This is a genomic window from Exiguobacterium sp. s102, assembly GCF_018618635.1.
Taxonomy (GTDB): Bacteria; Bacillota; Bacilli; order Exiguobacteriales; family Exiguobacteriaceae; genus Exiguobacterium_A; species Exiguobacterium_A oxidotolerans.
This window is the reverse complement of sequence record NZ_JACSML010000004.1, coordinates 1-224,504: the sequence shown is the minus strand read 5'-3', so window position 1 is coordinate 224,504 and position 224,504 is coordinate 1. Positions and strand designations below refer to the sequence as shown.

209 protein-coding genes, 3 tRNA genes, 1 rRNA gene, 1 pseudogene, 3 riboswitches and 1 other annotated feature are annotated in these 224,504 nt (G+C 45.9%); of the genes and pseudogenes, 139 read left to right on the top strand and 75 right to left on the bottom strand.

What is annotated here, in order from left to right; genetic code table 11:
* The 21 genes from rrf to ligA form a co-directional block, all read left to right on the top strand.
* A 5S ribosomal RNA gene (rrf, locus tag KNQ02_RS12140) occupies window positions 1–98 on the top strand; the annotation flags it as partial.
* Between the two features lie 117 nt (window positions 99–215).
* Window positions 216–416 (top strand): NETI motif-containing protein, encoded by a 201-nt coding sequence (locus tag KNQ02_RS12135; protein ID WP_029332581.1) that lies wholly within the window; start codon window positions 216–218, stop codon window positions 414–416.
* A gap of 443 nt (window positions 417–859) precedes the next feature.
* Window positions 860–961: riboswitch (purine riboswitch) on the top strand.
* Window positions 962–1,050: 89 nt separating this feature from the next.
* Entirely contained in the window at window positions 1,051–1,542 is a 492-nt protein-coding gene (gene purE, locus KNQ02_RS12130; RefSeq protein ID WP_088836265.1) for a 5-(carboxyamino)imidazole ribonucleotide mutase, read from the top strand.
* Window positions 1,539–2,642, top strand: a complete 1,104-nt coding sequence (purK, locus tag KNQ02_RS12125) for a 5-(carboxyamino)imidazole ribonucleotide synthase (protein WP_214808641.1) — start codon at window positions 1,539–1,541, stop codon at window positions 2,640–2,642. The genes purE and purK overlap by 4 nt, the downstream gene beginning before the upstream one ends.
* Window positions 2,639–3,934 carry an adenylosuccinate lyase gene (purB, locus tag KNQ02_RS12120; RefSeq protein WP_088836267.1) on the top strand — a complete coding sequence of 432 codons (1,296 nt, stop codon included), beginning with the start codon at window positions 2,639–2,641 and terminating at the stop codon, window positions 3,932–3,934. The genes purK and purB overlap by 4 nt, the downstream gene beginning before the upstream one ends.
* Before the next feature lie 59 nt (window positions 3,935–3,993).
* Window positions 3,994–4,701 carry a phosphoribosylaminoimidazolesuccinocarboxamide synthase gene (purC, locus tag KNQ02_RS12115; protein ID WP_029332585.1) on the top strand — a complete coding sequence of 236 codons (708 nt, stop codon included), beginning with the start codon at window positions 3,994–3,996 and terminating at the stop codon, window positions 4,699–4,701.
* Window positions 4,698–4,946: a phosphoribosylformylglycinamidine synthase subunit PurS gene (gene purS, locus KNQ02_RS12110; RefSeq protein ID WP_159172781.1), complete on the top strand. Its 249-nt coding sequence runs from the start codon at window positions 4,698–4,700 to the stop codon at window positions 4,944–4,946. The genes purC and purS overlap by 4 nt, the downstream gene beginning before the upstream one ends.
* Window positions 4,943–5,626, top strand: a complete 684-nt coding sequence (gene purQ, locus KNQ02_RS12105; RefSeq protein ID WP_214770117.1) for a phosphoribosylformylglycinamidine synthase subunit PurQ — start codon at window positions 4,943–4,945, stop codon at window positions 5,624–5,626. The genes purS and purQ overlap by 4 nt, the downstream gene beginning before the upstream one ends.
* Window positions 5,607–7,826: a phosphoribosylformylglycinamidine synthase subunit PurL gene (gene purL, locus KNQ02_RS12100; protein ID WP_088836272.1), complete on the top strand. Its 2,220-nt coding sequence runs from the start codon at window positions 5,607–5,609 to the stop codon at window positions 7,824–7,826. The genes purQ and purL overlap by 20 nt, the downstream gene beginning before the upstream one ends.
* Entirely contained in the window at window positions 7,802–9,211 is a 1,410-nt protein-coding gene (gene purF / locus KNQ02_RS12095; RefSeq protein ID WP_214808638.1) for an amidophosphoribosyltransferase, read from the top strand. The genes purL and purF overlap by 25 nt, the downstream gene beginning before the upstream one ends.
* Window positions 9,212–9,230: 19 nt before the next feature.
* Window positions 9,231–10,265, top strand: coding sequence for a phosphoribosylformylglycinamidine cyclo-ligase (gene purM / locus KNQ02_RS12090; protein ID WP_214766761.1), 1,035 nt, complete (start codon window positions 9,231–9,233; stop codon window positions 10,263–10,265).
* Window positions 10,262–10,837 carry a phosphoribosylglycinamide formyltransferase gene (gene purN / locus KNQ02_RS12085; protein WP_214766759.1) on the top strand — a complete coding sequence of 192 codons (576 nt, stop codon included), beginning with the start codon at window positions 10,262–10,264 and terminating at the stop codon, window positions 10,835–10,837. The genes purM and purN overlap by 4 nt, the downstream gene beginning before the upstream one ends.
* Window positions 10,834–12,354, top strand: coding sequence for a bifunctional phosphoribosylaminoimidazolecarboxamide formyltransferase/IMP cyclohydrolase (gene purH / locus KNQ02_RS12080; protein WP_214766757.1), 1,521 nt, complete (start codon window positions 10,834–10,836; stop codon window positions 12,352–12,354). Before purN ends, purH begins: the two co-directional genes overlap by 4 nt.
* Window positions 12,355–12,369: 15 nt before the next feature.
* Window positions 12,370–13,623: a phosphoribosylamine--glycine ligase gene (gene purD, locus KNQ02_RS12075; protein WP_214808636.1), complete on the top strand. Its 1,254-nt coding sequence runs from the start codon at window positions 12,370–12,372 to the stop codon at window positions 13,621–13,623.
* Window positions 13,624–14,543: 920 nt separating this feature from the next.
* Window positions 14,544–16,283: an adenine deaminase C-terminal domain-containing protein gene (locus KNQ02_RS12070; protein WP_088836281.1), complete on the top strand. Its 1,740-nt coding sequence runs from the start codon at window positions 14,544–14,546 to the stop codon at window positions 16,281–16,283.
* A 68-nt stretch (window positions 16,284–16,351) separates the two neighbouring features.
* Window positions 16,352–16,666 (top strand): YerC/YecD family TrpR-related protein, encoded by a 315-nt coding sequence (locus KNQ02_RS12065; protein ID WP_029332595.1) that lies wholly within the window; start codon window positions 16,352–16,354, stop codon window positions 16,664–16,666.
* Window positions 16,667–16,705: 39 nt separating this feature from the next.
* Window positions 16,706–18,085: a TrkH family potassium uptake protein gene (locus KNQ02_RS12060; RefSeq protein ID WP_088836282.1), complete on the top strand. Its 1,380-nt coding sequence runs from the start codon at window positions 16,706–16,708 to the stop codon at window positions 18,083–18,085.
* 12 nt (window positions 18,086–18,097) lie between these two features.
* Window positions 18,098–18,322 carry a hypothetical protein gene (locus tag KNQ02_RS12055; RefSeq protein WP_088836283.1) on the top strand — a complete coding sequence of 75 codons (225 nt, stop codon included), beginning with the start codon at window positions 18,098–18,100 and terminating at the stop codon, window positions 18,320–18,322.
* A 77-nt stretch (window positions 18,323–18,399) separates the two neighbouring features.
* Window positions 18,400–19,083, top strand: a complete 684-nt coding sequence (gene pcrB, locus KNQ02_RS12050; RefSeq protein WP_353048337.1) for a heptaprenylglyceryl phosphate synthase — start codon at window positions 18,400–18,402, stop codon at window positions 19,081–19,083.
* Window positions 19,084–19,126: 43 nt separating this feature from the next.
* A complete protein-coding gene (gene pcrA, locus KNQ02_RS12045; protein ID WP_088836285.1) occupies window positions 19,127–21,352 on the top strand; it encodes a DNA helicase PcrA in 2,226 nt (741 codons plus the stop codon).
* 14 nt (window positions 21,353–21,366) lie between these two features.
* Window positions 21,367–23,361, top strand: coding sequence for an NAD-dependent DNA ligase LigA (gene ligA / locus KNQ02_RS12040; RefSeq protein ID WP_214766753.1), 1,995 nt, complete (start codon window positions 21,367–21,369; stop codon window positions 23,359–23,361).
* A gap of 116 nt (window positions 23,362–23,477) precedes the next feature.
* Here ligA and KNQ02_RS12035 read toward each other — a convergent pair whose 3' ends face one another.
* Window positions 23,478–24,056 carry a class D sortase gene (locus tag KNQ02_RS12035; protein WP_214766752.1) on the bottom strand — a complete coding sequence of 193 codons (579 nt, stop codon included), beginning with the start codon at window positions 24,054–24,056 and terminating at the stop codon, window positions 23,478–23,480.
* Window positions 24,057–24,205: 149 nt separating this feature from the next.
* On the opposite strand from KNQ02_RS12035, the gene KNQ02_RS12030 reads away from it, so the two are divergent.
* From KNQ02_RS12030 to KNQ02_RS12020, 3 genes are all read left to right on the top strand, one after another.
* Window positions 24,206–25,369 (top strand): CamS family sex pheromone protein, encoded by a 1,164-nt coding sequence (locus KNQ02_RS12030; protein WP_251132020.1) that lies wholly within the window; start codon window positions 24,206–24,208, stop codon window positions 25,367–25,369.
* Window positions 25,370–25,536: 167 nt separating this feature from the next.
* Window positions 25,537–26,391, top strand: coding sequence for a MurR/RpiR family transcriptional regulator (locus tag KNQ02_RS12025; protein WP_088836288.1), 855 nt, complete (start codon window positions 25,537–25,539; stop codon window positions 26,389–26,391).
* Window positions 26,392–26,448: 57 nt separating this feature from the next.
* The gene (locus KNQ02_RS12020; RefSeq protein ID WP_214808646.1) at window positions 26,449–27,573 is read left to right on the top strand and encodes a M20 family metallopeptidase; all 1,125 of its coding nucleotides are present in this window, start codon (window positions 26,449–26,451) and stop codon (window positions 27,571–27,573) included.
* Window positions 27,574–27,614: 41 nt separating this feature from the next.
* On the opposite strand, the gene KNQ02_RS12015 is transcribed toward KNQ02_RS12020, so the two are convergent.
* Window positions 27,615–27,806: a YwbE family protein gene (locus KNQ02_RS12015; protein ID WP_029332605.1), complete on the bottom strand. Its 192-nt coding sequence runs from the start codon at window positions 27,804–27,806 to the stop codon at window positions 27,615–27,617.
* A gap of 197 nt (window positions 27,807–28,003) precedes the next feature.
* On the opposite strand from KNQ02_RS12015, the gene KNQ02_RS12010 reads away from it, so the two are divergent.
* The 3 genes from KNQ02_RS12010 to glsA all read left to right on the top strand — a co-directional run bounded on the left by KNQ02_RS12010 (window position 28,004) and on the right by glsA (window position 32,574).
* Window positions 28,004–28,867, top strand: coding sequence for a DnaJ C-terminal domain-containing protein (locus KNQ02_RS12010; RefSeq protein ID WP_214808634.1), 864 nt, complete (start codon window positions 28,004–28,006; stop codon window positions 28,865–28,867).
* A gap of 6 nt (window positions 28,868–28,873) precedes the next feature.
* Window positions 28,874–31,447, top strand: a complete 2,574-nt coding sequence (gene clpB / locus KNQ02_RS12005; protein ID WP_088836290.1) for an ATP-dependent chaperone ClpB — start codon at window positions 28,874–28,876, stop codon at window positions 31,445–31,447.
* Between the two features lie 194 nt (window positions 31,448–31,641).
* Window positions 31,642–32,574: a glutaminase A gene (gene glsA / locus KNQ02_RS12000; RefSeq protein ID WP_088836291.1), complete on the top strand. Its 933-nt coding sequence runs from the start codon at window positions 31,642–31,644 to the stop codon at window positions 32,572–32,574.
* Here the strand turns inward: glsA and KNQ02_RS11995 are convergent.
* Complete coding sequence (locus KNQ02_RS11995; RefSeq protein ID WP_214808632.1) at window positions 32,571–33,353, bottom strand: CHAD domain-containing protein; 783 nt, start codon at window positions 33,351–33,353, stop codon at window positions 32,571–32,573. The genes glsA and KNQ02_RS11995 overlap by 4 nt on opposite strands.
* A gap of 97 nt (window positions 33,354–33,450) precedes the next feature.
* Between KNQ02_RS11995 and KNQ02_RS11990 the strand changes: the two genes are divergently transcribed.
* The 6 genes from KNQ02_RS11990 (at window position 33,451) to KNQ02_RS11965 (ending at window position 42,101) form a co-directional block, all read left to right on the top strand.
* Window positions 33,451–34,806 carry an MATE family efflux transporter gene (locus KNQ02_RS11990; RefSeq protein WP_088836293.1) on the top strand — a complete coding sequence of 452 codons (1,356 nt, stop codon included), beginning with the start codon at window positions 33,451–33,453 and terminating at the stop codon, window positions 34,804–34,806.
* Entirely contained in the window at window positions 34,803–37,361 is a 2,559-nt protein-coding gene (gene mprF, locus KNQ02_RS11985) for a bifunctional lysylphosphatidylglycerol flippase/synthetase MprF (RefSeq protein ID WP_214808630.1), read from the top strand. The genes KNQ02_RS11990 and mprF overlap by 4 nt, the downstream gene beginning before the upstream one ends.
* A 165-nt stretch (window positions 37,362–37,526) precedes the next feature.
* The gene (gene nagA, locus KNQ02_RS11980; protein ID WP_088836295.1) at window positions 37,527–38,666 is read left to right on the top strand and encodes an N-acetylglucosamine-6-phosphate deacetylase; all 1,140 of its coding nucleotides are present in this window, start codon (window positions 37,527–37,529) and stop codon (window positions 38,664–38,666) included.
* A gap of 15 nt (window positions 38,667–38,681) precedes the next feature.
* Window positions 38,682–39,437, top strand: coding sequence for a glucosamine-6-phosphate deaminase (gene nagB / locus KNQ02_RS11975; RefSeq protein ID WP_088836296.1), 756 nt, complete (start codon window positions 38,682–38,684; stop codon window positions 39,435–39,437).
* A 112-nt stretch (window positions 39,438–39,549) separates the two neighbouring features.
* Window positions 39,550–40,722 (top strand): IS200/IS605 family element RNA-guided endonuclease TnpB, encoded by a 1,173-nt coding sequence (gene tnpB, locus KNQ02_RS11970; RefSeq protein ID WP_214808628.1) that lies wholly within the window; start codon window positions 39,550–39,552, stop codon window positions 40,720–40,722.
* A gap of 278 nt (window positions 40,723–41,000) precedes the next feature.
* Complete coding sequence (locus KNQ02_RS11965; RefSeq protein ID WP_088836298.1) at window positions 41,001–42,101, top strand: LCP family protein; 1,101 nt, start codon at window positions 41,001–41,003, stop codon at window positions 42,099–42,101.
* 511 nt (window positions 42,102–42,612) lie between these two features.
* On the opposite strand, the gene phnF is transcribed toward KNQ02_RS11965, so the two are convergent.
* Window positions 42,613–43,347 (bottom strand): phosphonate metabolism transcriptional regulator PhnF, encoded by a 735-nt coding sequence (gene phnF / locus KNQ02_RS11960; RefSeq protein ID WP_088836299.1) that lies wholly within the window; start codon window positions 43,345–43,347, stop codon window positions 42,613–42,615.
* 127 nt (window positions 43,348–43,474) lie between these two features.
* Between phnF and KNQ02_RS11955 the strand changes: the two genes are divergently transcribed.
* The 12 genes from KNQ02_RS11955 (at window position 43,475) to lysA (ending at window position 55,987) form a co-directional block, all read left to right on the top strand.
* Window positions 43,475–44,623 (top strand): alanine--tRNA ligase-related protein, encoded by a 1,149-nt coding sequence (locus tag KNQ02_RS11955; protein ID WP_088836300.1) that lies wholly within the window; start codon window positions 43,475–43,477, stop codon window positions 44,621–44,623.
* Window positions 44,620–45,048: a GNAT family N-acetyltransferase gene (locus KNQ02_RS11950; protein ID WP_088836301.1), complete on the top strand. Its 429-nt coding sequence runs from the start codon at window positions 44,620–44,622 to the stop codon at window positions 45,046–45,048. Before KNQ02_RS11955 ends, KNQ02_RS11950 begins: the two co-directional genes overlap by 4 nt.
* A gap of 121 nt (window positions 45,049–45,169) precedes the next feature.
* The gene (locus KNQ02_RS11945) at window positions 45,170–46,375 is read left to right on the top strand and encodes an argininosuccinate synthase (protein ID WP_088836302.1); all 1,206 of its coding nucleotides are present in this window, start codon (window positions 45,170–45,172) and stop codon (window positions 46,373–46,375) included.
* Complete coding sequence (gene argH, locus KNQ02_RS11940) at window positions 46,372–47,742, top strand: argininosuccinate lyase (protein WP_214808625.1); 1,371 nt, start codon at window positions 46,372–46,374, stop codon at window positions 47,740–47,742. The genes KNQ02_RS11945 and argH overlap by 4 nt, the downstream gene beginning before the upstream one ends.
* A 71-nt stretch (window positions 47,743–47,813) precedes the next feature.
* Window positions 47,814–47,992: riboswitch (Lysine riboswitch) on the top strand.
* A 112-nt stretch (window positions 47,993–48,104) separates the two neighbouring features.
* A complete protein-coding gene (locus tag KNQ02_RS11935) occupies window positions 48,105–49,304 on the top strand; it encodes an aspartate kinase (RefSeq protein ID WP_029332620.1) in 1,200 nt (399 codons plus the stop codon).
* 12 nt (window positions 49,305–49,316) lie between these two features.
* Window positions 49,317–50,309: an aspartate-semialdehyde dehydrogenase gene (locus KNQ02_RS11930; protein ID WP_088836304.1), complete on the top strand. Its 993-nt coding sequence runs from the start codon at window positions 49,317–49,319 to the stop codon at window positions 50,307–50,309.
* Between the two features lie 22 nt (window positions 50,310–50,331).
* Window positions 50,332–51,213: a 4-hydroxy-tetrahydrodipicolinate synthase gene (dapA, locus tag KNQ02_RS11925; RefSeq protein ID WP_088836305.1), complete on the top strand. Its 882-nt coding sequence runs from the start codon at window positions 50,332–50,334 to the stop codon at window positions 51,211–51,213.
* On the top strand, window positions 51,210–51,956 hold the full coding sequence (dapB, locus tag KNQ02_RS11920) for a 4-hydroxy-tetrahydrodipicolinate reductase (protein WP_088836306.1): 747 nt from the start codon (window positions 51,210–51,212) through the stop codon (window positions 51,954–51,956). The genes dapA and dapB overlap by 4 nt, the downstream gene beginning before the upstream one ends.
* A complete protein-coding gene (gene dapD, locus KNQ02_RS11915; protein ID WP_088836307.1) occupies window positions 51,943–52,650 on the top strand; it encodes a 2,3,4,5-tetrahydropyridine-2,6-dicarboxylate N-acetyltransferase in 708 nt (235 codons plus the stop codon). The genes dapB and dapD overlap by 14 nt, the downstream gene beginning before the upstream one ends.
* Window positions 52,651–52,675: 25 nt before the next feature.
* Complete coding sequence (locus tag KNQ02_RS11910; protein ID WP_029332625.1) at window positions 52,676–53,608, top strand: branched-chain amino acid transaminase; 933 nt, start codon at window positions 52,676–52,678, stop codon at window positions 53,606–53,608.
* Complete coding sequence (alr, locus tag KNQ02_RS11905; protein WP_088836308.1) at window positions 53,605–54,663, top strand: alanine racemase; 1,059 nt, start codon at window positions 53,605–53,607, stop codon at window positions 54,661–54,663. Before KNQ02_RS11910 ends, alr begins: the two co-directional genes overlap by 4 nt.
* 13 nt (window positions 54,664–54,676) lie before the next feature.
* Entirely contained in the window at window positions 54,677–55,987 is a 1,311-nt protein-coding gene (gene lysA / locus KNQ02_RS11900) for a diaminopimelate decarboxylase (RefSeq protein ID WP_214766733.1), read from the top strand.
* A gap of 121 nt (window positions 55,988–56,108) precedes the next feature.
* Here lysA and KNQ02_RS11895 read toward each other — a convergent pair whose 3' ends face one another.
* Complete coding sequence (locus tag KNQ02_RS11895) at window positions 56,109–57,308, bottom strand: LysM peptidoglycan-binding domain-containing protein (RefSeq protein ID WP_214766731.1); 1,200 nt, start codon at window positions 57,306–57,308, stop codon at window positions 56,109–56,111.
* Between the two features lie 192 nt (window positions 57,309–57,500).
* On the opposite strand from KNQ02_RS11895, the gene KNQ02_RS11890 reads away from it, so the two are divergent.
* Both KNQ02_RS11890 and KNQ02_RS11885 read left to right on the top strand, forming a co-directional pair.
* Window positions 57,501–58,628, top strand: coding sequence for an ABC transporter ATP-binding protein (locus tag KNQ02_RS11890; RefSeq protein ID WP_088836311.1), 1,128 nt, complete (start codon window positions 57,501–57,503; stop codon window positions 58,626–58,628).
* On the top strand, window positions 58,625–60,208 hold the full coding sequence (locus KNQ02_RS11885) for an ABC transporter permease/substrate-binding protein (protein WP_088836312.1): 1,584 nt from the start codon (window positions 58,625–58,627) through the stop codon (window positions 60,206–60,208). Before KNQ02_RS11890 ends, KNQ02_RS11885 begins: the two co-directional genes overlap by 4 nt.
* 132 nt (window positions 60,209–60,340) lie before the next feature.
* Here the strand turns inward: KNQ02_RS11885 and KNQ02_RS11880 are convergent, their stop codons facing one another.
* On the bottom strand, window positions 60,341–60,538 hold the full coding sequence (locus tag KNQ02_RS11880) for a hypothetical protein (RefSeq protein ID WP_214766729.1): 198 nt from the start codon (window positions 60,536–60,538) through the stop codon (window positions 60,341–60,343).
* Window positions 60,539–60,646: 108 nt separating this feature from the next.
* Window positions 60,647–61,186, bottom strand: coding sequence for a gamma carbonic anhydrase family protein (locus KNQ02_RS11875; protein WP_214766727.1), 540 nt, complete (start codon window positions 61,184–61,186; stop codon window positions 60,647–60,649).
* 127 nt (window positions 61,187–61,313) lie between these two features.
* On the opposite strand from KNQ02_RS11875, the gene ade reads away from it, so the two are divergent.
* Window positions 61,314–63,050: an adenine deaminase gene (gene ade / locus KNQ02_RS11870; RefSeq protein WP_088836315.1), complete on the top strand. Its 1,737-nt coding sequence runs from the start codon at window positions 61,314–61,316 to the stop codon at window positions 63,048–63,050.
* A 248-nt stretch (window positions 63,051–63,298) separates the two neighbouring features.
* Entirely contained in the window at window positions 63,299–63,556 is a 258-nt protein-coding gene (locus KNQ02_RS11865; protein WP_088836316.1) for a hypothetical protein, read from the top strand.
* Window positions 63,557–63,654: 98 nt separating this feature from the next.
* Here the strand turns inward: KNQ02_RS11865 and KNQ02_RS11860 are convergent, their stop codons facing one another.
* Both KNQ02_RS11860 and KNQ02_RS11855 read right to left on the bottom strand, forming a co-directional pair.
* Window positions 63,655–65,289, bottom strand: a complete 1,635-nt coding sequence (locus KNQ02_RS11860; RefSeq protein ID WP_214766725.1) for a peptide ABC transporter substrate-binding protein — start codon at window positions 65,287–65,289, stop codon at window positions 63,655–63,657.
* A 108-nt stretch (window positions 65,290–65,397) separates the two neighbouring features.
* The gene (locus tag KNQ02_RS11855) at window positions 65,398–66,081 is read right to left on the bottom strand and encodes an MgtC/SapB family protein (RefSeq protein WP_088838422.1); all 684 of its coding nucleotides are present in this window, start codon (window positions 66,079–66,081) and stop codon (window positions 65,398–65,400) included.
* 114 nt (window positions 66,082–66,195) lie between these two features.
* Between KNQ02_RS11855 and KNQ02_RS11850 the strand changes: the two genes are divergently transcribed.
* Entirely contained in the window at window positions 66,196–67,593 is a 1,398-nt protein-coding gene (locus tag KNQ02_RS11850; protein WP_204251430.1) for a basic amino acid/polyamine antiporter, read from the top strand.
* Between the two features lie 411 nt (window positions 67,594–68,004).
* On the opposite strand, the gene KNQ02_RS11845 is transcribed toward KNQ02_RS11850, so the two are convergent.
* On the bottom strand, window positions 68,005–70,044 hold the full coding sequence (locus KNQ02_RS11845; protein WP_214766723.1) for a sensor domain-containing protein: 2,040 nt from the start codon (window positions 70,042–70,044) through the stop codon (window positions 68,005–68,007).
* 181 nt (window positions 70,045–70,225) lie between these two features.
* Here KNQ02_RS11845 and KNQ02_RS11840 point away from each other — a divergent pair, with 181 nt between their 5' ends.
* From KNQ02_RS11840 to nagE, 3 genes are all read left to right on the top strand, one after another.
* Entirely contained in the window at window positions 70,226–71,428 is a 1,203-nt protein-coding gene (locus KNQ02_RS11840) for an ornithine--oxo-acid transaminase (protein ID WP_214766721.1), read from the top strand.
* Between the two features lie 117 nt (window positions 71,429–71,545).
* Window positions 71,546–71,743: a CsbD family protein gene (locus KNQ02_RS11835; RefSeq protein ID WP_088836321.1), complete on the top strand. Its 198-nt coding sequence runs from the start codon at window positions 71,546–71,548 to the stop codon at window positions 71,741–71,743.
* 159 nt (window positions 71,744–71,902) lie between these two features.
* Window positions 71,903–73,411 carry an N-acetylglucosamine-specific PTS transporter subunit IIBC gene (nagE, locus tag KNQ02_RS11830; RefSeq protein WP_088836322.1) on the top strand — a complete coding sequence of 503 codons (1,509 nt, stop codon included), beginning with the start codon at window positions 71,903–71,905 and terminating at the stop codon, window positions 73,409–73,411.
* A gap of 59 nt (window positions 73,412–73,470) precedes the next feature.
* Here nagE and KNQ02_RS11825 read toward each other — a convergent pair whose 3' ends face one another.
* The 4 genes from KNQ02_RS11825 to yhfH all read right to left on the bottom strand — a co-directional run bounded on the left by KNQ02_RS11825 (window position 73,471) and on the right by yhfH (window position 76,348).
* A complete protein-coding gene (locus KNQ02_RS11825; protein WP_029332642.1) occupies window positions 73,471–74,379 on the bottom strand; it encodes an EamA family transporter in 909 nt (302 codons plus the stop codon).
* A gap of 93 nt (window positions 74,380–74,472) precedes the next feature.
* Complete coding sequence (locus tag KNQ02_RS11820) at window positions 74,473–75,123, bottom strand: YkyA family protein (RefSeq protein ID WP_214808623.1); 651 nt, start codon at window positions 75,121–75,123, stop codon at window positions 74,473–74,475.
* A 12-nt stretch (window positions 75,124–75,135) separates the two neighbouring features.
* On the bottom strand, window positions 75,136–75,981 hold the full coding sequence (locus KNQ02_RS11815; RefSeq protein ID WP_214808620.1) for a polysaccharide deacetylase family protein: 846 nt from the start codon (window positions 75,979–75,981) through the stop codon (window positions 75,136–75,138).
* A 220-nt stretch (window positions 75,982–76,201) separates the two neighbouring features.
* Entirely contained in the window at window positions 76,202–76,348 is a 147-nt protein-coding gene (gene yhfH, locus KNQ02_RS11810; protein WP_084157661.1) for a protein YhfH, read from the bottom strand.
* 192 nt (window positions 76,349–76,540) lie between these two features.
* Here yhfH and KNQ02_RS11805 point away from each other — a divergent pair, with 192 nt between their 5' ends.
* Together KNQ02_RS11805 and KNQ02_RS11800 are read left to right on the top strand one after the other, a co-directional pair.
* Window positions 76,541–77,167: a nitroreductase family protein gene (locus KNQ02_RS11805; protein WP_214808617.1), complete on the top strand. Its 627-nt coding sequence runs from the start codon at window positions 76,541–76,543 to the stop codon at window positions 77,165–77,167.
* Window positions 77,168–77,404: 237 nt separating this feature from the next.
* Window positions 77,405–77,477 (top strand) — tRNA-Val (locus tag KNQ02_RS11800).
* A gap of 45 nt (window positions 77,478–77,522) precedes the next feature.
* On the opposite strand, the gene KNQ02_RS11795 is transcribed toward KNQ02_RS11800, so the two are convergent.
* Window positions 77,523–78,092, bottom strand: a complete 570-nt coding sequence (locus KNQ02_RS11795; protein ID WP_088836326.1) for a YdhK family protein — start codon at window positions 78,090–78,092, stop codon at window positions 77,523–77,525.
* Window positions 78,093–78,258: 166 nt separating this feature from the next.
* Between KNQ02_RS11795 and KNQ02_RS11790 the strand changes: the two genes are divergently transcribed.
* From KNQ02_RS11790 to KNQ02_RS11780, 3 genes are read left to right on the top strand one after another with little or no spacing between them, the layout of a single operon-like run.
* Window positions 78,259–79,620 carry a sensor histidine kinase gene (locus tag KNQ02_RS11790; RefSeq protein ID WP_214808614.1) on the top strand — a complete coding sequence of 454 codons (1,362 nt, stop codon included), beginning with the start codon at window positions 78,259–78,261 and terminating at the stop codon, window positions 79,618–79,620.
* 5 nt (window positions 79,621–79,625) lie between these two features.
* Window positions 79,626–80,309, top strand: coding sequence for a response regulator transcription factor (locus tag KNQ02_RS11785; protein WP_214808611.1), 684 nt, complete (start codon window positions 79,626–79,628; stop codon window positions 80,307–80,309).
* 11 nt (window positions 80,310–80,320) lie between these two features.
* A complete protein-coding gene (locus KNQ02_RS11780; protein ID WP_214770067.1) occupies window positions 80,321–80,872 on the top strand; it encodes a histidine phosphatase family protein in 552 nt (183 codons plus the stop codon).
* A gap of 66 nt (window positions 80,873–80,938) precedes the next feature.
* Here KNQ02_RS11780 and KNQ02_RS11775 read toward each other — a convergent pair whose 3' ends face one another.
* Together KNQ02_RS11775 and KNQ02_RS11770 are read right to left on the bottom strand one after the other, a co-directional pair.
* The gene (locus tag KNQ02_RS11775) at window positions 80,939–82,429 is read right to left on the bottom strand and encodes a phytoene desaturase family protein (RefSeq protein ID WP_214770065.1); all 1,491 of its coding nucleotides are present in this window, start codon (window positions 82,427–82,429) and stop codon (window positions 80,939–80,941) included.
* A 22-nt stretch (window positions 82,430–82,451) separates the two neighbouring features.
* A complete protein-coding gene (locus KNQ02_RS11770; RefSeq protein WP_088836331.1) occupies window positions 82,452–82,997 on the bottom strand; it encodes a methyltransferase family protein in 546 nt (181 codons plus the stop codon).
* Between the two features lie 190 nt (window positions 82,998–83,187).
* Between KNQ02_RS11770 and KNQ02_RS11765 the strand changes: the two genes are divergently transcribed.
* Window positions 83,188–83,664: a DUF456 domain-containing protein gene (locus KNQ02_RS11765; RefSeq protein ID WP_088836332.1), complete on the top strand. Its 477-nt coding sequence runs from the start codon at window positions 83,188–83,190 to the stop codon at window positions 83,662–83,664.
* 150 nt (window positions 83,665–83,814) lie between these two features.
* Here the strand turns inward: KNQ02_RS11765 and KNQ02_RS11760 are convergent, their stop codons facing one another.
* A complete protein-coding gene (locus tag KNQ02_RS11760; RefSeq protein ID WP_214766707.1) occupies window positions 83,815–86,922 on the bottom strand; it encodes an efflux RND transporter permease subunit in 3,108 nt (1,035 codons plus the stop codon).
* Between the two features lie 166 nt (window positions 86,923–87,088).
* Between KNQ02_RS11760 and KNQ02_RS11755 the strand changes: the two genes are divergently transcribed.
* A tRNA-Val gene (locus KNQ02_RS11755) sits at window positions 87,089–87,161 on the top strand.
* A gap of 88 nt (window positions 87,162–87,249) precedes the next feature.
* Here the strand turns inward: KNQ02_RS11755 and KNQ02_RS11750 are convergent.
* Complete coding sequence (locus KNQ02_RS11750) at window positions 87,250–88,248, bottom strand: PTS sugar transporter subunit IIC (protein WP_088838424.1); 999 nt, start codon at window positions 88,246–88,248, stop codon at window positions 87,250–87,252.
* A gap of 359 nt (window positions 88,249–88,607) precedes the next feature.
* Here KNQ02_RS11750 and KNQ02_RS11745 point away from each other — a divergent pair, with 359 nt between their 5' ends.
* The gene (locus KNQ02_RS11745) at window positions 88,608–89,342 is read left to right on the top strand and encodes a metallophosphoesterase family protein (RefSeq protein ID WP_214766705.1); all 735 of its coding nucleotides are present in this window, start codon (window positions 88,608–88,610) and stop codon (window positions 89,340–89,342) included.
* A 49-nt stretch (window positions 89,343–89,391) separates the two neighbouring features.
* Here the strand turns inward: KNQ02_RS11745 and KNQ02_RS11740 are convergent, their stop codons facing one another.
* From KNQ02_RS11740 to KNQ02_RS11725, 4 genes are all read right to left on the bottom strand, one after another.
* Complete coding sequence (locus KNQ02_RS11740; RefSeq protein WP_088836335.1) at window positions 89,392–89,670, bottom strand: hypothetical protein; 279 nt, start codon at window positions 89,668–89,670, stop codon at window positions 89,392–89,394.
* A 272-nt stretch (window positions 89,671–89,942) separates the two neighbouring features.
* A complete protein-coding gene (locus KNQ02_RS11735; RefSeq protein WP_088836336.1) occupies window positions 89,943–90,503 on the bottom strand; it encodes a TetR/AcrR family transcriptional regulator in 561 nt (186 codons plus the stop codon).
* Window positions 90,490–92,847, bottom strand: coding sequence for a YhgE/Pip domain-containing protein (locus KNQ02_RS11730; protein WP_214770063.1), 2,358 nt, complete (start codon window positions 92,845–92,847; stop codon window positions 90,490–90,492). The genes KNQ02_RS11735 and KNQ02_RS11730 overlap by 14 nt, the downstream gene beginning before the upstream one ends.
* Before the next feature lie 200 nt (window positions 92,848–93,047).
* A complete protein-coding gene (locus KNQ02_RS11725) occupies window positions 93,048–94,013 on the bottom strand; it encodes a quinone oxidoreductase family protein (RefSeq protein ID WP_214808608.1) in 966 nt (321 codons plus the stop codon).
* Window positions 94,014–94,114: 101 nt separating this feature from the next.
* On the opposite strand from KNQ02_RS11725, the gene yidD reads away from it, so the two are divergent.
* Complete coding sequence (gene yidD, locus KNQ02_RS11720) at window positions 94,115–94,399, top strand: membrane protein insertion efficiency factor YidD (protein WP_088836338.1); 285 nt, start codon at window positions 94,115–94,117, stop codon at window positions 94,397–94,399.
* A gap of 114 nt (window positions 94,400–94,513) precedes the next feature.
* Here the strand turns inward: yidD and KNQ02_RS11715 are convergent, their stop codons facing one another.
* Both KNQ02_RS11715 and KNQ02_RS11710 read right to left on the bottom strand, forming a co-directional pair.
* Window positions 94,514–94,903 carry a tautomerase family protein gene (locus tag KNQ02_RS11715; protein ID WP_214766699.1) on the bottom strand — a complete coding sequence of 130 codons (390 nt, stop codon included), beginning with the start codon at window positions 94,901–94,903 and terminating at the stop codon, window positions 94,514–94,516.
* Window positions 94,904–94,966: 63 nt separating this feature from the next.
* Window positions 94,967–96,451, bottom strand: a complete 1,485-nt coding sequence (locus tag KNQ02_RS11710; RefSeq protein ID WP_088836340.1) for an aldehyde dehydrogenase family protein — start codon at window positions 96,449–96,451, stop codon at window positions 94,967–94,969.
* 193 nt (window positions 96,452–96,644) lie between these two features.
* Here KNQ02_RS11710 and KNQ02_RS11705 point away from each other — a divergent pair, with 193 nt between their 5' ends.
* From KNQ02_RS11705 to KNQ02_RS11680, 6 genes are all read left to right on the top strand, one after another.
* Entirely contained in the window at window positions 96,645–97,850 is a 1,206-nt protein-coding gene (locus KNQ02_RS11705; protein ID WP_088836341.1) for a DUF2254 domain-containing protein, read from the top strand.
* A gap of 61 nt (window positions 97,851–97,911) precedes the next feature.
* The gene (locus tag KNQ02_RS11700; RefSeq protein WP_088836342.1) at window positions 97,912–98,394 is read left to right on the top strand and encodes a DUF456 domain-containing protein; all 483 of its coding nucleotides are present in this window, start codon (window positions 97,912–97,914) and stop codon (window positions 98,392–98,394) included.
* Between the two features lie 182 nt (window positions 98,395–98,576).
* Complete coding sequence (locus KNQ02_RS11695) at window positions 98,577–99,920, top strand: hemolysin family protein (RefSeq protein WP_088838425.1); 1,344 nt, start codon at window positions 98,577–98,579, stop codon at window positions 99,918–99,920.
* A 138-nt stretch (window positions 99,921–100,058) separates the two neighbouring features.
* The gene (locus KNQ02_RS11690; protein ID WP_088836343.1) at window positions 100,059–100,499 is read left to right on the top strand and encodes an Ohr family peroxiredoxin; all 441 of its coding nucleotides are present in this window, start codon (window positions 100,059–100,061) and stop codon (window positions 100,497–100,499) included.
* 30 nt (window positions 100,500–100,529) lie between these two features.
* Entirely contained in the window at window positions 100,530–100,697 is a 168-nt protein-coding gene (locus KNQ02_RS11685) for a hypothetical protein (protein WP_214808605.1), read from the top strand.
* A gap of 24 nt (window positions 100,698–100,721) precedes the next feature.
* Window positions 100,722–101,234 carry a type 1 glutamine amidotransferase domain-containing protein gene (locus KNQ02_RS11680; protein ID WP_088836344.1) on the top strand — a complete coding sequence of 171 codons (513 nt, stop codon included), beginning with the start codon at window positions 100,722–100,724 and terminating at the stop codon, window positions 101,232–101,234.
* Window positions 101,235–101,287: 53 nt separating this feature from the next.
* Here the strand turns inward: KNQ02_RS11680 and KNQ02_RS11675 are convergent, their stop codons facing one another.
* Entirely contained in the window at window positions 101,288–101,695 is a 408-nt protein-coding gene (locus tag KNQ02_RS11675) for a VOC family protein (protein WP_029332666.1), read from the bottom strand.
* Between the two features lie 260 nt (window positions 101,696–101,955).
* Here KNQ02_RS11675 and KNQ02_RS11670 point away from each other — a divergent pair, with 260 nt between their 5' ends.
* The 7 genes from KNQ02_RS11670 to KNQ02_RS11640 all read left to right on the top strand — a co-directional run bounded on the left by KNQ02_RS11670 (window position 101,956) and on the right by KNQ02_RS11640 (window position 108,272).
* Window positions 101,956–103,407 (top strand): murein hydrolase activator EnvC family protein, encoded by a 1,452-nt coding sequence (locus tag KNQ02_RS11670; protein ID WP_088836345.1) that lies wholly within the window; start codon window positions 101,956–101,958, stop codon window positions 103,405–103,407.
* 203 nt (window positions 103,408–103,610) lie between these two features.
* Window positions 103,611–104,885, top strand: a complete 1,275-nt coding sequence (locus tag KNQ02_RS11665) for a murein hydrolase activator EnvC family protein (protein WP_214808602.1) — start codon at window positions 103,611–103,613, stop codon at window positions 104,883–104,885.
* A gap of 61 nt (window positions 104,886–104,946) precedes the next feature.
* A riboswitch (TPP riboswitch) is annotated at window positions 104,947–105,057 on the top strand.
* Window positions 105,058–105,173: 116 nt separating this feature from the next.
* On the top strand, window positions 105,174–105,983 hold the full coding sequence (thiD, locus tag KNQ02_RS11660) for a bifunctional hydroxymethylpyrimidine kinase/phosphomethylpyrimidine kinase (RefSeq protein WP_214802485.1): 810 nt from the start codon (window positions 105,174–105,176) through the stop codon (window positions 105,981–105,983).
* A complete protein-coding gene (thiM, locus tag KNQ02_RS11655; RefSeq protein ID WP_088836348.1) occupies window positions 105,964–106,734 on the top strand; it encodes a hydroxyethylthiazole kinase in 771 nt (256 codons plus the stop codon). The genes thiD and thiM overlap by 20 nt, the downstream gene beginning before the upstream one ends.
* The gene (thiE, locus tag KNQ02_RS11650) at window positions 106,724–107,362 is read left to right on the top strand and encodes a thiamine phosphate synthase (RefSeq protein ID WP_088836349.1); all 639 of its coding nucleotides are present in this window, start codon (window positions 106,724–106,726) and stop codon (window positions 107,360–107,362) included. The genes thiM and thiE overlap by 11 nt, the downstream gene beginning before the upstream one ends.
* Before the next feature lie 14 nt (window positions 107,363–107,376).
* Entirely contained in the window at window positions 107,377–107,820 is a 444-nt protein-coding gene (locus KNQ02_RS11645; RefSeq protein ID WP_371816041.1) for a hypothetical protein, read from the top strand.
* 77 nt (window positions 107,821–107,897) lie between these two features.
* Entirely contained in the window at window positions 107,898–108,272 is a 375-nt protein-coding gene (locus KNQ02_RS11640; protein ID WP_353048334.1) for an ArsR/SmtB family transcription factor, read from the top strand.
* An 89-nt stretch (window positions 108,273–108,361) separates the two neighbouring features.
* On the opposite strand, the gene KNQ02_RS11635 is transcribed toward KNQ02_RS11640, so the two are convergent.
* Complete coding sequence (locus KNQ02_RS11635; RefSeq protein ID WP_088836352.1) at window positions 108,362–108,970, bottom strand: CHASE3 domain-containing protein; 609 nt, start codon at window positions 108,968–108,970, stop codon at window positions 108,362–108,364.
* 241 nt (window positions 108,971–109,211) lie between these two features.
* On the bottom strand, window positions 109,212–110,081 hold the full coding sequence (locus KNQ02_RS11630; RefSeq protein WP_088836353.1) for a YitT family protein: 870 nt from the start codon (window positions 110,079–110,081) through the stop codon (window positions 109,212–109,214).
* 132 nt (window positions 110,082–110,213) lie between these two features.
* Between KNQ02_RS11630 and KNQ02_RS11625 the strand changes: the two genes are divergently transcribed.
* Window positions 110,214–110,825 (top strand): hypothetical protein, encoded by a 612-nt coding sequence (locus KNQ02_RS11625; protein WP_214808598.1) that lies wholly within the window; start codon window positions 110,214–110,216, stop codon window positions 110,823–110,825.
* Window positions 110,826–111,014: 189 nt separating this feature from the next.
* Window positions 111,015–111,851, top strand: coding sequence for a formate/nitrite transporter family protein (locus tag KNQ02_RS11620; protein ID WP_088836355.1), 837 nt, complete (start codon window positions 111,015–111,017; stop codon window positions 111,849–111,851).
* A gap of 49 nt (window positions 111,852–111,900) precedes the next feature.
* On the opposite strand, the gene KNQ02_RS11615 is transcribed toward KNQ02_RS11620, so the two are convergent.
* Complete coding sequence (locus KNQ02_RS11615; protein WP_029332678.1) at window positions 111,901–112,320, bottom strand: DUF1232 domain-containing protein; 420 nt, start codon at window positions 112,318–112,320, stop codon at window positions 111,901–111,903.
* Between the two features lie 98 nt (window positions 112,321–112,418).
* Between KNQ02_RS11615 and KNQ02_RS11610 the strand changes: the two genes are divergently transcribed.
* Complete coding sequence (locus tag KNQ02_RS11610; RefSeq protein ID WP_214766694.1) at window positions 112,419–113,642, top strand: aminopeptidase; 1,224 nt, start codon at window positions 112,419–112,421, stop codon at window positions 113,640–113,642.
* Between the two features lie 84 nt (window positions 113,643–113,726).
* On the opposite strand, the gene murB is transcribed toward KNQ02_RS11610, so the two are convergent.
* A complete protein-coding gene (gene murB, locus KNQ02_RS11605; protein WP_088836357.1) occupies window positions 113,727–114,638 on the bottom strand; it encodes a UDP-N-acetylmuramate dehydrogenase in 912 nt (303 codons plus the stop codon).
* 299 nt (window positions 114,639–114,937) lie between these two features.
* Between murB and KNQ02_RS11600 the strand changes: the two genes are divergently transcribed.
* The 4 genes from KNQ02_RS11600 (at window position 114,938) to KNQ02_RS11585 (ending at window position 117,531) form a co-directional block, all read left to right on the top strand.
* A complete protein-coding gene (locus tag KNQ02_RS11600; RefSeq protein WP_214766692.1) occupies window positions 114,938–115,453 on the top strand; it encodes a GNAT family N-acetyltransferase in 516 nt (171 codons plus the stop codon).
* 25 nt (window positions 115,454–115,478) lie between these two features.
* A complete protein-coding gene (locus tag KNQ02_RS11595; RefSeq protein ID WP_088836359.1) occupies window positions 115,479–115,931 on the top strand; it encodes a GNAT family N-acetyltransferase in 453 nt (150 codons plus the stop codon).
* Between the two features lie 175 nt (window positions 115,932–116,106).
* A complete protein-coding gene (locus KNQ02_RS11590; RefSeq protein ID WP_088836360.1) occupies window positions 116,107–116,466 on the top strand; it encodes a hypothetical protein in 360 nt (119 codons plus the stop codon).
* A gap of 114 nt (window positions 116,467–116,580) precedes the next feature.
* The gene (locus tag KNQ02_RS11585) at window positions 116,581–117,531 is read left to right on the top strand and encodes a hypothetical protein (RefSeq protein WP_251132019.1); all 951 of its coding nucleotides are present in this window, start codon (window positions 116,581–116,583) and stop codon (window positions 117,529–117,531) included.
* On the opposite strand, the gene KNQ02_RS11580 is transcribed toward KNQ02_RS11585, so the two are convergent.
* Window positions 117,489–118,337, bottom strand: a complete 849-nt coding sequence (locus tag KNQ02_RS11580; RefSeq protein WP_088836361.1) for a GNAT family N-acetyltransferase — start codon at window positions 118,335–118,337, stop codon at window positions 117,489–117,491. The genes KNQ02_RS11585 and KNQ02_RS11580 overlap by 43 nt on opposite strands.
* A 127-nt stretch (window positions 118,338–118,464) precedes the next feature.
* Between KNQ02_RS11580 and KNQ02_RS11575 the strand changes: the two genes are divergently transcribed.
* Window positions 118,465–118,728: a hypothetical protein gene (locus tag KNQ02_RS11575; RefSeq protein ID WP_029332686.1), complete on the top strand. Its 264-nt coding sequence runs from the start codon at window positions 118,465–118,467 to the stop codon at window positions 118,726–118,728.
* A gap of 40 nt (window positions 118,729–118,768) precedes the next feature.
* Here KNQ02_RS11575 and KNQ02_RS11570 read toward each other — a convergent pair whose 3' ends face one another.
* A complete protein-coding gene (locus KNQ02_RS11570) occupies window positions 118,769–119,680 on the bottom strand; it encodes a hypothetical protein (RefSeq protein ID WP_088836362.1) in 912 nt (303 codons plus the stop codon).
* 140 nt (window positions 119,681–119,820) lie between these two features.
* Between KNQ02_RS11570 and nfsA the strand changes: the two genes are divergently transcribed.
* The 5 genes from nfsA to KNQ02_RS11545 all read left to right on the top strand — a co-directional run bounded on the left by nfsA (window position 119,821) and on the right by KNQ02_RS11545 (window position 123,995).
* On the top strand, window positions 119,821–120,567 hold the full coding sequence (gene nfsA, locus KNQ02_RS11565; protein ID WP_214802482.1) for an oxygen-insensitive NADPH nitroreductase: 747 nt from the start codon (window positions 119,821–119,823) through the stop codon (window positions 120,565–120,567).
* Window positions 120,568–120,582: 15 nt separating this feature from the next.
* Entirely contained in the window at window positions 120,583–121,818 is a 1,236-nt protein-coding gene (locus KNQ02_RS11560; protein WP_214802479.1) for an LCP family protein, read from the top strand.
* A gap of 337 nt (window positions 121,819–122,155) precedes the next feature.
* Entirely contained in the window at window positions 122,156–122,866 is a 711-nt protein-coding gene (locus KNQ02_RS11555) for an NAD(P)H-binding protein (RefSeq protein ID WP_029332690.1), read from the top strand.
* 123 nt (window positions 122,867–122,989) lie between these two features.
* Entirely contained in the window at window positions 122,990–123,535 is a 546-nt protein-coding gene (locus tag KNQ02_RS11550; RefSeq protein ID WP_214808594.1) for a TlpA family protein disulfide reductase, read from the top strand.
* 4 nt (window positions 123,536–123,539) lie between these two features.
* A complete protein-coding gene (locus KNQ02_RS11545) occupies window positions 123,540–123,995 on the top strand; it encodes a hypothetical protein (RefSeq protein WP_088836365.1) in 456 nt (151 codons plus the stop codon).
* 92 nt (window positions 123,996–124,087) lie between these two features.
* Here KNQ02_RS11545 and KNQ02_RS11540 read toward each other — a convergent pair whose 3' ends face one another.
* Window positions 124,088–124,297, bottom strand: a complete 210-nt coding sequence (locus tag KNQ02_RS11540; protein ID WP_029332693.1) for a DUF3006 domain-containing protein — start codon at window positions 124,295–124,297, stop codon at window positions 124,088–124,090.
* Between the two features lie 242 nt (window positions 124,298–124,539).
* The gene (nhaC, locus tag KNQ02_RS11535) at window positions 124,540–125,913 is read right to left on the bottom strand and encodes a Na+/H+ antiporter NhaC (RefSeq protein WP_214766686.1); all 1,374 of its coding nucleotides are present in this window, start codon (window positions 125,911–125,913) and stop codon (window positions 124,540–124,542) included.
* Between the two features lie 871 nt (window positions 125,914–126,784).
* Here nhaC and argC point away from each other — a divergent pair.
* From argC to argF, 7 genes are read left to right on the top strand one after another with little or no spacing between them, the layout of a single operon-like run.
* A complete protein-coding gene (gene argC / locus KNQ02_RS11530) occupies window positions 126,785–127,816 on the top strand; it encodes an N-acetyl-gamma-glutamyl-phosphate reductase (protein WP_088836367.1) in 1,032 nt (343 codons plus the stop codon).
* Between the two features lie 13 nt (window positions 127,817–127,829).
* A complete protein-coding gene (gene argJ / locus KNQ02_RS11525) occupies window positions 127,830–129,047 on the top strand; it encodes a bifunctional glutamate N-acetyltransferase/amino-acid acetyltransferase ArgJ (RefSeq protein WP_214766684.1) in 1,218 nt (405 codons plus the stop codon).
* Window positions 129,044–129,817: an acetylglutamate kinase gene (gene argB, locus KNQ02_RS11520; protein ID WP_214808592.1), complete on the top strand. Its 774-nt coding sequence runs from the start codon at window positions 129,044–129,046 to the stop codon at window positions 129,815–129,817. Before argJ ends, argB begins: the two co-directional genes overlap by 4 nt.
* Window positions 129,783–130,928 (top strand): acetylornithine transaminase, encoded by a 1,146-nt coding sequence (locus KNQ02_RS11515; protein ID WP_088836370.1) that lies wholly within the window; start codon window positions 129,783–129,785, stop codon window positions 130,926–130,928. Before argB ends, KNQ02_RS11515 begins: the two co-directional genes overlap by 35 nt.
* Window positions 130,925–131,977, top strand: a complete 1,053-nt coding sequence (locus KNQ02_RS11510; protein WP_214808589.1) for a carbamoyl phosphate synthase small subunit — start codon at window positions 130,925–130,927, stop codon at window positions 131,975–131,977. Before KNQ02_RS11515 ends, KNQ02_RS11510 begins: the two co-directional genes overlap by 4 nt.
* Window positions 131,967–135,002, top strand: a complete 3,036-nt coding sequence (gene carB / locus KNQ02_RS11505) for a carbamoyl-phosphate synthase (glutamine-hydrolyzing) large subunit (RefSeq protein ID WP_214808586.1) — start codon at window positions 131,967–131,969, stop codon at window positions 135,000–135,002. The genes KNQ02_RS11510 and carB overlap by 11 nt, the downstream gene beginning before the upstream one ends.
* Window positions 134,999–135,931, top strand: a complete 933-nt coding sequence (argF, locus tag KNQ02_RS11500) for an ornithine carbamoyltransferase (protein WP_214805443.1) — start codon at window positions 134,999–135,001, stop codon at window positions 135,929–135,931. Before carB ends, argF begins: the two co-directional genes overlap by 4 nt.
* A 333-nt stretch (window positions 135,932–136,264) precedes the next feature.
* On the opposite strand, the gene KNQ02_RS11495 is transcribed toward argF, so the two are convergent.
* A complete protein-coding gene (locus KNQ02_RS11495; RefSeq protein ID WP_214770037.1) occupies window positions 136,265–137,074 on the bottom strand; it encodes an MBL fold metallo-hydrolase in 810 nt (269 codons plus the stop codon).
* A gap of 142 nt (window positions 137,075–137,216) precedes the next feature.
* Window positions 137,217–137,290 (bottom strand) — tRNA-Gly (locus KNQ02_RS11490).
* A 172-nt stretch (window positions 137,291–137,462) separates the two neighbouring features.
* Here KNQ02_RS11490 and KNQ02_RS11485 point away from each other — a divergent pair.
* Both KNQ02_RS11485 and KNQ02_RS11480 read left to right on the top strand, forming a co-directional pair.
* A complete protein-coding gene (locus KNQ02_RS11485) occupies window positions 137,463–138,008 on the top strand; it encodes an imm11 family protein (protein WP_235195200.1) in 546 nt (181 codons plus the stop codon).
* Window positions 138,005–138,424 (top strand): hypothetical protein, encoded by a 420-nt coding sequence (locus tag KNQ02_RS11480; protein WP_088836374.1) that lies wholly within the window; start codon window positions 138,005–138,007, stop codon window positions 138,422–138,424. The genes KNQ02_RS11485 and KNQ02_RS11480 overlap by 4 nt, the downstream gene beginning before the upstream one ends.
* Window positions 138,425–138,730: 306 nt before the next feature.
* Here KNQ02_RS11480 and KNQ02_RS11475 read toward each other — a convergent pair whose 3' ends face one another.
* Both KNQ02_RS11475 and KNQ02_RS11470 read right to left on the bottom strand, forming a co-directional pair.
* Entirely contained in the window at window positions 138,731–139,699 is a 969-nt protein-coding gene (locus KNQ02_RS11475; RefSeq protein WP_088836375.1) for an alpha/beta fold hydrolase, read from the bottom strand.
* Window positions 139,700–139,709: 10 nt separating this feature from the next.
* Entirely contained in the window at window positions 139,710–141,389 is a 1,680-nt protein-coding gene (locus tag KNQ02_RS11470) for a formate--tetrahydrofolate ligase (protein ID WP_214766672.1), read from the bottom strand.
* Window positions 141,390–141,556: 167 nt separating this feature from the next.
* Between KNQ02_RS11470 and KNQ02_RS11465 the strand changes: the two genes are divergently transcribed.
* From KNQ02_RS11465 to KNQ02_RS11445, 5 genes are all read left to right on the top strand, one after another.
* Window positions 141,557–142,447 carry a carbohydrate ABC transporter permease gene (locus KNQ02_RS11465; protein ID WP_088836377.1) on the top strand — a complete coding sequence of 297 codons (891 nt, stop codon included), beginning with the start codon at window positions 141,557–141,559 and terminating at the stop codon, window positions 142,445–142,447.
* Window positions 142,444–143,331 carry a carbohydrate ABC transporter permease gene (locus KNQ02_RS11460; protein ID WP_214802470.1) on the top strand — a complete coding sequence of 296 codons (888 nt, stop codon included), beginning with the start codon at window positions 142,444–142,446 and terminating at the stop codon, window positions 143,329–143,331. The genes KNQ02_RS11465 and KNQ02_RS11460 overlap by 4 nt, the downstream gene beginning before the upstream one ends.
* Before the next feature lie 143 nt (window positions 143,332–143,474).
* Window positions 143,475–143,732 (top strand) — a binding site (T-box leader).
* A 66-nt stretch (window positions 143,733–143,798) separates the two neighbouring features.
* Window positions 143,799–144,773 carry an aspartate--ammonia ligase gene (asnA, locus tag KNQ02_RS11455; protein ID WP_214766668.1) on the top strand — a complete coding sequence of 325 codons (975 nt, stop codon included), beginning with the start codon at window positions 143,799–143,801 and terminating at the stop codon, window positions 144,771–144,773.
* 157 nt (window positions 144,774–144,930) lie between these two features.
* On the top strand, window positions 144,931–145,149 hold the full coding sequence (locus KNQ02_RS11450) for a hypothetical protein (protein ID WP_214766666.1): 219 nt from the start codon (window positions 144,931–144,933) through the stop codon (window positions 145,147–145,149).
* Between the two features lie 19 nt (window positions 145,150–145,168).
* Complete coding sequence (locus KNQ02_RS11445) at window positions 145,169–145,768, top strand: DedA family protein (RefSeq protein ID WP_214766664.1); 600 nt, start codon at window positions 145,169–145,171, stop codon at window positions 145,766–145,768.
* An 18-nt stretch (window positions 145,769–145,786) separates the two neighbouring features.
* Here KNQ02_RS11445 and KNQ02_RS11440 read toward each other — a convergent pair whose 3' ends face one another.
* The gene (locus tag KNQ02_RS11440; protein ID WP_088836382.1) at window positions 145,787–147,250 is read right to left on the bottom strand and encodes a potassium/proton antiporter; all 1,464 of its coding nucleotides are present in this window, start codon (window positions 147,248–147,250) and stop codon (window positions 145,787–145,789) included.
* A gap of 189 nt (window positions 147,251–147,439) precedes the next feature.
* Between KNQ02_RS11440 and KNQ02_RS11435 the strand changes: the two genes are divergently transcribed.
* Window positions 147,440–148,723: an ABC transporter substrate-binding protein gene (locus KNQ02_RS11435; RefSeq protein ID WP_088836383.1), complete on the top strand. Its 1,284-nt coding sequence runs from the start codon at window positions 147,440–147,442 to the stop codon at window positions 148,721–148,723.
* 107 nt (window positions 148,724–148,830) lie between these two features.
* On the opposite strand, the gene KNQ02_RS11430 is transcribed toward KNQ02_RS11435, so the two are convergent.
* A complete protein-coding gene (locus KNQ02_RS11430; protein WP_214805447.1) occupies window positions 148,831–150,120 on the bottom strand; it encodes an NCS2 family permease in 1,290 nt (429 codons plus the stop codon).
* Between the two features lie 208 nt (window positions 150,121–150,328).
* Between KNQ02_RS11430 and KNQ02_RS11425 the strand changes: the two genes are divergently transcribed.
* The 8 genes from KNQ02_RS11425 to KNQ02_RS11390 all read left to right on the top strand — a co-directional run bounded on the left by KNQ02_RS11425 (window position 150,329) and on the right by KNQ02_RS11390 (window position 159,043).
* Window positions 150,329–152,086: a sensor histidine kinase gene (locus KNQ02_RS11425; RefSeq protein ID WP_214766662.1), complete on the top strand. Its 1,758-nt coding sequence runs from the start codon at window positions 150,329–150,331 to the stop codon at window positions 152,084–152,086.
* A complete protein-coding gene (locus KNQ02_RS11420; RefSeq protein ID WP_088836386.1) occupies window positions 152,086–152,790 on the top strand; it encodes a response regulator transcription factor in 705 nt (234 codons plus the stop codon). Before KNQ02_RS11425 ends, KNQ02_RS11420 begins: the two co-directional genes overlap by 1 nt.
* Window positions 152,791–152,818: 28 nt before the next feature.
* Window positions 152,819–153,526: a purine-nucleoside phosphorylase gene (deoD, locus tag KNQ02_RS11415; protein ID WP_029332717.1), complete on the top strand. Its 708-nt coding sequence runs from the start codon at window positions 152,819–152,821 to the stop codon at window positions 153,524–153,526.
* A gap of 191 nt (window positions 153,527–153,717) precedes the next feature.
* A complete protein-coding gene (locus KNQ02_RS11410; RefSeq protein ID WP_214805449.1) occupies window positions 153,718–155,100 on the top strand; it encodes an aldehyde dehydrogenase in 1,383 nt (460 codons plus the stop codon).
* Between the two features lie 169 nt (window positions 155,101–155,269).
* Window positions 155,270–155,977, top strand: a complete 708-nt coding sequence (locus KNQ02_RS11405) for a Crp/Fnr family transcriptional regulator (RefSeq protein WP_214766658.1) — start codon at window positions 155,270–155,272, stop codon at window positions 155,975–155,977.
* Between the two features lie 777 nt (window positions 155,978–156,754).
* Complete coding sequence (locus KNQ02_RS11400) at window positions 156,755–156,868, top strand: cytochrome C oxidase subunit II (protein WP_152638917.1); 114 nt, start codon at window positions 156,755–156,757, stop codon at window positions 156,866–156,868.
* A 12-nt stretch (window positions 156,869–156,880) separates the two neighbouring features.
* The gene (locus KNQ02_RS11395) at window positions 156,881–157,351 is read left to right on the top strand and encodes a cytochrome c oxidase subunit II (protein ID WP_088836389.1); all 471 of its coding nucleotides are present in this window, start codon (window positions 156,881–156,883) and stop codon (window positions 157,349–157,351) included.
* Window positions 157,352–159,043: a b(o/a)3-type cytochrome-c oxidase subunit 1 gene (locus KNQ02_RS11390; protein ID WP_088836390.1), complete on the top strand. Its 1,692-nt coding sequence runs from the start codon at window positions 157,352–157,354 to the stop codon at window positions 159,041–159,043.
* A 500-nt stretch (window positions 159,044–159,543) separates the two neighbouring features.
* Here the strand turns inward: KNQ02_RS11390 and KNQ02_RS11385 are convergent, their stop codons facing one another.
* From KNQ02_RS11385 to KNQ02_RS11365, 5 genes are read right to left on the bottom strand one after another with little or no spacing between them, the layout of a single operon-like run.
* On the bottom strand, window positions 159,544–160,173 hold the full coding sequence (locus KNQ02_RS11385; RefSeq protein WP_029332722.1) for a response regulator: 630 nt from the start codon (window positions 160,171–160,173) through the stop codon (window positions 159,544–159,546).
* On the bottom strand, window positions 160,170–161,195 hold the full coding sequence (locus tag KNQ02_RS11380) for a sensor histidine kinase (protein ID WP_034801180.1): 1,026 nt from the start codon (window positions 161,193–161,195) through the stop codon (window positions 160,170–160,172). Before KNQ02_RS11380 ends, KNQ02_RS11385 begins: the two co-directional genes overlap by 4 nt.
* Window positions 161,192–161,911 carry a cell wall-active antibiotics response protein LiaF gene (gene liaF, locus KNQ02_RS11375; RefSeq protein ID WP_029332724.1) on the bottom strand — a complete coding sequence of 240 codons (720 nt, stop codon included), beginning with the start codon at window positions 161,909–161,911 and terminating at the stop codon, window positions 161,192–161,194. Before liaF ends, KNQ02_RS11380 begins: the two co-directional genes overlap by 4 nt.
* A 57-nt stretch (window positions 161,912–161,968) precedes the next feature.
* Window positions 161,969–162,583 carry a hypothetical protein gene (locus KNQ02_RS11370; RefSeq protein WP_214770031.1) on the bottom strand — a complete coding sequence of 205 codons (615 nt, stop codon included), beginning with the start codon at window positions 162,581–162,583 and terminating at the stop codon, window positions 161,969–161,971.
* Window positions 162,584–162,613: 30 nt separating this feature from the next.
* Window positions 162,614–162,994 carry a lmo0954 family membrane protein gene (locus KNQ02_RS11365; protein WP_029332726.1) on the bottom strand — a complete coding sequence of 127 codons (381 nt, stop codon included), beginning with the start codon at window positions 162,992–162,994 and terminating at the stop codon, window positions 162,614–162,616.
* Window positions 162,995–163,264: 270 nt separating this feature from the next.
* On the opposite strand from KNQ02_RS11365, the gene rsgA reads away from it, so the two are divergent.
* Window positions 163,265–164,314 carry a ribosome small subunit-dependent GTPase A gene (rsgA, locus tag KNQ02_RS11360; RefSeq protein WP_214808582.1) on the top strand — a complete coding sequence of 350 codons (1,050 nt, stop codon included), beginning with the start codon at window positions 163,265–163,267 and terminating at the stop codon, window positions 164,312–164,314.
* Between the two features lie 172 nt (window positions 164,315–164,486).
* Here rsgA and abc-f read toward each other — a convergent pair whose 3' ends face one another.
* The 3 genes from abc-f to pflB form a co-directional block, all read right to left on the bottom strand.
* Complete coding sequence (gene abc-f / locus KNQ02_RS11355; protein ID WP_088836393.1) at window positions 164,487–166,163, bottom strand: ribosomal protection-like ABC-F family protein; 1,677 nt, start codon at window positions 166,161–166,163, stop codon at window positions 164,487–164,489.
* A 272-nt stretch (window positions 166,164–166,435) separates the two neighbouring features.
* Complete coding sequence (gene pflA, locus KNQ02_RS11350) at window positions 166,436–167,155, bottom strand: pyruvate formate-lyase-activating protein (RefSeq protein ID WP_088836394.1); 720 nt, start codon at window positions 167,153–167,155, stop codon at window positions 166,436–166,438.
* Window positions 167,156–167,179: 24 nt separating this feature from the next.
* Window positions 167,180–169,429, bottom strand: a complete 2,250-nt coding sequence (gene pflB / locus KNQ02_RS11345) for a formate C-acetyltransferase (RefSeq protein ID WP_305828869.1) — start codon at window positions 169,427–169,429, stop codon at window positions 167,180–167,182.
* Between the two features lie 347 nt (window positions 169,430–169,776).
* On the opposite strand from pflB, the gene KNQ02_RS11340 reads away from it, so the two are divergent.
* The 3 genes from KNQ02_RS11340 to KNQ02_RS11330 are packed head-to-tail and all read left to right on the top strand — an operon-like array spanning window position 169,777 to window position 172,050.
* A complete protein-coding gene (locus KNQ02_RS11340) occupies window positions 169,777–170,208 on the top strand; it encodes a hypothetical protein (RefSeq protein ID WP_088836396.1) in 432 nt (143 codons plus the stop codon).
* 28 nt (window positions 170,209–170,236) lie between these two features.
* Window positions 170,237–171,409, top strand: a complete 1,173-nt coding sequence (locus tag KNQ02_RS11335; RefSeq protein ID WP_214805456.1) for a DEAD/DEAH box helicase — start codon at window positions 170,237–170,239, stop codon at window positions 171,407–171,409.
* Window positions 171,406–172,050, top strand: a complete 645-nt coding sequence (locus tag KNQ02_RS11330; RefSeq protein WP_088836398.1) for a hypothetical protein — start codon at window positions 171,406–171,408, stop codon at window positions 172,048–172,050. The genes KNQ02_RS11335 and KNQ02_RS11330 overlap by 4 nt, the downstream gene beginning before the upstream one ends.
* 57 nt (window positions 172,051–172,107) lie before the next feature.
* On the opposite strand, the gene KNQ02_RS11325 is transcribed toward KNQ02_RS11330, so the two are convergent.
* The 7 genes from KNQ02_RS11325 to KNQ02_RS11295 form a co-directional block, all read right to left on the bottom strand.
* The gene (locus KNQ02_RS11325; RefSeq protein WP_088836399.1) at window positions 172,108–173,898 is read right to left on the bottom strand and encodes a GGDEF domain-containing protein; all 1,791 of its coding nucleotides are present in this window, start codon (window positions 173,896–173,898) and stop codon (window positions 172,108–172,110) included.
* A 12-nt stretch (window positions 173,899–173,910) separates the two neighbouring features.
* Entirely contained in the window at window positions 173,911–175,752 is a 1,842-nt protein-coding gene (locus KNQ02_RS11320) for a GGDEF domain-containing protein (RefSeq protein WP_088836400.1), read from the bottom strand.
* A 151-nt stretch (window positions 175,753–175,903) separates the two neighbouring features.
* Window positions 175,904–177,796, bottom strand: coding sequence for an ABC-F family ATP-binding cassette domain-containing protein (locus tag KNQ02_RS11315; protein ID WP_214808576.1), 1,893 nt, complete (start codon window positions 177,794–177,796; stop codon window positions 175,904–175,906).
* Window position 177,797: 1 nt separating this feature from the next.
* On the bottom strand, window positions 177,798–178,496 hold the full coding sequence (locus KNQ02_RS11310; RefSeq protein WP_088836402.1) for a lysophospholipid acyltransferase family protein: 699 nt from the start codon (window positions 178,494–178,496) through the stop codon (window positions 177,798–177,800).
* A 77-nt stretch (window positions 178,497–178,573) separates the two neighbouring features.
* A complete protein-coding gene (locus KNQ02_RS11305) occupies window positions 178,574–178,831 on the bottom strand; it encodes a hypothetical protein (RefSeq protein ID WP_029332738.1) in 258 nt (85 codons plus the stop codon).
* A 39-nt stretch (window positions 178,832–178,870) separates the two neighbouring features.
* A complete protein-coding gene (locus KNQ02_RS11300) occupies window positions 178,871–179,176 on the bottom strand; it encodes a hypothetical protein (protein WP_088836403.1) in 306 nt (101 codons plus the stop codon).
* 131 nt (window positions 179,177–179,307) lie between these two features.
* The gene (locus tag KNQ02_RS11295) at window positions 179,308–179,475 is read right to left on the bottom strand and encodes a hypothetical protein (RefSeq protein ID WP_204251421.1); all 168 of its coding nucleotides are present in this window, start codon (window positions 179,473–179,475) and stop codon (window positions 179,308–179,310) included.
* A 237-nt stretch (window positions 179,476–179,712) separates the two neighbouring features.
* Between KNQ02_RS11295 and KNQ02_RS11290 the strand changes: the two genes are divergently transcribed.
* From KNQ02_RS11290 to map, 5 genes are all read left to right on the top strand, one after another.
* A complete protein-coding gene (locus KNQ02_RS11290) occupies window positions 179,713–180,567 on the top strand; it encodes a S1-like domain-containing RNA-binding protein (RefSeq protein WP_029332740.1) in 855 nt (284 codons plus the stop codon).
* Between the two features lie 337 nt (window positions 180,568–180,904).
* Window positions 180,905–182,491, top strand: a complete 1,587-nt coding sequence (gene cshA, locus KNQ02_RS11285; RefSeq protein ID WP_088836404.1) for a degradosome RNA helicase CshA — start codon at window positions 180,905–180,907, stop codon at window positions 182,489–182,491.
* 97 nt (window positions 182,492–182,588) lie between these two features.
* Window positions 182,589–182,855, top strand: a complete 267-nt coding sequence (locus KNQ02_RS11280; RefSeq protein WP_029332742.1) for a hypothetical protein — start codon at window positions 182,589–182,591, stop codon at window positions 182,853–182,855.
* A gap of 72 nt (window positions 182,856–182,927) precedes the next feature.
* Entirely contained in the window at window positions 182,928–184,118 is a 1,191-nt protein-coding gene (locus KNQ02_RS11275) for an EAL-associated domain-containing protein (protein ID WP_214808573.1), read from the top strand.
* Between the two features lie 14 nt (window positions 184,119–184,132).
* On the top strand, window positions 184,133–184,879 hold the full coding sequence (map, locus tag KNQ02_RS11270) for a type I methionyl aminopeptidase (protein ID WP_088836406.1): 747 nt from the start codon (window positions 184,133–184,135) through the stop codon (window positions 184,877–184,879).
* A 32-nt stretch (window positions 184,880–184,911) separates the two neighbouring features.
* On the opposite strand, the pseudogene KNQ02_RS15645 reads toward map, so the two are convergent.
* From KNQ02_RS15645 to KNQ02_RS11235, 7 genes and pseudogenes are all read right to left on the bottom strand, one after another.
* A pseudogene (locus KNQ02_RS15645) lies at window positions 184,912–185,153 on the bottom strand (transposase); the annotation flags it as partial.
* 281 nt (window positions 185,154–185,434) lie between these two features.
* Entirely contained in the window at window positions 185,435–186,505 is a 1,071-nt protein-coding gene (gene menC, locus KNQ02_RS11260) for an o-succinylbenzoate synthase (protein ID WP_214808570.1), read from the bottom strand.
* Window positions 186,502–187,875: an o-succinylbenzoate--CoA ligase gene (gene menE, locus KNQ02_RS11255; protein WP_088836408.1), complete on the bottom strand. Its 1,374-nt coding sequence runs from the start codon at window positions 187,873–187,875 to the stop codon at window positions 186,502–186,504. The genes menC and menE overlap by 4 nt, the downstream gene beginning before the upstream one ends.
* Before the next feature lie 74 nt (window positions 187,876–187,949).
* A complete protein-coding gene (gene menB, locus KNQ02_RS11250; protein WP_029332747.1) occupies window positions 187,950–188,774 on the bottom strand; it encodes a 1,4-dihydroxy-2-naphthoyl-CoA synthase in 825 nt (274 codons plus the stop codon).
* 18 nt (window positions 188,775–188,792) lie between these two features.
* Window positions 188,793–189,569: a 2-succinyl-6-hydroxy-2,4-cyclohexadiene-1-carboxylate synthase gene (gene menH, locus KNQ02_RS11245; protein ID WP_214770003.1), complete on the bottom strand. Its 777-nt coding sequence runs from the start codon at window positions 189,567–189,569 to the stop codon at window positions 188,793–188,795.
* The gene (menD, locus tag KNQ02_RS11240; RefSeq protein WP_214808567.1) at window positions 189,566–191,215 is read right to left on the bottom strand and encodes a 2-succinyl-5-enolpyruvyl-6-hydroxy-3-cyclohexene-1-carboxylic-acid synthase; all 1,650 of its coding nucleotides are present in this window, start codon (window positions 191,213–191,215) and stop codon (window positions 189,566–189,568) included. Before menD ends, menH begins: the two co-directional genes overlap by 4 nt.
* Window positions 191,205–192,584 (bottom strand): isochorismate synthase, encoded by a 1,380-nt coding sequence (locus KNQ02_RS11235; protein ID WP_214766632.1) that lies wholly within the window; start codon window positions 192,582–192,584, stop codon window positions 191,205–191,207. The genes menD and KNQ02_RS11235 overlap by 11 nt, the downstream gene beginning before the upstream one ends.
* A gap of 160 nt (window positions 192,585–192,744) precedes the next feature.
* Here KNQ02_RS11235 and KNQ02_RS11230 point away from each other — a divergent pair, with 160 nt between their 5' ends.
* The 4 genes from KNQ02_RS11230 to KNQ02_RS11215 all read left to right on the top strand — a co-directional run bounded on the left by KNQ02_RS11230 (window position 192,745) and on the right by KNQ02_RS11215 (window position 196,205).
* Window positions 192,745–193,638: a 1,4-dihydroxy-2-naphthoate polyprenyltransferase gene (locus tag KNQ02_RS11230; protein WP_214808564.1), complete on the top strand. Its 894-nt coding sequence runs from the start codon at window positions 192,745–192,747 to the stop codon at window positions 193,636–193,638.
* A gap of 190 nt (window positions 193,639–193,828) precedes the next feature.
* Entirely contained in the window at window positions 193,829–194,740 is a 912-nt protein-coding gene (locus KNQ02_RS11225; protein ID WP_029332752.1) for a guanosine-inosine kinase, read from the top strand.
* A gap of 41 nt (window positions 194,741–194,781) precedes the next feature.
* On the top strand, window positions 194,782–195,207 hold the full coding sequence (locus KNQ02_RS11220; RefSeq protein ID WP_088836413.1) for an NUDIX hydrolase: 426 nt from the start codon (window positions 194,782–194,784) through the stop codon (window positions 195,205–195,207).
* 89 nt (window positions 195,208–195,296) lie between these two features.
* Complete coding sequence (locus KNQ02_RS11215; RefSeq protein WP_088836414.1) at window positions 195,297–196,205, top strand: YihY/virulence factor BrkB family protein; 909 nt, start codon at window positions 195,297–195,299, stop codon at window positions 196,203–196,205.
* A gap of 63 nt (window positions 196,206–196,268) precedes the next feature.
* Here the strand turns inward: KNQ02_RS11215 and KNQ02_RS11210 are convergent, their stop codons facing one another.
* Complete coding sequence (locus tag KNQ02_RS11210; protein ID WP_214808561.1) at window positions 196,269–198,218, bottom strand: heavy metal translocating P-type ATPase; 1,950 nt, start codon at window positions 198,216–198,218, stop codon at window positions 196,269–196,271.
* Between the two features lie 187 nt (window positions 198,219–198,405).
* On the opposite strand from KNQ02_RS11210, the gene KNQ02_RS11205 reads away from it, so the two are divergent.
* Together KNQ02_RS11205 and KNQ02_RS11200 are read left to right on the top strand one after the other, a co-directional pair.
* Complete coding sequence (locus tag KNQ02_RS11205) at window positions 198,406–199,335, top strand: DMT family transporter (protein ID WP_088836416.1); 930 nt, start codon at window positions 198,406–198,408, stop codon at window positions 199,333–199,335.
* Between the two features lie 162 nt (window positions 199,336–199,497).
* On the top strand, window positions 199,498–199,785 hold the full coding sequence (locus tag KNQ02_RS11200) for a hypothetical protein (RefSeq protein ID WP_029332757.1): 288 nt from the start codon (window positions 199,498–199,500) through the stop codon (window positions 199,783–199,785).
* Between the two features lie 122 nt (window positions 199,786–199,907).
* Here KNQ02_RS11200 and KNQ02_RS11195 read toward each other — a convergent pair whose 3' ends face one another.
* From KNQ02_RS11195 to yfkAB, 3 genes are all read right to left on the bottom strand, one after another.
* Window positions 199,908–201,056, bottom strand: a complete 1,149-nt coding sequence (locus KNQ02_RS11195; RefSeq protein ID WP_371816426.1) for an MFS transporter — start codon at window positions 201,054–201,056, stop codon at window positions 199,908–199,910.
* Window positions 201,057–201,138: 82 nt separating this feature from the next.
* Complete coding sequence (locus tag KNQ02_RS11190) at window positions 201,139–201,321, bottom strand: hypothetical protein (RefSeq protein WP_029332759.1); 183 nt, start codon at window positions 201,319–201,321, stop codon at window positions 201,139–201,141.
* An 86-nt stretch (window positions 201,322–201,407) separates the two neighbouring features.
* Window positions 201,408–202,520, bottom strand: a complete 1,113-nt coding sequence (yfkAB, locus tag KNQ02_RS11185) for a radical SAM/CxCxxxxC motif protein YfkAB (RefSeq protein ID WP_214766626.1) — start codon at window positions 202,518–202,520, stop codon at window positions 201,408–201,410.
* An 87-nt stretch (window positions 202,521–202,607) separates the two neighbouring features.
* Here yfkAB and KNQ02_RS11180 point away from each other — a divergent pair, with 87 nt between their 5' ends.
* Window positions 202,608–202,814 (top strand): SE1561 family protein, encoded by a 207-nt coding sequence (locus KNQ02_RS11180; protein ID WP_029332765.1) that lies wholly within the window; start codon window positions 202,608–202,610, stop codon window positions 202,812–202,814.
* 43 nt (window positions 202,815–202,857) lie between these two features.
* Window positions 202,858–204,243: a 23S rRNA (uracil(1939)-C(5))-methyltransferase RlmD gene (gene rlmD, locus KNQ02_RS11175; RefSeq protein ID WP_214808555.1), complete on the top strand. Its 1,386-nt coding sequence runs from the start codon at window positions 202,858–202,860 to the stop codon at window positions 204,241–204,243.
* Between the two features lie 30 nt (window positions 204,244–204,273).
* Here rlmD and KNQ02_RS11170 read toward each other — a convergent pair whose 3' ends face one another.
* From KNQ02_RS11170 to KNQ02_RS11145, 6 genes are all read right to left on the bottom strand, one after another.
* Window positions 204,274–204,792 (bottom strand): TVP38/TMEM64 family protein, encoded by a 519-nt coding sequence (locus tag KNQ02_RS11170; RefSeq protein ID WP_251135077.1) that lies wholly within the window; start codon window positions 204,790–204,792, stop codon window positions 204,274–204,276.
* A gap of 125 nt (window positions 204,793–204,917) precedes the next feature.
* A complete protein-coding gene (locus KNQ02_RS11165; protein WP_088836423.1) occupies window positions 204,918–206,312 on the bottom strand; it encodes a sensor histidine kinase in 1,395 nt (464 codons plus the stop codon).
* Window positions 206,309–206,992, bottom strand: coding sequence for a response regulator transcription factor (locus KNQ02_RS11160; protein WP_029332769.1), 684 nt, complete (start codon window positions 206,990–206,992; stop codon window positions 206,309–206,311). Before KNQ02_RS11160 ends, KNQ02_RS11165 begins: the two co-directional genes overlap by 4 nt.
* Window positions 206,993–207,126: 134 nt before the next feature.
* A complete protein-coding gene (locus KNQ02_RS11155) occupies window positions 207,127–207,684 on the bottom strand; it encodes a GNAT family N-acetyltransferase (protein WP_029332770.1) in 558 nt (185 codons plus the stop codon).
* Window positions 207,685–207,944: 260 nt separating this feature from the next.
* Complete coding sequence (locus KNQ02_RS11150; protein ID WP_088836424.1) at window positions 207,945–209,087, bottom strand: amidohydrolase; 1,143 nt, start codon at window positions 209,085–209,087, stop codon at window positions 207,945–207,947.
* A gap of 19 nt (window positions 209,088–209,106) precedes the next feature.
* Window positions 209,107–210,015, bottom strand: a complete 909-nt coding sequence (locus KNQ02_RS11145) for a TIGR01777 family oxidoreductase (RefSeq protein WP_088836425.1) — start codon at window positions 210,013–210,015, stop codon at window positions 209,107–209,109.
* A gap of 113 nt (window positions 210,016–210,128) precedes the next feature.
* Here KNQ02_RS11145 and KNQ02_RS11140 point away from each other — a divergent pair, with 113 nt between their 5' ends.
* From KNQ02_RS11140 to KNQ02_RS11120, 5 genes are all read left to right on the top strand, one after another.
* A complete protein-coding gene (locus KNQ02_RS11140; protein WP_214766622.1) occupies window positions 210,129–210,947 on the top strand; it encodes a RecX family transcriptional regulator in 819 nt (272 codons plus the stop codon).
* A gap of 375 nt (window positions 210,948–211,322) precedes the next feature.
* A complete protein-coding gene (locus tag KNQ02_RS11135) occupies window positions 211,323–213,050 on the top strand; it encodes an ABC transporter ATP-binding protein (protein ID WP_088836427.1) in 1,728 nt (575 codons plus the stop codon).
* Window positions 213,051–213,067: 17 nt separating this feature from the next.
* Window positions 213,068–215,128, top strand: a complete 2,061-nt coding sequence (locus KNQ02_RS11130; RefSeq protein WP_214808552.1) for an ABC transporter ATP-binding protein — start codon at window positions 213,068–213,070, stop codon at window positions 215,126–215,128.
* Window positions 215,129–215,187: 59 nt separating this feature from the next.
* On the top strand, window positions 215,188–215,505 hold the full coding sequence (locus KNQ02_RS11125; protein ID WP_214808550.1) for a DUF1811 family protein: 318 nt from the start codon (window positions 215,188–215,190) through the stop codon (window positions 215,503–215,505).
* Window positions 215,505–215,780, top strand: coding sequence for a YfhJ family protein (locus KNQ02_RS11120; protein WP_214808547.1), 276 nt, complete (start codon window positions 215,505–215,507; stop codon window positions 215,778–215,780). Before KNQ02_RS11125 ends, KNQ02_RS11120 begins: the two co-directional genes overlap by 1 nt.
* Window positions 215,781–215,837: 57 nt before the next feature.
* Here KNQ02_RS11120 and KNQ02_RS11115 read toward each other — a convergent pair whose 3' ends face one another.
* Window positions 215,838–216,821, bottom strand: a complete 984-nt coding sequence (locus KNQ02_RS11115; protein WP_088836430.1) for a metal-dependent hydrolase — start codon at window positions 216,819–216,821, stop codon at window positions 215,838–215,840.
* A 111-nt stretch (window positions 216,822–216,932) separates the two neighbouring features.
* On the opposite strand from KNQ02_RS11115, the gene mutY reads away from it, so the two are divergent.
* From mutY to KNQ02_RS11095, 4 genes are all read left to right on the top strand, one after another.
* The gene (gene mutY / locus KNQ02_RS11110) at window positions 216,933–217,952 is read left to right on the top strand and encodes an A/G-specific adenine glycosylase (protein ID WP_214808543.1); all 1,020 of its coding nucleotides are present in this window, start codon (window positions 216,933–216,935) and stop codon (window positions 217,950–217,952) included.
* On the top strand, window positions 217,949–218,371 hold the full coding sequence (locus KNQ02_RS11105) for an SRPBCC family protein (RefSeq protein WP_214808540.1): 423 nt from the start codon (window positions 217,949–217,951) through the stop codon (window positions 218,369–218,371). The genes mutY and KNQ02_RS11105 overlap by 4 nt, the downstream gene beginning before the upstream one ends.
* 120 nt (window positions 218,372–218,491) lie before the next feature.
* Window positions 218,492–219,034 (top strand): nucleoside tri-diphosphate phosphatase, encoded by a 543-nt coding sequence (ntdP, locus tag KNQ02_RS11100; RefSeq protein ID WP_029332781.1) that lies wholly within the window; start codon window positions 218,492–218,494, stop codon window positions 219,032–219,034.
* 43 nt (window positions 219,035–219,077) lie between these two features.
* Entirely contained in the window at window positions 219,078–220,868 is a 1,791-nt protein-coding gene (locus KNQ02_RS11095; RefSeq protein WP_214766612.1) for an ABC transporter ATP-binding protein, read from the top strand.
* A gap of 55 nt (window positions 220,869–220,923) precedes the next feature.
* On the opposite strand, the gene KNQ02_RS11090 is transcribed toward KNQ02_RS11095, so the two are convergent.
* Complete coding sequence (locus KNQ02_RS11090) at window positions 220,924–222,222, bottom strand: glutamate-1-semialdehyde 2,1-aminomutase (RefSeq protein WP_214766610.1); 1,299 nt, start codon at window positions 222,220–222,222, stop codon at window positions 220,924–220,926.
* Window positions 222,223–222,398: 176 nt separating this feature from the next.
* On the opposite strand from KNQ02_RS11090, the gene perR reads away from it, so the two are divergent.
* Window positions 222,399–222,821, top strand: coding sequence for a peroxide-responsive transcriptional repressor PerR (gene perR / locus KNQ02_RS11085; protein ID WP_369834779.1), 423 nt, complete (start codon window positions 222,399–222,401; stop codon window positions 222,819–222,821).
* Between the two features lie 13 nt (window positions 222,822–222,834).
* Here perR and KNQ02_RS11080 read toward each other — a convergent pair whose 3' ends face one another.
* Window positions 222,835–223,197, bottom strand: coding sequence for a DUF2614 family zinc ribbon-containing protein (locus KNQ02_RS11080; protein WP_029332785.1), 363 nt, complete (start codon window positions 223,195–223,197; stop codon window positions 222,835–222,837).
* 117 nt (window positions 223,198–223,314) lie between these two features.
* On the opposite strand from KNQ02_RS11080, the gene KNQ02_RS11075 reads away from it, so the two are divergent.
* On the top strand, window positions 223,315–224,184 hold the full coding sequence (locus KNQ02_RS11075; RefSeq protein WP_029332786.1) for a nucleotidyltransferase-like protein: 870 nt from the start codon (window positions 223,315–223,317) through the stop codon (window positions 224,182–224,184).
* The last annotated feature ends 320 nt before the right edge of the window (window positions 224,185–224,504 follow it).

The following is a 224,504-nucleotide window of genomic DNA, read 5'->3' as shown; positions in this document are numbered from 1 at the left end:
GTGGTCACACCCGTTCCCATGCCGAACACGGAAGTTAAGCACTTGAACGCCGAAAGTAGTTGGGGGCTTCCCCCTGTGAGGATAGGACGTTGCCAGGCAAACGGTGGTTCTGGAGCATACGCTCAAGGGCCGCCGCTTTTTTATGGACTTTTTTTGTATCTTGATGTTTTTTCAAAGATGCATGACTTATATAATAAGGAAGGAACGTGACACACATGGCAAAAAAACAAAAACTTCGAGTGGCTGTTGAAGAGAATGAAACAATCAGCGACTGCCTCGATCGGATTGATGCCATGGGTTATCGTCCGACTGTTCGACGTGAAGAACCGATTTTTGGATTAGATGCGAATGAAGAACCGTATCCGATTCGCCAACAGATCATTTTTGACTGTAAAGCGAAAACAGAATCTGACTGATTCCTTTAGACGCTCGCCTCCGGATTATTTGTCTCTGACAGAGGTGCGTAGCTCAGGATATGTATCAGGACGTCACGACCGAGAAGAACAGGTATAGAAGACGCCGATGAATCCGTATGAAAAACGGGGTCATCGGCGTTTTTGCTTACAAAAATGAACCGTCCGTTCCTCAAATAGAGGTTAGAGCAACGTCTGAGTCAGGCCGTGCAACGTCAATCATCCCAGTTCAGCAAACTACATTTTTTGACTACAGGCTAAGGTGAAGTTCACGTAACCGTGATACTTTGCCTTTTTTTGTACAACGAATATTAAAAATTCCGAATGCAATTAAAAAATGAATGAGCTAATTGTGTATAAAGACGAACAATAAATTTTCAGATAATTAAATTGTTCGCCTTTGGTTGACGGATGCTTCCTTGTCTTGTTAAGATGAAGGCGTGATAGGAAGATTGAATATAACACCTCGTATAATAGCAGGGATATGGCTTGCAAGTTTCTACCCGACGACCCTAAATCGTTGGACTATGGGGTATATGGATGTTCGTCGATCGTTCTTTGGCGTACCTTTTTATACCCTAAGCCACCCTTTTAGTCGTGGTTTGGGCTTTTTTTATGCAAAAAGGAGGAGACGAAGATGAGTAATGTGGAAATTGGCGTTATTATGGGAAGCCAGTCTGACTGGTCAACAATGAAAGCGACATGTGATGTACTCGATCAGCTGAACATTCGGTACGAAAAGAAAGTGGTCTCGGCCCACCGAACACCGGACTTAATGTTCCGTTACGCAGAAACAGCGCGCGAACGAGGACTGAAGGTCATTGTTGCAGGAGCGGGTGGGGCAGCCCACTTGCCAGGAATGGTGGCAGCCAAAACAACACTCCCCGTCATCGGGGTTCCGATTAAAAGCAAAGCTCTTCAAGGCATCGATTCCTTACTCTCGATCGTCCAGATGCCGGGTGGTGTGCCTGTCGCTACGGTTGCGATCGGTGAGGCGGGTGCAAAGAACGCCGGATTACTGGCAGCACAAATTCTTGGAACAGTGGACGAGCGGATTGCGAGAGCACTCGACCATATGCGCGTTGAACTAGAAGGACAAGTCATCGCTTCCGAGGTGCATCTGACATGACGAAGATTGGAATCTTAGGTGGCGGCCAGCTCGGACGGATGATGGCATTATCGGCACGCGAAATGGGATACGAACTCCTGACACTGGATCCGACGGAAAATGCACCTTGCGCGCAAATCACGGATCAACAAATTGTCGCAGACTTTACGGACGTCGAAGCAGCAAAGCGTCTAGCGCAAGAATCAGATGTCGTCACATACGAATTTGAGAACATCTCGCACGAAGTCGCGATGGCAATCGGTGATAAGTTGGTCCACGGGACAGAGTTGTTGTTTCAGACGCAACACCGGATCCGGGAAAAAGAGATGATTGAACGACATGGTTATCAGGTCGCACCGTATCACGCTGTCCATACCGTTGCAGACTTGAAAGAAGCAGGCGAACGGTTAGGATTACCCTTCGTCCTGAAGACGGCTCGCTTCGGTTATGACGGAAAAGGGCAGACGGTCATTCGGACAACAGCTGATTTAGCAGGTGCCATTGAAACGTTCGAACCGACCGAATACGTCGCTGAAAAATGGTTACCGTTCGATCAAGAAATCTCCGTCATTGTCACACGGAGCGAACGGGAAACGCGTGTCTTTCCAGTCAGCGAAAACATTCACCGGGATAACATACTCCATCTGTCGATCGTTCCGGCCCGCATTTCAAATGAGCTGTCACAACAGGCAATTGATTTGGCAACGAACATTGCCGAAGCAGTCGGCTTGATTGGGACGCTCGCGATCGAACTCTTTGTTGTCGGTTCAGAAATCATCGTCAATGAACTGGCGCCACGCCCACATAACTCGGGGCATTATTCCATCGATGCGTGTGAGACGTCACAGTTTGAACAGCACATCCGTGCCATCTGTGGGCTCCCGCTCGGTGATACCCGTCTGACGACACCGGTCGTCATGGCGAACATCCTAGGTCAACATGTCACAGCATTATCCGAGGAACAACATACATTATCGGCACGGACGAAAGTTCACTTATATGGAAAGCAGGAAGCGAAGACAGGACGGAAGATGGGGCACTTGAACATCTTAGCGGATTCAGTCGAAGAAGCATTAGCCGAAGTCGAGCGCCTGCAAATCTGGAAGGAGACGGTTAGATGATCGAACGGTATACACGACCTGAGATGAAAGCGATTTGGACAGAACAGAATAAATTTGAGGCTTGGTTGAAAGTCGAAATCTTAGCCTGTGAAGCGTGGAGCGAGCTTGGTGTCATTCCAAAAGAAGATGTGAAACTCCTTTGGGACAATGCCTCGTTTGATGTGAGCCGCATCAATGAAATCGAACAAGAGACACGCCATGACGTCATCGCCTTTACACGCGCTGTATCGGAGACGCTTGGTGAAGAACGTAAATGGGTCCATTACGGACTGACGTCAACGGATGTCGTCGATACAGCACTCTCGTATCTCTTGAAGCAAGCAAACGATATTCTCGCAGCGGATCTTGACCGCTTCATCGAGATTTTGAAAGTCAAAGCGAACGAACATAAATACACGGTCATGATGGGACGGACACACGGTGTCCATGCCGAACCGACGACATTCGGTCTGAAGCTTGCCCTCTGGTACGAAGAGATGAAACGGAACAAAGTCCGCTTCGACGCTGCACGTGAGACCGTCGAATACGGAAAAATGTCAGGTGCGGTCGGAACGTTTGCGAACATCGACCCGTTCATCGAAAAATATGTCTGTGAGAAGCTTGGAACGAAACCGGCGCCGGTCTCGACGCAAACCCTGCAGCGTGATCGTCATGCCCATTACATGTCGACGATCGCGTTAATCGCAACATCGATTGAGAAGATGGCGACGGAAATTCGTGGTCTTCAAAAAACCGAAACACGAGAAGTCGAAGAATTCTTCGCGAAAGGTCAAAAAGGATCATCCGCGATGCCACATAAACGTAACCCGATCGGTTCAGAAAACATGACAGGGCTTGCCCGGGTCATTCGTGGACACATGGTGACGGCTTACGAAAACGTCTCGCTTTGGCACGAACGGGACATTTCCCATTCATCTGCGGAACGGATCATTCTGCCGGACGCAACCGGTTTACTCAACTACATGTTGAACCGGTTCGGCAACATCGTCAAAAACTTGACGGTCTTCCCGGAAAACATGAAACGCAACATGGACCGGACGTATGGTGTCATCTTCTCCGGACACGTCTTACTCGCTTTGATTGAAAAAGGCTGGTCGCGTGAAGCCGCGTACGACTTCGTCCAACCACGGGCGATGCAAGCATGGGAAGAACAAATCATGTTCCGTGACTTGTTATGGCAGGAACAAGAGATTCAACAACTCTTTACAGAAGCAGAACTCGATGCTTGTTTTGATCCAACGTATCATACGAGCCGGGTCGATGAAATTTTTGAACGGTGTGGCTTGAACTAATCAACCTGAGACGGGGCATTGTCCCCGTCTACATCTTAGGATCCTGGGGGACGAAAGCAATGCAACCACTTTATGAAGGTAAGGCCAAACGATTATACACGACGCAGGAGCAGGACGTGCTCCGCATCGTCTACAAGGACGAAGCGACAGCATTTAATGGAGAGAAAAAAGCAGAGTTCGCAGGTAAAGGTGAACTGAACAACCGCTTGACGAGTCACTTCTTTGAAGTACTTGAAGCGGCCGACATTCCGACCCATTTCATTGAACGCATTTCCGAGCGCGAACAGCTCGTACGCCGTGTCACCATCATTCCACTCGAAGTCGTCGTCCGCAATGTCGTCGCCGGAAGCCTCAGCAAACGGCTTGGGATCGAAGAAGGAACAGTGCTCGAAACACCAATCGTTGAGTTTTACTATAAAGATGATAGCTTAGGCGATCCGCTCGTCACCCGTGCACACATTAATTTACTGAAGATTGCGACTACGGAAGAGCTCGATTTACTTGAACAAGAAGCGAACCGCGTCAATGCCGTCTTACGTCCGTACTTTGACGAAAAGGGGATCACGCTCGTCGATTTCAAACTCGAATACGGCAAAACACCGACAGGCGAGATTCTGCTGGCTGACGAAATTTCACCGGATACATGCCGTCTGTGGGATAAAGAAACGGGGGAGCACCTCGATAAAGATGTCTTCCGTCGCAACATCGGATCACTCATCGACACGTACCAAACACTATTCAATCGCCTAGGGGGAAACACACAATGAAAAAAGTCATCGTATCGATCGCATTACGGGAAAGCATTTTAGATCCACAAGGAGTCGCTGTCAAAGGTGGTCTTGCGCAACTCGGTTTTACGGGTGTCGAAGAAGTCCGGATCGGAAAACGAATCGAACTGCTCGTCTCGGATGAAACGACGGACACGATGATTCATGACATGTGCCAAAAGCTCCTCGTCAACACGGTGATGGAAGACTATCGTTTTGAAGTAGAAGAGGTGACGACGGCATGAAGTTTGCGGTCATCGTCTTTCCAGGATCGAACTGTGATTTAGATATGTACCATGCCGTCAAGGATGCGCTCGGTGAGGAAGCGGACTATGTCTTCCATACCGAAACGTCACTTGAAGGATACGATGGTGTCCTGCTTCCGGGCGGTTTCTCATACGGGGACTATCTCCGCTGCGGCGCAATCGCCCAGTTTTCACCAATCATGGAGGAAGTGAAACGATTTGCAGCAGAAGGGAAAACCGTTCTTGGTGTCTGTAACGGCTTCCAAATCCTTGTCGAAGCGGGTCTTCTCCCGGGTGTCTTGCACCGCAATACCGGACTGAAGTTCATGTGTCGGACGGTCGAACTGAAGGTCGAAAATCACGAGACACGTTTCACGTCAGATTATGCACCGGGCGAAACGATTTCGATTCCAATCGCTCACGGGGAAGGAAACTACTACTGTGACGACGCCACGTACGCGATGTTGCAGACGAATCAACAGATTGCCTTCACATACGTCGACAATCCGAACGGATCGCGCGGCGATATTGCAGGGATTACGAATAAAGCAGGGAATGTGCTCGGGATGATGCCACACCCGGAGCGTGCTGTCGAAATGCTGACAGGCGGAACAGATGGACTTAAGTTATTCACTTCACTCGTCAAACAGGGGGCCCACCATGTTAAAACAACAGTCTGAACCAACGATTGAGCAAATTCAGGAGCAACGGATTTATGCGACGATGGGACTTAGCGACGCGGAGTACCAGATGGTCGTCGACTTACTCGGTCGTCAACCGAACTACACGGAAACAGGACTCTTCTCCGTCATGTGGTCAGAACACTGTTCGTACAAAACATCAAAACCGGTCTTACGCCAGTTTCCGACGACCGGTCCCCGTGTCTTGCAAGGACCAGGTGAAGGCGCAGGTGTCGTCGATATCGGTGATAATCAAGCGGTCGTCTTTAAGATTGAAAGTCATAATCATCCGTCAGCCGTCGAACCCTACCAAGGGGCAGCAACGGGTGTCGGTGGGATCATCCGCGATATCTTTTCAATGGGAGCCCGTCCTGTCGCGTTGATGAACTCGCTTCGTTTCGGGCATCTCGGGACACCACGCGTCAATCAGTTGTTTGAACAAGTCGTCGCCGGGATTGCCGGATACGGCAACTGCGTCGGGATTCCGACGATTGGCGGAGAAGTCGGTTTCGACCGTTCGTATGAAGGAAACCCACTCGTCAATGCGATGTGTATCGGACTGATCAATCATGAAGATATTCAAAAAGGTCTTGCGAAAGGTGCCGGGAACTCGGTCATGTACGTCGGTGCGGCAACAGGGCGTGACGGCATCCACGGTGCGACCTTCGCTTCAGAGGATCTCGGTGAGGATACGGAAGCAAAACGTCCGGCCGTCCAAGTCGGTGACCCCTTCATGGAGAAGTTATTGATTGAAGCCTGTCTCGAAATCGTCGGCCATCCGGCACTCGTCGGGATGCAGGATATGGGCGCTGCCGGACTGACCTCGTCGTCAGCCGAAATGGCATCGAAAGCCGGCATGGGAATTGAAATGCACCTTGATGATGTGCCGCAACGTGAAACCGGCATGACCGCTTATGAAATGATGTTATCGGAGTCGCAGGAGCGGATGTTGCTCGTCGTCGAGCGCGGACGGGAAGCGGAAATCGAAGCCATCGTCAGCAAATGGGGCTTACATGCCGTTCATGTCGGCGAAGTCATCGAAGAAAAAGTCCTTCGCCTTGTCCAGCACGGAACGATTGTCGCTGAAGTACCGGTCGATGCCCTTGCGGAAGAAGCACCGGTCTATCAAAAGCCATCGCGCGTTCCGGCTTATTATGAAGAGTTCCAAGCAATGGAAGAGACGTTGCCGGTCGTCGAGGATGTCGTCGAAACATGGCGTGCCCTGCTCAAACAACCGACGATCGCGTCAAAACGTTGGGTCTACGACCAGTATGATCATATGGTTCAAACGTCAACCGTCGTTGCACCGGGTTCCGATGCAGCCGTCATCCGTGTCCGTGGCACGAACAAAGCACTCGCGATGACGACAGACTGTAACAGTCGTTTCGTTTACCTCGATCCGTTCGTCGGTGGTCAGATCGCCGTCGCTGAAGCCGCCCGCAATATTGTTGCAAGTGGTGCAACACCACTTGCGATCACCGATTGCCTCAATTTCGGGAATCCGGATAAACCGGAAGGCTTCTGGCAACTCGAACAAGCGACGGCCGGGATGGCTGAAGCCTGCCGCGTGCTCGAGACACCGGTCATCGGCGGAAACGTTTCGCTCTACAATGAATCAGCCGGCAAAGCCGTCCACCCGACGCCGGTCGTCGGAATGGTCGGGTTACATGACCAGACCGACTGGATCACGACACAACACGTCAAGCAAGCAGGCGACGCAATCTACGTGCTCGGTGAGACGTTACCGGAGTTCGGTGGCAGTGAACTCCAATACATGCAATTCGAAAAATCATTCGGGAAAGCACCACGCATCGATTTGAACGTCGAACAAACCCGTTTACGTGCCTTACAAACAGCCGTTCAGGCAGGGCTCGTCACAGCCATCCATGATGTCGCGGAAGGTGGACTCGCCGTCGCCTTGGCAGAAATGACATTCGGAACGACGCTCGGTCTCGACGTGACATTTGAAGGACCGGCGTTACATCTCTTCAGTGAATCACAATCCCGGTTCGTCGTATCGGTGAAGCCGGAGCACGAGGCAGCCTTCGTCGAACAGACAGGTGCTGAAAAACTAGGTCACGTCACAGCAGAGGATTCGATTCAAATCAAGACAACGGACACACTCATCGAAGCAACACGTTCAACACTGCAAGCCGACTGGGAAGGGGCGATCGCGTGTTATATGACATCAAAGGATTAAATGAAGAGTGTGGGGTATTCGGGATTTTCGGACAACCGGAAGCGGCACAACTTGCTTATTATGGTCTCCACAGTCTGCAACACCGGGGGCAGGAGGGCGCAGGAATCGTCGCGAGCGACGGCAACCTGCTTCTTCCACACCGGGGACAAGGACTTGTGACGGAAGTTTTTTCACAAGAGACACTCGATTCGTTAGCCGGACAGCATGCGATCGGACACGTCCGTTACTCGACAGCTGGTGGCAACACGCTCGAGAACACACAACCGCTTCACTTCAAATCACGGACGGGTGACTTGGCACTTGCCCATAACGGGAATCTCGTCAATGCCGATTCGTTAAAACATTTACTTGAGGCGGAAGGGGCGATTTTCCAGACAACAAGCGATACGGAAGTCGTCGCCCACCTCGTCAAACGGAGTAAACTACCGACACTCGAAGACCGGATTGCCGATAGTCTGGCGCGGCTTGTCGGTGCATTCGCCTTTCTTTTTTTAACGGAAGATACGTTGTACGTCGCCGTCGATCCACATGGTCTGCGCCCGTTATCACTCGGGAAAACACCAGATGGCGGCATCGTCTTTTCATCGGAAACGTGTGCTTTTGATATCGTCGGGGCCGAGTTCATTCGTGACATCGAGCCGGGAGAGCTCGTGACGATCACGACGTCCGGCATGTCCTCACGGCAGTATATGGAACCGCATGAGCGGGCGATGTGTTCGATGGAATACATCTACTTTTCCCGTCCCGATTCGATGATTGATGGGGTCAATGTCCACACGGCACGAAAAGCGCTCGGGAAAAAAATGTTCGAAGAAGCACCGGTCGAGGCAGATGTCGTCACAGGTGTTCCGGATTCAAGTATCTCCGCTGCGATTGGTTATGCGGAAGCGAGCGGGATTCCCTACGAGATGGGATTGATTAAAAACCGTTACGTCGGACGGACGTTCATTCAGCCGTCGCAAGAATTACGGGAACGCGGCGTTAAAATGAAACTGTCGGCACTACGGGGTGTCGTCAACGGCAAACGGGTCATCATGGTTGATGATTCCATCGTGCGTGGGACGACAAGCCGCCGCATCGTTGGACTGTTACGCGAAGCCGGGGCAACGGAAGTTCATGTCCGCATCACGGCGCCGCCCATCACGAATCCGTGTTATTACGGCATCGATACGTCGTCAAAAGACGAACTGATTTCCGCCCGCCTGACACCCAGTGAGATTTGCCAAGAAATCGGTGCTGACTCACTGGAGTTTCTGACAGTCAACGGAATGGTCAATGCGATTGACCGTCCGTTCGATGGTCCACTGAAAGGACAATGTACGGCTTGTTTCACAGGCGAATATCCAACACCGATCGGTGCAATTGAACTAGAAGCCAAACTTTGAATAGATGGGGGAACAAAGCATGAGTAAACAATACGAAGCAGCAGGTGTTAGCCTGACCGCAGGGTACGAATCCGTATCCCGGATGAAAAAACACGTCGCCCGTTCGATGCGGAAGGAAGTCATGACGGGACTCGGAAGTTTCGGTGCAATGTTCGACCTCAGTCAATTGAATCTAAAAGAACCGGTCCTCGTCAGCGGGACAGATGGCGTCGGAACGAAGTTAAAACTTGCCTTCGCCCTCGACCAACACGATACGATTGGGATTGATTGTGTCGCGATGTGTGTCAACGACATCATCGTTCAAGGCGCAGAACCGCTCTATTTCCTTGACTACATCGCACTCGGTAAAGCCATTCCGTCGAAAATCGAACGGATTGTCGCCGGTGTCGCCGAAGGCTGTGTCCAGTCGGGCTGTACGTTAATCGGTGGCGAAACGGCAGAGATGCCAGGGATGTATGCAGACGGTGAGTATGATATTGCCGGCTTTGCCGTCGGTGCCGTCGAAAAACAGAAATTGATTACTGGTGAAGGCGTTACACCCGGTGATGTCATTTTAGGGCTCGCGTCGTCAGGTGTTCACTCGAACGGATTTTCACTCGTTCGGAAAATCGTCGAAGAAAGTGGTCTTCAGTATGAAGATGAATTGATGATGCTCGGTAACACGATCGGCAATGCCTTGTTGATGCCGACACGGATTTATGTCGAAGCGGTCAAAGCAGCGCTCGAAACAGAGAAGATTCAAGCGATGGTCCATATCACGGGTGGCGGTTTCTATGAAAACGTACCACGTGTCCTCCCGGAAGGTTGCGGGGCGACGTTTGATCCGAAAAAATGGCCGACGTTACCGGTCTTCGATTGGCTTGAACAAGCCGGAAACATTCCGCGTGACGAGATGTATAACGTTTTCAACATGGGGATCGGCTACATGATGATCGTCAAGCCGGAACACGTGTCCGAAGTGACGGCACGCCTGGCGCGCGAAAATGAAACGGCCTATACGATCGGGACGGTGACAGATCAAGACGGGATTCGCATCAAAGGAGTCGACCAATGAGGCTTGCCTGTTTTGCTTCCGGAAGCGGGAGTAATGTTGAAGCGTTATTTGAAGCGATTGAGGCAGGACGTTTACAGGCGACGATTGAACTCGTCGTCTGCGATCAAAAAGAGGCGCTCGTCATCGAGCGGGCACGAAGACGTGGCTGTGATGTGTTTGTTTTTACAGCCAAGGACTACCCGGATAAACCGTCTTTTGAACGCGAAATCGTTGCGGAACTAGAGCGGCGAGACGTGGAACGGATTATCCTAGCCGGATATATGCGTCTCGTCGGTGATGTCCTTCTCGCACGGTATGCCGGACGAATCGTCAACATCCATCCGTCGCTGCTTCCGGCATTTCCAGGAAAAGATGCCATCGGGCAAGCATTTCGTGGCGGAGTTAAAATCACAGGTGTTACAATTCATATAGTCGATGAAGGAATGGATACGGGACCAATCATGGCACAGGAAGCGGTCCGTATCACTGAGGATATGACGCGGGAAACGCTACAGAAAGCGATTCAGCAAGTAGAGCACAGATTGTATCCGCAAGTCATCGAAGAGTGGATTAAAGAGGGGGCAAACGTATGAGAGCGTTAATTAGTGTATCGGATAAAACAGGAGTCGTAGAACTGGGACAAGCCTTTCACGAAGCAGGGATTGAACTTGTATCGACAGGCGGGACCCATCAAGCACTTGAGGCAGCAGGACTTCCGGTCATCGGTATCAGTGAAGTCACACAATTCCCGGAGATGCTTGACGGTCGTGTGAAAACGTTACATCCAATGGTCCATGGAGGTTTACTTGGACGTCGTGATTTAGAGACGCACCGCGAACAAATGGCAGAGCAACACATCAAACCAATCGATTTCGTTGTCGTCAATTTGTATCCATTTAAGGAAACGGTTATGAAAGAGGACGTTCCTTACGCAGACGCAATTGAAAACATCGATATCGGTGGACCGAGCATGATTCGCTCTGCTGCGAAAAACCATGCAGCCGTAACGGTTGTCGTTGATCCAGCAGACTACAGTGAAATCATCAAAGAAATCAACCTCGGTGGAACGACGTTTGAAACACGCCAAAAATTAGCAGCGAAAGCCTTCCGTCATACGGCAGCCTACGACGCCTTGATTGCGGACTACTTCTTGACACAAACGGGAGAAAAATTCCCGGAGCAATTAACGATTACGCTCGAGAAGGTACAAGACTTACGCTATGGAGAAAATCCGCATCAGGAAGCGGCGTTTTATAAAACACCGATCTATCGTGGGGCGTCTCTTGCATCAGCGAACCAACTGCACGGAAAAGAATTGTCATACAACAATATTCAAGATGCCAATGCCGCACTTGAAATCCTTGATGAGTTCCGCGAAGCAGCAGCCGTCGTCGTCAAACACATGAACCCGTGTGGCGTCGCTGTCGGTCCGACAATCGACGAAGCCTTCCGCCGGGCGCATGCAGCAGATCCGGTCTCGATCTTTGGCGGCATCGTCGCTCTGAACCGTGAAGTCGATCTCGCGACAGCGGAGCAGCTCAGTGGCATCTTCCTTGAAATCATCATCGCCCCATCGTTTACGACAGAAGCATTCGAGTTGTTGGCAGCGAAGAAAAACCTGCGTTTGCTTGAACTGGATGTCAAACGTGTCCAAGCGATTCGCTATACAGCCGTCGCTGGCGGTATGCTTGTCCAAGATAGCGACGATGAGACGTTAGATGATGCAGCAGCACGTGTCGTCACGGACCGTAAACCGACAGCAGCCGAATGGGAAGACTTGAAGCTCGCATGGCGTGCTGTCAAACACGTCAAGTCGAACGCGATTGTTTTAGCGAAAGATGAAGTGACGGTCGGTGTCGGGGCAGGGCAGATGAACCGTGTCGGGTCGGCGAGCATCGCCATCGCGCAAGCCGGTGACAAGGCGATTGGTGCATCTCTCGCATCTGACGCCTTCTTCCCGATGCGCGATACGGTCGAAGCCGCGGCGGTAGCCGGGATTACGGCAATCATCCAACCGGGTGGGTCGATTCGTGACCAAGAGTCGATTGATGCGTGTAACGAACACGGTGTCACGATGATCTTTACGAATGTCCGTCATTTCAAACACTGAGTGGAGGCGACTTGCATGAAGGTATTAGTAATCGGAAAAGGCGGGCGTGAACACGCGCTCGTCTGGAAGCTAGCACAAGATGAACGAGTCAAAACGATTTATGCCGCGCCGGGAAATGTCGGGATGACGGAAGCCACATGTGTCCCGATTCGGGAAGATGCCATCAGTGAGCTTGTCCAATTTGCTAAAGACGAACAGGTTGATTGGACGATTGTCGGACCAGAGGGCCCACTTGTCCTCGGTGTCGTCAATGCCTTCGAAGCAGCGGGTCTTAAGATTTTTGGTCCTTCGCGTGAAGCGGCGGCACTTGAAGGAAGTAAACAGTTCGCCAAAGGATTGATGGAACGGGCAGGGATTCCGACGGCAGCATTCGCTGTCTTTACATCGGCAGAAGAAGCGAAAGCGTATGTCTCCCGTCAAGGGGCACCGATCGTCATCAAAGCAGATGGTCTCGCAGCAGGTAAAGGCGTCACGGTGGCGACGACGCTTGATGAAGCAGTTCGCGCAATTGAAGACATCTTCGCCGGTGACTTCGGTGACCAAAGTAGTGTTGTCATCGAAGAATGTCTCGTCGGAGAAGAGTGTTCCTTGATGGCATTCGTCCATGAAGAGACCGTCATCCCGATGGTCTTGTCGCAAGATCACAAGCGCGCGTTCGACGGTGATGCCGGACCGAATACCGGTGGAATGGGTGCTTACAGCCCGTTGCCTCAATTCGATGAACAAGCCGTCACGGATGAAGCGATGACACGGATCTTGCGTCCCCTTGTCGAGCAGATGGCAAGCGAAGGGATTCCCTTTACAGGATTCTTATACGCGGGTCTGATGTTGACGAACCGCGGACCGTCCGTCATCGAGTTTAATGCGCGGTTCGGGGATCCGGAAACAGAAGTCATCTTACCGCGTCTCGAAACTCCCTTACTCGATGTCATCATCCCGCTCACAGCAGGTGAGGAACCTGAAGTCCTGTGGTCCGATGCTGCGACGGTCGGTGTCGTCATCGCGGCAGACGGGTATCCGGAACGACCGCAGACAGGACAACCGATTGATCTTACATCAATCGATTCGAAAGTCTTAGTCTTTCATGCCGGGACGACAGAAAAGGACGATACACTCGTTTCAGCAGGCGGGCGTGTCCTCGTCTGTGTCAGTCAAGCCGCGACGATGGAAGCAGCAGTCGCTGATATTTATCAAGGGTTAGCTTCGTTTGATCAAACCGGTTTCTTTTACCGGACGGATATTGCGAAAAAGGCGTTTCGGACAACATGAATTTAAAGGAAACTGTTATGTAAAAAGCCAAGCGATTTCGCTTGGCTTTTTTTTGAAAGAAGGGTTTTGACAAAAGGTTTTTCCTTCTTGTGCTTTTCCTTGTAAGAGTCACGAGAAGCGAAAGCTGTGTCGGGATGTCGTTTTTTGAGAGGTTGGTTTTGACAAAAAGATTCTTTCTTCTCGTGCTTTCCTCGGGCGAGGCGCGAGCCGTTGCTCCTTGATTCTACGAACAAGTAGCAGGGTCTCGCCTGCCTCTGACAGCGCGAACCGCGCTTTTTCCCGCAGGAGTCACGAGAAGCGAAACTTTTGTCAGGACGCCGTTTTTTGAATGAGATCTCTTTTTAAACAGTATAGTTTTTTGAGAGGATGTTTTTGACAAAAGATTCTTCCTTCTCGTGCTTTCCTCGGGCGAGACGCGAGCCGTTGCTCCTTGATTCTACGAACAAGTAGCAGGGTCTCGCTTGCCTCTGACAGCGCGAACCGCGCTTTTCCCCGCAGGAGTCACGAGAAGCGAAACTTTTGTCAGGGTGCCGTTTTTTTGAATACTGCTCTAAAAAACAGCTGTGTCAGGACGCGACTTCCGACTTGAATCGCTTCTTAGCGAAAAGCAATCAAGAGCGACCCTGCAGCGTAGCGAAGCGGCGCGAAGGATTGCCGCTAGAAGACGATTCGAGGAGGAGAGGAGCGGCTGACATGATAAGCATCAGGTTCGATACAGTCCAACACCGGAAAAAATGTGAGAAGAGCAGACGTTCAACCGAAGGAATAAGCAAAAGTTGATTGTCTTCCTTGATAGTTTTGTGTTATTTTGTCGAAATAGGTCGGATATACATGAAATTACCTTGAAACTTTTTTGATAACATTTTAGTATAAGAAGTATAAGAAAGCGTTTTCAGAAAATAAAAGGAGGTCGAGCTTTCGTGAAAAAGAATTGTGGAAGGTCCCCTTGGACGAAAACTGAAGTACGTGGTCACCAAGCGGTCATCAGCGGACAGCTTGCACCTACACTCGTACTTGAAAATGCGACGTACTTAAATCATGGGTTGAAAGCATGGCGCACGGCGAATATCTGGGTTAGCGGAGACCGGATTATCTATGTCGGACCGGATATGCCGGACCAGGCGGACGAGGTCTACGATGCAACAGGGAAATTCATCGTACCAGGATACATTGAACCGCATGCCCATCCCTTCCAATTATATAATCCGGCGACGCTCGCGAAGTTTGCTGCGGAGCGTGGAACGACGACACTCGTCAATGATAATATGCTCCTTTTGTTAGAGCCCGTCGAGCAAGCGTTTGCACAAGTTGAAGCGTTAGCGGATATTCCGACATCGATGTATTGGTGGGCACGACTCGACGCACAGACGGAACTTGATGCAGATAGTATCTCGATTGACAACAAGCGGATTCAAGCCTGGCTCAAACATCCCCAAGTTATTCAGGCGGGAGAATTGACAGGATGGCCCCGTCTTTCACAAGGCGATGATGAGTTACTTCAATGGATGCAGGACGCGATGAAGCTCGGAAAACCGATTGAAGGGCATTTCCCGGGAGCATCTGCGAAAACCCTGACAAAGATGGCACTTTATGGCGTAACGAGTGACCATGAGGCGATGACGGTCGAGGAAGCATTGACGCGTCTTGAATTAGGATATACGACGACGATTCGTTACTCATCGATTCGTCCTGATTTACCGGACATTTTTGCAGGACTTGTCGAAGCCGGATTACAAAATTATGAAAAGGTTCTCGTGACGACAGATGGTTCGACACCGTCCTTCTATAAGTCTGGTTTGATGGACGAGACGGTCCGCTTGATGCTTGCTGCGGGAATTCCGGCAGAAGAAGCGTACCGGATTGCCTCGTACAATGCAGCACGTCACTTTAATCTTGATCATCTCCTGGGAAGTATCGCACCGGGACGGATTGCCCACTTAAATATTTTAGAAGCGATCGATCAACCGACACCCGTCGATGTCCTAGCACGCGGGACGTGGGTCCGGCGCGACGATATTCCGTGCTACCCCGTTGAAGCACTCGATCAAGCGATGGAATTAATGCAGAAGTCTGAAGTCAGCGTCTCATTGACGGATCAAGATTTTTCATTCAGCATGCCGGTTGGTCTTGAGATGATCAACTCGGTCATCATGAAATTGTATCAAGTTGAACATGATACGAGTGTGCCTGTCTTACCTGCCGATTGCAATGAGTCGTTTTTAATGTTGCTTGATCGGCAAGGGAAATGGCGCCTTAATACGGTTTTGAAAAACTTTGCGACGAACGTCGGGGGGATGGTCAGTTCCTATTCAATCAGTGGTGATATCTTAATGATCGGGAAATCGAAACAAGATATGCAGGTGGCGTTTGAACGGATGAAAGCATTCGGTGGGGGAATTGTTCTCGTCGAAGACGGGGAAGTGATTGCCGAGATTCCGTTGACGTTGATGGGACAGACTTCTGATTTACCGCTCGAAGACTTAATCGTTCAGGAAACAGCATTGCGTGAAGCCTTGTTCGCACGGGGGTACCAATTCGAAGATCCGATTTATACGTTATTATTCCTAGCATCGACGCACTTGCCGTATGTCCGCATCACGCCGCAAGGCATCTATGAAGTCCTTCGGAAAAAAGTTCTTTTCCCAGCGATTTTACGCTGATGCTTGAAATTTAAAACGTCGCGCTTTAAACTATTAAAGAGTGATTGAATGGGAAAGGAAGTTACAAGATGCAACTCGATAAATTACGAGGGAAAGAACTCGACCAATTATTTACGGCCATCATGAAGATGGATTCATTAGAAGATTGCTACACTTTATTTGAAGATTTAGCGACGGTCAACGAGATTCAAGCGCTTGCGCAACGTCTCGAAGTGGCACGTCAACTACGTGAAGGAAACACGTATCATAAAATCGAGAAGGCGACCGGGGCGTCGACGGCGACGATTTCACGTGTGAAACGTTGTTTGAACTATGGCTCTGGTGGTTACGATTTAGCGTTAGCACGTTTAGGTTTGAAAGAAGAAACAGTAGCGGATAACTAATCGGTTATCCGCTGCTTTGATGAAGGAGGACGAACCTGGATGGATTTAGCGTTTCAACAAAAGATTCAGCATTTCATTCGAAAACTGACGCCGATCCAGTCGCTCGTCATCATCTATTTCGTTGCTGTCATCATCGCAATCATTTTATTAGGACTACCGTGGTCGACCCGTGGAGACTATGACTGGGATTTTACAGACTTGGTGTTCATGGCGGTTAGCTGTGTCAGTGTGACCGGATTGACGACCGTTTCCGTCTCCGATACGTTTACGACGTTCGGATATTTTATGATCATGATTTTGGTGCAGGTAAGTGGAATTGGCTTGATGTCGCTCCATATCGCGATGTGGGTCATCTTGGGGAAGCGAATCGGTTTTCGAGAACGGCAACTCGTCGTTCGTGATCAAAACCAGACGACGATGCAAGGGGTCGTCAAATATATCCGTGAAGTCATCTTAATCATTCTTTCCATTGAATTGATCGGTGCACTTATTTTAGGCCTTTATTATACGAAATACTTTCCGACGATCGGTGAAGCAATGTTGCAAGGTGTCTTCGGTTCAGTCAGTGCGACGACGAACGCGGGGTTCGATATCACAGGAGAGTCGCTTCTTCCGTTTCGAGGAGACTTATTTGTCGTCTTTATGCAAATCGTCTTATTGACACTCGGTGCGATTGGTTTCCCTGTACTTGTTGAAGTGCGACGATACTTTGCCTACCGGGCAACACGTCAATCGACACGACAACCGTATCACTTTTCGTTATTTACGAAACTGACAGCCTCGACGTTCTTCATCCTCGTCCTGTTCGGGACAGGCAGTCTGTTGCTGTTTGAATGGAACCAGTCCTTTAAAGGATTACCGATTGATGAAAAAATTGTCGATGCGCTGTTCCAGTCGGTTACGACACGAAATGGTGGATTGACGACGGTTGATATTACGACATTTTCACAAGCTTCCGTCTTCGTCTTATCCATTTTAATGTTCATCGGTGCTTCTCCATCATCCGTCGGCGGGGGGATCAGGACAACAACGTTTGCTGTTGCATTACTTAGTGTTGTCGCCTTCATCCGTGGAGAATATGGAATCAAGATTTTCGGACGTGAAATTGACCAATCGGACATTTGGAAATCGTTCGTCGTCATTGTCGTTTCGACGGGAGTGACGATCATCGGATTGATTGTCTTGCTCATGTTCGAGGATGCACCATTCCTCGTGCTGTTCTTTGAAGCATGTTCCGCGTTCGGAACGACCGGGTTATCGCTCGGAATCACGAGTGAGTTATCGAATGTCGGAAAATGGACATTATCGATTTTAATGTTCATCGGACGAATCGGTGTCATCTCGTTTGTCTTACTCTTAAAAGCGAATCAGCCAAAACGAAAATACAATTATCCGAAGGAATCCGTCATTATCGGTTAAGGAGACGATTGCATGAATCGTGCATTTTGGATTAATTTTGGTTACATCTTTGCTGTTCCGGCGTTGCCATTTCTGGCAATCGTCAATGGACGGGCACTCTGCTCGCCTGAATCATCGTTACTCGACGTCCCGGTGCTCGGTTTTTTTCTCGCTGAGCCATGGGCATTTGCCGTCCTTTACGGATTTTTAGCGCTCGGACTCGCAGCACTCTTAACGAAACGACGCGCGACTACTTGACCTATCTCGCCCTGCGCGAGATGGGTTTTTGTTTTATACTAATTAGAGATGAACAAGATAGGAAGGATGGGACGAACGTGTTACTACCGTATGATGAATGGCGGCATGTCTTTAAATTAGATCCAGCAAAAGAAATCGAGGAGACGACCCTCGCAGCAATCGCGACTTCTGGAACAGATGCAATCATCGTCGGCGGAACCGATGATATTACGCTGGATGCGACGCTCGACTTACTGATGCGTCTGCGAAGATATCCGGTCGCGGTCGCACTTGAAATTTCTGAGCTCGAAGCGGCGACGATGGGGTTTGATACGTATTTGACTCCGAGCGTCTTAAATAGTGGTACGCTAGAATATCTGGTCGAAAAACAGGTCGAAGCCTTACAGGAAGTCGGGCATATGCTGGCCCATGCCGACCTGGTCGGGGAAGGCTACATCGTCTTGAATCCGGAGGCGAAGGTCGCGCACGTCACAAAAGCAAAAGTATTACAGGACGAAGAAGTCGTCGCCTACGCTCAACTCGCGGACAGTGTGTTCCGTCTGCCGATCGTCTATCTTGAGTACAGCGGCGTCTATGGCAATCCGGAAGTCGTCGCAGCCGTCAAGGACGTCGTCCGGCAGGCGCGGCTGTTTTATGGGGGCGGAATCGATTCCGTCGAGCGGGCTCGGGAAATGTTCCGGTATGCTGATACAATTGTCGTCGGAAATATCATTTATGAGGATTTAAAAGCAGCACTTGCGACAGTAGAAGCAACGCGATAAAATATAAGAACAAAAGTTCGGAAAAAAGAAATGAGGCTATTACATGTTTAATTTAAGTGAACAGCTCGTGAGCGGATTGAATCCGGAGCAGGCGAAAGCGGTCAAACATACGGACGGTCCCTTGCTGATCATGGCAGGAGCCGGTTCGGGGAAGACACGTGTTTTGACGCACCGTGTCGCCTATTTGATGGCGGAAAAACAAGTCGCGCCATGGAACATCTTAGCGATTACCTTTACGAATAAAGCCGCACGGGAAATGCGTGACCGAATCGGTCGTTTAGTCGGCGGGGTCGCAAACGACATCTGGGTCTCGACCTTCCACTCGATGTGTGTCCGGATGTTACGTCGTGATATCGATAAGCTTGGTTACGACCGGAACTTTACAATCCTTGATTCAAGCGATCAGCAGTCGGCACTTAAATTGGTCTTGAAAGAACAGAACCTTGATCCGAAGAAATGGGATCCACGGTCGATGCTCTCTATTATTTCAAGTCAAAAAAATGAATTACGGAGTGCTGAGTTCTATGCGTCAATCGTGACAAATCCATATGAAAAAACAGTCGCTGAAATTTATAAAGGATACGAATCCGTCTTACGCCGCAATAATGCGCTCGATTTCGATGACTTGATCGGGAAGACAACGGAGTTATTCAAACAAGCACCGGACGTACTCGCCTTTTATCAAAAAAAATTCCGTTACATCCATGTCGATGAGTATCAAGATACGAACAAAGCCCAATACGATCTCGTTAACTTATTAGCAGCCGCACATCAAAACCTCTGTGTCGTCGGTGACTCCGACCAGTCGATTTATCGCTGGCGTGGTGCGGATATCGCGAACATCTTGTCGTTTGAAGAGGATTATCCGACAGCCCGCGTCATCTTGCTCGAACAAAACTATCGTTCGTCCAAACGAATTCTTGATGCGGCAAACCATGTCATCAAAAACAACAGTACACGAAAAGATAAAAAGCTTTGGACGGAAAATCTTGAAGGGGAAAAATTGATTATCCATACGGCGGAAAACGAGCGGGAAGAGGCCTTTTACATCGTCCAAGAAATTCGCAATTCGCTACGTTACGGGATGAAGCTTAACGACATCGCAATTTTGTACCGGACGAACGCTCAATCGCGTGCAATCGAGGAAACGTTACTGAAGTCAAACGTACCGTACAAAATGATTGGCGGAACAAAGTTCTACGATCGAAAAGAAATCAAAGACGTTCTTGCCTATCTCCGCCTGATTTCGAACCCGAACGAGGATTTATCCTTTGCCCGAATCGTCAATGAACCGAAACGAGGAATCGGGGCGACAACGATTGATAAATTACGTGACTTCGCTGATCTTCAGGGTGTGTCCTTGATGGATGCCATCCGTGATATCGAATTGTCGAATATCGCACCAAAGACGGCAGCTAAATTGACGGATTTCCGGACGATGATCATGGGGTTACGTCAGATGCAGGAATTTATCAGCATCTCGGAGCTCGTCGAGGAAGTTCTTGAAAAATCAGGCTATCGTCAAGTCTTAAAGGAAGACAAGACGCTTGAAGCACAAAGTCGTCTTGAGAACATCAACGAGTTCATCACTGTCGCGCAAAACTTCGAGAAGGAGACAGAAGGAGAAGATCCGGAAGACCGGACGATCATTGCCTTCTTGACCGACTTGACACTCGTCGCCGATGTTGATTCGCTTGATGAAACGGATCCAGGTGAGCAAGTCACGTTGATGACGTTGCACTCGGCGAAAGGGCTTGAGTTCCCGGTCGTCTTCCTGATTGGAATGGAAGAAGGTTTGTTCCCGCACAGCCGTTCGTTGCAAGATGAAGACGAGATGGAAGAAGAACGCCGCCTGGCCTACGTCGGCATCACGCGAGCAGAAAAACGACTTTATCTCTCGCATGCGCGGATGCGCTCGTTATACGGACGGACAAATGCGAACCAAGAATCGCGTTTCTTAGCCGAGTTACCGGAAGAAGTTATCGAACGGACTGGTAAAAAACCCAAACCACTCCCATGGGAAGATCGTCCGGTTCCGCAAGGGAAAGCTGTTATCGGTCGTTCGGTCACGAAACCGACAGCGATGAAAACATCCGGCGCCGAGTCACTTGGCTGGAATGTCGGGGACAAGGCAGAGCATGGTAAGTGGGGGCAAGGAACGGTCGTCCAAACACGTGGGTCTGGCGATAGTCTTGAGATTGATATCGCGTTCCCGGCAGTCGGGATTAAACGGCTGCTTGCAAAATTCGCACCAATTAAAAAGGTATGAGTGGAGGCGTCAAAATGGAAGACCAAGCACGCATCGAAGCATTGCGCCAAAAACTAAATCAGTACAGCTATGAATATTACGTAAAAGATCAGCCGACCGTACCGGATAGCACGTACGATCAATTGCTACGGGAACTGACTGAACTGGAAACGGCCCATCCGGAACTGATTACGGCGGATTCTCCGACCCAACGTGTCGGAGCAGCGCCACTCGAAGCATTCGAAAAGGTGACGCATGACTTACCGATGCTCTCACTTGGCAACGTCTTCGATGAAACGGAGATCCGGGAATGGGTCGAGCGGATTGAACGGTCGCTCGGTCGTGCAACGACATATGTCGCGGAGCTGAAGTTCGACGGACTCGCGATTTCTTTAAAGTATGAGGACGGACTACTCGTTCGTGGGGCGACACGAGGTGACGGAACGGTCGGGGAGAACATTACCCAAAACTTACGGACGATTAAAGCGTTACCGTTACGTCTGCGTGAGCAGGAGACGGTTGAAGTTCGCGGCGAAGCCTACATGCCGAAACAATCGTTCGAGCGCTTAAACGAGGAACGGACGGCACGCGAAGAAGCATTATTCGCCAATCCACGAAATGCCGCAGCCGGTAGCTTACGGCAACTCGACTCGTCGATAACGGCGTCACGCAATTTATCGTTATTCGTCTACGGTGTCGGCGTCAATACACTGACGGCGCGCTCTCATAGTGAAGCGATGGAACAACTGGCACAGCTCGGTTTACCGACGAACAAAGAAATGAAAACATGTCAGACGGTAGAAGATATTTTAGCGTTCATCACGTACTGGACGGCAGAGCGTGCGACATTGCCGTATGAAATCGATGGCATCGTGCTCAAGGTCGACCGCTATGACGATCAGGAAGAACTCGGATTTACGGCGAAGAGTCCACGGTTTGCGACCGCCTATAAATTTGCTGCTGAAGAAGTGATGACGACCGTCGAAGAAGTTGACTTTAGTGTCGGACGGACCGGGAAAGTGACACCACGCGCAAGGTTCGCACCCGTCGTCGTTGCCGGTTCGACCGTCAGTTATGCGACGTTACACAACGCGGACTTCATCACGGAAAAAGATATCCGCCTGCACGATCAAGTCATCATTAAAAAAGCGGGGGACGTTATTCCGGCTGTCGTCAGTGTCGTCGTTTCAGAACGAACGGGGGCGGAACAACCGATTGAATTCCCGAAACAATGTCCTGCCTGTCAGTCGGAGCTCGTCCGCCTCGAAGGTGAAGTCGACGTGCGCTGCGTCAGTCCGGAATGTCCAGCCCAGTTGACGGAAGGCATCATCCACTTCGTCTCGCGCCAAGCGATGAACATCGATGGGCTTGGTGAAAAAGTTGTCCGTCAACTGTATGAACATCAAGCAATTCGGACGCTTGCTGACTTGTATCGTCTCGATCGTGATGAACTCTTGACCTATGAACGGATGGGAGAAACGTCAGTCGATAAGTTACTGGCGGCAATCGAGGCGTCGAAACAAAATTCGCTCGAACGCCTCGTCTTTGGTCTAGGGATTCGTCTCGTCGGTCAAAAAGCAGCGTATCTGCTCGCAGAACGTTTTGATACGTTAACCGGAATCGCGCAAGCAAGTTACGATGAAATTGTGGCGATCGACGGAGTCGGCAGTAAAATTGCTGACTCGATTACGCAGTACTTCGAGCATCCGGAAGCACAGGCACTAATTCAGGATTTAGCAGCGCTTGGACTGAACCAACAGTTTCTTGGTCAACGGATCGATCAATCGAATGCACCGTTCTCCGGGAAAACGATTGTTTTGACCGGGACACTGGAATCGCTAAAACGTTCGGAAGCTGGAAAGCGTCTTGAGGTACTCGGTGCAGACGTGACCGGGAGTGTGAGTAAGAAAACCGATATCTTAGTCGCAGGTGAAAAGGCGGGGTCGAAGTTGACGAAGGCTGAATCACTCGGAATTGAGATTTGGGATGAGGCACGATTGCTGGAAGAATTGGCACAACACGAGGCGTGATTTAAAATAAGCGATTCAGAGTAGGGTCTACGCCTTAAAAAAATCCGAGCGATTCTTCTTTTGAAAAGAATCACTCGGATTTTTGTTTGTGTTTGAAAGCAGATGAAGTGCTAGACTCAATCAAGTGTTTCTGTTTTAATCAACACACCTTGTTTGATTAAACGGTTTGTCGCGGTTTCCGGTGGATCACAAGTGATGAGTGTAATCATCGGTTGTTTGACGTTTTGATCGAGAACGGAGAGATCCGTCGGCTTGACGAGTTTTGAACTTTCCATGCGGTACGTATAACGATGGTCTTTTGTGGTGACGATGACATCGGCTCCTGTTTTCAGTTGCGGTAACTTGTTGAAATGAAGTCCTTTCGTAAAACTTCGGTGTCCTGCTAAAGCATAGTTTCCTTTTCCCGGGGCACCGGTTTCTTTGATGTGCCCGATACTGCGATCAAGAACATCGGTCGAAGCTCCTTCTAAGATGACTTGTTCGAAATCAAGTGAAGGGATTGTTAAGAGTCCGTCACCTTTTGTCGCCAGTGGTTTTGTCGTTTCTTTTGCATCAACCGTTTGTAAGCTTTTTTTCCATTGTTGCTTTAAATCAGTCGTTGTTGCTTGTTTTTGATAGGTATTCCAAATGGGCCAAAGCATGAATAAAATGCCTGCTGATAAGAGAAGGAGCCCGATGACTTGTCGTTGTTTCATATAAGATTGTCCTTTCGCGCGATTAAAAGTCACGCAGTGCTTTTTGAAAAGTAGGGGAAAACTAGTGCTTCCCCGATTGAAAACGATTCTGTTATGATAAAGAGAACGATTTTAAAACATGGGGTGCAATGATGATGAGATATAGAAAAATGATAGCATTGACATTGACGAGCACACTATTTTTAGGTGCTTGTTCGATGGATCTATCACAAGACAGCGATACGAAAGAAGTCATTACTGAGAGCGAACAAGGTAAAGAAGTCCAAGCAGTTGTCAGTCCGGCAATCGATACGACCGATTCGTACTATCGAACGGTACTTCCGTTTCGGCCAAGCGTCGCCCGCGGGATGACACAAAAGCGGGTCAGCTCACGGCTTGAACTGGATGAGATTGAGACCGGGCTGATGCGCCATTCAACACAGTTTTTTGACCCGGAAAAATATTATTACCAAGAAGGTCAACTGCTGGAAGCGGACCAAATCGCAACGTGGTTGCTTCGAACAGGAAAAGCAGATACGAGTGGGAGTGATCCAGAAGGATTAAACCCGGCGTACACGACTGGAAAATCATATAAAGAGAAAAATCAGAAGTCTCCTTTGATTTTATCGCACATCTTAGAACAAGACTACATGCTCGAAGAAGATAAAAAACTCGAACTGGGTGGGACATCGATTGCGTTAGTCTTAAATAGTGAGTACGTTTTCCAAGATGAAAACTATGGTCCGACATATACTGTGAAATTAGATGAGAAAAAGGTCATTGAGCAAGGCAAGAAAATGGCAAACGAACTCGTCCAAAAGATGCGGAAGACGGACGGGATGAAGACGACACCGATCCACGTCGCCCTCTATTTACAAGAGAAAGAGGGTTCACCGGTTTCAGGTCACTACCTTTCATCGGCCTTCATCGGTCGCGGGAACCAAATTAGTGCGAATGACTGGAAAAATTATGATGAGAAGTATTACTACTATCCTTCTTCAGCAGCAACGAATGACGTTCGTGATGACGCGGCGAAATTCGACTTGTTCAAGGACCGCCTCGAAGACTACTTCCCGAACTACACGGGGATGATGGGTGAAGGATTCTATCAAGAGGGTGAATTGAAGAAGCTTGAAATTAAAATCCCGGTTCAATTTTACGGAAAAGCAGAACTTGTCGCCTTCATCCAATACGTGACGTATCTGCTTGAAAACCGGTGGGAGTATAACCGGAATGTTCCGACGACGATTACCGTCACGAACTTAAACGGAGATACGGAAGCGATGTTATTCCTCGAACCCGATACGAAAAAACCAATCGTTAAAATTCGTTGATAAAGTTTTTCCTGTAAGCTGAAGGATCCATGCACATGGGTCCTTTTTATTATGATTAAATTTTGGAATACAATAATTGAATTGAAATTAAGTTTCATAAAATGTACACTAAATGTATAACATGAAAACGAATTCTAAAAGAACGTCAAGTCAAAGGAGCGGATTGAATGAAGGGTGGTATCTTTTCACAAATTGAAGCAGTACGCGAGGAGTTGCCGTCCTCGTCACGAAAAGTAGCTGATTTTGTTTTATCCCACGCAAACGAAATCGCCGGGATGACGATTCATCATTTGGCAGAAGAATCGAATACGAGTGCTGCAGCCGTCGTCCGATTTTGTCGTGCGCTTGGATTAAAGGGGTATCCGGAACTGCGGATGCGGATTTCTGCTGATACGGCACGAACGGATTTGACAGGATATCACGATATCGAAGAAAACGAACGTCCAGCAGATTTAATCGAAAAAACGCTTAGTAACAGTATGCAAGCCCTACAAGATACAGCCAAACAATTGAACGATGTCCGAATCGCAGAAGCGACAAAAGCGCTCGATCAAGCACGTGCTATCTATTTTTATGGAATCGGTGCTTCGAACGTCGTCGCACTTGATGCAGCTCAAAAGTGGACGCGCGTCGGGAAGTTAGCGATTCAAGAATCGGATCAGCATCTTTTAGCGACACTCCTTGCAAATGCGAGTCCGGATGATGTCTTCTTCGCGATTTCTTACAGCGGGGAAACAGAAGAAGTCGTCGAACTGATGCGACTGGCAAAAATTCGCGGTTTAAAAATGATTAGTCTAACCCGATTTGGTGATAACCGAATCAGTCAGCTGGCAGATATCGCATTGTGGACATCGCGTGCACCGGAAGCACCGCTTCGAAGTGCGGCACTCAGTTCGCGCTTGGCACAATTGTTTGCGATTGATGTGCTCTTCTTGTCTTATGCAGCAATTCACTATACGGATACGATTGAACGACTTCAGTACACACGTGAAAGTGTAAAGATGTTGCACGGAAAAAAATAAGGGGGCTACTTAGTGGATCAGTCGATAGCGAGCCGGATCGAACAGCTATTTCCGGAAATGGTTGAACGCCGACGATATTTACATCAACATCCTGAACTTTCTTTTCATGAGGTTGAGACACCGAATTATATCGCAAGTCGTCTCGAAGAACTTGGAATCGAAGTCCGACGAAATGTCGGAGGACGTGGTGTCGTCGGAACGATTCGAGGAGGAAAACCGGGGAAAACGGTCGCATTACGGGCAGATTTTGATGCGTTACCGATTCAAGATGAAAAAGCGGTTGATTATCGTTCGACTGTTCCAGGAGTCATGCACGCGTGTGGTCATGATGGTCATACCGCGACATTACTCGCCGTTGCGGAAGTTCTCGCCAGTCAAAAAGAACAGCTGACGGGAAATGTCGTCTTGATTCACCAGCATGCAGAAGAAGTGGTACCGGGGGGAGCGCGTGAGATGATTGCTGACGGCTGTCTTGACGGAGTCGATGTCATCTTCGGAACGCACCTTTGGTCGACGACCCAGCTGGGGACGATCGGAACACGGGTCGGTCCCGTCATGGCAGCGGCGGATAAATTCGAGTTAACGTTGTTCGGCCGAGGCGGACACGGGGCAAAACCGCACGAAACGATTGATGCCGTACTACTCGGGGCGACCATCGTCAAAGAACTTCAAAGTATCGTCAGCCGTCGTCTCGATCCATTGCAGCAAGCCGTCTTGACGATCGGGACGCTTCATGCCGGGAATACGTTCAACGTCATTGCTGACCGGGCACAATTGACGGGGACCGTCCGGACGTTTGATGAGACGGTTGCTCAAAAAATCGTCTCGGAGATGGAGCGGACGATTAAAGGGATTTGTGATGCAGCGGGTGCGACGTATACGTTTCACTATGAAACAGGGTATCCGGCTGTCATCAATGACTTGGTTGAGACACGTTTTTTAGAAGCTGTCGCCCGCGACGTGATCGGGGATACAAGTGTATTTGAAATTGATCCGACAATGGGCGGGGAAGACTTTGCCTATTATTTAAAGGAAGTTCCGGGGACGTTCTTCTTTACCGGTGCAGGTGATGCATCACATTATCCGCATCATCATCCACGATTTGACTTTGAAGAGCCGGCGATGGTCGACGCAGCGAAGATATTAGTCGAAGCGACATTACGTTATTTAGCGACACGGTAATCGAAAAAGGCGTTCCACGACGGGAACGCCTTTTTATCTACTTAAAGAATTTCCTGAACACGACCGACTTGACCATCTTCAAGGCGTACTTTAATGCCGTGCGGGTGGTTCGGTGATTTCGTCAATAAGTCTTTGACGATTCCTTCCGTCCGTTTCCCCGTACGCTGATCTTGTTTTAAGACGATGCTGACACGTAGTCCAGGCTTGACGTCTGCACGTTTTTTTCCATCCATTTGTTTATCGCTCCTTCTTGTGAATAACTATGGGTATCAGTATAGCATGAGTCGGTTCATGAAACTTGTTTGAAGAAAAACCGTAAAGTGAAAAGATGAAGAGAAGCCGTGACAAAAAAGTTTGACTATATTTGACCAATTGACGATTCGATTTTATAATTAAGATACAGAGTTAATAAGTGAAGGAGTGAAGTGAGATGGCAAAAGATTATTACCGGACGCTTGGTGTCGAAAAGTCGGCAACGAATCAAGACATCAAACGAGCGTATCGGAAACTTGCGAAACAGTTTCACCCGGACGTCAATAAAGAGGCGAGTGCAGATCGCCGTTTTAAAGATATTCAGGAGGCTTTTGATGTCCTCGGGGATGAAGAAAAACGGACGCAGTATGATCGTTATGGAAGTGATTTTGAACGCATGGCTAGCGCGGGTCCGGGGCAATCAGCAGACTACGAAGACATCTTCCGTCAATACAATGGACGACAGTCTCGACCGACCGGTGGCGGTCAATCCTTTGGTTTTGAAGACATGTTCGGTTCGTTTTTTAACCAAGAAGAAGAATCGACGGATGAAGAACTTGAACTGACGGTACCACTCAGTCACCTCAGTACAAATGAAAAAGTAACGATTCGTCTAGCTTCAGGGACGATTCAGATGAGTCTTCCGAAAGACGTCTACGAAGGGAAGAAAGTTCGTTTACGCGGAAAAAGTTCATTGCGTAACCGAAGTGGAGTGGCGGGTGACGTCTACGTGACGATTCATCTCAAAGATGACGACCGGTTCCGTCGACACGAACATGACGTCATTTCAACGGTGCGTGTGTATCCGACGACGTTTGTCTTGGGTGGCGAAGTGATCGCCGATACGCTTGAAGGAAAACGTGTCAAGTTAAAGGTCAAGCCGGGGACGAAACCAGGTGCAAGACTACGCATTCCAAATCGTGGCTTAAGTAATCAAGACGGGCATCGGGGTGCTTTACTTGTTCAATTAGAAGTGAAGTTGCCTGAGATGGATGCAACGTTTTATGAAGAATGGGAAAATCAATTATCAGTAAAGGAGTAATGCGACATGGACTTTGAGAAATTAACGGATCGTGCTCATGAGGCAATCGTATCAGCGCAAGCGATTGCGAAACAACGTCGGCATAGTGAAATCACAGAGTGGCATTTATTACTCGCTTTAATCGCACAGGAAGAAGGAATCGCTCGGATCGTCTTTGAAAAACTCGATCAGCGGATGGATCAGATGGAACAAGCCATCAATCAAGCGATTGAAAAATTACCGGCGCTCGCGCAAGTCTCGACACCACGGATCAGTAGTTCTTTATTGAACGTGTTGACGGAAGCGGAAACAGAAGCCCGTTTGATGCAAGATGAGTATGTTTCAGTCGAACATCTCTTACTCGCACTCTCGAAACAAACCAGTCCTGCAACACAATATTTACGGGGGCAAGGTGTGACGGAAGAAACATTACGCGAAGCCATCATAGCGATGCGTGGTAATCGGAAAGTGACGACTAAAAATCCTGAAGCGACATTTGATGTCTTAAAAAAATATGGACGGGATCTTGTCGCTGATTTCCGGTCAGGGAAAACAGACCCGGTCATCGGTCGGGACGATGAAATTCGCCGCGTCATCCGGATACTCAGCCGAAAAACAAAAAACAATCCCGTTCTGATCGGGGAACCCGGTGTCGGGAAGACGGCAATCGTGGAAGGACTCGCCCAACGTATCGTGCGTGGTGATGTACCGGAGAGCTTGAAAAATAAACAGTTGTTCAGCTTAGATATGAGTACGCTCGTCGCCGGCGCAAAATACAGGGGTGAATTTGAGGAACGTTTGCAAGCCGTCTTAAATGAGGTCAAGGAAGCGGAAGGGCAAATTCTTCTCTTCATCGATGAGCTGCATACGATTGTCGGAGCCGGAAAAACAGAAGGGGCGATGGACGCCGGTAACATGCTCAAGCCGATGCTTGCCCGTGGTGAGTTGCACTGTATCGGGGCGACGACACTCGATGAATATCGAAAATATATTGAAAAAGACCCTGCACTCGAACGCCGGTTCCAACAAGTCCTCGTCGCAGAACCGGACGTCGAAGATACGATTTCGATTTTGCGCGGATTAAAAGAACGGTTCGAAATTCACCATGGTGTCAGAATCCATGATAATGCCCTAGTCGCAGCGGCCATTCTCTCCGATCGCTATATTACGGATCGGTTCATGCCGGACAAAGCAATCGACTTAGTCGATGAAGCGTGCGCGATGATTCGGACGGATATGGAATCGATGCCAGCGGAACTTGATTCACTCGTTCGCCGGGTCATGCAACTTGAAATCGAAGAGGCAGCTCTTAAAAAAGAAACGGACGAGGCCTCGCGTAAACGCCTTGAGACGCTGCAACAAGAATTAAGTTCAGCGCGTGAAGATGAGAGTGCGCTTCGGACACGGTGGGAACATGAAAAAGAAAGTTCGCAAGGTGTCCAGCAGCTGCGGGCAGATCTCGAAAAAGCAAAACTTGCCTTACAAGAAGCAGAAGGCCGGTATGATTTAAATACGGCTTCTGAAATCAAATACGGACAGATTCCGGAACTCGAAAATCGGTTACATGTAGCAGAAGAATCAGCAGAACACGTCTCTCATGAGTTAGTCCGCGAAGCCGTAACAGACGAAGAAATTTCAGATATCGTTTCGAAATGGACGGGGATTCCGGTTACACGTCTTGCGCAAGGTGAACGGGAGAAGTTGCTCCATCTCGAAGATACGCTGCATACACGGGTCTTCGGTCAGGACGAAGCCGTCCGCCTTGTATCAGACGCCGTCATCCGGGCTCGGGCCGGAATCAAAGACCCGAACCGGCCGATCGGTTCGTTCCTCTTCCTCGGTCCGACCGGTGTCGGGAAAACCGAGCTTGCGAAAGCACTTGCGGCAGCGATGTTCGACAGTGAAGATCACATCATTCGGATTGACATGTCGGAATATATGGAGAAACACAATGTGTCCCGTCTCGTCGGTGCGCCTCCGGGTTATGTCGGATACGAAGAAGGCGGACAACTGACAGAAGCGGTCCGTCGCAGTCCGTACTCGGTTCTCTTATTTGATGAAATCGAGAAAGCACATGGCGATGTGTTCAATATCCTGCTTCAACTGCTTGATGATGGCCGCTTGACGGACGCACAAGGACGTGTCGTTGACTTTAAAAACACGATTGTCATCATGACCTCGAATATTGGAGCGAACATTTTGTTAGAAGCAGCCAAAGATGGTTACATTGATCCAGCCGAAGAAGAAGCTGTCCGTCAAGAACTGAAAAATCATTTCCGGCCCGAATTCTTGAACCGGATTGATGACACGATTTTATTCCATCCATTGCACCGCGCAGAAATCGAGCGGATCATCGATAAAGCGGTCGCGAAGATGGCAGATCGTTTATCAGGTCGGGAAATTACGATTGATGTGACAGAAGCCGCCAAAACGTTAATCTTCGATGAAGCCTTCGAACCTCAGTACGGTGCCCGTCCAATCAATCGTTATATCCAGCGGACGATCGAGACAAAACTGGCCCGTGCACTGATCAGCGGGGAAATCCAGGATGGGTCGCACGTCGCGATCGACGCAGACGGTTCAGAACTCGTCATTCGTTGATGGAACGTCTGCTTGTTAAAAAATCTGAACGTCGTCGACATTCAAAGTATGAATCTCGATGATGTTCAGATTTTTTTGTTGTTTTTACAGTAACTTTTCCCGAGCTTTTTGCTTTCACAGACAAAACTACGTCTTGCCATATCTCGTTCTGACAAAGCATGATAAGCTATAAAAAAACAGGAAGAGGGAAGTACATGAACGTTACACAACAACAACTAGAAGAATTAATTGATGAATGCCGTCCTTATGCAGTACTCGGACAAGTTGCGAGTTATATTCCGGAGCTTGCGAAGTCAGAACCGACGCAACTTGGAATCGCAGTTTGCAATGCCGACGGGACATTTGTGTCTGCTGGTGAGGCGGACACTTTATTTACGTTACAAAGTGTCTCTAAAATTATCACACTTGCTTTTGTTCTCGAAACATTTGGTGAGGATTATGTCTTTTCAAAAGTTGGAATGGAGCCGACGGGGGATGCCTTCAACTCGATCGCGAAGCTTGAGGAGACGATTCCAACAAAACCGCTCAACCCGATGATCAATGCAGGAGCGCTTGCCGTGACGAGTATGTTACCTGGGGAAGATGCGGCAGATAAACTGCTCAAACTGCGTGAATTCATCGCGAGTCTGCTCGACATCGAAGTCGAGATGGTCAAGTACGACGCGGAAGTCGCAAAATCCGAATTCGAAACGACGGATTTGAACCGGGCATTGCTGTACTTCATGCGCTATCACGGAGTCATTGAAGGAAACGTCGAAGAAATCATCGATGTCTACACAAAACAATGCGCAATCTTGACGAACTGTAAAGGACTCGCGATGATGGGTAAAATTTTAAGCCAGTCAGGAAAAACACCATCCGGCCATCAAGTCATCTCTCGTCGTAATGCGCGAATCATTCGTGCGATCATGACGACGTGCGGCATGTATGATGCTTCTGGTGAGTTTTCTGTTCAAGTCGGACTTCCCGGGAAAAGTGGTGTCTCGGGTGCCATCGTGGCCTGTGGACGTAGTGATTTCGATATGGCAGATCTCGGAATCGGTATTTTTGGACCAGCCCTCGATTTAAAAGGAAACTCAATTGCGGGCACAAAAATGCTCGAGCTGCTCGTCCAGCGTCACCCTTAAGCGAGTGAAAATTCGTCCAGTGCCGTCACTAAGGCTTGTTCGAGTCGTGCAACTTCTTTTGCGCGTTTCAATTGGTATTCATCCGGTGGTGTAAACGCGCGCCACCGTTCGAGCCGGTTGTAGGTATCATTGATTTGGCCAAGCTGGGTCTGAACGCGTTTTAGACGATCGACGGTCGACTTCGGAAGAGTGGTATAAGGACGCAAGTATTCTAATGTATAGCGGTAGTACTTTGTCGCAAGACGTAATTCGTGCATCTTTTGGATTCTTTTTTGTCCTTCTGTATGGTGCACTTTTTCGTATTTTTGTGCTTTTTTATCAAATTGTTTTTTTGCCGCGTGAATCAAATCGTTTTCATCCATCCGTTTTAATCGTTTTGTCAGCGGTCCTGCTAAGAAACGACGGACGGATTTATCGAGTTCACTTGAGATGAGCAGATGCATCGTTTCAAGTAGCGTTGCTCGTTTTCCTTGGAGTTGGAGCGCGAGGTGTTCGGCGAATAGTTGCTCGACGGGTGACGTGACAGATTGTTGTTCGAGTTGGACGTCTAAATCACGGACCTCGCCAAATGCGCGCATCAGTCGTCTCCAAATCAGATAAACAGGTTCATCCGTCTCACCGACAAGTGTAGCGAACGTAATCAACTTCCGAAGACGGATTCTTGCTTGGTGGACATCTTCCGGATTTTTAAATTGTTGGGCTTCTTTTGCATAGTGGTTGAATGTCGCCCACGTTTCAAGTAGTTCGAACGTTAAGTTTTCAGTATCGCGATGATTCATATGAATCCCTCCTCACAATTTTTACGTAGAACAAGCTAATAGACAGAAATAATGATTAAAATAGAGCCGTTTCTTAGCTCTGGAATGTGGTGAAGTCATGTTAGAAACGTTTACGTTGTCTGGAAAGATTCAACAATTCATGAAAATTTTCTTTCCAATCTTAGTGACGCAAGTCGCTTTTTATTTGATTAGCTTTTTTGACACGGTCATGGCTGGACGATACGGCTCAGCTGATTTAGCTGGTGTCGGTGTCGGAGCAAGTCTTTGGGCGCCTGTCTACACAGGTCTGACGGGTATTTTATTAGCCGTCGCGCCGCTCGTCTCGCAAGCAATGGGTGCAAGGAAGGAGCGTGAAGTCAAACGAATCGTCGTTCAGGCACTTTACGTTTCAGTACTCATCATCGTTGTCACATTAGTACTCGGTTTACTGTTCGTCAATCCGATTTTGAATCAGATGGAATTATCGGGTGAAGCAAGACGTGTCGCACGTGTCTATCTCATCATGCTCGGATTTGGTATCATTCCGATGTTTATCTTTTTTGTCCTTCGCACATTAGTCGATTCTCTCGGGAAGTCAAACATCACGATGGTATTATTATTATTCTCTTTACCCATTAATGTTGCTTTCAATTATCTCTTTATCTTCGGAAAGTTTGGTTTTCCGGAGTTGGGGGGTGTCGGGGCAGGGGTCGCGACGGCAATCACATATTGGTTATTGTGTATCGCCATTACCGGGATTGTTCTAAAAGGGGAACTGTTCCAGCGCCTCGGTATTTTACGGCGATTCTACAAACCGGATTTTACTCGGATTAAGGAACTGGTCTTTTTAGGGGCGCCGATTGGACTAGCAATTTTTTCCGAGGTCAGTATTTTCTCAGCCGTGACGTTGTTACTCGGTGCGTATGGGGATGTCGTAATCGGTGCGTATCAAGCTGCAATCAACTTTGCATCCTTCGTCTACATGCTCCCCCTGTCAGCTGCGTCAGCTTTGACGATCACTGTTGGGTACGAAGTTGGGGCGAAACGCGTCAAGGATGCCGTCCAGTACATTTGGATTGGGCTGTTATTATGTATTGCTGTCTCGCTCTTCTCCGGCGGACTCTTGTACTTACAAAATGAACGGGTCGCGGCACTCTATAGCAATGATCCGGAAGTAATCAATCTAGCCGCACATTTCATGATTCTCGCGATTTTCTTTCAGTTATCCGATGCGGTCGCAGCACCGACTCAAGGCGCGTTACGTGGTTTTAAAGATGTCAATGCCACATTCATTTTGACGATTTCGGCGTACTGGGTGATTGGCTTACCGCTCGGTTTTTATTTCGAACGGTTTACGACACTTGGACCGGACGGTTACTGGTGGGGACTCATTATTGGTCTTGCGGTCGGAGCAACGTTATTGCTCTTACGATTGGTCTATCTCGTCAAGAAGTCAAAGGAGGTTGTTGGATGAAGCTCAATAAACAACGAATCGTTACGATCGCGAAAATTATTTTACCGATTGCTTTAATTCTCTTTATCTTGTATCAAGGACAAAGTGAATTGAAAAATTTATCTTTAAATGAATCGATTCAAGCCATTCAGCAAATCCCATCATGGAAGTTCATTCTTTTAGTCGGTGCCGGTCTCCTTGCCGTCGCGACGATGTTCTTTTATGACGTCATCCTGTTACGTTCTTTGGAGGTCAAAGCGCCGCTCGGACTCGTCTTCCGGGCTTCGTGGATTGCGAATTCGTTTAACGGAATCATCGGATTTGGTGGTCTTGCCGGTATGGGGGTTCGGACGGCGCTTTATCGGCCTTTCGTTGAAGGAAGTCGTCTCCTGAAGGCAATCGGCTGGATGGCGCCGACGTTGATTAGTGGACTATCGATTTTATCTGCATTGTCTTTATTAAATATTTTCCCGGCGTTCGAAGTGCTCGATTTTAAAAAATGGCTTTGGCCCGTTATCATTGGTGTCGCACTTTTCTTCCCTTTATATCTCCTGTTTACGTTCAGACGCGGGGCGAGTAGCATTCGACCATCGTCGATCGTACTGTATTCACTCGTCTCGCTCGTAGAATGGTTCAGTGCCGGTGTCGTCGTCTATTTAATTTTACAGGCACTCGGAACGGACGTCAGTTTTGCGAAAGTCATCGGTGTATTCATCATCGCGGCGACGGCCGGATTGATTTCGATGGTTCCCGGGGGTTTTGGTTCGTTTGACTTGGTTTTTTTGATTGGTATGCAACGCGCTGGTGTAGCGGAAGGAAGCGTCTTGACGGGACTGTTGATTTACCGTCTGGTCTATTACATAGTGCCCTTTGTGATTGGGCTGGTGTTCTCAGCACGCGAATTTAGTGGACCTGTTGTCAAAATGATTGAAGATAAGCCGATCGTCGGACCATCCGTCGAAGTCGGTGGAGTCATTTGGCGCTTGCAACTGCGCTTTTTAAGTAAGGTCCGTCATTTTGCGTTAGCCTTGATCACGTTGCTCGCAGGTATTGCGATTTGGGGACTTGCGATTTTACCGCCGGTCTCGTCACAATACGATTTTCTAGAAGCCCGTTTACCGCATGAATTATTACTACTTGGGAACAGTTTCTTCTTGATGGGCGGGTTATTATTCGTCTTACTGGCACCCTCGTTATATCGACGGACGAAACGTTCGCTCTATATGGTATACGGGGCATCATTCTTCGCACTGATTGGGATGGCCTTACGAGGATTCAACTTAATCTCGCTTTCTGCGGTTCTCGTTGTGCTCATTTTGCTGACGGTTTCGGCAAAATCTTTCCACCGCGAGCGTACGCTGATTACGACGATGCGCTTAATGCGTGCATCGTTGGCCGGGATACTTTACCTCGGTGGATTTGTTTTCTTCGGGTATACGTTTTATACGTTAGGGTCTGCAGACGGAACGGAAGTGTATCCGTCTCATGAAATTTCGATGTTTGCAGCAAGTGCAACGATTTTTGCACTTGTTTACTTGTTAGTGTTCATTCGCCTGTTCAACACGTTTAACCATCCGGTCCTCGGAGAGGCTTTTGATGAAATGAAAGTCCGTCAGACGTTGACGGAAGAAGGCGGAAACTACTTGAGTCATTTGGCTTTTTTAGGGGATAAACGATTTTTCTTCTCAGAATCGGGTCGGGCATTTCTTCAATTCAGTCAGACGGGAAATCGGATTATTGTGTTGGGTGACCCGAGTGGGAACCCGGTTGAACATTCGCAATTGATTGGTACGTTTCTACGCCGCGTCGAGGATTTGGGCTACATTCCGAACATCTATCAGATTCAGGCGCAAAACATGTCCCTGTATCATGATTTTGGTTTTAACTTTTTTAAGTTAGGTGAAGAAGCAATTGTTGATATTACGACGTTTACGGTTTCTGGTAAGAAGCGAGCTGGACTACGTTCCATTAAAAATCGTTTTGAACGAGAAGGCATGACGTTTGAAGTTGTAAAACCACCATTTTCAAATGCCTTACTTACATCGTTACGTGACGTATCAGATGACTGGTTAGGGAACAAAGTAGAAAAAGGATTTTCACTCGGATACTTTCAGTCAGACTATTTAAATCAAGCACCCGTGGGAATCATGCGTGACGCGGCAGGCGACTTGCTTGGCTTCATGACGTTCATGCCTGCTTATCAAGACGGTGTCTTATCAATCGATTTGATGCGCTTCCGTCCTGATGGACCGAATGGGATTATGGATGCGATGTTCATCCGTTTGTTTGAGTATGCAAAAGAAGCAGGCTATCATACGTTCAATATGGGAATGGCACCACTATCTGCTGTTGGAGAAGACGAAACGTCATTTTGGCAAGAACGTGTCGCGGCTGACGTCTTCAATAACATTCGTTACATGTATAGCTTTACAGGCCTAAGACGCTACAAAGAAAAATATGATCCAAAGTGGGAAGGACGTTACTTGGCGTATCGCAAACGTCAATCGTTGACGATTGCGATTTTAAAAGTGACACGTCTCATTTCTAAAAAGAAGGACCGTGTGTTATTGCCATGACGGTGAGGATTACGCGTTTATCAATCAGGGAAGATTCCAATGAATGTATGGAATCTTCTTTTTTAATCAAACAAATGTATAAAGGTCTATACAACTAGAAATAGAGGCGTTATACTAAACAGAGAGAAACGACTCTTGAGGCAAAGCAAGAAAGGAAGCGAAGATATGACTGTCATCATCAATGCGAACATCTATACGGGTCAGACCGTGATAGAGAAGGGATTCATTCGGTTTGAAGAGACGATCAGCGAGCTAGGCGATATGACGAAGTATGTACCAGTGGCGGAAGAAGGGGTACTTGATTTAGAAGGGAAGCAATTGATTCCAGGAATGATCGATGTTCATATTCATGGGGGATATGACGTCGATACGATGGACGCCGATAAAAAAGGCTTAATGCGTCTTAGTCAAGCGATGTTAGCGGAAGGTGTCACGTCCTTTTTTGCGACGACGATCACACAAGACTGGAGTCAAATTACGCGCGCACTCGAGGCGGCGCGGCAAGTGATGGAAACCGAGACAACGACGATTGAAGGCATTCATCTCGAGGGACCGTTTATTAATCCGGATTATGCGGGTGCCCAACCACTCGACTATATCGTTGAGCCGGACGTCGAACAATTTTTAAAGTGGCAGCAGGCAGCAGGTGGTCAGATTAAACTCGTCACCTATGCACCCGAACGACCGGGAGCGCGGGCATTTGAAGAAGCGGTCCGTCTGACGGGGGCAGTTCCGTCAGCCGGCCATACCGACGCAACATACGAGCAGAATGAGCAAGGGAACGTCGTCCACGGGACACACTTGTACAATCAGATGCGGGCACTGCATCATCGCGAGCCGGGAACAGTCGGATACTGTCTACTCAATCCAGCGGTTCGTGCGGAAATCATTCCGGACGGGATTCATAGTGCAAAAGAAATGGTTGATTTTGCGTACCGGATGAAAGGAGCAAGCCGGTTGACCGTCATCACGGACGCGATGCGGGCAAAAGGCTTACCAGAAGGTCAGTATGAGCTCGGTGGCCAAGCGGTCGACGTAAAAGATGGAGCAGCGCGACTAGCGAGCGGAAATTTAGCCGGAAGTGTCCTGACGATGGATCAAGCGCTCCGGAATATTATTGCCTTTACAGGGTGTTCCCTTGAAGAAGCGGTACGGATGACTTCAATCAATCAGGCAGAAGAATTTGGTCTGACGAAAAAAGGGGTGCTCGAGATTGGTAAAGATGCTGATTTCGTTGTGTTAGATGAATCATTATTTGTCGAGCGGACGATTCATCGTGGAGCAGTCCATACATTTAAAAAATGAAGGGAGTCTATTTTTATGAAATGGATGATTGTCGAAAAGGCTGAAGAATTGGCACAAGTCACGTATCAACTTCTCAAAAATGAAATTCAACGTCAAGAGGAGGGGTTGACGATTGGGCTGGCGACAGGGAGTTCGCCTGTCGGCGTCTATGAAGAGTGGTGTCAAGATACATTAGACTGTTCGCACGTGACGACGGTCAATCTTGATGAATATGTCGGACTTAGTCCGACGCATCCGCAAAGTTATCACACGTTCATGAAGGAACATCTGTTTAATGCAGTTGCCTTCAAGAAATCATATCTTCCATTCGGAGATACGGAAGATGCCCATGCAGAAAGTGAACGTTATGAACACCTGGTTCGTAAGCTTGGTGTCGATCTTCAATTGCTTGGAATCGGTTCGAACGGACATATTGCCTTCAACGAACCCGGCACCTCATTTGACGCGACGACTCACGTAACGAAGTTGACAGAATCGACGCGTGAAGCGAATCAGCGGTTCTTCGAAAAGTTAGAAGATGTTCCGTCACATGCAATCACGATGGGGCTCGGTACGATCATGGAAGCGAAAAAAATCTTGCTCGTAGCCTCTAGTGCCAGAAAAGCAGAAGCCGTGCGCGATATGATGGAAGGTCCGGCGACGCCCGATTGTCCGGCGACGATTCTACAACGTCATGCTGACGTGATGATTGTCCTGGACGAGGAAGCTGCCGCCTTATTGTCTGAAGAAGCGAAACGTACTGGACGCGCAGCCTATACGAATTTTATCTAAATTAGGCGAGAATACGCCCACTTCTAAACGATCAGGGTGAAGCCCTAGTGAAAGTGGGAGATGAATCGCCACCCTCTCTTTCAGGTATATCCGTTGTAAGGAGGTGAACATCATGCCGACACACAAGGCCTACACATTCAGAATACACCCGACAAAAGAGCAGGAAATCCTGATTGCGAAGACGATCGGTTGTTCGCGCTTCGTCTTCAACCACTTCTTAGCGAAGTGGGATGAGACGTATAAAGCGACAGGTAAAGGACTATCCTTCGGGTCTTGTTCGAAAGAACTCCCGGTGTTGAAGCAGGCGTTCGACTGGCTGAAGGAAGTCGATAGCACGTCTGTGCAGACGAGCGTCAAACATCTTGCTGATGCCTTTGACCGCTTCTTCAAGAAACAGAACGAACGTCCTCGCTTCAAGTCGAAGAGCAATCCCGTTCAATCGTACAAGACGAACATTCAAGGGAAATCTCAACTTCCCGAAGTCTCTATAATCGGCAACAAGTTAAAACTCCCGAAGTTGAAATGGGTCCGTTTCTCTAATTCGAGGCAGGTCGTCGGACGCATCTTGAACGCGACCATCCGGCGTAACGCTTCAGGAAAATACTTCGTCTCCCTGCTCGTCGAGCAGGAGAGCAACGAAATGCCGAAGACGGGCTCATCCGTCGGCGTCGATGTCGGATTGAAGCACTTCGCCATCCTGTCGGACGGCACGGTGTACAAGAACGACCGTTACTTCCGTTCGCTTGAGAAAAAGCTGGCGCGCGAGCAACGCAAGCTTTCTCGTCGTCAACGGTTGGCCTTGGACAAGAACGGAAAACTTTCCGAGGCGAAGAACTATCAGAAGCAGAAGCGGAAGGTCGCCCGCATCCACGAGAAGATCGCCAACAAGCGAACCGACTTCCTGCACAAGGTATCGACCGAAATCGTCAAAAACCACGACGTCATCGGCATCGAGACCTTGCAGGTGAAGAACATGCAGAAGAATCGCAAGTTGAGCAAGTCCATCTCCGAGGTCAGTTGGTCGGAGTTCTTCCGCATGCTCGGATACAAGGCGGAATGGTACGGGAAGACCCTCGTGAAAGTCGGCAAGACCTTCGCCTCTAGTCAACTGTGCTCCAGTTGCGGGCATCAACACAAAGACGTGAAACATCTTGGCTTGCGTGAATGGACATGCCCGAGTTGCGGGATCCATCACGACCGGGATGTGAACGCAGGATTGAATCTTAAACAAGAAGCTGAACGTCTCTTAGCTTCTTCAACCGTCGGGACGACGGGGTTAGCCTGATCAGGTTTCGACCGTTAGGTCGGATCACTCAGGAATCCTCCACCTCTAAGCGAAGCGTAGGTGGAGGTAGTTCAAAAAATGATTGACTACAGGAGGTACGTGATTCCGCTATGCGGTTTCCTGGACATCTTTTTTCGCTAGGAGATACGATGTCTTTAGTGCATGCTGTTGCAAGCGTCATAGTTTAATCGAATCGTAAATTGACATTTCAGTAAATGTAGGGATAATGGAGATTAGCGCACTTTACAGAAAATTTACGTGAAAATGAGGGCTTGAACATGCAAACGAGATCAGCAAGAAAGAGGCAACCGAGCGCTGGTAAGATGTTCATAAAAGTGGTAGCAGCACTTTTATTACTTCTAACAGTGATTGGTTCTGGTTATGCTGGAGCGGTTTTTATAAAAACACAAGAAACTTTAGCAAAAACACAGATTACAATCCCCGGCTCAAAAGTGAGTTCGAAATATGATGATGTCCCGTCCGAATCCTTCTTGATTTTAGGAACCGATGAAACAAAAGCAAGTAAAGATCGGAATGAACCGGCACGTTCTGACGTCATGATTGTCGGTATCTTGAATAAAGAGTCGGAGCAACTCGTTTTAACGAGTATTCCGCGTGATTCACTCGTCAACATCGACTACTCGAACTATGATGTACCTTATGGAAAAACAGGGGTCGAACAAGATAAAATTACCCACGCGCATTATTTTGGTTCGATGGATCAATCGAACTCATACAACGGGATTAAGTTAGCGCGTGAGACAACGGAGAATCTTCTCGGGATTCAAATTGATCATGTCGTCAAAGTAAATTTCCAAGGATTCGTTCAATTGATCGATGCATTAAACGGTGTCGATCTTGACGTCCGTTATGCATTTAAAGAACAAGATTCTGCACGTAAGGCAGATACGATTACCGTGGAAAAAGGGATGCAGCACCTGACGGGAGAACAAGCACTCGCTTATGTTCGTAACCGACATGATGATCCACTCGGTGACATCGGTCGTGGACAAAAGCAAATGCAAGTCATCCAAGCCGTTGCAAAAGAAGCCGCAAGCTTCCGCTCACTCGGTGCATACCGTGATATTTTGAACGCAGTCGGAGATAATGTTGAGACAAACTTAGGTCCAAATGACTACACGCGCCTCGCGGACTACACGACAGCTTTACAAAATACGACGGAATACCAGCTTGCTGGAGAAGGCTATATCGGAATCAGTGGGAAATGGGAGTACCATCTGGATCCGAATCAATTAGAACTCGTCAAAAATAATTTAGCGCAAGCCATGCAGGGGCAAGAAGTTGCGCCGATTAAAGAGGAAACAGAGTTACCGGCGGAAACGGACCAAACGACAGAAACCGATTCGACGATTCAATAAGTGTAAGTTTGATTCTCGATAACGATTTAAAAGACCCTGCCGGCTTTTGCGGCAGGGTCTTTTAAACTGTAGGCAAACTCTTATGAAACGTAAAAATGTGATATCGAGAAGCAACAGTTCGCGCTTCCCTGTCTCGCCTCGTCTTCAAAGCGGCAATCTTCCGCGCCGCTACAGCAAAGCTGCAGGGTCGCGACCGATTGCTTTTCGCGGTTCTAAGCGATTCGAGACGAATCGCGGCGCTCTAAACCGTCTTCATGCCCGGCCTTCCGTCACGGTATTACCTAAAAAGCGTCATGTTTCGTTGACTCCTACGGGAAAAAGTGCGTTTTTAACGCACTTTCAGAGGCAGGCAAGACCCTGCTCGTTGGCCGTGAGGGCCAAGGAGTAACGGCTTGCGCCTCGCCCGAGGAAAGCAACGAAAAAAGACACTTTTATTTTCAGATATCACTTTGTCTACACGCTGAAAGACCCTGCCGGCTTTTGCGGCAGGGTCTTTTTGTGATATTAAACATTAGCGGCGGCGTTCCATTTCAACAGTAAACGTATAGCGATCGCCCCGATAAGCAGAAATGACATACTCGAACGGTTGATCCGTCGCGAGGAAAGTCAATTGTTCAACCGACAAGACGGGCGCAGCTGTCGTCAGTCCGAGATGTTGCGCTTCTTCTTTTGTCGCGAGGCGTGATTCGAACGTCTGGCTTGCACGACCGAGGTTGAGTCCGCTTGCTTCAGCAAAAGCATAGAGTGACGCCGTCGCAACATCCTGATTCAATCCAGGTAACAACTGTTCCGGAATATAGACGGTCTCGAGCGCAAGCGCTTGTTCATCAGCGATCCGGAGTCGCTTCAATTCATACACGGTCGCGCCTTCACGAATTCCGAGTTTATTGGCAATCGTCATTTCGGCAGCAATCATCTGATACGACAACAATTCGCTTGCAGGTTCGAGCCCTAAATGTTCCATTTCTTCCGAAAAGCTTGTCAGTCCAGATAATTGCATGACGATTTTTTTATTCGCAACGAATGTGCCGCGTCCTTTTTGACGAATCAAATAGCCGGCGTTGACAAGATTCGTGATGGCTTGGCGGACGGTCATCCGGCTAATTTGATGGGCTTCAGCAAATTCGCGTTCAGAAGGAATTAAATCGCCGGGTTGCAACACCCCGCCTTCGATTTGTTGTTTTAATGCAGCTTCAATTTGATAGTAGATGGGGAGTGGTGAATTTTTATTGATGTGCTGAATCACGGCATTTCGTCCCTTCGCGGTCGATAGTCTTTCATCTAGTGTACTAGGAAATAGACAAGTCGACAAACGATACTAGGCGAAATATGGCATAATAGCAAATGAATAGATTGAGAAAGGTGGGGTAGACATGCGACTGGAGCAAATTTATCCTGCGGTCCGAAAGTTCGTGACACGCGTGACGGATGTTAAAGAAGAACACGGATACTGGGTTGCTTTAGAAGAAAGTTATTTTTATCCGGAGAGTGGCGGACAGCCGGCGGATCGAGGGACATTAAACGATTTGAAGGTTCGTGACGTTCAACTTAAAGCCGGTATCGTGTGGCATCAAGTTGATCAAAAAATCGAAGGTACTGTTACGGGCGTCATCGATGACGCCGTTCGGACGGATCATGCGGCACAACATACGGCGCAACACGTAATCTCAGCGATTTTGCAGGACGAGTTCAATATCAAGACATTAAGTTTTCGGACGGGCTCTGAAGAATCGACACTAGATATTGAAGCAGGTGAATGGAATGATGCCTTGCAAGCGCGTCTTGAAAAAAGATTGCGCCACGTCATTACATCGGCGTTACCGATTACGGCGAACGAGTACGACGAGGCGGCGGCACTCGCACTGCCTTTACGTAAAACACCCCAAGTGACAGGAAAGATTCGTGTCGTCCAAATCGGTGAACTGGACTATAGCGCCTGTGGAGGAACACACCTCGAATCGACAGCTGATTTAGAATTGATTATCTTGACAGGGCAGGAGCGGGTTCGGGGGAATATTCGACTGATGTACGTCGCGAAAGGGCGCGCATTTGAGTTGTTAACGAAGGAAAGACGTGCCTTGCGTGAAACCGCTCAATTGTTATCGGCTAAAAAAGAGCAGCTGCCGCAAGCCGTCGAAGAATTAAAACAAGATGTCGTTCGCTTGAATCGGATGATTGAAACAGTTCAAGCCGCACATGTCCGTACGGAACTCAATAAACTACTGGCGTCGACGGAGGATTGGATTTTCGTAAACCATGCTGACGAGGCATTGCCATTCTCTGAAAGACTAGTCAAAGCGATTGCGGAAGCAGGACGTCTCGGACTCATTTGGAACGAATCAGCTAAAAAATTATTGATGCAAGGATCAAGTCCGGTCCACCTTGGGAAATTTGCCAAAGTCCATTTGAAGACGTTCAATGGACGTGGTGGTGGTAGCGAGCACGTCGCACAGGCGATGTTCAACACGCATGAGGATGCAGTTGCTTACATAGAACGATTGAAGGAGGAACAAGTAACATGACAGTGATTCAAGTAAAAACAGCAGAGCAGCACCAAGCAGTCCGAATGATTCGCGAACGGGTCTTCGTCGAAGAACAAGGGGTTCCTCGTAATCTTGAATATGATACCCATGACGAAACAGCGATTCACTTGCTTGTCCTTGACGAACAAAATCGCCCTGTCGCGACAGGACGGACACGTCCCTACGACGATCAACGGATGAAGGTCGAACGTGTTGCGACGCTAGCTGCGACACGTGGGAAAGGCTACGGCGGTGAGCTGATGCGAGCAATGGAACGCGTGGCGAGACGAGAGGGTCGGAGCATCTTGACGCTTGGTGCTCAAGTTCAAGCGATTCCTTTTTATCAAGGCTTAGGATACAACATCATGTCCGACGAATTTGATGATGCCGGCATCCCACACCGAACGATGGAAAAGAAAGTTTAATTGAGAAATTTTAAAGAAATCCTGTAAAAAGGGTTTCTTTTTTTGAAAGTCTATGTATATATATAATTAATAATGAATTTTTATACAGACAGATGAATTCGAAATCAGGGAGGAATTAATAATGACGAAACAAAAATTAATTTTAGCGTATTCTGGGGGACTTGATACATCGGTGGCAATCAAATGGTTGAGTAAGGATTATGATGTCGTCGCTTTATGTATGGACGTCGGCGAAGGAAAAGATTTGACTGTCATCAAAGAAAAAGCGTTGCTCGTCGGAGCCGTCGAATCGATTGTTCTTGATGTCAAAGAAGAATTCGCAAATGAATTCGTCTTACCAGCACTTCAATACGGCGCCCACTACGAAGGCGCGTATCCACTGATTTCGGCACTGTCTCGCCCGCTGATTGCTGAAAAGCTCGTCGAAGTTGCGCATCAACATGGCGCAACGGCCGTTGCACATGGTTGTACAGGAAAAGGAAATGACCAAGTCCGGTTTGAAGTTTCGGTCGCAGCACTCGATCCTTCACTGGAAGTCATCGCCCCTGTACGGGAATGGAAATGGTCACGTGAAGAGGAAATCGCTTATGCAAAAGACAACAATGTCCCGATTCCAATCAATCTCGACAGCCCATATTCAATCGATATGAACCTTTGGGGACGGAGTAACGAATGTGGTGTCCTTGAAAACCCTTGGACAGAACCGCCGCAAGATGCTTATGCACTGACGGTCGCACCGGAAGAAGCACCGGATCAAGCAGAAGAAGTCATTATCGGTTTTGAAGCGGGTGTTCCGACTTCAATCAACGGAACAGTCTACCCACTGGCGAAGTTGATTACAGAACTCAACATCATCGCCGGAGCACATGGTGTCGGACGGATTGACCACGTCGAGAACCGTCTCGTCGGAATCAAATCGCGGGAAGTGTATGAATGCCCGGGAGCAACGGTCTTGCTAAAAGCCCATGCCGCACTCGAGACCATCACATTGACGAAAGACGTCGCTCACTTCAAACCGATTTTAAGTCAACAATATGCAGAAACAATCTACAACGGTTTGTTCCACGCACCGTTAACGAAAGGTCTGAAAGCATTCTTAAAAGCGACGCAACAAGACGTCACGGGCGAAGTACGGGTCAAACTCTACAAAGGGAATGCGACGGTCACAGGACGTCAGTCACCGGTGTCACTTTATGACGAGAAGCTTGCGACGTATACGAAAGAAGATGCGTTCGATCATGAAGCAGCGAAAGGATTCATTAAATTGCACGGTCTTGCGATTGCGACACACGCAAGTGTTCATCGGCAGGAAGGCGTGACAAAATGACGAAACTTTGGGGCGGACGGTTTACAGAAGGGGCTTCCGCTCAGGCTGAAGCGTTTGGGGCATCGATTTCATTCGACCAAAAGCTTGCGGCAGTTGATTTAGAAGGAAGTCTCGCCCATGCCAATATGTTGTATCAACAAGGTATCCTAGAAGAGACGGAATGGAAAAAAATCGAAGCGGGTCTCAAGACGTTACAAGCTTCGATTGGAACACATGTCTATTCGCTTGCTGACGAAGACATCCACATGAATCTCGAACGGTTGCTGACGGAACAAATCGGACCGGTCGCAGGGAAGTTGCATACAGCGAGAAGTCGGAACGACCAGGTTGCGACGGATTTACATTTGTGGATGGAACAACATGTGCTTGATTTAATCGAAAGCCTCCGCAACTTACAGACGGTGATCACGGAACAGGCGGATGTACACATCGAAACCGTCATGCCGGGGTATACCCACTTACAGCGGGCACAACCGATTTCACTTGCACACCATCTACTCGCGTATTTTTGGATGTTCGACCGTGACGTAGATCGTCTGACAGATAATTTGAAACGGATTCGGATTTCGCCGCTCGGTGCTGGGGCACTCGCCGGGACGACATTCCCGATTGACCGTTTCAAGTCAGCGGAACTGCTCGGATTTGAGCACGTCTATCCGAACAGCCTCGATGCTGTATCGGACCGTGACTTCGTCATTGAATACCTCGGGATTGCTTCGACGGTCATGATGCACCTCTCACGCTTTTGTGAAGAAATCATCATCTGGGCGTCGCAAGAATTTTCATTCATCGAATTGTCAGATGCATTTTCAACGGGTTCGAGCATGATGCCACAAAAGAAAAACCCGGACTTCGCTGAATTGATTCGCGGAAAAACAGGGCGTGTCTATGGAAACCTGATGGGGTTCCTGACGACGATGAAAGCATTACCGCTCGCTTACAATAAAGACATGCAAGAAGATAAAGAAGGTGTCTTCGATACGGCAGATACCGTTTTACAATCCGTTCAAATCTTTACGGGAATGCTCGAATCAGCAACGTTTAAGACAGAAGCGCTCAAGAAGGCGACAATGCAAGACTTCTCGAATGCGACGGAACTAGCAGATTATCTCGTCACAAAAGGTGTTCCTTTCCGGGAAGCGCATGAAATCGTCGGAAAAGCGGTCCTCCATTGTGTTCAGACGAATTGTTTCTTAAAAGATTTAACGCTTGAAACGTATCAAACGTTCCACTCCGTCATCGCGGAAGATGTTTATCCGCTCCTCGACCCGGTGCAAGCAGTAGCAAGAAGAGGAAGTTACGGCGGGACAGGTTTTGCTGCTGTTTCTGTACAACTCGATCAAGCGAAGAAAAAACTCACGGATTAACGGAAAAATGAAAAAATTTTAGCAAATGACTGGATTTAACAAAAAATGTTTGCTATAACTGTAACTAACAACCGACAGATAGAGGCGCGGATGACATCAGTAACATCATTTATTGAAGCGAGCATGCTGAGTGATGTGAAAGGGGAAATCCGCCGAAGTGAATGAGAAAGATGCTTCTTCTCATTTGCTGGTACAACGGTTAAGATCCGTTGTACTGCCGAAACCGATGTTTCGGAGCGCTATCTTACGTAAAAGAACGAAAGACTTTGTCTTCGTTTGTCCGATCGTGATAACGACGGGCCGTAGGAACGCTCCTACCGGCCCGTCGTTTTTTTCTGTTTCGGGACAAAGGAGATAGGATTGTGACAACTGTACTTAAATTTGGTGGTAGCTCGGTCGCGACTGTCGAACAGATTCAGTCAATTGCGAATTATTTAAAAAATCGGACAGAACAAGGTGAAAAATTAGTGGTCGTCGTCTCTGCGATGGGGAAGATGACAGACTCGCTCATCGCACAAGCGCAAGCAATCACGGATCGTCCTGAACGACGTGAACTCGATCGATTGCTCGCAATCGGCGAAGAACAAACGATTTCGTTACTCAGCATCGCCTTAAATTCCGTCGGAGTAAAAGCCTTATCACAAACAGGTGCGCAGGCAGGAATCAGCACGATGGGGGTTCATACAAAAAGTAAGATTAAACAAATTGACGGGGACTTGTTACGAAAGAAACTCGAAACCTATGATGTCGTCATCGTCGCCGGATTCCAAGGTGTCAACGAGCTTGGGGATGTTACAACACTCGGTCGTGGTGGATCAGACACAACGGCTGTCGCCTTAGCGGCCGTCCTTGATAAGCGCTGTGAAATCTATACGGATGTCGACGGTGTCTATACGGCGGATCCGCGGATTCATCAAGCGGCACAGCCGATTCCACAAATTTCATATGATGAAATGATGGAAATGAGTGCACTGGGGTCGAAGGTAATGGAGATGCGCAGCGTCGAACTCGGGAAAAAATACGGCGTGCATATCTTTGTTGGGAAAACACTTGAATCGGAAAGAGGGACTTGGATCATGGAGGCAACAGAAACGATGGAACAAAAAGCAGTCACGAGCGTCAGTGTAACGAAAAATGTTTTGACGGTTTCAATCAAACACGTTCCACAAACCAATTCAGCAGTCGCCGACATTTTTGAATTGTTATCGAATCGCCATGTCAATATCGACATGATCAGTCAAACGACCTTTGATAGTGACGTGTTCCTCTCGTTCTCTTGTCCACTCGATGAAGAAGAGTTTCTCGAAGAGGCACTGAAAGATATCATCGATCGTTTTCCGACCGTTAAAGTCGATCGTCATAACGAGCATGCCAAGTTATCGGTCGTCGGAATCGGAATGCGTGACGCAACGGGCGTCGCATCAAAATTATTTGCGACGTTCCGTGCCGAGAACATCACGTTTTATCAAGTCACGACATCAGAAATCAGTATCTCGTATACAATCGCACAAGCAGATATCGAACGAACGGTCGCGGCGATCGCGAACGCGTTTAGCCTGTAAGGAGGAATGAACATGTACCACGTAGCAGTCATCGGTGCGACAGGCGCCGTCGGACAAAAGATGTTACAAGTCTTGAAGGAACTCGATTTTCCAGTCGGTCAACTGTCGGCGTATGCTTCAGAACGATCAGCAGGAAAAGTCGTTTCGTTTAATGGAACGGACGTGACGATTACAGCTTTATCGGAAGACATCATCCATCACGGGATCGACGTCGCATTATTCGCAGCCGGTGGAGCAATCAGTGAACAGTATGCCCCCTTGCTGGCAGAACACGGAACACTTGTCGTCGATAATTCAAGTGCTTTCCGGATGCAAGAGACGATTCCGCTCGTCGTACCAGAAGTCAATCCGGAAGCGGTCAGCAGCACCGACCGACTGATCGCTAATCCGAACTGCTCGACGATTCAATCCGTCGTTGCCCTGGCACCACTCAAACACTTAGGTTTTGAACGAATCACGTATACGACGTATCAAGCAGTCTCCGGTTCCGGTCAAAAAGGAATTGAGGACTTGGCGCGAGGCAGCCGCGGTGAAGAACCGGTCAACTATCCGCACCCGATCCATGATAATATCTTGCCGCATATCGATGTCTTCTTAGAAGACGGGTACACGAAAGAAGAGCAAAAAATGATTGACGAGACACGGAAGATTTTTAACCAACCGAACTTACCGGTCAGTGCGACGTGTGTCCGTGTTCCCGTCACAAATTCGCATTCGGTTGCAATCAACGTGACGTTTTCAAACGAGACGACGGTCGAAGCGATTCGCACAGCACTTGCTGACGCGCCAGGCGTCGTACTGGTTGATGATGTTTCGCGAAATCAGTACCCGATGCCGCTTGATGCAAGCGGGACGGACGAAGTGTACGTCGGGCGGATTCGTCAAGATCAAACGCTCGCGAACACATTCCATCTGTGGTGTGTCGCGGATAACATTCGAAAAGGCGCGGCGTCAAATGCAGTCCAGGTCGCGCGTCATGCTTTAGAAAACGGCATCCATTCTTAATCATACTAAGGAGGAATTTAACATGTTCAAAGGAGCAGGAACAGCACTAGCGACACCGTTCAATTCAGCAGGTGAACTCGACTTAGTCGTTTTTGAACAGTTGATTGAACAGCAACTTGCAGCCAATATCCAAGCGCTCGTCGTCGCCGGGACGACAGGTGAAGGATCGACGCTTTCGAGCGAAGAGTTCGAAACGTTACTTGAGACAGCAGTCCGTGTCACGGCAGGTCGTGTTCCGGTCATTGCCGGTACGGGAACGAACAATACGGCACAGACGATTGAAAAAACGAAAACGGCTCAGCGGCTCGGAGCGGATGCAGCGATGCTCGTGACACCGTATTACAATAAAACGTCACAAGCCGGTTTGATTGCTCACTTTACCGCAGTCGCGGATGCTGTCGAATTACCCATCATGTTATACAACGTACCTTCACGGACGGGTGTCGCGATTGCAGTTGAGACAGCTGTAACACTCGCGGAGCATCCGAACATTCAAGCATTCAAAGAAGCGAGCGGGGATGTCAGTTTCATGGGTGAATTGATGACGGCACTCCCCGAAGGTTTTGCAGTCTTCTGTGGCAACGACGATCAAATCCTGCCGTACATGGCATGGGGAGCACAAGGTGTCATCTCGGTCCTGTCGAACCCGTACCCGGCAGAAACACAAGCGCTTGCTGAAGCCGTGCTCGCAAACGACTTAGTGACGGCACGACGCATTCAAAGTGATTTAATGCCTGTCATCGCAGCCATCTTTAGTGACGTCAACCCGATTCCTGTTAAAGCAGCACTCGAAGAAGTCGGGTTTGCAGTCGGTGCACCACGCTTGCCGCTCGTTCGCCAATCCGAAGCCGGGCATGCACACTTACTCGAGACGATGCGTGCTTATAAAGGAGTGGTTCGATGAAGCTTGCCATTCATGGATATGGTGCGACAGGGCATTATGTCGAGGAATTGGCACCCGCTGAAGTTGTCGCCGTTATCGATCAGACGAAGTCAGCGGAGAAAATTCCTTCGTATCAAACGGTGTCCGAGCTAACAGAAGAAGTCGATGCCATCATCGATTTCTCTCACCCGAGCTTGTTGCCGGATTTACTGGCGTATGGCCTCAAAACGAAAACACCGCTCGTCATCGCGACGACCGGATTTTCGGAAGCGGAGTTACAAACGATAAAAGACGCTTCGACTGAAATTCCAATTTTTCAGTCGTACAACATGTCGTTCGGGATCGCGATGATGCAGCAATTGTTACAGGTGCTCGTACCACTCGCCAGTTCGTTCGATATCGAACTATTAGAAAAGCACCACAATCAAAAGGTCGATGCACCAAGCGGGACGGCAGAACTCTTATTGCGGACGATTCAAGAACTCCGTGACGTCCAGCCGGTCTATGAACGTGAATCGACACGGGAAAAACGCCAAGCGTCTGAGATCGGCATGCACTCGATGCGTGGTGGAACAATTTTCGGTGAACATGAAGTGTTGTTCGCCGGGGTCGATGAATTGATTGAAATCAAGCACACGGCATTATCAAAAAAAGTATTTGCTTCAGGTGCGATTAAAGCAGCCGAAGCACTCATTCAAAAATCGGCGGGACTCTACACGTTAGAGACGCTCTACTCACAGGAGGATTCACATGTTACTAACTGATGCTTACGAAATTGCGAAATTCATTAAAGATGCTAAAAAACAGACACCGGTCAAACTTTACGTCAATGGCGATTTAGCGGGCTTGACGATTGAAGGGGCGACAGCTTTCGGATCGGATGAATCAAAAATTTTCTTTGCAGATGCAGGACTTGCTGCGACTTTCTTAGAAAAGTATTCAGACCGAATCACGGACGTCCACGTCGAATACGATCGTCGGAACAGTGCTGTACCGATGCTTGACACACGTCACTTGAATGCGCGAATCGAACCGGGTTCGTGGATTCGGGATCATGTCGTCATCGGCGATAACGCCGTCATCATGATGGGTGCAATCATCAATATCGGTGCATCGATCGGAGATGGTACAATGATTGATATGAACGCCGTCGTCGGAGCACGTGGCACGATTGGGAAAAACGTTCATGTCGGCGCAGGTGCCGTGGTCGCAGGTGTCCTTGAGCCACCTTCAAAAACACCGGTCATCATCGAAGATGGTGTCTTGATCGGAGCGAACGCCGTCATCTTGGAAGGCGTCCGTGTCGGAAAAGATGCAGTCGTTGCAGCAGGCAGTGTCGTCACAGAAGACGTCCCTGCAGGTAGCGTCGTTGCTGGAACACCAGCACGCGTCATCAAACAGAAAGACGAAAAAACAGCAGAGAAGACGCAACTAGTGGATGATTTACGTTCACTCTGATTGACGTCGAAGAGGAGGAAAACACATGGCAGTGGATACACAGTATGGTGAAGCGATTTGGTTAGACGGGATTTTTCATGATCCAAAAGAAGCGAATACGAGCGTCATGTCACACGCGATTCATTACGGAAGTGGTTTTTTCGAAGGGATTCGTGCTTACGCGACGCCTGACGGTCCGGCAATTTTTCAATTGACGGAACACATCGAACGTCTCTTCCGGAGTTGCGCGTTCTATCACGTCACGATTCCATATACAGTGGAAGAACTTGTCCAGGCAACGATTGATCTCGTTGCGAAAAATGGCTTTGAGTCTTGTTACATCCGTCCATTCGTTTTCCTCGGTACACCGTGGCAAGCCTTGATGGCAAAAGATACGACGGTTCACGTCGGCATCTCATGTTGGGAACTTGGTGAATACTTCGATAAAGGTGTCGGCATTCGTGCGAAAGTCGCCTCTTACCGTCGGGTATCGTCAACGATGATGCCGATGCAAGCGAAAGCCGCTGCGAACTATATGAACTCACAACTCTTAAAAGGCGAAGCCCTTCGTGATGGATTTGACGAAGCAATCGCACTCGATATGAACGGTAATGTCAGTGAGGCAAGTGTCGCGAACTTGTTCATGTTGAAAAACGGGACAATCTACACGCCGTCACTAGACTGTTCTGTCCTTGACGGCATCACGCGTCAAGTCATCATGCGCCTCGCGCAAGATCAAGGGTACCCGGTCGTCGAACGTCATATCGGGCGTGACGAGCTGTATGTCGCAGACGAGATTTTCTTAACAGGGACAGCGGCAGAAATCACGAGTGTTGGTGAAATCGACCATATTACAATCAACGGCGGAACACGGGCTGTCGCGGATGAATTACTCGAGCTTTACCGACAAACGGTCTCAGGACAACTCCCGCAATATGCAGACTGGTTGACACACGTCACACCAGCGGTAGCTGAATGAATACACGTACACGCGTAACAATCGATCGGGAAGCGGTGCGACAAAATGTCGCATCGGTCTTCGCTCGATCGCAAAAACAGATTTTCGCCGTGGTGAAGAATAATGCCTATAACTTAGGTATGCTTGAAATGGTCGGGACATTGATGGAAGCGGGCGTGCATCATTTCGCTGTCGCTGAAGTTTATGAGGCAATTGAAATTAAAACGAATTTTCCAGACAGTTATGTCTTAGCGATGAATCCAGCGACTCAGTTCGAGGCGGCTCGAGACTATGGCATCGCGCTTGGAATCCCGTCGGTAGATTGGTTGAAGCGGTATCAAGCAGACCTTTCGAACATCGAACTCCATTTAAAGGTCAATGTCGGGATGAACCGTTTTGGTGTCAGTTCACTTGAAGAAGCGCAAGCAGTCCTTGAAGTAGTGCAAGAGCAACAGCTCTGTTTGACAGGGCTATATACACATTTTCCGCTCGCAGACGAGCCGGGAGCGGACCATGATGGACAAGTCGAGCGTTTCTTAGCGATTGCGAACGTCGTCCAGACACAACATGAATTTACGTACATGCATGCTGAAAATAGTGCGACGATCGTCAAACATGACGAGCGCCTCGCCTTTTGTAACTATGTTCGTCCCGGTATCTTTTTGTTCGGTTATTCACCGATTGAAAAGATGGACTGGTTAGTCCCTACATTACGGATGACGACAGAAGTCGTTGAAATCCGTGAAGTTGGGGCGGACGAACACGTCGGATACGGTACGTCTTACACGACGGATCAACCGCTTCGTGTCGCCGTCTTACCGGTCGGTTATGGAGACGGGGTCGTCCGAGGGCGGTCCGCTTTACCTGTATTGATTCACGGGAAACCGTATTCAATCATTAGTAAATTATTCATGAGCCATACGTTCGTTGCCGTTGATTCGACAGTCGAAGTCGGGGATGAAGTCGTCTTGTACGGGGACGGAATTGAAATCGACGACATCACACGGACGGGAACGGCAAATAATTCGGAACAGATGTGTGCACGCTCATGGCGATTGGCACACCGTTATCTATAAGGAGGAACTATTTATGTACGGAAGCTCGTATTTGACGGAACAAGACAACACGCTTCAAATCGATGGTGTCGCAGCAACAGATTTAGCAGCACAATATGGAACACCCCTTTACGTGATGGCAGAGCGTGAACTGACAGACCGTTTAGCGACCGTACGAGATGGTTTCTTAACGAAATATCCGAATACGTATGCTTCCTTTGCTTCAAAAGCGTTGACGATTGGTGCCGTCTATCAGCAAGTCGTACGTCACGGACTCGGAATCGATGTCGTGACGGGGGGCGAGCTTTACATCGCGCGTCAAGCGGGTGTACCGGCAGAACGGATCTATTTCCACGGCTCGAACAAATCGACGCAGGATTTACGGTATGCCGTCGAAGAAGGCGTCGGAAAAATCGTCATCGACCATTACGGTGAGATTGCACAGCTCGAACAAATTGCAGCAGATGCTTGTCAGACGGTAAACGTATTGATTCGAATCGTCCCCCAGGTCATCGGTGGGGCACATACTAAAATTCAGACGGGCGGCGTTGATACGAAATTTGGGTTCTCGACCCATGATGCCTCGTATCTTGAAGCCGTTCGGGCAATCTTAGCGTCGGAACATCTTGTCCTGCTCGGTATTCATTGTCACGTTGGATCACAAATCCAAGATCTTTCGTTGTTCGAGCGGACGGCGCGGACGATGATGGGGTTTGTCGAAACGATTCGTCAAGAAACGGAATTCACGGCGAGCGAAGTCAACGTCGGCGGTGGATTCGGGATTGCATATACGAAAGACGATGTCCCGCTTAACTTTGAGCAAACGATGGAGCACGTCATGGCAATCATCGAGGAAGAGTCGACACGACTTGGAATCGAACGTCCACGGATTGGGATTGAACCAGGGCGGTGGGTTGTCGCGAATGCCGGGACGACACTCTATACGGTCGGGGCGATTAAAGAAGTCCAAGGGGTTCGGACGTATCTGTCTGTTGATGGCGGCATGGCAGACAATATCCGTCCTGCGCTGTACGGTGCAGTCTACGAAACAGTCATCGCCAATCGGGTGACAGGAACGCTGCGCGAAGTGACGGTCGTTGGTGCTGCTTGCGAATCCGGCGATTTAGTCGCAGAAAAAGCGCAATTGGCGGAACCGGCTAGCGGGGATACGCTGGCGGTCTTCGGGACGGGTGCCTATAATTTCTCGATGGCGAGCAACTACAATCAATTTTTACGTCCGGCAGTCGTCTTCGTCAATCAAGGGGAAGCGCGGGAAGTCGTCCGGCGCCAAACATATGCGGATCTCGTTACGTGTGATCTCGGTCTAGAAAACGTACGATCTTAATAAACAGCAAGCCTTCCCCGTCGACCGAAACGAGGAAGGCTTGCTGTTTTAAATTTCAGGAGACAGGTTTATCTGCCGAAAGATGGTGTTTCGAAACGTTTTGAGGGAACATCAAGTCAAATTATTTGGATGGGATGACCAATACTTGTCCGATTGAAATCAAGCTGACATTCGTAATCTTATTCGCTGCTGCGAGCGAGCTGACTGTCACATTGTACTTACGGGCAATCGCATAAAGCGTATCTCCACTTTTGACGGTATAAGAAGTCGTTGTTGGGGGAGGTGTTGTTGACGTACCGGGAATTTTTAACACTTGACCAACAGAAATCAAATTGAGGTTAGTGATGTTGTTTGCTGAAGCGAGTGCACTGACGGAAACGTCGTACTTCCGAGCGATAGAATAGAGTGTATCCCCGCTTTTGACGGTATAAGAAGTCGTTGAGCTTGGGGGAGGTGTCGTCGACGTACCGGGAATCGTCAAGACTTGTCCGACAGAAATCAGGTTAAAGTTGGTGATGTTATTTGCTTTAGCTAAAGCGCTGACAGAAATGTTATAGAGGTTTGCGATTTTATAGAGCGTATCGCCAGACTTGACGGTATACGTTTTACTACCTGAAGTCGGGAGTTGCAGTAATTCAGAAACCGTAACGAACGTATACCCTTTAGCTTTCAGTTGCGTAATCATTGAAGGAAGGGCGGTTGGGGTTCCGGATGCACCGGCACCCGTATGCATTAAGACGATCGATCCCGGAACGATGTTCGGAATGACGCGGTTCAAGATTGCGGTAGAACTGATTCCTTTCCAGTCCGTCGTATCGATGTTCCATTGAATCGTTTTCGTGTAACCTGCATTACCGACGGCTGCTAAAACAGCACTGTTGCTTGCACCAAATGGAGCCCGGAAAATTGGTTTTGTTGTCTGTCCCGTTAATGAGTTAAGCAGACTTTCCGTCCGTGTCAATTCACTTGTCATCTGACTTGCAGACAAAGTCGTAAAATCGGGGTGACTGTAGGAGTGATTTCCAATTTGATGCGTCGGTGTTGCATTCGCGATATTTTTGATCGACTGTGGGTGATTCGCGGCACCGGCACCGGTCAGGAAGAAGGTTGCTTTGACATTGTTACTTTTTAAGATACTGAGAATTTTACCGATGTTTGTACCATCCGCCCCGTCATCGAACGTCAATGCCACCACTTTGTTCGTTGTCGAACCTTTCGTGATGAATGTTGAGCTAGCTGCTTCGACTGGTAGCTGATAACTGGATAATGGAATGAACATCAGTAACAAGACAACAAGTAACCGAAGCCATTTTTTTCGCATTATGATTTCCTCCTTTTCAGTCCGCTGACACTTCCGCAAACGCTTTACTTATCATTACCCTTTTTTAACAAAAAAAACAGAACAATTCCCGTTTATTTCGAGATTTAAACAAAAAAACGAAAAATATTGTTTGAATTCAAAAAAAATAGGGAAAACATAATATATGGAAATAGTAAAAGGAGTGAAATATGGATGATCGAATTTAAAAATGTCGGGAAGCAATTTAAGGACAATGTTGTCTTAAAAGGCTTAACGCTAGAAATCAAAGCGGGTGAACTCGTTGTATTCATCGGTCCGAGTGGCTGTGGAAAAACAACATCGCTCAAGATGATCAACCGTTTGATTGAGCCCTCTTCAGGAACGATTTTAGTGAATGGGAAGGACATCATGAAGACGGATACGATTGAACTGAGACGCCATATGGGCTACGTCATTCAACAAACCGGTCTATTCCCACACATGACCGTTCGTGAAAATATTCAATTGATTGCCGGTCTTGAAGGAAAAGATCACGATCAAATGGATCAACGGACAGAAGAACTTCTCCAAATGGTCGGCCTCGACCCGAAACAATTCATTGACCGTTACCCAAGCGAACTCAGTGGTGGACAACAACAACGTGTCGGTTTTGCCCGTGCATTGATGAATGATCCAGATGTTATTTTAATGGACGAACCGTTTAGTGCGCTCGACCCCGTTACCCGCAACGACCTCCAAGAAGAATTATTTAATCTCCAAGAAGAAGTAAAGAAAACTATCGTATTCGTCACCCATGATATGGATGAAGCGATCAAGCTAGCCGATCGGATATGTATCATGCGTGATGGGGAAATTGTTCAATTTGATACACCCGAAGAAATTTTACGACATCCAAAAGATGAATATGTTGAATCATTCATTGGAAAAAATAAAATTTGGAGTAGTCCGGCGTTCATTAAAGCAGAAGATATCATGATTGAAGATCCCGTCTCAATCAGTGGTAAGCGGACGTTGCTGCAAGGGATAGAAATCATGCGTGGACGAAAAGTGGATAGCCTGCTGATTACAGATCGTGATCGTACATTACAGGGAATCGTTAAATTGAAAAACATCCAAACGGTTTCAGATAAGAGTCAACGAATTGAAGAAATCATGGAAGGTGAACTTGTTGCCGTCGATGAACAGGATTCACTGCTTGATGTATTAGAAGTAATGAACCATGAAGAAACAGGTTATTTACCTGTAACGAACAAAGCCGGTCAATTACGCGGCTTGATTACACGAAGTAGCTTGCTTTCCGTCTTGAGTGAGCAGTTCATTCAGGAGGAGGAAGTGCAATGAGTGGATTTTTTGACTATGTAAAAAATAACACTGATCAAATCTGGAACTTATTACTTGAACACTTACAGCTGACCGTATTTGCGGTCGTCATCGCAGTTATCTTAGGGATTCCGCTCGGTATTTTAATTACGCGTTATCAACGGTTCGCTAAACCAGTCCTCGCCTTGACGAGTGTCGTTCAGGCGGTTCCGAGTCTCGCGTTACTTGGTTTCTTGATTCCGTTCATCGGGATCGGCTCGACACCGGCGATTATCATGGTCGTCTTGTATTCATTACTCCCGATTGTCAAAAATACGTACACAGGTTTATCAAGTATTCCGGGAGATATGTTGGAAGCTGCAAAAGGGATTGGACTGACCGAACGACAAGTTTTAGGAAAGGTTCAAATTCCGCTTGCCCTACCGATCATGATGGCCGGAATTCGGATTTCTGCCGTTACAGCGGTTGGATTGATGACGATTTCTGCGTTCATCGGTGCCGGTGGACTTGGTTATCTTGTCTTCTCCGGTATTCAAACCGTTGATAACAATCAGATTTTAGCCGGTGCGATTCCAGCAGGTATTTTAGCGCTTGCGATTGACTTCATCGTCAGCCGGATTGAATATTCGGTCGCACCAAACGGAATTAAGCTGGCAGACGGACGGGTCAAAAATCGGACACGTAAACGTCGCAAAGCGATGTCGGCCGGTAAGAAAATCGCAATTGCGAGTATCGTCGTTTTATTAATTGGTGGAACGGTTGCGTATTCGTTCTTGAAGCCGGATAAAATCGTCATCGGTTCAAAGAACTTTACGGAACAATTGATTTTAGGGAACATGTTGGCTGATTTAATCGAAGATAAGACCGACTTAGAAGTTGAACGTCAATTAAACCTCGGTGGTACAAAAGTTGCCTATGGTGCGCTTGAGACTGGAGAAATTGACGCGTATGTAGACTATACGGGGACGCTTCTGATCGATGTACTCAAACAAGAAGTAGAAACGGATCCAGAAGTCGTGTATGAAAAAGTTAAAAAAATGATTCCAGCGAAAAGTCAGGTCGATGTCCTCGATCCGATTGGTTTCAATAACACGTACGCATTAGCGATGACAAAAGAAGACATCGAAAAATATGATTTGAAAACAGTCTCTGATATGGCTGCTGTCAGTAATCGTCTGATTCTTGGTTCAACAATTGAGTTTGCGAATCGTGAAGACGGATACCTTGGCTTGAAAGAGAAATATCCGGACATGAAATTCAAAGATGTCCAGCCTGTTGATGGTGGGCTTCGTTATACGGCATTGACGAATGGAAAAACGAACGTCATCGATAGTTTTTCGACAGATGGATTGTTGAAGAAATTTGATTTGACGGTCCTTGAGGATGATAAAGAATTCTTCCCACCGTATTACGCGGTTCCAATCGTTCGTCAAGAAACGTTGGATGAACATCCAGAATTAAAAGAAGTTCTCAATATGTTAAAAGATAAAATCACGGATGAGAAGATGCAAGAATTGAACTTTAAGGCTGACGTCGAAAAAGAACGACCAGAAGATGTTGCACGTGAGTTCTTGATTGAAGAAGGTATGATTAAAAAATAATAAAAAGAGAGCCGAGGCGGGAATCCGCTTCGGCTCTTTATATGCGCGCTGACGCGCTATATCGTTTTGGAAAATAAGATCATTATTTTTTGATTCGACTAGCGAGCCAAGCGCGAACGGTGTTTTGCTGAATCATACACGTTCTTCCTCTCTTGGTTGAGTTGTTCCTGAACTCAAAGATTTTTGCTCGGCATCATTAATAATACGCTGTTGGACTTCAATCGTCAACCAATCTGCTTCGTGTTCAGGTAATGTAGGAAGACCATAACTTGGATTGCTCGTCGACAAAAATAAATCAGACATCAATCGCTCTGCGAATAATGGAATCATCTCATATCCCCCTCAATCTCGATTCATGTGCTACACCTTTAGTGTACGTGCAACATGTAAACGAACGAGAGGAGAAATGTTAAAAACAGGTGAATATTGTAAGTGTTTTCACAAGGGTGTCATATCTTCAGATAAAGGTACACAATCAGCAGCGTACTGTTGTCCGCGCTTGATATATTTTTTGACAGTCCGCTCCATGATGAACCGGTCGTGATCATTGATTTCGCGAATGACTTTTGCAGGGACGCCCATGACGAGCGAATTCGGAGGGACGACCATTTTAGGTGGAACGAGGCTACCGGCAGCGACGAACGAACCGGTTCCGATTTCTGCTTCGTCTAAAATTGTGGCTGACATGCCGATTAATGCGCCTTTTCGAATGATGCCTCCGTGAATCATGGCCATATGTCCAATCGTGACATCATCTTCGATAATCGTTGAGTATTCCTCATATTGATGAATCATCGAACCATCTTGAATGTTAACCCGCTCCCCGATTGAGATGAGCCCTTCATCCCCGCGGATGACGGTGTTGAACCAGACACTTGAATCTTTCCCGATCTCGACTTCACCGATGACTTTTGCACCGTCTGCGATATATACGCTTGGATCGACCTTTGGAATTAAGTTTCCGACGCGATACTTCATGATTGCTTGTCCTCACTTTCGATTAAGAATTACCTCTTTTATCTTGAACTCCCGAAAAATAAATTGCAACTGCTTACAATCTAATTGTAAGATGGTAAAAATACCGGTCATTATAGGAGGATATAGGATGGATACTACAGTTCGAGCACGACTTATCGCGATTGCTGCGAAAAAACAGAAAGCGGCAATTGTCTATCAAGGCATTCAGGTCATTGATGTGATGACACGTGAGACCTATCAAGCGGATGTCGCAATCGATTCAGGCTACATCGCCGCCGTTGGGGACGGCTATGAAGGTGAAGAGAACATTGATGGAACGGATCAATATATCGCACCGAGTTTCATCGATGGACACGTCCATATCGAATCTTCGATGGTGACACCGAGTGAATATGAACAGGCCATCTTACCGCTCGGAGTGACGACGGTAATCGCCGATCCACACGAAATTGCTAACGTCAAGGGAGCGGACGGTCTACAGTTCATGTTAGATGACGCGGAACAGCTTCGTCTTGATGTACGGATGATGTTACCGAGCTGTGTTCCGGCGACGTCGTTCGAACACGCAGGGGCGTCGTTAAAGGCAGCCGACTTAGTACCGTTCGTCAATCATCCGGGTGTCCATGGCTTGGGAGAAGTAATGGATTACCCGGCGGTCGAACGTGCCGATGCGGACATGCTACAGAAAATCGAGCAGATTGAAGCAGCAGGAAAGCTCGTTGATGGTCATGCAGCAGGTCTTGGTGCACGTGAAGTCAATATCTACGGGGTTGCCGGCATCCGGACGGATCATGAAGCGGTTACGAAAGAAGAAGCGCTCATACGTGCACGCAGAGGTTTGTATGTCGAAGTCCGTGAAGGATCGGCAGCCCGGAATTTAAAAGAAGTACTTGATGCCGTAACGGAAAGCAATGCGAGTCGCTTCTTATTCTGTACAGACGATAAACATTTGGATGATACATTACGTGAGGGAACGATCGACTACAACGTGCGCTATGCGATCGAGCATGGGATTAAACGGGAAACGGCATATGCGATGGCATCACTCCATGCAGCAAATGCCTATGCATTACAAGATCGCGGGGCAATCGTCCCAGGACGCCGGGCGGATTACGTTCTTTTGACGGATCCTGATCGTGTAGTGATTCGTGAAGTGTTCGTAAAAGGCGAACCGGTCGCTCGGGATGGTAAAACAATCATTACGTCTCCAAAAGTAACGGTCCCACCTAATTTGCGCGGTGAATTAAAAACGAAAGAAATCACGGACACAGTGTTTGAACTGCCACTCGCGCACCCGAAAGCAAATGTTATCGGAGTTATTCCGAAAAGCATTGTTACGAACCATCTCGTGTTGGATGTGCCCGTCGTCGATGGAATGTTTGTGCAGGATACAGCGCAAGATTTATTAAAGATTGCTGTCATCGAACGCCATAACGGAACAGACTTCTCAGCAGTTGGCATTGTCCAAGGATTCGGTATGAAACGTGGAGCGATTGCCGCGACGGTCGCCCATGATTCACATAACCTCGTCATCGTCGGTACTTCAGATGCGGAGATGAAGCTTGCAGCAGAGCGTCTCGTTAAAGCGGGGGGAGGCGTCATCGCGGTCAAAGGTGAGGACGTCTTGGCAGAACTGCCACTTGAGATCGCCGGTTTGATGACGAGTCGTCCGTTCGAGGAAGTCGGAGCTACGTTAGAAAAGTTAAACGATGCACTGGATGTACTAGAAGCGGATCGTTCATTCAATCCGTATTTGACGATGTCGTTCCTTTGCTTACCCGTCATTCCGAACTTGAAATTGACGGACAGCGGACTGTTTGACGTCAAAACCTTCCAACATATTAAGACGCAGGCCCCAAAATAAAGAAACACGAATTAAAAAAGGTGAACACTCACTACGACTAGTGTTCACCTGCTTTATTGATTTCCTTCCCGCCTCAAATCCCATCATTCCTTTACATTTGTTATTGAAACTTAATATTTTCCAAGTTGAATCATTATCTGATCCTTGTTATAGTTGTTTTTATATCATCTGTGAAAAACATCACTTTTAGTGAAACTTTTTAACCCTTGATTCGTAAAATATAAAAGAAAAAAGGAAGGAAGGATCGTATGGATAAATCGTATTTTGAAGGACATCAAGAACTGATTGCTTGCGTCTATCGCTCGTTTATCGACCAATTTCATGAGTTGCCAGAGCGGCGTCGAACAAAACGTCAACTGCGAAACCTTGCGTTTTCTGTCATCCGTCAAGCAGGTCCGACCTATCAAGAGCGAACGGTGTTGTATGAATTTTTCGCCGAGTTTTTCAGAGCAGTAGAAGAGGGACAACATGAAAAAATTGAATTCTATAAACAAATCGCACAGTAAAGACCCCAGACGGCTCCGGCAGAAGGGGTCTTTGTTGTTTTACAAAATAAAAAAATCCAAAAACCCACCGGAATGGATTTTTGGATTTCATATGTTACTTACTTAACTTCCATCCATTTAAAGCTCATGTCAGCACCAAATGGGTGGCGGTATAATTTGTCGATATTAGCCCGTTGCAAGTAAGCTTCACCTTTTTGATAGATTGGAGCAATTGCATAATCTTCTGCGAGAAGCATTTTTTCAGCTTCTTGAAGATCAGACCAACGTTTTGCTTCATCTGTTTCTTTTTTCGCATCTTTAACAAGTTGATCAAACTCTTTATTCGAGTAGTTCATCCGGTTAAAGCTTCCGTCCGTTAACCACATGTCGAGGAACGTCATTGGATCCTGGTAGTCAGGGCCCCAGCCGGCAGCGGAGATGTCATAGTCACCTTTTGACTCAAGATCAAGGAAGTTTTTGAACGGTTGTTGCTTGATTTTGACCGTCAAGCCAGGCAAGTTCTTCTCGAGATCACCTTTTAAGAATTCAGATACCTTTTTGAAGGCATCCTCATCTCGTGAAAGCATATCGAGTTCAACTGTTTTAACACCTAACTCTTTTAGACCGGCCTCCCAGGCTTTTTTCGCCTCTGCAGCGTCAAAGCTTTGAAGGTCTGGGTATTTCGCACGGAAGTCTTCGCCGTCCGGTGTGAACGTGAAATCTTTTGCGACGATGAAGTTCGCAGGTTCTGATCCATCGTTCAGGATGACATCTGTGATGCCTTGCTTCTCGAAACCAAGTGCAAGGGCTTTACGGATGTTCTCATTTTGAAGTGCTTTATTTTTCTGGTTGAAGCGTAAGAAATTGATCCGTGCGTCTGGACGTGTTTTGTAGTCTTCTGACTGTTCGTATTGTGAAACGAATTCAGAAGTGATCGGTGCGAAATCAACTTCTTTTGACTCGAATAAGTTGACGCCGGTCGAGATTTCTTTTACGACCTTCACATCGATTTTATCCATTTTGACGTTTGCTTTGTCCCAGTAATCTGGATTCTTTTTGTATGTCCATCCGGCGTTCGATTGCCAATCTGACAAGATAAAAGGTCCATTGAAGTTCATCGATTCAACATTCATCGCGAATTTGTCGCCTTTTTCTTCGACGAATGATTGCTTAAGTGGTAAGTACGTAGGGAAACTCGTCAAACCAAGGAAATACGGTGCAGGTGCTTCGAGCTGAACTTCGAGTGTTTGTTCGTCGATTTTTTTGACGCCGAGTTCGTCGAGTTCTGCTTCACCCGCCATGATTTTATTGGCATTTTTCAAATCCTGTAAGATGTACGCATATTCAGCGCCTGTTTTCGGATCAAGTGCACGTTTCCATGAGTAAATGAAATCATCCGCTGTGACCGATGAACCATCCGACCATTTTGCGTCTTTGCGTAGTTTGAAGGTATATGTTTGTTTATCATCGGATACTTCAACACTTTCAGCCATCCCAGGCGTTGGTTTATTTTCACCATCCAGACGATAAAGGCCTTCGAATACGTTGTTTGTCACGATGATTGATGTCGAGTCCGTCGTTTTCGTTGGATCGAGTTGTGGGACATCCGTTGTAGAGATAAATGTCACTTCTTGTTTTTTGTTACCATCTGATGACGAGCTACCGTTCGATTCATTATCCTGACCACAAGCTGCTACTGCGAGTAGCGCCATGCTCGATAAGCCAGCAAAGGCGATTTTAGTCTGTTTCTTCATGTGAAAAATGACCCCCCGATTAATTTAAAATAATTTCAGAAAAGTTTGAACATAATGTAAATTTAAGTGAAAATGGATGAAAATGCAACATAAATTTTCTGATAATTCTCACTGATCAAGGTCTATTTGCCCAATTCCGAGCGATTTCAAGTAGTCATAAAGTATGAAAATCGTGACACGGTGAGGCGAGTACATCCGCAATGTCAATTGCTGTGGCGTGCCGCGTAAACGAATATTCGTAATCCGGACCCCTTGTTGTTCGAGCGCTTTTTTAACCGTTTCTGCATCGAGTGTTTCCGGTAAAGTCAAATGAGCGACGATGACGTTTGCTTCAAACCGGCTGTTGTTGAATCGTTTCATGATCCAGGTGATACTTTCGAGCGAAACGAATAGAAAAAGTACGAGAAAGCTTGACTCAATAATGAATCCTGCACCGACGGCAATCCCGATGCCGCTCGCTGCCCAGATAATTGCTGCTGTCGTCAAACCACTGACGATATCATGTGGACGTCGGAGGATGACGCCGGCTCCGATGAATCCAATTCCGGCGACGATTTGGGCGACGATTCGCATCGGATCCATCTGGACATGAGAAGCAATGTTTTCATAAAAAATAACGGAGTTGATTGAAACGATGGTTAACAGGCAACTGATCAGGGTAATTACGAGGCTAGTACGTATACCAACTGGCTTGTTTTTGACTTCACGTTCGAATCCGATAATGATTCCAAATGTTGCGGCAATCATTAATTTATATAAGTCCTCTAGTTGGAACGAATGCACCCATGCCATCATCATCAAATCCTTTCTTTACATTGAAGTGGGTTTTGTTATAATGAACTTTGTGTCTTCGAATGAATATACGTTTAATATGAATAGATATACAGATTTGGAGGAAGTGTTTACATCATGAATCAACAAAAGATTGGTTTTTTTGCATTAGCAGCAATGGTCATCGGTTCGATGGTTGGAGGGGGAGCCTTTAACCTGCCAGGAGCGATGGCTCAAAAAGCAAGTGCTGGTCCGATTTTAATCGGTTGGAGCATTACAGGGCTCGGTATGATTATGTTGGCATTAGTTTTTCAGCACTTGGCGAATAGTAAGCCGGAGCTTGAAGGTGGTATTTATGCGTATGCACGAGAAGGCTTCGGTCGTTTCGTTGGTTTCAATAGCGCTTGGGGGTACTGGGTATCCGCCTGGATCGGTACCGTTGCGAATATCACGTTAGTCTTTAATGCACTCAGTTATTTCTTCCCGATTTTTTCAGCGGAAAATCGACTATTTTTATTGATGATGAGTGTCGTCGTCGTGTGGGGACTGTTTTGGATTGTCTCGAGTGGGATTAAAGAAGCAACACTCGTTAACTTGATTACGACAATCGCTAAGCTTGTCCCCATCCTAATCTTCATTCTGCTCGTTGGGATTGCGTTTAATGTACGCACGTTCAATCTTAATTTTTGGGGAGAGGGAACGGAGCTTGGATCGATTTTTGAACAAGTGAAGGGAACGATGCTTGTCACGCTTTGGGCATTCGTCGGGATTGAGGGAGCCGTCGTCTTATCGTCACGTGCGAACAAGCGGAGTGATGTCGGTAAGGCGACCGTGACAGGTCTCGTCGGCGTACTCGTCATTTACATCTTGATTTCAGTGTTATCACTCGGTGTCCTGACGCAAGAGCAACTAGCCGGATTAAATGAACCGACAATGGCGTATGTTTTGGAAGCCGCAATCGGACCGGTCGGTGCAACCATCATCATGATTGGATTAATTATCTCGTTGTCTGGTGCTTTGCTCGGTTGGACGATTTTAGCTTCAGAGATTTCCTATCTTGTCGCAAAAGATGGAGCTTTTCCAAAAGTGTTCGCGAAGACGAACCGGAACGGAGCACCCGTCGGCGCATTGCTTATCACACAAATTGCGACACAACTCGTTGCGGCGGTTGCTTTGTTCTCGGCCCAAACGTATCTTGTTTTATCGAGTATTGCCGGGATCTGTGCACTTTTACCGTACTTGTTGTCGGCGATCTATAGCGTTCGTTTCTCTAAGGCGGAACGCAATACGAAGATGTTGATTTTCTCTATTATTGCTTCCTTCTATTCGATTTGGCTCGTGTATGCGTCGGGTATTTGGTACATCGTCATTGCAGCATTGGTTTATGCTCCGGGTATCATTGCCTACTCGTTAGCAGAACGTGAGCAAAAACGTAGTGGCATGTCACGTTACGAGATGATCGCGAGCGGTGTGCTCGTAATTTTAGCGGGGATCGCCATTTATGGTATGATCGCTGGTCAAATCCAGTTGTAATCGTAAAAAAGGGCTGACTATTGAGTCAGCCCTTCCGACTGTAGACAACGTGCTATCGGGAGATCAAGCATCTTTTTTCGTTGCTTTCCTCGGGCGAGGCGCAAGCCGTTGCTCCTTGGATCCTAGCGGACAACGAGCAGGGTCTTGCCTGCCTCTGAACGTGCGTCAAAAACGCATTTTTCCCCATAGGAGTCAACGAAATGTGACGCTTTTTAGATAACACCGTGACGGAAAGCCGGGCATGGAGACGGTTTAGAGCGCGAAAGATTGCCGCTTTGAAGACGAGGCGAGACAGGGAAGCGCGAACGGATTGCATCTCGATACCGCATGTTTGCGCTTCTTAATAATTTGTCTACACGCTGAAGGGCTGACTTTTGAGTCAGCCCTTTTTGTATTGTTAAACAAGCGATATCAGCTAGTTGAGGAATTAAATCGTTTGTCGACCTCGTCGACGGATAAAGGTTTTGCGAAGATGAATCCTTGCATCTGTTGACATGATGTTGTTTTTAGATACGCTTCAGCGCTGGAAGTTTCGACTCCTTCCGCAACTAAATTAAGGTTCAAATTCCGACCTAGTTGAATAATGGAATCTAATAATCCTACATTTCCAACGTCAATCCCATCAATAAAAGTTTTATCGATTTTGAGTTCATCAATTGGAAAAGCACTTAAATATTGAAGTGAAGAATAACCTGTTCCGAAATCATCGATGGACAGGCGGAAACCGAGTGACTTGATCAATTGCATCCGTTCGAGTGTTCGCTGCGTTTGTAGGATAGCGATGTTTTCTGTCATCTCAAGCGTCACTGAGCGAGGCGAGATTATTTTATTTGAAATCAAGTGTTGGAGCGTCCGGATAAAGGAATCGCTTTGGAACTGGTGGGGGGAAATGTTGATGGCCATCGTCAGCTTAGGATCAATCGTCTGTTGCCACTTGGCTAGTTGTTCGCACGCCTCGAGTACGACCCAGTTATTGATGGGTGTGATGAGTGCTACTTCTTCGGCAAGCGGAATGAACTCAGCCGGCGGAATACTTCCGAGTGCTGTATGATTCCAACGCAGCAATGCCTCGAAGCCATTCACACGTCTCGTTTTCAAGTTGATGATTGGCTGATAAGCGAGTGAGAACGCGCCATCTTCCAAAGCTGTAAATAAAGAACGTTCAAGCTGTACTTTTCGTGTAAATTGTTGATCCATTTCATGTGTTAAATATTGAATCGTTCCTGTTCCGACAGCTTTTCCTGAGTATAGTGCCATTTCTGATCGCCGGAATAAATCTTCGAGTGAACTGGCCTCTGACGGATAGAGCGTGATTCCGAACGTACAGGAGATGATTAATGAATGACCATTAATGTAGTAAGGGCGTTGAATGACTTGTTGGAGCTTACGGACGAGTTGGAACAACATATTTCTGTCGGAAGCGGGAATGAGTAGACCGAATAAATCACTCATTGGATGAAAGGTTAAGGTACCTTCTGTCTGCTGTGAGAGACGAATGGCTAATGCTTGTAAAAGTTGATCACCGATGTGCGTTCCGAACGAATCATTGATGACTTTGAAACGATCGATATCAAATAAGATTAAAGCGAGCGGCTGAGTGGGTGAAGCGTGATTGAACATTGTTGCACCTTCTCTTAAAAATCCACGTCGATTGAGTAAGTGCGTCATTTCGTTATGGTGGACTAGAAAATCAAGTTCCTCTTCAAGACGCGTTGTTTCGGTCACATCAGTCCCGATAAATAGGTGTTGGAACCGGACACCGGCCGCATCATAAATCGGAATAAGTGTCGCTTGGAGAAACTTTTTTTCGGACGATGACGTTTCAATCGGTACTTTTCCGGACCAGGCTTTTTTTTGTTTAATTTGCGAGCGGATGGTCATCAATACTTCGTTTTCGGCTGCACTGAGCAACTGCGTCCAAGGGCGCTTGATTAGCTGATTCGGACAAAAACCTGTGAAATCGACCATGTTGGCGTTCGCATAAGCGATAGTGCCCCGTGCATCCAAAACGAGGACACAGGCGATTTGATCAAACGCATAGCGTAAGTCCATCAATCCTTGAAAGAGCGGTTTCGTACCAGAATGTTGAGCGGTTGAAGGAAGACTACAAAAAGAAGCACCTATGACGTATTCATCGCTATCGTCAAACAGTGGTGTGATCAACATTGTCGAGGTCATGCTTGTACCTGTTTTGTGTAAAAAATACGTGTTCGGAAGTTGAATGGCCTGACGACGTTCTAAAAATGATTTCCAAATCTGTTCACTAAAAGCAACGTCTTCCGGATTTAATAACGGAAGTGTTCGACCTAACACTTCATCTGCAGACCATCCCCAATAGTCTTCAGCCGAAGGGTTCCAGATACGAACGGTTAAATCCAGATTTAAGATGAAGGCAGGTAAGGGGAACTTACTCATGACGACTTCATAGGAATCAATGGTCGAACGGTCCATTACATGCACACACTCCTTGTTACGCAAATTGATAGTTCAGTTGTCTTGTCTATTCCCAATATATTCAATCAACATGCAGATAAACCCTCTTAGATGTTTAATTTTTGTATGAAGATTATTTTGAGGAATCTGTTATAATCGATTTGAAAGCGTTTTCTAAAGAGTCAAAGGGGGACTATTTATGAATCAAACAGAAAAAATCATTCAACAGACAGAGCAGTTCGGGGCACATAACTATCATCCACTTCCAATCGTCATTTCAGAAGCGGAAGGCGTCTTCGTCAAAGATCCGGAAGGACGTCAGTATATGGATATGCTCAGTGCTTACTCAGCCGTCAATCAAGGGCATCGTCATCCTAAAATCATCGAAGCTTTAAAACGCCAGGCTGATAAGATTACGTTGACGTCACGTGCGTTCCATAATGATCAGTTAGGTTTCTTCTATGAAAAAGTAGCGAAGTTGACGAATAAAGATATGGTTCTACCAATGAACACCGGTGCAGAAGCCGTCGAAACAGCAGTGAAAGCTGCACGACGTTGGGCGTATGAAGTAAAACGGGTTCCGGGCGACGCTGAGATTATCGTGTGCGAAGGAAACTTCCATGGGCGGACGATGACTGCTGTTTCCATGTCGACGGAAGCAGAATACCAACGTGGTTTTGGACCACTGTTACCTGGAATCAAAACGATTCCCTATGGTGACCTGGAAGCCTTAAAAGGTGCAATCACTGAAAATACGGCAGCTTTCATCGTTGAGCCGATTCAAGGGGAAGCGGGAATCTTGATTCCGTACGAAGGGTTCTTAAAAGACGCCCAAGCTGTCTGTAAAAAGCAGAACGTCCTGCTCGTGGCTGACGAAATCCAATCAGGTCTCGGACGTTCAGGCAAGTGGTTTGCTTCGGATTGGGACGAAGTGACGCCAGACATGTATATTCTCGGAAAAGCATTAGGGGGCGGAGTCTTCCCGATTTCATGTGTCGCGGCAAATCGGGACGTACTGAATGTCTTTAATCCAGGCTCGCATGGCTCAACGTTTGGTGGAAATCCATTAGCATGTGCCGTTTCAGTTGCTTCGCTTGAAGTACTTGAAGATGAGAAGTTACCTGAGCGGTCGCTCGAACTCGGAACGTATTTCATGGAGAAACTAAAACAAATTAAAAATCCAATCATTAAAGAAGTCCGCGGACGCGGTCTTTTCATCGGGGTTGAGTTGACAGAAGCGGCTCGTCCATATTGTGAAGCATTAAAAGAAAAAGGTTTGCTCTGTAAAGAAACGCATGAGACGGTCATTCGTTTTGCACCGCCACTCGTCATCACGAAAGAAGAGCTCGACTGGGCCTTTGAACGAATCGAACAAGTATTAGGCGCTTCAGTAACGCAATAATGGAGGGATCAAGACTTCCCAGTCGATAATGACGGGAAGTCTTTTTCTTTTTTATGTTTGATTCTTTTAGAGGTGGGAAAATACTATTATTCGCATAAAAAATAGGGGGTAATGAATATGTCAGATAACAGTGGTTTGAATAAAAAGCTCGATGGTGCAGTCGATAAAGCAGCAGGTAAAGCAAAAGAGGCACTTGGTAAAGCAACAGGGGATAAATCAACAGAACGTGATGGGAAGAAAGATCAACTAAAAGGCGGCGCGAAAAAGACAGTCGGAAATGTCCAGCAAGATCTTGAGGATACGAATCGTCATTAATGCATGGCTGAAAGTACCCGAACGTTCGGGTACTTTTTTTATGAATAAATTTGTATAAAGGTCTAGTCATTTAGATGTTTATATGAAATAATAACAGTTGTAAAAGCGTTTTCATTGTTCTATCACAAATCATTATTTACTTAAGAAAGGATGAAGTGTATGTTGCAATTTCTTCAACGGATTGGTAAAGCCTTAATGTTACCAATCGCCGTATTACCAGCCGCAGGGATTGTCTTACGACTCGGATCGGCAGACATGCTGGATATCCCATTGATGGTTGCAGCGGGAGGGGCAATTTTTGATAACCTGCCGCTCATCTTCGCTATTGGTGTCGCAATCGGACTTTCGATTGATGCCAGCGGGGCAGCCGGATTAGCTGGGGCAGTTGGTTATCTCGTTTTAAAAAATGGTGTTGATTCAATGAACAAAGATTATTCCAACGCCCAAATTCAAGCGAAGTATGATGCGATAGCGGCCATTGTCAATGACTCTTCGACGAAAGCTGACGGTGCGACCTTGAGTGCGATTGCGAATCAGGCGAGTCTCGGTTCGATGGTCAATATGGCTGTATTTGGCGGAATCATTGCCGGAATTACAGCTGGGTTGCTTTACAATCGTTTTTATAACATTAAACTTCCAGATTGGTTAGCATTCTTTGGTGGGAGACGGTTCGTTCCGATCATCACCTCTGCTGTCATGCTCGTTTTAGCTTTTATCTTTGGTTACTTATGGCCGTTCATCGAAGATGGGATCAATGGTGCAGGAGAATGGATGGTCAGCCTCGGAGCAGGCGGTGCCGCACTGTTTGGATTCTTCAACCGTCTCTTGATTCCTGTCGGTCTTCATCATGTCTTAAACAATATTTTTTGGTTCGTCTTCGGGTCGTATGAAAAAGCAGACGGGACGATCGTCAATGGAGACATTGCCCGTTTCTTTGCCGGAGATCCGACAGCGGGTATTTATCAGGCTGGTTTCTTCCCGATTATGATGTTTGCGCTACCGGCAGCTGCTGCTGCAATGGTGATGGCAGCACGAAAAGAAAATCGAAAAGCTGTTGCCGGAGCGATGATCGGTTTAGGATTGACTTCTTTCCTAACGGGGATTACAGAGCCGATTGAATTTTCATTCATGTTCCTTTCACCCGTCTTGTATGTCATGCATGCTGTTTTGACAGGTCTTTCGATGGCCGTCGTCAATTTAATCGGAGTATTGCATGGTTTCTCATTCTCGGCCGGTTTTATCGACTATGCCTTGAATTTTGGAATCGCTACAAAACCGTTGTTGCTGATTCCGGTTGGTCTCGCGTTCGCGGTCATCTATTACTTCCTGTTCTACTTCATGATTACGAAGTTTGATTTAAAAACACCAGGTCGTGAAGATGAATCGCTCGTAACAGACACGGGTATCGTAACAGGTGTTTCAGATGATAAGTATGAGCAACAAGCAGCAAAAATCTTTGCAGGTCTACAAGGTACGGAAAATGTGACGGCGATTGATAATTGTGCAACACGTTTACGTTTACAAGTCAAAGATACAAGTGTAATTGATGAAGCAGCGATTAAAGCCGCTGGTGCAAAAGGTGTCATGAAGATGGGGGCGACAAACGTCCAAATCATCATCGGGACAGATGTTGAATTCGTCGCGGATGCCATGAAACGTCAAAAATAAGTAAACAAAAGACCATCGCTCATGAGCGATGGTCTTTTGTTTTGAAGGGAGATACACTTTTAAGAAAAGTCACGTTGATTGTGCGACGCAGTGACTGTTTTTTGTTTTGGGGCGTGGGCATAAATCGGATAAAAAATACCGACTAAAATGATGATGATACCAATCCATTGCGAGCCCATTAAATGTTCGCCTAAAATGAGCACAGAACAGATAACTGCTGTTGGGAGCTCGGCAGCCCCGAGCAATGAGACGCTGGCAGGACTGAGATGTGGTGCACCTGCAGCAAATAAAAGTGGTGGTAAAATCAAAGCGAATAAGCCGAGTGGAAGGGCATAAAGCAACATTCCATTCTCAAAATTTGTTTCGCTCAAGAAAGTAGTAGGTGGATACATAATCATGACGAAAAGTAACCCACCTGTCATCATATAAAAGCTCTTTTTGATGACCGGAAGATGATTTGCGACACGTCCGCTCGCGAGTAAAAAGATGGAGAAGCTGACCGCTGCTCCTAATCCGAACAACGTTCCGCGGAAGTCAAGCGAACTCGTGTAAGCAGCACTTGCCAAAATGGCTCCGCCAATCAAGAGGATTGCTGACAAGAAGTGTGCCCGTGAAGGTAAGCGTTTCGAAATGATTGAATCGATAACAACACCAATCCACGTAAATTGGAACAATAAGATGATTGCGACGGAAGCAGATATTGTCTGCAGGCTCTGATAGTAAAGGTAACCTGTCGTCCCACTGGAGATGCCGATAATGACCAGTTTCATAGCGGTCGTAGGTGCGAGACGTAGATTTTTTGTAAATAGCGCAAGGATGAAAATCATGAGCCATCCGAAGAGAAACTGACTTCCTGAAACTGTAGCAGAGTCGAAGCCGGCAGCATAAGCTAGTTTGACAATCGTTGAAAGGACACCGTAACTGATGGCGCCGATTAAAACGAAAAGTGTTGCTTTTGATCGATTCATTTGGTTGCCTCCATGTTTTAGAACGCACAAAAAAGGTTGCAACAGGGCCTAGTCCAGGTTTTTTGGACAGGGTTTGGTTGCAACCTGTGTGAGTTATTTAATGTTGAGACCTACCTCTTTGTAAAAGGCGGGTTTTAATTCATTGTAGCGAGCAGTTAAACGATTAAAATCGTTTAACGTAGCTGTAGCCTGACGCGTAGTACGATTTAAGTCGGCTGTTGCTTCATCAATCTTAACGAAGTTCGGTTTCTCGGTCAAGTAGGAGAGTAATTTTTCCTCCGCGTTCATTGAAGCGGTATACTGCTTAACGAACGTAGTAAATGCTTGTTCACGCTGTTCGATGACTTCAATCACGCGAGATCCTTCACGTTTCGGTCCGGTTTCGAGTTCTGCGACGTAATCTTTTAATTCTTGCATATCTAACTTGGCGAAAGCCTCTCGGCGCAACGATTGTTCTTGTTCAAGCAAAGAGAATCGTTCTTCGTTTAAAGCCATTAATTCCTCACGTTCATTTTGTGACCGCTTGATTTCCTCAGCTCCTGCATCGAGAACTGCTTGGTACGTGTTAACGGAAATTTCATCTTTTCTACTTCTAGACTCTGCGAGCGTGGTCGCGTCTTGTTCGTATGTTGCGTGCTCCTCGAGTTTGTCATAAAAGTCCATAGAGGAATCTGTTGAACAACCACTTAAAAGTAACGCAGCACAACTCGAGAGAAAAGTGAGAGACAGGTATATTTTTTTCATGAACGAAACTCCTTATAGATTGGATTGCTGAACAAAATTAAACGGAATATGGAAGTCTTCATCATAAATCGAAAACTGATAGCCTTTTTTCTTTAAACCGGCAACGATTGCCGGAAGTGCGCGTAACGTTTGTGGTTGTTCATGTAATAAAATAATTTCGAAGGGATCTTCTGCCCGGTCGATGACAGTTTTTGCGACTTCTTTTGCACTGTCTTTGTAATACCAATCCATCGAATCAATCGACCAGTCCCAGACACGTAGATTCGCAGACGCCACATCATTCGCAATCGTTTTTGAAATACCGGGAGACGAGCCATACGGAGGACGCGTCAGAAGAGGCGAATGTCCCGTTAACTGATTAATCTTTTTTTGGACGCTCAGCATCTCTTTGACATATTGTTTTTTCTTATAGAGCGTTTCATAGTCATGGGTCTCACTATGCAAACCGATGTAATGTCCTGCTGTTGCGGTATCTTTTACAAACGTCGGCTGGGCGTCGATGTTGCTTCCGATGAAAAAGAAAGTAGCTTTGACTTGTTGTTGCGCCAGTTCATTTAAAATGTCTGTGGTTAAGGCGCTAGGACCATCCTCAAACGTTAAATAGGCGACTTTTTTTGTCACACCATTCCATTGATCGACCCGGGATTTTTCCATGTTAGCAACAGGGACTTGTCCGAGCGTTGTGACCGTTACAGTAGCGAGCTGTTGTTTCGACTTGATGTATTGATAGGCGATGAATCCACCGACAGAAAGTAAAAGTAAGGTGAATAAAATCGATAGCTTGCGAAGAAATTTGTTCTTAGAATGTCGTTTTCGTGGTCCAAGACCAATCGGATTTCCAGTGTTGTATGAATCCATCGCTGTTATAGCTCCTTTGCGGAAAATCGTATAGGTTAACTGTAACATTTTGTCTGTTTCATTTGTAACAAACATGTTACAAAAAGATAACTGAGTAAGATTTTTCAAATTATGACTCAGTAAGTTAGATTAAAACAGATGATATTTGATTTAAATTAAATATGAAAAAGAGGACAAGCAGACCCGTTTGGATCTGTTTGTCCTCTTTGTTATAGCTCACTTATTGTTCAGTGACTGTGCAATCCGTACATTCGGACTGGTAAGATTCGCATTGTTCATCCATCTCTTTTCCACAGGTAGCACAAGTTTTTGCAGGGAGTTGACGATAAAATTCAGCAGATGTCTCTTGGTAAAGTGGCTGTTCCATTTGTATCTCCTCCTAATGGCAATCAATGTGTATACAACGTTGTTTATATAATCTTATTGTATTAGTACAGATGATGAAAGTCAATAATTGTTTTATAACAGATGAAGTTAAGTAAGTCTTGTCATATGACAGTCGAGAAACAGGATGATACGATATCAAAGTAAATTAGATACTATTAAGGGGGATTACATCATGAACCAAACTTTTTCAGAAACACTGCAAACATTGAATGAACGACGTTCTGTTCGTCATTATGATGCGTCATTTACATTAACTGAAACGGAAGTAAAAGAATTAATCGAATTAACAACAGCTGCACCAAGTGCTTGGAACTTACAACATTGGCATTTTATCGCCTTCCACTCAGAAGAAGCGAAACAACAGCTCGCACCGATTGCTTACAATCAACCAGCCATCACGTCTTCTTCAGTCGTCATCGCCGTGCTGGGTGATACGCAGGCAAACCGTAATTACAATCCGGTCTACGGACCAGCTGTCGAAGCGGACGGCATGACGGAAGAGTTATTTGACTCGATCAAAGGGCAAGTAGAAGGTGCCTACCAAAGTGCTGCATACGGCCGTGACGCGGCAATGTCGAATGCCAGCTTAGCTGCGATGCAGTTGATGCTCGTGGCAGAAGCGAAAGGGCTCTCGACGCTTGCGATGGGCGGTTTCGATCATCAAGTATTCGCCGATACGTTCATTACGGAAGAGCGTTTTGTACCTGTTATGTTGATTGCTGTCGGTAAAGCCGTTGAAAATGCGAAAAAACGCCCGGCACTTCGCTTACCAGTCGATCAAGTGACAACAATATTATAAAAACAAGGGGCTGACTCAAAAGTAAACATGTGCCACACCCATCTTGTTTAAAAGGAATCACTTGCTTCACGCGACGCTTGCAAAAAAAGCGCGTAAAAAGAAAGGTGATTTCTTTTTGAGTCAGCTCGACTGTTTTTTTATGAAAAAATTATTTTTTTTACGGAAACTACTTGCCAGCTGTTTAGTTTCTTGCTATATTAATAAATGTCCTAGCAAGTACATAACGTACTGCATCATGATTCTGTAGCTCAGCTGGGAGAGCGCTACCTTGACAGGGTAGAGGTCGCTGGTTCGAGCCCAGTCAGAATCATACTAAAAGTCCCGTTCATCATTTGATGAACGGGACTTTTTTAGTTTATTCGTTCGTTTGAAGTTCGTCTTCTGTCACCCACTTGTGATTTTTGACAGTGTCGCCGCCCGTCGTCGGTTTGAAGTCAACCATGTAAACGGTTGTTTGTTCAGCGCTGTCGATTGTTGCTTTGGCACCATTCATACCAGTCATATGATCAGCATCAATCGTCGTCGTGTCACCTTTTTTAAGTGGAGAAGATGGGACTGGTGTTAACTCTTCCTGGACGACCCATTTATGATTGGTCACTTTCTTTCCGCCATCTGTTGGTGTGAAGCTCACGGCATAAACGGTCGTATCAAATGCACCGGCAATTGTCGCTTCCGCTCCATCCATTCCTTTCATATGCTTCGACGACATGATTGCTGTTGAGCCGACCTCGAATTTAGGATTTGCTGCTTTTTTAATACCCTCCGGTAAATCCCCGTCACTTGAATGCATCATTCCTTCATGTGAATCGTCCTGCATTTCACTCTGCATGTCATTGTGGTTTGCTTCTTTATCTTGATCATTCCCGCATGCACCAAGCAATAAGGCAGTCGATAATGTGAGGCTTGCTACGATTGTTTTCTTCATTTTAAATTCCCCCTGTATAATGTGATGACACGATTACTTTACCCATTATTCGTGCAGAAACCGTGCAGAAAGCGTGACATTTCTGCATCCTGTACCGTTCAGTTGGAGTCTAAAATCAATTGGTGTTTATAATGAACAAGAAGAGCATGGTATGAGGAGGGATGACTTGAAACGCATATCGCACTATATCGGAGTACTATTTTTGAGTGCTTTTTTAGTGACTGGAGGTATTTTGTTCGGTGCTTTGTACTTGAATCTTGTCGAAGATCGTTCGGATGAAGTCATGTTAGGTCTGTTGAATCGGGGGGATACGCATCGTGACGTACTCGAGCAGTCCTTCACGGAGCAGACGATTCATCATGTCAGTTTGATGGAATCGACGTCCGAGTTCACGGTTGTCGTGACCGATCAATATGGACAAATCAAAAGTACATCTGACCGACTGACGGATGAGATGCGACAAAAACTTGTCCATACCGACTTTACATACCAAAAAAACAGTCGGATTGTTAATCCATCCGAGACGAAAGGGCACTACTTGATGACTGATAGCCCGATCACTGTATCGGGAAAACACGTAGGTCATGTGTTCATGTTCGCCCAGGCAGATTTAATACAACGAGTAGTTGATCCGTTAACCCGGCAATTTATACGAATTGGAATCGTCGCACTCGTCTTGACGGTCTTTGTTGTTTGGTTCTTTACGCGGGTGATTTCACGTCCTTTAATCGAAATGGAACGGGCGACGGCAGAACTTGGTAGAGGGAACTTGTCTGCTGATTTGCCGGTCGAACGGCAAGACGAACTAGGCGCGTTGGCACGTTCGATTACAAAACTTGCGAAAGATCTCGATCTTCTGAATCGGGAACGTACCGAATTTTTAGCAAATGTTTCCCATGAATTGAGAACACCGTTAACTTATATGAAAGGTTATGCGGATATCTTAAGCCGACCTGGTTTAACAGAATCTGAAAAAGCTTCGTATATTAAGATTATTCAAGAGGAAAGCACGCAGGTGACGGAATTGATTGAGCAACTTCTTCTATTAGCACGTTTAGATGAAAATGAATTCTTGATTAAACGGTTACCTGTATCACTTGAGCAACTCATTCCATCACTTGTCGAGAAAGTTCGTCCCGCGATTGAAGCGGAAGGATTAACACTAACGGTCATGGGTGACGCTGTAACGATTGAAGGAGATGACGTTCGTCTTGGTCAAGTCGTATTGAATCTTCTTGATAACGCACGGAAGTATACAGAAACCGGATCCATTGAAATCAATTATGGTAGAAATTCAGGTGGGCCCTTTTTTACGGTTCGAGATACGGGGATTGGGATAGAGGAAAATGAAATCAAGCGGGTCACAGAACGGTTGTACCGAAGTGAACCGTCGCGCTCTCGGAATCGTGGCGGATCAGGAATCGGTCTGGCGATTGCGAGTGCCATCGTCAAAGCGCATGGGGCTAGCTTAGAGATTAAAAGTCGGAAAAATCAAGGGACGACAGTAACTGTCCAATGGGAGGTGTAACAAAGATGGCACGGATATTGATCGTGGATGATGAAGCACGTATGCGGCAGTTGCTTCAGTTATATTTAAAGCCCTATGGACACACCTGTTTTTTAGCTGAATCAGCAGAAAAAGCCTTACAACTCGTTCAAACGGTTCCGATTGACTTAGCATTACTAGATGTCATGATGCCCGAAGTCGACGGTTGGAAATTATGTCAAACTATCCGGCAGTTCGCTGATTTTCCAATCATTATGGTGACAGCCCGAAATCAACGAGAAGATGTTTTGCGTGGTCACGAAGTCGGCGCAGATGACTATGTTTCAAAACCGATTCAAGAAGGAGAGTTGCTTGCTCGAATCGAATTGTTAATCGGGGAGTCTCGAAATGGAGAAATTAATTTTCATGGTCTTCAGTATAATTCTGCTGCCTATCGCTGTGAATACGAGGGGCAGCGAATTTCACTTACGAAAAAAGAATTTCAGTTACTCGGAAAACTGCTACATGCCAAGAACACGATCCTTTCGCGGGAACGTTTATTGGAATCTGTTTGGGGTTATGAAAACATGCTTGAACCTCGAACCGTCGATTCGCATATTCGACATGTCCGAGAAAAATTACGTGACGCGGAATTTCCGATTGATCGGTATTTAGAGACGGTTCGGGGAATCGGTTATCGGTTAACGGATTACCCGGATTGGTCAACATAAGGGGGAATATCATGACGACTATCTATCTTGTGCGCCATGCGCATTCAACGTATTCAACCGATGAACGAAATCGTCCGTTATCGGCGAAAGGAAAGCAAGATGCCGAAGCATTAGTTTCAGTGTTTCAAAATATTGCAGTAGATCATGTGTATACGAGTCCATACAGGCGAGCACGTGAAACAGTTCAACCTTTAGCAGCAAATCGGGGGCTCGCTGTTAAGGAACAGTCAAATTTCGCGGAGCGAGTGCTCGCTCCGGGAGCCTTGGCTGATTTTCAAGAAGCAGTCCGTGTCGTTTGGGAACATCCGGATGATAATCCGTACGGTGGTGAGTCGAATCAAGTGGCGACAGAACGTGTCGTTGCGAGTACGATCGAGTTACTGCGGACACATCAAGAAGAGGTGCTTGTCATCGGAACACATGGAAACATCATGGCCTTATTGATGCAGCATTTTGATGCGCAGTATGACTATGCCTTTTGGCAAACGTTACCGATGCCTGCTGTGTACCGACTCGACTTTGAAGGGGAATGCTATAGCGGAAGTCGGCAAGTCACAAGGTGAACTAAAAGAGACAGTGACTTCCGTGTACGTACCGGAAATCACTGCCTCTTTTGTATAGGGCCATACTTAAACGTTGACGGCGCCTTCATGTTTCTTAATCAAGTCTGCCGTCAGTTGGCCGGACAATGTGACCATCGGCACACCGCCACCTGGGTGCGTCGAACCACCGACGAAGTAAAGTCCCTCGTACAGGTCACTTTTCGAAGGGATTTTAAAGCCGCCGTTCTTTTTCCGATCTGCAGCGACACCGTAAATCGAACCGCCATTCGGTCCATAGAGTGATTGTAAGTCTTCCGGTGTAAAACGATATTCGAATTCAATCGAATCGCGTAAACCATCTAGCCCCATCCGTTCAAGTTTGTCGAGGACGACTTCGCGATACGCATCCCAATCCGTTTTACCAGCGGGGTTTTTCGTAAGGGGAGGAACGTGCGTCAAAACGAATAGATTGTCTTTTCCTTCCGGTGCCTGTGAAGCGTCAGATTTCGACGAGACACCAACATAAATCGTTGGATCTTCAGGTGGTACACCATCCTTGAACATTTGTGCAAATTCGCGTTCTGGATCTTCCGAGAAGAAGAAATTATGATGTTTTAATGATTCGTATTCACGGTTGACTCCGAGTAACAAGACGAGACCAGACACAGAAGGAACAAACGAATCATTTAACTTTTTCGCTTGTTTGCCTGCTTTTTTGTCCGGAACAAGGTTTTGATAAGTCGGAATGACTTCGAGATTCGAGACGACGACATCAGCCGGGTAAAACGTACCGTCTTTAGTCTCGACTCCGACTGCGCGTTTTCCTTCGACGACGACACGTTCGACCGGCGTGTTGACGTGAACAGTGACACGCAATTCGTCAAGCAATGCTTGCATCGCTTCGGCAATCTTGTACATACCGCCTTTGACGTAATAGATGCCAATTCCCATTTGGACATAAATCATTTGGTTGAAGACGGCAGGTGCTTCGTATGGATTGGAACCGACATACATCACCATGTAATTAAACAATTGCTCGAGATGTTTGTTATTCAAATGTTTTTTTGTCCCACTTGCAACTGTATTCAACGGATCCATCTTAAGTAACTCGGACATCGTATGGTATTTCTTTAAATCTTTTAAGTCTTCAAGACTATATTTATAAAAGCTATCTAAACACAGGTCATACATTTTTTTAGAGTAACTGAAGAGTTCAACAAAATCGGCTTGATCCGAAACTTTTTTAAATTCATCGAGCATGCCAGGTAAGTCACCTTTGACATCGAGTTCTGTCCCGTCTTCGAAAAACGTCCGCCATTGAGGTTCGATCCGTTCAATTTCTAAGTAGTCTTCGAGGCGACGATGCACGCTTGAGAAAAGTTGTTCGAGGACCCAAGGCATCGTTAAGATAGAAGGACCTGTATCAAACGTAAATCCTTTCCCGCTTCGTTGATTCAACTTCCCACCGACATTGCCGTTCTGCTCGAGCATCGTGACGGCATAACCGTCTCCCGCGAGACGGATCGCTGCTGACATTCCTGCTAAACCTGCTCCGATAACCACTGCTTGTTTTTTCAATAGAATCACTTCTCCTTAGAATTTAATAAATGAAAGGAATCAAACGTTTTCGTGTCGTCGCCCATTGCGTATAAGCTGGACCAAAACCGGCTGTGAGTAGCGTTTCTTCAATTCGAATCCGGTGGCGCAACATAAAGAACATCACAAGACCGGCAACAATCGTAACGATCCAATTAGCAAAAAATAACGGGAAACCGATCGTGATAAACAATAGTCCAGTATAAAGCGGGTGGCGTAATGTCCGATACGGTCCCGTACTGACAAGACGGTCACCCGTATTTACCGTAACGTGCCGCGTAAATTGGTTCTTTAGGTGGAGAATGCCCCAGTAACGTAAAAAGACTCCGCCTCCTAAACAACCTAGTCCGATAATTTGTCGAGGGAGACTTTCGTCTGTTCGACTGAATAGCAACGAGAAAATAATTGTGAGAGACAACGTTATGAAAATTAAGTAGAAACTACGTTGTTCTGCGTATGGAGATGATTCTTTTTGACGATTTCGAAAGAGAAACAATTCGAGTAGCCAAAACAGTGATACGAGGATGAAGGCATAATCTAAAATTGACATCACAGATTCGCCCCTTACATGATTCATTATTTAGAAAAAGCACGTACATGTTATTTTACCCAAAGTTATAGAATTTCAATCGTCTAAAGTCTGCTAAAAGGTTTCATATGGATATAAAAATGGTAAATACTTGATGTATGCTTCGTCGTTCAGTTGTATCGGTCCGTCTGGTATGAAAGAGGTGGAAGCTGTGGCTAAAAAAGATGAAAAGCATCATATCATTACGTTAACGTTTGAAGAAGAATCAACATCGTATCAAGTGTTCAGTGAACTGAAGAAGTATCATGCGAATGGGCAAGTGGATTTTGAGCAAGTCGCAATCATTAAACGAAGCGAGAATGGAGCATTTTCGTTTGAGGATGCCGTTGATTTAAGTGGTTCGAATAAAGCGTTTAAAGGTTCATTGATTGGGATGGCCGTAGGTATACTGGGTGGTCCGTTCGGGATTCTCCTCGGTTCGATGACTGGTATGCTGATTGGTGGATCAAAAGAATTGAAAGAAAACCAAGCGATTCAAGAGACGTTTAAACGGACGTTAGGGGTCATACCACCCGGGAAGACAGGGGTGATCGCGATTGGTGAGGAATTTGAACCATCAGTTTTGGATGGCCTAGTCGCAAAACATAACGGAACGATTGAACGGACCGATGAATACCTTGAAAAATAAAGAAGTGACGAGACAAAGAGCCGTGCTTTCTTCCACTCGGAAAGACCGCTTCACCCGAGGAAGGCAACGGAAAAGGAAGAGAAAGAGGATTCGTATTGTTATCTGTACACGCTAAAAAACCCTTCTCGCACAGGCGAGAAGGGTTTTTCGTTACGCTTTACGTTCTTTTTTGATCTTTTTGAAGAAGAATAACTCATAGACGACAGGTACGATGATTAACGTTAAGAGTGTTGAAGTCGTTAACCCACCGATAACCGTCAACGCAAGACCTTTTGAAATCAGCGTTCCGGACGAAGTCGTTAGAGCAAGTGGAACGAGCGCCATAATTGTTGCGAATGCCGTCATCAAGATTGGACGGAGACGTGTTTTACCAGCTTCGATGAGCGATTCACGAATTGGTAATCCACGAGTGACATTTTGTCCGATACGATCGACGAGAACGATTGCGTTCGTCGTTACGATACCGATCAACATTAAGAATCCGATCATGACACTGACGGACAATGGTTCGTTCGCTAAGAAGAGTGTGACGAGTGAACCGATTGGTACGAAAATGAGCGATGACAAGATGATGAATGGGATACGCGCCTTGCCGAACGTAATCAGCATCGTCAAGTAGACGAGACCAATCGCAACGACGATTGCGATTCCGAGTGACTGGAAGATTTCGACCGTATCATCATTACCGCCACCACTTGTGAGAGATACACCATCGGGTAACTCAATTTTCTCGACATCTGCTTTAACGTCACTCGAAACCGTTTGGACGTTATCGCCTTTCACTTGTCCTGAGACACGTGCGTAGACTTTTCCATCGAGTTTCTGAACCGATGTGAACGTATCGACCGCTTTGACTGTAGCGACATCTTTTAAAGGAACAGGACCTGTCGCTGAGAACAATTGAACATCTTCAAGATCTTCACGTGATGTTAACTCTTTTGCATAAGACAATTGAACGTCTTGTTCCTTATCGTCGAGTGTCAACGTGCCGACCGTGACCGGTTTCGTTTGGTCATTGACGGTACCGAGAATTTGGAAACCAGAGAGACCGAGGTCGCTTGCTTTCTCTGTATCAATTTCAACGAGGAATTGCTTTTGTTTTTCACTAAAGTTATTTGTAACATATTTTAAATCACTGTTTTCTTTCATATTGTCTTCGACTAATTTTGCTGCTGTTTGGAGCGCTTCGAGATCATTCGAGAACAAATCGATGTCCACGTTATTGTTCGAAGGAGGACCACCAGTCGAAAGTTCGGCGATGCTGATTTTAGCATCGACATCGTCTGCGGCTGCAATCTCATCCATTTGTGATTCAAGTGACTTGATTGTTTTTTCGACATCAGCATCTGCTTTTAAGTTAAGGAAGTAACTTGCCTTATTATCGAGACGAAGACCTGTCGTGAAGTCACGCGCTCCGACAGACGTCGTCACATCGTCAATCGCTTCTTCATCGTCAAACATCTCTTCCATCTTCAGTGAGACGTCACTTGTTTTTTCAAGTGATGTCGCAGCCGGAAGCTCAAGCGATGCTGTCAGTGTTTTAGAAGCTTCATTCGGAATAAACGTAAAGCCAAGTTGCGGTACGATGGCGAGTGATCCACCGAGTAATAAGAAAGAGACAATCAAGATAATCGCTTTATGGGATAATGATTTTTCAATCAATGTCCCGTACCAGCGTTGGAGGACGCCTTCTTTTTCTTCCGCCGGAACCTTTTTGAATGCAAACTTCGCTAAAATCGGAACAATCGTAATCGCGACGAGCAATGAAGCGAGTAGCGAGAAGATGATGGTTAAAGCGAATGGTAAGAAGAACTTACCAGTAATTCCACCAACGAATCCGATGGGTAAGAACACGACAACGGTCGTTAATGTCGATGAAGTAATCGCTTTTAAGATTTCCTTCGTCGACTGTTCGATGACTTCATTAGTCATCCCTTGTTCTGACTTGCGGACCCTTCGGAAAATATTCTCGATGACGACGATACTGTCATCGACGACCCGACCGACTGCTACAGCCATCCCACCAAGGGTCATGATGTTCAGTGAAATGTCCTGCCAGTTTAAGAAGATCGCAGCAATCAATAGTGAAAGTGGAATCGAGACGATTGCGATGATGGTCGCACGAATATTACGTAAGAACAGAAGTACGGCAATCGACGCGAATAGAGCACCGAGAAGTCCTTCTTTGACGAGTGTCGAAACGGACTCTTCGATATCTTTTGCTGAATCAATCCCGATTGTATAATCGATTTGATCCTCATATTTGTTGAGAATTTTTGTGACTTGATCGGCAATTTCTACCGTGTTGGCATCCTGTTTTTTTGTGATTGCCATCGAGAGTGAATCTTTTAAGTTATAACGCGTTTTTTCGCTCTGTTTTGAGACAGATTCAATGTCCGCAATATCTTTTAAACGAATCGGTTCTGCTGGTTCTTGAGGTGCCTCCTGACCAGTTGCTTCAGTTGGTGCACCTGTTCCTCCGGTAGCACCAGTAGATGGTTCTGTTGGAGCAGCTGCGGTACCGATGGACGATGTTAATTGTAGATTTTTGATTTTGTCGAGATTTTCAAGTTTTTCTTCGACACGAATTGGAATCTTGGAATCACCTTCCGCAAGTTGTCCAGATGGGAAGGAGACGTATTTGGCATTGATTTGATCTTTAATACTTGAGAGCGACAGACCGGCTGCTGTTGCCTTCTTTTTATCAACGGTAATTTGGACGAGGTCATCTTTGTAACCACCGACCGAAACGCTGTTGATACCTGGGATTTTGTTCAATTCTGGCTCAATTTGATCTTTTAATAGTGATTCAATGTCTTCTCCGTCTTTGCTAAAGAAGGAGATATTATAGATGGGGAACGAACCAAAGGAGAAGCGGTTTAATTTAGTACTTGCTTCTTCAGGTAAGTTTGCATCCTGGATCGCCGCATCGATTTGTTGCTCGACTTGGTCCATGTCGGTATCAAACGGGAATTCAATATTGATGATCCCGATGCTTTCGTACGCAGAACTCGAAATTTTTGTTGATCCCTCAATCCCTTTGAGAGCGGTTTCGAGTTTTGAGACGACTTGTTGATCGACATCCTCAGGGGATGCACCAGGATAAACGGCTTCAACTGAAATTTGCGGGAATTCGATTTCAGGAAACTGGTCGACCTTGAGTTGGGTAAATGAATAGACCCCGCCTAACACTAAAAGAATAGCGATGATAAATACAGCGACAGAGTTTTTTAAGCTAAAACGTGTTAAAAAGTTCAAAAGATGTCCCTCCTTTATTTTTGTATGTGCTTAATTACATACTAGACGACGGTTTAAAGGGCTGCAACTTTAAAACGGTTTAATTTTTATGAAAAAGTTAGAAAAAACACTTTACACTTTTCGATATGCTGATATAATAAAGACATACCCAGCAACATGATATCATGATTCTGTAGCTCAGCTGGGAGAGCGCTACCTTGACAGGGTAGAGGTCGCTGGTTCGAGCCCAGTCAGAATCATACCGAAAACTCGTTCATCTTTTGATGAGCGAGTTTTTTTTGTCGTTAAAAAAGCTATTCCCTTAATTGAACGGGAATAGCTTATACTTTATTGGATTTCAAGGTGGAGATCGCCAACTTTTGTCCAACCGAACAATGTTGTCGCCCGGTAGAAGACGAATGTGAGGACGCCGGGTAAGAGAATGCCTGTAACAACGAAGACGGCGAACGCGTTAAACCCTTGATTGACGAAAATATTGAGTGGCGCAATCATCGAGTTCAATCCAAGTCCAGCTAACTCATATGGAACTTTTAATGACAACACGAGTGTTGCGACCGGCGCTGAGATCATAGCTGCTAAAAACGGTGCGGCTACAATTCGCGGATTCTTGACGATATTCGGAAACTGAACTTTTGGTGTCACGAAGAACGAGGCAATCAAACCGCCGGGATCGGTTTGGCGATAGGCCATCAAAGTAAAACCGACGAATTGTGCGGAACAGCCGATAAGCGCAGCGGCACTTGCGACGGGATCAAGCTGAAGCGCAATGGCGAGTGCTGCAGATGAAGCAGGAGACATTAAAATTACGCTAAAGATGAGTGCGATGACGAGTGAAGTCGCGATTGGCGATGTTTCGACAGAAGATGTGACCATTGCACTGAATTTTGTAAGTAAGGGTGTCGTTACGGCAGCAGCACCAAGACCAGTGATGCCTCCTGCAAGTACGGCACACATTGGAATCACCATCATGTCGAACTTCGTTTTGCCTGTCATTCGTTTTCCGACATAAACAGCGACGGCTGCAGCAATCAACGCACTGATCGGTTGACCGGGAATTAAGACGAGACCGGCTTCAGTCGGCTGGAGGGCAGCACCACCGATTGTTGCCGCAATCATTGCGCTGAAGAGAACGAGCGTATTACCACCAAGTTGATAGGCGATGCCGGCACCGAGCGCCGGGGCAAGTAAAACTTTTGCGATGCCGCCAATCGTCAGTAACACTTCGATATGTAATAAGTTTCCGAACGTCTCAATCAATAAGCCCACGCCAAGTGTAACGAGCACTGCATTCGCCATCCCGGCTGATACCTTTACCATTCGATCCATCGCATAATCCTTCACGCTTCTTCATCCTCTCTATTTTTCCATTAAAAAAACCTATCCGTTAACTGGATAGGCGCCATGAATAGTGCGGGCGCCTCATTCGATGCATCAAAAGGAGGGCCCAAAAATCGATTCCGGAAAATCTCGGAAAAGTTTTCAGTCCCTCGTGCATAGAATAATCAGTCGGCCCGCAATTTGTGGAAGGTACATCGTGTCGTGCTCCTCTCGCTTGAATTTTTCTAAGCCTAACATGCATTAAATGAATAATCAATATTTTCTGACAATTTATTTTTCAGTTCACTTTCAGCTTAAAAGAGGAAAGGAAGAAGAAACGTTAGTAAACCTGGAATGGAGGCGGTTACATGAAATTTGCACTTATTACAGATATTCACGGCAATGCGTCAGCCTTAGAAGCGGTCCTTGCCATACTCCACCGGGATCAAGAAATCGAGACGATTTACTGCCTCGGTGATTTGGTCGGAATTGGTGCGCAAACCAATGAAGTGATTGACTTGATTCGAAGTGATAAAAAAATTCGGACAATCAGTGGAAATCATGATGAAAATGTCTTGGCATTATTGAATGGGGAACGGTATCCGGACAGTTATCTTCATGCGAAAGCACATCACAGTTGGGTTGCGAATCAATTAACGGCAGAAAATCGAGTTTTTTTAGGGCGACTGCCGCGGACCATCTCAAAAGTAGTTGAATCACGGCGTATCCTGTTCACGCATTATGCCTATCGGGACGTGCGGGCAATGATTGGAGAAGAACCGCTTCGTCCGACGGTTGATGGTAATAAAGAAACACTTCCGCAGTTATTTGCTGATACGAGTGCCACCCTGATTTGTTTTGGGCATCACCATCCGCGACAGTTCGTTCAAGTAAACGGAACGACATATGTGAATCCGGGAGCGTTAGGGTGCCAACCGGAGGCAATCGCACCATTTGCGGTCGTGTCAGGAGATAGTGAGAACTGGGACGTAGAATTTATGGATGTACCGTATGATGACGCGGCGTACCTCGAATCATTTAATGCGTCAGACATGCCGTCAAAAGAGTTGTTACGGAAATTGTTTTTAGGGGGAAGAAGTTGAAGTCGATAGATAAAAGAGAGGGCGCCGAGAAAGACGACGCCGCTTTGACTTACGAAATAAAAAATCTTACGATGTACGCAATGATGAGGATGAAGAAGAGGACGAGCCCGATATTTCGTTTGAGGCGGTTGCGTTTCCAATGAAAGAGTAGTGACAGGATCGGGGCAAGCAGAAAGCCTGCAAACAGTGCGACTAGCGTCAAGATGAAAAACAGGAAGTCCGACGAGTTGCTGCTTGCCGTATAGGATTTCCACATATCAATCAGTGAAATGATGACGTAGACAAGCAGAACCAAGAGATAAAGCGGGAGAAGCATATACGATTGCATACAGGGTAACACTCCATTCAAGCAAGATAGTTTAAGTATACGATTAAACTCAAAATAAAGGGGTTCTGTAAAAGGAAATCATTGATTCATTTCGAATCAAACGAAGAGAGACAAGAATAGGTGGGAGTGGGTGAAGAAGCTGTATCAAAATGTTTTCTTGTTCAGGACGATGAAAAAGACATACCATTTAGTCAAACGGCATGCCAGTAAGAAGGCAGTACTAGACAAAAAAAGAATGACTCTTCCTTAACAGGAGAAGTCATTCTTTTTGGTTACAGTAGCTTGAGCATGGCTTGACTGATGATTTTTAGGTCAAGCTCATCGCCGATCAATGGCCATTCGGCAATCAAAGCGATATACGTTCGAAACAGTAGAAACGCTGTTACATCAATCGGGATTCCAGAGGAACTGACATCTAGCTCGAGGCGTGTTTCGAGTAAGTTTTTAATATAGTCAACAACATGTTTTTCAATGCGGGTCCGTAACTCCTGCATCTCTTGTAGTTTTAAGTTGTGCGTCTCTTCTGTAATTTTTAAGATGAATAAATGTTGCTGCTGATGATTAACGATTGCATCGATCATCGCCTGTTTATTGGCTTCCACGCTTGCACCTTCGACGTAAGCATTCTCAGCTTCCGTTCGCATCTCTTGTAACACGAAGGTTACAAGAGATTCAAACAAATCAAGCTTACTTTCGAACAGCTGATAAACAGTTGGTTTTCCAACATGGGCCCGCTTTGCAACTCGTTCAATCGTCGTTCCTTTATAACCGAGTTCAGAGAAACAATCCATTGCCGCGTTTAGGATGACTTGTTCTTTTTCATGCTGCGTCATGTGATTTTCTCGCTTTCGTCGAAAGCAAAATACGTTTAGCGCTTAAAGCACCTACGAAGACAAGTACTAACGCTCCGGCTAGAATCGATCCGAGGACTAGGCTATTAGAAGCAAGAGCATCTGTGACACCGAGTCCAAGTGCTTCACGGAACCCACTGACTGAATACGTCATCGGTAGGAACGGGTGAATATACTGGAAGAAGCTTGGTGTCATTTCGACTGGGAACGTACCGCCACTACCACCGATTTGAAGGAGTAATAGCAGGAACGCTGCGAATTGTCCAACGCGGCCAAATAACATCGTCAAAGCGAATAGCAAGGTAATGAACGTCATCCCGGTCAAGGCGGCGAAGCCATAGAGGGCAGGGACACTCGCGACAGTCGAATCGAGGACGTAAACGATAGCGGTCGCGGCGGCAACCCCTTGCAATGCACCGATTGGTAAAATCAAAGAAAGTTTACCGACGAGGAAGCGCCATGATAACGTCTCTCCGTGTGCTGGACGAATCTGGTAGACCGAAGAGAACATCAACGCACCAGCGAATAACGCGATACTTAAGATATAAGCAGACAGTCCGGAACCGTAGTTGCTAACGGTCGAGTAGTCATGTTCTTTTAATACGACAGGCTCAGCGAGCATGTTGTCGCGATCGTTTGATGGTTTGACTGTTGCGTCTTTTGCACCTTTACCGAGTTCATCAGTGAGTGTTTTTGCTCCGTCAGCCAGTTTAGAGTTACCATCTGCTAAGCGCGAAGCACCATCTGTCAATTGACCGGCCCCAGATGAAAGTGCTACCGCACCGTCTGTCAGTTGACCGAGTCCTGAGTTCAAACTTCCCATTGCCGTACTGGCATCGTTTGTCCCGGTCGCAATTTTTTGAGCACCGGCAGTTAACTGTGTACTACCGTCAGCTGCTTTATGAACACCATCTGTATACGTCGTTAATCCTTGATTAAAATCAGTTTGACCTTGCTCTAAGTCTTTTGCACCTGAAAGCAGTTTGTTTTGACCTTGCTCCAAGTCTTTTGCACCTGAAAGTAATTTTACTAGACCACCGTCAAGTTGCGAGACGGCGGATGCGATGTTTTGTCCACCGACTGCTAACTGATTAATTTTATCTGTCGCATCGTTGGCAGCGGCAAGACTAGCATCGAGAGCCGTTTCTTGTTGCGCGAGACTCTGAACATTTTGTTCCATCGTCGCAATCGATTCAAGTAACGTACGTTTTTCTTCTTCCGATAAATTCTCAGAAGAAGAAATGACTCCCTTGATTGTTGCGACGTTAGCTTCAATTGCTTCACGCCGAGCGCTTAAATCTTGTTTTAAAGCTGCAGCGGCACTGTTCAAGTTTGTAATCGTCGCATCCACTTCCTGTGCTTTTTCATTCAGTTGATTGAGTCCGGCATTGAATTTCGGAAGATTGCTATCTAACTCTGATGCACCAGCAGAAGCACTCTCAATACCTTGACGCAGTTGAGTTGATCCGGCAGAAGCCGATTCAAGACCTTGACGAAGTTGAGTAGAGCCAGCTTGCAGGTCAGTTGATCCTTTAATGAGTTTACCGCTGTTGTCATCCAGTTGGTTCAGACCACTCGATAACTCACCAGATTTCTCAGCGAGCGTCTGAGCACCATCGTTAAGTGTGTTGAGACCTGTCGAGAGTTGAGACGAACCATCCGCTGCCTTGGCTAAGTTCGTTGACAAGTCGTTTGTACCATCTGTCAGTTTGCCGAGATTCGTCGTAAGCGTTTTGGCACCGTCTGTCGTTTTGTTGGCACCATCTTCAAGCTTCGACGAACCTTCTGAGGCATCTTCAAGACCTTGCGCGATTTTTTTTAGGGCTCCGAAGATGGCGCTACTATATTGCTTCGTTACGGATTTTCGAATTTTTTCATTTAACTGTTTAGCGGCATTACTTGAAATCTGTGTCCCTGAGTAGTTCTTAGCAGGGTTCAAGTAATACTCGAGTTCAATTTTTTTAGGATGTTCATCGAGTAAAGTTGTCGCATTCTTTGAAAAGTTTTTTGGAATGACGACCGTCATATAGATATCCCCGGAACGTAACTGTTTTTCGGCTTCTTTACTTGAAAGAAACTGCCAATCAAAGTCATCGTTCTTTTTTAATTTTTTGATGAATTGATCCCCGATATCAATTTTTTCACCTTCATACTTGATCGTCTTGTCTTCATTTACGATGGCCACTTTAATCTCTTCTGTCTGACCGTACGGGTCCCAGAATGCAGATAGGAAAATGGAGTTGTAAAGAAAGGGAACAAGAATGATTGCCAAGATGACAATCACCATCATCGGGCTTTTTAATTTTTTCCATTCTGAGCGAAACATGAATATAAATCCCCTTTTGAAAACTTAAAACTAATTTGAGTTTTCGGTTTTGATGAGATTTACTTTACTCTCTTTCAGAATAGAAAGCAATTCATTTAATCAAATCTTTACTATTTTGTAATGACTGACTGTGATTGATTTTAAAAGAGATAGTATTTAATGTAGGAAAAAATGAGACGTGCTTCAAAAAACGAGCGTCTTTAAGGAATCAAGAGGATTTTGCCTGTACTTTTTCGACTCTCAAGATAATCATGGGCACGTGCTCCCTCAGCGAGTGGGAATGAAGTTGGATCAGATACATGGAGCTGATTTGAAATCGCCCAACTGAACAGCTCACCCGCGCGTCGAATCCGCTCTTCATATGATGTAAGGACATTCCATAAATCTCCGCCTGTGAGTGTTTTCGATGTATCCATTAAAAAGCGGGGATCGACTGCGGCGGGATCTCCACCGGCCATTCCGTAAAACACGACGGTTCCTCTTACTTTTGTGACGTCAAAACTGTTCATTAATGTTGTACCAATGGATTCATAGACGACATCGAAACCACGATTATTCGTTACTGTCAGAATTTGCTTAACCCAGTCGTCCGAATAAAGAAAAACTTCTTCGCATCCATTTTCTTTTGCGATGAGTGCTTTTTCTTCGGAAGAGGTCAGCCCGATTGGAACAGCTCCATGCGAACGAACGATTTGAGTCAGCAGTTGTCCGACACCTCCAGCTGCTGCGTGAATCAAAACAAGATCGCGTGGTTGAATCGCGTAGCTGTCACGTGTCAGGTAATGGGCTGTCAATCCTTGTAGGAGCAGGGAAGCACCGACTTCAAAAGAAATCTCGTCAGGGAGCGGGATGACACGGTCGGATGGAGCGGCAACCTGTTCTGCGTTCGCATTCGGTACATCGGCAAAGGCAACACGCTGACCGACGTTAAGTCCGGAAACGTCTTCCCCGATCTGAGTGATAACACCAGCACCCTCATATCCTAAAATGTAGGGAGCGGCTCCTTCTAAGTGATAATTACCTTTTCGGCGATAGATGTCAGCGAAATTAAGACCGATTGCCTTCATTTCGATTAAAACCTCATGAGATTGAATAACGGGAGTTGGAGCTTCTTGATATGTGAGGACGGAGGAATCTCCGAATGAACTGAACGTAAGAGCTTTCATCTGAAACACATACTTTTAGTAGTAATGGATTTAACTATAGATCATCTAAACTGATATAAGTGCAGGAATGCGTTAAAATGAAAAAAAGAGGGTGAAGTATTATGAAAAAAGTTATGCTTGGTGGCATTCATTTCTATCAAAAAGTGATTTCTCCGATGAAGCCGGCGACATGTCGCTTTTATCCGACGTGCTCGCATTACGGAAAAGAAGCGATTGAACAGCATGGTGCCATGAAAGGTGGATACTTGACGACACGTCGCCTGTTACGTTGCCAACCGTTCCACCCGGGTGGACTCGACTTTGTTCCGGAAACGTTTAGTTGGAAAGCACCGCTGCAGCGAGAGAATCCAAAAGAACGAGAGAATGATGAAGAAACGGTTGATTGAGAGCGGTCTCTGATTTTACATGCGAACGGTTGAGATGGATGATTCATACAAGTAAAAAGACCTAATTTCCTTTTAGGAATTAGGGCTTTTTTGATGAAATAAGGTATTTGGAATTTACAACTTTCCGGTTAAGAATTGTGCCTCGCCCATTCCGAAACTCCAGTCAGCGGCATCGTTTTCAACAATTGACACCATCAAGTCACTTGGTGCGAGACCGCAGTTTGCTTCAAGTCGTTCCGCGAGTAAGCGATAGAGTTTTTGTTTTTTCTCCTGTGTCCGCGATTTACTCGTGACACTAATCAAAACAAGGTTTCGTGTCCGTTCGAAACCGAGTCCTGTATCTTGAATAATCATCTCGTGTTCTTTATGCGTGTGAACGATTTGGTAACGATCGCGTTCCGGTACATCAAAAGCTTCGACCATCGCATCATGCGCTGTATCGAGGAGCACCTTTAACTCTTCTTCATTTCGTCCTTCAATCACATCAAAACGTAATATTGGCATTAGTAACACTCCTTTTAAATAGTATGTAAAAAAAATGCGGGCAATGCCCGCATTTTTTTTATTTTATTCGAAGAATGGTTTGTATTGGCGACGTTCGTGCATGACAGATACCCATTGAACCGTTGAGAACTCTTCGAGTACCCATTCACCGTTGAAACGACCAAGACCTGAGTCTTTTTCGCCACCGAACGGCATATGTGGTTCATCGTTGACCGACTGATCATTGATGTGAATCATTCCTGTTTCAACTTGAAGCGCAAATTCAGTCGCGCGTTCGATTGAAGAACCATGAACGGCACCGCTTAAACCATATGGAAGTGAGTTTGCGAGTTCAAGCGCATGTTCGTCATCTTTAAACGGGATGATGACTGCGACAGGTCCGAAGATTTCGTTTTTAGCGAGTGGCATATCGTTCGTTACACCAGTCACGACCGTTGGTGCGATGACATTCCCGTTTGCTTCACCACCGACACGAACTGTAGCACCTGCAGCTTTTGTTTTTTCGATATCTTCCATAATACGATCGACTTGTGATTGATTAATCAATGGACCGACTTGTGTACGGTCTTTTGATGGATCGCCGAACTGTAGTTCTTTAACACGAGCAATGTATTTTTCAACGAATTCATCGTGAATCGAATCTGCGACAAGAATTCGGTTCGTTGACATACAAATCTGACCTTGGTGGTAGAATTTGCTGTAGACAGCAGATTCGACGGCACGATCGAGATCAGCATCGTCAAGAACGACGAAGACATTGTTACCACCGAGTTCCAATGCAGTTTTCTTCAGGTGTTTCCCAGCAAGTTCACCGATATGGCGACCAACTTCAGTAGAACCTGTGAATGAGATTAAACGTGGAACTGGGTGTTCAACGATTGAATCGCCGATTTCAGAACCGCGACCGACGATGACGTTCAAGACACCTTTTGGAAGACCGGCTTTTTCAAACAGGCTTGCGAAGATTAACCCACCTGAGACGGGTGTATCAGTCGCTGGTTTGACGACGACTGCATTCCCGATTGCGATTGCCGTTGCGATCGAGCGGACCGCTAAGTGGAACGGGAAGTTCCAAGGGCTGATGACGCCGATAACGCCGAGTGCTTTGCGGTAGATGCGATTTTCTTTGCCTGGTACGACAGATGGGCGAATTTCACCATGCATCCGAAGTGGGAACGTTGCTGCTTCTTTAACGATTAAAACGGAAGCAAGGAATTCACCTTCAGCTTTAATTCGTGTACTACCTGATTCTTTAATTAACCAATCGATGATGGTTTCTTTTTCTTCGTACATGACTTTCAAGAACTGTTCAATCAATCCTTGGCGTTTAAGAGCCGGTGTTTTTGCCCACTCTTTTTGAGCGATTTTCGCTGCTTGATAAGCTTCGTCCAAATCGTCATTGTTTGCAGCTGAAATTTCAAATAGTGTTTCCCCTGTGAAAGGATTCGTATTTTCCATGTTGCTGTCACTTGCGCCTTTGCGCCACTGACCATCGATGAAGATTTTTGTGAAATCAGTTTTCAGAACGTTCTCGTTTGTCTGTTTCATGACTTTTCATCTCCAATTCTTTTTGATAACAATTAAGTTATTCACGTTATGAAAAGAAGTAAAACACAATCTGACACTTTCACAAAATAAAGTGACTCAGCTTTTATTGAAAAAGAAGAATGATAAAGGTTTCACTAAATGAAGAAACAGGAATTAAAAAATATAGCAATATATCAAGAATGGAGTTGGGTTGATGAAGCGATTGAAGCTGATTTATCAAGAGACAAACTGGTGGTGGCCCTTGTTATATGGGGTAGGTGGTGCCTTGTTGACGGCATGTGTCCTCGCGACTGATTTATATTTAAAAAACTACTTTCCGGACGATTGGAAAACAACGCTCGATTTAGGAAGAACGATTCATAGTTCTGTCTTCGCTGGTTTGTTGACGATGATGACGTTTACCTTCTCGACGATCTTAGTCGTCTTGACGACCTATTCATCACAGTTCTCACCACGAACATTACCGAACTTCATCGAAAATCGACAAGTTCAACATATTTTCGGAATCTTTATCGGGGCAGTTACGTATTCGATTACGATGTTGTTTTTCGTTCGTCCTTCTTTACGAGGAAGTGTCGTTGCTTCTGCCGTTGCTGTTCTCGTCGTCTTAATTTCAATCATTGCTTTCGTTGCTTTCATCCATATCGTTAGCCAATCGATTCGTGTGACGACATTACTGGATCGTTTGCACCGGGAAGGCAGTCAATTAATCGAGGAACAAATTGATAATTTGAAAGCGGAAAAACATCATTTTATTTCTGATGGTTATGATTCGCTACAATATCCAATCGTCGCATCAGAGTCTGGTTACTTGCAATTGCTTGATTACGGTGCATTGGCGAAAGAAGGAATGAATATTCAAGTCGATGTCACGATTGGGAGTTACGTGACAAAAGGACAAGCGATTGGTACTGCAAACGAAGAAGGTGTGGAATCCGGAATCATCATTGGACCAACACGTTCTTCCGTGCAAGATTTTACGTTTGTCATCCAAAAGTTATCTGAAGTCGGTTTACGCGCAATTTCTCCGGGGATTAACGACCCGAATACGGCGCGACACGCGCTTCGACAAATCGGTGACCTGCTACGCAATTTTGCGATGCTTCCGGATGGCAGTCTGTTAATCGGCGGCGAAGGCTCTGTCATCGTTAAACGCGTTACTTTCTCGGAATTACTATACGAGACGTTTTATCAACTGCGACACTACGGACAAGAAGATATTTCTGTGCTTGCAACGATGCTAGAGTCACTCGAGAGCGCGAAACGAAATGCTTTGTCCGAACATCGGGCAACAATTCAGACGTTTATCCCGTTTGTTTGTTCAGAATTGGATTGGTCTTCTCTGAATGACTGGGATCGTGTGCATCTAGAAAAGGTCTTAGAAAAAGCGCTTGCTTGAAACTTAATTCGTGTCTTGTACGTAAATTAGGAGGAGAGAACAAAGAAAGTGGGAGATATGTATGACGATTTTACTTTGGATTCTGATTGCGGTCTGTTTCATAGCTAGTTTTGTAGGACTTGTTTATCCAATCATTCCAAGTGCACCGTTACTCATCATCGGTTTTTTGATATATGGATTTGGTTTCGGGTTTACCGAGTTAACGATTAGTTTTTGGCTCATTCAGTCGGTATTTATCATTTTATTATTCACGCTTGACTATTTAGTAAGTTCTTACACAGTCGATCGGCGTGGTGGGTCACGTGCGGCTAAAATTGCAACGACAGTCGGATTGATTGCAGGACCGTTCATTATTCCTGGTGTGGGTCTGTTGATTTTCCCGTTTGTTTTCGCAATCTTAACAGAAAAAATCATCAGTAAAAAGACGTGGAATGAATCAATGGCGATTGGTATCGGAACGGTTTTAGGCATTTTATCAAGTGCATTATTAAAAGGGATTGCCATGCTCTTAATGATTGTCGTCTTTATGTTGTACATTGTTTGACCTAAAAGCAAAGGTTGCTTCAAGTACACATTTAGTGTAAGTTCCGTTATAGTATGAATATGAAAAAGAGGAGAAGCTTATTTTTATAAAAGCTTCTTTTTTACGCAAAAGCTCAAGCTGAGCTTAATTAAATGGAGGTGAATCCCCTTCTCTTGGGGAAACGATTGGACAGTACACATGCAATGGAGACATTCGACACAACAACGATTATTATCAGGCTTCTCATTATTGGATTATTAATTGTTTTGACAGCATTTTTTGTAGCGGCAGAGTTCTCGGTCGTGAAAATGCGGATGTCTCGAATCGATCAATTGATTACAGAGGGAAATAAAACAGCGGTCATCGCCAAAAAATTATTGGAAAACCTCGATTATTATTTATCAGCGTGTCAATTAGGGATTACGGTGACAGCACTTGGTCTAGGGTGGCTAGGAGAGTCGACAGTAGGTGCAATCCTGGAAATGCTCTTCGTAGAGATTGCGTTACCCGATTCAATTTCTACGATTGTTTCGTTTGTCTTAGCCTTTTCAATCGTCACATTCCTTCATGTTGTGTTAGGTGAATTAGCACCAAAATCGTTAGCAATCCAAAAAACAGAAGCGATTACGATGTTGCTTGCACCACCCCTTTACTGGTTTGGTCAAGTGATGAAGCCATTCATCTGGATTTTAAATGGATCAGCGCGAGTCTTTTTGCGCTTGTTCGGTGTAGAGCCGGCAGGGCATGAAGAAGCACACTCGGAAGAAGAGATTAAAATCATCATGACACAAAGTTATAAGAGTGGTGAAATCAACCAGACTGAACTGTCTTACATGCAGAACATTTTTTCTTTTGACGAACGGATCGCAAAAGACATCATGTTGCCGCGAACAGATTTGATTACCATCTCCAATGATGCGTCGATGGATGAAATCATCGCACTTGTCGAAGAATATCAGTTCACACGCTATCCGGTTGCAGAGGAAGGGGACAAGGATAAAATCCTCGGTTTCATCAATGCGAAGCAACTGTTCACCGATCATATGGCGAATAAAGGGAAGGCGTTAAGTTATTACGTGCATAATTTGCCGATTGTTTCAGAGTATTCTCCTTTACAAGATGCGATGTTGAAAATGCAAGTCGAACGAACACCAATGGCGTTAGTCATCGATGAGTATGGTGGTACTGCCGGCGTCATCACGATGGAAGACATACTAGAAGAAATTGTCGGTGAGATTCGTGATGAATTCGATAAAGATGAGAAGGCCGACATCGAACAAATTCATGAGCGACTGTATCGAATTTCTGGACGTGTCCTAATCGATGACTTGAACGAGCGGTTTAACCTCGGAATCGAGGAAGAAGATATCGATACAATCGGTGGTTGGGTGATGGCGCAAGATACGGAAGTGTCGAGCGGTCAAGAGTTCCGTTATGAAGACTATACGGTCAAAGTGATGGAAGTCGATAATCACCAAGTAAAATCGATTTATCTACAACTCCCTGAAAAAGAATCCACTACACCAACTGAAGAAGAAATCATGTGAAACAAGGCGCCCACAGGGTGACCTTGTTTTTTTCTTGATAAAAGGCGTAGAGAATTTGTTTATACTCGGGCAGTCAGTGGTATTACTGTTTATGTGGCAAAAAAGTTACTCAAACCAGAGGAAAAGGGGTTCTATTTCATGACTAAAACAATTCTTACTTCACGCGCGGCGGCAGTAGGGGGCCGTGATGGAAAAGTCTCTTCTGACGATAACGTCATTAATTTAGATTTAGTAATGCCTGGTACAAAAGGTAAAGAAGATATTCCGACATCAAACCCAGAGCAACTATTCGCGGCAGGATACGCGGCATGTTTCGATGGTGCATATAATTTAATGGCACGCCAAGCAAAAAAACGTGTCGAAACACGGACGAACTCGGAAGTGAGTCTTTTACAAGACGAAGCAGATAACGGCGTTAAAATCGCAGCTAAACTTGTTGTAGAAGTTGTCGGCGTCTCGCAAGAAGAAGCAGAAGAATTACTTGAAAAAGCGCATGGTTTCTGCCCGTACTCTAAAGCGACACGCGGAAATATTGATGTTGATTTATCGGTAAAAGTGGTAGAAGCATTAAGCGAATAAAAACTATTCTTTTTTACGGGAGGAATCAGTATGCCAAAAGAAACTGACCGTCCAAACGAAAAGTTAGAAGATGAGCGAGAGCGTTTAACTGAACAAGAACGCAAACTGTCATCCGAGCAACAAGAGGAAATTCTTAAAGGAAAGAACGCTATGCCGGATGATCCGATTTCACCTCGCGATCGTGGACAAGATAAGTAATATAGACATTGGGGGATGATTTTAATGGGTAAAAAAGTAGCAGTCGTACTCGCGGACCATTTCGAAGATGTCGAGTTCACAGGACCAGTCGACGCATTAAAAGGGGCAGGTCATGAAGTGACAGTCATCGGTTCAGAAAAAGGTGCAGAACTCGTTGGTAAACAAGAAGATGCAAAAGTCTCTGTTGATGTCACGATTGATCAAACATCACCGGCAGACTATGATGCGCTGTTGATTCCGGGTGGATTTTCACCAGATTTATTACGTGAAGACGAACGTTTTGTCTCTTTCGTAGAAGAGTTCGATATGTCGAAGAAACCAGTCTTCGCGATTTGTCATGGTCCACAATTAATGATTAACGCTAAAATTGTTAAGGGGCGCAAGATGACAGGGTATAAATCAATCCGAATCGATTTGGAAAATGCTGGGGTTGATTTCGAAGACACTGAAGTCGTCGTCGATGATAACTTCGTCTCGAGTCGTCAACCAGATGATATTCCGGCGTTCAACCGTGAAATGTTAGCGAAGCTCGCATAAGTTCATGCAAAACAAATCCCCTTCACAGGTCGTGTAGGGGATTTGTTTTTGCGTTAAGCGTTTGGGTAATCGCAAAGCTCAGTGATGACCCCATGTGAATGCCTCGGATTCATGTAAATCAAACGACGGCCAAAAGGCGTTGACCGGTACGTATCTTCGAGGAACGTAAGTCCCTGTTCTTTTGCATCGAGAATCGCTTGATCTAAATCGTCAACGCGGTAAGCGATGTGATGTACCCCTTTACCACGTTGTTTTAAGAAACGAGCGATTGGGCTGTCAGCGCTTGTTGGTGTCAGTAGTTCAATGTGTGCATCTTCAAATTCAATGACAGCGATATTCGATGCCACGCCTGGAGCGGGGTTTGAATATTCACGGACTAATTTCCCTCCTAAAATTGTTGTATAAAAAGTAATGGCTTCTTGCATATCACGGACGGCAATTCCAGTATGATCAAGTTTCACTATAATTCCTCCCTTACACCACTAGTGTGCCAAAACTTCCCTCAAGGTGCAACGCGCAGGTATTTTCACTAAAGGAGCTTCATCGTATTACATAATTAACCAATAAACTTATACAAAATGAAATCTCACTGAAATATAATAGAGGCAAAATGAATGCTATAATCAAAAACGTTCTTATAAAATTTAAACATTAAAATGAAATTTAAATAAAGCATACTTTTGACTACAATAAAATTATAGAGAAAAAGAGGGAATACTACATGAAAAAAACGTTTACGTCGCTCATCGTTTCCGCACTTGTCCTTTCATCAACTCCTTATTTTGCATCAGCAGATGATTTAAGTGAACAAAAAGCTAAAAACGAACAAAAGCAACAAGAAAACCAAAATACACAAAAAAATCTTGAGTCTTCTGTGAATCACGAAGGTGAGAAAATTTCGAAGACACAACAAGAAGTGAATCGTTTAGACGAAGCATTGAATGAAAAAATGTTTGCCGTCGAAGCAAAAGATCGTCAAATCAAGGCGACAGAAGCTGAAATCGTCGAACTTGGTAAGCAAATCGAAAAATATAAAGCCAAGCTGAAACGTCAAGAAGAATTGCTCGGCGATCGTTTACGTGTCATGCAAGAAAATGATGGTAATTCGATTAAATGGGAAGAAGTCATCTTTGGTTCGAAAGATGTCGGAGATCTCGTCAGCCGTGTGCTAGCGGGGAAATCCATCTCACAACAAGATGATAAGATGATTACGGATTACCAGAACACGCAAAAGAAATTAGCGAATGCCCAAGCAGAACTTAAAGATAAAAAAGCAAAGCTTGTGACAGAGAAAAAAGAATTAAAGCGTCAACAGGCAGAGCTCGAACAACAAATCAGTGAACGAAACAAACGCATTAAAGAACTTAAGAAGCAAAAAAAGAAATTTGAGACACAGTTGATGGACGCGAAAGAAGTTCAACAAATCTTGATTGCGCAAGAAAAAGCAATCGCGGCAGAAAAAGCGGCACGTGAACGTGAAGCACGGATTGAAAAAGAGCGCAAAGCACAAGAAGCACGAGAAGCAAAAGCCCGTGCTGAAGCTCAAGCAGCACAAGCAGCAGCCGATCAGGCAGCGGCAGAAAAGGCAGCAGTTGAGCAAGCTGCAGCAGAAAAAGCGGCAGCCGAGCAAGCTGCAAAACAAGCAGCGCGTCAAAAAGCAACAACGAATTCAACAAAACAATCAACGCCGACACCAGCGCCTGTAACACCAAAACCAGCACCAGTAGCACCGAATCCAGCTCCGGCTCCAGCTGCATCTTCAGCATTGTTCATTCATCCGACAAGTGGTGCGACTACACAAGGATACGGCTCAGCAAGTGGTGAAAATGGGTATGGATTCCATAATGGAATCGACTTTGGTGCACCGGTTGGAACACCAATTGTCGCAGCAGCAACAGGAACTGTCATTACGGCTTCTAGTAGTGGTCCTTACGGAAATCACATCATGATTGCTCACCAATTGAACGGAAAAACGTATACGACGGTTTACGCGCACATGAGTTCATTGAATGCGCGTGCAGGACAACGTGTCAGCCAGGGACAACAAATCGGTGCACTTGGTAGCACGGGTAACTCGACTGGACCACACCTACACTTCGAAATTCATGTCGGTGGGTATATCTACAGCGGAACAGGCCCTGCAAATAGTGTTAATCCTATGTCAATGTTATAAAATCGTAAAAGAACCTCTACATTGTAGAGGTTCTTTTTTATACAGTTTGAATAATTAGTTGTTATATTACAAAATAACGTTTTCATTTGAAATGTAAATGAAATTTTTCTGAAACTATTACGGTGCTATAATCAATTTCAGATAGTTTCACTACGGAACAGGACTTCAAAAATCGAATTCATACATAAGCGAGGAACTCACATATGCTAAAAAAGTTATTTTCTACCGTACTATTAGGGACGTTATTATTGACGAACACCCCAATCACTCAAGCGGCTACAATCAAAGAAAAGAAAGCAGATAATGCAGCTGAACAACGTAAACTAGAAAAATCAATCAAAAAACAAGAATCTAAAATTTCAAAAGAGCAACGTCAAATCAATGCGATTGATGCAGCAATCAATGAAAATATTTTTCGTGTCTCAGAAAAAAATAAACAGATTCGTCAGTTGAATGAACGAATTGAAGAGCTTGAGGCAGACATTATCCATTATGAAGAAATGTTAAAACGCCAGGAAGAGCTGTTAGGAGACCGCCTTCGTGTGCTTCAAGAAAATGATGGGAATTCGATTAAATGGGAAGAAGTCATTTTTGGTTCGAAAGATCTTGGCGATCTCTTTAGTCGTGTGATGGCAGGGAAAAAAATTGCTGAACAAGATGACAAGATGATTTCTGCTTACCTTGAAACGCAAAAAAAATTAGCTGATGCTAAAGCGACGCTTGTGGATAAAAAGGAAGAGCGAGTGAAAGAAAAAGAAGCCCTTTTGGTTCAAAAAAAGGAACTCAAACAGCAAATGAAAGCACGTAGTGCAACCTTAAAAAAATTACGTCAAGGTAAAACAAAATTTACGACAAAACTTCTGAATGCGAAAGAACTTCAAGCGACATTAGAAGCGCAAGAACGTGCGATTGCGGCAGCAAAGGCAGCAGCTAAAGCAGCAGCGGAAAAGGCAGCAGCTGAAAAAGCGGCAGCGGAAAAGGCGGCGGAGGTGGCGGAAAAAAACAACGCCGGGACGTCTAAGAAGGTCGTAAGTGCTACGCCAGTCGCTAGTGTTCCGAGTGGTTCGGCGCAGTTCGTTCGCCCTGCGTCAGGAAGTGTTTCACAAGGATTCGGACCAGCGAGTGGTGCGAATGGGTATACTTTCCATAATGGTGTCGACTTTAGAGGGTCAGTCGGATCATCAATCGTCGCAGCAGCTTCAGGAACGGTCATCACAGCAGGAAGCGGTGGACCGTACGGAAATCACGTGATGATTTCACATTTCTTGAATGGGAAAGTGTATACAACAGTTTACGCGCATATGAATTCATTATCAGTTCATGCTGGACAAACGGTCTCGCAAGGGCAACAAATCGGTACGCTCGGAAATACGGGAAACTCGACGGGCGCACATCTTCATTTTGAATTGCATATTGGTGGTTACCAATACAGTGCGACAGGACCAGCTAACACAGTTAATCCATTAGCATACTTATAAAAACGAGCTTCGGCTCGTTTTTTTTATGGCGCTATGCTACAGTGAAAGAGAAATTTAAATCATGAGCAACTAGGGGAGCTGGAGGAATCTGGCTGAGAGGAAAACCATTCTGTTTTCGACCCTATCACCTGATCTGGATAATACCAGCGTAGGAAAGTTGAGATTGAAGACATGAATAAGTGACCACACTCGTTGGTTTTTCATGGCGTCGTCTGCTTTTTTACAGCGGACGGCGCTTTTTTTCGTTCCGCTTTCTCCTTGTGCTCTCATAGAAAGTGAGGTCTATCGATGAAACATGTACTGACGATTGCTGGATCAGACTCTAGTGGTGGAGCTGGAATTCAAGCCGACTTAAAAACTTTTTCTGCTCTTGGGGTTTACGGTATGAGTGTAATTACTGCTATCACAGCGCAAAATACGTTAGGCGTACAAGCAGTTGAAGATGTATCACCAACGCTTGTCGAAGCCCAGTTGAACTCGATTTTTAGCGATATTCGTGTAGATGCCGTTAAAATTGGGATGGTCTCGAATGAAAAAACGATTCAAGTCATTGCCAAATGTTTGAAACATTATCAGGGACCAGTCGTCTTAGACCCCGTGATGGTCGCAAAAGGGGGGCATGCGCTGTTAAGGAAATATGCTGAACAAGCATTAATGGAGCATTTAATGCCGCTTGCAACCTTGACGACCCCGAATATTCCGGAAATGGAACGCATGTTAGGGCAAGCGATTTCGACAATTGATGAAATGAAGCTGGCGACGACGGAATTCGCACAAAAACGAGATATCGCTATCCTGTTAAAAGGCGGTCATCTTGAAAGTACGGATGCCTCGGATATTTTATACACGGAAGGGATGCATCATCTGTTTCAGGAGGCACGATTAAAACGCCAGCATACACATGGTACTGGATGTACATTGTCTTCCGCGATTGCGGCACGTCTTGCGCTGGGAGATTCCCTGAAGGATAGCGTGATTTATGCTAAACGGTACGTAACTGAAGCAATCCGGCATGGATTTGCCTTAGGGAACGGAATCGGACCGACACATCACTTTTATGACATTTGGAGGGAAACGGATGCTTACAACCATTCATGATAAAAAACCATTAATTCATCATTTAACGAATGCGGTCACGATTAATGAGTGTGCCAATATGACCCTTGCGCTCGGGGGTTCACCTGTCATGGCGGAAGATATCCTAGAAGTCGAGGAAATGGTTGGACATGCAGATGCTGTCGTTATCAATATCGGGACATTGAACGCAGCTTCACGAGCGTCGCAATTGTTGGCAGGTCAAACGGCTAACCGATTGAAGAAACCGATTATTTTAGATCCAGTCGGAATGGGGGCGACGACACTTCGGACACAATTCACGAAAGAGTTACTCGAAGCAATTCATTTTACGGTCATTAAGGGGAACGTCTCTGAAATCAAGACGCTCATCGGTCAAGTCGGACGTTCAAAAGGAGTCGATGTCGCTTCCGGAGAGACATTAGATTTTCAAGTCGTCCATGAGTTTGCTGGACGGCTCGGGACGACTCTCGTCGTAACGGGACCGGTTGATTTCATTACAGACGGCAAGCGACAAGTAAAACTAACCGTAGGAACGCCACGACTCGGACACATTACAGGGACAGGTTGCATGACGGCATCGCTCATCGGAACCCTACTTGGAGCAGGGTATGATGCATTCGAAGCAGCGACCTATGGGACGTATTTAATGGGAAAAGCGGGTGAAGTCGCAGATGAAGCAGCGGGACTTGGTGATTTCCGGATGGGGTTGTTCAACGCAATCAGCTTGACTACAGAAGAAAGTTTGAAAGGGGTATTGACCAGTGGAGAATGATTACACGGTTTATGCGGTAACAGATCGGCGCTTTCACCCGGACGTTGCCTTGATTGATGCGGTCGAAGCAGCAATAAAAGGTGGCGCGACGATGGTCCAGCTTCGTGAAAAGCAGGCGCAAGGGAAAGAATTTCTCGAACAAGCGAGTGACTTGAAGAAAATGATGTCTCGTTACGGCGTCCCACTCATCATCAATGACCGGATTGATATCGCACAAATCGTCGGTGCAGGTCTGCATATCGGGCAAGAGGACATCCCTTTGAAGGAAGCACGTAAGCTGTTACCGGAAGCCACGATTGGGGTTTCTGTTTCAACCGTTGAACAGGCAATCGAAGCAGAGCAAGACGGGGCAACTTATCTTGGCGTAGGGTCGCTCTATCCAACGGCGACAAAAGACGATGCGAGTCAGATGACAAACGAAACACTCCGGGCGATTCGCCGGGCTGTTTCCCTTCCTCTCGTCGGGATTGGTGGAATCACACATCATGTGGTGCCCGACTTATTCGAGATGCTTGAAGGATATGCCGTCGTCTCTGCCTTATTCGCAGCACCAGATATTGAACGTGCGGCACGAGAGTTCAAAGAGGCGGTTCAGACTGCGCGTCAAATAGTATCAGACCGGGTATAATCACTGAAGAGGTGATGTACGTGAAATGGCAAGTCATTCGCTTTCGGGGAGGCTGGATTCGGTATCGAATCGAACCACAAATCATTCGAATCGACAACCGTGGAAAGTATCATTTAGGTTGGAAATTGTTTCCCTATCCGAATCGTTATGCATTTGAATTGGCGGTTTTGTTAAAAAACAAACACCAACAACGATATAAACGGCCGCTGTTGATTAAAACGGCATCCATCGCTACGGAAATCTGGGGCCATACACACCTGGATTTATTTTATCGAGTGATGTTACAAGTACCGTTACCACGCTTCCTATCGAATCGATATAAGGAGCGATTGCGAAATACAAGTATCATCGATATCGGTGTACGGGCTGTCGATACTAATCGAATCGTTTGGGATATCGGGAATCGATTAGGGGGATGGGCAGTTTTTCGTACAATCCAAAAAAAACATCGGAAATGAATCTTCACCTCGCGAATCATCGTAGTCATCTTACTTGCATTTGTTGTTTTAGGATGGTGCAATAGTTTGGAGGAGAGGTGAAGACAGTGGAGGCACCACGCTGTGAGACGATTGCGATCGATAAAAAACGTGCGACTGAAATTGGTCATGCCGTTGAGAAAATCCCGACGCTTGAGATTGGGAAATTGTTTAAAGTGTTATCGGACGCAACGCGTCTACGAATCGCTTATGCATTGACGGTCGAGCGAGAACTTTGTGTTTGTGACGTATCGGCATCAGTTGATTGTTCGATTGCGACGGCTTCGCATCACTTAAGAACGTTATTGAAACAAGGTCTCGTCAAATATCGTAAAGAAGGAAAAGTTGTCTATTATTCACTTGATGACCATCATGTCTCGTCGTTAGTTCATTTGGCAATGGAGCATGTGAATGAAGGAAAGGCTTCTTCTTGAGAAAAATATAAAAAACGCACCGCAGTCCGATAAAGAACTGCGGTGCGTTTTTTAGCTTTTTCACGAAGCTAATCGTATGAAACAACAGATTATTTGATTCGATGGAAGAACGTGATGGTCACACTGATGAGTAGAAAGGCTAAAATGGATAGACTAAAGCACATCCGTTTATAGGATGCTGTCACGAGCGCCGTATTTTCGAGTTCTTGATCTAATTCGGTATACAATTGATCTTTAACTTGAGCAAGATCTTCAAGAATGGTCTGCGTGGTCTGCGTCGATTGTTTCGCTAAAGCGGTAGCTGCCTGTGAACCGTTTGTTTCATAAAGGCTGAAAACGGTTTCGATTTCTTTTTCCCATGCATTGTTACGGACCAATAAATCTTTAATCGGTACAGGTGTTTCGTTCGAAGCATTGAGCACACGGCGTAAATCATGAATTTTGGTCGTGCAGAAGTAGTATTGTTCAATGTAGCGGTCGTCTTCATAGAGCAATAGGCCGCGAACGGCATTTGCCCGATCCCGATTGTATTCGACGAGTTGGTCGACCTGTTTAATCATCGGGATGTTATGGGCGTGCATCTCTTCTGTCATTTTTGAAATGGTACGATAACCTGTCAAGGCATAGATGAGAGGAATCGAAGCGAACAAACTGACTAAAAGAATGAGAGAAATGCGGTAGCGCCAAAGTTTATTCATGCAATCATTCCTTCGTAAGCTAACTGGTAATGTCATTAGCTTAACCACTAATTCCCAAAAAGTGAAGAGTTATCTATTTTTTAGGGGAACATCTTTTGGTTACGGGGATCCAATCGTTTTATATTTTGAGATGAAACCTGAAGCGATACCAAACGTAGACGTATATGATGGGTCAGCCTTTGTTTACAAAAAACAACCCACCTCATGACAGGGGGGTGTCGTTTCATCGTGTGCGGTTCATTTAAAAAGAGTAGGAATGTTCTTTGTAATTTCCGAAGACGGTATGAATCTCAGAGAAGGTGACGAAGGCATTAGGTTCGACAGAAGAAACAATTTCCTGAAGACGAACGATTTCATTATTCTGTACGACGACATAAACCATCTTCTTTGTCCGGTTGGAATAGCCACCGCGCGCATCGAGAATCGTGACACCACGACCAAGTTCTTTTGTGATGACGTCGTTGATTTCATCTGCTTTTTCACAAATGATAATACATTGTTTAGAAGCAGAGTAAAAACTATAGACCGTTTGCAACGCCTTGGCGCGAACGAAGCTCATAATTAATGCATACATAACATGTTTTAAGTCGAAGACTAGCCAAACTAAGATATAGATCACTAAATCCTGCATTAAAAAAATACGCGGGAGCGGCCAGTTATGAAAGCGGGCATAAAAGAACTTTCCGAGGATGTCGAGTCCACCTGTCGAAGCGCCGCCAAAGAAGATTAATGCCATTGCGAGTCCGGAAACTAACCCTGCAAAAATGGAGGCGACGAGAGGATCGTTTAATGACTCAGGAACCACTTGTGTTGGAATCCAATCAATTAAAAATGAAGAAATAAGGACGATAATTCCTGAAAGTAGCATGAATCGTTTTCTTAAGAAGCGAAAACCAAGTAAGAAAAGCGGGATATTCAAGACAAGTTGGGTCAGTCCGATAGGCGTATTGAACAACTCTTGGAAAATAAGTGTGATTCCCATGATGCCGCCAGATCCAATGTCATTTGGAGATAATAAAAGGCTGATATAAAGGGAGTAAAGAAGTGTACCGATTAAAAGGAAACTGATTTTTTCTGTTCGTTTTTTCTTGCTCGTTTGTTTAGTCTTCATTGTGATTGATGAGAAATCCTCATGCTCCTCCTTTGTAAAGTATCTGCCTGCAAGAGTACGCCTATATAGCATTAAATTCAACCCCTCAACTGAAAAATATCGTAAAAAAAATGTGACGCGGGTCGAAAGGAATTGAGTGAATTGAAAAAAATCCTTTTATTTTTATGCTGTGCGCTCATTGGATTAAGCGCAGGTTCCGTTTTTATGTTGCATTACTCGAAGGAATCCCCTGACAATAAGTGGCGTGATGGAGCACTGGTCACCCGATATGTCGGAACATCGGTTACAAATACAAATGCAATGACAGGATTTATTGAACGATTTCCATTTTCAGACGCACTTAAACAAGTAAAGATTGAAGGGACTACCGTCTCCTTACGTTATGAAGTGACGGGTAAATCCAGAAAAGAATGGGTCGGGACAAATCATGAATGGATTGATCCGTCTACACCCTCTTTTATCAAAAGTCGATTTTCGCAACTCGTCATGCACCATACGCTGGCTCTTTTTTTAGCGATTCCTAATGTAATGACAGTTGAAATTCAATATACGGATCCTGTATCAATCCTTCAAATTAAAATCACGCGTAATGATTTTGAAGGGTATACACCACGCGATATTGAGCGAGCTTCGACGTCCACTAACCGCTTTAATCGTGTAGTTATTGACGACTATGTATTAGTTGAATCAAGACGAAAATCCTTTCTAGAATACTTCCGTTCACAACTCAAAATATACCCGTAAAGTAGTTGTATCTAGCAAGAAAAAGCTTTTTTCACAAACTTGACACAATGGTATCGTTTACATGTCATTCTTTCGTAAAAACCTTAAATAAGGGGTAGGCAGGGGTTGAACATCTTATAAGATGGAAGTATGATAATAAGTGAACAAACATTGTGAAGTGTTGAACAAGAAGAAAGCGAGGTTTCTACAATGAATGAAGTAGAAGCATTAGAAGGGCTAAGAAATAAAGCGGTTAAATCAACTAAAATGCTACAAATGCGTCCACTCGAATATTTAGTTCGTGCCATGCTTGCTGGGGTATTCATCGGTTTTGCTATCATATTTACACTCAAAGCAATCAACGGACTTTATCTAAATGAATCGGCTGCGATGACGCTCGTCGGTGGATTAACTTTTGGTGTTGCGCTTGTCTTAATTGTCTACGGCGGTGCAGAACTGTTTACAGGAAATACGATGTATTTTACTACGGCGACGATGCGTGGATACACTACAAAAATGGATACGTTTAAAGTATGGACGATTTGTTTGATTGGTAATGGTCTCGGAGGACTTGCCTTCGCGTTACTCTTTTCGCAAACTGGAATCATTCAAGAGTTAGGCGCAAACAACTGGTTGTTCGCTGTCTCTGAATCGAAAATCCATCACTCGACATGGGAAATTTTTACGCGAGCAATCTTCTGTAACTGGATGGTTTGTTTAGCGATTTTCATTCCGAAAAACATGAAAAATGAATTGGCACAAATCATGATGATGATGGTTTTAGTTGCTGTCTTCTTCGCATCAGGTTTTGACCATGTCATTGCCAATATGGCATTGTTCTCAATCGCGCTTGTCGTACCTCACCCAGAGGCGATTTCATTTGCCGGAGCAATCCATAACTTAATTCCTGCTCTCTTCGGTAACATCATCGGTGGAGCACTCTTCATGGGAATGGTTTACACGTGGTTGAATAAAGAAAAGCTAGAAGTGGATCAATCAAAACAACAAGCTGCGACAATCAACATCGCGACGAAAAAAAAAGCATAAAGAAAAGGTAAGGTAGCGACGGGTTTTCCCGCCTCCCTTACCTTTTTCTTTATTCGAGATGTTGGAAGCGATCGACATCTGCTGCGAGTTCTTCATAGATCGATTCGACGATTTGAGCATCATCGAACAGACCGAGAACATTTTCGTCAGGTAGTGCATCGACTGGGGAAGTAAAATAGAGCACAGCCGTCAATAATAATTGTTCTTGTTCTTCCTTCATCGAAAAACGTTTTTGATAAAGGGCACGTAACATCTCAAGTAACTGTTTAAGTTGGAAATACAGCACGAGTTCTGCTTCACGTTCGATATCAGACCCTTCTTCTGAAGCGATATCTTTTGTTAAATGTGCTAAGCCAACTTCTCCTCGAATCAATAAATCTTCCTGTGCTTTGTGATCTCCGACTAACGCCAATGCCTGACGGTGGAAATATGTGTAAGCGGATTTAAAATCTCCTGGTACGAATTCCATGTTCAACACTCCTTCTCTACACCTAGTTTCACCTTATTTCTTGCAAAATTGCAACTCTTTCGTGAAAATAAGAGTAAGAGACGAAAGGGGATTACATAATGCCGACTCAAGAACAACTCAAAAAGTATGCAGCACTCGCTGTACGTACAGGAATCAATTTGCAATCCGGTCAGCAACTAGAAATTCGTGCTGGCATCGAAAATGCACCACTTGTTCGTGAAATTACACGTGTTGCTTACGAAGTAGGCGCATCGAACGTTTACGTGCAATGGTCAGATGATGAAATGACGAAAATCCGTTATTTCGATGCACCGGAAGATTCGTTTGACGCATTTCCAGAGTGGTTAAAAGCACGGTTCGATCAATTAGCTGATGAAAAGACAGCCTTCTTATCTGTCGTCAGTGAAGATCCAGATCTTTTAAACGGAGTCGAGTCGAGTCGTATCGCGCGCGCGAATAAAGCAGCAGGAGTTGCACTAGCCAATTGGCGTAAATTCGTCATGAGCGACAATGTAAGCTGGTGTGTCGTTGCTGCACCTTCAGATGCTTGGGCGGCTAAGGTATTCCCGGACTCGGAAAACGCTGTAGAAGAGCTATGGGAAGCGATTTTAAAGGCAACTCGTGTCGATCAAGCAGATCCAGTCGCTGCATGGGAGAAACATGATCACAATCTCCGTACGAAAGCGACATTCTTGACGGAGAAAAAATATAAAACACTTCATTACTCGGCACCAGGGACGGAATTATCGATCGAGTTACCAGAGCGTCATGTATGGCTCGGTGGTGGTGGACCGAATGCGGACGGTGTTGATTTCATCGCGAACCTTCCGACGGAGGAGGTCTTTACGTTACCGAAGAAGACAGGAGTCAACGGTCATGTCTCGAGTACGAAGCCACTCAGCTACAGCGGAAACTTGATTGATGGCTTTACGCTTTGGTTTGAAGATGGGAAAATCGTCAAAGCAGAAGCGAAACAGGGTCAAGCGGCATTAGATGAGTTGATTTCGCTCGACGAAGGAGCACGTTATCTCGGAGAAGTAGCACTCGTGCCGCACCATTCACCAATCTCTGACTCGGGCATCTTGTTCTATAATACGTTGTTCGATGAGAATGCCTCATGTCACCTCGCGATTGGTCGTGCCTACTCGACGTGCCTTGAGAATGGACCAAGTTTATCGAATGAAGAATTAGCCGAGCAAGGGGCGAATGATTCGATGACGCATGTTGATTTCATGATTGGCTCAGCAGATATGGCAATCGATGGCGAATTAGCAGACGGTACACGCGAAGCGTTAATGCGTAACGGCAACTGGTCAATTTAAGGATGAGCCGAATGGAGGCTAAAAAAGTAACAGGAACGGGTATCCGTTCCTGTTACTTTTTTGTGTTTAAGGAAAGTATTCGTATTAAAGTTCTTCACCGATGATTTTTACTTCGGTCTCGAGGAGAATCCCGAATTTATCCTGCACCGTTTCTTGAACGTGGTGAATAAGCGAAATGTAATCAGTCGCCGTTGCATTTTCGATATTGACGATGAAACCGGCATGTTTTTGTGAGACTTCCGCTCCACCAATTCGTGTCCCTTGAAGTCCGCTGTCCTGGATTAACTTTCCGGCGAAATATCCTTCAGGGCGCTTAAAGACACTGCCGCAAGAAGGGTATTCGAGGGGTTGCTTCGTTTCACGCTTATTCGTCAAATCGTCCATGACTTCCTTGATGAGAACAGGATCCCCCTCCGTCAAAGAAAAACGTCCTTCGAGAATGATATATTCTTTTTTAGCGAAACAGCTTGTCCGGTATCCAAGTTCGAGTTCGTCGCGTGTGATGTTTAACAGCTCACCTTGGCGTGTTAAAACCGTCGCGCTCTGAAGACAATCTTTGACTTCCCCTCCATACGCACCAGCATTCATGATAAGAGCACCACCGACTGTGCCGGGGATTCCACAGGCAAACTCGAGACCACTCAATGCATGATCATAAGCGACGCGTGAGGCTTGGATGATGGCCGCGCCGCTTTGTGCGACGAGCTCATGTTCTTCGACCGAAATATCCGTTAATTTTTCAAATGATAAGACGATGCCACGAATCCCGCCATCACGTACGACGAGGTTCGATCCATTACCGAGTAATGTCAATGGGAGATCGTTCTCATAAGCATAGCGAACAGCAAAAGCTGTTTCTTCGTAAGAAGAAGGAATGATGAAAAGGTCGGCAATTCCTCCCATTTTCGTATACGTATGATATTTTAACGGTTCATTCACTAATACAGAGTCTTCGTTTAATCCCTCGTAAAGCCCAGTCAACAACTGTTCAGTCATATAAGTTCTCAGTCCTTTTTTTATGAATTCCATTCAGCGAAAGTACGCTCAAAATATATTTTACACTAATTACGTAATTGATGTTTAGCACATAGTTCCCAAAATACAGAGTTGACACGAAAAATGCAAGGTTTATCCGAAAACTGTCATCGCTTAGTAATGAAAATATATATCTGGAATTCCGAATTTCGAAAGGTGAACAAGACAAAATAAGGATTTAGGGTATGAATCGGTTAGAAAAGGGGGAATTATAAATACGTATATAGAAGGATGTTCGGAAAATTAGGAGGGGAATCGATATGGAGAGCGAACGTTTGAGAATGCGACCTTTTTCTCAGGAAGATTTCGACTTTTATAAAGAACTCGTTCAAAATGAATTAGTGATGCAGTATATTAACGGTGGTGTTTCATTGGATGAGACGGAGGCCCGTTTATGGTTCGATCAACAATTCGAGCGGTATGAAGATGAACGTCAGACGGGCTTTTTGCTGATTGAAAAAAAAGAGGATGAGGAACCAATCGGTTTTGCAGGACTCATCCTACAAGAAGTCGACGGAGTAGAAGAACTTGAAGTCGGATATTGGTTAAAGCCGAAGCACTGGAAAGTCGGATACGGGCGTGAAGCAGCGAAACGTCTGATGCGTGAGGCATTTGAACGTGGAAACGATCGTCTGATTTCAATCATTCATCCAGAAAATCATTCTTCTCAAAAGGTGGCTCGCGCCAACGGATTGGGTTGGGAAAAAGAAACGGTCTTTAAAGGGATACCGGTCGTCGTCTATTCATGCAGACTAACCCGTCTATTTAGAGGCTGAACATTAAAGCAGAGGAGTGTAATTCATGTATCATACAGAATTTATTCGGTTTAATCAGCTTGGTGCCTTGACGCTTTATCAGTTATTAAAATTAAGAACTGATATTTTTGTCGTTGAGCAGGAATGTGCCTATTCAGAGCTCGATAATCGTGATCAGGAGGCGATTCATGCACTTGCCTATGCAGATCAGCAGTTAATCGGTTGCCTTCGAGTACTCCCTAAAAATCAATCAGGTGCTGTAGCGATTGGTCGTGTCGCCGTTCACGCTGATTTTCGGTCGCACGGCATTGCACGTCGCTTGATGAATGAAGCAATCGAACACATCCGGACACAAGAAGAAACAGGGATTTATTTGCAGGCCCAGGCCCATCTAAAAAAGTTTTATGCATCGTTTGGGTTTGAAGAGACATCTGATGTGTATTTGGAGGATGGAATTCCACACCTTGATATGCATTTATCGCTTAAAGAAGAGTATTGAATGTTCCTTTACCTAGCAACTAAAGTTCTCATCTATGTTGGGAAGACGTCTCTCCCTTGTCGTCCCAATGGTTGTAGACATGAGGAAACGCTTATTTTCGAGAAATACTTCAAAAAATAGCGGAGTGAACCGATGATGAGAGCAGAACGAATTTCATTCGGAGGTGAATCAGTCTATGAAAAAAGTACTGGTCATTCTCGCGTTAAGTCTGATTGGACTTTTATCTTTTGCGGTCGGAATTTCTTACGCAGAGCTTCAAAGCAGCCAACAGAACTCAGAAAAGCAGTTAAAGACGATGCTTGAAAAACATCATGGAATCAGTGAAGCATCATTTTTAGAAGTGAAGGCCTCGTTTTCCCTGCAACATCGACAGGTAATCCAGGTTCGATTGCGTGGAGAACCGGCCATTACTTATGAGTTCATTCAGCCGGAACAGACAATTGAATATAGCGGTTCAATTGGAACGAGTGTCGAAAAAGTCGGAAAGCAAGATGAGATTTTTCGATCGATGCCTTTAAAAGTAGGCGAGAATTGATAGATCCTGGTGGATTTCCTTATTGTGAGGAAGGCATCAGGATTTTTTTGGCTTTCAAGAAAAGATAATATTGCGTACACTACGAAGAGAAGCAGTATTCAGGGGGGCAAACCGATGATGAAACGATTTGTGAAAAATGAGGCAGTTGGTCAGGCAGTGCGTGCATTTAAAGAATTGAATCGAAAAGATTTTGAGTATTACAATGCTGAGTTGTCCGAACAAGAACGGGTCGCTTTAAATTTCGTGAAGCGAGCTTTTGACTTAGAGTCATCAGAGCACTTGGCGCTAGCGCTTGATACGAACCAACCAGTCATTGAACTCGATCGTCTGTTACTTAAGTTGGGGGCGATACAAGATAGAACGCTCTTTTTCCGTTTGTTGGTACAACATGGTGTAGATCTCAATCAATTAAAAGAGCTTGATGGACATCGTTCAATTGTCCGTCAACCGTTAGCATTTCCAGTCGGTCTATACAGTGCAATCAATCATGAACTTTTTCAATTGGCGATAGAGGCAGGTCTTGATTTAGACTACACGACATCCTTGCAACGGAGTGATCGTTTTTTAGAAACGCACGTGATTAATATGCTTGATCTCTATTTGTTGCTTGATTTAGAAGACGAAATGGACGTACGAAGCCTAGAATTTTTTACAGACCATCCGGCAACAATCGGTTTTGTTGAGCAGTTAAAGCGGTCGAATCCGTCAAGCATTCAGACAATCGTCGAGACTAAAAAATATCAAGTTGATTTTAAATATGCCAAACACTATCCACTCTTTTACGCGATGATCGGTCGGCATACAGAAGTATTTGAACAGTTGCTTGAAGCAGTTTTAAAAACGGAGAAGGAACAACTGCTTTTAGAAGATGCACTGTTAGCCTTTCATAACCACCAACTAGGTCAAGCGAGTGCGTTAGGAAACGACTATATCGACAGTCTGTATCAGATGGGGGAGCAACTAAGGATCCGAGCAAATATTGATTTCAAACAAGTAGAGGATGCCTACATCCTGGCGGAATATCAAGAAATCGTTGAGCGGTTACGTAAAGATTCTCTAGAGTAAGTATGCCAGTGTGAGAAGAGTTGAATATCACAGAATGTATCGGGGTCATATAAACGAAGGGCTTCTTGATGTGTTGAAAAACAATACGTCTCGAATGTCCGAACTGTCGTGCGTTTTAATTTAGCTTGAAAGGTCTCAAGAATTCTTCGCCCGTATCCTTGATTCTTCAATTCAGGGATACACGTAATTTCGAGTAAACGAATCGTTTGCTTTTGTTTTTGGATGATGATTGTTCCGACGATTGTTTGTTGATCGTAGACAAGGTACGGCAATGCCCCCTGTTCAATCAAATATTCGATATGGGATACGTCATAGCTAAATAAAAAATGTGAGGATTGAATCGACTCGTTTCTGAGATTTAAGAACAAGGAACGGTTTCGGAGGGTAAGTGGCTTGAATTGAAGTGATGCGGCATGATCATTGATGAGACCGATGAAGCGAAATTGTTCAGAGGAGAGTGTATAACCGAGCGTGTTCCAAGTCGAGACCAACCCGAAGTCATGTGGTGGAATGATTTGAACGTCGATTTGATGAGGATGTAGAGAGAGCGCGTAATCATGGACGAAATGCGCCAAAGTGCGGAAAGCAATCAAGTCCGTGTAAGCGGCATTGATGATTTGAAGGGACGAGGCGAATTGGTTAAATCCTAATGTCGCGCAGACGGCATCACCCTTGATCAAAGCCCATTGATATTTTTCAGGTGGTTGGAATGAGAGGGACAGAGGAGATAAGCGGTTTTTTTGTAACAACTGATGGACGAGACGACGTTGACCGTGCGACAATTGCTCGTAACGTAAAATTTTCAAACGCTACACTTCCTTTTCTGATTAGGATGAAACAATATCTTAAGTATACTATAAGCAATAAAAGGAAAATAATAGTTTTTATCATAAAAGGTAAAAGTAATCTGGTAGAAACGGGGGAGGGATTAGATTGGGGAAAAAGTTTATCTATGTCTGCTTCTTTTTGTTTTTAAGTAGTATCCATCCCGTTCAAGCACAAGATTTAGATAAACAAGAAACGAGCGTCCGAGAAGCTGTGACGTATGGAAGCTATGGAACGATGGATGAACTCATCATTGATCGAAAAGAACCGACATATGATGGTTTTGACTCACCGAATGACATGGCATTTTTATTTGCCTGTATCGCACTGCTTGCAACTGTAGGACTTGGAATCGTCAATACATCAGATTGAAAGAGCCTCGGGAAACCTTTCCGAAGCTCTTTTTTTGTATTTAAAAATGAATATGTTTGGTTCGGCCAACGCGTTCAATCCGATCATGTTCTTCATCTAGACCCGCCTGTTCCAGCAAGTCGAGATAATAGCGAAATGGAGTCGAACGGTGTGAAAAATAAGGAATATATTCTGTGAAAAGCATCGTTTCGGCTCGTTCTAGTTCACGTAAAGCAATCAGGGCATGAAGTTCTGCGAAGCGAATCTCTTGATAGAGGATGAGCTTGTCTGCATCGATGCGAACGTTCATTTGAAGCTTTTTCGCATGCATGTTCAATAACGACAGGTAAGACTCACGCTCTTGTCGCGTTTCACAATGCTCGAGAACGGCAAGGAAAAGGTCACTGCGTTCTGTGTCGACGTCGATCGGTACCTTTAACGCCGTGTAGATGGCGCGCTTCATCCACGCATTATCGGATGTGTCGAGCTTGTAGTAACCAACGAGTTCTTGGAAGAGCTCAACTTGAGAGACTTTAATCAGTCGGAAGGGGTCGTTACTCAGGAAAAGAGGTTCTTCACCAGCGGCGGAAGACAGTAAAAAAAAGAATTCTTCGAAAGCAACACGCGTTCCGTTCTTTCGACCAACATAATGTCGCAGGTGTTTTAATAATCGTTTTGCTGTGACGTACCAGTTTTTTTGTTCGCGTACGGAAACGATTGTACTTGGTTCTAAATACTCACCATCGTAAGCGAGTTGAATGAATTGTTCAGTTTGCTCGATGGTTTGTTCGATTGTCGGTTGTTCTTGTTCTTTTTTTAGACCTTTATATTTTGCGAATTGCGACAGCATCAAATCTAATTCTTTATCTTCAATTGTTTGTTTAGGAAGTTGGCGATAGATCTCTACGATAATGTCGCGAAGGGTAGTATCGCCATATTGCTCCAGTAAAAGACGTAATTTTCGAATTCTCATGATCGCCCTCCTTCGACAAAAACACAGCACTTCATTATTCATTTCCCGATTTTTTCATAAAACGAACATCTTTCATTTGCTCTTTTACACAATCATTGCCTATTTTTAAAGGGAAAGATTAATTTAAGGGAGAGATTCAGATGAATGAAACGATTGAACATTTATTAAACCACCGCTCGATCCGGAAATTTAAGGAACATCAACTCGACGAACAGACGATTGAACTATTAATCCAATCTGCCCAGGCTGCTTCGACGTCTTCTTATCAACAAGCCTATGCAATTGTCGGAATTGAGGATTTAGAAAAAAAACAGCAACTCGTCGAAGTAGCGAGTGGACAAAGTTATGTAGCAGATAATAGCTACTTCTTCGTCTTCTGTATCGACTACCATAAACATATGTTGGCAGCAGAGATTGCGAATGGCTCAGTCGCTGACACAGTCGAAACGACGGAAGCGTTGATCGTCGGAGCGGTTGATGCAGGACTTGCCGCACAGAACCTTGTCGTAGCAGCAGAATCATTAGGATACGGGACAGTTTATATCGGTTCACTTCGTAATGACGCTCGAAAAGTGAGTGAACTTCTTGAGTTGCCAAGTCACGTCGTACCGTTATTTGGTGTTGCAGTCGGTTTGCCGGATCAACAGCCAGGTAAAAAACCCCGTCTTCCGATGGAGGCAATCTTCCATCGTAATACGTATACTAATGACAACAAGATGCGTGAGTTGCTAGAACAGTATGAGGCAGAAACCTCGTCATATTATGGAGAGCGGACGGATGGCGCACGAACTGAGGGATGGGTCTATCAAATGGCTGCCTCGATGAAGGAACCGAAACGGACGTATCTACGTAAGTTCTTACAAGATAAGCAGTTATCGCAAGACTAAAACGGAGGTACTATTATGGATGAGTTTCAATCAGGTCGTTCTCGACTAGAACGAAAACGACAGGAAGAAGAGCAGATGCGACGTACTTCGACACATACACCAATTGAGCATCGAGCAGACCAGCGAATGCGGATTGACGCCTCACAACGGCAGAATCATCGATACGTCGAGGATGGACCAACTTTGACGTCGCGTTCAGTTCAACAAAATCACCGGGGCTCGCAGAAAAGAACACGGACTGGTATCGGAGGACGACTTTTCACCGTAGTCAGAAGGTCTGCCAAGCAAGTCGGAACGATTATGGCGGAGCGGACACGGTCGAATCGACGTAAAAATGGACGTTTGGAAGAAAAGGTACCACGTGAGACGAGGCAGGATGGTTTAAAGAAACAACCTGTTGAGAGAAAGAAACGTCGCTTCAAAACAAAAATATTTGGGCTGCTCTTAGTTCTATTGATTGGCTTTATCCTGTTTGCCTCACAGCCGTTTACCTTTTTATTGATCGGAAGCGACGCAAGACCCGGAGAATCGCTACGAGGTTCACGGTCTGATTCACTATCCGTCATGCAATTCGTACCGTTATCACGGACGATTCAGTTAACGTCGATTCCACGTGATACGTATACACCCATCAGTTGTGAGGATGGGAAAAAAGATAAAATCACGCATGCTTTTGCGTTCGGTGGGGAATCGTGTACGCAAAACGCCGTCAGTGAACTACTTGATGTAGACATCGATAGCAAAATCGTTATCTCTTTCGATAGTTTCATTGGTTTAGTTGATCAAATCGGCGGGATTGATCTTGTTTCGACAGGAACATTCTCGGAGCAAGACGCTAGCGGAAAAGCGAATCAATATGCGTTTCAAAAAGGAAAGGAATACCATATGGATGGAGCGATGGCTCTTGCCTATTCTCGTCACCGAAAAACAGACAATGATGGGGCACGAGCCAATCGTCAGTCAGAAGTCATTCAAGCTGTAGCGACGCATCTGTTGAAGCCGACAGGCTGGACTAAAATTTCATCAGCACATGCTTATATGAAAGAGGAGATGAGTTTAGACATCAGTTACCGTCAAATGGCGACAGCAGGCTTAGCCCTGGCATTGATGTCTGAGCGAGAATATCTTGAAATTGACGTTGTCAGTGATCGATTGAATGGCATTTTCTATGATTTCCCGGATGAAAAAGCCCTGACACAATTGAGAGAAAAATTACAGACGACGTTTTACGGTGTACTGGCGAATGACTGACATTAAAAAATAGGTTCCTTTTTGAAAGGTTTCCTTCTCCCTATTGCGGGTATAAATTGATGTACGCAGTTGCGCTTTTGAGAACGGAAGATATCATAGCTGAAGACCTGTCCATATCTTCAATATTCATGCTTCTTTGGCTGGAATGAACATATCTTTGAGTAGGCGGCTTAAAAGACGACGTACCGAAATCCGAACACCTAATCGTCGGGATGATGAGAATTCTTGATTGCTTTTTGATATTTTTAACAGGAGTAAGCGATGAAGGAAGCTCTTATCTGCATAAGTATGAGTAGTTCAATAGAGGTGACTAGCTTATTGAGGAGGGACCTAGCATATGAATGTATTAGTTGTAGGTGCATCAGGTACAATCGGAGCTCGCGTCGTCAAGTCGCTTGCGAAAGGTCATCAAGTCACTGTCATCGTTCGACATAAGCATCTCGTCGATCGCTTCGAAAAACTCGGTGTCAAAGCACATTACGTCGACATTGAAACTGAGCTTGAAAAGGTCATTGATCTCGGGGTGGCAGGTCAAAATGCTGTGATTTGTGCAGCGACCGCGGGTGTCGATGGTGAAGCGACTGAAATTGAGTTGCTCGATCGAACGGTTGCTTTAAAAACGATTGATGCTGCGAAAAAGGCACGTGTCCGTCATTTTGTCCTCCTCAGTGCCTATGGCGCTGATCGACCAAATCAATTTAAAAAAGAAGTCTATCCATTCTATGCCGCAAAAAATGCGGCAGAAGAGCAAATTGAGCATAGTGGTTTGACGTATACAATCATTTGTCCGGTCAACATCGTTGACGGAGAAGGTCTTGGACTAATCGAAGCCGATGAGGATTTAAAAGATGTAAAAGATGCAACGATTTCTGAAATTGATGTCGCGTCGATTTTGGCGGCATCGGTCGATAATCGGGCACTTTTCAATCGACGTTTAGAGGTGAAACAAGGAAAAACGTCACTAAATGAAGCGCTTGGTGGAGACGAATCGTTTGAAAGCATTAAAGACAATCGTCGGGTTAAACAACAACTTCCTCGCTATAACTGACAGTAAAAAAGGATGTATATAAACGAGCATATCACTTCCGGGGAAAATGGAAGGGTATGCTCGTTTTTCATAGATTCAGAGGCTGATTCTGCTACACTAATAGAAAGAGGGAGTGGACAGCAGTTGAAAAAATATTTACTATACGTGATTGTCGGGTTAGCGATTAGTGGGATTGCATATAAAAGCTATGACGCCTATAAAGCACAACAGATTAAAGAATTTACTCAAGCGACGCAACAAGCGCAAGGCGGATTAGAGATTGGAATGAAGGCACCAAATCTCAAGTTGGAACAGGATGGAAAAATGGTGGAACTATCTGATTTGACGAATCGATTGATCATAATCAATTTTTGGGCGACCTGGTGTCCACCATGTAAACAAGAAATACCTGAACTGAACGCTTTTTCTAAAGCGGTGGACGTGCCCGTCTATGGCATCAACGTGACGACATCCGAACGAAAGGTTTCAGATGTAGCCGATTTTCTGAAAGAGACTCCTGTTGATTACGGGGTGCTCTATGATACGCAGGGCCAATCAGAAAATGCTTATCGATTAGTCGCGATGCCGGCGACTTACGTCATTGATACGGATGGAGTCATCGTCGCAAAACACATTGGTCCTGTTACATCAAGTATGCTAAAAGAGATGGTAGGGAAAAAGGGAGGATGAGGGAATGGAGATTCACTGCCGCGACTGTTCTTATCACATCGTCGCTGAAATCGGTCAGCGGGAGGAATGGGGGGAATTCCCTTCGATGCTAACCTATGGACTAGAACAGTACAGAACAGCATTGCCTTTTTTATTCGTGCCGCCTTATCAGGAACCACTCATTAGCCGAGCGCACATCGATGATCAAAACCGGGCGATGTTAATTAAGAACTATCATGCACATATCGATGCAATTGAAGGCGGGTGGGTCCCGCATCAATACGATTTGTTTCAGTGTCCCTGTTGCGATACGATTTCAACACGCTTTTGGTGTGCACTCTTCATTCCTTCAGCTATCATCGAACCGATTCATCGCTGTGAACGAGATGAGACAGTACTACATCGAATTTCGATTGACGATTTGCACCAAGCGAAGTGTCCCGAATGTAGGCATCAATCCTTGTACGTAAGGAATGATTAAACGCGAAAAAGCCATTTAGAAGATGGAAAGACTGACGTGGGCAAGGACGCTCAAGTAGTCAATTCATTGTCTAAATGGCTTTTTAATTATCATCAACCCATTTGCCGAAAGGAAAACGTCTGAAAGGACGATTGGGATGTACTCGATGCATCAATTGAATACGTTGTACCATCAAAAAGTATTGTGTCACCTAATCGTGCCTCAGTCGGTAAATAGCGGCGAGGGATAAAACTTGAACCGTTCTCCCAGAGAAGAACAGCATATTTACCATCAAGCCGTTCAAGCGTACCACGTTTGATCATATTGGACTCCTCCTACAATTACATCGAAGGCAACCATTTTAAAAGGGTTGCAGTATCTCTCTCTAGTTCTCTGTAATTTTAATCTTATGTTTGGTATATTCCCACTTCGTTTTATCTTTACACTTATTTATCTAAATTAGTCGAGAATCGCTTGAATATCCCTCTTTCACATATAGAAGTGAGAAAAAAGAGGCATACCATTCGACTTATGAATGGTATGCCTTACTGATAATAGATTTACGTCACGCGACACTCTTCGTGACTTGTTTTTTTGTCGGTCGTGTAAAGGCGAAGATGAAAGTGAAGAGGGGAGATAAAATTAAGAAAAAGGCAAATGGCACATACGATGTGACGGGCACACCGAGTGTCGAGGCAAAGAATGCCCCGGATACACCCCAAGGAATCAAAGGATTAACAAGTGTGCCGCCATCTTCAAGCGCACGGGATAAAAACCGTGGGTCAATTGACCGTTCTTCAAAAATTTTCTTGAAGGCTTGTCCCGGTAATAAAATAGACAAGTATTGTTCACCTGCCATGAAGTTAACGCCGATTGCAGCAAGTGCAGCAGACGAGATGATACTCCCGTCACGTTGCAGTTTCGAAACGGTTTTTTCGATAATGACATCGATGACTCCGATACCACGTAAAACACCGCCGAACGCTAACGCGAGCATGACGAGGGAGACGGACCACATCATTGATTGGATGCCACCTTTACTAATGATGCTCGCAACCGTTTCATTCGTTGTTTCGAGCTTGAGACCATTTTGGATGACAGACATCCATTGCGCGATGTTCCAATTTCCTTGAACGAGACCTGTGAGTAATAATCCGCTTAAAACGCCTGCAATCAATGTTGGAATGACTGGCATCTTCCGAATAGCGAGTACCATCACGAGAAGCGGAGAAAGCAATGTCCAAGGAGATAAGCGGAAAAGGCTGTCGAGTGCTTGTTGTGTTGCTCCAATCGCTTCTGAATCAATTGATCCTTCACCTCGTCCAAAAATAAGGAAGAGAACAAATGTGATCGCGATAGCAGGAATCGTTGTTCCCATCATAAAACGAATATGATCAAAAACAGAGACGTTGACGATACCTGGTGCGAAATTCGTCGTATCCGATAAAGGAGACATTTTATCTCCAAAACAAGCACCGCTGATGATTGCACCTGCAGCAAGGGCGGGATTGACACCAAGGACGACGGCGATTCCCATCAAGGCGACACCGACCGTACCAATTGTAGTAAATGAACTGCCTGTAAAGGTCGAAACGATCATCGCGATGATTAAAGCGGTTGGCGCGAACCAGGTCGCAGATAATGTCGACAAGCCATAATGGAGCAAGGTTGGAACGGCACCACTCATCATCCAGACGGCGATTGTCATGCCGACGAGTAACATGATTAAAATCGGTTTAATCGCTTCTCGAATACCGTTAATCATATGTTCTTCAAGTTGACTGAAAGGGAAGCGGCGATACACGGCATACCCTACAACAAAAATAAGACTGGCGAGTATAGCGAGATGTGGTTCGGCCTGTGCACCGAATAATGCGGACAATAAGATAATGATACTAATTCCTAGGATAGCTGCGGATTCACGAAAGGACATGCGCATGCTTCCACCTCCTTATATCTTTGTTACGTTTATGCTTGTTTGCTTTTATGTGTGAAAGTAATGAACAAATGCAATCTTATCGAAGATTCCTGACTGCGTCAACTAAGAAAGTTTTACAGCATGTAGACAAAGTAACATGGGGTGAAAAAAGCTTTTCCCTTTTTCGTTGCTTTCCTCAGGCGAGGGCAAGGCTGACCCTACGGACAACAAGCAGGGTCTTGTCTACATCTGGCAGGTCGTGTTAAAAACGTACTTTTTCCCGTAGGAATCAACGGAAAAGCGACGCTTTTTAGGCCGTAGCACAGGGAAAGGCAAACCGTACAGCCGTTTTAGAGCGCGCTCGGTCTTGAATCGCTTTAAATTGCGAAAGCAACTTTCCGCGATCCCCGGCAGCTTTGAAGACGAGGTGAGGCAAGGAAGCGTGAACGGACAGCATTTCCGTGTAGAATTTTTGCTTTTCATAAGAGTTTGTCTACATCCTGAGTTTTATTTAGAAATATAACCAGGAATACAAAAAAATGTGACGATTTTTTGTCGTAAACGCTTTCTTTTTTATAAAAAATCTTGCACAATAAGAAAGTAGTGATGTCGATTTTGTGAACAAGAGGAGGATACATATGTTTACAGCGATTTTTGTTGTTGTTATTGCTTTGATGGGGGCAAGCGTTTTTGGAATCGATCATCTCGTCGCACAACGTGCTGAAAAAAGATGAGAAACATGAACTAAAAAGACTTTGACCAGTTACATCTTACTGAAAGGTGTCATCGGTCAAAGTCTTTTTTTGTTTATAAATTAATAAAAATACATTTGACAGTATAAATATACATATGTTTAAATCAGTTTATCATTATTAACGAAGGAGTATCCGACATGAAATGTACAATCATAGGTGCGACGGGATATACAGCAGTCGAATTGATACGAATGATTGAGCAACATCCCCATTTAGAAATCGTCTCTCTCGTGAGTGATTCGAAGGCAACTGAATCGATTACGGAAATATACACATTCATGAATAAAAAAAACTATTCCCTCTTACAGGAGTTCTCACTTTCCCATTTAGAGGAGGTTGGAACGGAACTCATTTTTTTGGCGACTCCAAGCGGAATTTCAAAACAGTACTTAGAGCAGCTGAGAGATTGGAAAGGGAAAGTCATCGATTTGAGCGGCGATTTACGTCTCGACCAAATATCATATGAACATTGGTACGAAAAACCAGCGGTCGAGCCAATGATTCAAGCAACAGCAACATACGGACTATCAGAATGGAACCGTGAAGCGATAAAAACGAGTCGTTTGATTGCCAATCCAGGGTGTTATGCGACGGCCGTACTCCTGGGTCTCCTACCATTTTTAAAAGAACAGGTCATCGAGCCGGTGCCGATTATCATTCATGCCAGTTCAGGGTTATCGGGAGCCGGGAAATCCTTTAGCGAACAGACACATCATGTGCGATCGAATGAAAACATGCGTCTGTATAAGATGAATCGCCATCAGCACATCCCCGAAATCGAATCGGTCATTCAAACCGTGACGGGGCAAGACGCCATCGTTTCGTTCGCGACACATTTAATTCCAATCAATCGCGGAATCATGGCGACGATGACATTGACTCCACGCATCAATAAATCGGAAACGCAATGGCGTGAGTGGCTCCATGCATTTTACGAGAACGAACCCTTCGTCCGAATTAACGGAAATGATCCGGAAATTAAATCGGTCGTCGGCAGTAACTACTGTGATTTGACGATATACGCTGACGCGAGAACAGGACATCTGACAGTCGTTTCAGTCATTGATAACATGCAAAAGGGTGCAGTCGGGCAAGCGATTCAAAATGCGAACTTGATGTGCGGATATGAGGAAGCACTCGGTTTGACCCAGCAACCATTATTCATTTAAAGGAGGAACGAACGTGTTGAACTTACAAACCGTGTCACCGTTGACGCTGACGACACCAAAAGGCTTTAAGGCGACAGGTATACATGTTGGACTCAAACGAAAACGGAAAGATTTAGGCTTGTTGGTATGTGAAGGAGGAGCGAGTGCGGCGGCTGTCTATACGACAAATCAAATGCAAGCAGCACCGATTATAGTGACAAAACAAGCGATGGAAGCCTCAGAGGGGCGTATTCATGCCATTTTAGTCAATAGCGGGAATGCTAACGCCTGCACCGGTGAATTAGGTTTGACCCATGCCTATACGTCGCAACACGCAATCGCGAATCACTTACAGATTAAACCGGAACAAGTCGCAATCGCATCGACCGGAATCATTGGTCAAACGTTGGCGATCGACACGTTAGTAGCTGGAGTCGATCAACTGGTGGCGAGTGAGGCGGAAGAAGAAGCGGATGCTTTTGCCCATGCGATTTTAACGACTGACACAGGTATCAAAACGGCCGGGTATCAATTTTTGATGAATGGAAGTGAAGTTTCGATTTGCGGTGTTGCGAAGGGGTCAGGAATGATTCATCCAAACATGGCGACGATGCTCGGATTTTTAACGACCGATGCGACCGTCGAACCAAACGTCCTGCAAACGATATTAAAACGCTCAATCGACCGGACGTTCAATTGCATTACGGTCGATGGTGATAGTTCAACCAATGACATGGTCATGATGTTAGCGAGTGGTGCGGCAAAAACGCCGACAATCATGCTTGATACGCAAGAAGCGGAGCAGTTTGAGCAGGCGGTCACGCATGTCTGTCAAGAACTTGCGAAGCTCATTGCACGAGACGGAGAGGGCGCAACGAAGTTGATTGAAGTAACGGTTCAAGGAACGGACGAAGAACGATTGGCACGAAAAATCGCCAAACAAATCGTTGGTTCTTCGCTCGTTAAAACCGCGATTTTCGGAGAAGACGCGAACTGGGGACGAATTGTAGCAGCAATCGGAAGCATCGATGAACCGATTGATGTCTCGAAAATTGATATTCGGATTGGTTCACAGTGGGTCTTACGACAGAGCATGCCGATTTTGTTCGATGAGACACTTGCTTCAAATGAACTTGCGGCGGATACGGTAGCGATTGAAGTCGATTTAAATAGTGGGTCGGCCGTCGGACGTGCCTTCGGATGTGATTTGACGTACGACTATATCAAAATCAATGCGAGCTACCGGACATGAAACAACGAAAAATGATCAAACTCGGTGGGAGTATTTTTGAACAACTCGATTCCCGTTATTTTAAAGAATGGAAAGACTGGTGCGATGCTGGTCACGAATTAATCATCTTGCATGGTGGCGGCCCCGCTTTATCAGCTTATTGTGAAACCTTAGAAATCGAATCCGTCTTCCGGGAAGGCGTCCGTGTAACGACCGAGGAGGTCTTACTCGGGGCAGAACGTGTCCTCGGGGGCGAGGTTCAGTCAAAAATCGTTTATCAGCTCAATCGATCAGACCTACCTGCAGTCGGATTGACGGGGATTGACGGGGCAAGCATTGGCGGAGAGCAACGACAAGGGTTAGGGGCAGTTGGTGATATTCGCTTCGTAGATAAAACCTTGTTTGAAACGCTACTCGGCGCAGGCTATATTCCGGTCGTGACGTCGCTGATTACCGGTCCGTCCGGTGCGCTTAATAGCAATGGCGATACATGTGCGATTGCCGTCGCAAACGCACTCGATGTCGATGCGTTTGAGCTATTGACGGATGTCGAAGGAGTCCGGTTAGATGGTGCTTATCAAGCAGTCGTCACGCGAGAAATGTTGGAAGGCGGCATAAAGACAAATGAGATTCATGGTGGCATGATTCCGAAAGTAGAAGCGGTGATTGAAGCATCAAAACAAGGGATTCCAGACGTTCGGATTCGGTCCGGGAAATACGTGACGAGTCAGGGGACTCGCGTCAAGGAGGAAACAGATGAGCGCATTACTACCAACTTATCAACGTCATAATATCGAATTAGTCGAAGGGACGGGATCGTTCGTCAAAGATACGCAAGGCATCACGTATCTTGATTTTATGATGGGGATTGCCGTTTGCAACACGGGACATCGGCATCCTTACGTAGAGCAACGCCTCAAAGAACAACTTGGTCAGCTTTGGCATACGTCAAATTTATTTGAAAGCAGTAAGCAGGAACGTGTCGCGACGCTACTGACGGAGAACAGTCACTTGAGTCATGCTTTCTTCTGTAACAGCGGAACAGAAGCGAATGAAGGTGCGTTTAAATTAATTCGCAAATGGACGCAAAAAACAGAAATCTTGTCATTCAGCCAATCGTTCCACGGGCGGACATTCGCGATGATGGGAGCGACAGGTCAAGAAAAAGTCAAAGAAGGCTTCGGTGAAATGGTAGCGGACTTTAAACACCTCGTGTTCAACGACTTAAGTAGTTTAGATGCCATCACGGAAAAAACGGGCGCCGTTTGGCTTGAAATCATCCAAGGTGAAGGTGGTGTCATCGTTGCGGACGATGCTTGGTTGGAGGCGTTAATGAAACGGACAAAAGCGTATGGCGTCAAAATTGTCGTCGATGAGGTCCAAACGGGGATTGGGCGAACTGGATCACGTTTCGCTTTTGAACAGACGCCACTAAAACCAGATATCATTACAGTCGCGAAAGGGCTCGGAAGCGGTTTTCCGGTTGGAGCGATCATCACGACTGCGGAAGCGGCAACCATATTTACACCGGGGACACACGGCTCAACATTTGGCGGGAACCCGCTAGCAATGACAGCAGCGGAAGCGACACTCGACCTTCTCTTAACAGACGAGCTTTTACACGAGGTGCAGGAGAAAGGAAATTACTTGATGAGAAGACTCGCAGCAGAGTTGCCTGAAACAAGTCTGCATAGTGTTCGAGGACGTGGTTTGATGATTGGAATTGAATTCGAACGACCGGTCGCTGGAATTGTCCAAGCGCTTCAACAAGTAGGGATGCTCGTCGTCAGTGCCGGACCACACGTAGTTCGTTTATTACCGTCTCTATTTGTGACACGACAGGAACTAGATCTTGCGCTAGAAAAAATAAAACAAGTCTGCCAACAGGAGGTCATGGTATGAACGGGATAGGTACATTAACGCTTGCAAATGGGACAACGTATTCAGGAGAGCTGGTCGGTACATCATCCGCTAAAGGAGAAGTCGTCTTTTTCACCGGTATGACCGGTTATCAAGAAGTATTGACGGACCCCTCTTACCGTGGACAAATCCTTGTTTTCACGTATCCGCTAATTGGGCAATACGGAATCGCCCATGATGAAGCAGAAAGTAATCAGATTCAAGTCGCGGGTGTCATTGTTCAAACGCTCGCACAAAACGGAGCACGAACGGATTTTGCCGACTGGTTAGCAGAAGCGGATATACCTGTTCTGACAGGAGTCGATACACGGGCGCTTGTCCATCAACTTCGATCATCTGGCGATCAAATGGGAAGTATTGAGGCAGACGCTCTATACGAGAAACGCCATCAGATAGGAATCGCATCCGTCTCCGTCCAGACGATGAAAACATATGAACTCGAGAATGCTGATGGACATATCGTTTGTCTGGATTATGGCGTCAAAAAATCGATGATTGAAGCTTTACTGGCACGGGGTATGCGCGTGACAGTTGTTCCATTCGATACAGAAGCGTCCGCCATCAAAAGATTGCAACCGGACGGGCTGTTGTTCTCGAATGGTCCTGGAAATCCGGATCAACTTGAACCATTTCTCTTAGAAATTAAACAGCTCGCGATGGATTATCCGACGCTCGGCATTTGTATGGGGCATCAAATCATCGCGAAAGCCTTCGGCTGCCAAATCACGAAACAACATCACGGGCACCGGGGGGCAAACCACCCCGTCCGTCACCTTGCTTCCGGTCGTGTTTTCATGACCTCGCAGAATCATGGGTACGTCGTTGAGGCAGAGAGTGTTGCGGCGTCAGAGCTAGTTACGGCATACGAACATATTAACGATGGTTCGATTGAAGGATTGATTCATCCATCGCAACCAATCATGACAGTGCAGTTTCACCCAGAAGCAAATCCGGGACCGACAGAAGCAATGGTCGTGTTTGATCAATTCGTCGCCTCGGTTTTATCACAGGAGGTAGCCCATGTTGGATAACAAAAAAGTCATGGTCATTGGATCGGGACCAATCGTCATTGGTCAGGCGGCGGAATTTGATTACTCCGGAACGCAAGCATGTCAAACACTTCGGGAAGCGGGCTGCGAGGTCATTCTCATGAATTCGAATCCGGCTACGATCATGACGGATCCGTCGACGGCGGATCAAGTATATATCGAAGCGATGACACTCGAAAAGGCGACAGAAATCATCGAACGAGAACGCCCGACGCATTTACTTGCGACCGTTGGAGGACAGACAGCTTTGAACCTGTCGCTCACGCTGGATGAAGCGGGCATCCTCGAGCAATATGGTGTTTCGCTGCTCGGAACATCGCTCGAAACGATTCGGGACGGAGAGGATCGTGAACGTTTCAAACAACGGATGATTGAATTACATCAACCACTCCCGGATAGTCAAACGATTGAAACGATTGAGGAACTGGAGAATTTCATGGAGGACCACGGTGTACCCCTTGTCATCCGTCCTGCATTCACATTAGGGGGAACCGGTGGTGGAATCGCGACGACGAAGGAAGAAGCACGTACGCTTGCGATGAACGGTCTGCAAGCAAGTCCGATTTCCCAGTGTTTGGTCGAAGTCAGTATCGCAGGTTACAAGGAAGTGGAATATGAAGTGATGCGTGATGCATACGATACGACGATTATCGTTTGTAACATGGAAAACATCGACCCAGTCGGTGTCCACACGGGTGACTCGGTTGTCTTTGCTCCAATCCAATCAATTTCTGATCGAATGAATCAACTTCTTCGGACCGAGGCACGTCGCATCGTTTCCGCACTCGGTGTGATCGGTGGTTGCAATATCCAATTCGCGATTCATCCGACAGAGCACCGGTATTTCGTCATCGAAGTCAACCCGCGTGTCAGTCGTTCTTCCGCCTTGGCCTCGAAGGCAACAGGGTATCCGATTGCAAAACTAGCGACACGTCTTGCGCTCGGTGAACGCTTGGATGACTGCATCAACCCTGTGACGAAAGAGACGATGGCGAGTTTTGAGCCGGCACTCGATTATATTACGGCGAAAGTACCATGTTTCCCATTTGATTTATTTTCAGGGTGTGACCGTGCGCTCGGAACACAGATGAAGGCGACCGGTGAAAGTATGGCAATGGGGAAAACGTTAGAAGAAGCACTGCAAAAAGCATGGCGTGGTGCAGGGGTCGAACAGGCACCACTCTATCCATCGTGGATGCGTGAGGCGACGAGTGAGCAGTTGTGGAAAGAAATCACGACTCCAACCGATTTACGGTTGTTGGCGATGCTCGCCTTGCTCGATCGTCAGGCGACGACGCAGGACGAACTAGCGGCACAGACAAGTATCCAACCGCTCTTTTTAGAACTGTTTGCTCGGTTGCTGACGATGCGCGACTCGCTCGACCTGACGAAACCTGTTTCCATTCAACAAGCGAAACGGCACGGTTTTACCGATCAGCAGATTGCCGACATCATAGGTGTGGCAGCGGAAGATGTCCACGAACTGCGGATAGCGCATGACATTACTCCCGCCTTCCAAATGATTGACACGTGCGCAGCAGAATTCGTCAGTACGACTCCTTATTACTACGGAAGTTGGTCTGGGCGAACTGAAGTACTACCATCGAATCAACAAAAGGTCGCAGTCATCGGAGCGGGTCCGATTCGAATCGGACAAGGCATTGAATTTGATTGCTGCTCCGTCCATGCGGTCCGCGCTTTACAACGTGCCGGGTACGAAACCATCATGATTAACAACAATCCGGAAACCGTTTCGACGGATTTCGAAGTGGCAGATCGCCTCTACGTTGAGCCGTTGACGATTGAGGATGTCGTTCATGTCTTAGAAGCAGAACAATGCCAAGATGTCCTTGTTCAGTTCGGGGGACAGACGGCAATCAGCTTAGCAGCCGATCTCGAAGCACGTGGGTATCAGTTATTAGGCACGACCTCAGACACGATTGATGCGATGGAAGACCGCCACCGGTTTTACGATTTTCTCGATCAATTAGACATCAAGCATATTCCGGGAGAAGAAGTCATGACAGTTGATGCATTGAAGAAAACTGTGATGGCACTTGGTTATCCTTTAATCGTTCGTCCATCGTATGTGATTGGCGGGAAAGGGATGCATATTTTAAACGACGACGCGATGTTAGAAGCGCTTTTACCATCGCTGACATTCCCCGTGCTCCTCGATGCTTACATCGCTGGTCAAGAGTTTGAAGTCGATTGTATTTCAGATGGGACGACGAGTTACGTTCCAATCATTATGGAACAAATTGAGGCGGCAGGCGTTCATTCAGGTGACTCGACGATGGTTCTTCCGCCAAAGTCAGCCTCAGCTCAGCTACAAAATGAAATCGAGCGGATCTCTAAAAAAATCGGTCAGCATCTCTCATACCGTGGAGCGTTCAATATTCAATTCGTCGTCACGGGACAACAGATCTATGTTCTAGAAATTAATCCTCGCGCGTCACGGACATTACCGATCGTCGCGAAGGTAACGGGACAACCGTTACTTGAATGGGCTGTAAAGGCAGCAATCGGTCAAAAAATCGAATTGCCGTCAGAGCGGATGGAACTCTCTTTCCATGCGGTCAAGACACCGGTCTTCTCGACGTTGAAACTGACACATGTCGATCCAAAAACGGGTCCGATCATGCGTTCGACCGGAGAAACGTTACAGTGGACAGAAAATGGTCATGCAAAGGAGCGTTTCTTATTCGATGAAACAACGAAACGTCACATGACCAAACCTGCGCATACGATTGCTGGTCACGGGACAGAAGCATGGGGACAAGCGACGCCGCTCGGAGATTTCCCTGTGTTTGACGAGTGTGTTGCCTTTTTTTCTTTCATTCCTGAAGAAAAAGGACTCCGGGAACAAGCGCTTGCAAAAGGCGTTCATGTCATTACTGAGCAACATCTAGCCGAATATTACGAAACGGTTCGTGATTGTGCATCGATTCCAGTCAAGCCGTTAAGCGAATGGATGATCAAGCAAAAGGAGTGGATGAAAGGATGAAGACGAAGCACAAGTTACAACATATGTTGACGCTGGAAGAATTGACGGCTGAAAGTTTAACAGAGCTACTTGAGCTTGCAAAAGCAGTCAAACAATCCCCAAGCGACTATCAAACGGCACTGGCGGGAAAAAAGGTTGCGCTCTTATTCGAAAAAGCATCGACACGGACGCGGATATCATTTGAAGTCGGTGTCGTCGAACTAGGCGGATACCCGGTCGTCCTAAGTGGTGCTGACATGCAAATCGGACGCGGAGAACCGTTAAGCGATACGATCAAAGTCATGAGTCGTTACGTAGATGCATTGATGATTCGGACGTTTGCCCATGAGACGGTCGAAACGCTTGCTACGCATGGAACGATTCCTATCATTAACGGCCTGACGGATCTACATCATCCGTGCCAAGTACTTGCAGATTTGCTGACGATTGAAGAACACTTAGGTTCTCGTCAAGGCAAGATTTTGACGTATATCGGTGACGGAAACAATATGGCACACTCCTTATTGCTCGGTGGAGCACTGAGTGGGATGGAAGTACGTATTTGTAGTCCGGATGCGTATGCGCCGAACGAAAAAATCGTTGCACAGGCGATAGAAATCGCGAAGGCGACAGGTGGAACAATCCAGCTCTTTACGGATCCCGTAGCAGCTGTAAAAGGTTCAGAAGTCATTTACAGTGATGTGTTTACGAGCATGGGGCAGGAGTCAGAGTCGATTGAGCGCCTGAATGCCTTTGCAGGCTATCAAGTGAACCTATCTTTGCTTCGCGAGGCAGCAGATGAAGTCATCTTCTTACATTGTTTGCCGGCACACCGTGGGGAAGAGGTGACGGCTGATGTCATCGATGGGACGCACTCCGTTGTGTTCGATCAAGCAGAAAACCGTCTTCATGCTCAAAAAGCACTGATGATTGAGCTGCTGGGCAAGTAAGTGACAGACGTTGGTTTGTTGCTTGAAAAATAAAATCAAAAAGGAATCATTCTTTCATGCGCTTTTCTCAGGGGAGGTGCCCTCTTGCCCTTTTCCTGTAGAAGTTGCGTGAAGCGAGTGTTTCCTTATCCTTTCTACAAGAGATGAGCTCCGTGTCCTAAATAAGCGGACGCCATGATTGAAAAGAATATGCATTGAAATGGCCGATGATCCCATGAGAAAAGGGAGTATCGGCCATTTGGTTGATGTAGGACGGAAACGTCCGTTGTGAAAATCGATATCGGACTGCCGCATGATTCAGTCCCCCTTTTCCGGTGAAAGAAACGAAGGGAATTAATCGAACTGCCGTCGTGCGAGACGGGCTTCATGCTCTTTATTGACCTGTCGTTTATTTTTTTCATGGAGGCGATGCATGAAGGGAGTTCGTTGCCAAGATGCAGACCATTCCGACTCTTTTCCGGCACGGAGGCCGAGAATATAATCATAACTATGATGTAGACGTTCAATCATATCCGTCCGCACATCACAGATATGTCCGTGACCTGGTACGAGCAATTTCACCTCGTATTCATAAATGAACGATTCAAGTAGTTCGAGCGTCGTTAAATATTCCGTCGAGTCATGTTCAATCAAGGGGATTTCAACATCTGACGCATAATCCCCACAAATGAGTAAATTCATTGGCATGACGACGAAGGATAGGTGTGTTTCTTCATGCCCCGGCGTCAAAAAGAAAATAAGTTTAGTCGATCCGATGGTGAGTGTTGTTTCCGATTCTTCAATGATATGCGTGATCTCCGGAAAGAGGACAGGAGAATCGATATAGTATTCATCATTAAAATTTTGAACTTCTTCTAAAGCGACTTGTGTGTCAGTTTCGATGAACCGACGCGATGCAACCGCGATGGCGTCTTTAAAAGCATAAGCTCCTAAAATATGATCAAAGTGAGCATGGGTGTAAACGATATAGAGCGGACGTTCATGGCGGATGATTTCAACATCTCGGCGAATCGTCGCAATTTCATCCGGCAACCAGCCGGGGTCGACGACAATCAAGCAATCCGGCGTTTCAATCAAGGTTGAAGTTGTTTTCATCAATGTACTTTGATAGACGGTCACGCCCGGCATCTTCATCTGGATCATGAAATCCCTCCTTTTATATCGAACTATACCCTGAAACGATGAGGAATTACCCTAGAAGACAACAAAAAAGACGGCTTGCATCGCGCAAGCCGCCTGCCCTCTAGAGGGATTATGGTCGTTGACCTATGTTATGTCTTAAAATTGGAGCGGGTGAAGGGAATCGAACCCTCATCATCAGCTTGGAAGGCTGAGGTTTTACCACTAAACTACACCCGCATGAGTGCTACATGAAATATAGTAGCATAGCAAAGCAGTTATTTCCATAACTTTTATGAAAAAAAGCTATTTCGGTTGATTTTATGTGTACAATAATAATAGCTAAATCGTTTACATGAGCTTCCTGTAACGATTGTGAATGGCTGAAGATGGATAGAGGAGCGTATGAGTAGTGAACAAAGTTCAAGTTTGGAGCGAACAGCCGATGGGAAAAGGATGGAGGGCACAATGCCATCATCAAATCGATCGTCATCGCTTCACGACAGGAGAGTGGTTCCTTAACGCAAGCTTACTTGCCTTTTCGATTGAACAGGATGCGGATATGTTACCGGACGTGCTTCCGAACGTGTTGAACATCCCGCTGGTCTCTGAACGGATGAAACAGGCGCTTGAACAGTTTACACCGTTTTCTGTTCAATGTCTTCGGGTTCAACTTCAAACGAGATCGGGATGGAGCAACTACTATCTCATCAATATACTAGCGGTCAGACGGGTGGAACATCTACATAAGACGAACATTTTCCGACCAATCGGAAAAAAGTATGTCTACTTCATGACAGAGCGACTCGTTCAAGATTCGCTCGGTGTCCATCATCTATTACGAGACGAACTGACAGATCGAATTTTCGTCTCCAGTCAGCTAGCACGGTATTTAGAACGATTAACCGTGACCGGGATACAATTTGACGAGATAAATCGAATGGAGGAATTAATATGAAACAATACACGGTCGATAATTGGATTACACTTGAATATCCACAAGCATTTGAATATCAAGAAGAAGAGACTTTTGTCAGTTTTTATTCGACAGAAGAAAATGCGATGGGAACCTTACAACTTTCGATTTATGAATCGGAATCGGAGGAATTGACGCCATTCGAAGCAGCCGAACAAGAAATCAACTTGTTGGTTGAAGAATTTGATATCGAATTGACGAGTCCACTTGAAACGCGTCGTAATTCAACAAAAGAAGCGTTGCTCGCAGTAGATGGAAAAGAGGAAGGAATTTTCCTTCGCATCTTTGCGTATTCAGATGGAGAACGCCTTGTATTATTAACGTACTCAGCGGATCGCGAATCGCTCGAGTTAGAAGAAATCGAAACAATCATGACATCTTTAAAATGGATTTCTTGAGTTGAAAAAGGTGCTAATTCAAAACGATTCCCTTCACAATTCTTTGTGATGGACCGTTTCGTCCTTAGCATAAGAAACGCCGATGATTCCGTTTTTCATACGGAGTCATCGGCGTTTTTTTGCTTCATCTCGTTCATGATGACTGGATGCACACTTGGTTCCCGTAGCGAAAAGCCCTTTTTCTTTGAAATACAGTAAACAAGTGTTTTACGCACTTTTCAGGGGGGACACGCCAACATGCTCTTCACTCGTCCTAAAAGTTTATTTACAGCCGGAGCTGACGTTAACGTCAGCTCTTTGTTTCGATTAAGAGCCCTGTTTTCGAATAGAAGCAGGATATGGAGCATTGATATGATTATTCAACCAACCGGCAATGTCTGCGAACACACGAATGCGTTCGAACTCATGGAAGAGTTCATGACGTAAACCGCGATAGACGGTCAGTTGAGTATCTTCAACGCGAACGCGATTGTAGGCATCAAACAATGCGTGAATTCCTTTTCCATCAAAGGCGACCGGATCATCTTCTCCGGCGACGAGTAGAAGGGGGAGATGCCGTGGGTGCTGATAAAGATTTGCTAGCGCATTGACGGATTTGGTTGCCGTCAAGAGCTCATGGAAAAATCCGAGTGTTACGGTCTGCCCTGAAAGTGGATCTTCATCATACCGCAAGACGGATTGTGGGTCCGAGGATAACCAGGCATTCGACGAAAGGGCGGGGAAAAAACGTAAGTTGTATCGACCGAATACAGCACGCCCCATCCCTTCAGCTGGTTGTTTGGCGGAAGTATTAGCAATCAACCGTTTAACGAGTTGTTTACTGACTGTTCCTGAAACTCCAGCATCGGTAGGTGGACCACTAGCGATGACGCCTGCTAGCACATGCCCAAGCGTTTGACCAAGGCGTCGTGAGATGAGGGAACCAAAACTATGTCCGAATGCGAAAACCGGTAATTCAGGATACTGTTGCTTAATATCTTGTACGAGCTCCTCTGCGTCCTGAATGAGTTGTTCAAACCCTTGGTTCGGCTCTAGATGACCGAGGGCATCTTGCTGCTGCGCACGTTCACCAAAACAGCGAAGATCGGGAATGAAAGTATGGAAGTGGTGAGCATTGAGAAATTCTGCGAATTCGTCATAGCGTGCCCCGTGTTCCATCATGCCATGGAAAACGATGACGACTCCCTTTGGTGCTTGTGCTTCTAGGATCCGCATATTTGTTGTATAGCCATCAGAAGCAATCCAGTGTGTATGATTAATTGTCACATGTCTCATCCTCTCTTGATTACGAAAGACCAAAGATTGTTCCGTCTTCAGAAATCCCCATCTGATTAGCAGCCGGTTTTTTAGGAAGACCCGGCATCGTTAATACATTCCCGGTTAGAGCAATAATGAATCCGGCACCGATGGCCGGCTTGATTTCACGAACGGTGATGGTAAATCCTTCGACCCGACCATATTTTGATGGATCATCCGTTAAAGAAAACGGTGTTTTCGCCATACAAATCGGCAGGTCATTCAGCCCGCGTTCTGCACAACGTTCAAGTTCGCGCAATGCTTTGTCTTCAAAATGTACGTCAGCAGCACCATAGACACGCGTTGCGATTCGTTCGATTTTTTGCTTGAGGGGTAACTCTGCTGGATACAACGGTTTGAATTGACTCTCTTCCTCGAGTGCCTCCATGACTTGACTGACGAGTGCTTCGCCACCAGCACCACCTTGGCTGAAGACTTCGCTCTCTGCGACGCGAATGTTTCGTTCGCGACACCATGTTAAGACGGTTTGCCGTTCTGTTTCTGTATCAGTGAAAAATCGATTGAGTGCGACAACAGCGGGAACACCGAATACATCCATCGTCTCGACATGTTTTTCGAGCAACGCCAGTCCTTCTGTTAAGGCGGCTAGGTTTTCTTCGACGAGTTGATCTTTTGCGACGCCACCATGCATCTTAAGTGCTCGGATCGTCGCGACAATGACAACAGCATCTGGATGGAGATTACCAATTCTTGATTTGATGTTGAAGAATTTTTCAGCCCCTAGGTCAGCGCCGAATCCAGCCTCTGTCACGACATAATCACTTAACTTAAGTGCAGTCCGTGTTGCGATGAGTGAGTTACAGCCGTGGGCGATATTTGCAAATGGCCCGCCGTGAATTAAAGCGGGTGTTCCTTCGACGGTCTGGACAAGGTTCGGACGGAACGCTTCTTTTAGCAGTAATGTCGCAGCACCCGACGCTTCAATGTCTTTGACCGTGATTGCTTGCTGATCATAAGAATAAGCGACGACGATCCGGCTGATCCGTTCTTCTAAATCTTTTAAGGAGTCGGCTAAGCATAAGACGGCCATGATTTCGGAAGCGACTGTAATATCGAAACCGTCTTGTCGTGGAATGCTGTGTGCGGGTCCCCCTAGACCAATCGTAATGTTTCGGAGGGCGCGGTCATTCAAGTCGAGAACGCGTTTCCAGGTGATGCGACGTGGATCGATGTGAAGCTCGTTTCCTTGATGCATGTGGTTATCGAGTAAAGCACTAATCGTATTATGAGCCGAAGTAATCGCATGCATGTCTCCAGTGAAATGAAGATTGATTTCTTCCATCGGTAACACTTGACTATACCCACCGCCACAAGCGCCACCCTTTAATCCCATAGTTGGTCCAAGGGAGGGTTCGCGTAAACAAATCATCGTTTTATGATTTTGACGATGGAGTGCTTGACCTAAACCGACGGTCACAGTTGATTTTCCCTCACCGGCAGCCGTCGGGTTGATGGCTGTGACTAAAATGAGCTTCCCATCCGTTTTAGTTGCGAGGCGAGTTGCTAATCCATCACTTAACTTTGCCTTGTACTTTCCGTAGCTGTCGTAATCAGCCTCCGTAAGTCCAATTTGATCAGCAATCTCAGAGATTGGTTTTAAAATCGTCTGTTGTGCAATTTCTAAGTCAGAACGAATGGTTTTTTCCATGGCAGCTTCTCCCTCTCCAATTATAGATTTCTCTCTATTTCCTTATAGTAGCGTATCTAAAACAGACACGCCAAATAATCGTTCAATATTTTCCACCCAAAGAGTCAAATCGTTACGTTTTCATTTTTTGTCGAATTTCGTAATGTAAGGTAGAGGAGGGATGATAAATGGCATCAGGCAATAAGAAAAAACTAAAACGCGGACTGGATTTCTGGATGTTCGTAGGACCGGTTTTTTTGGTTTTCGCGGTCATTGTTCTTGTTCCATTTTTTAATGGCGTTATGTATTCATTCACGGATTGGAACGGGATTACAGGTGAACTGAATTGGATTGGTTTTGACAATTATGTTCGATTGTTTACGAGTGATGAACAGTTCCAACAGTCATTTTGGTTAACGACGCGCTATACAATTGTTGCTGTTGTCTTGACCAATCTAGTTGGATTCATCCTGGCATTTTTATTAACACAAAACATTCGGACTCGTAATTTTTTACGAACGATTTTCTTTATGCCGAACTTGATTGGTGGATTGATTCTTGGATTCATCTGGCAGTTTATTTATGTAAAAGGTTTTTCTTCGATTGGCGAGTTAACGGGTTGGAGTCTTTTTGAATTACCATGGCTCGGAGATGCCCGAACAGGTTTTTGGGGAATCGTCATCGTCTCGATTTGGCAAGGTGGCGGGTACATCATGGTCATCTATATCGCTGCGTTACAAAATGTACCGCAAGAATTGGTTGAAGCGGCAAAAATTGATGGAGCGAATCGCTTATCGACACTGCGTAATATTACGATTCCATTGATCATGCCGTCGGTGACGATTTGCTTATTCTTAACGATTTCCTGGTCATTCAAACTGTTCGATACGAACTTATCGTTAACGAACGGTGGTCCGTTCAAGTCGACAGAGATGCTCGCTTTGAACATCTACAAAGAATCCTTTACAAATAATAATTTAGGACTTGGTTCAGCGAAGGCTGTCATCTTCTTTGTGGTCGTTGCGGCGATTACAGTCACACAGGTCTACTTAACGAAAAAGCGGGAGGTGGAAGCATGAGTACAGCCCAACCTTTACCGACGCCAGAAAAACAAACGACAAAACAAAAACCGAAAAAAAAGGGACGCTATTCGATTCGACTTGGAATGGTCGAAATTGCGGCGCTCATCATGGGACTGCTCTATATGATCCCCTTTTACTACGTACTTTCGAATTCGTTTAAATCGAGAGGGGACATCTTTACGAATACATCCGGTCTTCCAAAAGAATGGATGGCTTCAAACTACGTGGATGCCTGGGAAGCGATGAACTTCGGAAGAGTGTTCTTGAATTCCGTCATCATCACGGTCGGTGCCAATGCAATCATCGTTATTTTCTGTTCGATGGCGGCATGGAAACTCGTTCGGACGAAAACACGCTTGTCGACGATTATTTTCTTTTTGTTCGTCGCAGCGATGATCATTCCGTTCCAATCGATCATGATTCCGTTATCGAAGTTATCGGGTCAGCTCGGTTTGCAAAATAGTTACTGGGGCTTAATCTTGATGTATCTCGGGTTTGGATCAGGATTATCGATTTTCTTGTATCATGGGTTCATGAAATCCATTCCGGAAGAAATCGAAGAAGCGGCCATTATCGATGGCTGCTCACAGTGGGGTGTCTTTTGGCGGATCGTCTTCCCGCTCCTTAAGCCCATCACGGTCACAATCGTCATCTTGAACACGCTTTGGATTTGGAATGACTTTTTGTTACCATCGCTGATGTTACGTGATGTTGATTTACGGACGATTCCACTGGCGACTTTCTATTTCTTCGGTCAATACACGAAACAATGGGACTTGGCGCTTGCCGGACTCGTGCTTGGTATCATCCCGTTACTGCTCTTCTTCTTCGCGATGCAAAAGCAAATCATTCAAGGAATTACGAGTGGTTCCATCAAATGATTTTTGAAAGCGCGTTCTCGCTTCTGCGGGAACGCTTTTGCTTGATAAACTTAATCAGACTAATCAGACAATTTTATTTTTTTGAAAAAAAAAGCTTTTCAAAGTGTGACGGCATAGTGTACGATAATCTCAATTCAATTGTAACAACGACGTTGAAGGGAAGAGTAACACCTTGAAAAACCGTATTAGCGAGCTGGGGACGGTGAGAGCCCAGTCGGAAACAAGTTGTGAAGAACATCCTGGAGTCGCTACCCGAACACGATTGTCAGTAGGCGTAGCCGGAAATGCCTGTCCGTTATCATATGGCCGAAGATTGAGATGATGATTCATCAAGTCTTTTGAGTGAGTAGCTTTGCTACTAACATGGGTGGTACCGCGGAACCGAGTCTTTCGTCCCATATTCTTGGGAGAGAAGGGCTCTTTTTTATGGCTTCTTTTTCAAAACACAATTGAGGAGGAAGAAAACCATGACAACACTCGTATCGATGAAACAGACACAGGAAGCCATCACACTCGTAAAAAAACGCTTTGAGGACCAGTTCTCTAAAACACTCGGATTGACACGTGTAGAAGCACCTTTATTCGTAGAAAGCACACTAGGTGTCAACGATCACTTAAACGGAACGGAGCGTGTCATTCGCTTTGATGCAATCGATCATCAAGTAGAACTTGAAATCGTTCAGTCACTCGCGAAGTGGAAACGCCAAGCGTTGCACACATATGGGTTTGCAGAAGGCGAAGGGCTATATACATTGATGCATGCGATCCGTCGGGATGAAGTACTCGACGCGACACATTCGATTCATGTTGATCAATGGGACTGGGAACGGATCATCTCAAAAGAAGCTCGGACAATCGATTCATTAAAGACAACGGTCTTATCCATCTATGAAACAATTCGCCAAGTTGAATTAGAAGTTCAAGAGCAGTTCGGGATTGAAGCGACGTTACCGAAGACGATTCATTTCATGACGACACAAGAGCTCGAAGATTCGTATCCGAGCCTATCATCAAAAGAGCGGGAAACGGCAATTACAAAAGAGTACGGTGCGGTCTTCCTTATGCAAATCGGCGGAGCTTTAGCTTCTGGAGAAAAACATGATGGCCGAGCAGCTGATTACGACGACTGGTCACTAAACGGTGATATTTTAGTTCATCACCCGGAAATTGGTGCTTTTGAGTTATCATCGATGGGAATTCGCGTCGATCGGGCGGCACTCTTGTCTCAAATCAAGACGACAGGAGAACACGAAAAATTAGAGTTTCCTTTCCATCAAGGTGTTCTTTCAGAGACACTCCCGTTGACGATGGGAGGAGGGATCGGGCAATCACGAATGGCGATGTTCCTATTGAAGAAACGTCACATCGGGGAAGTCCAAGCATCCGTCTGGTCAGAGGAAACGCGTCGTTCGTACCGCGAGCAAGGTGTGCACCTCCTGTAAGCGAGTGACTATATTATATAGAAGAAATGAAAATGAGATCTCACAAACGTGGGGTCTCTTTTTTAGTATGAGTAAGTTCATAAGACCTTAGACGGAGGGAAAACGTGTTGAATTGACGTATAATGGGCATAAGAATAAATAAGAAAGAGGTGAAGACATGTCTGCATTACTCATTACAGGACTGGTATTTGCGTTATTATTTGTTCTATTTCTTTGGTTTAACATTAAAGGACTTCGAACGATGTGGCGTGATTATAAAGAAACAGGCTCAATGGTAGCACTAGGTTTCTTTATTGTAGGTGTGATTGGTATTTTCACTGGTGTATGGACGACACTTGTCGTCATCATCTATTATCTCCTCCGTCCGCGAGGTTAAAAAAGAGGAGGGGTCAAGCGTGTTAGAGTGGTTATTTGCAGCTGGAGAGTCAAATCTCTGGCTTTTTTTAGGGATTATGATTCTTGGATTAGGTACTGAATTAATTCCGGCAGAAGTCGGGTTACCCTTACTGGGTCTGTATGTCTCAAACGGAACACTCGGCTGGACGACGGCTGTCTTAATCGGCTTCTTTGGTAGCCTGATGGGAGCGACATTATTTTATTTTTTAGGTCGTTATGCTGGACGACCATTACTCGTCCGTTACGGGAAATGGTTATTGATTAAAGAACGGGAAATCGATCAAGGGGAACGAATTGTTTCGAAATACGGAACGTGGTCAGCACTATTTGGTCGTTTCTTTCCTGTCGTTCGGTCGGTTGTCTCGATTCCCTGTGGACTATTTAATCTTTCCTTCAAGCGTTATATCCTTGCTTCGAGTGTCGGATTATTTCCGGTCTCGTTCTTCTATATTTGGCTAGGAGAAAAATTTGGGGTAGCACGTGCAGAGTCGATGTTAAAAGCACTTGAAAAAGAACTGTGGTGGATTCTCGGGATTATCATCATCGGAATCGTCGGTTACATTATTTATCGCCGGAAATCGAAAAAAGGAGAATCGTAAACACGATTCTCCTTTTTGTTATGACGTTTTAGGGAACAGGAAGCGTTTTAACGTTTTAATCCGGTGTTTCGGTGTCAACAACAACAGTTGATCATTTCCTTCGAATACAGTATCACCACGCGGCGTAATGATTTGGTCGTCACGGATGATTGCCGTGATCAAAAATTCTTGAGGGAGTTGAATATCTGAAATCATTTTTCCGATGAACGGATGGTGACGTGGAATCGTTAATTCAATGATTTCAGCGTTTGGTTTTCCAATCGACATAAATTCGATGACGGTTTGAATTGTTGATGAGCCCGTTTCGTTTAAGTGTAAGCGGTCAGCCAATAAACTTAACAAACTCCCTTGAATCAATGTCGAAAGTAGCACTGTGAAGAAGACGATATTGAAAATCATCGAGGCATTATCAATTCCTGCAACAAGTGGATAAGTAGCGAGAATGATTGGAACAGCACCCTTAAGACCTGCAAACGAGATAAAAATCTTCTCACGCCAACTGTATTTAAACGGCAGTAAGCTTAACCAAACAGAAAGTGGACGAGCGATGAAAATCAAAATCAAAGCTAGCGCGATAGACGAAAGAATGACTTGAGGATCAAGCAGCTGTTTCGGGAAGACGAGTAGACCAAGTACGATGAACATTCCGATTTGAGCGAGATGGGCCATGCTCATCGTGAAACGGACGAGTGTCTGCCGATAGACAAGTTCATGGTTGCTGATGTAAATGGCTGTGACATAGACAGCTAAGAATCCGCTTGCTGAGAAAGCAGAAGCAATACCGAATGAGAGGAAACCAAATGACATCAAGAGAATCGGATAAAAACTAGAAGAACTTAAATCGATTCGGTTGATCACGGCAGAAGCGACCCAACCAATCGCGAGTCCAAGTAACAATCCGATAACCATCTCCCAAGTGAGTGAAAACAAGCCGTTTAAAAGAGAGGCATCTTGCGGATTGGTGACAAACTCAAGAAAGAGAACCGTCAAGAATACAGCCATTGGGTCATTTGTCCCTGATTCGACTTCGAGGGTTGAACCCACTTTACGCCGGACGGATTGACCACTCAGCACAGAAAAGATAGCAGCCGCGTCTGTCGACCCGACGATGGCTCCGAGTAAAAAGGAATTGGGCCAGTTAAAGCCAAGAATATAGTGGGAAGCAACGGCAACGACAGTCGTTGCGATGAACACACCGAACGTCGCGAGGGACAAAGATGGGGCGAGCTCTTTTTTGACATCTTTCCAGACCGTTTGAAGACCACCTTCAAACAAGATGACGATTAAGGCAATCGTACCGAACAACTGTGCCAACTCTGCATCGTCAAAACGAATGAAGCCCGTGACATCACTACCAGCAATCATTCCTAAAGAAATGAAAATAAGTAAAGCAGGTATGTTAAAGCGGCTAGATAATTTTGTTGTCCAGACAGCGATGAACAACAAAGAACCAATCAGTAAAATAATCGAAGGTAAGGACATTGCATCAAACTCCTTTGTTAAAATTTAATTCTAACTTCATTATACACTAATCCCGAGTTTTTCGGTCGGATAACGACTGTTCAATATTTTCCACCACACCCGACAAAATTATCTATCTTATTTGGTAGCGTTTTCATTTATTGTAAAAGCGTAGCACGATTATCAACTCGAAATCAGGGAGGTATCCGAATGCGTAAACGTAAATGGGCAACAGTACCAGTCGTCACTACGGCAATGGTCGTCGCATTAGCAGCATGTGGTGGTGGGACGCTAAATAGCGACGATTCTAAGGACAGTGATTCTTCCAAAGATGGAAAGACGCTTAATGTATTCCAGTTTAAAGCGGAGATTGCGAAAGACATGGAACAAATGGCGAAAGAGTACGAAAAGGAAACAGGAACGAAGGTCGTCGTTCAAACAGTCGGTGGTGGATCGGATTATGGTGCAGCCTTGAAGTCACAGTTCGCGTCAGGAAATGAACCGGATGTCTTCAATAATGGTGGTTTTGCTGAAGCAAAAACGTGGCAAGATAAACTTGAAGATTTATCAGACGAGGAGTGGGTCAGTGACTTAACTGATCTTTCAAAAGAACCGATGACGATTGATGGAAAACTATATGGTATGCCGATGAACTTAGAAGGCTATGGTTTTATTTATAATAAAGAAATCTTTAAAAAAGCTGGCATCACAGACTTACCAAAAACGTTAACGGAACTGACGGATGCTTCTAAAAAACTTAAAGCAGATGGTGTGACACCGTTCTCGATCGGATATGGCGAGTGGTGGGTACTCGGAAATCACCTCTTGAATATTCCGATGGCGCAACAAGATGATCCCGACCAGTTTATTGCAGATTTAAACGCAGGAAAAGGGAAATTCGAGGACAACAAACAGTTTAAAGAATTTATTGATCTCTTTGACTTAACGATTGAATACGGGAATAAAAATCCGTTGACGACAGACTATAATACACAAGTCACACAGTTTGCTGAAGGAAAAACAGCGATGATTCAGCAAGGGAACTGGGCGCAACAGTTGATCACGGATGTGAACCCGGACATCGAAATGGGCTTCATCCCGATGCCGATCAATGATGATAAAGAAAAAATGGACCGTCTTCCGGTTGGTGTCCCGAATAACTGGGTCGTCAATAAAAACTCGAAGAATAAAGAAGAAGGTAAGAAGTTCCTCGAGTGGATGGCGACATCGGATACAGGAAAAGACTATATGGTCAATAAATTTAAGTTCATTCCGGCCTTTAAATCCATCGAAGCGACGGACTTAGGACCGCTTGCAGAAGATATTCAAGCTTACTCGAAAGAAGGCAAAACGATTTCATGGAACTGGTTCAAATATCCGGATGGTGCTGTAAATGAATACGGAGCAATCATGCAAGCCTATATCGGTAAACAAAAAACGTCAGAAGAGATGTTACAGGACTTCACGAAGACATGGATGAAAATGAAAAAATAAGCAGTAACTACAGCGATCTCAGACCAGTGGTTTACATGGTGGGGATCGACATGAAAAACTCCTCTTTCCTATCGAATCGATGATAGGGAAGAGGAGTTTTTTACATCTTATAAGAAAAATAACTGGATAAAGAACAGGATGGCAAATAGATAGATTAAGGCATGGACCCGTTGCTTTTGTACGGCTTTCATGATCGGATAGACGATGAATCCGAAGGCAATTCCGGTCGCGATGCTTCCTGAAAGCGGCATGATGATGATGATTAGAAAAGCAGTGAAGGCCTCACTGAAATCTTCCCACGCAATTTGCTTGATGTTTTGAAGCATCAATGCACCGACAAGGATTAAAGCGGGTGCCGTAATCGAAGGAACACCTGAAATCGCTTGGACGACTGGTCCGAAAATCGCTGCGAGCGCAAAGAGCAGACCGACTGTGACCGACGTTAAACCAGTACGTCCTCCGGCAGCAACACCAGAAGCAGACTCAACATAAGCAGTCGTAGGACTTGTACCAAAGATCGAACCGACGACCATCGCCATTGAATCAGATAATAAAGCACGATCACTATTTTTAAGTGAACCGTCCTTCTCAATCAGTCCGGCCTGTTCACCGACTGCGACCATCGTACCTGTCGTATCAAACATCGTTACGAGGACGAACGAAAGGACACCACTAAAGAGTCCGTATTGAAAGACATCTTGAATCGCTGTGAAAGGGTTTGTGACTAACAAGCCTTCCGGTAATGTTGGCCAAGCCGTGAGTGTATTTGAAAATTTGAGTTCTCCCGTGATGAAAGCGAGCGCACCCGCAAGAATCATCGCGTACAGTAATCCACCTGGAACACGTTTGACAGTTAAGATGGCAGCAGTCATCAAACCAATGAGTGTAATAATAGCTTCTGGTGAAGACAGTGAGCCAATCGTAATCAAAGTCGCTTCATCTGCAACAAGAATACCTGACATCTTCAGTCCAAGTGAAGCGATGAAAAGTCCAATTCCACCAGTGATCGCTAACTTGAGTGTCAGTGGAATGATTTCAATCAGTTTCGTCCGGATTGGAGACAACGAGAGCAATAGAAAAATGATTCCGGATACAAAGACGACAGAGAGTGCTGTTTGATAAGGAATTTTTTCACCGATGACGAGAGTATACGTGAAGTACGCATTCAGTCCCATGCCCGGTGCAACGGCGATGGGGAGATTCGCATATAACCCCATTAAAAGCGTTCCGACGAGTGTAGCGATAATGGTCGCAGAAAATGCTTGTGCTTGCGGAATGCCCGCGTCAGCTAAAATCGTTGGGTTGACAACTAAAATATAGGCCATCGTGATGAACGTAATGAACCCGGCTTGGATTTCACGTTTCACGGTCGTATTATGGGCAGAAAGCTTAAACATAAATAGAGAACCACCTTCGATGAGTTTAATTAAAAAACGAACATTAACGATACTATATGATTATTCATTCGGAATCAAGGATTATTTTTTAAGTATATTATGGATAACTTGATCTATAAACCATCGTAAGCGCTAAAAGGAAGTGGATGTAAGCGGATACAGTTGTGCTATACTATTTATTAGAAGAAAAAGGGTGGAAGGTGGCAAAATGAAGAGCATCCGGACGCGTCTTATATTACTTGTAGCCCTCGCTATCTTGGTTCCGACAACACTTGCTACAACTGCTTCTTATATATATGTACGTCAGCAAAACATTGCAGAAGCCGAGCGTTCGAGTTTAAGCGCTCTCCAACGCGGAAATAGTCAAATCAGTCATTATATGGAAGACGTGAAACGGTTATCAACAAGTCTCTACGCTAATCGTTCATTGATGAATATTATGAATGCTGGTGCCGATGCTGAGCTTGGTGAGTCAGATAGTGTCGTCGCTCGTTCCTTACTCGGTCTCTTTTTATCAAGACAGGATGTTGAACAAATTCATTTTGTGATTTTAAAAGGGTACTCGGAATACTCTGTCTATAATATGAAGACTTCCGGTCGTGGCAAATTTGATTGGTTACAAGAGACTGATTATTTTCGATTGATGCAACAAGAAAATGGTTGGTTGATAGACCCGGAACATGTGATTACAGCATATAATTCTCGGACGATGATTCTTGATGAAAAAGAAGTCGTCAGTTTTCGTTACCGGATTGATCGCGTCGAAACGAGTGAACCCATCGGCTTTTTGTCAGTAGACATTCCAGTTCGGGTATTTGAACAACAACTACAGCTGTTTGAAAATTCACCGGACGAATCATTATGGTTAATGAGTGGGAATCACTTAATCGCGAAGACAGGAACGACATTACCGGTGACGACTGAAAAAATGACTGGAAAAAGTGGGAGCATGCACGTCGGTAGCTCGTTCATCGTGTATGTGAAGACCGAAAAGCAAGGCGTGCCGATTACACTGATCAAGAAAATTCCTTATGCTTCTGTCATCAAGGGAGCAAATGAAACGGCAATCATTTTATTGGTGATTGGTTTAGTGTCACTTCTATTAATGATTATGGCGGCAAGTCTCGTCGCACTCGAAATTACAAAACCGATCAAACAATTGACGGCAAATGTCTGGCGGGTCGAGCAAGGGGACCTCTCCACACGTTTTGTCGCGACGACAAATGATGAAATCGGTTTATTGAATCGCCAGTTTCAACGAATGGTGCACCGGATGGATCGTTTGATTAAACGAGAATACCGGTTAGCACTTGAAAATCGGACGAACGAGCTACGTGCGTTGCAATCACAGCTCAATCCACACTTCTTATTTAATGCGCTACAATCAATCGGAACAACGACGTTGCAAGGGGACCGGAAAGTCGCCTACCGTTCGATAACCGGTCTTTCACAAATGATGCGTTATTCGATGAACAACGAACAGACGATTGTCACATTAAAGCAAGAAGTCGACCATCTTCAAGGGTATATGCGCTTACAACAACAGCGTTTCCCAGAAAAATTTCGTTATATCGTCGATGTCCCGTGGCACATGAACCCGATTGAAGTACCAAAAATGATTTTGCAACCGTTCGCTGAGAATTACTTTAAACATGCCTTTAATCAGCAAAGTGATGCGTTAGAAAATTACTTAGCGTACAAAATTAGAACCGATGGGGACCAACTGATCATTAGCGTCGAAAACAGCGGACCGATCATGTCTGAGGCAGATCTTGAGATGATTAACCAAAAAATGCGGGCACATCGCGCTCCTGAAGACCGGCAAACATCTGGCATCGGCTTACACAATATATACGAACGTCTTCAAATTTTTTACGGTGAACGCACAAACATGACGCTCCAATCTCCAATAGAAGGTGGATTCAGAATCACTATCCGAATTCCGATCGAACAGGAGGAATTGTAATGAATGTACTAATCGTTGATGATGAACAACATGTTCGTGACGCTGTAAAGTTACTTGGTGAATGGGGTGACTGGAAAGTATCGCATATTTTTGAAGCGGAGGATGGAGCAGCTGCGAAAAAAATCTTAAATGAAGAAAAAGTCGGATTGATGCTGACCGATGTTGAAATGCCGGGAGTAGACGGATTAAGTTTATTAGAATGGACAAAAAATCATCATCCAAAGGTCGTCACGATCGTGTTGACAGGTTATGATGATTATACGTATATGCGTCGTGCGATCTTACATCAATCGTTTGATTACTTATTGAAACCGATCGATCCAGATGTTTTAAATGATGCGCTTTCCCGAGCGATGGAGCTGATTTGCCCAGTTCAAGAGCAGGGAGAGGCGATTGATCAAATTGCGAAGTATATCGAGACACATTATGCGGAAGAGTTAACGCTCCAGCTCATGAGTGAGCGCTTCTATTTAAGCCGAGAATATATATCAAGGCGCTTTAAACAGCGTTTTTTGGTTAACTTATCGGATTATATCCAAACGATTCGTCTAAATCGGGCAAAGGAATTGCTGGGAGAGACGAACGCCCGTATATATGAGATTGCCGTTGAAGTCGGGTATCAGGATGATAAATATTTTCGAAAAGTATTTAAGAAGCAATTCGGCATGACACCGAATGAGTTTAGAGAGTTGTTATCTATTTAATTAAACGAACGTCAAGGAGGAAACGTACATGAGCGTACACATTAATGCAGCAGAAGGTCAAATCGCAGAAACAGTTTTACTTCCGGGAGATCCTCTTCGCGCGAAGTACATCGCCGAAACATTTTTAGAGGACGTTGTTCTTTATAATGAAGTGCGTGGGATGTATGGCTTCACAGGAACATACAAAGGGAAAAAAGTATCCGTTCAAGGAACAGGTATGGGTGTTCCGTCGATGTCAATTTATGCAAATGAACTCGTTCAATCGTATGGTGCAAAAAACTTGATCCGTGTCGGTACAGCGGGCGGGATTACACCGGATGTAAAAGTACGTGACGTCGTCATCGCGATGAGTGCTTCACACGACATGGCTCAAAATCGTGTCCGTTTCAATGGATTGGATTATGCGCCGACAGCTTCATTCGAGTTATTGCATAAAGCGTACACAATGGCACAAGAACACGGAATCGACGCAAAAGTCGGTCAAGTCTTCACGACGGATCAATTTTATCAAGATGATTTCCACCACTTCAAAAAATGGGCGGACTTCGGTTGCCTCGCAATCGAGATGGAAGCAGCAGGTCTCTACACACTCGCTGCAAAACATAAAGTCAATGCTTTGACGATTTTGACGATTTCAGATCACCTCCTAACGGGAGAAGAAACAACGTCTGAAGAACGCCAAACGACGTTCAATGATATGATGAAAGTGGCACTTGAAACAGCGATTCAGCTGTAATCAATCAGATGAAATAAGACGATTCGGATGGTAAAATCACTGTCTTCATGAAACGAACACAGCAGGACTCGCGTTTCGAGTCCTGCTTTTTTGTCTAATCACAAAGAAGAGGGAGCATACGATTGAATCATTGCTCATTCGCTATGATAGAATGAGGAAAAGAAAGCCTAGACCATGAGGAGGAACACGAGATGGAATCGACGATGACTGAATCAACTATTTCGAATCTTGTTCAAACGCAACGTAATTTCTTTAAGACAGGCGCGACGCGAAGTGTTGCGTTTCGTCTAAGTATGTTGACGTTTTTAAAGCAAGCGATTGAAACGCATGAAGAAGCAATTTATGAGGCATTAAAAACGGACTTGAATAAAGGACGTCAAGATGCGTTTACGACGGAAATCGGATTCGTCTACGGCGAACTCGCACGGATGGAGAAGAAACTTCGCCGACTTGCTAAACCGAAACGAGTCGGGACACCGTTGTTACATATCGGGTCAAAAAGTGACATCCATTATGAACCATACGGAAACGTGCTCGTCATCGCGCCGTGGAACTATCCTTTCCAGCTCGCTGTTGCACCAATCATCGGGGCGATCGCTGCCGGAAATACGGTTGTCTTGAAACCATCAGAACTAACACCAAACGTCTCGCGTGTTCTCCGTGAAGTCTTTGAAACGGCATTTCACGAACGATTTGGACTTGTCATCGAGGGGGATGCGGACGTCAGTTCAGCTGTTCTTGAAGAGAAGTTTGATTACATCTTCTTTACGGGGTCGACGCGTGTCGGAAAAATCGTCCATCAAGCAGCGGCGAAATATTTGACACCTGTCACGCTTGAACTCGGCGGGAAGTCTCCGACGATCGTTCACCGTGATGCGAACTTAAAGCTTGCTGCAAAACGAATTACTTGGGGCAAATGGTTAAACGCAGGACAGACGTGTATCGCCCCTGACTATGTTTTTGTCCATGAAGACGTCCGCGAGGAATTTTTACGCTTGATTGAAAAGGAAGCTTTTGCCCAGTATGGTAATGGTGTTGGTGTGAATTCTTACGTCAAGATTGTTTCAGACAGTCATTTGGATCGATTGAGTGGCTACTTGCCCCAAGGTGAAATTTTATTTGGTGGTCAAGTCGATGCAGCGACGAGAAAGATGGCACCAACCGTCATGACGGACGTTGATCCAGAAAGTCCGTTGATGCAAGAGGAAATCTTTGGACCGATTCTTCCAGTCTATTCTTATCGTGAAGTGGAAGAGGTCATCCGTTTCATCAATGACCGTGATAAGCCGTTGGCGCTCTATCTCTTCACAGAAAGTAAAGCTGTTCAGCATCGTGTACTCGATCGTGTGTCATTTGGTGGTGGATGCATCAATGATACGTTGATGCATGTTGCGCAACATAACTTGCCATTTGGCGGGGTCGGCGGAAGTGGTATCGGTGGCTATCATGGGAAATTCAGCTTTGAGACGTTCAGCCACCGTAAAGGAGTCGTCAACAATACGACGAAGTTCGATTTGCCGTTCCGCTACATGCGCTCGAATACCGATTCAAAATGGATGCGTTATTTATTATAAATGGGACTTAAACGGAGCCAAGAGTAGATCCAATCGGTCTACCTTGGCTTTTTTTTGTTTATTTAATTTGTGAAATAGTGAACAAAGTTTGACAATCTTTTGAAAAAACGCTATTTTCCCTTGTGATGTTCTATACTGAAGGCAGAAGCTACGGAAAGGAGAATGCGAGATGCTTACTTGTGGGACGACAGAAGCCAATACGTTCGTGTTGTCGAGTGAGACACGTGAATTACTTGAAGAGTTCATGACTGAGGTATCTTTTAAAAAAGACTCAATCGTCTGTTGGGAAGGGGAAATGAACGATAAACTTTTTTATGTGAAACAAGGTGGTGTAAAACTATCAAAGCTCACGAAAAAAGGTAGCCCGCTAATGATGTTCTTATATTTCAAAGGTGACTTATTTGGTGAATTCGATGTCGGAGAAGCATTTCCAAGCTCCTATAGTGTCGAAACGATGGAGGACAGTGTCATTGGCTTCATCTCGAAATCGACACTCGAAGATTTGATGAAAAAAGATGGAACATTCGCATTAGATATCATGCGCTGGCAAGCCTTGATGCGAAAACAAACGGAAACGAAGTTACGTGACCTCTTATTGTTCGGGAAACAAGGGGCACTCGCTTCGACACTCTTACGACTAATCGCAATGGACGGAAAAAAAGTCGATGACGATTACGTGATTTCAAAGCGACCGTCGGATACTGAACTCGGTCAGTTGATCGGGGCACCACGTGAAACGGTCAACCGGATGTTTTCTCAGTGGAAAAAAGACAATGTTATTTCGATGACGACGACTAAAATCATCGTTCATGATGCCAACTATTTACGCGATCTTTGCCACTGTGAAGGGTGTCCTGTCGGTGTCTGCCGGATTTAAACTTAACTTGAGCGTTAGCTTACGGAGCCATACGCTGGAGCTGACTTAAAAATTGCTCCAACATCATCCTTTTGATGGAACCGCAACACGTCAAACTTTAGAAGAACTTATCAGCAGTCTAGGATCATATTCTTTTTGAATGTGGTCCTTCAGGATGTAGACAACGTGCTATCGGGAGATCAAGCGTCTTTTTTCGTTGCTTTCCTCGGGCGAGGCGCAAGCCGTTGCTCCTTGATCCTCACGGACAACGAGCAGGGTCTTGCCTGCCTCTGAACGTGCGTTAAAAACGCACTTTTTCCCGTAGGAGTCAACGAAATGTGACGCTTTTTATAGGAATACCGTGACGGAAAGCCTGGCATGCAGACGGTTTAGCACGCGATCCGTCTCGAATCGCTTAGAACCGCGAAAAGCAATCGGTCGCGACCCTGCAGCTTTGCTGTAGCGGCGCGGAAGGTTGCCGCTTTGAAGACGATGCGAGACAGGGACGCGCGAACGGATTGCCTCTCGTTATAGTATGTTCACTCTTCATAATAGTTTGTCTACACGCTGTAGGATCACATTCTTTTTGAATGCGGTCCTTTTTTGTGTCGCATAACAGTAGCAGTTCAAAATATGTTCAGTACGTAACAAGTTGTGAACTTTATGTGTGTTTTATAAAAGAAAAGCGCGAAATCGTCACAATTGGTGTGACGTTTATCACATATTACGAAGGGTGTCTTTTTCTAAAATAAAGGTAGGTTAAGTCACCGATTCAACGACGGAAGGGAGCTACTGATCATGCGTCAGAAATCAGATACAGAACTGAAGGGAACGTTTATCGCTGTATTTATCGTTGCCGGAGTCATCATCGGAATGTGGGGATCAATCTTTTTATTATTCACTTCAAGATAAGGGGGAATCAGGGTGCATATTCATCGTTTAGAAAAAATATGGTTAGTATTCGGTTGTATCATGTTGGCAGTCTTTTTAATCATCATTGGCGTATCAGCATTCGCTTCTGATAATCAACCACCGTCGGACGCAACATTGATTGACCCGACGCAAGTCGATCAGACGAAGCCATTTGATAAACCGGGTCTAAAAAAAATTGACGACAATAAATATGAGGCCGTCATGGTCTCACAAGCTTTCCAGTTCACACCGCAAGACATGATTATCAAAAAAGGCGCGACCGTCGATTTTCTGGTGACGTCGAAAGATGTCGTCCATGGATTTGAAATCGTCAAGACGAACGTCAATATGATGGTCGTTCCCGGACATATCAATTCAATCGAGTACACATTCAAAGAAGCTGGCGAATATTTAATTGTCTGTAACGAATATTGTGGATCGGCGCATCACATGATGTCGACTAAGATTAAGGTGGTGGAATAAATGAATGCGATTTCGAAAAAATTAATGGAGTTTGAGATGGAGCGGGGAATCCCCGCAGGAGAGATTGGATTAAAAGAAGCAAAACTCGGATTTGCCTACGTCAGTTTTTCACTTGTGGCGTTACTGATCGGTGGACTATGTGGTCTACTACAGACACTCGTCCGTACTGGAGTCATTCCAGAAATTGCTGGAGTCGGTTATTATGAATTGCTGACGGCTCACGGACTAATGCTTGCGATTGTCTTTACGACATTATTCATATTCGGACTTTTATTTTCATTTTTAGGACAGTCGTTCGGGCGTTTTGAAGAGTTTCCGAGACGCTTGGGCTGGGTTGGATTCTGGTTGATGATTGTCGGTGTCCTCCTTGTCACATGGATGGTGTTAGCAGGTGAAGCATCCGTTCTCTACACGTTTTATGCGCCGCTGAAGGCACACCCTGTTTTTTATATCGGACTCGTGATTTTCGTTGTGGGAACATGGGTTTCTTCTGCCGCAATGTTCCGGATGTACGCGGATTACAAACGAGAACATAAGGATGTCCATCCACCACTTCAAGCCTATATGAGCATCATGACGGCTTTGTTGTGGGTCATCGCCACGCTAGGTGTCGCAGCGACTATTCTCTTTCAACTCTTGCCGTTATCACTCGGTTGGACGGATAAGGTCGGGATCGAATTATCCCGAACATTATTTTGGTATTTTGGTCATCCGCTCGTCTATTTTTGGTTATTGCCAGCCTATATCGTATGGTACACGGTCATTCCAAAGATTGTCGGGGGTAAGATTTTTTCAGATGCTTTAGCACGAATGTCATTTTTACTGTTCTTATTGTTCTCGTTCCCTGTTGGTTTTCACCATCAGTTGCTCGAACCCGGTATATCAGCATTTTGGAAGTACATCCAAGTCGTCTTGACGTTCCTTGTCATCATTCCTTCATTGATGACAGCATTCTCGATGTTTGCGACATTCGAACTAGCAGGTCGTCGTCAAGGTGCGACCGGACTATTTGGGTGGATCAAGAAAATGCCGTACCGGGATGTCCGCTTTCTTGCACCGTTCGTCGGCATGTTGTTCTTCATCCCGGCTGGAGCCGGTGGTGTCGTCAATGCTTCCCACCAATTGAATATCGTCGTGCATAACACTTTATGGGTGACAGGTCACTTCCATATCACAGTCGGGGCTGCAGTCGCGTTGACGTTCTTTGGAACGGCCTATTGGCTTGTTCCATTATTACGAGGACGGACCTTAACAAAACGGATCAATACAATTGGTCTCATCCAGACGGCGACGTGGACGATTGGTATGCTCTTTATGTCGACTGCGATGCATATTTCAGGCTTACTTGGCAATCCGAGACGGACGGGTCCTGCGGCATATTTCAAAGATTCGCTCGTCGCAGATTGGATTCCCTATCACGTTGCGATGGCAATCGGTGGTACGATCCTCTTTATTTCAATCCTCTTATTCTTGTTTGCGATGTTCCAACTGGCCTTCCGGACACCGAAAGGAAGTACTGAATTTCCTGTCGCGGAAACAGAGGAAGCAGCGATGAAGACACCACTCTTCTTTGAGAACTGGAAACTTTGGATTTTCGTGACGTTTGCTTTGATTGCGTTTGCTTACACAGTACCGATTTGGCACATGATTGATAATGCGCCTCCTGGAGCTCCAGGTTGGAAACTCTGGTAGCCCTATCGAAAAGTGCTGATAGCTTACTAGGACTTTTTATACACGCTGAAGGGTGAAAATGCTATATTGAGAAGCACTCCGTTCGTGCTTTCCTGTCTCGCCTCGTCTTCAAAGCGGCAACCGGTCACGCCGCTACAGCAAAGCTGCAGGGTCGCGACCGATTGCTTTTCGGGGTTCTAAGCGATTCGAGACGGATTGCGCTCTAAATTGTCTACATGCTCGGCTTTCCCTCACGGTATTACTTGAAAAGTGTCACTTTTCGTTGACTCCTGCGGGAAAAAGTGCGTTTTTAACGCACTTTCAGAGGCAGGCAAGACCCTGCTCGTTGTCCGCTAGGATCCAAGGAGCAACGGCTTGCGCCTCGCCCGAGGAAAGCAACGAAACATGACGCTTGATCTCCCAATCGCACGTTGTTTACAGTCTGAAGGGCCAGCTTTGATAAGCTGACCCTTTTTTTAAATGAATGGATGCGTAGACGAGTGCAAAAACTAAGTAAAAGATTATTTCACGATGTGGTGCTTAAAGGCATAGACGACGGCTTGCGTCCGATCGACGACATCGAGCTTTGATAAAATGTTGGAAACATGCGTTTTGACTGTTTTTAGGGAGATGAACAGTTCGTCTGCAATCTCTTGATTAGCCATACCGCGCGCCATCAACTGTAAGACTTCTTGTTCACGCTCCGTTAAATCGTCGTGGAGTTGACTGGCAGGTTTGCGCAGGCGTTCCATCATCTTACCTGTCACTTGAGCTGCCATGACAGATTGTCCGCTCGCTGTCTTGCGAATTGCTTCCGCAATATCAAACGCGCTTGCCGTTTTTAGGACGTAACTCATCGCACCGGCTTCAATGACGGGATAAACTTTCTCATCATCTAAGAAACTTGTGACGACTAAAATTTTAGCTTCCGGCCACTCGGCGCGAATCAGACGTGTTCCTTCGACACCATCGACCGGCTCCATGACTAAGTCCATCAAAATCACATCAGGGCGATGTTCAAGAGCAAGTTTCGCTCCGATTTGTCCGTCAGCAGCTTCTGCGACCACTTCAATATCAGGTTGGGTCGATAAAAAGGCAGAGACTCCAGCGCGAACCATTTCATGGTCATCGACTAATAATACGCGTATCATACTTGCACCATCCGTTCTTTTCTAAGTTTGACTTCAATCTGTGTTCCTTGACCGGGCACACTGACGAGGCGAATCGTCCCACCGATTTCAGCCGTACGTTCGCGCATCGAGTTGATCCCGTACGAGGCGAGTTTTTTCTCGTCGACGATAAAGCCGACACCGTCGTCATTCATACTCAAGATGATTGTCTCATTGAATTGACGCAATTCGATATTCATGTGCGATGCTTTCGCGTGGCGTAAAGCATTCGTCAAGCCTTCTTGAACGATGCGGAATAATTCATTTTCAATCGGGCGCGGTAATTCAATCGGTTCGAGTTTCCAGCTCAGTTGCGTCGATTGTTTCCTTGATAGTTCTTCGAGCAGTTGGGTTAGTCCTTGTTGTAAAGTCATCCCTTCGAGTTCAACGGGACGTAGTTGGAGCAATAAAGAACGCATTTCCGATTGTGCCGTCTGTGCCATCGTCTCGACTAAGTCAATTTGTTTCGCTGCCGTTTCCGGTTGCGTCAAAATCGTTTGTTTGGCAGCCGTCGTCATCATCGAAATGGCATAAAGTTGTTGGGAGACGGAGTCATGGAGATCACGTGCGAGACGTTTGCGTTCTTCCGTGATGGCTTGGACACGAACTTGTTCGACGTGTTGCGGACGTGTACTGATTTTTTGAACCGTCTCGACCTGTTCATCGATTCGTTTCCCAATTCGTGAGAGGCGGGTCAGTGTGTGGAAGTAAGGTCCGTTGACAATCGTGACTTCTTTTCCTTGCTCGAGTTCGATGATGGCAGTTGTGACACGTTTGAAGTCACGACGTAAAAAGAAGTAGTGGATGCTGCCGATTGCGAGCGGAAGTAACAGGGATAATCCGACGACAAGCAATAAGACAGGTAAATCTTGTTGACGGACGAAAAGTACATGCCAATCGACTTGGCGTGTACTTAAAAACAAACCAGTCGTCACGACGGCTGTCAGAAATCCGGTCAATACTTGGAGCGCGATGACACCGAGCGGGAAGTGATCACGTTTCATATCGAGGTCACCTCCACGTTACCGATGCCAAGCATGACGTGAATGCGGACTTTTCGAGTCGCTTCTTCATATTGTGGTGCCCGGAACTGAATGCGACGGTTAAAAAATGTCGGGATCCGGCGGACATCTGTTTTGACGCTTCCAAAACCAATCGACGTATCAAGCGTATAGTCATATCCTGAAGGTAATAAAATACGCACATCTCCGACGACACCACTGATGACGATGAGTGTTTCACCTTCTGGGACATAGGCATGCGTTAAATCGATTTCTAAATCTTTGACGATGAACTGTTCACTCAAGTCTTTTAACACGTAAGGTGTTTCAGACTGCGTCGAAAACGAGTAAGCAGGTTGGATCGTAATGCCTTCTTCTTCATAAAGACGTGGTGAAATCTTCGAAAAGAAAAATTCGCGGACGGAGTGTCGGGTGACAAGGATAATTCCGAGATATAGCAAAATTCCGGCGATGACGAATCCGACAGCTGCCGAGCTCAAGACGACTCCAGCTAAGATAATCGTACCGACGATATAAAACAGGATGGCCAGTTTTTCATGACCGCGACGCCGAAAATGAATCCCGACATAATACAACAAGAACGGGAATAAGATTCCAAATAAGACGTTTCCGGCTCCAGTCATCAAATCATAAAATAATCCGAGCGCGAATAGGATCGACACGTAGCCGACTAATTGTTTTGTACTTAATCGTCGCACGATCAATCTCCTCCCTGACATGACAAAGGGAGGCAAGGGCCTCCTTCGTCAAAATACTTATTTTTGGAAGCGACGTTCGAGTTCCGCAATACGTGAATCGATGTCGTCTTCTGGTGTTTGTTCTGCGACATCCGGTTCTGCTACCGTAAACGGATGTTCTTCTTGTTTAATAGTAGCATTTGGTTCGCGTTCTAGCACCTGGTTCATCTTTGATTTTAAATTAGAAACGTTTTCCCGCATCATCCACTCATAGCGTTTATTTTGCAAGTCTTCGAGTTTAAGTTTCAACTCGAGTGCTTCCCGTTCAAGTTGCGTCAATTCCCGTTTCGTTTCAACAATCAACTCTTCGAAGAAACGGAACTGTTCACCGTAATGTTTGGATTCGATAGCGGCGCGTTCTGCAAGTTCCTGCTCTTCAGCTTGTTTAGCAATTTCGACTTGGGCAAACCGCTTATCAGCTAGTTCTTTTGCTTCATCTTGTTTTTGTGTGAGTTCGCTTAGGAGTGACCGTTGACGTTCGAGTAGCCGGTCGATTTCTTTTAAATCAGATTCGGTAATCCGGATATGACGGACTAATTTTTTAGCCGGGACTTCACCTTGCTCGGCTGCCTTTTTGACTTCCGTCATCATTTGGTTAGCAAAATCATTGAGTTGGTCGAATACGTTCTTCATTGTGAATTCCTCCTTGAGTATAAGTAGCGATTAAAAGCGTTTTTGATCGAGGTCTTTCCAATCTGCCTCAAAATGAGACGCGTTTGACCGACGACGGCGAGAAAATAAATCGTTTGGGTTCACACGTTCCATCTTCATCCGCATGTAACCGATGTAGAGGGCAAGTGCTGCCGCGATACCGAATACCGCCCAAATGTTTGAAAGGGCTAAGCCGATTCCGACTGCTGCGAGTAAACCAAAACCGATTTTTGCGATGACTTTTGTTGAACGGATAAACTTACTGATGGCGTAAAATGCAAGCAGTCCACCGAGCCCGAGTCCAATCATATGTGGGAGTGTCCCGATGACGACTGCGAGAAGAGCGATACCAGCAAGTATCATCAAAGCCTGTTTGCCTTTTGATTGCTTCATGATGAAGCCTCCTTTTACTTGATACCTTTATGATAAGGGATGGTGAAAAAAACGACGACGCCCCTCGGACCGTATTCGTCTCGGCCTTGAGGCGGAGTAGTAAGGTCTGACTTTATCGCCCAACGGTTTTTGAAGTGGCTACATATGATAAAATACAAAGGAAGTTACTGGAGAGGAGTGAGGTTTATGAATGTGCAAATCAACGTAAATCAAACACGTACTGGAGAACAGGGAGGGGTTTCCCTCCCTTAAATTAGAGGAGGAAACCATTTGAACGAATGGGGTAAACCACCTGCACATGAGGCAGGAGAACATGAAAATTTAGGACGGATCACTGCAGTCTTTCAAAAACAGTATCGTGTCATGACGGCTGCTGGCGAGACGCTTAGTGAATTATCTGGAAAGATGCGCTTTGAGGCATTGACGAAAGCAGATCTTCCCGCAGTAGGGGATTGGATCATCCAGACAGAGCGAGAAGCGGGATTAGGACGGATTGAGCAAGTTCTTCCGCGGACCTCACAATTCTCAAGAAAAGCAGCGGGTACGGAAGTCGAAGAACAAATCATTTGTGCGAATGTTGACGTAGCTTTGCTCGTCATGGCATTCGGTCACGATTTTAATGTCCGGCGGCTTGAACGTTATTTAACGGTCGCCTGGGAAGCTGGCGTCAAGCCGATCATTGTTTTGACGAAACGAAGTCTGATGGAATCCGTCGAGTCCGAGTTGGCTGAGATTGAAGGAATTGCCTTCGGGACACCTTATGTTGCGATTGATTCGTTGACCGGTGACGGGTTGGAAAGTCTTCGAGATGTTCTCGCACCACGTGAGACGATTGTCCTCGTCGGTTCATCCGGTGTCGGGAAATCGACACTCGTTAATGCGTTAGCAGAGGAACAGTTGATGGAAACAGGTGGCGTGCGAGAAGACGATCAACGCGGACGGCATACGACGACGCACCGTGAACTCAAACGATTAGCGAACGGTCTGTTGCTCGTCGACACACCGGGTATGCGTGAACTGGGACTATGGGACGGAAGTGACGGTCTGACTTCGACTTTTTCTGATGTCGAGTCGCTCGCTGAAAACTGTCGTTTCCGGGATTGCCAACATGGCAATGAACCCGGGTGTCGAGTCCGCCAAGCATTGGAAGATGGAAGTCTTCCGCACGAACGCTGGGAAAGTTATCTGAAGCTGCAACGGGAAATTGCCTATGCTGAACGGAAGCAAAGTGTAGCGCTACAAGCTGCCGAAAAAGAAAAGTGGAAGAAGATTCAGAAAAACGCACAGGCACATACAAAATTAAAGTATCAAAAAAGATAAGTAAACGAAACGCCGATGTTCCCCTTCTTTACAGGGAATCATCAGCGTTTTTTTCGTTCGCGGTAATTAGATACGCATGTGGGAGGCGCATGGAAAAGTACCGTATTTCTTTTTAAGTTAGCATGCTTCTATCATCGTGCTAAAAATCAGTTCGTGATGTGACTTCCGTCAATTACACATCAAAGTCGATTTCACCGGTCAGTTCATTCAAACGCCGTAAGTCAGCCCGGATTCCATCCGAATCAGAAGCACGTTGTTCCCGTAAAGCCTTTGTTCCGACAGGATGGACTGTGAAGTCACCGGTCAAGGAAATCGTTCGGTTTGATAAACGATCGGTAAAATAACGGTCATGGGAAACAAACAGCAACTCACCGGGAAAAACTTCGAGTGCCGCTTCGATTTGTTCCCGTGTCGCAAGATCAAGGTAATTCGTCGGTTCGTCGAGGATGAGTAAATGCGCGCCGGAAAAATAGAGGCGTAAAAAGGCAATCCGGCATTTCTCGCCCATACTCGCTTCAGCGATTGGTTTATAGACGGTCTCCCGCCGAAATAAAAAGCACGCGAGTAGTGTCCGGGCATCTGTTTCCGATATCTCGCTCGTCTCAAGCAAGGCATCAAGTAGTGTGCCGGTATTCGGTAAGGTGGATAGAACTTGAGAAAAGTAACCGACTTTTAAAGTCGGGTGCCGTTTGATGATACCGGCAGATGGCGCCAATTCTCCAAGTAAAAGACGTAATAACGTCGTTTTCCCAGAACCGTTTCGACCAATCAACGCGATTCGATCGCCACGTTGGATGGAGAACGACACATCCTGAAAGAGCCGGCGATGCGGATAGTCGAATGAGAGATCATCGACTGAAACGAGACGTTTCGCTAAAAAATGTTCTCCTTCGAATCTGACATGGACGTGGGACGGCGTTTCCGGTTTTTTGACCCGGTGTTCCAGTAGGCGTTCGAGCTGATTTTCTTTTGCTTTGACTTTTGTCGCATGTTTTGCAGCCTTTTTTTTCGCGTACGGATCTCGTTCACTTGCACTAGCCGTCGCTTTTTGATGCCAATTTTGATATTGACCAATCATCCGGGTGAGTTCTTTTCGTGTTCGTTCTTGCTTCTCATATTGATGCCACTGTGCAGTCCGTTCTTGTTCCTTTAACGTACGGTAAATCTCATAGTTTCCTTCGTAACGTGCCGCTCCTGCTTCAGTCAATTCAATGACGGCGTCAGCCGTCGCATCGATAAAGGCACGCTCATGTGAAACATAGAGAATCGTCGTCTTCGTTTGACGCGTCCACGCGACGAGCCACTCGAGTGTGTCTTCATCTAAATGGTTGGTCGGTTCATCAAGCAGGATGAAGTCCGGTTTCTTCAACAGTAGACATGCAAGTTGAATCCGGGTCTGTTCGCCGCCGCTCAGTGTGTTCAAAGGCTGAAACCAAAGAGATTGCTCGAGTTGAACTTCTTTCAGGACACGTCTCGCATCGGCTTCGAGCGTGAAGGCATCTGCGTCAACGGCAGCCTGGTAGTCGGCCACGGCTTCAGTGGTTAAGGCACGTTCACGTAAGTCGTAACGGGTTACATCCGCCTGTTCGACGATTTGAATTGCTACACTTGTCGAGGGTTCGATTTGTTGGGCTAAGAGCCCGATCCGGTCATACGTGCGATGGATTGTCCCGGTCGTCGGGATGATTTCTTTTAGGATGGCGCGCAAGAGCGTCGTTTTTCCAACGCCGTTCGGTCCGACCAAGGCGACGTGTTCGCCGTCGCGGATGGAGAACGTTACATCGTGGAAAAGACACTGCCCGGCAAAATCGATTTGTAAATCATGGATGGATAATACTTCAGTTGGCATAAGCTCAGCTCCCTTTGTTTCATTTCGGTTGAGATGAAATGAAAACACACCATCCTGAGCGTACGGATGGTGTGCGGGAGTGCAATTCAAAGAAGGTATCCACCTGAAATAGGGAAATACCGAAATTGAGCAGACTCGTAGCGTCAGTCATCCGCAAGCGATTGCGAAAGTGATGAGTTCATTCATCATTAGACGTTAGCGAGTGATTGCTTCATTTCGGTATTGTACCTCCGTTTCATAGACTATGTGTTCAGTCTATCAAGTCACATCAATCATGACAAGTACGAGTTGAGTAAATCTTGCGCGGCAAACGTTTCCTCCGCGGTAGGCGGTAAGACATCTTTTAGCGCATATTCGAGCCCGAGTGCCTCCCATTTATAGACACCTAATTGGTGATAGGGGAGGACTTCAACCCGTTCGACATTTCCGAGTGTTCGAATGAATTCACCTGTTTGCCGTAAAAACGTTTCCGTCATCGTCACGCCGGGGACAAGGACATGGCGAATCCAGACGGGAATGTTTCGTTCTGCGAGCAATTTTGCGAAGGCTAGTGTATTGATGTTACTTCGCCCGGTCAAAATTCGGCACGTCGCATCATCGATGTGCTTGATATCGAGTAAGACGAGATCTGTATAGTCCAGGATTTGATCCAGGTTTTTCGGGACGACCGAACCTGCTGTATCGATGACGGTATGCAAGCCGTTTCGTTTTGCTTCACGCAGCGAGGCTTCTAAAAACTCGGGTTGAGCCAACGGTTCGCCACCGGAGAAGGTCACCCCTCCACCCGTTGCGTCAAAGAAGGAACGATAGCTGTTCGCTTCTTTGATGATTTCTTCCGGTGTTACTTTTCGACCACAACCGAATTCCCAGGTGTCCGCATTGTGGCAATATTGGCAGCGTAGTGGGCAGCCTTGCGTAAAGACGATGAAACGAATACCGGGACCATCGACAGTCCCACAAGATTCGACAGAGTGAACCGTCCCGTAAGTCATAGTGATCAAGTCCTTTCAGAAAAGTTAAAGTGCACCGTGGAATGTACGGTTGATGACATCGATTTGTTGTTCGCGTGTCAACTTAATGAAGTTGACGGCATAACCCGATACACGAATCGTCAACTGTGGATAAAGTTCAGGATGCTCCATCGCATCGAGTAAAGTGGCGCGGTCGAACACGTTGACGTTTAAGTGATGACCACGGGTAGTCGTACCGCCCATATAGCCGTCAAGTAGACCGACTGTATTGTTGATACGTGTTGTTTCATCTTTTCCGAGTGCTTTCGGAACGATTGAGAACGTGTAGGAAATACCATCTAAGGCATGCTCATAAGGTAATTTGCCGACAGAAGTCAACGCAGCGACTGCACCACGTGTGTCACGTCCGTGCATTGGATTTGCTCCCGGTGCGAACGGTTCGCCAGCGCGACGACCATCGGGTGTATTCCCGGTTTTTTTACCGTACACGACGTTTGACGTGATCGTCAGAACAGATTGGGTTGGTAAAGCATCACGATACGTTGGATGTTTCCGGATTTTTTCCATAAAGAGTTCGACGAGATCGACGGCCATTTGATCGACACGATCATCGTTATTTCCGAATTTCGGGAAATCGCCTTCGATTTTAAAGTCGACTGTAATGCCATCCGTATCTCGGATTGGTGTGACTTTAGCATAACGAATCGCTGACAGACTATCGGCGACAACGGATAATCCGGCAATCCCACAAGCCATCGTCCGTAAAATTTCAGGATCGTGGAGTGCCATTTCAATGCGCTCATAACTATATTTATCATGCATGAAGTGAATGACATTCAGTGTATTGACATAGAGCTCAGCTAACCAATCCAATTGTTTATCATAGGCGGCCATGACGGTTTCATAATCGAGCACGTCATCTAAAATCAAGTCGGAAGGAGGGGCGACTTGAATTTTGAGTTTTTCGTCGACGCCACCGTTCAACGTGTAGAGTAAGGCTTTTGCTAAGTTCGCCCGGGCGCCGAAGAATTGCATTTGTTTACCGATTTTCATTGCTGAGACACAACAAGCAATCCCGTAATCATCACCATAAATCGGAAGCATCAAGTCATCATTTTCATATTGGATCGAACTAGACAGGATGGACATCTTCGCACAAAATTCTTTGAAACCACGTGGAAGTTTTGGTGACCATAAAACGGTTAAGTTCGGTTCAGGTGCCGGACCGAGGTTGACGAGTGTCTGCAAGAAGCGGAACGAACTTTTTGTGACGTTCGAGCGACCGTCTTCACTCATGCCGCCGATTGATTCTGTTACCCACGTCGGGTCACCGGAAAAGAGTTCGTTGTAATCGGGTGTCCGAAGAAACTTGACGATTCGAAGTTTCATCACAAAGTGGTCGACAAGTTCTTGCGCGCTCTCTTCTGTCAATCGACCCGTTTGCAAGTCACGTTCGATATAAATATCAAGGAAGGTCGAAACGCGACCGAGCGACATCGCTGCTCCGTTTTGTTCTTTGATTGCTGCGAGATAAGCAAGATAGACCCACTGGAATGCTTCTTGGGCCGTTTCAGCTGGTCGTGATAAGTCACATGTGTAACGTTTACCGAGTTCTGTCAGTTCATGAAGGGAGCGGAGTTGTTCGTTCATCTCCTCGCGATCACGAATCATCGCTTCTGATAAAAATCCACCGTGTGCTTTCAAATCCGCTTTTCTTGCAGCAATGAGGTGAGCTGTTCCATAAAGGGCGACGCGACGGTAATCACCGATGATCCGTCCGCGACCGTAAGCATCAGGAAGTCCAGTGATGATACCGGCTTTACGGGCAGTACGCATTTCGGGCGTATACGCATCGAAAACCCCTTGATTATGCGTTTTACGGTACTCGCTAAAAATCTGTGTAACAGTGTCATCTGATTTAAAACCATACGCTTCTAAGGCATCATTGACCATTCGGATACCACCGTTCGGATGAATCGAACGTTTGAATGGTTCATCGGTCTGTAGACCAACGATTTTTTCGAGTTCAGGATTGAGGTAACCTGGACCGTGCGAAAGAATTGAAGATGGAGTTGCAGCATCAACGGCATAGACACCACCACGAATTCGTTCTTCTTCTGTTAACTGCATGATTTGTTGCCATAACGTGTTGGTTGCATCGGTCGGACCGGCGAGGAACTGATCGTCTCCTGTGTATTCTGAACGATTGCGCCGGATGAAATCAGCGACATCAATCTTTTCCATCCATTCTCCACCTTCGAATCGTTGCCATGCCTGTGTTTTTTCAAGTAACATCATCAACACTCCTTCATTAGTAAGGTCAGCGGTTCTTAATACATCTCTTATGTGAATAGTGTAACAAACAATTCGGGATAGAGGTTTTACGTATATGTGAATCTTTTAACAAATGTAAAAGTGTTGCTATGACTTACTTCACAGTAAATTGTATCAGTCAGTGTCCCGTGTTCAAAAAACAGAAAAAGACTGCTGTGAAAGGATTTTTCTGTAGCTGTATCATTAATTTGTAGTGGAATGGATAGAGACAGAAGCTAGTGTGATAAAAGTCACGCGGCGCTACCTTGTATTTTTAGGACGTATCGTTGACAATGAAAAAGGGAATATAGAACGTGGAGGTGGAGTGAATGGAGTTTTCGCCATTAAAAGAGCAAGCAGACTATCGAACAGGGGACTGGGTTTCCCTAAAAGTATCAACTGAAGGAACAGAACGGATCGGGATGATCACCGAGTTTGAAGACGACGGGTTTTGGCTCCGGTTTGAAGATGATTTTGATTTCGAGGACTTTATCGGTTACGACCAGAAGTACCTCGCACGATTAGTTCGACGCCCAATCGATGTCAGAGCAACTTATCCTGTACTTGCTGGTTTTGAAACACTTGCTGTTGAGCTGCAAGATCGAATGGCGCAAGGTTTCGAAGTGTTAAGTGCAGATCAACAAAATGAGACAGAAATCGTTTTTCATATTCGGTTAATCGATTCTGGAAATGAATATACGCAGACGTTACGCGGTATTAAAACTGAAACCGATGATCGTTTCGAATATGTAACAGAATGATAGACAAGAGAGTAGGAGAAGATACGTTATGAATTTTACTAAACCTTTTATTAATGAAGCGTGGGAACGAGCACGCTTTGAACAAATGATGCCCGTTCAAGAACAAGCCATTCCTCTAATCCGTGAGGGGAAAGATGTCTTAGTCGAAGCGCCGACAGGAACTGGGAAAACGCTCGCTTATGTCATTCCAGCCCTCGAGCGCATCGATCCGAATGAACCACACGTTCAAGTCGCGATTACGGCACCGACACGAGAACTGGTCATGCAAATTCATCAAGTCATCCAATTATTTGCCCAAGGAAGCGGGATTAAGTCAGGTGCGTTCATCGGTGGCGTTGAATTAAAACGTCAATATGAGCGTCTCAAGAAAAAACCACAAATCATTGTTGGGACACCAGGACGCTTAGTTGAGTTGATTGATTCAAAAAAGTTGAAGATGCATAAAGTAAAATTGATTGTTTTAGATGAGGCTGATCAAATCTACGAAAGTGGAATGAGTGCATCAGCGACGCGCATCGCGAACAGTGCGCTTCGTGACCGCCAGTTAGCACTCGTTTCAGCAACATTGCCTGAACGGACAGCAGAATGGGGACGGACACTTTCGAATGATCCAGAAGTCATCCGAGTTGAACGGACGGAGACGACGCAAGTCAAGTTCGGTTACATCGAAACATCTCGTCGTCTGAAACCGGAAATGTTACGTCGTTTGTCTAATATGCAACAGGTCAAAGTGTTGACGTTCATAAACAACCGTTCTTTCCTCGGTCCGTTAAACGGTGAATTAAGCAAGTTTTCGCTGAAATACCGGATTTTAGATGCCGAAAAAGGGAAAAGAGAACGGATGGAGACGTTACGTTCATATAAACGGGGAGAGTTTCCGTTACTCGTCACGACAGGGCTTGCTGCACGCGGTCTGGACATTGATGCCGTCACGCATGTCGTGCATTATGATTTACCGGAATCCCTTGATGATTTTGTCCACCGCTCAGGTCGAACAGGACGTGGGAACGCGTCGGGTATGGTCCTCGCGCTCGTCACGGATCATGATCTGAAACACCTGAAAACATTAGCGAAACAAATGGGTGTGGAAATTGAACCGATGGAGATTTATGGCGGGGAAGTGATTCCAAAGCGTGAAGTCACGGAACCGGAAGCGCTTAAAAGTCCGGCGAAACCACACCGGAAAGGACCAACACGATGAAAAGTGAGCGAAAGATTATCCCGTTTCCGACGACTGTATCCGAAGCAGAGATGAACACAGCGCTCAAAACTTTATATCAAGAAGCAGCCACTGCTCGAAGCACCGATTGGGTCGCATTCATCGAAGAAATCGCGACGGAAGGACGTTGGTATTTAAAAGATGCTGAGTTATTCCGAGACTTGTTCGTCGATTGGGCCATTTTTTATGAGACCGATGAACAAGGGAAAACACCGCATGGTCGTTTTTTAGAACAAGTCAAAGAAGATATGTCTCAAAGTCTGTATCGTGCCTTAAGAGGGCTGGCCGATCCTGTTCCGTCGCTTTTCCTTGTAAAAGAAGACGGCGTCTTCGACATCATGTCGGAACAAACGTATCAGACCGATTTGACAGAGATTGACGTTGCGGTTGGCGATCTGTTAGTCGGCAAACTTCTCTACATTTCAGGCAAATGGCGATTCGCAATCGCCTATATGAAGGTTGCACGGGCACTTGTACCTGAAGTGCGTGTTCTTTTAGCTGATTTTGTCGATGAAGTCGGTGACGACGCACTATTGCGTCAGTATCCTGAATTTTGTGCGGAGTTGATTGACTTATTACTCGATATCGAAGAGGGAAACATTACACCACGACCTGAAGCATAACAGCAAAAAACAAACGTCCATTCAATCCTAAGCTAGGGTGAATGGACGTTTGTTCGTTTAAAAATCTTGATGGTACAGCGCAATATCGTTTTTTTTACGGTTTTTGATGCGATACATGGCGAGATCAGCATGTTTCAGCCAACTTTCTAAATCATCGTTTTCGAAAAATGGAGCGACTCCGATGCTGGCCGAGACATGTAACGTTTGCCCTTTATAAACATAAGGGCGACGCAATAATTGTAAGAAATGTTTACAGCGACGTCGGAGTGAAAGTTCATCTTTCGCTGAAGTTAGCAAGGCGAACTCATCACCACCCAGCCGGTAAACCGACTCTTCGCGTTCGAGGTCTAGACTCATTCTACGAGCAACTTCGATTAAGACATAATCACCAGCTTCGTGCCCATACGTATCGTTGATTAATTTAAAACCGTCTAAATCAAGTAACGCCAGATAGTTTACGGACTGGTCAATCGATAAGAATGTCCGTTCGAGCGAACGACGGTTACCGATACCAGTTAAAACATCATGAAACGCGTGGTATTCAATCCGTTGCTGCCGCTCCTTTTGTTCTGTTACGTCGTGTAAGACTAAGAAATGACCGGCCGATTTTGAAGCGATGTGGATGGGGATTTTTGTTAATTCATATTGGCGGTTAGATTCATCGAGATAACGATTGGAATCAAGCTGTAAGGAAGACTGAAGATGTAAGACTGAGTGAGTGGGTACTTCGATTGACAAGGCAGAAAGCTTAAACGTTGCTTGAGCCGCAAGATTGGCATACGTCGCTGTTTCGTTTTGATCAAAGCGGATGATTGGATCAGGATGACTTGAAAACAGTGGCAGGACTTGTTGCTCACTTTCTTTGATTTGCCGGATCCGGTGTTCGATGCGTTCGGCTAACTGTTCGTTTCGCTCGTTTAACTTTTGCACGAGCAACGTATGTTGCCGAGCGATGATGATTTGTCGAATGATTAGTAACAATAAGATGATGAACACATCAAATTTTTTACCTTCGAGTTCGATGACATAATGTAAAAATAGTGGAATTGCGAGCAAAGGCAGCCAAGTTCTCTGAACGACAGGAGACGCTTGTTTACCTTCAGTGATGTGATCAAGGTGCCATAAGATTGCTGCACTTTGAACAAGACGAATCAATACAGGAGAAAAGACTAAATATTGTTCCGTGAAATCTGGAAAGTATACAGCAGATACTTCATACATGCCACGAATGAACAGTGAAAAGAATAGTAGAGATAACGTCGTTCGGGAAACCCAGTGTGTTTCTTGAACAAAAAAGAAGTAGAAGAGAACAAACAATCCGAGTGAAGTGTTGAGGACGACGATCATATCGTACGGGAACGTACTAGCTGTCGGGTCGGCCAGTTCGCTTAATGTATGAAAAGCAGCAAGTCCTAAAAAAACGACGATGATTAGAGCATCCACGAATGCAAGCAGATGTTGTGAAAAACTCTTTTGTGAAGCAATCCGGTAAAAAAGTCCGATTAAAAATATATAGTGCGAAATGGAGAAACAAATTAAGCTATAACTGTTCGGAAAAGACAGCGTATTACTGAATAAGTTAATGGTTTCAAAAATCGAAGCAGCTAGCGAGAAGATAAGTGAAATGAAGGCGATGATCCAAAATTTTCGTCTTGGCACGACGAGTGACCGTTCTTTTTTATAGGCGATGAGGATGAAAAGTCCGATTAAAAGAAATGACAAGTACTCTAGAATTTGTTCGACAAGGTGGTTCATGAATGAGCCTTGCGTGTATGAATAGAGAATTAAAATCAAAGAAATGATTAGTAGTGAAGGGAACCATCTGATGAAGTAGGGGGATTGTTGCATATGCGTTTCCTCCTAGTTGCGTTTTAGTTGAGCGGCGAACTGAAAATTATTTTTGTTCGTATTTTTAATGTGATACATGGCTTCGTCTGCGCGGATCAAAAGGACATTCGAACTTTTTCCATCACTCGGATAAAGCGAAATACCGATGGACGGTGTGACAGACATCGTTTGATCTTTAATATAAAACGGCTCATTGAGTGATGCGAGCAACTTACTCGCAAATGCAGTCGTCTCATCTTCGTCTCGAACGGTGAATAAAATGAATTCGTCTCCTCCTAAACGGGCGACAAGCTCCTCTCCTTGAATTAGTTGTTGTAGCCGGCCTGCGGTTTCTTGAAGTAATAAATCTCCAGCATCATGCCCGTACGTATCATTGATAGCTTTAAAACCATCTAAATCAACAAACAATAACGATCCATGTCGTATGGTAGGGAGGAGAGTCTGCAATTGTTCTTCAAAAAAGCGCCGATTCGGTAAACGGGTCAAAGCGTCATGATTTCCTAATTTCTCCAACCATTGTTCTTGGCGAACATCTTCTGTGACGTCGGATAAAATGATAAAGACACGTTCTTGATCGGCTATACAAATCGACGTCATCGTGTAGATGAGGTCCTCTTCGTCATGGGGGATATAAAACGTTTTTGATAAGGAAGGGACCCCTTTATTGGCATGTAGCGCCTCCATTACTTGTTTGAAAAGACGGACCTGTTCGTCTTTCAATGACTTCTCCATCCATCCTTCTCGAATGGCTGCAGGATTTCCGGATAGAATGTGACTCGCTTGATTTACTTCAAGTACCATTTGCGGATAGGAGAGGAACAGTGCCTTGAATTCTTGTTCGCGTAACCGAAGTAACTCCGTTTTCTGTGAAACGATGGTTTCCAAATTTTCTTGTAGCGAAGTCGTTTCTCGTAAAAGGCGTACATTTTCGCGATAAGAAAAAAGCTGCCGCGTTAAGAAAAGTAAAAAAGTGGTCGCGATTGTGATGAAGTAGAAGCGTGTCGTGACAGGTGAAAACGTGACATAGGTAATTAACAGTAATAGTAAGATGTATGAAAAAGAAGGACGAAGAATTTGTTCAATCCGAAGTAACAATAATTGTTGTTTAGCGATGATCGGTAAATGCCAAGTTACTAGGAAACTAATGAAAAAATAGCTACTCAGCGGATAGAGCGGTAATAAAAGCATTGCGTAAAAAGTAAAATCGTTCAATAAAAAGCTGTAAAATAAAAAGTTGATCATACCTAATAAAAACGTTCCACCCATTAAAAAACTAAAAGCGAACAACGAGACCGGTTTTTTTAAACCGGAAGCATAGAGTAAGAAAAAGAAAAGAGTCAGGAGAATGGTCAAGAATGAATAGATATCCCAGCTGAGCTGCTCCGCGAACGTTCTTGTGTATTCGGGGATGTATTTAAAAATTGTCAAGTATCCAGCAATCATCGCGACAGTAAAAAGTGTCAATGAATCAAGAATTAAAAGCTTTTGTGAACGGAAATGTTCAATATCCAAAAGACGGAATAAAAAAATGGTAATCGTCAAGAGATGGATTGTATAGGGAAAGTCGAGTAGGACGTTCAAATTGACAGACGTGAGCGAAAAGTAACCACTGACAACTCCACCTAAGTCTCCGATGAAATAAGCACTTACAGCAATGAGGATCCATTTAAGTTCTGGTGAAGGTGTTTTTCTATAAAATAAAATGGCGGCACTCGTAATCAATAAAGACCCGACAAAGCTTGAAAAGACGGCTGTGGGTAAGACGAATGAGTTTGGAATTAAAAGAAGGATGGTATACGAGATAATCAAATAAATGACGATTCCTCCTGTCATTCGTTTGAACGCTTTTGACATGAGAAAACCTCCTGTCTAATGAAAGTAACAGTTTAACTATATAATTCATTACCCTCAATTTGGAAAAAACGTACTTGGAACAGAAGAAAAAAGACCGCATTTTTCCGGAAAGGAAAATATACGGTCAAATAGACAATAAATCAAAAACAAATTATTTTTTATAAGATTCGTACGCCTCTATCTTCTCGGACAAGTAAGACCAATAGTCCATCAGTTGATCGAGTTGGGATTTTCCTTGCTCAATCTTTTGATAGAGTTCATTAACTTGCCCGATATCGCTACCTGCCGAAGCGAGCTGTTGTTCGAGTTGCTCAAGCGCAGCTTCCGCGTTTTCAATCTGTGTCTCAATCGTTGTCCAATCTTGTTGTTCCTGATAAGACAATTTTTTCGGGATGTCGGTTGGAGCAGCTACCACTTCTTTTACCTCAGTCACGATAGCTGCTTCAGGTGTCTCATCCTCACGCTGTTCCAGGTAATCCGTATACTGCCCATAATAAGAGACAATCGTACTATTCTCGAACGCAAGTAACCGATTGACGACACGGTCGAGGAAATAACGATCATGACTGACTGTGATAACCGTCCCGGGGAAGGAATCGAGATAATCTTCAAGAACCGACAGCGTTTCTGTATCTAAATCATTCGTCGGCTCATCGAGGAACAAGACGTTTGGTTCATCCATTAAGATCGTCAACAACTTGAGTCGACGCTTTTCGCCACCGGATAATTTACCAATCGGCTTATACTGTGCTTCCGGTTTGAATAAGAACTGCTCAAGCATCTGACTGGCTGTGATTTCTTGACCATCAAGTGTCGTGATCACCTGGGCGATCCGTTCGACTTCATCGATGACACGACGTTCCGGGTGCGTGAACTCGGCGAACTGTCCATAAAACCCAACTTTGACCGTTTCCCCGTGCACGACTTCCCCTTGAGTCGGTTCAAGTTGTTTCGCTAAAATCGACAACAGTGTCGATTTCCCGCTCCCGTTCCGACCGACGATGCCATAACGTTCTTTTCGACCGAATAACCAGCTAAATGATTCGAACAGTGTTCGTTCACCAAATGTATGACCAAGTTCCGTTGCTTCGATGACTTTTTTACCGAGTCGTGTCGAACCGACTTGTACTTCAAGTGTTGCTTCTTCTTCTTCATAAGAGAGTTCTTGGAGTGCATCGACACGCTGAATCCGTGCCTTTTGTTTTGTCGTCCGTGCCTTTGCACCACGACGTAGCCAAGCGAGTTCACGGCGTAAAATGTTTTGGCGCTTCTCTTCCATTGAAGCAGTCCGTTCGCGGCGCTCAGCCCGCTTTTCAAGGAATGACTCATAGTTTCCGACATAAAAATGGGCCGTCCCGTTCGCGATTTCCATCATGTGATTCGTGACACGATTCAAGAAATAACGGTCGTGGGTAATCAACAGAATCGCTCCACGGTATTCCTTGATCTGTGATTCGAGCCAAGTAATCGTTTCTGCATCGAGTTCATTCGTTGGCTCATCGAGTAGTAATAGATCGGCTTCGTCGAGCAAAGCTTCTGCCAAGCCGACACGCTTCCGTTGGCCGCCCGATAACGAACCGATTTTTGCTTCTAAATCTGTAATGCCAAGTCGCGTTAAAATCATTTTAAGGCGAGACTCCGTATCCCAGGCATTTGCGGCATCAATTTCCGTTTGGGCATCGATGAATCGTTTGAGTAACGTTTCATTTGTCGGATCTTGTTCAAGCGCTAAACGAGCCGTTTCATAATGGCGTAAAGCATTGATTGTCGGTGTGTTTCCGGAGAGGAGCACTTCCATCACTGTTTGATTTTCCGGATAATCTGTCGATTGTGAAAGTAAACGTATCCGGTAATCGTTCGGATGATGCAGTTCACCGAAATCAGCTGTCTCTTTTCCTGCTAAAATATGGAGCAGTGTCGATTTTCCTGTCCCGTTGACACCGATAATTCCAATCCGGTCTCCGGGTGTGACGGAAAATGTTACGTCTTCAAAAACGATTTTATCAGCAAATTCTTTTTTTAATTGATCTACTTTAAGTAGCATGTCAGACTCCTTCTACAATATGCTTGATTTGTTGTTCAACAGTAGCGACGAGTTCTTTTTGGGTCATTGTAGCAGGGTCGATGGATGGAAGGATTGTCACATCGACAGTTGCCGGTCGAATCCGACCAGTCTCTTCCATGACACGATAGCTTCCTGAAATGGCAATCGGAACGACGCGTGCACCACTAGATGTTGCTAGGGTGAAGCTCCCTGCTTTGAACTCAGCAATCGGTCCGCCTTTCGAGCGAGTACCTTCCGGGAAGATGATCATCGATTGCCCATCTTTGATTGTCTCGACACCGGCACGAATCGCCTTTAAAGACTGTCGGCGATCTTTTCGGTCAATCATGACACATCCCATTAAATTCATCCAGACATTGACGATTGGAATCTTATTGACTTCGATTTTCGAAATAAAGGCTTTGGGTTTTGCGATATGTCCGAGCAAAATCGGGATGTCAAAATTCCCTTGGTGGTTGGCGATGAAGACGACAGGTTGATCAGACGGAATATGTTCTTCCCCTGTCAGACGGACTTTCACTCCAGCTAAGCGAAGGAGCGAATTCGCCCAAACGTGTGCTACTTTTTGTGTATACGCGTAGCGAGCGGCGTGTGTTCGACGTTTTGCGCCAGGCAAAAATGGTAATGTAAGAGGTAATACTAGCCCAAAATGAATGAACCAGATGATCGTGCGTAACATGATGGCATCAAACTCCTTTTTTACTGTGTATTATTATTGTACAAAAAAAGACCAGGTATCGCACCCGGTCTTCTTCTTTATTCCCAGTAACGAGGTTCAGATTCCTCTTCACTCTCGCCGAGTTCGAATGTCAGGCGTCTCGTCGTCGGATCGATGGAAAACGAGGCATTCGTATTATCGATTTGTTTGATTTCCATCGTCTCTTCATCGAGGATGAGTGTCAAACGTACCTTATCTTCATGATCGACGAGTAAAACACCATCTTCTTTTAGCCATAAGTCGATGACAGGTGAGTAACGAAGTGTCCAGCCGTTGGATAGTGGTATTTCATTCATAATGAATCGGTTCCTCCTAAAAACATGAAGTCAAACTCTTTATTTATCATGCTGTTCTGTCGTTGATAATGCAAGTGATGCGACTGTGTCATTTTGTTCATAAGACAATTGATAAGAGTGTTCCCGTTTCTTCATACGCTCCAACTGTTTTTTGACGCGGCGGTATTGCATATATTCATGATAACCATGATATGTCGTACGAATTAATTGTCTAAAAGATGAAAGTGAAAGACAAATGGATAGGGTGAAGACGAAAATCCCGACTGAATCGGTATAATATCCCGTGATAAAACTAAGGTATGTACTAATGAGACCCGTAAGCGTCGTAAATAAGTAAAAATACACAGTACTTCCTCCTTCGTGTCACTCTACTAAGTGTGTCTAGTAAAGCAATTCGCTAACGAAGCAGGATTTCCTTTATCGTCCAGTAAAACTTCGGAAACAAATAAAAAAATCTACACGATGAGATGTAGATTTTAAGGTGTGTCGATTTGTTGGAGTGCAGGTGTCTTTGGAGACAAATCAGTGCTACTCGACCCTTCAGCGAATACAATTCCAATCGTTGCGAGAAATGCGAAAAAAGCGAATACTAACGTTTTTGTAAAGCGTCTTGCGAAAGAACGCGATTGAATGTCATGAAACATAGTTTTTCCCCCATATTTACCAAAACTAAACCTTCTTTTTCCTATTCTTTTATCATATCTGTTTTTTTCAAAAAAATCACTTAAATCAGATTCGTTCACAAAAATGTCACAACTGTTCGCTTCCATTTGATGTCGGAGATAGGTTGAAAAAGAGTATAGTATTGAAGGTGATGAAAAGAACTTACGGTTAGTTGAGTGTTTCAGCTTAACCAAGTTAATGAAAGGAGATGACCATAAATGGCACTACGTGCAGGACAGGTTGTCACATTAAAAGTAGAGCGTGAAGCAGAATTTGGTGTGTTTTTAAGTGATGGTACGGAGGATATCTTACTTCATAAAAATGAACAGACGAAATCGCTCATGCTAGAAGAAGAGGTCGAAGTATTCCTTTACCAAGACAATGAAGGGCGTCTCGCCTCATCAATGACGATTCCGGAAGCGTCATTTGAGGATTACGTCAAAGCACCGATTAACGGAACACGTTACAATACAGGTGTTTTTGCGAACATCGGAATTCAAAAGGATGTTCTCGTCTCGCTGGACGATCTTCCGCAACGCCGGACATTTTGGCCGGAAGAGGGAGACGAACTTTACATTCGTTTGAAACATGATCAAAAATTACGTTTGTTAGGTGACCCGGCTCCTTATGCCTATTTCAATCTTAAGGCGCAACCGGCACCGGAAGAGTGGAATAACATGGACGTTGAAGGACTTGTCTTTGCCCAGCGTGATCCGGGTGTCAACGTTTGGGTGAACGATCAATCGATTGGTTTTCTACATGAACAAGAGATGGAACGGTGGCCGCGTCTCGGAGAAGTTATGAAATTACGGGTGACAAATGTGAAGCCAGATGGTACAGTATTACTTTCAGCAAGACCACGTGCTCACGAGGCAATCGACATCGATGCGGATTTAATCCTGAACCACCTACTTGAACATGGCGGTCAGATGGCGTATGGTGATAAGACACCTCCTGAGACGATTGATGAGGTATTCGGCCTAAGTAAGGCTGCCTTCAAACGTGCTCTAGGTCGATTGTTGAAAGATAAAAAAATAGAAAAACATGAAACGGGTATTCGGCTAACGAAGTAAGCTAGCCAACTGCACCTACGTTTCGAATAAATAGTTAGGAATTCATCATTTTGGTGGTTGCGGCTGGTTTTAACCGGCGACCATTTCCAAATAAAACCCCATCACTAGTGGGGGCAAGCGGCGCGATTTAAAGCGTTGAACGGTCCGGGCATCATGCCTTTCCCTCGCCCTTATGGCAACGATTATGATGGTGACTTCCCTAAACATTATTATCAGTAGAAATAGCCTCTATCTTTAAGGACGGGCTTCTGCTATAATAGGTAGTCGATTGTATTCGTTACGGTAGCGTCTGTTTAGTGGCAGACGCTTTTCATATGACAAAGGAGAGTATTTAGCATTGACAACATTTCGTGAATTAAATCTTAGTGAGGCACTTATCAAAGGTGTCCTAAAAATGGGCTTTGAAGAAGCAACTCCAATCCAAGCAGAAACAATTCCAGTCGGTCTTAGCGGCGTTGACTTAATCGGTCAAGCACAAACAGGTACTGGTAAAACAGCAGCATTCGGTATTCCGACGATTGAGCGTCTTGACGCAAAATCGCGCCATATCCAAGCGTTGATTCTTGCACCGACTCGTGAACTTGCGATTCAAGTAGCAGAAGAACTTAACCGCATTGGTGAAATGAAACGCGTTCATGCATTGCCAGTATACGGTGGTCAGCAAATCGATCGTCAGATTCGTGCGCTTCGCAAGAACCCACAAATCGTCGTTGCGACACCTGGTCGCCTAATGGATCACATGAACCGTAAAACATTAAACCTTGACCACGTTCAAACAGTCATCTTGGATGAAGCAGATGAAATGTTGAACATGGGCTTCGTGGAAGATATCGAAAAAATCTTAGGTACACTTCCGCCAACTCGTCAAACACTTTTGTTCTCTGCAACGATGCCACCACAGATTCGTAAAATCGCGGATCGTTTCATGACAACACCAACGCACATCAAAGTAAAAGCAAAAGAAATGACAGTCGAAAACATCGACCAATCATTCATCGAACTAAAAGAAAGCCAAAAATTCGATGTGCTTTGCCGCTTGATTGATACAGATTCTCCAGAACTTTCAATCATCTTTGGTCGTACGAAAAAACGTGTTGACGAAATGACGGAAGGACTTATCCAACGTGGATACACGGCGGACGGTTTACACGGTGACTTAACACAAGCGAAACGTGACCAAGTCATTCGTCGCTTCAAAAAAGGAACAATCGATATCCTTGTTGCGACAGACGTTGCAGCACGTGGACTTGATATTTCTGGTGTTACACACGTTTACAACTTTGATGTACCACAAGATCCAGAGAGCTACGTTCACCGTATCGGTCGTACGGGACGTGCTGGTAAAACGGGATCAGCAATCACGTTTGTTACACCACGTGAATTTGGTCAAATCAAAACAATCGAACGTGTAACAAACAAAAAAATGTCACGTCGTCACGCACCGACACTTGACGAAATCTTGGAAGGCAACTTGAAGCTTGCTGCACAAGAACTCATCAAACGTGTAGAAGCGAAAAACTCACAAGAGTATACAACACTCGCGCAAGAACTTCTTGAAGAGTATGAAGCGGTTGAATTAATCGCAGCAGCGCTTAAAGGATTAACGAAAGAGCCGGATGCAACTCCAGTTCAAATTTCGTCAATCGAACCAATCCGTGTCAAACGTTTTGGTAGCAACGGTGGCGGTGGTAACCGTCGTCCTTACGGCAATAAAGGTGGATCAGGTTCTGGTTCTTCTAACCGTGGTGGCGGATACCGTGGCAGCAACCCGCGTGGTGGGGAGCGCCGTGAAGGCGGTCGTCCTTCTGAAGGAAACCGTAGTTCATCGTCATCAGATCGTCGTGAAGGTGGATACGCTGGTCGTAGCAACCGTAGCGAAAGTGATCGTAACCGTGGCGGACGTAAACCACGTTTTGAAAAGTAAAAAATCCGAACCGATTTGTCACAGACAAGTCGGTTCTTTTTTATGAATTCTCATGATAAAATGAGCAATGAAAGATATAGAGAGGGCTGAATCGTTCGTGTATACCATTTATGCAGCAGCATTCATTTGTCTGATTGGACTGCTCATCGCAACTAAAAAAATTAGCGAGCAGACGACAAAAGGACACTTTCGTTATATCCCTTTAGCGACGTTATTGTTTGGCGGGATTATTTTTCTCGTCTTAGCGATTGGTAAGGGTGGTGCTACAGGCATTCAATACGGTGTTCTGAGCATTATCTATTTAACGGCGACATTTGGTGTCTATTTGTACATTGCGTTAAGAAAAGATACAACGTTATTTTAAAGACGGGGCCTCTCTGATTACAGGGTGGTCTTTTTTTTGATAAGATAGAACAAGAGAATAGGGGGGAGAAGAATGGATGCATTAGATGTCATTGTTCATCCCGAACAGATTGAGGCGTGGTTCCAACCAATTGTTGGAGCGGCACCTTTTAAAGTGGAAGGGTATGAAATCCAATCTCATTTTCGCGGTGAGCCGCTGAAGCCATTTTTTCAAGAAGATGATGTACCAATTGAATACCAGTTAGAAGTCATGAGTCATGTCATTCGCCATGCTTTTCAAAAAGTCCCGGCCGATGCGCATTCATTTGTCTTAATCCGCTGTCGACCTGATTGGTTATTCGAAAATGGTGGCGAAGATTTTTTGAGTATCTTACGTAACGCACAGATCGACTTTCCGGAAGACCGGTTATATGTCACACTGACCGATGTCCAAGTGGATGACTTTGATCGACTCGGACGAATCGTTGCGTACTATCAAAACTCTGGCTTAAAGGTTGCGCTTGATCGTGCGGAGGCGACGAGCTTAGAACGCGTTTTTGCCATGTCGCCGGATATGCTGATTGTCGACTTATCTTCGATGATTGAGAAAAAAACCGTTTCAGCGAGTTATCCGCACCTGTTACAAACGATGGAACACTTATGTGACCAACTCGGTGCGCCACTTCTTTACAAAAATATCAGCCATCTTGGTCAACTCCGGTATGCATGGCAACACGGTGGGCGCTATTACATGGGAAATCTACTCGGTGAGACGACACCTGACTGGGTGACGACATGCCCAGGCATGGAAATCTTATTACATGAAGTGCCGATGTTCTATAAATATGACCGGGAACAGATGAATCGTTTGTTCCAGCTCGAACAAGACTGGACGGTTCGGTTTAATGAGTACTGCCAGTCGTTAAAAGCAGATGAATCATTGGATGAATGGTTAATTAAGCTGGCTCAAAAAATGGAACCCGAATTCATTCGCTTTTACATCACAGACGCGAATGGCTTTCAAAAGTCATCAAACGTTAGCAAAAAGAGCGGTGAATGGAAAACATATGCGTTTTACAAAGGTTATAACTGGAGTTTTCGACCGTATTTCATTCGGACCACGGTTGCGATGGAACGACGGCATACGGGATACCTCTCTGATCGATACGTCGATTTCAGTTCGAGTGAACAAACGCGAACGTTCAGTATGCCGCTAAATAATGGGATGTTCTTATTTGCTGATATTTCAGCAAGTTATTTATATCAAGAACGGTTAAGTGAATAAGGAGGAAATGAAACATGTTGGATTATGATTATGATGCACTACGTGAGATTGGGCGCATCGTCGCCATTGCACGCGATGAAATGGCGGATGCCGTCAAACCAGGAATTACAACGAAAGAGCTTGATGACATCGGAGCGCGTATTTTGAAGGAACATGGGGCGGAATCAGCACCGATCGTCATGTATGATTTCCCTGGAGCAACGTGTATCAGTGTCAATGAAGTCGCGGCTCATGGTATTCCTGGTGCATATGTCATTCAAGAAGGCGATATCGTCAACGTCGATGTCTCGGCAGTCAAAGATGGCTACTATTCAGATACAGGTAAAACGGTGATTGCGGGCGAAGCGAAGCGTCCTGAGCACGTCCGACTGGTCGAGGTGTCATTGTCTGCCCTTGAAAAAGGACTTGAAAAAGTCAAAGCAGGTACGAAAGTCAATCAAATCGGTAAAGCAATCTATGCGGAAACACGCAAAAATGGCTTTACGGTCATTCGGAATTTAGCTGGACATGGATTAGGAAAAACGTTGCATGGTGAACCGGAGTCGATTTCGAATTACTTCAACCGAGAAGAAAATGATTTGTTGAAAGAAGGACAAGTCATCGCAGTCGAAACGTTTATCTCGACGAGCGACGAATTTTGTATGGAAGATGAAAAGGATGGCTGGACACTGTACACGCCAAATAAAAGTTTGGTTTCACAGTTCGAACATAGCGTCGTTGTCTTGAAGGATGGATACGAAATCTTGACGAAGGCAGACTAAAAAAAGCGTCGTTCCGCAAAGGGACGGCGCTTTTAGAATGTAGATTGTAGACAAACCCTCATTTCCACTTGGAAATGAGGGTTTGTCTTATGTATGTGTAAAAAATATGACACTACATTAGGATTCCGACTGAAATTCCATGACCAATTGGCCAATTTTTTGAGGTTCAGGGTAGCAAAAGTGAGCATTGCCTGAATCGTCACTTTTTTAACCCGAGGTAGCGAGTCCAACGTATGCCATGCTTTTCTGTCGCGTCCGCCAAGACACGTTCAATTATAATATGAAGGAAGGCTAAAAAAACCTCGGTTTCCGATCTAATCGCTTCCTAGTGGAAAGCAAACAGGAGCGACCCTGCAGCTTCGCTGTAGCGGCGCGATGTTTGCCACAGGAAGACGATTAGGAAGGAAAGAGAGAGCAAAAAAAGATGGAAAATCACATTCAAGTGACCTGCCATCTAGTTTGTCTACATAGGTATGCCGTTTTATCGCGTCTCGCCCAAGGAAAGCAACGGAAAAGGTAGAAGCTTTTTTTGCGCAATGCGAATTCTTAACGTCTTCAAAGAACGATTTTAGACCGGGTAAGCCGATTTAACCGCTCGAGTGAAACCTCGTGCTCGGCGTATGGAATGTGACCGTTTCCGATTCGATAGTCGACTTCAAGGAGATCTTCGGCGAAATAATGATCGGTTCCAGCCATGTCAATCGGATACGCTAGACCAGGTAGTGTAGCGAAAGCAAGCGTCTGCCGACGCCCGATTCCACTCTCGAACATTCCACCGAGCCAGTACGTCGCTTTATCTCTTAATGCTAGGGCGTTCGTCAAGCCTCCGACGCGTGCCGGTTTAATGTTGATGATTTGACCTGCACCGAGTGAGAGCATTAAGTCAGCGTCAGTGACCGTTTGGATCGATTCGTCCAAACATAAAGGAGTCGAGAGCAGTGACGCAGCATATTGATGCGTCAACCAATCATCTGCCCGAAATGGTTGCTCCATCATGATTAATCCATACTGATCCCAGTCCTGCAGGAGATTCATCTCGGAACGGGTGAAACTTCCGTTGGCATCAAACATTAAAGGCGCATCAGGAAATTGTTTTCGAACGTGCGCTAAGACGGAGGTATCCGTTGGGTCTAGCTTTAGCTTGATACGCTGAAAACCGTCCTGTAACGCGTCCTCAACGGCATGTACCGTCTTGCTGGCTTCCGCGCGACCAAGTGCTTTTCCGCAAGCGATGGCTTTGTTTTCGTCACCCCCGAGATACGTGGCAAGCGTTTGGTTACTCGCGCGAGCAAACAATTCATAGACGGCGCCGTCGAACATTGCTTTTGCCATCTGGTTTCCTTGAATCGGGTGAAAGCGTGTTGCGACTTCTGACGGATGATTGAGCGGTCCTTTAAGCAAGCGATAGAGGACGGGAGCTAAGGCATGAATCGAATCTTGTGTCTCGGCGGTATACCACGGTGTCTCAAAGGCGACACCTTCCCCGTAACCAATGTTACCTTCTGTGTCCGTCAATCGGAGAATCGTCGTCCGGCGATTGCTTAAGGTAGTGAGTGCCGTTTTCATCGGCTGACGGAATGTTAATCGGACATCAAATACTTCTGCACTTCGAAGCGTAATCTTCATACGAAGTCCTTCAGTTGATGACGCAGCAGTTTTCCATTCGCATTCCGTGGCAGAGCGTCACGATAAACATAGGCGACGGGACATTTATATTTGGCGAGTAACTGACTGATTGCTTGACGGACGATCGATTCATCGACAGCGCTGACGATAAACGCAACAGGGACTTGTCCCCAAGTCGAATCAAAGCGACCGACGACACCAGCTTCCTTGATTCCGTCAATCGAGAGCAGGGCAGATTCGACTTCAGCCGGATAGACATTCTCACCGCCTGAAATGATTAAATCGCTTCGCCGATCGAGAACGTATAAATAGCCTTCTTCATCTAAACGTCCAAGGTCACCTGTCTTGAGATAGCCGTCTGCGGTAAAAGATGCTACGGTCGCTTGCTCATCTGAAAAATAACCTTTCATGACGGTCGGTCCTTTGACTTCGATTTCTTGATGGCGTGTGATTCGGATATCGGTCGGGGCAATTGCTTGGCCGGCAGAACCGATTTTTCGTAACGCATCTTCCGGCAATAGTGTCGCAATTTGCGAAGCGGTTTCTGTCATCCCGTATGTTTGCATGACGGGAATCTTTCGATCGAGGGCGCGAGTCAAAATCGGTAAAGGGACCGGTCCACCGCCCGTCAAGACGACACGTAAATCATAGCGACGCAACCCTGCTTCAAGCAGCCGATCTAACATGACAGAAACGAGGGAAACATGGGTAATCCGTTCATTTTTAATCCATTCAATCGTTTTCGTCGGGGCGAAATGAGGTTCAAGGACGATAGGGGCGCCGTAGATGACAGCACGGTAAACGACAGCGAGACCACTCATATGAAACAGTGGGGTAACAATTAAGAAGCGATCATCCGTCGAGGAACCGATATGACGTGCTGCATTCATCGCACTTGAAAAGTGATTTAGCATTGTCTGTTCGACTGCCTTAGCCCGACCTGTCGTTCCGCTCGTAAAGAGCATCGATTGGACATAGTGTTTTGGCATATGTCGAACGATGATGTCAGGTGCCGTGTTCACATAGTGGAACGGTAAAATCTTGATATCGGTATCTAGCGTCCGGTCGGAGATGACATATTTGACTTGTGCTCGTTTTAATTGATCATCCAGTTCGCGCTGACTTAAGCGGACGTTGAGTGGGACGATTGTTAATTCAAGTAGTTGTGCCGCATGGATGGCAATGATATATGACTGACTTGCAGGACCATAAAGAGCAATCCGGTCACCACGCGAAAGGTGGCTTGCCCAGGCACTTGCTAATTTGTGTGCTGCCGTATATAATTCCTGCCAAGATAAGCGGGCTTGATCTGTGACTAGAGCTAAGTCGTTAGGTTGTTCCTTAGCGCGTGTATAAATCCAAGGGTACACCGGAAATCACATCCTTTCTTCAAGATGATACGAAAAAGGTTCAAACGTCTCACGACATTGAACCTTTTTTCGTATTATGGGAAACGTGGGAATTGACCGAAGTCAGGATCACGTTTTTCTTTGAACGCATCGCGTCCTTCTTTTGCTTCGTCTGTTGTGTAGTAGAGTAATGTTGCATCTCCAGCAAGTTGCTGAATTCCAGCAAGACCATCAGAGTCTGCATTGAGCGCTCCTTTTAAGAAACGAAGAGCTGTTGGTGAATGTTGAAGAATCTCAGAACACCATTGGATTGTTTCTTGCTCCAGATCAGCAAGTGGAACGACCGTGTTGATGAGTCCCATGTCGAGTGCTTCTTGAGCACCGTACTGACGGCAGAGGAACCAAATTTCACGCGCTTTTTTATGGCCGACGACACGAGCCAAGTAACCAGAACCATACCCTGCATCAAATGATCCAACTTTAGGACCGGTTTGTCCAAACTTCGCATTATCAGCAGCAATCGTTAAGTCACAGACTAAGTGTAAGACGTGTCCGCCACCAATTGCATAACCAGCGACCATCGCGATGACCGGTTTCGGGATAACACGAATCAAACGTTGAAGGTCAAGGACGTTCAAGCGTGGGATTTCATCTTCACCGACGTAACCACCATGTCCGCGAACTTTTTGGTCTCCACCTGAACAGAAAGCGAGATCGCCTTCACCTGTCAAGATGATGACACCGACGTTTTGGTCGTCACGCGCACGTGAGAACGCATCGATTAATTCATGGACCGTGTGTGGACGGAACGCGTTGCGCACTTCAGGACGGTTGATCGTAATTTTAGCGATCCCATTCCATTTTTCGTATTTAATGTCTTCATAACTACGGACTGCTGCCCATTCTGGAGCATATTTCATCTAAATTCCCCCATTTGCTTAAGTTAAGAGTAGTTTCTCTACTATTGTAACAAACTTTTCCGGTTGGTCGATATGTGGGGCATGCGTTGCATGCGAAATCTGGTGGATTTTTTTTGGATCCGCCGCTTGGTGCGCAATTTTTTTAAATTTTTCATCATGTTCCCCGACAATCCATTCAATGGATACGTCTTGAAGACAGGTCCATAAAGACGGCATGTTCCCTGTTCCTTGCGCGGCGAGTGAAGCGGCTAGCCCCTCTGCTGATTGGGACAAACGCTCCGACCGAATCTGTTGCTGCGCAAATGACGGTAATTGCTGCTGGCTTGCGAATAGCGGTAACGCTTCCCAGTGCCGGACGAATGCTTCGAGTCCGTCTTCAAGCAACATCTGTTGCAAAAGCCGATCTGTTGCACGCCGGGCACGGCGCTCGTGTGCTGTCTTTAGGCCAGGTGTCGTACTGACAGCGATCGTCTTTTGGACTTGCGTTGAACAGGCTGCAAGCATCAAGGCAATCCGTCCACCCATCGAGTAGCCTAACACGGTCCATCGTTCATTTCTTGTCGCAAGTAACGCTTGTAAGTCTTTGGCTTGTTCCGTCAAACGCATCCGCTGATATGCAGCAGGCGGCGTCTTTCCATGACCAAGCAAGTCAATCCGATAGACGGTGTAGGTTTCCTGAAGTCGTGCACTGAGCATCGTCCATGTCCCGCTGCTGCCGGTAAACCCATGCAGTAACAACAATGGAGGACCTTGCCCCTCGATTTCGAGATGGTAGTCATGGTCACGTAACTTCATTGAAAGCACTCCGTGAGCGCATGATTCGTCTGTTCCCAAATCGTACGGTGCTTCAGGACGTTCGTCGCACGATCTGTTCGAATCTCGAGAATTCGTGTGACGGTCGTCGGTTCCGCCAACCGTGTTTTCAGTTCGGAAATCGACGTGACGACTTGATGTTTGACCCCATAACCGGCTGCGATATGACTGAAATCGAGATGCTGGGCTGTTCCGAATAACGGTTCGAAGACCTCGGATTCAAGCTGTTGCTGTTGTGGGAGGAAGTTGAAAATTCCGCCCCCGGTGTTGTTGATGAGCAAGATGGTAATCGGACGAGTCCGTGCCATCATCAAGCCATTGACGTCATGAATAAAGGCGAGGTCACCGACGAGCAAGTAGCGTTCCTGTGCATCGTATGTCGCACCGACTGCGCTCGATAAAATCCCGTCGATTCCATTCGCACCCCGGTTGGCGAGAAGGCGAAGCGGTGTACCTGCAGGCAAAAACGTATCGATGTCGCGAATCGGCATGCTGTTTGAGACGAATAAGCTGCCTGACGACAAGGTGTTTAAGGCACGAACGACGTTATACTCCGTCAGGTCGTCTTGATCGAGCGTCGTAAAGACAGTGCCGACTGTTTCTTCAGCTCTTTGGATCGTCTTGAGATAAGCAGGATCATGCTCAGTCACGGGTATCCTCAGGAGCTGACTCGGATGCCCGGCTAACAGATTCGTATGCAGTTGCGGAGCACGCCAATTTGCCGCATGACCGACGACCGTCGTCGGAATATCATGTGACCAAAGTAAGTAAGGTTTTGATGTCGGCATTGCTCCGAACCGTAAGATGTGGTCGGGTTTAGCTACTGTTTTGACTGTCTCATTTTTTAGCCACGTATCATAGAAGGCAAAAACGGTGTCTGTTTTGTACTGACGTCCTTGACTCAGGGGATCCGCTAATACGGGGATTCGCGAGTGTTTCGCGTAATCCAAAATAATTTTTGTATCGACCGTCGAAAGTTGTGGTCCGATGACAATCAAAAGACGCTTTGTAGATAGAAGAGCTAGGAGCTCGTCAGTCGTCATTTGCTCGGCAAAACGGGGCAGTGTTCCGACAGTTCGCCCAGTCCGCAATGGATCAAGCTCCGGAATCAACGGTTCGCGTAGCGGGACATTGATATGGACCGGTCCGGCCGGTTCGGTCATCGCCAACAGGACGGACCGCGTTGCAACATGAGCGACATACGATAGACTTTGTTCCTCGGGTAAAGGTAAATCGAATGCATGGCGGACTTGTTTTCCGTAAAGACCGACTTGATCGATGACTTGTGGTGCTCCAACCCCACGCAATTCGTGTGGTCGGTCAGCGGTCAAAACAATCAACGGGAGTTCAAAAATGTTTGCTTCCGTGATGGCGGAAAAATAATTCGTCGCAGCTGTCCCGCTCGTACAAATCAAAGCGACGGGACGTGTCTGTTCTTCCGTCCGTGTTAATCCTAAAGCAAAAAAACTAGCCGACCGTTCGTCAACGAGGACGTGGGTACGGCTAGACGGGTGAAGAAATGCAGCAATCGCGAGTGGTGTGGAGCGAGAGCCGGGACTGATTACGAAATCCCGTACCCCGCTAGCGACGAGCGTATCGATTAATGTGTGCATCCACTTAGTCAACATAAACATCATCCTTTTCTAACGTGCACAGATGTGAAAGAGCTTGAAGCATCGGTGAAAGTTTCGTTTCAGTCTCCTCTAATTCGCTCGTTAGTTGTGACCCGTCGACGAGTCCGCAACCGGCATAGAGAATTGCCGACCGTTCAGTGAAAAGACCTGACCGGATGGCAACAATGAATTCACCGTTTTCTTGACCGTCCATCCACCCGACAGGAGAACCGTACCAACCGCGTTCGAATGTTTCAATCTCACGGATGGCTTGAACTGCTTCTAGTTTAGGTTCGCCACCTAAAGCAGGCGTCGGGTGTAATTTTTCGATAATCTGCAGCAACGTCACATCCGGTGACAACGTAGCAGTAATCGGTGTATACAGGTGCTGGATGTGGCGGTTCTTAAGCAACATCGGCTGATCCGGTTTCTCGATTCGAGTCGATAAATCGTGTAACGTACTCGTGATGGAGTCAACGACGATTGAGTGTTCGACACGATTTTTTTTATCTTCGAGCAGCTCGAGACCGAGTGCATCATCTGTTGGTTCGACTTCGTGACGTGGCGCAGAACCAGCGACGGCAGCTGTTTTAATTTGGTTTCCTTCTTTTAAGACGAGTCGTTCTGGTGTAGCTCCGAGGAACGCCTCGTCGACGGTCGGCTGGAAGAAGAAAACATAACTTCCCGGTTGAGACTGCTCGAGTTCGCGGACGAGTCCGGCAAGGTCGACGGCCTGATCCATTTCGTACACGACCTCACGGGCCAACACGATTTTCTTTAACGATGTTTTTAAAAGTTGTGTCGCTTGATGGAAAGACGCTTCAAAAGCCTCATTCCCGTCGCGAGTCATTCGGATCCGAGTCACGAAACGACTTGTTTTTGGTTGGTGTAACTCGGCGTAATCGGAAGCGAGTTGATTGAGTGTTTTTTCAGCGTTTGACTGAGGGTCGACGATCGCGAATAGTGTAACGGTCGTCCGTCCATCCCGTTCTAAGAATAAAAACTTTGGAACTGTCATCGAGGCTTCTCCAAAGGAAGACCAGCGATAATCGGGGTTTTTGAGTTCGCTGAACGAAAAACCGCAAAACGCAAATAAATCATCACCCACATGATCGCGGTTGAGATTCGACCATTTGGATTGAATTCGTAAAAATCGGTCGTGTCCTGACGCTTTTAACTGTTTCGCAATACCGAAACCGATGGCACGCATCGATCGGTCGGGTGTCGTAAAGTAATAGCGTTCTTTTGTTCCGTACGTCAATGAATTGACGTCTTGCGCTTCGATTTCCCATGAATAAGAAGCGATTATAGAGCGCTGGTATGCGTTCGCATGACCAACGGCCTGTTCAATACGTTGTTTAAGCTCTTGTTGAGCGTAAGCCATACCGCTCATTGCCCCCTAGTCTGTAGATACTGTGATACGTTTCACTTAATCTAAGTGTAAACTTTTTGTTGAAAAAAAAGAAGGAATAAGCTATCTTTCATTGAGCATTGACAGCAAAAAACGAAACCCGATACACTTAGACGGGAAAGGGGTTTATTATATGAATAAATCAATCGCCGTATATTGGCGAATGACACGGCCACATACATTAACAGCGAGTTTTGTACCGGTCGTCGTGGGGACGGCTATCGTCGCACCACGTATCGAGTCATTACGACTCGATCTATTTTTTGCGATGTTGAGCGCATCGGTGTTGATTCAAATCGCAACGAACTTATTTAATGAATACTATGACTACAAGCGGGGACTCGACAATGAAGAGTCGGTCGGCATCGGTGGTTCAATCGTCCGGGACGGATTCAAGCCGGGGACGATTCTTGCCTTCGCCTTATCACTCTATGGCATTGCTGCACTGCTTGGGATTTATCTCTGTCTTGAGACAACATGGTGGCTGCTCTTAGTCGGACTTGTTTCGATGTTCGTCGGTTACATCTATACCGGGGGACCGCTCCCGATTGCATACACGCCGTTCGGGGAAATCGTCGCCGGATTCTTCATGGGGTACGTCATCATCGCCATTTCGGCTTATCTCCAGATTGGCTATGTCCCGACGGAAGCGGTCGCGATTTCAGTGCCAGTCGCGATTTTGATTGGATCGATCTTGCTAGCGAATAATATTCGTGATCTCGACAACGATAAAGTGAACGGAAGAAAAACGATTGCTTGCCTCGTCGGTCACCGGGCGGCAGTCTACGTCCTGATCGCCTTTTTTGTTGCTGCCGTCATTTCGTTAATCGTTGCCGTCGTTGCGTTTAACGTTTCCTGGTTCGCGTTACTTGCCTTACTGAGTATTCCATTGATGATCAAGGCCGTGAAGCTGTTTTGGGACGACCTTGAACCACAAGAATTGATGCCGGGAATGGCGCAGACGGGAAAAGTAAATACAATTTTCGGATTGTTGCTTGCGATTAGCTTGACGTTCGCTAACTTCTAAAATAATACCTTTAAAATATCCTACTGCCGTGAATACGGGCAGCAGGGTATTTTTTTGCCATGCACGAGTTACTCGTAAGAGTAGGATTGGTTGTCACAGATTTAAAATTTTACTATAATTGAAGCAATGTGCCTGAAATATTCGAGTGGATACTCGGGAATCATGAATTTTTTTTAGAGGTGGAACTGGAATGAATAAAATCGCGGTAATCGGAAAAGTATTCGTCGACATAAAAGGAACTTCGTTCGCTCCATTGCATAAGGATGCGAAAAACGTTGGAGACATCACGTTTTCAAATGGTGGTACAGGACGGAATGTAGCGCAGAACTTAGCCGTTCTCGGGAATGATGTTCGCTTTATCTCGACGGTTACGAACGACCAAATCGGTGTCGGCGTGTTGGAAGAACTAAAATCATACGGTGCAAATGTGGATCACGTCGAAATGCTTGACGACAACGGAATGGGTATGTGGTTAGCCGTCATGGATAACGAGGGTGACCTCCAGACATCGATTTCAAAGCAACCTGACGCAAAATTATTAGAAGAAGCGATTCTTCGCCAGTCCGTCTACGCCCTAGATGGAGTCGATGCAGTCGCGATCGATTTAGATTTATCCGTGACCGTTTTAGAACGGTTGATTCATCTCTGCCGAAAAATGGAGTTGCCGTTGTTCGGAGTGTGCGGACACCTCAGTGTCATCGAACGGAATCGTCACCTTTTGCAAGGGTTCACAGGATTTATCTGCAGCCGCGAAGAAGCAGAAATCTTATCTGATTTATCAATCGTGACGGTTCAGGATGCGCTTCATGTGGCAAATGAACTGGCGAAAAAAGGGGCACCGTTCACAGTCGTGACGATGAGCGAGCTTGGTGCAGTCTATGTTGATCGCCGCAGTGCGACATCTGGTCACATCGGAACAAAAAAAGTGAAGGTCGTCGATTCGACTGGAGCGGGAGACTCATTCTTCTCAGCTGTTTTGTCGGAGTTAACAGACGCAAAAAAAGCAGAAGACGCCTTAACGCTCGGAATGAAAGTCGCGGCCGAAGTCATCGCTTCTACAGAAAACGGCTTAGTTCCTGAGATGTTAGAGACGATTCGATAAGTAACCGGACTATGTCTAATGTAAATGTGGGGAGGATAGCCATGCCAATACAACGAAGTGCCGTCATCATTTTGAATGAAGCAGATGAGGTTGCCTTGATTCGCCGGGATAAACAAGACGTGACGTATTACGTTTTCCCCGGAGGTGGTCTCGAAGAGGGGGCGACGCTCGAACAAACGGCGATTCGGGAAGCTCATGAGGAATTAGGTGTCGATGTCGAACTCGAAGGGGTAGCAGCAATCGTTCGTTTTAACGATTTAGACAATCCATATTACTGGGCGAAAATCACGGGTGGAGTATTTGGTACAGGGACTGGAGAAGAGTTCGAAGATACATCATCTGGGTATACCCCGCTTTGGGTCAAACGTAGCGAACTAAAACAGTTACCGGTTCGTCCGACTTCTCTCGTCAAGGAATTGTCAGAGATGACAGAACGATTTTATGATATTCGACTAGAAGATATTTGAGGTTTTAGTTGAACTAAACAGGGAAATAAATAGGAAGATGATGAGGTAGTCCTAGACTGCCTCTTTTTAATTAAGGAGAGATGATGAGGATGGCGCATACACGTGACCCAAAAGGGTTAGCACTTAATTTAAAGCAGCGGATGTCTGATCATAACATTACAGACTACGCTGGAACGCTCGCCTATTATTGGTTTTTATCGATTTTCCCAGGTATCATTTTTGTTATTTCAGTATTATCATTTTTCGATATTGACCAGCAAACACTTGAATCGCAACTTCGCGATTTAGCACCGGGTGGATCAGTGAATACATTCACGGATGTCATCTTCCAAGCAATCAAAGAACCTCAAGGTGGTCTGCTCTCGATTGGTGCGATTTTAGCGATTTGGTCAGCATCTAAAGGTGTCGATCGTTTGATTACAACTGCCAATCACGCCTATGGAGATTTTTCTCCACGGAGCTTTGTTGCTTCGCGTGGAATCGCCTTAATCTTGACGGTCGTTCTCGGGATTGGGATGTTATTGCTAATCATCTTAAACGTCCTCGGTGGTCCGATCATTAGTTACTTAGCAGATTTCGTTTTACCGATTGATATGGGGCAAAAAGTTCTCTTGACGGTCCTTCGGTATACAATCTCGACAGTATTACTGATTGTCATCTTATCCATCTTTTATCGTGTTGCACCAAAGCGTCCGATTACGATGAAAGAGGCGATTCCAGGTGCCGTGTTCGGTGTCATCGTTTGGCAATTGCTGTCCGTTGGATTCGGATTTTACGTATCGAACTTCTCGAATTACAACCAGACGTACGGTTCACTCGGGAGTGTCGTCATCGTTCTCTTATGGCTCTACTTCACAGGATTGATTATTTTACTGGGTTCAGAATTAAATGCTTCATGGGAACGTTTCATGAAGAAGGCTGATCCGAAAAAAATGGAAGAAAAACGTCTGAAAGAACAAGCGGATCTCGACTCGATTCCGACGAATACGTTCGGGTGATAAAAAAAAGACTCTAAAAACCGGTTGCTCGGTTTTTAGAGTCTTTTTTAGTGAATCACTGAATTAAGCTGCGACTTTTTTTAAGCTGGCAGTCATCTCTACAGGTGTGGGAGCGTCTTTTTGTAAAAGACGTAAGCCGTTGAGGATGACGAGAATCGTCGATCCTTCATGCCCGACGACAGCGAACGGCATGATGAGAAATTGAGAGAGATTCGAGGCAATCAAGATTAAGATGACGCCGATTGCGAGCGTGATGTTTTGTTTGACGACACGGTTCATTTTCCGTGCCTTATTGACAGCGTAAGCGAGACGACCTAAGTCATTTTTCATCAAGACTACATCAGCAGTCTCTAATGCAGCATCTGTTCCTTCGCCCATCGCGATTCCGACATGAGCAAGGGCAAGCGCAGGAGCATCATTGATTCCGTCACCAACCATAGCGACAGTTTGTCCATCTGCTTGGTATTGTTTGATGTAGTTTACTTTATCTTCAGGTAGACATTCTGCGACAAACGATGTAAGACCGGCTTCTTCTGCAATTGCAGCTGCCGTGACAGGGTTGTCGCCTGTCAGCATGATCGTCGTGATGCCGAGCGAGTTGAGAGAAGTGATGGCTGCTTTTGCTTCAGGACGAATCGTATCACGGAGTGCATAGAGTGCAACGATGGATTCGCCGTTACTGACGTAGACCATTGTATTTCCTTTTTCTTTTAATGTTTGTTCCATCGAGCGAAACGGGTCATTTAAGCCTTCATGGAAACCATATTTCCCAATACGATACGTCACGCCGGAAACCGTCGCTTCAATGCCGTATCCTGTCACGTCTTTAAAAGCAGACGGTTCTTGCGTCTCGATTTGAAGATGATCGACAATCGCTTGAGCGAGCGGGTGATTTGATTGCGCTTCGATCGAGGCGACGGCTTGTTTGAGCAAGAACTGATTAGCATCCTCTGCATAATGACTTTCGGTCACAATCGGTTTACCGGTCGTGAGTGTACCTGTCTTATCAAAGACGATCGTGTTTACTTGACCTAACGTCTCAATATGGGCGCCCCCTTTAAACAGGACACCGTTCCGGGCAGAAGCTGCAATGGCTGATAGGGCAGCTGGTGTGATCGAGGCAACGAGGGCACAAGGTGACGCAACAACGAGTAAAATCATGGCACGATAGATGCTTGTTTCAAAGCTCCAACCGACAAGATAATGTGGGAGAACCATCATCAATGTGACGACGACAAGGACGACCTTGACATAACGACTTTCAAACCGCTCAATGAACTGAGCAGAAGGTGATTGTTCACTTTGCGCATTTTGAACCATATGGATGATTTTTTGGAACAACGATTCATCAGCGGCTTTCGTCATCTCAATCGTCAAGACGCCGTTCATATTGACGGTCGAGTTGTAAACCGTGTCACCGGTCCGTTTTTCGACAGGAATGGATTCACCCGTAATCGAAGCTTCCTCAATCGCGGCTTGACCACGAATGATCGTCCCGTCTACGGGAATTCGTTCACCAGGACGGACATAGACGATATCACCAACCGAGAGATGTTCAATTCCGATGACTTCAAGTTTTCCGTCTGCGTTCAATCGTGTTGCTTCTTCTGGTTGTAGTGACATCAGGCTTTGAAGAGCGCGTTCGTTTTTGTTCATCGTATACGTTTCAAGCGCACCGGATAACGCGAAGATGAAAATTAGGATCGCACCTTCCATCCAGTAGCCGATTGCTGCTGCACCGATTGCTGCTAAAATCATCAACAATTCAACATTCAATGTTTTTTCTTGATACGTTTCTGTCAATCCTTCTTTAGCTTTCGCATAGCCTCCGATCACATAGGCGGATAAGTAAAGTGTGACGTAGACAGTTGCCGGAATTTGTAGTTTTTCGAAAGCGTAAGCAATTAAAATTAATATTCCGCTAAAGAGTGCTAAAATCAATTCGTGATGCTCCTCGATAGCATGACGAATTGCGGAACGCTGATGAGTATCGGTAGTAGTAGAGGTAGTCATAAAAAAGCTCCTTCCAAATTATAAATGAGAAATGAAATCATTATATTAAAACAATGAGAATGTTTATTACCAACGTTTTTAAGTCAATGATAATGAGTTTCATTGTCGCTAGATTATAATTATTATTATCTGTAAAGTTACTATACCATGCCTCAGTGAAAAGAAACAGGGAAGGAAACTGAAAAAAATGAAAAAAATCTTAACCCATCCGGTCGGGATGGTTGTTTTTGCATTGTTTACGACACTTTTATGGGGGAGCGCCTTTCCGTTCATTAAAAAGAGTTATGAACTTTTAGCAATCACATCTTCAGAATATGGAGAGCAGTTATTGTTTGCGAGCTATCGCTTTTTTCTGGCAGGAGTTTTATTGCTCATCGTCAGCGTCCTGATTTTTAAACAGCCGATTACTTTGAAAAAGAGAGCGTATGCCTATAGTCGTCTTGGATTCTTTTTGACCTTTTTACAATATGTCTTCTTCTACATCGGGTTGTCATTATCGACAGGTGTCCAAGGCTCAATCATTGCCGGTTCAACATCGTTCTTTCAGATGTTACTTGCACACTTTCGTTATGAAGACGACCGCTTGAATCGTTTTAAAGGACTAGCGTTGTTCTTAGGGTTCACGGGTGTCATTTTAGCAAACTGGCCACAAGGGGCGGCGGGTGTCACGTTCGGTGTCGGTGAGATTTTGTTGATTTGTGCAATGATCTCAGGGGCATTTGCTAACTTGATTGCGAAAGAGTATTCGGCTGTTTATCCGGTCGCACCGATGACGGGCTGGGCAATGGTGATTGGTTCGATCGGCCTGTTCATCGCAGGTGCGGTGCTGAATGGTCAATGGTTCCCGTTCCACTTCACACAAACGACGGCCTGGATGTTGCTTTACCTCGCCTTTTTATCAGCGACGGGCTTTACACTTTGGAATTTACTGATGAAGTACAATCCTGTTAGTCGTGTTTCATTATTCATGTTTTTCGTTCCGATTTACGGTGTCAGTCTGTCGGCCCTGATTCTCGGTGAGACGATTCCGCCGCAAGCGCTCCTTGGATTGCTTTTTGTTGTATCAGGGATTCTTGTCTCGACGTATCTTCCAGTCTGGTTTCAAAAGCGCAGTTGACGAAGAATCTGAATCGTGTGAAAATAGTCTCAATTAAAGTTTCATTCTTAATCGTTCGTTGCTGAAGCCGACTTGTTCGGCTTTTTCTGTACGGTCATAAAACACCGATTCGGCCTTGCCAAAAAGGCTAGTATGACTAGAAAACGAGAGGAGATGAGAAAAGTGGAACGTAATGAGATCGTTCGAAAGATCATGGCAAATCGCCGTCCCCGGGATGAGTTCGCTCGGTTCGTCGTAACGTGCGTCAGCCAGCAACTCAAGGAAACCCATGGCGAGGTCGATGTGGAAATTATTGAGGCGGAAAAGGGGTACGATTCAGTTTGGTCGATCAATGGTCGAGAGGTCATCGTGTTATTGGAGACGGAAGAGTTGAAGCAAGCAAAAAATCAACCGTACGCAATCGATGAAAAGCTCTGGCAACGTTTTCGACAAGTCGGAATCGTCAAGTGATACCGTCTCGTGAATAGGAGTCATCGAATTACGATGGACTGAATGAAAAATAAACGCTAAACAATAAAGGGAGTGTCGCATCGAGCGGCAATCCCTTCTTACTGTACATGAAAGAACGGGTCTCATTTAATTTGTATCGGCTTAGCTGTCGAGCGAAATAATAAATAAGCCAGTGTAAAGAGGACGCCGACAAATAAACTAAAGTAAAAAGCAGGAGGAAGTAAGACAAACACACTGCCTGCAATCGGTCCAAGAATCGACCCGAGACTAAAGGAAATACCAGCTAGGAGGTTGCCGGTCGGTAATAAGTGACTCGGTAATTGTTCGGTCATGTAAGCGACCCCTAATGAATACGTCGAGCCGAGTGCCATGCCGCTAAAGGCGAAGATGGCAAACAAGGCACCGTAACTTTCAAAGAGGAAACAAGCCGCGAGAAACGCGCTTGCCCCGATGCAGAGTACAGTAATTAAGGTACGCCGTTTTCCGAAGTGGTCAGCTAGCCGTCCGAGCGGGAGTTGCATGATGAGCGAACTGACGACGAATGTCGTGATTAATGCACTCGTTTCGGACAAGGCATACCCGTTACGTGTCGCGAAAACGGGGAAACTTGCATTCAATGTCGCTTCCAAAAATCCGTATGTGAAGCCAGGCAGTAACGTAAACCAGGCACTCGCGAGGACGAGACGATAGCGGGAGGCTGCACTTTGTAATTCTTCCGGCATGATGTCGGTTGGTTTTTCATTCGGCAAGCGACGTAACAATACGAGGACGATGACGGTCAACATCCCGGTTAAGACGAACGGAAGCCAGTCAATTAAATCGACAAGTGGAGCGGCAAGAGGACCGAGTGCGAAGCCAAGCCCGAATGCCATGCCGTAAAGCGACATCGTCCGTCCTAACTTTTCATTGGGGGTAATCGATGTCACCCAGACTTGCGAACCGTAATGTAACGTTTGATCACCGAACCCGACGATGAAGCGTAATACCATCCAGGCGAGGACGCTTGGTAACAACGGAAAGGCGAACACAGCGACGGCGACTAACGATAGACCGAAAGAGATGACGGGGACATAGCCATGACGTCGTAAAGGTTTTTCCATCAATGGAGCAGCGACGATAACACCGATATAAAGGACGGCAGCACTCAGACCATTTATGTAAGCAGGTGTTCCTTGACGCTCGAGTAAAATAGACAACAAAGGAATCAATAATCCTTGCGTAAAGCCGGAGATAAAGACAATCGATAAAATCAGGGCGAAGCGACGAGACACGACAAAACAACTGCCTTTCATTTTTTTGAATTAAGCATAACACGCCCCGCCTGCACGATTGTACAGCGGGGCGCTTGTGTTCCTATTTTTCAGTCTGTTCAAAACGTGTTGGGCGTGGCATATGCAGAAGGTGTTCGTCCCAATCCGTCTGATCGAACACTTCATCATGTTCGATGCTGTGGGAAGAACGAATTCCAATCATCATGATTCCGAGTACCATACTGAACATCCCGATGATGGTGACAATCCCGACGAGCCATTCCATTTTGAAAACTCCCTTCAGCGAAAGAACGTGTGTCAACTTTGTGACAATCTTTTCCCCGTTTGGAAGCAGGTAAAACCTGTCGGCTGTTATAAGCGACTTGATTGCTTGAGGAAGTCGACATCTGGATAGTAGGCATTCTTGACGAGCGCATTCGGTCCGAGGCACTTAACGGCCGGGCAATGACACGATAGACTTTTATTTAGTTCAGTTTGTTGCCATTCAGCATAGGCGTCGTTGAAAGAGGTATCATGAATCGTTCCGAGAGAAGCGAGTTCATCACCAAAGTCCGTGACGATGATCTCACCATCAAAAATATTGACGTTTAGGCGTGAGCGTCCATCCGGATCGTTTCGGACAGATACATTCGTTTCTTGACGCAGACGGCGATGAAGAGCTAAATCTTTTTCCTCCATCGAACAGGCATAGAACGGGAGTGTTCCGAAGAGCATCCAGACGTTCGGGTCACGGACGTCAAGCAAACGATGGATCCCGTCGCGAATTTCATCAAGACTGGCAGCTTCAATCATTGAAGCGAAATCTGCTGGATACATCGGGTGCACTTCATGACGGACGCAACCCATATCCACGATTTCTTGATGAATCGCTTCGAGGTGCGGGAGTGTCCGTTTATTAATCATTGTTTCGGCGGAGACAAGAACGCCACGGGCATTTAAAATCCGTGCATTCTCCTTCATTCGTTCGAATAACTTCGTCCGCGCTTCACGTGACGGTTTCCGTTCCATCATCGCAAAACCACCATCGATGAAATCGTCCGCCGTTCCCCAGTTATGGGATATGTGTAAAACGTCGAGATAGGGGATGATTAATTCGTACCGTGAGAGTGGAAGTGTTAAATTTGAATTAATTTGGGTTTTAGCGCCGCGTTCGTGGGCATACTTAAGTAAAGGGACAACATATTCCTTGACCGATTTCGTCGATAGCATCGGTTCGCCCCCTGTAATCGAAAAGGCCCGGAGATGTTTGATTTCATCGAGACGTTTGATTAATAGTTCGACGGGGATTTCTGGGTTCTCGCTACTCGCTAACATATAGCCGACGGCACAATGTTCACACCGCATGTTGCAGAGTTTTGTTGTCGTCACTTCGATGTTCGTCAGCATGGCCTGACCATACTGTTCGATATCGCGATAGGCTTCCCACGGATCATTTTCGATCGTGATCGTTGATTGTTGTAACATAGTTATATTCCTCCTTCATAAATGCTCCACTTCGTATCGTATGCTAAAATAACGACGGAATCTATAAGAAGAAAGGAAGTCTGAATAATGGGAAAAGCAAGAACTGATAAACTTGGCCAGATGAATGTGCTAAAATCAAGAATGCAGCTTCTATGCCACACGATCGATTCACTGGATGAAACATCAGATATCGAGGATTTAGAACGACTCGCAGTTTCCTTGGACCAGTTAAAAGCCAAGGTACTTCGTTATGCAAAAGATATGAAGGAACATGAGGGATCAGAAAGCGGTTAATCGAAACCGCTTTTTCATTTGTATCATGGAAAGGATGAAGAGAATGGCAACGAAAATTAAACTAAATGTCGGAGAAATCCGCTCCGTCACGTGTCTACGGATGGGAATCAATGGCGAGGGGATTGCGACACTCGAACGACAAATCGTGTTCATTCCGGGGTTACTCGTCGGAGAAACAGCACAGATTGAAATCACGGAAGTCCACGACAATTTCGCAAATGCAAAACTAGTCAAACGTGATGATCGCTCGCCGGATCGTGTCACACCACTCTGCCCGATTTACAGTCAATGCGGCGGATGCCAGCTTCAACATATGAGCTATGCAGGACAACTCCGTTACAAAGAAGAGATGTTACGAAATGCATTCTCGAAATCAACGAAGTTGAACATCGAAAAGGCAGATATCCGTTCAACAATCGGTACAAAAGAATGGGAATACCGGAATAAATCGCAATTTGCGGTCGGAAAAGAAGGCAATCAAATCGTCAGTGGTTTGTATTCAGCGAATTCAAACCGTCTTGTCGCGATTGATGATTGCATCGTACAAAATAAAGAAACGTTACGCGTCAACAATGCCGTGACGAAGTTATTAAATGATTACAATGTACCGGTCTACAATTCTGCGAAACAAGATGGTGTCATTCGTAACATCGTCGTCCGGACAGGAATCAAAACAGGTGAGATTCAAGTCGTCCTCGTCGCGTTTAAAGATGGATTTAAAGATCTCGAAGCACTATCACGTGATATTCACAATATTCCGGGTGTCATCTCGGTCGCGCTAAACATCAATGACAAACTGACGTCACGTGTCTTCGGAGAAGAAACAGAAGTTCTTCGTGGTGTTGAAAAGATTGAAGAGCAGATGGGTGAATTCACGTATCAACTTTCGCCACGTGCCTTCTTCCAGTTAAATCCGGAACAAGCAGAACGGATGTATGAAGAAGTCGTTCGGGCAGCGGCGCTGACGGGTGAAGAGCGTGTCGTCGATGCGTATGCTGGAGTAGGATCGATTGGTCTTTGGCTTGCAAAAGGAGCAAAAGAAGTCCGCGGTATGGAAATCATTGAAGAAGCGGTTGAAGATGCGAATGCACACATGAAGCAATATGGTTTCAATCACGCCCATTACGTCGTCGGGAAAGCAGAAGCTTGGATTCCGCGTTGGGTCAAAGAAGGTTGGGTCCCGGATGTCTTCATCGTCGATCCACCACGGTCGGGTTGTGATACACAACTATTGAATGCGATGATTTCGTCAAAAGCTAAAAAAATCGTCTACGTTTCGTGTAATCCACAGTCGCTTGCCCGCGATTGTGATCACTTGATGAAGGCTGATTATAAAGTGAGTTACATTCAACCGTACGATATGTTCCCGCAAACGGCACATGTCGAAGCAATCGTCGTCCTCGAGAAAAAGAAAAAGAAAAAGTTCTAATACGTACGAACGCCGCCTTCTTGAAGTAAATCAAGAAGACGGCGTTTTTTGTTTGGATTGATACTGTTTGTAGACGTGGTGAGCCGCATACAGAACGATGACGACACCGACGACAATCCACTGGATTACCGCATCGCTTCCGATGAACCAGCTGACGCTCGCGACCTCGATAAATAGAGCAGGAATCTTTCCAAGAGTACTTGCGATGAAAAAAACGAGCGGAGAGACACGACTAGCCGCACTCAGTAACGTGACGAGGCCAGACGGAATGAACGGCAAGACGCGTAGTAAAACGATCAGCCAAAACGCATCACGTCCGTTCGTTTCAGCGAGCCGGTCGGTCCACTTTTGAACGCGGACCGAGTCAATCTTTGGTGTAAGACGACGGACACCGAACCGGTACAAGTAAAAAGCGATGAGTGCACCAAAGGCCTCACCTAGGAAGGATAACAAAAACCCTTCCCAGTAACCGAAGTAAAGCACGTTTGCAGCGGTGACGAAAGCACTCGGTAAGAAACCAAAAATACTGACGATGAAGCTGACGAGCAAGCTGATCAGAACCGCGAAATGGTCCGCACCCTGAAGTAAATCAATTAATCTCGTTTCGATGAAGAAACACTCCTTTTAAGCAAACACTTCTGAAAAACAATCGTGAAAACGGATGACTTTTTTTGTTATGCAAATCCATCGTCTTCATCCGGTAAGAGGGGAAGCGTGATTGTGACGGTCGTTCCTTGTCCGATTGATGACGTAAAGGCAAGCGTTCCATCGTGGCGATCGATGATGTGCTTCGTGATCGCGAGGCCAAGACCGGTCCCGCCATCTTTACGTGTCCGCGATTTGTCGACACGATAAAAACGTTTCGTCAAACGCTCTAAATGTTCAGGGGGAATTCCTTCTCCTTCATCACGGATCGTACAGATGGTCAAATTGCCATCCGTTTTCGTCGTCAAGTAAATCGAACGGTCAGACGGTGTGTACCGAAGGGCATTGTCAATCAGGTTTCCGATGACTTGTTCCAACCGGTCATTGTCACCGAGGACGATTTGACTCGGATCAAAGTCTGTCACGAGTTGAATGCCTTTTGCTTGCGCGATCGGTGCCATCCGGTAGACGACATCTTCGAGAACCTGGCTGAAAACGAGCGGTTGTTTCGTCATTGGATACGAGTCCCGTTCAAGTTGCGCGAGGTCGAGTAAATCGTTGACGAGACGCTGCAGACGTTCCGTCTCCCGTTCGATGATTTGGTAATACTGATCGCGTGTCTTCGTGTCTAAATGTTCATCTTGCATCATTTCCGTATAACCACGGATATAGGACAAGGGTGTCCGGAGTTCGTGGCTGACATTCGCGAGGAACTCTTTTCGCTGTTCGTCGACTTCGCCAAGTGATTCTGCCATTTTGTTCAATGTTTCGGCAAGCTCCCCGATTTCATCATCCGATTGAATCGGAATCCGGTAATCAAAATCACCTTGGGCATAGACCGTCGAGGCCCGTTTCATGTCAATCAATGGACGAATGATCGTATCGATGATTTGTCGACCGAAGATGACGAGGTTGAGGACGATTAAGCCGATCATGAAGAAAATCATCAGCCGCAGAGGGCGGAACGGTTCACTGATCTGTCCCAGTTCAAGGTAGAGGATCAACGTCCCGACTAACCGGTTGTTTTCGATGATTGGAAATCCCGTCATCAAAATATCAGTGCCTTCAATCGGATGGGTCCGGCTCGAGACGACCGTTTGGCCGTTTCGGAGCTGTTCGATATCTTCGTTCGTCAGGAAACGCAGTCCGCCCGGATTCTTTTGTAAGAAATCGATGAAAAAGACTTTTGATTCCGTCAGCTCGTTCGTATAGGTCATTCCGTCATAAAAAGCACCGGACAGGCCTTCCGATTCATAGATGTTAATCAATTTTTCACCGCGGTTCAGCAAGATGTCTTCTTGTGTCTGGAGATAAAACCGGTCGTACAGATAAAACGTGAGTAACAGGAAGAGAATCGCCGAAAAGACGCTCGTGAACCAAATTGTGATCCAAATCCGCTTTCGGATCGTGTAGCGTTTAATCATACTTCCTCGAATTTATAGCCGATGCCCCAGACCGTTTGAATGGCGCCCCCAGCTTCTCCGAGTTTCAGGCGAAGTGTTTTGATATGCGTATCGACCGTCCGTAAGTTTCCGATATAATCGGCTCCCCAAATCTGGTCGAGCAGTTGTTCGCGAGAAAAAACTTTGTCGTTATGTTGGACGAACAAGTGCAACAAGTCGAATTCTTTTCGTGTCAGGCTGACTGGTTTACCGCTGACGTGGACGCTTCGGCTTTCTGTATCGAGTTCGAGTTTGCCGATCGATAACGACGCCGATTGATCGACAGCGAAACGGTGCGACCGGCGGAGCGTCGCTTCGATTCGCGCAAGGAGTTCCCGTGGACTAAAAGGTTTCGTGATGTAGTCATCGGCACCGATTTTTAAACCATGAATCCGGTCGAGTTCGTCCGAACGTGCCGTCAACATGATGATCGGGACATTTGAAAATTCGCGAATCCGCATGCATGCCGTCAGTCCATCCATTTCAGGCATCATCACATCAAGTAAAATGAGATGGAAGGTATCCTGTTGAATTTTATCGATTGCTTCTTGTCCATTCGTCGCAGTTGTCGTGACGTAAGCTTCTTTTTCAAGGTTTGATACGAGTAAATCGCGCATCTGTGCTTCATCATCGACGACGAGTATTTTAAACTGTTCTGCCATTCAAATCGCTCCTCATTCATCCGGGAAACGGGATTTGAACCCAGTTGACCGGTGAGTTTTTTTTAATCATACCATTTGAGCGTTTCACGCCGCATCAAAAGTACGACAAAAAAAGCACGAGTGGGCGATGCCACTCATGCTTCGAGTTGTTGTTCGTAGACCGTTTCGAGCTCACGACCATGAATATACATGTGGAAACTCGACTTTGATACTTCATACAGCGTGAACTGGGTCTCGCCTGTATTCAATTGTTCGAGTAACGTTGGACGGAGTTCATCCGCACAAAAGGCATAAGGCAATTTTTCAGCTGCTTTTTGTGAACGGATATTCGTCTGGCGTATCTTCATAAAGACACTCTCGAAACCGAGTTCGAAAAACAGCTCGGAAAAGAATGCTTCTTTTGCAAGGTTGTTATAGCCTTTTCCATGATACGGTTTACCTAACCATGTACCGAGAAAACCATAATGTCCTTCGATATCGAGTAAACTGATTGTACCGATTGGTTGATCGAATTCATCCAGGATTGTACGTGAGACAAGTTCACCACGTTCTTCCTCTTCGATTGCCTGCTTTGTAGTAAACAGAAATTCATCAAAGTACCGTGTTTTTTGGCGGACGTACGGATATACGTCTTGATGCTGCATCAGTTCGAACAAATCAGCGCAGTCGCTCAGCTCCCGTTGCTTGAGCATACTTCCATTCCTCCTTCTTAAGACCGCTAGAATGATTGTCGAAAGCTACCTGTCTGACTCGTTTGAACCGCGCATGGTATGCCTTCTTCAGTTGTCGGATAAGATAATATTACCTTCTTTTTTTAAAAATGCAAGTAAATAATTTTTGTGAAAAAACATACAAAAACAAGACAAATTTTGCAAATGAAAATGACTGTTTTTCACAAAGAAAAAAGCCTTTGATTTTCAACGTTTTAGCGTTAAAATCAAAGGCTGATTTTTTAAGACATCGAGGTTAAATGCGTGTGTTCAAAAATGACGTTTCCGTCAATCATCGTCATGAGCGGTTTTGCTAAATAATCAAGTGGGAAATGGCTCCATAACACTAAGTCAGCATCTTTTCCGACTTCAATCGATCCGACATGATCCGATACGCCAAGCGAACGAGCTGGATTGATCGTGATGGCGCGGAGGGCAATGTCGACGGGTAAGCCTTCACGAGCGGCGAGTCCTGCGCACAAGTTCAAGTACTGAACAGGCGTGTACGGATGATCGGTCGTGATCGAGACTTCGAGACCATGTTCGTGGAGAACGCGATACGTCTCCCATGTCTTATTTTTAAGCTCGATTTTTGATTTGCGGGTGAAGGTCGGTCCGACGGTGACGTGTTCAATCGGCAATTGTTGTAATTCTTTTGCGACGAGATGACCTTCCGTGCAGTGTTCGATCCGGACATCGAGATTAAATTCTTCAGCGAAGCGGATGGCAGACAGGATATCATCCGCCCGGTGTGCATGGACGCGAAGTGGCATCTCTTTATTCAGGACGCGTTCAATCATTCGGTGAGCGAACGTATCTGCCGTCCGTTGCATCTTCACTTCGAGGAACGCTTCACGGAGCATGCCCATGATGCCCATCCGCGTCAATTCTCCTGCACGTCCGGCACTGTGGACACGTTTCGGGTTTTCACCAAGCGCAATCTTCAGACCGGCATATTTCCGTAAAATCATATCGTCGATAAAGCGTCCGTGCGTTTTGATGACACTCGTCACACCACCGATGATGTTCATGCTGCCCGGCATGACTTGGACGGTCGTGACACCATGTTCAATCGCTTCCTTGAATCCTTCGTCCAGCGGATAGACGCCGTCAATCGCACGCAGGTGCGGTGTCATTGCGAAAATCGTTTCGTTGGCGTCATTTCCGACCGTTCCCGTTCCTTCGTCATAAAGTCCGAGATGGGTATGGGCGTCGATGAAGCCCGGCAATAAAAAGCGTCCTTCGGCTTCGATGACACGTTCGTTGTCTTGAACGTCAAGTAACTCGTGGATTTCGTGGATTTTGCCATCCTTGATGCGAATATCACCATAAAAACTATCTGCTGTGATCGGGAAAATGTGTGCATTGCGTATTAATACGTTCAACGTTTCGTCAGCCCCTGTATTAGTTTGTCTGCTCTAAGTTGCTTAGTGCATCCTTTAATTCAGCATACCGAAACTTGAACCCATTTTCGAGTGCTTTTTTCGGAATGACGCGTGCTCCTTCGAGGACGATGACGCTTTTTTCACCGAGTGCGAGTTCGAGAGCAAAGCGCGGAGCCGGTAACCAGTGGGGGCGCTGTAACGTTTTTCCGATTGTTTTTCCGAACTGACGCATCGTTTCCGGATGCGGTGCCGTAATGTTAAGCGGACCAGTGAGTTGATTTGTTTTAAGGGCAAAGATGAATAATTCAACGAGGTCGTCGATATGAACCCAAGAGACCCATTGCTTTCCGTCGCCCATCGTCCCGCCGCCGAAAAGCTTGTAGGGGAGGCGCATCAATGGATAGGCTCCGCCTTCTTTACTAAGGACGACACCGATCCGCGGATGGACGAGCCGAATCCCGAGGTCAGCGATTGGTTGGGCTAACGCTTCCCACTTGACGCAGACTTGACTGAGGAAGTCACTTGTCGGCGGGAGTGGCTGTTCCTCCGTGAATGTCTGGTGCCGGTCCTGTCCATAGATGCCGACAGCGGAAGCGGAGAGGACGACAGCCGGTTTCGTTGTTAATGCCTGGTTGATGCGGACTAACTCTTTCGTCGAATCGATCCGGCTTTGCAGAATCGTTTGTTTCCGTTCTTCCGTCCAGCGACCATCATTGATGGAAGCGCCAGCCAGGTGGATAAAGGCATCGATACCTTCAAGCTGCTGTTCTGGAGCGGCGGACGACGTCAACCACTCAACGTAAGTAGTGTGTTCTGTGTTGTCTTGTACGGACCGGGTCAAAATATAGACATGATGCCCCTCCGCAATCAATCGTTTCGAGAGCGCCTGCCCAATCATTCCTGTCCCACCTGTAATCGCAATCTTCATCTGTATCATCCCTTTCAACAATCTTGTACATATGTTCCCGTTTGTCAGTTTCACTCAAACATGAGGAAGCATGTTATCGTTAAGTATTCAGTTTCATATAGGAGGATACCCCCTTGAAGATTAAACGGATTTCAACCCAAAAGAAAAATAATGAACGGTTTAATATCTATATCGAACGGGACGGAAAAGAAGAGTATGCGTTTGCCGTCGATGTTGACATCTTAATTAAATATAACCTTGAGCGTGATAAGGAAATCGATGACGACTTCGTCAAGGAAGTGTTGACGGCGGAAGAAGAACAAAAAGCTTACCGGTTGTCGTTGAACCATTTGTCTTACCGGATGCGGGCGACGAGCGAAGTCGAAACGCATTTGATCGAAAAGGAAACGCCGGAACACGCAATCAAACATGCGATTCAGCGCCTGACGGAACAAAAGTATATCGATGACCAGCAGTTTGCCCTTGCCTATACGGCGACGAAAAAAGCGACGACTCCCCAAGGTCCGGGACGAATCCGGCGTGATTTAGCAGCATTGAAGGTAAAAAAAGAGTTTATCGATGAAGCGTTACGACAGTTTACGGAAGAAGAAGAGCTTGAGAAGGTCGTCAAGTTCTTGCGCCAAAAACAAAAGGAATTAGCGCGGCGTTCGGTCCGGGAATTGAAACAGAAACTGCAACAAACTCTGATGCAACGTGGTTTTTCGTCAGAAGTGACGCAACAAGGGTTTCAAATCGTCTTTGAGGAAGTCGAAGTCGACGCGGAAGAAGAGGCGGCGCTCTATCAAGCGCGTAAATATTATCCGAAATATCATAAACTGGAGCCATTTGCCCGAGAACAAAAAACGAAACAAGCACTCGTTCGAAAAGGGTTCCCATATGCAATCGTGGCAACAGTCATCGAACAGGTCAAGCAAGAAGAAGAAGGAATCTAACAAGCGTCTTTCCTTTTGAAAAAATTGAAAACTCATTCTCCTAAATAGCAAGATGGAAAATTGACAATTGTCCGACAATTGTGCTATTCTACGCTCAGATTAAGAAAAGGAGGAACCGTCACATGAAAAAGCAACTTGTTATCGCATCTACTATTGGACAGTTGAATATGGCGGAGACTCTCGAACTCGTATAAACACTCATTTTAGTGTGCGATTGACAGGGAATCCGTTCCCCGAGCGCGCAGACCATATTTTTGATTCATATCGTCTTTTCAAGGCATATTGATTCTCGGACTGCTTCCGGAAATCAGTATGCCTTTTTTGTGCGTTCGGAAAAAAGGAACACCATAACATGACACAAAGGGGGGAACCATCGTGCGATTATTTCGCCAACTCAGTTGGTTTCTAAAAGAACACAAAACATCTTATCTGATTGCCGTCGTACTCTTAATTATCACGGGTTTTATTGATTTAACGCCGCCGTGGCTGATTGGAAAAGTGATTGACGGGTTACGGTCCGGGTCGATGGACCGGACGACACTGATTCAATATGTCGTCGGACTGCTCGTAATTTCGATCGCTTCGTTTATTTTGACGTATCTATGGCTCGCGAAATTGTTCGGGACGGCATTTTTACTCGAACGGACATTACGAAGCCGATTCTTTACACATTTACTGAAATTGACGCCGACATTTTATCAAAAGAACCGAACAGGAGATTTGATGGCGCTTGCGACGAATGACTTAAAAGCGGTCGAACGAACAGCCGGATTCGGTGTGTTGACGCTTGTCGATTCGTTGAATATGACGGCGATTACCCTCGTCGTGATGGGGGTCGCGATTGATTGGAAACTGACGCTCGCGGCACTCCTTCCGATGCCGCTCCTCGCGTATGCGATGAACAAGCTCGGAAGTCAAATTCACGGCCGCTTCATCGTCGCCCAAGATGCGTTTGGAACGATGAATGACCAGGTCGTCGAATCGATTTCCGGACTTCGTGTCATCCGCTCGTTCGTCCAAGAAGAGATTGATGTCAAAAAATTCGATGACACGACGACGGATGTCTTCGAAAAAAACATGCATGTCGCAAAAATTGACGTCTTATTCGAACCGATCATCAAGTTATTGGTCGGTGTCAGCTATTTAATTGGTCTATCGTTCGGGACGTACCTTGTCTTTACGAACGATATTACGCTCGGTCAGCTCGTCGCTTTCAATATTTACCTCGGGATGTTGATTTGGCCGATGTATGCCTTCGGTGAGCTCATCAACGTCATCCAGCGCGGGACGGCGAGTCTCGATCGCTTAGAAGCGACGATGCGTGTCAAACCGCTGATCACATCGACACCGAAAGTCGAAGTTGTGCGACCGGAAATGATTACTCTGGCTAACTTGACGTTTACGTATCCAGAGATGAATCATCCGTCGTTACACGGGATTGATTTGACGATCAAACACGGACAGACGATTGGAATCGTCGGTCCGACTGGATCTGGGAAAACAACGCTCTTACGCCAATTTTTACGGGAGTATCCGATTGGACGAGACATGTTGAAAGTAAATGGAACCCCCTATGAAGACGTCGCACTGGAGACCGTCCGCGGGTGGACGGGCTATGTCTCGCAAGAGCATCTACTCTTCTCAAAATCCGTACGCGATAACATTTTGTTCGGGGCGGGTGAGGCAACAGAAGCTGAGTTGCAAGAAGCGATTCGTTTAGCGGCCTTTACGACGGATGTCGAGACGCTTGACCAAGGGTTACAAACGATGGTCGGAGAACGGGGAGTCACGCTTTCCGGTGGACAGAAACAACGCTTGTCGATTGCCCGGGCGATGTTGAAGAAACCGGAGTTGCTGTTGCTCGACGACTCGTTGTCAGCCGTTGATGCGAAAACGGAATCACAAATCATCGACGCGATCCGGACGAACCGTCATCAGTCAACGACATTGATCGTTGCGCACCGGTTGTCTGCCGTCGCGCATGCGGATGAAATTCTCGTCTTACAAGACGGCGTGATCAGTGAGCGGGGAACGCATGAACAGCTGATGGAACGACGTGGCTGGTATGCAGAACAATTCGAACGACAAAGTGAAGAAACGTAAGGCAGGAGGTGCTGAAATTGACTGAACAAGAAAATTATTTACTCGATCCCGTCAGACGGAAAACGACGATTCGTTCACTCGTCCGCTATGCGATGCATGAGAAACGCGCAATCTTTCTCGGGCTTTTCTTGCTCGTTTTAGCGGTCGGAGCTGAACTGACAGGACCGTATATCGCAAAAATCATCATCGACGAACACATCGTCGCAATCGAAAAAGACTGGGTGGAAGTCGAATCGGGGGGGACGGTCGGTTATGACGGACGACGTTTTGCGAAGTCGCAAGACGTTCCGAAGTCGGCGGTCATCGGTCCGATCTCGATCGTCCAGTCGAAGGCGGGGTATTATTTCGTTCCGGAACAAGTCGTCAGTGGTGGCGAACGTCAAGTCGCGGGGGACACGTTAACTGTCACGCGAGGAGAGGAAACGTTTCGGTACGCCGGTGTCGAAAAGCTCACGCAAGGACAAGTCTATGATTTTTATGCCTCGGACTTAAAGGCGATTGGTTGGTTATCGCTCTTTTATATCATTTTGCTGTTGATCGCAGCGGGCCTGAACTGGGTCCAACAAATCTTATTGCAACGCTCAGCGCATAAAATCGTTAAACGGATGCGGCTTGATGTCTTTTCACATCTGCAACACTTGCCGGTCCGTTACTTCGATCAGACACCGATTGGTAAAATCGTCAGTCGTGTCACGAACGATACGGAGACGATCCGGGATCTCTACCTCGGTGTCCTGGCGCGTGTGTTCTCAGGCATCATCACGATAGCAGGGATTCTCGTCGCGATGTTCTTCCTGGATGTCCGGCTGGGTCTCGTTTCCTTAGCCATTATCCCGATCGTCTATTTTTGGATTCAACTGTTCCAAAAGTTTGCGACGGAAAACAACTTTAAAGTCCGGGCACTCGTCGCGGATATGAACGGACAATTGAATGAAAACATCCAGACGATGCCAATCATTCAGTCGTACGCCCGTGAAGCAGAAGTGCTCGCTGAATTCGAACAGAAAAATGAAGAGAACTATCAGACCCGTGCGAAACTGTTACGGCTCGATGCATTGATGTCACACAACTTATCGTATTTCTTAAAAAACTTGACGCTCGCCTTATTGATTTGGGTCGTTGCCGGTCAAAGTTTAACGAACGGGACATTTTTATCACTCGGAATTCTCTATGCCTACATTGATTACGTGTCGCGTCTGTTCGAACCGGTCACACAAATCATGAATCAACTGTCACCGCTCCAACAAGCACTCGTCTCGGCCGACCGGATGTTCCAGTTGCTCGACGAAAAAGGTGAACCGGTCGAACAAGGTCGGATTCCCCGTTTCGCAGGGCGCGTCGAGTTTAAAGACGTCGGATTCAGCTATGAAGAGGGGTATCCGGTTTTACGTCAAATCGAGATTGAGGCACGTCCTGGTGCGACCATCGCCCTCGTCGGGCATACGGGGAGTGGGAAAAGCTCAATCATGAACCTGTTGATGCGTTTTTATGATCCTTCGTCCGGTCATCTCCTGATTGACGGACAAGATGTTACGACGTTACCGAAACAAGCGGTCCGTGACCACATGGGAATCGTCTTACAAGATCCGTTCTTGTTTACAGGAACGATTCGTTCGAACATTACACTGGATAATCCATCGATTTCGGAAGAGCGTGTCCGCCAGGCAATCGTTGCCGTCGGAGCAGACCGCTTCATCGATCGACTTCCGCATGGCTTAGACGAGCCGGTCATCGAAAAAGGTGCGACCTTGTCTGCGGGGGAACGGCAATTAATCAGTTTTGCCCGTGCGCTTGCCTTTGATCCCGCGATTCTCGTTCTTGACGAAGCGACGGCAAGTGTCGATTCCGAGACGGAAGCGATGATTCAAGAAGCCTTGCTGACGTTGACGAAAGGACGGACGACCTTCATCATCGCGCACCGGTTGTCGACGATTAAAGATGCCGATGAAATCATCGTCCTCGATCACGGTCAAATCATGGAGCGTGGTACACATGACGTGCTCTTGTCGGAAAAAGGGATTTACGCGAAGATGTACGCCCTTCAAAGCAAACGGAATCTTGAGCTGAAATCGAGCTAACACCATGATATGACTCCTCCTTTTCGTATATACTAATGACGAAGAGGGGGAGTTTTTTGATGGAAACACGGATGAGTCAATTATCGAAATACGAATTAGAAATGCTCGTCACGAAACTAAACGAGCAAAAAAGAAAAGCGGAGCAGCATGGGAACATGAGTGAAGTCGAAGTCGTCATTCGGAAAATCGCGATGGCACAAAGTTATCTCGTCGATGCAAGTCAGTTCGAAACCGGACAACTTTATCAAGTCGAAGGGGAAGAGGCGGCATTCGAATTACATTTCGTCAACGGCGTCATGGGTTGGGGGCATTTTGAAGGAACCGTCAACGAAGTCGCGATTCCGCTTGCGCTGATTCATTCTGAGGAGGGTGTATGATGGAAGAAAACCGCACAGCGGCACTAGAACAACTAGCAGGAGAATTACAAGCCGTCAATCCGGTATTAACGCCAATCGAGGCATTGACATGGGTCGAAGTCCTTTGGGAAGATTTCGAGGCGACGCTTGCCCGGGCAGGCGAAAAATACCAAGGTGAGGCTGTCGCCGTACGATTCGTCGAGCAACAAATCAAACAACATGGCGCGATGTTGCACCGCTTCAATACATCGAATGAAAAGTTTAAGCACTTGATGCTCGGACGCGACATCCAGTAAATGAACAGAAAAAGACTCCCTGTCTTGGTCGGTTGACCACTGACACGGAGTCTTTGTTTATAAAGCAGGGATAATCAATTTCTTTTGCAGTGTCCGTTCACTGAAGACCCAACCCGTATAAGAACTGACGATTTGTTGAGACGCCTCGTCGATTCGGACGACGGCAACGAATGGGTAGACATCTTTTGTGAAATACCGTAAGTTCGTGAAACGATATTCGACGATGCCGTCTTTTCGGGATACCGTATACGTGTGGATTTTTGAGAAGGCGAGGAAAGCTTTCAAGTCCTCATTTTGTTTGACGACTTCATAGAGTACATCCCCATGCGGTTCCTCTTTGATGCGAAAGTTTCCGCATTCGACGACGACACCAGAGTTGATTTTGACGACGGAATAGTCGTCGCGTAGTCGTGCTGCGACGTGCCACTCGTCCCACTTCATTCCGGGTGAGATGAATAACTTGTGGGCCCCGCCATAGTAACGGGCTGCCGTCGCCAGGGCATCATTTCGGAGTTTAAACTGCACGGCGTAATAAATCGCGACGATGACGATTAAAATCGGGAAAATAACGATGGTCGCGCGTGTCAGGACCCAGATCCCGAAAGCGCCGTAATACATCGTAAATAAATACGGATCAAACGTATTGATGACACCCCAACCAATCCAGGTCTGTTTGAAGGGGTGCAGAGCTTGTGTACCATAGGCGTTAAACAGATCGACGAAGACATGAAGGGCGACAGCGATCTGCGCCATCAGCCATAATGAAGTAGGTGGTACGCCGAATAAGGTACCGATGACGATTGATAAGAGTAACGGCCAAGCGAGTAGGGCAATCAATCCATGGGATTTTCCACGGTGTTGCGTCAAGTAAGCACCGTTCCCTTTAAATTTAAAAACCGTGTCAAAGTCGGGGGCGTGCGATCCGACTAAGGCAGTGGTCGTGACGGCAGCAAAGAGTGTTGCGCTTGCTGCGACATCCGGTTCAAGTGTTGCGATGGCGGCGAGACAAAGTCCCATTCCGATATGTGTACCAGTATCCAATGCGAATTCGCTCCTCTAAAAGTAGTAATGGTACGGATAAACAAACAAGTGTAAGCGTTCCGGGTAATTTTCATTCACTATAACGTATTTTTGTAGAAAAGAGGTAGACATTTGATCCCCGTTCAAGAATATTTCATAAACTTTAACAAACGAACGTTCACAACCGAATTGGTCGCATGGTTTTTACGTGAACAACGCCAGTTACCATGGCGAGAAACTAAAAATCCTTACCACATCTGGATTAGTGAAATCATGTTACAACAGACGCGTGTCGATACCGTCATCCCTTATTATAATCGCTTCACGGACCGTTTTCCGACGCCGCACGATTTAGCGGCGGCAGAGCAAAGCGAAGTCTTAAAATACTGGGAAGGCTTAGGATACTATTCCCGTGTTAAGAATCTTCAAATCGCCGTTCAAGAAGTTGTTGAAAAATATGGCGGAATTGTTCCTGATGAAAAAGAAATTTTTGAAAGCTTACGTGGTGTCGGACCGTATACGACGGGAGCAGTCCTGTCAATTGCTTACGGTCAGGCGGAACCGGCAGTCGATGGAAATGTCATGCGCGTCTTATCGCGGGTGCTTGGGATTTATGAAGACATCGCCGCACCGAAAACACGGAAACTGTTCGAGGCAGCGGTCCATGAACTGCTTGATCCGCTTGATCCGTCGAGCTTCAACCAAGGGTTGATGGAGCTCGGGGCAATCGTCTGTACACCGAAGTCTCCGATGTGTGGGTTATGTCCCGTCAATGACGTCTGTTTTGCGTACGAGCGAAATGCCCAAGGTGAGTTACCGGTCAAAACGAAAAAAGGAAAAACGCAGACGATTCAATACGACGCTCTCGTCTACGAAGAAGCAGGGAAAGTTGCAGTCGAACAGCGACCGGATACGGGACTGCTCGCGGGTATGTGGCAATATCCGTTAGTCGAATCGACGGAAACCGTACCCGGAACGTATGTCGGGAAGATTAAACATATCTTTTCACACCGGATTTGGGAAGTCAGTATTTACCGTGTCGCGACGCAACCTGAAGGAACGGTACTGATGGATGAAGCAACGTACGTCAAGCAGCCGATATCAGTCGCACAAATGAAAATCGATCGTCTATTAAAGGAGGAGACTACATGAATACATTTCGTACGGAAACGAAAGTAACAGCGACGTTAGAGCAGGCTTGGACGTTTTTAGGCGATGCGAAAGCATTAACGGGAATGACGGTTTTCCCGAAAGTGAAAACGATTGGTGATACGCGGACAATCGCCGGAAACACGATTCAGCTTAAAGTCGGTCTTCCGCCCATTTTCGTCGAGTGGGAGTCACTGATTCCGATTGTCGGTCAACATGCTTTCGTTGATGTAGGAGTCAAGGTCCCGTTCCCGTTCACTGCTTGGTGTCATCTCCACCGTGTCGAACAGCGTCCGGACGGGGTCTACATGATTGATGAATTACTCTATAAATCTTATTTTCCGAAAATGATTGTCGATCTACTGATTCTCAAACCGATGTTCGCTCAACGGAAACGCGCGATTTTAGACTACTTTAGTTAATAAATCACAGTCATTTTTCTGAAAAAGTACCCTTTCGTTTTTCATGTGTTCTGAAAATGGGTATAATAAGCACGAGAGTATAGAAAAATTGAATAAAAAAGCTTCAGAAAGGAGTAGCACATGAGTCGATTCCCAAAAGAAGGTAGCAAGATTGAGATTCAAAGTTTCAAACATAATGGCAGCTTACACAGAGTTTGGGAAGAAACGCTCGTGCTTAAATCGACGGAAGAAGAATTGATTGGATTCAATGATCGAATCATGGTCAGTGAATCGGATGGTCGTCAGTGGCGGACACGCGAACCCGCGATTTGTTATTTTTCGACAGAACTCTGGTTTAACGTAATCTGTATGATTCGAGAGGATGGAATCTACTATTACTGTAACCTAGGGTCACCTTCGACGTTTGATGAAAAGGATCGAGCAGTCAAGTACATTGATTATGATTTAGACATTAAGGTGTATCCGGACATGTCGTATATGATTTTGGATGAGGATGAGTACGAGAAACATCGCCGGGAAATGAATTATCCGAAAGCGATTGATCGTATCCTGAAGGACAACGTCCAGATTTTAATCCAGTGGATTCGAAGTCGGAAAGGTCCGTTCAATCCGGCATTCGTTGAAACGTGGTATCGTGAATATGAAACAAGATATCGGAGATGATGGTTCGCCATCGTCTTTTTTTAATTGAAGGAAGTGAATCATCATGGGTAAGGAAACTCAACAACAGAAAAATAAGGCGCCAGGTTCGATTCGTCGCTACATGCAGTTCGTCAAGCCGTACAAAAAACAAATCTTTTTGACGGTGTTCGTCGGGATCATCAAGTTTTCGATTCCGTTAGGATTACCGTTACTGTATAAGTACATCATCGATAACCTCCTGACCGATAATACGGTACCGCTTGCAGAGCGGAGTAAGGAACTGGCGTATTTGATTGGAGCGGGCTTCTTCGTCTTCCTCGTCGTCAAACCACCACTTGAATTCGTCCGTCAGTATTTAGCACAGTGGTCGGCGTCGAAAATTTTGTTCGACGTACGGAATAATTTGTTTGATCATGTTCAGAAATTATCACTTCGGTTTTATTCAAATACGAAAACCGGGGAAGTCATCTCCCGAATCATCAACGATGTCGAACAAACAAAAGATTTTGTTGTAACGGGTTTGATGAACTTATGGCTCGATATGATTACGATTTTTATCGCAATTGCCATCATGTGGACGATCAATCCGAAATTGACGCTCGTCGCAATCATCCCATTGCCGTTTTATGCCTTTGCCGTGAAGTTCTTTTATGGGCGGCTCCGCAGTTTGACGCGCGATCGCTCAGCAGCACTTGCGGAACTCCAAGGACATTTGACGGAGCGGGTCAACGGAATGGCAGTTATCCGCAGTTTCGCCCTTGAACCACATGAAAACAAAGCGTTCAAAGGTCAAAATGATGGTTTCTTAAAAGCGGCACTTCGTCAGACGAACTGGAATGCACGGACCTACGTCGTCGTTTCGACGATTACCGACTTTGCACCGATTTTGATTTTTGGTACGGCTGCCTTTTTCGTCTTGAACGGACAAGTAACAATCGGGACGATGGTCGCTTTCATCGGCTACATCGACCGTCTGTATGCACCGCTCGGTCGCCTCGTCAACTCGTCCACTACGTTGACACAATCGATTGCTTCGATGGACCGGATGTTTGAATTTTTAGACGAACCGTATGATATTACGGAAAAAGCACATGCGAAAGATCCGGTCGCTGTTAAAGGAAACGTCCAGTTCGAAGACATCAGCTTCTCGTATGAAGAAGATGGCGAACTTGCGATCAACCGGTTGACGCTCGACGTCCAGGCGGGGGAACGAATCGCCTTCGTCGGAATGTCGGGAGGCGGGAAATCGACGCTCGTCAGTCTGATTCCTCGTTTTTATGATGTTTCGTCTGGACGGATTACGCTTGACGGTGTCGACATCCGAAACTTGAAATTGCGTGGCTTACGCGACCAAATCGGAATGGTCATGCAAGAATCGATTCTCTTTAGTGAATCGGTCGAAATGAACATCAAGATGGGGAACCCGGAAGCGACGGATGAAGAAGTAATTGCTGCTGCGAAGGCGGCGAATGCACACGAGTTCATTGAACGGCTGCCGCAAGGGTACAAGACGGCGGTCGGAGAACGAGGCGTTAAACTGTCAGGGGGACAAAAGCAACGCTTGGCGATTGCCCGTGTCTTCTTGAAGAACCCACCGATTCTCATTCTGGATGAAGCAACAAGTGCGCTAGATCTAGAAAGTGAATCGATGATTCAAGATTCGCTTGCGCGTCTCGCGAAAGGACGGACGACGTTTACTGTCGCCCACCGTCTGTCGACGATTACGGATGCCGATAAGATTGTCGTGATTGAAAATGGTCAAATCACGGAACTCGGTCGTCATGAAGAGTTGATGCGTAAACGTGGCGCATATTTTGAACTGTACGCGATTCAGAACCTCGAGCTCGTCGAATGAAAAAAGGCTATTCCGTTTTTTTCGGAATAGCCTTTTTGTATAAAGAATGAACAGCTTACAATTGTGCGAACGCACGGTTGACGGCAGCAATCGTCTCATCGATGTCTGCGTCCGTGTGAGCCGTCGTCAAGAACCACGCCTCATATTTTGAAGGGGCAAGATTAATGCCTTGCTCGAGCATCAATTTGAAGAAACGACCGAACATCTCGCTATTTGCGCGCTCCGCACCGAGGTAGTCAGTGACCGTCTCATCCGTGAAGTAGACCGTCAAAGCTCCTTTTAGACGATTGATTGTAATCGTGACGTCATGAGTAGCAGCAGCCTCGAGAATCCCTTGTTCGAGCTTCGCACCGAGACGTTCGAATTCTTCGTAGACACCAGGCTGTTCAAGTAACTCTAGGCAAGCGATACCTGCTGCCATCGATGCCGGATTTCCAGCCATCGTTCCAGCTTGATAAGCAGGACCGAGCGGAGCAACGTGTTCCATGATGTCTTTACGACCACCGTATGCACCGATCGGAAGACCACCACCGATGATCTTGCCGAGTGCCGTCATATCAGGACGGATATTCAATAGTTCTTGAGTACTGCCGTATGTGAAGCGGAACGCCGTGATGACTTCATCGTAGATGACGAGTGCGCCGTGCTCATGAGTAATCTCATTGATGGCTTCGAGGAATCCAGGATGCGGTTCGACAATCCCGAAGTTCCCAACGATCGGTTCGACGAGGACACAGGCAACTTGATCGCCCCATTCAGCCATGATTTGACGATAGGCTTCAACATCATTGAACGGTGTCGTCAAGACTTCTTTCGCTGTTGCTTTCGTTACACCGGCAGAGTCCGGTGAACCGAGTGTTGCTGGACCACTTCCTGCTGCAATCAACATTAAATCAGAATGTCCGTGGTAACAGCCGCTGAATTTCACGACGAGTTCACGACCCGTGTAGGCACGCGCGACTCGTATCGTCGTCATGACCGCCTCGGTTCCTGAATTCGTAAAGCGAACTTTTTCTAAAGACGGAATCGCTTGTTGAAGCTTATGTGCGAAGTCGATTTCTAGACGGTGAGGCGTACCATATAGGAGACCATTTTGCGCCGCATGCGTAATCGCTTCCGTAATATGTGGATGCCCGTGCCCGGTGATGATTGGACCGTAAGCGGCTAAGTAATCGATATAACGATTGCCATCGACATCGTAAAAGTAAGCACCTTCTCCACGTTCCATATAAACGGGGGCGCCTCCTCCGACGGCCTTAAAAGAGCGGGATGGACTGTTGACACCTCCGACGATACATTTTTGGGCAACGTCGTATAACGCCTCGGATGTCGGGCGTGTAGAATGGGTTGACATGGATGATTCCTCCAATCGTTGATTCGTGAAAAATATCACGATATGATTGTATCACGGACGTCAAATCAGAAGCAGAGCCGTTGACGGACGGGAATAATGTAGGTAGACTAATTATAAAGATTACAATCTAATAATCAATGAAAGATAGAAATGAGGGGATGGACGTGGCTAACGAAATGCTAGATGACGCAGTACGATCTTTACGGGACTCGGGCGTTCGCATGACACCACAACGTCACGCAATCTTGGAATACTTGACGACAGGACATACGCATCCGACGGCAGATGATATCTATCGTGCGCTCGAACATCGTTTTCCAAATATGAGTGTGGCGACAGTTTATAATAATTTACGTGTTTTCCGTGAAAAAGGAATCGTTGAAGAGATGAACTATGGAGACGCTTCGAGCCGATTCGATTTCGTTACGACACGTCATTATCATATGATATGTGAAGGGTGCGGTAAAATCGTCGACTTCAATTATCCGGTTCTCGATGATGTCGAGACGGTCGCTGCACATTTGACTGGATTTAAAGTAGATCGTCATCGTCTCGAAGTATACGGGACGTGTCCTGAATGCCAATCAAACGTACAATAAAAACGAGCTTCCTTTAACGGGGAGCTCGTTTATTGTGTTTATTGTATTTTTCATCGAATTCTTTTCCTTCAAGTTCTTGGTCCATCGTGAGTGGCTCATCGCAATGCATACATAAATCGACGCGACCGAGGACTTTTGTTTCTTTTCCACAGTTCGGACAAGTGACGACGGCTGCTTTCGTTGAAGTTAAACCAATCAAGAAATATAAGGCAGTACTCGCTAAGACCATGACAAAACCGAGTAGCATTAAAATAACCATGATGATTTCAAATTGTTTTAATAGAAGACCGCCATACATAACGAGCATTCCACCAAAAACGAGGAACATCGCCAAGTTACGGGCGCGGTTTATTTTATTCTTGCGTTGTTTTTTCAATTGAATTCCCCCTAACGACAGTCTAGCATATTGTAGCTTATGTCCTGAAGAAGGAAACAATGAATTTTTGTCGAAAATGGTAACGGATGAGTATGAGTGAAGAAGGGTGAGAATTGAATGGAACAAGTCACAAGAACAATTTATTCCGAATATGCTGCCTATCAAGAAACGCAAGGGATCATCGCTGTTGAAAAACAGCAACCGAAGGATTCATTGACGGACCAATTTGATATACTGTTACTAGTTGTTACACGGGACTCCTCTATTGAATGGACAATCAAACACTACCGCCTAGATACACTCAAGGTGTCACTTCATGTCGTCCATGAAGATGTACTGTCACGATGGATTGTACTGAACGCGAATCGGCGAGCTGTCCATTGGATATCCGAAGGAACAATTATTTTTGAACGCAATGATTATTTAACTGATATGAAAAAAAGGCTGTTGAATTTCCCGGAAGCAGAACGTTGCCTGCAAATGTCACTGTCTTTTGCGAAACTACTACGTCGTTTTCAAGACGGGCGTAATCTCTTTAGTCGCGGTAACTACTATGATGCTTACACGCACGTGCATCATGCTTTACATCATTTAGCACGGCTTTCCGTTCTTGAAAAAGGAGCACATCCTGAAATTGTCGTCTGGGAACAAGCTCGCATGGATGATCCGGAAGTGTACAAGTTATACCAGCAATTACTATTAAGTGAAGAAACACTTGAATTGCGAATCCATTTAGCTTTGATTGGTCTGGAACATCTACTTCAATCGAAAGTATTATCCGGTGGAAAGTATTTATTTGAAGTGATGCGTGAAAGAACAATCCCGTGGACGATGTATGAACTAATGGAAAATGAACGATTGCAGGAACTGAAGGTTGATTTAGGTAGTTTAGTCGATTTCTTTATGCGTAAAGGGTTAATTCGCATCTCTTATCGTCAAACAAAAGGTACGGGCGTGGAACTCGTAACATATGAACCAGTCGTTTAAACGATTGGTTCATATGTTTTTTATCGCGAATCGAAAATACTATATATAGAAGAAAAAAATAATTAAAAGTTTTTTATTAAAATCTGTTGACGTTACTATTTTGAGATAGTATATTAATACATGTCGACAGGGCGACACGCTCTGAACGACGAAAGCAAATTAAAAAAATAAGAAAAAGGATTGACGGTTAAGTTATTCCATGATATCTTATTAAAGTCGCTAACACGACACGACGAACTTTGAAAACTGAACGATGAGGCAAAAAACGTATCTTCGGATACAAACAATGAATGAAGCGCAAGCTTCGTCAACGTGACTTT

Coding starts and splice junctions, on each gene's coding strand:
- KNQ02_RS11880 (WP_214766729.1), bottom strand. CDS start 60,538: ATGATTCCATTATTCGCAGAGCGATTGATGTCTGATTTATTTTTGTCG.
- KNQ02_RS11590 (WP_088836360.1), top strand. CDS start 116,107: ATGAAAAAAGTACTGGTCATTCTCGCGTTAAGTCTGATTGGACTTTTA.
- KNQ02_RS11155 (WP_029332770.1), bottom strand. CDS start 207,684: ATGCTCAAGCAACGGGAGCTGAGCGACTGCGCTGATTTGTTCGAACTG.
- KNQ02_RS11820 (WP_214808623.1), bottom strand. CDS start 75,123: ATGAAAAAAATATACCTGTCTCTCACTTTTCTCTCGAGTTGTGCTGCG.
- rlmD (WP_214808555.1), top strand. CDS start 202,858: ATGGCAACGAAAATTAAACTAAATGTCGGAGAAATCCGCTCCGTCACG.
- KNQ02_RS11475 (WP_088836375.1), bottom strand. CDS start 139,699: ATGAGACATGTGACAATTAATCATACACACTGGATTGCTTCTGATGGC.
- asnA (WP_214766668.1), top strand. CDS start 143,799: ATGACAACACTCGTATCGATGAAACAGACACAGGAAGCCATCACACTC.
- purM (WP_214766761.1), top strand. CDS start 9,231: ATGAGTAAACAATACGAAGCAGCAGGTGTTAGCCTGACCGCAGGGTAC.
- KNQ02_RS11480 (WP_088836374.1), top strand. CDS start 138,005: ATGAAACAATACACGGTCGATAATTGGATTACACTTGAATATCCACAA.
- KNQ02_RS11585 (WP_251132019.1), top strand. CDS start 116,581: ATGATGAAACGATTTGTGAAAAATGAGGCAGTTGGTCAGGCAGTGCGT.
- KNQ02_RS11460 (WP_214802470.1), top strand. CDS start 142,444: ATGAGTACAGCCCAACCTTTACCGACGCCAGAAAAACAAACGACAAAA.
- nagA (WP_088836295.1), top strand. CDS start 37,527: ATGACTGTCATCATCAATGCGAACATCTATACGGGTCAGACCGTGATA.
- deoD (WP_029332717.1), top strand. CDS start 152,819: ATGAGCGTACACATTAATGCAGCAGAAGGTCAAATCGCAGAAACAGTT.
- KNQ02_RS11595 (WP_088836359.1), top strand. CDS start 115,479: ATGTATCATACAGAATTTATTCGGTTTAATCAGCTTGGTGCCTTGACG.
- KNQ02_RS11700 (WP_088836342.1), top strand. CDS start 97,912: ATGACGATTTTACTTTGGATTCTGATTGCGGTCTGTTTCATAGCTAGT.
- tnpB (WP_214808628.1), top strand. CDS start 39,550: ATGCCGACACACAAGGCCTACACATTCAGAATACACCCGACAAAAGAG.
- KNQ02_RS11910 (WP_029332625.1), top strand. CDS start 52,676: ATGGCAGTGGATACACAGTATGGTGAAGCGATTTGGTTAGACGGGATT.
- purE (WP_088836265.1), top strand. CDS start 1,051: ATGAGTAATGTGGAAATTGGCGTTATTATGGGAAGCCAGTCTGACTGG.
- KNQ02_RS11145 (WP_088836425.1), bottom strand. CDS start 210,015: ATGAAGATTGCGATTACAGGTGGGACAGGAATGATTGGGCAGGCGCTC.
- KNQ02_RS12030 (WP_251132020.1), top strand. CDS start 24,206: ATGATAGCATTGACATTGACGAGCACACTATTTTTAGGTGCTTGTTCG.
- dapD (WP_088836307.1), top strand. CDS start 51,943: ATGTTACTAACTGATGCTTACGAAATTGCGAAATTCATTAAAGATGCT.
- nfsA (WP_214802482.1), top strand. CDS start 119,821: ATGAATGAAACGATTGAACATTTATTAAACCACCGCTCGATCCGGAAA.
- KNQ02_RS11965 (WP_088836298.1), top strand. CDS start 41,001: ATGCAAACGAGATCAGCAAGAAAGAGGCAACCGAGCGCTGGTAAGATG.
- KNQ02_RS11400 (WP_152638917.1), top strand. CDS start 156,755: ATGCGTCAGAAATCAGATACAGAACTGAAGGGAACGTTTATCGCTGTA.
- nhaC (WP_214766686.1), bottom strand. CDS start 125,913: ATGCGCATGTCCTTTCGTGAATCCGCAGCTATCCTAGGAATTAGTATC.
- KNQ02_RS11180 (WP_029332765.1), top strand. CDS start 202,608: ATGGGAAAAGCAAGAACTGATAAACTTGGCCAGATGAATGTGCTAAAA.
- KNQ02_RS11635 (WP_088836352.1), bottom strand. CDS start 108,970: ATGAATAAACTTTGGCGCTACCGCATTTCTCTCATTCTTTTAGTCAGT.
- mprF (WP_214808630.1), top strand. CDS start 34,803: ATGAAGCTCAATAAACAACGAATCGTTACGATCGCGAAAATTATTTTA.
- KNQ02_RS11670 (WP_088836345.1), top strand. CDS start 101,956: ATGAAAAAAACGTTTACGTCGCTCATCGTTTCCGCACTTGTCCTTTCA.
- pcrA (WP_088836285.1), top strand. CDS start 19,127: ATGTTTAATTTAAGTGAACAGCTCGTGAGCGGATTGAATCCGGAGCAG.
- KNQ02_RS11325 (WP_088836399.1), bottom strand. CDS start 173,898: ATGCAACAATCCCCCTACTTCATCAGATGGTTCCCTTCACTACTAATC.
- KNQ02_RS11090 (WP_214766610.1), bottom strand. CDS start 222,222: ATGTCAACCCATTCTACACGCCCGACATCCGAGGCGTTATACGACGTT.
- KNQ02_RS11855 (WP_088838422.1), bottom strand. CDS start 66,081: ATGGCATGGGTGCATTCGTTCCAACTAGAGGACTTATATAAATTAATG.
- KNQ02_RS11865 (WP_088836316.1), top strand. CDS start 63,299: ATGGATAAATCGTATTTTGAAGGACATCAAGAACTGATTGCTTGCGTC.
- KNQ02_RS11125 (WP_214808550.1), top strand. CDS start 215,188: ATGGAAACACGGATGAGTCAATTATCGAAATACGAATTAGAAATGCTC.
- KNQ02_RS11465 (WP_088836377.1), top strand. CDS start 141,557: ATGGCATCAGGCAATAAGAAAAAACTAAAACGCGGACTGGATTTCTGG.
- KNQ02_RS11570 (WP_088836362.1), bottom strand. CDS start 119,680: ATGAGAATTCGAAAATTACGTCTTTTACTGGAGCAATATGGCGATACT.
- KNQ02_RS11365 (WP_029332726.1), bottom strand. CDS start 162,994: ATGAAGCAATCAAAAGGCAAACAGGCTTTGATGATACTTGCTGGTATC.
- KNQ02_RS11105 (WP_214808540.1), top strand. CDS start 217,949: ATGAATACATTTCGTACGGAAACGAAAGTAACAGCGACGTTAGAGCAG.
- KNQ02_RS11840 (WP_214766721.1), top strand. CDS start 70,226: ATGAATCAAACAGAAAAAATCATTCAACAGACAGAGCAGTTCGGGGCA.
- KNQ02_RS11190 (WP_029332759.1), bottom strand. CDS start 201,321: ATGGAATGGCTCGTCGGGATTGTCACCATCATCGGGATGTTCAGTATG.
- dapB (WP_088836306.1), top strand. CDS start 51,210: ATGAAGCTTGCCATTCATGGATATGGTGCGACAGGGCATTATGTCGAG.
- dapA (WP_088836305.1), top strand. CDS start 50,332: ATGTTCAAAGGAGCAGGAACAGCACTAGCGACACCGTTCAATTCAGCA.
- KNQ02_RS11320 (WP_088836400.1), bottom strand. CDS start 175,752: ATGTCAAAAGCGTTCAAACGAATGACAGGAGGAATCGTCATTTATTTG.
- KNQ02_RS12015 (WP_029332605.1), bottom strand. CDS start 27,806: ATGGATGGAAAAAAACGTGCAGACGTCAAGCCTGGACTACGTGTCAGC.
- KNQ02_RS11120 (WP_214808547.1), top strand. CDS start 215,505: ATGGAAGAAAACCGCACAGCGGCACTAGAACAACTAGCAGGAGAATTA.
- KNQ02_RS11390 (WP_088836390.1), top strand. CDS start 157,352: ATGAATGCGATTTCGAAAAAATTAATGGAGTTTGAGATGGAGCGGGGA.
- KNQ02_RS11075 (WP_029332786.1), top strand. CDS start 223,315: ATGGAACAAGTCACAAGAACAATTTATTCCGAATATGCTGCCTATCAA.
- KNQ02_RS11990 (WP_088836293.1), top strand. CDS start 33,451: ATGTTAGAAACGTTTACGTTGTCTGGAAAGATTCAACAATTCATGAAA.
- KNQ02_RS11950 (WP_088836301.1), top strand. CDS start 44,620: ATGACAGTGATTCAAGTAAAAACAGCAGAGCAGCACCAAGCAGTCCGA.
- nagE (WP_088836322.1), top strand. CDS start 71,903: ATGTTGCAATTTCTTCAACGGATTGGTAAAGCCTTAATGTTACCAATC.
- yfkAB (WP_214766626.1), bottom strand. CDS start 202,520: ATGTTACAACAATCAACGATCACGATCGAAAATGATCCGTGGGAAGCC.
- KNQ02_RS11495 (WP_214770037.1), bottom strand. CDS start 137,074: ATGATCCAGATGAAGATGCCGGGCGTGACCGTCTATCAAAGTACATTG.
- purK (WP_214808641.1), top strand. CDS start 1,539: ATGACGAAGATTGGAATCTTAGGTGGCGGCCAGCTCGGACGGATGATG.
- KNQ02_RS11330 (WP_088836398.1), top strand. CDS start 171,406: ATGAAAAGTGAGCGAAAGATTATCCCGTTTCCGACGACTGTATCCGAA.
- KNQ02_RS11275 (WP_214808573.1), top strand. CDS start 182,928: ATGGATGCATTAGATGTCATTGTTCATCCCGAACAGATTGAGGCGTGG.
- perR (WP_369834779.1), top strand. CDS start 222,399: ATGCTAGATGACGCAGTACGATCTTTACGGGACTCGGGCGTTCGCATG.
- KNQ02_RS11435 (WP_088836383.1), top strand. CDS start 147,440: ATGCGTAAACGTAAATGGGCAACAGTACCAGTCGTCACTACGGCAATG.
- KNQ02_RS11785 (WP_214808611.1), top strand. CDS start 79,626: ATGGCACGGATATTGATCGTGGATGATGAAGCACGTATGCGGCAGTTG.
- purS (WP_159172781.1), top strand. CDS start 4,698: ATGAAAAAAGTCATCGTATCGATCGCATTACGGGAAAGCATTTTAGAT.
- KNQ02_RS11615 (WP_029332678.1), bottom strand. CDS start 112,320: ATGGAATTCGTACCAGGAGATTTTAAATCCGCTTACACATATTTCCAC.
- KNQ02_RS11205 (WP_088836416.1), top strand. CDS start 198,406: ATGAAAAAAATCTTAACCCATCCGGTCGGGATGGTTGTTTTTGCATTG.
- KNQ02_RS11450 (WP_214766666.1), top strand. CDS start 144,931: ATGTCTGCATTACTCATTACAGGACTGGTATTTGCGTTATTATTTGTT.
- KNQ02_RS11740 (WP_088836335.1), bottom strand. CDS start 89,670: ATGCAATCGTATATGCTTCTCCCGCTTTATCTCTTGGTTCTGCTTGTC.
- KNQ02_RS11630 (WP_088836353.1), bottom strand. CDS start 110,081: ATGAAGACTAAACAAACGAGCAAGAAAAAACGAACAGAAAAAATCAGT.
- KNQ02_RS11825 (WP_029332642.1), bottom strand. CDS start 74,379: ATGAATCGATCAAAAGCAACACTTTTCGTTTTAATCGGCGCCATCAGT.
- lysA (WP_214766733.1), top strand. CDS start 54,677: ATGTACGGAAGCTCGTATTTGACGGAACAAGACAACACGCTTCAAATC.
- KNQ02_RS11420 (WP_088836386.1), top strand. CDS start 152,086: ATGAATGTACTAATCGTTGATGATGAACAACATGTTCGTGACGCTGTA.
- KNQ02_RS12060 (WP_088836282.1), top strand. CDS start 16,706: ATGGATTTAGCGTTTCAACAAAAGATTCAGCATTTCATTCGAAAACTG.
- KNQ02_RS11405 (WP_214766658.1), top strand. CDS start 155,270: ATGCTTACTTGTGGGACGACAGAAGCCAATACGTTCGTGTTGTCGAGT.
- KNQ02_RS11715 (WP_214766699.1), bottom strand. CDS start 94,903: ATGCCAATATTACGTTTTGATGTGATTGAAGGACGAAATGAAGAAGAG.
- KNQ02_RS11545 (WP_088836365.1), top strand. CDS start 123,540: ATGGAGATTCACTGCCGCGACTGTTCTTATCACATCGTCGCTGAAATC.
- KNQ02_RS11770 (WP_088836331.1), bottom strand. CDS start 82,997: ATGTCAATTTTAGATTATGCCTTCATCCTCGTATCACTGTTTTGGCTA.
- KNQ02_RS11385 (WP_029332722.1), bottom strand. CDS start 160,173: ATGATACGCGTATTATTAGTCGATGACCATGAAATGGTTCGCGCTGGA.
- KNQ02_RS11680 (WP_088836344.1), top strand. CDS start 100,722: ATGGGTAAAAAAGTAGCAGTCGTACTCGCGGACCATTTCGAAGATGTC.
- alr (WP_088836308.1), top strand. CDS start 53,605: ATGAATACACGTACACGCGTAACAATCGATCGGGAAGCGGTGCGACAA.
- purB (WP_088836267.1), top strand. CDS start 2,639: ATGATCGAACGGTATACACGACCTGAGATGAAAGCGATTTGGACAGAA.
- KNQ02_RS11995 (WP_214808632.1), bottom strand. CDS start 33,353: ATGAATCATCGCGATACTGAAAACTTAACGTTCGAACTACTTGAAACG.
- ligA (WP_214766753.1), top strand. CDS start 21,367: ATGGAAGACCAAGCACGCATCGAAGCATTGCGCCAAAAACTAAATCAG.
- purD (WP_214808636.1), top strand. CDS start 12,370: ATGAAGGTATTAGTAATCGGAAAAGGCGGGCGTGAACACGCGCTCGTC.
- KNQ02_RS11645 (WP_371816041.1), top strand. CDS start 107,377: ATGTACGTGAAATGGCAAGTCATTCGCTTTCGGGGAGGCTGGATTCGG.
- KNQ02_RS11710 (WP_088836340.1), bottom strand. CDS start 96,451: ATGAAACAGACAAACGAGAACGTTCTGAAAACTGATTTCACAAAAATC.
- KNQ02_RS11610 (WP_214766694.1), top strand. CDS start 112,419: ATGCCGACTCAAGAACAACTCAAAAAGTATGCAGCACTCGCTGTACGT.
- menD (WP_214808567.1), bottom strand. CDS start 191,215: ATGTTGACTAAGTGGATGCACACATTAATCGATACGCTCGTCGCTAGC.
- purH (WP_214766757.1), top strand. CDS start 10,834: ATGAGAGCGTTAATTAGTGTATCGGATAAAACAGGAGTCGTAGAACTG.
- KNQ02_RS11425 (WP_214766662.1), top strand. CDS start 150,329: ATGAAGAGCATCCGGACGCGTCTTATATTACTTGTAGCCCTCGCTATC.
- KNQ02_RS12020 (WP_214808646.1), top strand. CDS start 26,449: ATGGTTGAACGCCGACGATATTTACATCAACATCCTGAACTTTCTTTT.
- KNQ02_RS11735 (WP_088836336.1), bottom strand. CDS start 90,503: ATGACGCAGCATGAAAAAGAACAAGTCATCCTAAACGCGGCAATGGAT.
- KNQ02_RS11370 (WP_214770031.1), bottom strand. CDS start 162,583: ATGAAGAACGTATTCGACCAACTCAATGATTTTGCTAACCAAATGATG.
- KNQ02_RS12035 (WP_214766752.1), bottom strand. CDS start 24,056: ATGAAACAACGACAAGTCATCGGGCTCCTTCTCTTATCAGCAGGCATT.
- KNQ02_RS11805 (WP_214808617.1), top strand. CDS start 76,541: ATGAACCAAACTTTTTCAGAAACACTGCAAACATTGAATGAACGACGT.
- KNQ02_RS11380 (WP_034801180.1), bottom strand. CDS start 161,195: ATGAAACGTGATCACTTCCCGCTCGGTGTCATCGCGCTCCAAGTATTG.
- glsA (WP_088836291.1), top strand. CDS start 31,642: ATGAACGTTACACAACAACAACTAGAAGAATTAATTGATGAATGCCGT.
- abc-f (WP_088836393.1), bottom strand. CDS start 166,163: ATGCCAACTGAAGTATTATCCATCCATGATTTACAAATCGATTTTGCC.
- KNQ02_RS11230 (WP_214808564.1), top strand. CDS start 192,745: ATGAATAAATCAATCGCCGTATATTGGCGAATGACACGGCCACATACA.
- KNQ02_RS11165 (WP_088836423.1), bottom strand. CDS start 206,312: ATGATTAAACGCTACACGATCCGAAAGCGGATTTGGATCACAATTTGG.
- KNQ02_RS11440 (WP_088836382.1), bottom strand. CDS start 147,250: ATGTCCTTACCTTCGATTATTTTACTGATTGGTTCTTTGTTGTTCATC.
- yidD (WP_088836338.1), top strand. CDS start 94,115: ATGAAAAAAGTTATGCTTGGTGGCATTCATTTCTATCAAAAAGTGATT.
- argH (WP_214808625.1), top strand. CDS start 46,372: ATGACGAAACTTTGGGGCGGACGGTTTACAGAAGGGGCTTCCGCTCAG.
- KNQ02_RS11750 (WP_088838424.1), bottom strand. CDS start 88,248: ATGGATCGAATGGTAAAGGTATCAGCCGGGATGGCGAATGCAGTGCTC.
- KNQ02_RS11725 (WP_214808608.1), bottom strand. CDS start 94,013: ATGAAAGCTCTTACGTTCAGTTCATTCGGAGATTCCTCCGTCCTCACA.
- ntdP (WP_029332781.1), top strand. CDS start 218,492: ATGAGTCGATTCCCAAAAGAAGGTAGCAAGATTGAGATTCAAAGTTTC.
- thiD (WP_214802485.1), top strand. CDS start 105,174: ATGAAACATGTACTGACGATTGCTGGATCAGACTCTAGTGGTGGAGCT.
- KNQ02_RS11860 (WP_214766725.1), bottom strand. CDS start 65,289: ATGAAGAAACAGACTAAAATCGCCTTTGCTGGCTTATCGAGCATGGCG.
- KNQ02_RS11890 (WP_088836311.1), top strand. CDS start 57,501: ATGATCGAATTTAAAAATGTCGGGAAGCAATTTAAGGACAATGTTGTC.
- KNQ02_RS11235 (WP_214766632.1), bottom strand. CDS start 192,584: ATGGCTTACGCTCAACAAGAGCTTAAACAACGTATTGAACAGGCCGTT.
- purN (WP_214766759.1), top strand. CDS start 10,262: ATGAGGCTTGCCTGTTTTGCTTCCGGAAGCGGGAGTAATGTTGAAGCG.
- KNQ02_RS11730 (WP_214770063.1), bottom strand. CDS start 92,847: ATGTTTCGCTCAGAATGGAAAAAATTAAAAAGCCCGATGATGGTGATT.
- purC (WP_029332585.1), top strand. CDS start 3,994: ATGCAACCACTTTATGAAGGTAAGGCCAAACGATTATACACGACGCAG.
- KNQ02_RS11795 (WP_088836326.1), bottom strand. CDS start 78,092: ATGAAGAAAACAATCGTAGCAAGCCTCACATTATCGACTGCCTTATTG.
- KNQ02_RS11540 (WP_029332693.1), bottom strand. CDS start 124,297: ATGATCAAACGTGGTACGCTTGAACGGCTTGATGGTAAATATGCTGTT.
- pflA (WP_088836394.1), bottom strand. CDS start 167,155: ATGACTTACGGGACGGTTCACTCTGTCGAATCTTGTGGGACTGTCGAT.
- KNQ02_RS11685 (WP_214808605.1), top strand. CDS start 100,530: ATGCCAAAAGAAACTGACCGTCCAAACGAAAAGTTAGAAGATGAGCGA.
- murB (WP_088836357.1), bottom strand. CDS start 114,638: ATGACTGAACAGTTGTTGACTGGGCTTTACGAGGGATTAAACGAAGAC.
- KNQ02_RS12055 (WP_088836283.1), top strand. CDS start 18,098: ATGAATCGTGCATTTTGGATTAATTTTGGTTACATCTTTGCTGTTCCG.
- clpB (WP_088836290.1), top strand. CDS start 28,874: ATGGACTTTGAGAAATTAACGGATCGTGCTCATGAGGCAATCGTATCA.
- KNQ02_RS11705 (WP_088836341.1), top strand. CDS start 96,645: ATGAAGCGATTGAAGCTGATTTATCAAGAGACAAACTGGTGGTGGCCC.
- KNQ02_RS11510 (WP_214808589.1), top strand. CDS start 130,925: ATGAACGGGATAGGTACATTAACGCTTGCAAATGGGACAACGTATTCA.
- argB (WP_214808592.1), top strand. CDS start 129,044: ATGAAACAACGAAAAATGATCAAACTCGGTGGGAGTATTTTTGAACAA.
- KNQ02_RS11225 (WP_029332752.1), top strand. CDS start 193,829: ATGAATAAAATCGCGGTAATCGGAAAAGTATTCGTCGACATAAAAGGA.
- KNQ02_RS11620 (WP_088836355.1), top strand. CDS start 111,015: ATGAATGAAGTAGAAGCATTAGAAGGGCTAAGAAATAAAGCGGTTAAA.
- KNQ02_RS11695 (WP_088838425.1), top strand. CDS start 98,577: ATGGAGACATTCGACACAACAACGATTATTATCAGGCTTCTCATTATT.
- KNQ02_RS11470 (WP_214766672.1), bottom strand. CDS start 141,389: ATGGAAAAAACCATTCGTTCTGACTTAGAAATTGCACAACAGACGATT.
- KNQ02_RS11295 (WP_204251421.1), bottom strand. CDS start 179,475: ATGTTTCATGACATTCAATCGCGTTCTTTCGCAAGACGCTTTACAAAA.
- KNQ02_RS11780 (WP_214770067.1), top strand. CDS start 80,321: ATGACGACTATCTATCTTGTGCGCCATGCGCATTCAACGTATTCAACC.
- KNQ02_RS11555 (WP_029332690.1), top strand. CDS start 122,156: ATGAATGTATTAGTTGTAGGTGCATCAGGTACAATCGGAGCTCGCGTC.
- argF (WP_214805443.1), top strand. CDS start 134,999: ATGAAGACGAAGCACAAGTTACAACATATGTTGACGCTGGAAGAATTG.
- KNQ02_RS11340 (WP_088836396.1), top strand. CDS start 169,777: ATGGAGTTTTCGCCATTAAAAGAGCAAGCAGACTATCGAACAGGGGAC.
- map (WP_088836406.1), top strand. CDS start 184,133: ATGTTGGATTATGATTATGATGCACTACGTGAGATTGGGCGCATCGTC.
- purQ (WP_214770117.1), top strand. CDS start 4,943: ATGAAGTTTGCGGTCATCGTCTTTCCAGGATCGAACTGTGATTTAGAT.
- KNQ02_RS11930 (WP_088836304.1), top strand. CDS start 49,317: ATGTACCACGTAGCAGTCATCGGTGCGACAGGCGCCGTCGGACAAAAG.
- nagB (WP_088836296.1), top strand. CDS start 38,682: ATGAAATGGATGATTGTCGAAAAGGCTGAAGAATTGGCACAAGTCACG.
- menC (WP_214808570.1), bottom strand. CDS start 186,505: ATGAAGATTACGCTTCGAAGTGCAGAAGTATTTGATGTCCGATTAACA.
- thiM (WP_088836348.1), top strand. CDS start 105,964: ATGCTTACAACCATTCATGATAAAAAACCATTAATTCATCATTTAACG.
- KNQ02_RS11290 (WP_029332740.1), top strand. CDS start 179,713: ATGGCACTACGTGCAGGACAGGTTGTCACATTAAAAGTAGAGCGTGAA.
- menB (WP_029332747.1), bottom strand. CDS start 188,774: ATGAAATATGCTCCAGAATGGGCAGCAGTCCGTAGTTATGAAGACATT.
- KNQ02_RS11845 (WP_214766723.1), bottom strand. CDS start 70,044: ATGGACCGTTCGACCATTGATTCCTATGAAGTCGTCATGAGTAAGTTC.
- argC (WP_088836367.1), top strand. CDS start 126,785: ATGAAATGTACAATCATAGGTGCGACGGGATATACAGCAGTCGAATTG.
- KNQ02_RS11410 (WP_214805449.1), top strand. CDS start 153,718: ATGGAATCGACGATGACTGAATCAACTATTTCGAATCTTGTTCAAACG.
- purL (WP_088836272.1), top strand. CDS start 5,607: ATGTTAAAACAACAGTCTGAACCAACGATTGAGCAAATTCAGGAGCAA.
- KNQ02_RS11515 (WP_088836370.1), top strand. CDS start 129,783: ATGAGCGCATTACTACCAACTTATCAACGTCATAATATCGAATTAGTC.
- KNQ02_RS11560 (WP_214802479.1), top strand. CDS start 120,583: ATGGATGAGTTTCAATCAGGTCGTTCTCGACTAGAACGAAAACGACAG.
- KNQ02_RS11895 (WP_214766731.1), bottom strand. CDS start 57,308: ATGCGAAAAAAATGGCTTCGGTTACTTGTTGTCTTGTTACTGATGTTC.
- KNQ02_RS11955 (WP_088836300.1), top strand. CDS start 43,475: ATGCGACTGGAGCAAATTTATCCTGCGGTCCGAAAGTTCGTGACACGC.
- KNQ02_RS11945 (WP_088836302.1), top strand. CDS start 45,170: ATGACGAAACAAAAATTAATTTTAGCGTATTCTGGGGGACTTGATACA.
- KNQ02_RS11220 (WP_088836413.1), top strand. CDS start 194,782: ATGCCAATACAACGAAGTGCCGTCATCATTTTGAATGAAGCAGATGAG.
- KNQ02_RS11885 (WP_088836312.1), top strand. CDS start 58,625: ATGAGTGGATTTTTTGACTATGTAAAAAATAACACTGATCAAATCTGG.
- KNQ02_RS11430 (WP_214805447.1), bottom strand. CDS start 150,120: ATGTTTAAGCTTTCTGCCCATAATACGACCGTGAAACGTGAAATCCAA.
- KNQ02_RS12025 (WP_088836288.1), top strand. CDS start 25,537: ATGAAGGGTGGTATCTTTTCACAAATTGAAGCAGTACGCGAGGAGTTG.
- KNQ02_RS11315 (WP_214808576.1), bottom strand. CDS start 177,796: ATGCTACTTAAAGTAGATCAATTAAAAAAAGAATTTGCTGATAAAATC.
- KNQ02_RS11160 (WP_029332769.1), bottom strand. CDS start 206,992: ATGGCAGAACAGTTTAAAATACTCGTCGTCGATGATGAAGCACAGATG.
- KNQ02_RS11335 (WP_214805456.1), top strand. CDS start 170,237: ATGAATTTTACTAAACCTTTTATTAATGAAGCGTGGGAACGAGCACGC.
- KNQ02_RS12010 (WP_214808634.1), top strand. CDS start 28,004: ATGGCAAAAGATTATTACCGGACGCTTGGTGTCGAAAAGTCGGCAACG.
- pflB (WP_305828869.1), bottom strand. CDS start 169,429: ATGTTACTTGAAAAAACACAGGCATGGCAACGATTCGAAGGTGGAGAA.
- KNQ02_RS11665 (WP_214808602.1), top strand. CDS start 103,611: ATGCTAAAAAAGTTATTTTCTACCGTACTATTAGGGACGTTATTATTG.
- KNQ02_RS11310 (WP_088836402.1), bottom strand. CDS start 178,496: ATGTTACGCACGATCATCTGGTTCATTCATTTTGGGCTAGTATTACCT.
- KNQ02_RS12135 (WP_029332581.1), top strand. CDS start 216: ATGGCAAAAAAACAAAAACTTCGAGTGGCTGTTGAAGAGAATGAAACA.
- carB (WP_214808586.1), top strand. CDS start 131,967: ATGTTGGATAACAAAAAAGTCATGGTCATTGGATCGGGACCAATCGTC.
- KNQ02_RS11305 (WP_029332738.1), bottom strand. CDS start 178,831: ATGAATGAAATACCACTATCCAACGGCTGGACACTTCGTTACTCACCT.
- KNQ02_RS11210 (WP_214808561.1), bottom strand. CDS start 198,218: ATGACTACCTCTACTACTACCGATACTCATCAGCGTTCCGCAATTCGT.
- yhfH (WP_084157661.1), bottom strand. CDS start 76,348: ATGGAACAGCCACTTTACCAAGAGACATCTGCTGAATTTTATCGTCAA.
- KNQ02_RS11215 (WP_088836414.1), top strand. CDS start 195,297: ATGGCGCATACACGTGACCCAAAAGGGTTAGCACTTAATTTAAAGCAG.
- menH (WP_214770003.1), bottom strand. CDS start 189,569: ATGAAGTTACGTGACCATGACTACCATCTCGAAATCGAGGGGCAAGGT.
- KNQ02_RS11690 (WP_088836343.1), top strand. CDS start 100,059: ATGACTAAAACAATTCTTACTTCACGCGCGGCGGCAGTAGGGGGCCGT.
- KNQ02_RS12065 (WP_029332595.1), top strand. CDS start 16,352: ATGCAACTCGATAAATTACGAGGGAAAGAACTCGACCAATTATTTACG.
- KNQ02_RS11745 (WP_214766705.1), top strand. CDS start 88,608: ATGAAATTTGCACTTATTACAGATATTCACGGCAATGCGTCAGCCTTA.
- KNQ02_RS11600 (WP_214766692.1), top strand. CDS start 114,938: ATGGAGAGCGAACGTTTGAGAATGCGACCTTTTTCTCAGGAAGATTTC.
- KNQ02_RS11835 (WP_088836321.1), top strand. CDS start 71,546: ATGTCAGATAACAGTGGTTTGAATAAAAAGCTCGATGGTGCAGTCGAT.
- ade (WP_088836315.1), top strand. CDS start 61,314: ATGGATACTACAGTTCGAGCACGACTTATCGCGATTGCTGCGAAAAAA.
- KNQ02_RS11815 (WP_214808620.1), bottom strand. CDS start 75,981: ATGGATTCATACAACACTGGAAATCCGATTGGTCTTGGACCACGAAAA.
- KNQ02_RS11875 (WP_214766727.1), bottom strand. CDS start 61,186: ATGAAGTATCGCGTCGGAAACTTAATTCCAAAGGTCGATCCAAGCGTA.
- KNQ02_RS11095 (WP_214766612.1), top strand. CDS start 219,078: ATGGGTAAGGAAACTCAACAACAGAAAAATAAGGCGCCAGGTTCGATT.